General features: G+C 48.8%; 176 protein-coding genes and 4 tRNA genes (2 of these 180 running past the window's edge). 93 read left to right on the top strand and 87 right to left on the bottom strand.

The features are described 5' to 3' along the window. On the bottom strand, nt 1-3,543 hold the 5' portion of the coding sequence (locus K0H59_RS02540) for a S8 family serine peptidase (protein WP_220054568.1). The gene continues 1,404 nt to the left of window position 1, outside the view; only the first 3,543 of its 4,947 coding nucleotides appear in the window; it begins with the start codon at nt 3,541-3,543; the stop codon falls past the left edge of the window. A gap of 261 nt (nt 3,544-3,804) precedes the next feature. Here K0H59_RS02540 and K0H59_RS02535 point away from each other — a divergent pair, with 261 nt between their 5' ends. Further along, the gene (locus tag K0H59_RS02535) at nt 3,805-6,198 is read left to right on the top strand and encodes a fatty acid cis/trans isomerase (RefSeq protein ID WP_220054567.1); all 2,394 of its coding nucleotides are present in this window, start codon (nt 3,805-3,807) and stop codon (nt 6,196-6,198) included. A gap of 41 nt (nt 6,199-6,239) precedes the next feature. Here the strand turns inward: K0H59_RS02535 and K0H59_RS02530 are convergent, their stop codons facing one another. From K0H59_RS02530 to K0H59_RS02475, 12 genes are all read right to left on the bottom strand, one after another. Beyond that, nucleotides 6,240-8,372, bottom strand: a complete 2,133-nt coding sequence (locus K0H59_RS02530) for a M13 family metallopeptidase (RefSeq protein WP_220054566.1) — start codon at nt 8,370-8,372, stop codon at nt 6,240-6,242. Between the two features lie 253 nt (nt 8,373-8,625). Further along, on the bottom strand, nt 8,626-9,909 hold the full coding sequence (locus K0H59_RS02525) for a winged helix-turn-helix domain-containing protein (protein WP_220054565.1): 1,284 nt from the start codon (nt 9,907-9,909) through the stop codon (nt 8,626-8,628). A gap of 214 nt (nt 9,910-10,123) precedes the next feature. Continuing rightward, complete coding sequence (locus K0H59_RS02520; protein WP_220054564.1) at nt 10,124-11,011, bottom strand: ABC transporter permease; 888 nt, start codon at nt 11,009-11,011, stop codon at nt 10,124-10,126. Continuing rightward, a complete protein-coding gene (locus tag K0H59_RS02515; RefSeq protein WP_220054563.1) occupies nt 11,008-12,054 on the bottom strand; it encodes an ABC transporter ATP-binding protein in 1,047 nt (348 codons plus the stop codon). Before K0H59_RS02515 ends, K0H59_RS02520 begins: the two co-directional genes overlap by 4 nt. Next, nucleotides 12,035-13,324, bottom strand: a complete 1,290-nt coding sequence (gene nosD / locus K0H59_RS02510; protein ID WP_220054562.1) for a nitrous oxide reductase family maturation protein NosD — start codon at nt 13,322-13,324, stop codon at nt 12,035-12,037. Before nosD ends, K0H59_RS02515 begins: the two co-directional genes overlap by 20 nt. Before the next feature lie 9 nt (nt 13,325-13,333). Further along, nucleotides 13,334-13,825 carry a nitrous oxide reductase accessory protein NosL gene (locus tag K0H59_RS02505; RefSeq protein ID WP_011621296.1) on the bottom strand — a complete coding sequence of 164 codons (492 nt, stop codon included), beginning with the start codon at nt 13,823-13,825 and terminating at the stop codon, nt 13,334-13,336. A gap of 121 nt (nt 13,826-13,946) precedes the next feature. After that, the gene (nrfD, locus tag K0H59_RS02500) at nt 13,947-14,894 is read right to left on the bottom strand and encodes an NrfD/PsrC family molybdoenzyme membrane anchor subunit (RefSeq protein ID WP_011621295.1); all 948 of its coding nucleotides are present in this window, start codon (nt 14,892-14,894) and stop codon (nt 13,947-13,949) included. Nucleotides 14,895-14,896: 2 nt separating this feature from the next. Then, entirely contained in the window at nt 14,897-15,604 is a 708-nt protein-coding gene (locus K0H59_RS02495; protein WP_011621294.1) for a 4Fe-4S dicluster domain-containing protein, read from the bottom strand. A gap of 86 nt (nt 15,605-15,690) precedes the next feature. Beyond that, nucleotides 15,691-16,365, bottom strand: coding sequence for a tetratricopeptide repeat protein (locus K0H59_RS02490; protein WP_220054561.1), 675 nt, complete (start codon nt 16,363-16,365; stop codon nt 15,691-15,693). A gap of 64 nt (nt 16,366-16,429) precedes the next feature. After that, nucleotides 16,430-17,209: an FKBP-type peptidyl-prolyl cis-trans isomerase gene (locus K0H59_RS02485; protein ID WP_220054560.1), complete on the bottom strand. Its 780-nt coding sequence runs from the start codon at nt 17,207-17,209 to the stop codon at nt 16,430-16,432. Between the two features lie 94 nt (nt 17,210-17,303). Beyond that, complete coding sequence (locus tag K0H59_RS02480) at nt 17,304-17,747, bottom strand: rhodanese-like domain-containing protein (protein ID WP_220054559.1); 444 nt, start codon at nt 17,745-17,747, stop codon at nt 17,304-17,306. 58 nt (nt 17,748-17,805) lie between these two features. Beyond that, a complete protein-coding gene (locus tag K0H59_RS02475) occupies nt 17,806-19,935 on the bottom strand; it encodes a multiheme c-type cytochrome (protein WP_220054558.1) in 2,130 nt (709 codons plus the stop codon). Between the two features lie 515 nt (nt 19,936-20,450). Here K0H59_RS02475 and K0H59_RS02470 point away from each other — a divergent pair. The 4 genes from K0H59_RS02470 to K0H59_RS02455 all read left to right on the top strand — a co-directional run bounded on the left by K0H59_RS02470 (nt 20,451) and on the right by K0H59_RS02455 (nt 24,396). Beyond that, entirely contained in the window at nt 20,451-22,490 is a 2,040-nt protein-coding gene (locus K0H59_RS02470; protein ID WP_220054557.1) for a heme lyase CcmF/NrfE family subunit, read from the top strand. Beyond that, complete coding sequence (locus tag K0H59_RS02465) at nt 22,487-22,927, top strand: cytochrome c-type biogenesis protein CcmH (RefSeq protein ID WP_220054556.1); 441 nt, start codon at nt 22,487-22,489, stop codon at nt 22,925-22,927. The genes K0H59_RS02470 and K0H59_RS02465 overlap by 4 nt, the downstream gene beginning before the upstream one ends. 50 nt (nt 22,928-22,977) lie before the next feature. Beyond that, nucleotides 22,978-23,562, top strand: a complete 585-nt coding sequence (locus K0H59_RS02460) for a TlpA disulfide reductase family protein (RefSeq protein ID WP_220054555.1) — start codon at nt 22,978-22,980, stop codon at nt 23,560-23,562. A gap of 255 nt (nt 23,563-23,817) precedes the next feature. After that, a complete protein-coding gene (locus K0H59_RS02455; RefSeq protein WP_220054554.1) occupies nt 23,818-24,396 on the top strand; it encodes a nucleoside triphosphate pyrophosphohydrolase family protein in 579 nt (192 codons plus the stop codon). Nucleotides 24,397-24,440: 44 nt separating this feature from the next. Here the strand turns inward: K0H59_RS02455 and K0H59_RS02450 are convergent, their stop codons facing one another. Continuing rightward, nucleotides 24,441-24,668 (bottom strand): helix-turn-helix transcriptional regulator, encoded by a 228-nt coding sequence (locus K0H59_RS02450; protein WP_220055543.1) that lies wholly within the window; start codon nt 24,666-24,668, stop codon nt 24,441-24,443. A gap of 2 nt (nt 24,669-24,670) precedes the next feature. Then, a complete protein-coding gene (locus tag K0H59_RS02445; protein ID WP_011715691.1) occupies nt 24,671-25,189 on the bottom strand; it encodes a DUF2975 domain-containing protein in 519 nt (172 codons plus the stop codon). A gap of 157 nt (nt 25,190-25,346) precedes the next feature. On the opposite strand from K0H59_RS02445, the gene K0H59_RS02440 reads away from it, so the two are divergent. Continuing rightward, nucleotides 25,347-27,407 (top strand): prolyl oligopeptidase family serine peptidase, encoded by a 2,061-nt coding sequence (locus tag K0H59_RS02440; protein WP_220054553.1) that lies wholly within the window; start codon nt 25,347-25,349, stop codon nt 27,405-27,407. A 45-nt stretch (nt 27,408-27,452) separates the two neighbouring features. Here K0H59_RS02440 and K0H59_RS02435 read toward each other — a convergent pair whose 3' ends face one another. Both K0H59_RS02435 and K0H59_RS02430 read right to left on the bottom strand, forming a co-directional pair. Beyond that, nucleotides 27,453-29,024, bottom strand: coding sequence for a response regulator (locus tag K0H59_RS02435; RefSeq protein ID WP_220054552.1), 1,572 nt, complete (start codon nt 29,022-29,024; stop codon nt 27,453-27,455). After that, nucleotides 29,015-34,075, bottom strand: a complete 5,061-nt coding sequence (locus K0H59_RS02430) for a response regulator (protein ID WP_220054551.1) — start codon at nt 34,073-34,075, stop codon at nt 29,015-29,017. The genes K0H59_RS02435 and K0H59_RS02430 overlap by 10 nt, the downstream gene beginning before the upstream one ends. Before the next feature lie 556 nt (nt 34,076-34,631). On the opposite strand from K0H59_RS02430, the gene K0H59_RS02425 reads away from it, so the two are divergent. Continuing rightward, entirely contained in the window at nt 34,632-35,684 is a 1,053-nt protein-coding gene (locus K0H59_RS02425) for an HD-GYP domain-containing protein (RefSeq protein WP_220054550.1), read from the top strand. A gap of 66 nt (nt 35,685-35,750) precedes the next feature. After that, nucleotides 35,751-36,041, top strand: coding sequence for a helix-hairpin-helix domain-containing protein (locus K0H59_RS02420; RefSeq protein ID WP_220054549.1), 291 nt, complete (start codon nt 35,751-35,753; stop codon nt 36,039-36,041). On the opposite strand, the gene K0H59_RS02415 is transcribed toward K0H59_RS02420, so the two are convergent. The 4 genes from K0H59_RS02415 to K0H59_RS02400 form a co-directional block, all read right to left on the bottom strand. Then, nucleotides 36,038-37,144, bottom strand: coding sequence for an AI-2E family transporter (locus tag K0H59_RS02415; protein WP_220054548.1), 1,107 nt, complete (start codon nt 37,142-37,144; stop codon nt 36,038-36,040). The two genes, K0H59_RS02420 and K0H59_RS02415, sit on opposite strands and share 4 nt — an antisense overlap. Nucleotides 37,145-37,361: 217 nt before the next feature. Beyond that, nucleotides 37,362-38,282 (bottom strand): thioredoxin family protein, encoded by a 921-nt coding sequence (locus K0H59_RS02410; protein ID WP_220054547.1) that lies wholly within the window; start codon nt 38,280-38,282, stop codon nt 37,362-37,364. 242 nt (nt 38,283-38,524) lie between these two features. Next, nucleotides 38,525-39,679: a hypothetical protein gene (locus K0H59_RS02405; RefSeq protein WP_220054546.1), complete on the bottom strand. Its 1,155-nt coding sequence runs from the start codon at nt 39,677-39,679 to the stop codon at nt 38,525-38,527. A 126-nt stretch (nt 39,680-39,805) separates the two neighbouring features. Next, on the bottom strand, nt 39,806-40,867 hold the full coding sequence (locus tag K0H59_RS02400; RefSeq protein WP_220054545.1) for a nitronate monooxygenase family protein: 1,062 nt from the start codon (nt 40,865-40,867) through the stop codon (nt 39,806-39,808). Nucleotides 40,868-41,240: 373 nt separating this feature from the next. Here K0H59_RS02400 and K0H59_RS02395 point away from each other — a divergent pair, with 373 nt between their 5' ends. Next, entirely contained in the window at nt 41,241-41,657 is a 417-nt protein-coding gene (locus K0H59_RS02395; RefSeq protein ID WP_220054544.1) for a DUF2541 family protein, read from the top strand. 57 nt (nt 41,658-41,714) lie between these two features. After that, nucleotides 41,715-42,125, top strand: coding sequence for a DUF4156 domain-containing protein (locus K0H59_RS02390; protein ID WP_220054543.1), 411 nt, complete (start codon nt 41,715-41,717; stop codon nt 42,123-42,125). Between the two features lie 86 nt (nt 42,126-42,211). Here K0H59_RS02390 and ubiA read toward each other — a convergent pair whose 3' ends face one another. Together ubiA and uvrD are read right to left on the bottom strand one after the other, a co-directional pair. Continuing rightward, nucleotides 42,212-43,072 carry a 4-hydroxybenzoate octaprenyltransferase gene (ubiA, locus tag K0H59_RS02385; protein WP_088211875.1) on the bottom strand — a complete coding sequence of 287 codons (861 nt, stop codon included), beginning with the start codon at nt 43,070-43,072 and terminating at the stop codon, nt 42,212-42,214. Between the two features lie 125 nt (nt 43,073-43,197). Beyond that, the gene (uvrD, locus tag K0H59_RS02380) at nt 43,198-45,366 is read right to left on the bottom strand and encodes a DNA helicase II (RefSeq protein WP_220054542.1); all 2,169 of its coding nucleotides are present in this window, start codon (nt 45,364-45,366) and stop codon (nt 43,198-43,200) included. Between the two features lie 171 nt (nt 45,367-45,537). Between uvrD and K0H59_RS02375 the strand changes: the two genes are divergently transcribed. From K0H59_RS02375 to K0H59_RS02365, 3 genes are all read left to right on the top strand, one after another. Continuing rightward, on the top strand, nt 45,538-46,458 hold the full coding sequence (locus K0H59_RS02375; RefSeq protein WP_220054541.1) for a response regulator: 921 nt from the start codon (nt 45,538-45,540) through the stop codon (nt 46,456-46,458). 242 nt (nt 46,459-46,700) lie between these two features. Beyond that, the gene (locus tag K0H59_RS02370; protein WP_220054540.1) at nt 46,701-48,671 is read left to right on the top strand and encodes a hypothetical protein; all 1,971 of its coding nucleotides are present in this window, start codon (nt 46,701-46,703) and stop codon (nt 48,669-48,671) included. Between the two features lie 513 nt (nt 48,672-49,184). Beyond that, nucleotides 49,185-49,892, top strand: a complete 708-nt coding sequence (locus K0H59_RS02365) for an HNH endonuclease (protein ID WP_220054539.1) — start codon at nt 49,185-49,187, stop codon at nt 49,890-49,892. Nucleotides 49,893-50,454: 562 nt separating this feature from the next. On the opposite strand, the gene K0H59_RS02360 is transcribed toward K0H59_RS02365, so the two are convergent. Genes K0H59_RS02360 through K0H59_RS02345 form a run of 4 tightly spaced genes read right to left on the bottom strand, consistent with a single transcriptional unit; the run spans nt 50,455 to nt 52,489 of the window. Then, complete coding sequence (locus K0H59_RS02360) at nt 50,455-50,862, bottom strand: NUDIX hydrolase (protein ID WP_220054538.1); 408 nt, start codon at nt 50,860-50,862, stop codon at nt 50,455-50,457. A gap of 30 nt (nt 50,863-50,892) precedes the next feature. Further along, nucleotides 50,893-51,771 carry a neutral zinc metallopeptidase gene (locus K0H59_RS02355; RefSeq protein WP_220054537.1) on the bottom strand — a complete coding sequence of 293 codons (879 nt, stop codon included), beginning with the start codon at nt 51,769-51,771 and terminating at the stop codon, nt 50,893-50,895. A 47-nt stretch (nt 51,772-51,818) separates the two neighbouring features. Beyond that, on the bottom strand, nt 51,819-52,244 hold the full coding sequence (locus tag K0H59_RS02350) for a hypothetical protein (protein WP_089068603.1): 426 nt from the start codon (nt 52,242-52,244) through the stop codon (nt 51,819-51,821). Between the two features lie 11 nt (nt 52,245-52,255). Then, the gene (locus tag K0H59_RS02345) at nt 52,256-52,489 is read right to left on the bottom strand and encodes a hypothetical protein (RefSeq protein WP_011621266.1); all 234 of its coding nucleotides are present in this window, start codon (nt 52,487-52,489) and stop codon (nt 52,256-52,258) included. 193 nt (nt 52,490-52,682) lie between these two features. Between K0H59_RS02345 and K0H59_RS02340 the strand changes: the two genes are divergently transcribed. From K0H59_RS02340 to K0H59_RS02325, 5 genes are all read left to right on the top strand, one after another. Beyond that, nucleotides 52,683-54,176: a helicase HerA-like domain-containing protein gene (locus K0H59_RS02340; protein ID WP_220054536.1), complete on the top strand. Its 1,494-nt coding sequence runs from the start codon at nt 52,683-52,685 to the stop codon at nt 54,174-54,176. Between the two features lie 313 nt (nt 54,177-54,489). Then, nucleotides 54,490-54,612, top strand: a complete 123-nt coding sequence (locus K0H59_RS21195) for a hypothetical protein (protein ID WP_039978852.1) — start codon at nt 54,490-54,492, stop codon at nt 54,610-54,612. A 493-nt stretch (nt 54,613-55,105) separates the two neighbouring features. Then, the gene (locus tag K0H59_RS02335) at nt 55,106-56,062 is read left to right on the top strand and encodes a TAXI family TRAP transporter solute-binding subunit (RefSeq protein WP_011627359.1); all 957 of its coding nucleotides are present in this window, start codon (nt 55,106-55,108) and stop codon (nt 56,060-56,062) included. Nucleotides 56,063-56,169: 107 nt separating this feature from the next. After that, on the top strand, nt 56,170-58,203 hold the full coding sequence (locus tag K0H59_RS02330) for a TRAP transporter permease (protein ID WP_220054535.1): 2,034 nt from the start codon (nt 56,170-56,172) through the stop codon (nt 58,201-58,203). A gap of 33 nt (nt 58,204-58,236) precedes the next feature. Continuing rightward, nucleotides 58,237-58,635 (top strand): DUF1850 domain-containing protein, encoded by a 399-nt coding sequence (locus K0H59_RS02325; protein ID WP_220054534.1) that lies wholly within the window; start codon nt 58,237-58,239, stop codon nt 58,633-58,635. A gap of 45 nt (nt 58,636-58,680) precedes the next feature. Here K0H59_RS02325 and K0H59_RS02320 read toward each other — a convergent pair whose 3' ends face one another. Further along, nucleotides 58,681-59,667 (bottom strand): sensor domain-containing diguanylate cyclase, encoded by a 987-nt coding sequence (locus tag K0H59_RS02320; RefSeq protein WP_220054533.1) that lies wholly within the window; start codon nt 59,665-59,667, stop codon nt 58,681-58,683. Nucleotides 59,668-59,833: 166 nt separating this feature from the next. After that, on the bottom strand, nt 59,834-60,169 hold the full coding sequence (locus K0H59_RS02315; protein ID WP_011621259.1) for an FKBP-type peptidyl-prolyl cis-trans isomerase: 336 nt from the start codon (nt 60,167-60,169) through the stop codon (nt 59,834-59,836). A gap of 189 nt (nt 60,170-60,358) precedes the next feature. Between K0H59_RS02315 and trxC the strand changes: the two genes are divergently transcribed. Beyond that, a complete protein-coding gene (gene trxC, locus K0H59_RS02310; RefSeq protein ID WP_220054532.1) occupies nt 60,359-60,781 on the top strand; it encodes a thioredoxin TrxC in 423 nt (140 codons plus the stop codon). A 69-nt stretch (nt 60,782-60,850) separates the two neighbouring features. On the opposite strand, the gene K0H59_RS02305 is transcribed toward trxC, so the two are convergent. Beyond that, nucleotides 60,851-62,251 (bottom strand): DASS family sodium-coupled anion symporter, encoded by a 1,401-nt coding sequence (locus K0H59_RS02305; protein ID WP_088211888.1) that lies wholly within the window; start codon nt 62,249-62,251, stop codon nt 60,851-60,853. A gap of 654 nt (nt 62,252-62,905) precedes the next feature. Here K0H59_RS02305 and K0H59_RS02300 point away from each other — a divergent pair. After that, nucleotides 62,906-63,949, top strand: a complete 1,044-nt coding sequence (locus tag K0H59_RS02300; protein WP_011715661.1) for a diguanylate cyclase — start codon at nt 62,906-62,908, stop codon at nt 63,947-63,949. 218 nt (nt 63,950-64,167) lie between these two features. Continuing rightward, a complete protein-coding gene (locus K0H59_RS02295; protein ID WP_011715660.1) occupies nt 64,168-65,340 on the top strand; it encodes an MFS transporter in 1,173 nt (390 codons plus the stop codon). A gap of 52 nt (nt 65,341-65,392) precedes the next feature. Here the strand turns inward: K0H59_RS02295 and K0H59_RS02290 are convergent, their stop codons facing one another. Genes K0H59_RS02290 through K0H59_RS02280 form a run of 3 tightly spaced genes read right to left on the bottom strand, consistent with a single transcriptional unit; the run spans nt 65,393 to nt 67,567 of the window. Continuing rightward, nucleotides 65,393-67,012 carry a PepSY domain-containing protein gene (locus K0H59_RS02290; protein WP_220054531.1) on the bottom strand — a complete coding sequence of 540 codons (1,620 nt, stop codon included), beginning with the start codon at nt 67,010-67,012 and terminating at the stop codon, nt 65,393-65,395. A gap of 6 nt (nt 67,013-67,018) precedes the next feature. After that, complete coding sequence (locus K0H59_RS02285) at nt 67,019-67,309, bottom strand: hypothetical protein (RefSeq protein WP_220054530.1); 291 nt, start codon at nt 67,307-67,309, stop codon at nt 67,019-67,021. 3 nt (nt 67,310-67,312) lie between these two features. After that, nucleotides 67,313-67,567, bottom strand: a complete 255-nt coding sequence (locus K0H59_RS02280; protein ID WP_088211891.1) for a hypothetical protein — start codon at nt 67,565-67,567, stop codon at nt 67,313-67,315. 345 nt (nt 67,568-67,912) lie between these two features. On the opposite strand from K0H59_RS02280, the gene K0H59_RS02275 reads away from it, so the two are divergent. Continuing rightward, entirely contained in the window at nt 67,913-68,800 is an 888-nt protein-coding gene (locus K0H59_RS02275) for an SPFH domain-containing protein (protein WP_011715656.1), read from the top strand. 107 nt (nt 68,801-68,907) lie between these two features. On the opposite strand, the gene K0H59_RS02270 is transcribed toward K0H59_RS02275, so the two are convergent. Both K0H59_RS02270 and zntR read right to left on the bottom strand, forming a co-directional pair. Continuing rightward, the gene (locus tag K0H59_RS02270) at nt 68,908-70,398 is read right to left on the bottom strand and encodes a permease (RefSeq protein ID WP_220054529.1); all 1,491 of its coding nucleotides are present in this window, start codon (nt 70,396-70,398) and stop codon (nt 68,908-68,910) included. A gap of 2 nt (nt 70,399-70,400) precedes the next feature. Then, entirely contained in the window at nt 70,401-70,874 is a 474-nt protein-coding gene (gene zntR, locus K0H59_RS02265; protein WP_220054528.1) for a Zn(2+)-responsive transcriptional regulator, read from the bottom strand. A gap of 336 nt (nt 70,875-71,210) precedes the next feature. On the opposite strand from zntR, the gene purH reads away from it, so the two are divergent. From purH to K0H59_RS02245, 4 genes are all read left to right on the top strand, one after another. Beyond that, nucleotides 71,211-72,809, top strand: a complete 1,599-nt coding sequence (gene purH / locus K0H59_RS02260) for a bifunctional phosphoribosylaminoimidazolecarboxamide formyltransferase/IMP cyclohydrolase (RefSeq protein ID WP_220054527.1) — start codon at nt 71,211-71,213, stop codon at nt 72,807-72,809. 105 nt (nt 72,810-72,914) lie between these two features. Beyond that, nucleotides 72,915-74,213, top strand: coding sequence for a phosphoribosylamine--glycine ligase (gene purD, locus K0H59_RS02255; RefSeq protein ID WP_220054526.1), 1,299 nt, complete (start codon nt 72,915-72,917; stop codon nt 74,211-74,213). Between the two features lie 181 nt (nt 74,214-74,394). Then, nucleotides 74,395-77,616, top strand: coding sequence for an ImpA family metalloprotease (locus tag K0H59_RS02250; protein ID WP_220054525.1), 3,222 nt, complete (start codon nt 74,395-74,397; stop codon nt 77,614-77,616). 156 nt (nt 77,617-77,772) lie between these two features. Continuing rightward, nucleotides 77,773-77,997 carry a hypothetical protein gene (locus tag K0H59_RS02245; RefSeq protein WP_088211897.1) on the top strand — a complete coding sequence of 75 codons (225 nt, stop codon included), beginning with the start codon at nt 77,773-77,775 and terminating at the stop codon, nt 77,995-77,997. Nucleotides 77,998-78,000: 3 nt separating this feature from the next. Here K0H59_RS02245 and K0H59_RS02240 read toward each other — a convergent pair whose 3' ends face one another. The 3 genes from K0H59_RS02240 to hemE all read right to left on the bottom strand — a co-directional run bounded on the left by K0H59_RS02240 (nt 78,001) and on the right by hemE (nt 82,892). After that, nucleotides 78,001-78,804 (bottom strand): SDR family oxidoreductase, encoded by an 804-nt coding sequence (locus tag K0H59_RS02240; RefSeq protein ID WP_220054524.1) that lies wholly within the window; start codon nt 78,802-78,804, stop codon nt 78,001-78,003. A gap of 75 nt (nt 78,805-78,879) precedes the next feature. Further along, nucleotides 78,880-81,450 carry a bifunctional diguanylate cyclase/phosphodiesterase gene (locus tag K0H59_RS02235; RefSeq protein ID WP_220054523.1) on the bottom strand — a complete coding sequence of 857 codons (2,571 nt, stop codon included), beginning with the start codon at nt 81,448-81,450 and terminating at the stop codon, nt 78,880-78,882. A 377-nt stretch (nt 81,451-81,827) separates the two neighbouring features. After that, nucleotides 81,828-82,892 (bottom strand): uroporphyrinogen decarboxylase, encoded by a 1,065-nt coding sequence (gene hemE, locus K0H59_RS02230; protein WP_011621241.1) that lies wholly within the window; start codon nt 82,890-82,892, stop codon nt 81,828-81,830. Nucleotides 82,893-83,351: 459 nt separating this feature from the next. Here hemE and rsd point away from each other — a divergent pair, with 459 nt between their 5' ends. Continuing rightward, on the top strand, nt 83,352-83,837 hold the full coding sequence (gene rsd / locus K0H59_RS02225) for a sigma D regulator (RefSeq protein WP_220054522.1): 486 nt from the start codon (nt 83,352-83,354) through the stop codon (nt 83,835-83,837). A 174-nt stretch (nt 83,838-84,011) separates the two neighbouring features. Here the strand turns inward: rsd and acnB are convergent, their stop codons facing one another. Continuing rightward, complete coding sequence (gene acnB, locus K0H59_RS02220; protein WP_220054521.1) at nt 84,012-86,609, bottom strand: bifunctional aconitate hydratase 2/2-methylisocitrate dehydratase; 2,598 nt, start codon at nt 86,607-86,609, stop codon at nt 84,012-84,014. 434 nt (nt 86,610-87,043) lie between these two features. Here acnB and hxpB point away from each other — a divergent pair, with 434 nt between their 5' ends. Further along, entirely contained in the window at nt 87,044-87,700 is a 657-nt protein-coding gene (gene hxpB / locus K0H59_RS02215) for a hexitol phosphatase HxpB (RefSeq protein ID WP_220054520.1), read from the top strand. Nucleotides 87,701-87,774: 74 nt separating this feature from the next. Here the strand turns inward: hxpB and K0H59_RS02210 are convergent, their stop codons facing one another. The 9 genes from K0H59_RS02210 to ampD form a co-directional block, all read right to left on the bottom strand. Next, nucleotides 87,775-89,817 (bottom strand): M13 family metallopeptidase, encoded by a 2,043-nt coding sequence (locus K0H59_RS02210; RefSeq protein ID WP_220054519.1) that lies wholly within the window; start codon nt 89,815-89,817, stop codon nt 87,775-87,777. A 211-nt stretch (nt 89,818-90,028) separates the two neighbouring features. Then, entirely contained in the window at nt 90,029-92,245 is a 2,217-nt protein-coding gene (locus tag K0H59_RS02205; protein ID WP_220054518.1) for a patatin-like phospholipase family protein, read from the bottom strand. 230 nt (nt 92,246-92,475) lie between these two features. Further along, nucleotides 92,476-96,939: an EAL domain-containing protein gene (locus K0H59_RS02200; RefSeq protein WP_220054517.1), complete on the bottom strand. Its 4,464-nt coding sequence runs from the start codon at nt 96,937-96,939 to the stop codon at nt 92,476-92,478. 140 nt (nt 96,940-97,079) lie between these two features. After that, nucleotides 97,080-98,507: a dihydrolipoyl dehydrogenase gene (gene lpdA, locus K0H59_RS02195; protein ID WP_011715641.1), complete on the bottom strand. Its 1,428-nt coding sequence runs from the start codon at nt 98,505-98,507 to the stop codon at nt 97,080-97,082. 149 nt (nt 98,508-98,656) lie between these two features. Then, complete coding sequence (gene aceF / locus K0H59_RS02190) at nt 98,657-100,684, bottom strand: dihydrolipoyllysine-residue acetyltransferase (protein ID WP_220054516.1); 2,028 nt, start codon at nt 100,682-100,684, stop codon at nt 98,657-98,659. A gap of 12 nt (nt 100,685-100,696) precedes the next feature. Next, complete coding sequence (aceE, locus tag K0H59_RS02185) at nt 100,697-103,363, bottom strand: pyruvate dehydrogenase (acetyl-transferring), homodimeric type (protein ID WP_088211906.1); 2,667 nt, start codon at nt 103,361-103,363, stop codon at nt 100,697-100,699. A gap of 80 nt (nt 103,364-103,443) precedes the next feature. Then, nucleotides 103,444-104,196 (bottom strand): pyruvate dehydrogenase complex transcriptional repressor PdhR, encoded by a 753-nt coding sequence (pdhR, locus tag K0H59_RS02180; protein WP_011070781.1) that lies wholly within the window; start codon nt 104,194-104,196, stop codon nt 103,444-103,446. A gap of 369 nt (nt 104,197-104,565) precedes the next feature. Beyond that, nucleotides 104,566-105,417 (bottom strand): beta-lactamase regulator AmpE, encoded by an 852-nt coding sequence (gene ampE, locus K0H59_RS02175; RefSeq protein WP_220054515.1) that lies wholly within the window; start codon nt 105,415-105,417, stop codon nt 104,566-104,568. Between the two features lie 81 nt (nt 105,418-105,498). Beyond that, nucleotides 105,499-106,038, bottom strand: a complete 540-nt coding sequence (ampD, locus tag K0H59_RS02170; protein ID WP_088211908.1) for a 1,6-anhydro-N-acetylmuramyl-L-alanine amidase AmpD — start codon at nt 106,036-106,038, stop codon at nt 105,499-105,501. A 250-nt stretch (nt 106,039-106,288) separates the two neighbouring features. Between ampD and nadC the strand changes: the two genes are divergently transcribed. The 10 genes from nadC (at nt 106,289) to K0H59_RS02120 (ending at nt 115,898) form a co-directional block, all read left to right on the top strand. After that, a complete protein-coding gene (gene nadC / locus K0H59_RS02165; RefSeq protein ID WP_088211949.1) occupies nt 106,289-107,170 on the top strand; it encodes a carboxylating nicotinate-nucleotide diphosphorylase in 882 nt (293 codons plus the stop codon). A gap of 1,247 nt (nt 107,171-108,417) precedes the next feature. Continuing rightward, entirely contained in the window at nt 108,418-108,843 is a 426-nt protein-coding gene (locus K0H59_RS02160; RefSeq protein WP_088211909.1) for a prepilin-type N-terminal cleavage/methylation domain-containing protein, read from the top strand. A 73-nt stretch (nt 108,844-108,916) separates the two neighbouring features. Beyond that, nucleotides 108,917-110,626, top strand: coding sequence for a type IV-A pilus assembly ATPase PilB (gene pilB, locus K0H59_RS02155; RefSeq protein WP_088211910.1), 1,710 nt, complete (start codon nt 108,917-108,919; stop codon nt 110,624-110,626). Between the two features lie 122 nt (nt 110,627-110,748). Continuing rightward, entirely contained in the window at nt 110,749-112,020 is a 1,272-nt protein-coding gene (locus K0H59_RS02150) for a type II secretion system F family protein (protein WP_088211911.1), read from the top strand. Between the two features lie 64 nt (nt 112,021-112,084). Continuing rightward, a complete protein-coding gene (locus tag K0H59_RS02145) occupies nt 112,085-113,011 on the top strand; it encodes an A24 family peptidase (protein WP_220054514.1) in 927 nt (308 codons plus the stop codon). Between the two features lie 92 nt (nt 113,012-113,103). After that, nucleotides 113,104-113,721: a dephospho-CoA kinase gene (coaE, locus tag K0H59_RS02140; RefSeq protein ID WP_220054513.1), complete on the top strand. Its 618-nt coding sequence runs from the start codon at nt 113,104-113,106 to the stop codon at nt 113,719-113,721. Continuing rightward, nucleotides 113,714-114,448 carry a cell division protein ZapD gene (zapD, locus tag K0H59_RS02135; protein ID WP_220054512.1) on the top strand — a complete coding sequence of 245 codons (735 nt, stop codon included), beginning with the start codon at nt 113,714-113,716 and terminating at the stop codon, nt 114,446-114,448. Before coaE ends, zapD begins: the two co-directional genes overlap by 8 nt. A 123-nt stretch (nt 114,449-114,571) precedes the next feature. Continuing rightward, complete coding sequence (gene yacG / locus K0H59_RS02130; RefSeq protein ID WP_011621218.1) at nt 114,572-114,781, top strand: DNA gyrase inhibitor YacG; 210 nt, start codon at nt 114,572-114,574, stop codon at nt 114,779-114,781. A 34-nt stretch (nt 114,782-114,815) separates the two neighbouring features. Then, nucleotides 114,816-115,214, top strand: coding sequence for an 8-oxo-dGTP diphosphatase MutT (mutT, locus tag K0H59_RS02125; protein WP_220054511.1), 399 nt, complete (start codon nt 114,816-114,818; stop codon nt 115,212-115,214). 147 nt (nt 115,215-115,361) lie between these two features. Continuing rightward, the gene (locus K0H59_RS02120; protein WP_220054510.1) at nt 115,362-115,898 is read left to right on the top strand and encodes a thioredoxin family protein; all 537 of its coding nucleotides are present in this window, start codon (nt 115,362-115,364) and stop codon (nt 115,896-115,898) included. A 74-nt stretch (nt 115,899-115,972) separates the two neighbouring features. On the opposite strand, the gene K0H59_RS02115 is transcribed toward K0H59_RS02120, so the two are convergent. Continuing rightward, nucleotides 115,973-116,899, bottom strand: coding sequence for an exopolyphosphatase (locus K0H59_RS02115; RefSeq protein WP_089068632.1), 927 nt, complete (start codon nt 116,897-116,899; stop codon nt 115,973-115,975). Beyond that, entirely contained in the window at nt 116,900-118,219 is a 1,320-nt protein-coding gene (gene rhlB, locus K0H59_RS02110; RefSeq protein ID WP_220054509.1) for an ATP-dependent RNA helicase RhlB, read from the bottom strand. Nucleotides 118,220-118,371: 152 nt separating this feature from the next. Between rhlB and trxA the strand changes: the two genes are divergently transcribed. Together trxA and rho are read left to right on the top strand one after the other, a co-directional pair. Next, nucleotides 118,372-118,698: a thioredoxin TrxA gene (trxA, locus tag K0H59_RS02105; protein ID WP_011070766.1), complete on the top strand. Its 327-nt coding sequence runs from the start codon at nt 118,372-118,374 to the stop codon at nt 118,696-118,698. Between the two features lie 211 nt (nt 118,699-118,909). Further along, nucleotides 118,910-120,175: a transcription termination factor Rho gene (gene rho, locus K0H59_RS02100; RefSeq protein WP_011621213.1), complete on the top strand. Its 1,266-nt coding sequence runs from the start codon at nt 118,910-118,912 to the stop codon at nt 120,173-120,175. 179 nt (nt 120,176-120,354) lie between these two features. Here the strand turns inward: rho and K0H59_RS02095 are convergent, their stop codons facing one another. Then, nucleotides 120,355-121,284: a LysR family transcriptional regulator gene (locus K0H59_RS02095; protein WP_220054508.1), complete on the bottom strand. Its 930-nt coding sequence runs from the start codon at nt 121,282-121,284 to the stop codon at nt 120,355-120,357. 119 nt (nt 121,285-121,403) lie between these two features. Between K0H59_RS02095 and K0H59_RS02090 the strand changes: the two genes are divergently transcribed. Together K0H59_RS02090 and K0H59_RS02085 are read left to right on the top strand one after the other, a co-directional pair. Further along, nucleotides 121,404-122,426: a zinc-binding alcohol dehydrogenase family protein gene (locus K0H59_RS02090; protein WP_220054507.1), complete on the top strand. Its 1,023-nt coding sequence runs from the start codon at nt 121,404-121,406 to the stop codon at nt 122,424-122,426. Further along, complete coding sequence (locus tag K0H59_RS02085; protein WP_220054506.1) at nt 122,423-122,707, top strand: putative quinol monooxygenase; 285 nt, start codon at nt 122,423-122,425, stop codon at nt 122,705-122,707. Before K0H59_RS02090 ends, K0H59_RS02085 begins: the two co-directional genes overlap by 4 nt. Nucleotides 122,708-122,767: 60 nt before the next feature. Here K0H59_RS02085 and K0H59_RS02080 read toward each other — a convergent pair whose 3' ends face one another. The 4 genes from K0H59_RS02080 to K0H59_RS02065 all read right to left on the bottom strand — a co-directional run bounded on the left by K0H59_RS02080 (nt 122,768) and on the right by K0H59_RS02065 (nt 127,170). Next, the gene (locus tag K0H59_RS02080) at nt 122,768-123,499 is read right to left on the bottom strand and encodes a fumarate reductase iron-sulfur subunit (protein WP_086903871.1); all 732 of its coding nucleotides are present in this window, start codon (nt 123,497-123,499) and stop codon (nt 122,768-122,770) included. Then, nucleotides 123,499-125,505: a fumarate reductase flavoprotein subunit gene (locus tag K0H59_RS02075; protein ID WP_220054505.1), complete on the bottom strand. Its 2,007-nt coding sequence runs from the start codon at nt 125,503-125,505 to the stop codon at nt 123,499-123,501. The genes K0H59_RS02080 and K0H59_RS02075 overlap by 1 nt, the downstream gene beginning before the upstream one ends. 63 nt (nt 125,506-125,568) lie before the next feature. After that, complete coding sequence (locus K0H59_RS02070) at nt 125,569-126,240, bottom strand: fumarate reductase cytochrome b subunit (RefSeq protein ID WP_011627397.1); 672 nt, start codon at nt 126,238-126,240, stop codon at nt 125,569-125,571. Nucleotides 126,241-126,444: 204 nt separating this feature from the next. Next, a complete protein-coding gene (locus K0H59_RS02065) occupies nt 126,445-127,170 on the bottom strand; it encodes a fumarate reductase cytochrome b subunit (RefSeq protein ID WP_220054504.1) in 726 nt (241 codons plus the stop codon). Nucleotides 127,171-127,612: 442 nt separating this feature from the next. Here K0H59_RS02065 and prmA point away from each other — a divergent pair, with 442 nt between their 5' ends. The 12 genes from prmA to K0H59_RS02005 all read left to right on the top strand — a co-directional run bounded on the left by prmA (nt 127,613) and on the right by K0H59_RS02005 (nt 139,362). After that, entirely contained in the window at nt 127,613-128,494 is an 882-nt protein-coding gene (gene prmA / locus K0H59_RS02060) for a 50S ribosomal protein L11 methyltransferase (RefSeq protein WP_220054503.1), read from the top strand. A gap of 174 nt (nt 128,495-128,668) precedes the next feature. Next, a complete protein-coding gene (gene dusB / locus K0H59_RS02055) occupies nt 128,669-129,637 on the top strand; it encodes a tRNA dihydrouridine synthase DusB (RefSeq protein ID WP_088211921.1) in 969 nt (322 codons plus the stop codon). 16 nt (nt 129,638-129,653) lie between these two features. Next, the gene (gene fis / locus K0H59_RS02050; RefSeq protein WP_006083371.1) at nt 129,654-129,959 is read left to right on the top strand and encodes a DNA-binding transcriptional regulator Fis; all 306 of its coding nucleotides are present in this window, start codon (nt 129,654-129,656) and stop codon (nt 129,957-129,959) included. 115 nt (nt 129,960-130,074) lie between these two features. After that, entirely contained in the window at nt 130,075-130,899 is an 825-nt protein-coding gene (locus K0H59_RS02045; protein ID WP_220054502.1) for a DUF6387 family protein, read from the top strand. 107 nt (nt 130,900-131,006) lie between these two features. Beyond that, nucleotides 131,007-131,255: an AlpA family phage regulatory protein gene (locus K0H59_RS02040; protein ID WP_011070746.1), complete on the top strand. Its 249-nt coding sequence runs from the start codon at nt 131,007-131,009 to the stop codon at nt 131,253-131,255. Next, complete coding sequence (locus tag K0H59_RS21360) at nt 131,242-131,466, top strand: AlpA family transcriptional regulator (protein WP_011070745.1); 225 nt, start codon at nt 131,242-131,244, stop codon at nt 131,464-131,466. Before K0H59_RS02040 ends, K0H59_RS21360 begins: the two co-directional genes overlap by 14 nt. 83 nt (nt 131,467-131,549) lie before the next feature. Further along, nucleotides 131,550-132,245, top strand: a complete 696-nt coding sequence (locus K0H59_RS02030; protein WP_220054501.1) for an inovirus-type Gp2 protein — start codon at nt 131,550-131,552, stop codon at nt 132,243-132,245. A gap of 416 nt (nt 132,246-132,661) precedes the next feature. Continuing rightward, complete coding sequence (locus K0H59_RS02025; protein WP_220054500.1) at nt 132,662-134,398, top strand: type I restriction-modification system subunit M; 1,737 nt, start codon at nt 132,662-132,664, stop codon at nt 134,396-134,398. Next, nucleotides 134,391-135,647: a restriction endonuclease subunit S gene (locus K0H59_RS02020; RefSeq protein WP_220054499.1), complete on the top strand. Its 1,257-nt coding sequence runs from the start codon at nt 134,391-134,393 to the stop codon at nt 135,645-135,647. Before K0H59_RS02025 ends, K0H59_RS02020 begins: the two co-directional genes overlap by 8 nt. A 144-nt stretch (nt 135,648-135,791) precedes the next feature. Then, entirely contained in the window at nt 135,792-137,084 is a 1,293-nt protein-coding gene (locus K0H59_RS02015; protein WP_220054498.1) for an AAA family ATPase, read from the top strand. 3 nt (nt 137,085-137,087) lie between these two features. After that, a complete protein-coding gene (locus K0H59_RS02010) occupies nt 137,088-137,822 on the top strand; it encodes an HNH endonuclease (RefSeq protein ID WP_220054497.1) in 735 nt (244 codons plus the stop codon). Between the two features lie 289 nt (nt 137,823-138,111). Continuing rightward, on the top strand, nt 138,112-139,362 hold the full coding sequence (locus K0H59_RS02005; protein ID WP_220054496.1) for a hypothetical protein: 1,251 nt from the start codon (nt 138,112-138,114) through the stop codon (nt 139,360-139,362). 117 nt (nt 139,363-139,479) lie between these two features. Here the strand turns inward: K0H59_RS02005 and K0H59_RS21190 are convergent, their stop codons facing one another. Next, nucleotides 139,480-139,602: a hypothetical protein gene (locus K0H59_RS21190; protein WP_258405884.1), complete on the bottom strand. Its 123-nt coding sequence runs from the start codon at nt 139,600-139,602 to the stop codon at nt 139,480-139,482. 2 nt (nt 139,603-139,604) lie between these two features. Continuing rightward, a complete protein-coding gene (locus tag K0H59_RS02000) occupies nt 139,605-139,763 on the bottom strand; it encodes a hypothetical protein (RefSeq protein ID WP_220054495.1) in 159 nt (52 codons plus the stop codon). Between the two features lie 253 nt (nt 139,764-140,016). Here K0H59_RS02000 and K0H59_RS01995 point away from each other — a divergent pair, with 253 nt between their 5' ends. Both K0H59_RS01995 and K0H59_RS01990 read left to right on the top strand, forming a co-directional pair. Next, nucleotides 140,017-143,124: an HsdR family type I site-specific deoxyribonuclease gene (locus K0H59_RS01995; protein WP_309304157.1), complete on the top strand. Its 3,108-nt coding sequence runs from the start codon at nt 140,017-140,019 to the stop codon at nt 143,122-143,124. 8 nt (nt 143,125-143,132) lie between these two features. After that, nucleotides 143,133-143,840 carry a M48 family metallopeptidase gene (locus K0H59_RS01990; protein ID WP_220054493.1) on the top strand — a complete coding sequence of 236 codons (708 nt, stop codon included), beginning with the start codon at nt 143,133-143,135 and terminating at the stop codon, nt 143,838-143,840. Between the two features lie 46 nt (nt 143,841-143,886). Here K0H59_RS01990 and K0H59_RS01985 read toward each other — a convergent pair whose 3' ends face one another. Continuing rightward, nucleotides 143,887-144,180 (bottom strand): hypothetical protein, encoded by a 294-nt coding sequence (locus K0H59_RS01985; RefSeq protein ID WP_220054492.1) that lies wholly within the window; start codon nt 144,178-144,180, stop codon nt 143,887-143,889. A gap of 396 nt (nt 144,181-144,576) precedes the next feature. Further along, entirely contained in the window at nt 144,577-145,800 is a 1,224-nt protein-coding gene (locus tag K0H59_RS01980) for a site-specific integrase (RefSeq protein WP_220054491.1), read from the bottom strand. Between the two features lie 564 nt (nt 145,801-146,364). On the opposite strand from K0H59_RS01980, the gene ric reads away from it, so the two are divergent. Next, complete coding sequence (gene ric, locus K0H59_RS01975; RefSeq protein ID WP_220054490.1) at nt 146,365-147,111, top strand: iron-sulfur cluster repair di-iron protein; 747 nt, start codon at nt 146,365-146,367, stop codon at nt 147,109-147,111. 98 nt (nt 147,112-147,209) lie between these two features. Continuing rightward, nucleotides 147,210-147,713: a helix-turn-helix domain-containing protein gene (locus K0H59_RS01970; RefSeq protein ID WP_011715618.1), complete on the top strand. Its 504-nt coding sequence runs from the start codon at nt 147,210-147,212 to the stop codon at nt 147,711-147,713. Between the two features lie 4 nt (nt 147,714-147,717). Here K0H59_RS01970 and K0H59_RS01965 read toward each other — a convergent pair whose 3' ends face one another. From K0H59_RS01965 to lptM, 7 genes are all read right to left on the bottom strand, one after another. Further along, the gene (locus K0H59_RS01965; protein ID WP_088211934.1) at nt 147,718-148,296 is read right to left on the bottom strand and encodes a HupE/UreJ family protein; all 579 of its coding nucleotides are present in this window, start codon (nt 148,294-148,296) and stop codon (nt 147,718-147,720) included. Between the two features lie 146 nt (nt 148,297-148,442). Beyond that, a complete protein-coding gene (locus K0H59_RS01960; protein WP_088211935.1) occupies nt 148,443-149,165 on the bottom strand; it encodes an HAD-IA family hydrolase in 723 nt (240 codons plus the stop codon). Continuing rightward, nucleotides 149,165-150,064 carry a tyrosine recombinase XerC gene (gene xerC, locus K0H59_RS01955; RefSeq protein ID WP_220054489.1) on the bottom strand — a complete coding sequence of 300 codons (900 nt, stop codon included), beginning with the start codon at nt 150,062-150,064 and terminating at the stop codon, nt 149,165-149,167. Before xerC ends, K0H59_RS01960 begins: the two co-directional genes overlap by 1 nt. A 48-nt stretch (nt 150,065-150,112) precedes the next feature. Beyond that, entirely contained in the window at nt 150,113-150,748 is a 636-nt protein-coding gene (locus tag K0H59_RS01950) for a DUF484 family protein (protein WP_088211937.1), read from the bottom strand. Then, a complete protein-coding gene (gene dapF / locus K0H59_RS01945) occupies nt 150,745-151,572 on the bottom strand; it encodes a diaminopimelate epimerase (RefSeq protein WP_011715615.1) in 828 nt (275 codons plus the stop codon). The genes K0H59_RS01950 and dapF overlap by 4 nt, the downstream gene beginning before the upstream one ends. 70 nt (nt 151,573-151,642) lie before the next feature. Beyond that, entirely contained in the window at nt 151,643-152,887 is a 1,245-nt protein-coding gene (lysA, locus tag K0H59_RS01940) for a diaminopimelate decarboxylase (protein ID WP_220054488.1), read from the bottom strand. A 42-nt stretch (nt 152,888-152,929) separates the two neighbouring features. Beyond that, on the bottom strand, nt 152,930-153,124 hold the full coding sequence (lptM, locus tag K0H59_RS01935) for an LPS translocon maturation chaperone LptM (RefSeq protein ID WP_088211940.1): 195 nt from the start codon (nt 153,122-153,124) through the stop codon (nt 152,930-152,932). Between the two features lie 67 nt (nt 153,125-153,191). On the opposite strand from lptM, the gene cyaY reads away from it, so the two are divergent. Next, entirely contained in the window at nt 153,192-153,521 is a 330-nt protein-coding gene (cyaY, locus tag K0H59_RS01930; RefSeq protein WP_011621196.1) for an iron donor protein CyaY, read from the top strand. A gap of 39 nt (nt 153,522-153,560) precedes the next feature. On the opposite strand, the gene K0H59_RS01925 is transcribed toward cyaY, so the two are convergent. After that, complete coding sequence (locus K0H59_RS01925; protein ID WP_220054487.1) at nt 153,561-155,975, bottom strand: class I adenylate cyclase; 2,415 nt, start codon at nt 155,973-155,975, stop codon at nt 153,561-153,563. A gap of 202 nt (nt 155,976-156,177) precedes the next feature. Here K0H59_RS01925 and hemC point away from each other — a divergent pair, with 202 nt between their 5' ends. From hemC to K0H59_RS01870, 11 genes are all read left to right on the top strand, one after another. Further along, complete coding sequence (gene hemC / locus K0H59_RS01920; RefSeq protein ID WP_088211942.1) at nt 156,178-157,110, top strand: hydroxymethylbilane synthase; 933 nt, start codon at nt 156,178-156,180, stop codon at nt 157,108-157,110. A gap of 4 nt (nt 157,111-157,114) precedes the next feature. Continuing rightward, nucleotides 157,115-157,855: a uroporphyrinogen-III synthase gene (locus K0H59_RS01915; RefSeq protein WP_220054486.1), complete on the top strand. Its 741-nt coding sequence runs from the start codon at nt 157,115-157,117 to the stop codon at nt 157,853-157,855. A gap of 60 nt (nt 157,856-157,915) precedes the next feature. Beyond that, nucleotides 157,916-159,145 (top strand): uroporphyrinogen-III C-methyltransferase, encoded by a 1,230-nt coding sequence (locus tag K0H59_RS01910; RefSeq protein WP_220054485.1) that lies wholly within the window; start codon nt 157,916-157,918, stop codon nt 159,143-159,145. Beyond that, nucleotides 159,142-160,308 (top strand): heme biosynthesis HemY N-terminal domain-containing protein, encoded by a 1,167-nt coding sequence (locus tag K0H59_RS01905; RefSeq protein WP_220054484.1) that lies wholly within the window; start codon nt 159,142-159,144, stop codon nt 160,306-160,308. Before K0H59_RS01910 ends, K0H59_RS01905 begins: the two co-directional genes overlap by 4 nt. 408 nt (nt 160,309-160,716) lie before the next feature. Next, entirely contained in the window at nt 160,717-180,573 is a 19,857-nt protein-coding gene (locus tag K0H59_RS01900; protein WP_220054483.1) for an Ig-like domain-containing protein, read from the top strand. A gap of 88 nt (nt 180,574-180,661) precedes the next feature. Beyond that, a complete protein-coding gene (locus tag K0H59_RS01895) occupies nt 180,662-182,839 on the top strand; it encodes a type I secretion system permease/ATPase (RefSeq protein WP_220054482.1) in 2,178 nt (725 codons plus the stop codon). After that, nucleotides 182,836-184,218 (top strand): HlyD family type I secretion periplasmic adaptor subunit, encoded by a 1,383-nt coding sequence (locus tag K0H59_RS01890; protein WP_088212630.1) that lies wholly within the window; start codon nt 182,836-182,838, stop codon nt 184,216-184,218. The genes K0H59_RS01895 and K0H59_RS01890 overlap by 4 nt, the downstream gene beginning before the upstream one ends. A gap of 26 nt (nt 184,219-184,244) precedes the next feature. Then, entirely contained in the window at nt 184,245-185,660 is a 1,416-nt protein-coding gene (locus K0H59_RS01885) for a TolC family outer membrane protein (protein ID WP_088212629.1), read from the top strand. Further along, nucleotides 185,657-186,265, top strand: coding sequence for an OmpA family protein (locus K0H59_RS01880; RefSeq protein ID WP_220054481.1), 609 nt, complete (start codon nt 185,657-185,659; stop codon nt 186,263-186,265). Before K0H59_RS01885 ends, K0H59_RS01880 begins: the two co-directional genes overlap by 4 nt. 18 nt (nt 186,266-186,283) lie before the next feature. After that, nucleotides 186,284-186,991, top strand: a complete 708-nt coding sequence (locus K0H59_RS01875) for a transglutaminase-like cysteine peptidase (protein ID WP_220054480.1) — start codon at nt 186,284-186,286, stop codon at nt 186,989-186,991. Nucleotides 186,992-186,999: 8 nt separating this feature from the next. Then, complete coding sequence (locus tag K0H59_RS01870) at nt 187,000-188,919, top strand: EAL domain-containing protein (RefSeq protein ID WP_088212626.1); 1,920 nt, start codon at nt 187,000-187,002, stop codon at nt 188,917-188,919. Between the two features lie 183 nt (nt 188,920-189,102). On the opposite strand, the gene K0H59_RS01865 is transcribed toward K0H59_RS01870, so the two are convergent. The 4 genes from K0H59_RS01865 to K0H59_RS01850 all read right to left on the bottom strand — a co-directional run bounded on the left by K0H59_RS01865 (nt 189,103) and on the right by K0H59_RS01850 (nt 189,529). Continuing rightward, nucleotides 189,103-189,179: transfer RNA gene (locus K0H59_RS01865), tRNA-Pro, on the bottom strand. 53 nt (nt 189,180-189,232) lie between these two features. Continuing rightward, nucleotides 189,233-189,309 (bottom strand) — tRNA-Pro (locus K0H59_RS01860). A gap of 15 nt (nt 189,310-189,324) precedes the next feature. Next, nucleotides 189,325-189,400, bottom strand: a tRNA-His gene (locus tag K0H59_RS01855). 52 nt (nt 189,401-189,452) lie between these two features. Next, a tRNA-Arg gene (locus K0H59_RS01850) sits at nt 189,453-189,529 on the bottom strand. Nucleotides 189,530-189,737: 208 nt separating this feature from the next. Here K0H59_RS01850 and K0H59_RS01845 point away from each other — a divergent pair. Then, nucleotides 189,738-192,368: a diguanylate cyclase domain-containing protein gene (locus K0H59_RS01845; protein ID WP_220055542.1), complete on the top strand. Its 2,631-nt coding sequence runs from the start codon at nt 189,738-189,740 to the stop codon at nt 192,366-192,368. A gap of 29 nt (nt 192,369-192,397) precedes the next feature. On the opposite strand, the gene rep is transcribed toward K0H59_RS01845, so the two are convergent. Then, nucleotides 192,398-194,413: a DNA helicase Rep gene (gene rep, locus K0H59_RS01840; protein WP_011621182.1), complete on the bottom strand. Its 2,016-nt coding sequence runs from the start codon at nt 194,411-194,413 to the stop codon at nt 192,398-192,400. A gap of 215 nt (nt 194,414-194,628) precedes the next feature. Here rep and ubiK point away from each other — a divergent pair, with 215 nt between their 5' ends. The 3 genes from ubiK (at nt 194,629) to K0H59_RS01825 (ending at nt 195,735) form a co-directional block, all read left to right on the top strand. Continuing rightward, entirely contained in the window at nt 194,629-194,883 is a 255-nt protein-coding gene (ubiK, locus tag K0H59_RS01835) for a ubiquinone biosynthesis accessory factor UbiK (protein ID WP_011621181.1), read from the top strand. A gap of 94 nt (nt 194,884-194,977) precedes the next feature. Beyond that, on the top strand, nt 194,978-195,310 hold the full coding sequence (locus K0H59_RS01830; RefSeq protein WP_088212640.1) for a hypothetical protein: 333 nt from the start codon (nt 194,978-194,980) through the stop codon (nt 195,308-195,310). A 59-nt stretch (nt 195,311-195,369) separates the two neighbouring features. Next, nucleotides 195,370-195,735, top strand: a complete 366-nt coding sequence (locus tag K0H59_RS01825) for a hypothetical protein (RefSeq protein WP_220054479.1) — start codon at nt 195,370-195,372, stop codon at nt 195,733-195,735. Here the strand turns inward: K0H59_RS01825 and K0H59_RS01820 are convergent. Continuing rightward, the gene (locus K0H59_RS01820; RefSeq protein WP_220054478.1) at nt 195,732-196,898 is read right to left on the bottom strand and encodes a winged helix-turn-helix domain-containing protein; all 1,167 of its coding nucleotides are present in this window, start codon (nt 196,896-196,898) and stop codon (nt 195,732-195,734) included. The genes K0H59_RS01825 and K0H59_RS01820 overlap by 4 nt on opposite strands. 236 nt (nt 196,899-197,134) lie before the next feature. Between K0H59_RS01820 and K0H59_RS01815 the strand changes: the two genes are divergently transcribed. From K0H59_RS01815 to K0H59_RS01805, 3 genes are all read left to right on the top strand, one after another. Continuing rightward, complete coding sequence (locus tag K0H59_RS01815) at nt 197,135-197,662, top strand: hypothetical protein (protein WP_088212622.1); 528 nt, start codon at nt 197,135-197,137, stop codon at nt 197,660-197,662. A gap of 162 nt (nt 197,663-197,824) precedes the next feature. After that, nucleotides 197,825-199,297 (top strand): cell envelope integrity protein CreD, encoded by a 1,473-nt coding sequence (gene creD, locus K0H59_RS01810; RefSeq protein ID WP_220054477.1) that lies wholly within the window; start codon nt 197,825-197,827, stop codon nt 199,295-199,297. Between the two features lie 117 nt (nt 199,298-199,414). After that, nucleotides 199,415-200,188, top strand: coding sequence for a phosphatase PAP2 family protein (locus K0H59_RS01805; RefSeq protein WP_220054476.1), 774 nt, complete (start codon nt 199,415-199,417; stop codon nt 200,186-200,188). Between the two features lie 102 nt (nt 200,189-200,290). Here K0H59_RS01805 and K0H59_RS21185 read toward each other — a convergent pair whose 3' ends face one another. From K0H59_RS21185 to ilvC, 10 genes are all read right to left on the bottom strand, one after another. Then, on the bottom strand, nt 200,291-200,503 hold the full coding sequence (locus K0H59_RS21185; RefSeq protein WP_258405883.1) for a hypothetical protein: 213 nt from the start codon (nt 200,501-200,503) through the stop codon (nt 200,291-200,293). Between the two features lie 27 nt (nt 200,504-200,530). After that, nucleotides 200,531-200,818: a hypothetical protein gene (locus K0H59_RS21180; RefSeq protein WP_258405882.1), complete on the bottom strand. Its 288-nt coding sequence runs from the start codon at nt 200,816-200,818 to the stop codon at nt 200,531-200,533. 268 nt (nt 200,819-201,086) lie between these two features. Continuing rightward, complete coding sequence (locus K0H59_RS01795; RefSeq protein ID WP_220054475.1) at nt 201,087-201,326, bottom strand: hypothetical protein; 240 nt, start codon at nt 201,324-201,326, stop codon at nt 201,087-201,089. A 252-nt stretch (nt 201,327-201,578) separates the two neighbouring features. After that, nucleotides 201,579-201,839 (bottom strand): hypothetical protein, encoded by a 261-nt coding sequence (locus K0H59_RS01790; protein ID WP_258405881.1) that lies wholly within the window; start codon nt 201,837-201,839, stop codon nt 201,579-201,581. Between the two features lie 34 nt (nt 201,840-201,873). Then, nucleotides 201,874-203,007: an alanine--glyoxylate aminotransferase family protein gene (locus K0H59_RS01785; RefSeq protein ID WP_220054473.1), complete on the bottom strand. Its 1,134-nt coding sequence runs from the start codon at nt 203,005-203,007 to the stop codon at nt 201,874-201,876. A gap of 142 nt (nt 203,008-203,149) precedes the next feature. Beyond that, nucleotides 203,150-204,823, bottom strand: coding sequence for a threonine ammonia-lyase, biosynthetic (ilvA, locus tag K0H59_RS01780; protein WP_258405880.1), 1,674 nt, complete (start codon nt 204,821-204,823; stop codon nt 203,150-203,152). Between the two features lies 1 nt (nt 204,824). After that, entirely contained in the window at nt 204,825-206,684 is a 1,860-nt protein-coding gene (ilvD, locus tag K0H59_RS01775; RefSeq protein ID WP_220054472.1) for a dihydroxy-acid dehydratase, read from the bottom strand. A gap of 79 nt (nt 206,685-206,763) precedes the next feature. Beyond that, nucleotides 206,764-207,024 carry an acetolactate synthase 2 small subunit gene (gene ilvM, locus K0H59_RS01770; protein WP_011621169.1) on the bottom strand — a complete coding sequence of 87 codons (261 nt, stop codon included), beginning with the start codon at nt 207,022-207,024 and terminating at the stop codon, nt 206,764-206,766. After that, nucleotides 207,021-208,694 (bottom strand): acetolactate synthase 2 catalytic subunit, encoded by a 1,674-nt coding sequence (gene ilvG / locus K0H59_RS01765; RefSeq protein ID WP_023266084.1) that lies wholly within the window; start codon nt 208,692-208,694, stop codon nt 207,021-207,023. The genes ilvM and ilvG overlap by 4 nt, the downstream gene beginning before the upstream one ends. A gap of 589 nt (nt 208,695-209,283) precedes the next feature. Then, nucleotides 209,284-210,762: a ketol-acid reductoisomerase gene (gene ilvC / locus K0H59_RS01760; RefSeq protein ID WP_220054471.1), complete on the bottom strand. Its 1,479-nt coding sequence runs from the start codon at nt 210,760-210,762 to the stop codon at nt 209,284-209,286. Nucleotides 210,763-210,958: 196 nt separating this feature from the next. On the opposite strand from ilvC, the gene ilvY reads away from it, so the two are divergent. Then, on the top strand, nt 210,959-211,831 hold the full coding sequence (gene ilvY, locus K0H59_RS01755) for an HTH-type transcriptional activator IlvY (protein WP_220054470.1): 873 nt from the start codon (nt 210,959-210,961) through the stop codon (nt 211,829-211,831). A gap of 58 nt (nt 211,832-211,889) precedes the next feature. Here ilvY and K0H59_RS01750 read toward each other — a convergent pair whose 3' ends face one another. Then, nucleotides 211,890-213,206, bottom strand: a complete 1,317-nt coding sequence (locus K0H59_RS01750; RefSeq protein WP_088212612.1) for a hemolysin family protein — start codon at nt 213,204-213,206, stop codon at nt 211,890-211,892. A 64-nt stretch (nt 213,207-213,270) separates the two neighbouring features. Between K0H59_RS01750 and K0H59_RS01745 the strand changes: the two genes are divergently transcribed. Beyond that, entirely contained in the window at nt 213,271-214,218 is a 948-nt protein-coding gene (locus K0H59_RS01745) for an ABC transporter substrate-binding protein (RefSeq protein ID WP_258405879.1), read from the top strand. On the opposite strand, the gene K0H59_RS01740 is transcribed toward K0H59_RS01745, so the two are convergent. From K0H59_RS01740 to K0H59_RS01730, 3 genes are all read right to left on the bottom strand, one after another. Further along, nucleotides 214,181-214,594, bottom strand: coding sequence for a YkgJ family cysteine cluster protein (locus K0H59_RS01740; protein ID WP_011715581.1), 414 nt, complete (start codon nt 214,592-214,594; stop codon nt 214,181-214,183). The genes K0H59_RS01745 and K0H59_RS01740 overlap by 38 nt on opposite strands. A gap of 151 nt (nt 214,595-214,745) precedes the next feature. Further along, nucleotides 214,746-216,563 carry a diguanylate cyclase gene (locus K0H59_RS01735; RefSeq protein WP_220054469.1) on the bottom strand — a complete coding sequence of 606 codons (1,818 nt, stop codon included), beginning with the start codon at nt 216,561-216,563 and terminating at the stop codon, nt 214,746-214,748. A 16-nt stretch (nt 216,564-216,579) separates the two neighbouring features. Further along, nucleotides 216,580-217,605, bottom strand: coding sequence for an ABC transporter substrate-binding protein (locus tag K0H59_RS01730; RefSeq protein WP_258405878.1), 1,026 nt, complete (start codon nt 217,603-217,605; stop codon nt 216,580-216,582). Between the two features lie 403 nt (nt 217,606-218,008). Between K0H59_RS01730 and recG the strand changes: the two genes are divergently transcribed. The 14 genes from recG to K0H59_RS01660 all read left to right on the top strand — a co-directional run. Then, complete coding sequence (gene recG / locus K0H59_RS01725; RefSeq protein ID WP_220054468.1) at nt 218,009-220,084, top strand: ATP-dependent DNA helicase RecG; 2,076 nt, start codon at nt 218,009-218,011, stop codon at nt 220,082-220,084. A gap of 178 nt (nt 220,085-220,262) precedes the next feature. After that, nucleotides 220,263-221,159, top strand: a complete 897-nt coding sequence (locus K0H59_RS01720; RefSeq protein WP_220054467.1) for a DUF3014 domain-containing protein — start codon at nt 220,263-220,265, stop codon at nt 221,157-221,159. Nucleotides 221,160-221,541: 382 nt separating this feature from the next. After that, nucleotides 221,542-222,276: a beta-ketoacyl synthase chain length factor gene (locus K0H59_RS01715; protein ID WP_220054466.1), complete on the top strand. Its 735-nt coding sequence runs from the start codon at nt 221,542-221,544 to the stop codon at nt 222,274-222,276. Next, nucleotides 222,269-223,117, top strand: coding sequence for a 1-acyl-sn-glycerol-3-phosphate acyltransferase (locus K0H59_RS01710; protein ID WP_220054465.1), 849 nt, complete (start codon nt 222,269-222,271; stop codon nt 223,115-223,117). Before K0H59_RS01715 ends, K0H59_RS01710 begins: the two co-directional genes overlap by 8 nt. Further along, nucleotides 223,104-223,358 (top strand): phosphopantetheine-binding protein, encoded by a 255-nt coding sequence (locus tag K0H59_RS01705; protein ID WP_011621156.1) that lies wholly within the window; start codon nt 223,104-223,106, stop codon nt 223,356-223,358. The genes K0H59_RS01710 and K0H59_RS01705 overlap by 14 nt, the downstream gene beginning before the upstream one ends. Nucleotides 223,359-223,367: 9 nt before the next feature. Then, nucleotides 223,368-223,616 (top strand): acyl carrier protein, encoded by a 249-nt coding sequence (locus K0H59_RS01700; protein ID WP_011621155.1) that lies wholly within the window; start codon nt 223,368-223,370, stop codon nt 223,614-223,616. Beyond that, entirely contained in the window at nt 223,616-224,164 is a 549-nt protein-coding gene (locus tag K0H59_RS01695) for a hypothetical protein (RefSeq protein WP_011627439.1), read from the top strand. Before K0H59_RS01700 ends, K0H59_RS01695 begins: the two co-directional genes overlap by 1 nt. Continuing rightward, nucleotides 224,161-225,525, top strand: a complete 1,365-nt coding sequence (locus K0H59_RS01690) for an AMP-binding protein (RefSeq protein WP_220054464.1) — start codon at nt 224,161-224,163, stop codon at nt 225,523-225,525. The genes K0H59_RS01695 and K0H59_RS01690 overlap by 4 nt, the downstream gene beginning before the upstream one ends. After that, entirely contained in the window at nt 225,518-225,892 is a 375-nt protein-coding gene (locus K0H59_RS01685) for a thioester dehydrase (protein ID WP_220054463.1), read from the top strand. The genes K0H59_RS01690 and K0H59_RS01685 overlap by 8 nt, the downstream gene beginning before the upstream one ends. A gap of 20 nt (nt 225,893-225,912) precedes the next feature. Further along, the gene (locus K0H59_RS01680; protein ID WP_176400009.1) at nt 225,913-227,721 is read left to right on the top strand and encodes a glycosyltransferase; all 1,809 of its coding nucleotides are present in this window, start codon (nt 225,913-225,915) and stop codon (nt 227,719-227,721) included. Then, nucleotides 227,718-229,283, top strand: a complete 1,566-nt coding sequence (gene hutH, locus K0H59_RS01675) for a histidine ammonia-lyase (RefSeq protein ID WP_220054462.1) — start codon at nt 227,718-227,720, stop codon at nt 229,281-229,283. Before K0H59_RS01680 ends, hutH begins: the two co-directional genes overlap by 4 nt. Continuing rightward, entirely contained in the window at nt 229,280-229,714 is a 435-nt protein-coding gene (locus K0H59_RS01670) for a thioesterase family protein (protein WP_088212604.1), read from the top strand. Before hutH ends, K0H59_RS01670 begins: the two co-directional genes overlap by 4 nt. After that, entirely contained in the window at nt 229,711-230,508 is a 798-nt protein-coding gene (locus tag K0H59_RS01665; RefSeq protein WP_220054461.1) for an outer membrane lipoprotein carrier protein LolA, read from the top strand. The genes K0H59_RS01670 and K0H59_RS01665 overlap by 4 nt, the downstream gene beginning before the upstream one ends. 9 nt (nt 230,509-230,517) lie before the next feature. Beyond that, nucleotides 230,518-230,686, top strand: partial view of an MMPL family transporter gene (locus K0H59_RS01660; RefSeq protein ID WP_220054460.1) — the 5' end (the start) only. Its footprint extends 2,351 nt past the window's final position; 169 of the gene's 2,520 nt are visible here — the first part of the coding sequence; its start codon is at nt 230,518-230,520; the stop codon falls past the right edge of the window.

Genomic DNA, 230,686 nt, shown 5'->3' with positions numbered 1-230,686 from the left:
CGGTAACTTCATCTCGAACTTGTAGTTACGATCCTGTGTCTCTAGGTTAGGCGCAATGTTGAGCTTAACATCGATGACATCCATGCTACGGGCTTTGTCTTGGCTCACGGACCAAGTTACCGCATCGTCGGCACGACGAATATCCAGCGCGGTAAAGCCTAATGTACCTTCGGCACCTGGCATATTACCAAGGTCGAAACCACCGTAGTAAACATCGCCAGCTTTAGTTTCTGGAATGTTCCAGTTAAGGCCAATCTCATAGTTACCATTACCGTCGTGGGATGCCGGGCCGGACATGTTCAAGTAGCCCTTGTCATCGTTTTCCATCACTAGGGCATAACCAGTTTCAACAGCGACATCACCTTGACCCGCGCCATAGGCCATAGCGGTTGCCACCCAGTAAGTACCTGGGGTTGGACTCTCAAAGCTGCAGTAGTTATGTTCAGACTGGCTAGTTGATATACACATTAACTCATCGATATATTCCGCGCGAATCGCAGAACTCGTTGGGTTATCGCCCTCTGGTACGAAGGTATTGCTGCCGTTCTTATCCAGACCCACCATGATAAAGGGGTGCAACTGGGTATAGCGTGGGTTTAGGTTTTCCAGCGTCGAGACAAGCTCTGCCTTTTGAACTTCCACCACGAAACGTTTAGTACCTTCAGGCACCACCACAGGGCGAATATCCCAACCCTTGTCTATGTTCGCTTTGCTTAAGATCGCGCTCACTGCGGTTAATTTGTTTGAGCTGATCTCTGGCTTCACCGGGCCATAGAAACGTGGGGTCAGTTGGCTGTAGGAGTCAGTGTTCACTACCAAAGACTCTGTACCTTGATCGCGAGTGATTTCAAAACGGTGCGCAACAGGTAACTGATCGGCCACGCTCGCCACCACCACTGGCATGTGTACATCTGGTGAGCTGCCATTGATTTCTTTTAGCAACACTTGGCCATTGAAGAAAGCATTTTTATTGAGTACTTCGCTCCAAGGCGCCGAAGGATCTGCTGGCTCCACCTTATGTTCGATAAGACTTGGCGTTTTCGCAGTGATAATAATGCTTTGCGATTCACCCGCCTTCAGGCTGAAGGACGCTGGCGATACAGATACCTCAAAACCTTCTTCCTTGCCGACACCTTCAACTGTCCAAGTGCCATCACGGGTCGCCTTAACGGTACGCATCCAGCTACAGGTTTTCTCGCATTCCATTTCCACCATAGAAGGCAAGTTCAACCAGTTCACCACACCGCCATTGGTCGGATCGGCATTACGGTAGTTGTCGATGGTTTCATCCATCACCAAGCCAGTATCCGCGGCACGCGCCACATTGATTGCGCCCGCACCCGCCATAAAGTTGTAGTAAGGTTCAACCAGCTCATAACCAGTATTCAATACCACGGGACCTGCAGTCAGCATGAGTGCCGATTGGATTTCGGCAGGCGTCCAGTCAGGGTGTAACTGAGTCAACAGCGTCATCGCACCAGTAACGTGCGGCGCGGCCATTGAGGTACCGCTCATAAAGGTCCAGTCGGACGCCGTTGGATTATTGGTGAAAGGCTGATCGTCGGCGTTCGCCGCGTAGATATCCACACCTGGCGCCGTTAAATCAGGCACTAAGGTGTTATTAGTCCGGCTTGGGCCTAGTGAGCTAAAGGTCGCTAGGTTATTACCCGCCGCAGCATCAAAGCTGTAATCGTTGGTAAAGTCGGTAATAGTCGCCCGTGCTGTACCCGGGTTTTTCAGTACCCAGTTACGGATCTTAAGGCGATCGGCATACTTCACTTGGATACCCGGGATCACGTACATATCCGCTTCGAGGTTATCCACCGAAGAACTCATATTTTGCAGGATCACGCCACCGGCGCCGCCCGCTGCCACGTTTTTCGCTTTTTCGATACGGGCAATATCACCACGTTCACAGACAACGATTTGATCCGATGTAAAGGTGCCCGCAGGGAAAGGCACGTTACAGCTTGCCGCGGTATAGCTGTCTTTGGTGTTTGGATCGGCATATTTCTCCGCCAGCACCACTTCACCGGTAATCGCGCCAGAGAAGCTGGTGCCTTGAATCGCCGTAGTCGGTTTACCCGTACCTTCAAAAGCGGTAATGCTCTTAATACCTGCCTTGAGTTTACGGTCATGGGTGGTTGCGCCGACTGTAGTTACCCAAGGTGATGAGTGGTCAGCTGTCCAGTAAGCACCGCTGTTACCCGCAGCAGCGGCAACGGAAATCCCCGCTTCACGGGCTGATAGGAAGGCCAGCTCCATTGGGTCACCCCAAGGCATGTTTTCAGCGCCACCGATAGAGAAGTTAATCGCATCCACACCGTCGGCAATCGCATCTTCAAATGCCGATAAAATGGCCGACTCAGGGCAACCCGCATAAGGGTCGCCACTGCTACCCGGCCAACAAACTTGGTAAGCAATGATATGTGCACGCGGGGCGACGCCACTGGTTTGTGGGAAGGTAAAAGGTACATCCACACCATCGCTGACCTTATCGCCAGTAAAACCTTGCAGAGGCGTATCTTTTAGGGTGTTACCCGCAACGGTACTGGCCGTGTGGGAACCATGGCCCGCATAGTCTTCCGCGTTCGCAGGACGAATACGTTTTGTCGCACCACTTGAAGTTTGGAATTCAGGCGCCGCATACACATCGGTGATTTCAGGGTAAGAATGCAGACCCACTAACTTGTTGTTACACAGTTCAGGAAAAGCGCCACAATCGCCAATCGCCTGACCTTTGTATGGGTTTAAGCGTGCATATTCTTCATCGTCGGCAAAGGCGACATGGTCGGTGTTGATGCCCGTATCGATAATACCGACTACCATGCCTTCACCCTTCACCGGCAAACCGCCTTGCGTCGCGGTACCTTGCCACATTTGGTCGGCACCAATGAACTCTGGGCCACGGTCGGTGCGCAGTTCAAAAATACGGTTAGGGGAAATACGCTTCACGCCAGATTGGTGCGACATACGAATCGCATCTTCCTGCGTCATCTCAACGACTAAGGCGTTGCTGGCGATAGTGAATTGTTTGTTGATTTTCAGGTTCACGCCCGCTTGACGCACATGCGAGACAAACTTGTCTTGCTTGCCTAACAAGTAACTCTTGTAGGACTGTGCCGTCGCCGTGTTCACGCTGACGCGACCCTTAGCAATCACGGAACGGTTAACTGGTGCCTTAGTGGCTGCAAAGCCAGGGATGTCGCCTTCATAGGTTGCTAAAGGCTCAGCCTCTAACTGAACGATATAAGTTTGTATCCCCTGCGAATTAGCTTCGGGTTGAAAAATCTCTTCGGGAGTACGGGCCTTCTTAACACGGTTGACTTGTCCAGGAGTACCGATATAAATATCACCACTGAGCTCAGCCTTGCGCTCATTAGTGACTCTTAGTACATCTTCGGCGGTGAAAGTAGGAGTATAAAAACTGCTACCTGCGACCTTCTCCATCCCTGGGTCGGCCAATGCAAACGTACAAGCACCACTCACATAGAGCGCAGTCAGGCTCGCGATAGCGGTACGTTTGAACTGCTGATTGTTCATAGCATTTCCTTCAGAATTATATAGTTATATTTTTATGCACTGGCGTGCACCACTAGATATAACAAAATCCCAGCAAAAAATGCGTACCATTATGTAACACCATAAAAACACAAATTAAACATTTGAATGCGTGTTAGCTACAGCAATAAATTTCGAAAAATCATAAAAATACACCGTAAATTCAACTTGTTCAGACTATTCTGCTAGAGTGTTGCAGATTAGGCATGGATAAAGCTCATCAGTCGGGCAAAGGAGTGGTAAATGAATCCGATAAATGCAGTCTGGAAACGTTGGCTATTGGCCCTAGTGTTAGCGGTCACGGGTTGCGCCAGCGTCGCCCAGGTGGATTTTGATAATCTTTATGGTAAAAGCTCACCGCAGACGCGGGCCGATAATCAGCTTAATCCTAGTGAACTCACAGCACAAACAAAGGCTTATCATTCGACTGTTGAACCTATCATCAACGGTCGCTGCGTGGTTTGCCATGCCTGTTACGATGCGCCCTGCCAACTAAAAATGACCTCCAGCGAGGGTATTGAACGGGGCGCCAATAAGGAAAAAGTCTATCAAGGCACCCGCTTGATGGCGGCAACGCCGAATCGGTTATTTGTCGACGCCCACACGCCTGAAGCATGGCGCGAACGCGGTTTTTATCCCGTACTCAATGAACGCGCCCAAACCCCGCAGGCCAATACACAGGCCTCTGTGCTGGCGCGGATGCTAACGCTAAAACAGGCCCATCCCCTGCCGGACACTAAACTCCTCGATAAGAGTTTCGACTTTAGCCTCGATCGGGTTCAGCAGTGCGCCAGCATTGAAGAAATGGACAAATACGAGCAATACCAGCCGCTTGCTGGTATGCCCTACGGCTTACCAGCACTCAATCCGCAAGAACATAAGGTATTAATGCAATGGCTCGAACAGGGCGCAGTCTTGCCGACGCCGCCTGCGCTTAGCGCCGAGTTCAATCAAGAAATCGACCGCTGGGAGCAGTTTTTAAATGCCGACAGCCTCAAGGCGCAACTGAGCGCCCGTTATATTTACGAGCACTTGTTTGCCTTCCACCTGTATTTTGAGTCGTTAACCGCAGCCAATGCCCCAGCGATTTATTTCGAGTTAGTGCGCTCACGCACGCCGCCGGGCAAACCGATTGATCTGATTGCCAGCCGCCGCCCCTTCGACGATCCGCAAGTGTCGCGGGTGTATTACCGCTTTCAGCCCTATCGCGCCACGATAGTCGATAAAACCCATATCCCCTACGCCTTAAATAACACTGTGCTGCAAAACTGGCAGCAGTGGTTTATCGATGCTAAATACCAAGTCAGCTCGCTGCCCAGCTATAAACCGAGCGTCGCGGCCAATCCCTTCGAGGCCTTTATTCAGCTGCCCGCAGGCTCGCGTTATCGCTTTATGCTCACCCGCGCCCAAGACACTATTATGGGCTTTATCAAGGGGCCAGTTTGCCGTGGTCAGGTCGCCCTCAATGTGATCAACGATAGATTCTGGGTTTACTTTGTCACCCCAGAATATATGGACGATAGCGACTTTACCGACTTTTATCAGGGCCAAATCGAGAACCTACGCATGCCCGCCGAGGAAGAAAGCACCGCCCTTGCCGTGACCTGGGTGAAATACGCCGCCAAACAGGGCGAGTATATGCGGGCGCGAAATCAGTTTTTAAATCATAAGTTTAAAAATGGTCGCCACCTCACTATCGACGGTTTATGGGACGGAGAAGGCAACAATGATAATGCCAGCCTGACGGTATTTAGGCATTTCGATAATGCCACTGTGGTCAAAGGGTTAGTGGGAGAATCCCCCAAAACGGCTTGGGTGATCGACTATGCTCTGCTGGAGCGCATTCACTACCTCTTGGTTGCGGGTTTCGATGTGTATGGTAACTATGGCCACCAGCTACTCACCCGCCTGTATATGGATTTTTTACGCATGGAGGGCGAGTCTAACTTCTTGACCTTATTACCCCAAGAGGAGCGCCGTAAGCAGTTTAAGGATTGGTATCAGGATGCGGGCACCCAGCTGACCGCCTTTATCGCGGGGGATATTAATACCTTCAATCAACCCACGGGCGTGCTCTACTACACGGACGATCTTAAGGCCGAACTCTATCAAAAATTGGCCGCTAAGGTCGGCGAGGTTCAGCCCCAACGCTATCAAATCGCACTCAGTCAATTGCAATCTAACAGCAAGGCATTGTTGCAGGCGCTAGGGCGAGTCAAAGGTACGCAAGCGACTCTTTTGCCCGAGCTGACGATGATCATGATTGAGCCGCAAGCCCCAGGCAAAGCGGAAATCTTTACCTTAGTGCGTAACAGTGCCCATCGGAATATTTCGAGCCTATTCAATGAGGAAAGCAACCGCGAACCCGCTAAGGATGATGTCACACTAGTGCGCGGGCTATTGGGTAGTTACCCCGAAGCCTTCTGGCATATCAAGGAGCAGGACTTAGCCAAAGTCGTGGCGAAGGTCGAAGGCATGCAAACCGAAAAAGACTACGAGGCGTTATTGGATTTGGCGGCGGTGCGCCGTACCGATCCGCGTTTCTGGGCCTTTAGTGACAAACTCAACCAAGCCTTTTTCGACAGTCATCCGATTGAAAGCGGTTGGCTGGACTACAATCGACTGCAAAATCGCTAATAAAAAGGGAACCCTAGGGTTCCCTTTTTATCGACTTAAGCTTACCAGATTTTCACGCGATCCTCTGGGGCTAAGTACAGCTTGTCGCCGGGCTTCACATCGAACGCTGTGTACCAAGCATCTAAGTTACGCACGGTCAGCGCGCGGTACATGCCAGGGGCATGGCCATCGGTCGCCACACGAGCACGTAAAGCTTCGTCACGCATCTTGGTCGCCCACGTTTGCGCGAAGCCGATAAAGAAGCGTTGGTCGCCACTAAAGCCATCGATAACCGGTGCAGGCTTACCGTTAAGCGAGGCATGGTAGGCATCGAGCGCTGCCGCTAAGCCCGCCACGTCGGCAATGTTTTCACCTAAGGTCAGCTTGCCGTTTACATGCAGATCCGGGAATGGCGCATAGCTATCAAACTGTTTCGCTAATGCCTCACCCTGCTTAGCAAACTGAGCAAAGTCCGCTGGCGTCCACCAGTTACGCATAGCGCCAGTCGAGTCGAACGCCGCACCATTGTTATCGAAGCTATGGCTGATCTCATGGCCAATCACAGCGCCAATCGCGCCATAGTTATAGGCTGCATCGGCCTTAGCATCGAAGAATGGTGGCTGCAAAATCCCCGCAGGGAAGTTAAGTGCGTTTTGCACTGGCAGGTTAACCGCGTTAACCACTTGCGGCGTCATCCACCACTCGCCCTTGTCCATTGGCTTACCGATTTTGGCGAGTTGATGGGCGTATTCCACCTTTTCACCATTGATAGCATTGGCATAGGCATTGGTTGGCGATACGGCATAGGCATCGTAATTACGCCATTTATCGGGATAACCCACGCCCACGGCGATGGTCGCAACCTTAGCTAAGGCTTCCTGCTTGGTTGAAGGGTCCATCCACTCGAGTTTTTCGACACGCTTACCAAAGGCACTGACGATGTTATCCACCATAGTGCTAACTTCGGCCTTGGCCGATGCCGGGAAATAATGCTCGGCGTAGGCGCGGCCTACGGCATCACCTAGGTATTCATCCAAGGCACTTAAGGCGCGTTTATCACGGCTGCGCTGCTCAGGAGTGCCCGACAGCTTAGTGCCGTTAAAGGCAAAAGAGGCGTTATCGATAGCCGATGGCAGTACATCGGCGTGGCTGTTGATATGGTGGAACACCAGCCAGTCTTTCCACGCATCCAGCGGCTCAGAGGCCACCAGCGCCGACAGCCCAGTAATAGCACTGGCGTGATAGGCGGCAAATCTGTCTTGCTTGCCAAGCTGGGCGGCATCTAAAAAGGCAGTCCAGTCGATACCCGGAGCTTTAGCGTCGAAGTCGGCACGGCTCCACACACCCGATGCCTTAGTGAAATCTTCACTGTCTTCACGGCTGGCGTGGGCGCTAGCGATTTTATGTTCGAGGGCGAAAATGCGATCGGCACGGGCCGCAGCATCGCTGATGCCCGCATCGGTCAGCAGGGTCTCGATATAGGCACGGTAAGCGGTGCGGATCTCGACCATTTTAGGATCGTCCGACAGATAGTATTCGCGCTCGGGTAACCCTAAACCGCCTTGCAGAATATAAGGCAGCACTTCACCCGGCGTCGCCAGACCTTGAGTCACGAAAATACCGAAGAGGTTTTCGGTGAAAAAGTCGGTGGCATTGAGAGGGTCCACATCGGCACGCAGGTTAGCACCGAGCGCCGCCGATAGGGCGTGTTTGTCCGCAATGGCTTGATAACTGGCTAAATCGGCTTCCATTGGCTTCATGCCCGCCGCATCGATTGCCGCAGTGTTAGTGTAAGCCTTGTAGAAATCGGCAATGCGCGCATCATCGCTACCTGCGGCGTGTTCGGCCTTGACTAAGTCTGCGATCAGGCTGGTCTTATGCTTTTCCGTCTCTTGGAAAGCCACTAAAAAGGCGCCTGTGCTTGAACGATCGGCGGGGATCTCTGTGGTTTTCATCCACTCGCCATTGGCGTAGGTATAAAAATCATCGCCGGGTTTAACCTTGGGCGACATGGCCGCGAGGTTAATGCCAATTGGCGTGGCGGGTTGGCTGGCAGCAGGTGCTGCGCTGGTTTGTACTTTTGCTGCATTGTCGCTGGCGACAGCGGCGGTTTCCTTGGTGTTATCACCACAGGCAGTTAACCCTGTCAGAACTGTCGTTGACAGTAATATGGCGGGGATCAGGCGGTCCGACATGTGAGACTCCTTCCGTTGTTATTCTTGTATTTTTAGTATTTTGGCTATTTGAATGCTTTCCAGCATGGCGAGGCAGTGTAACTGGCGATATGGTGGGATGTAAAAGAAACTCACGCTTTATGATAGAAAGTTAATGCAAAGTCTTTAATACACTCTAGCTCTCTGCAAAGAGATGACTCTGGTAAAAAGATGTGAATAGTGAGCAGCAAAAAGCCAAACAGCCGATGGTTATCGGCTGTTTGAATAACACAGGTTAGAGTTTGACTTGAGTGTACTGAGTCCAGGCCAGCAGTTGTCCCATCTGTGGGACTATCCACACCGCCGTGCCCTGATTTTGATAAACCCGATAGTAAAACAGATCTTCATCGCGAATATCGTGCTTACGAATAGCGCGGTAAAACTGCATCGCCGAATGGCTCACTTCATCGGGTTTGGTCAGCTCCTTTTGCGACACTTTGACATGGAAGACATCCACATTCAGATCATCAATTTGCGTCTGGTACTGCTCGAATTCGCCACGGATAGTGTACTTAATCGGAGTGGTTAAACAGTCCTGATCGGTAATGCAGGAGGTAGAGTAAAACTTGCCTCGATTTTCCCCTTCGTACACCAGCGACATGCTCAGATCCGTGCGCACCAGCAGCTCACCCGCCACTGGGAAGTAAATATCCGCATGGTAGTTATGCTCAAGCAGCTCACCCGCGCCCTTATCATCAATCGGCAGCACGATGCGGTTGTAGCGAATACGCTCCTCCATTTTTTTACTGAGTGGAATAAACTCAGCCATATCAAGGCCCGCCGGAGTGGCATCTATGGAGGTGATATTGATTATGCCCTTGCCGTTACAATCCTTGGCATCGAGCGAGGGGCAGATGGCCATCGAATAGTTTTTACCATCAGTCGCTGCAAAGGCGCTGAAATAAGGTAAGCCACTGATATGGTTACCCTCTGGCGCTAAATGTTTTTGCCACCATGAGGGATGTAAATGTTCCTCATCGTCGATATATAGCACCTGCGCCGTCCCCAAGGTGCCGCCAATATTGAGGCTGATATATTTATCGGCATTCCATTTGGCGACCCGTTTCACCACGGCATGGTGATCGCTCCAGTACCAAACCAAGGTGAGGATCACCCCCAACATGATAATGCCTGCCAGTTTCGTCCAGGCAGAGACGCCAACAATCGCATCGCGGATCGCATCGGCATCGTTAATCGCCAACATCTTCACATGGGACTGTTCGGACACATGCAACTGATAACCCCGGCGCGCCACCGTTTTAAGCTGCACTTCGGTATAGGATTCTAATTTTTTACGTAAGGTACTGATGCACTGAGTTAATGAAGTGGGCGCGACCACACGTTCTGGCCAGCCGACGTGCAGCAATTCTTCCTTGGTAAAAATCGCGTTCGGGGAAGATAACAGCAATAGGAGTACGGCGGTTTCTGAAAAAGTCAGGCCGATATGGGTTCCATGAACAAGATCAACAAGCTCCTTGGCCTGCTCATCTAACGTTAGATATGAAGTGATTTTATGCATGTTAAGCGCCCAACACTAAGCCAACACAATAGACTATGATTGCGCTAACAACGGGCAAACACAGTGAAACTCAGCTTCACCCGAGAGCAACCGTGATTCCTGGCTACCAAATCAAGATGGTTTATTTTACTTATTAACAACATAAAATACTGTGACTCTATACTCAGTTTACCTATTGTTTATAAAGCATAAATTTAAACTAATGCAGAAAAACCTAAACCTCTTGCCGTGTAAAAATCCAGCTTGCCAGCACCCCTAACAGCCCTATCCAAGCTGCCAGCATGGCGTACATCAGCACTGGCCCCATTCCCGTTTGGGCAATCAGGGCAAGACTGCTTTTCGCCGATAGGCTATCGGCGGGATTAGCAAGCAGATTTAAAGCGCGGAAAAGATCGGTAGGATTAATTAAAATCAATAGGTTAAATAGCTGACGATTGAACACTTCTGCCAGACTTACCAGCGCCGTGAGCAGCACTAAGTCATAAACCAAGACCAGCACAAACCACAGTAGCATTAATACGCCTAGGGCCTTGGCCTTTTCACGCACACACAGACTCACGCAATAGCCCAAAAGTACAAACACCAGCGACAGAAAAATACCGCTGCTAATCAAATGGATAAACCCTATTGCTAAGGCGTGTCTGGCGTGTTCTTCTACAAAGGCCAGCAGTAACAGCGCCGTCGTCCCAAAGCCCATCACACAGGCAGAAATCATCACATAGGCATGGCCGAGTAACTTGCCGCACACCAAGTGCCAACGGGCCAAGGGATAGGTGAGTAGTAACAACAGAGTGCCCGATTCCCGCTCGCCGACAAAACTGTCGTAGCTAAGTAAAATCGCCCCCAAGGGCAAGATGAATACCGCCAGCGTGACTAAGCCCGAGAAGATTTGCGCGCTCTCGAGCAATACCACAGTGCCCGACACGGCGCTGCCCATAAAACTCACGCACAGGGATAAAATCAACAAGATCCCTGCCATCAAGCCCAACCAACGGTTGCGTAAATTGTCCTTAAACTCTTTCACGGCAATGGCTTGAATCAGTGTCAGCGCCCGTGGAGGACAATATTGGGCACAGCCTTGCTCGATGCTTATCTGACTCATGCCACTAACTCCCTTTGATCTTGCTCTTCTCCAACAGCCGAGCTCGATGTTGATGCATTAGGGCGATTTAGCCCTGCCATAAAATGATGGAAAATATCCTGCAAGCTCGGTGGCGCAATGGAAAACTCATGGATCTTAAGAAGATGTAATTGTTCGATCGCCTTGGCCTTAAGCGCATCGGGCACACCAAAGCACACCCTATTAGCACTTGAGTGGTTCCGCATTGAGGCAAATAGCGGCTGGCTGATAAGCTGCTGATATTGCAAAGGCGAAACGCGATGTAACTCAAGCAGGCTTGGCAGCGCACTTATTGCCCTAAGCTGCGATAAATCGCCCGAGGCGAGCAGCCGGCCTTGGCCTAAGATCAGCGCACTATCCATTTGATCTTGCACTAATCCTAACTCGTGGGTGCTGATGATAATGGCGCAGCCCTGCGCCTTCAGTTGCGCCATTTTCTGATATAAAAATGCCGATGCAAGCGGGTCTAAGCCCACTGTCGGCTCATCCAGCAACAACACTTTTGGGTCGGCCAATACCGCCTGAGCTAATCCCAAACGTTGGCGCATGCCCTTAGAAAAGGTGCTTAGGCGTTTATCCTTGGCCGCCATCAGGCCAAATTCTTCCAGCAGAATGGATACGCGCTTGGGGGCGACACCCTTGAGTTTGGCAAAATAGCTTAAGATCTCCTGCGCCGTCATATTGTCATAAAAGCTCACATTTTCAGGTAAATAGCCTAATGACAGATTAGCGTTAGGTCGCTTGGTATGCAGAGGTTGTCCCAGCACAAATAGCTCGCCCTGGTTTGGGGAGACAAGCCCTAAGATCATTTTAATCAGGGTCGATTTACCCGCGCCATTGTGACCAAGTAGCGCTAAAGTTTGGCCTGCGTTTAGTTCAAAATGAAGATCCGTGAGCGCCTCAAACGTCGCATAAAGCTTGTAAAGCCCGATGGCCTTAATCGCCACTTGCCCTTGGGATGAAGCCTCGTTTTTCATCAAGGTAAGCGCCTGTTTATGCTGTGCATCATTGCTGAAATGGCTCATCGCCCATCTCCTCGGTATTCCATCCCATTAAGGGAAAACTGTCACTCACACCACTTGCCCTCGTTGGCTGAAACTGCCGCTCCACCCAACGTAGCAGCAGGACCACAGGGCTTTCCATCAGCAGTTTTGCCTCGGGATAGAGCCAAAAGAGTTTGTCTAAGCTGTCGTTGGGCCTGTGGGCGATATCCCCCAGTCCATCGCCATTGATATCCCAGCCCTGATATTCGGACCAAAAATTACCCTGCCCCTGATAACTCCACTCAAGTTGCGCCTCGCCAACGTATTTGACTTGAGTTTGATTGGCTACAATGCGGTTATGCCAGAGGCGGTTTGCTTCGCCGCCCATGGCCATGCTGATCCCGGTATCGCTATGGCTAAACTCGTTCGCCTCGATGCGATTATTCTGCGCGGCGTAGATAAAAATGCCCTTGCCCTCGTTACCCAGCTCCAGCGAACCTTGGGGATTGACCACCTCAGTCGCGACATTCGCCTGAATATGGGCATCGTTAGTGATATTGAGCAGAATGCCAAAGTCCCGCGCTTGGCTGACCTTGTTGTGATGTAGAGAGATGTGCTGCGAGTTCATCAAGGCATAACCGCCATCGACGCTAATCGCTTGATTTTTTGAGGCTTCATCGCCTCGGGTGTACATATAATGGATGCCGTATTGCAGCTTAGCGAATTGATTATGGTGGATTTGACTGTCCGTCACCGACTCGAGATACACACCATCGCGGACAAAAATAAAATGGTTAGCTTGCACGTGGGGCGCGCTCACATGCTTGAGGAAGACACCGTCACCCCGATCCAACACATAAATCGCGCCATTACCGCTGATGCTGTTTTCCATAATGCGGGGCGCATTAAGCTGCTCGCCATAGATACCAAAGCCATCCCCCACCAGCCTGTTGCCCTTAATGAGCACTTCGTCAGCACCGGGTTGCAGCAAGATCCCTGCATTCTGGTAATAGAGATCCCGCCCCCAGTGACGGATATTCAGCCCTTCAACAATGACCTTGGGCGCCGCAATAGTTAAGGCGCTACCTTGGCGCAGGGCATCTAAGGTTGCGCCCGCTTCGCCCTTAAGATGAATCGCGCGACTCACAGTAAAATTGCCTTCGTAAACAGCGGTGGCGAGCACTACAGTGTCGCCATCCTGCGCCAGCGCGAGGGCTTGGGTTAAAGCAGCAGTGTCTGTGACCTTAAACTCCTGCGCCAACCCAACAAGGGATAAGCTACAGAGCCAACCGAGCAGCAAGCAGCGCCACATACCAAACGCCTACTTATCGCCAGCCAGTAATTCGAGGGTGATCTCATCGAAACGGAGCACGCGGCCACCATATTCTTGAGCAAAGGCCTCGGCGGCGGCTTTAGTGCTAAAAGGCGCCACAGCAGGCCCCATCACGGCTTTTTTACTGGTGCCGTAGACATAAAACGCACTGGCGGCATCGATAAAGGCGCCATCGTCTGGTTGTTCCCAGTCGGTCGATGCGGCGTCATGCACCATCATGTAATCAATTTGTCTTTTGTTTTCAGGTTGTAGGGCAAAGTTAAACATATCGCGACTGGAGCAAAACTTAGGCACCATCTTCTCGGCCTTCAGATGCACTTGTCCCTTTGGCCCTGGGTATTTAGTGATCACCATGCCGCACAAGTGGCAACGGTCATGCTCGTGGATCATCTCGGCTTTATGTTGATGATCAGTGGCTTCGCTCTTGTTGCAACCCAATAACAAAGGAGCGAGTAGTAGCAAACTTAAGTACTTTTTCATCCTGTTATTCCTTCTAAAAATATCAACACCTCGCCAAGGCACCTTGCAGGGACAGACCTCTTGTGACGAGGGTTGATACAAAAATGGTTCTTAGCTTCAAGCCTTGGGCCTTAGCTTTGGGTTAAATTGCGTAGTTTTGACCCGCCAACAGAATGAAGAGTCGCAAACACATCATGCCTACTACCGCGCACATACCCGACATATAAAACGCTTTGGCCGAATGGCTAAAATGCTTACCCGTGGCGAAGTTAAGGAGCAGCGGCGCACCAAAACCAATACCGACCACACCAATCCAGAATACGCTTGCCCAGATCCCTTCTTGGAAGGCGGCAAAGGCAAACTGGCCTCCGGCATTACCGGTTAACAGCGCGGTGGCGATCATAAAAATAAACAGAGCTTCGGCGAACATAATCGGCCACTCGGCGCCGTGCAGAATTTTCATCTCGCCGCTGTGTAAAGGTTCTTTAAACAACCATACCGCCAGCATTTTGGCCGAGGCGCCGCCCGCTGAAAGCCCTGAAGCAATAAACAGCGCAGGCAATACCGAGGTGTTGATCAGTGGGAAGCGGATCAAGGCGGAGATTAAGAAGCCGGTGTAAGCGCAAACGGATAACGCCAGTAATAACACCAGTGCTTCCATCGGGCGTCTAAAGCCCTTCAACTTAGTGATGATGGGGCCGAGGAACTGCAATTGGGGAATCGCCATCAGCTCTTTTTCGAGGGCGAATAGCGCGACCACAGCCACTAACGGGATATACACCGACAGGGCAATCACACCAATCGACATCACAGAATTTAAGTTGTAGAACACCAAAATTCGCCAGAAGAATAAGGGGTTAGTCAGGTCGAGCACCAGACACAACATCCCTAAACTGATAGTGACAAACGACAGCAGAGTCGCCGCTTTTAAAAAGGCGGTATTTTCAACCTGACCTAAGTAAAACCGCAGCGCCAGCGCAATGGTTAACGCCCCGCCGGAGATGCCGGCGAAGAACAAATACACCGCAATCGGCCAAGGCCAAGCGACGCCTTGGGAGAGGCCTAGGGTAAATTCCATACTGGTATCCATATTTACACTCCCAGTTTGACGATTGGTATGTAACGTAAGCTCGGCTCAGTGCCAAACTGCGGCTTAATGCGCACTGAGTCTTTTACCGCTAAGAGTTTGCTTACGTAGGATTGAGGATCGTTGGCATCACCGAAGATCAGCGCATCGTATTTACAGCTCTGCACACAGGCGGGTAATTCGCCCTTGGCTAACTTGCTGTTCAAACAGAAATCGCAGTTATCGGCCACATCCGTATCGCTGTTGATGTAGCGAGCGTTGTAAGGACAAGCCCCAATGCAGTATTTACAGCCGGCGCATTTGCTCGCGTCCATAGTCACAATGCCCGTTTTCGCGTCGCGGTGCGCCGCGCCAGTCGGACAAACAGTGACACAGGGGGCGTTCTTGCATTGCTGGCAGGAAACCCGCACAAACTTACGTTCACAGTCACAGCTCATCTTGCCGCAGTGCGGACAAGGCTGACCTTCGACACGACCACTCTGCTGCTCGAGCAACACCCGTGACTTGCCTTCGGGTAAGTGGTTGGCTTGATTACAGGCGGTTTTACAGTCGCCACAGCCGACACACTTGTTTTGGTCAAAGACCATGACGTAATGGGGCTTATGGGCGCCGTCGGACTCTTCTTTGACCGAACACCCGGCTAAAGGCGTTAACATCAAAGAGCACATGCCAGCGCTTTTAAGGAACCTCCGTCTCTCTATATTTTCACTCACAACATCCTCCATCTATCGGTTTTATACCGACGTTTTTATTTATATCGTTATCGTTCCAACATGCCTGAAAATGGCTAGCGACTTGATTAATATCCACTTTCATTCAATTTGCTTTGGGCCTTGCCGATGGCGTTTAACAGGGCCTCACGATTAATCTCTGCCCTTGGCTGCGCCAGTAATGCTTGCCAATGGTCTATCGCCTCTTGGTAGTGCCCATGGAGATAGGCGTCGTTGGCCTGTAGCATCCGCGTCTGCGGCTCAAAGGGCGCAAGCGCAAGCGTCTGTGCAATCAGTGCTTGGGTCTCTGCGGTCATTTGCCGACCATCGCGGTAGTAGAGGGCATTGGCCTTAGCGCCGAGCACCTCTTCATCCTCCCCCACCAACGCAAGCAGTTTGTCTAGGGTTTGCACCGCATCGGCATATAAGCCACCCGCGCTGTAAGCCTCGGCAAGCGCCTGTAATGCCAACGGGTTTTGCGGTTGTTCATCTACGAGGCGCAGGGCTTTGGTGATGTCGGCTGCCACTAAATAGTCAATGTTTTCATTGAGCTTGCCTGTATCCCAATCCTGATAACGCCCCGTTTGGCTATAGATGGCGAGCGTGAGCAATAGCAGAAGCGCACTGCACAGCACAGGCACGCCATGGGAGACTTGAGACTCTCCCACCAAAGTTTGCCTCTGGTTTAAACGCGCGTGCTGCCTGAAAATCCAAGCCACAAACCCGCTTAACAGGAGTGCAATGGTGAATCCTAAACTTGCCATGCCTTACCTCAACGCTCGCCTATCCAAGTTCATCACTAAACGAACCTAAGCTAATGTTTAGCCCTTAGTGGGCTGGCATCATGCCCATCATGCGGGCTTCTTTTTTCTCGCTGGGCTTTTCGATATTTTTCAGTTCGATTTCAAAAATCAGAGTTGATTGCGGTGGGATTTCACCGACAAACTCATTGCCGTAGGCTAAGTTGGCTGGAATAACAAAACGGTATTTCGAGCCCATAGGCATGAGTTTTAAGCCCTCTTCCCAACCAGGGATCACGCTCATCAAAGCAAAACGTGTAGGTTCTTTACGGCCGACGGTATTTTCAAACTCAGTGCCATCGATAAGCTTGCCGACATACTCGACGGTAACCACATCTTCAGGGTTGGGTTTATTACCCGAGCCTTGGGTTAACACTTCATATTGCAGGCCTGACTCTGTAACGGTTACACCTGATTTCTTCTTATTTTTAGCAAGATAGGCTTCACCCGCCTGAGTATTTTCCGCGGCGAGCTTCTCGGCGTTCGCCTTTCTCACTTGATTTAGCTCTTCGGCGCGTTGGTTTAGATAGGTCAGCACTTCTTCATCGGTTAATTGCTGCTGTTTTTTGAGCGCATCGACAAAGCCCTGCACCACTAAGTCCACATTCACTTCTGCGCCCAGTTCGACTTGGTTATAAATCTGGCCAGAAATGTAGTTACCTACGGAGGCGCCGATGCTGTAGGAGGCTTTATCTGCATCGTTATTAAGCGTTGGGGCAGCAAAGCTCGCCATAGAGACAAACAATGCAGCGCAGGTCGCCACTGTGAGGTTTTTTGGGATAAAAGAAGTTGGCATAGATATTTTCATTTTATGTTCTCTACAATTTAGCCCTTGGGCTTTAGTGCTTTAGCCGAAAACGTATGGGATAACCCATAACCGATTAATAATATTTATTTGATTACTATGGTTTTTCTGTTGCTCTACCTGACATGCGCCAGCCGAAGATGCCATCGGCCATATGTCGCACACCTGTGTAACCTAGCTTCATGGTTTCCCGTGCGGCCATATTGCTGGCGGTGCAAAGGCGATTGGCGCAATAGAACACCATCACAGCGTCTTTATGCTTTGGCAGTAGCTCTCGCCAATTCTGCACATTGAAAAAAACCGCTCCGGGGATAAAACCTTCCGCCCAAATTTCCAGTGTGTTTACATCGAAAAAATACACTCCAGGCTTGCCGACTAAGGTTTCGGCTTCCCGCATGGAAATCGGATTCAACTGAATTTCGTTATAGGGCGCCTCGGAGATTTCAGAGCCACCACCAGCCGTGACGGGTAAACTCATGCCACCTAGGCCCAGAGCCAGTAAGCCGCCTATCAGGCTGTGTCGAATCGCTTTATTCATCATTTGGCCTCGTATAGCCCCCGACACTCGCGTGCCGGGGACAAGTTAGACTCGAGTCGAACTACATTTTCTGTGCGCTCAGGCCGTTGCCATCGATAATGGCTTGGGCTTGAGTGACATAGGTCAAGGCAGCGTCGAGACGTTTCAGTGAGTAACGTGGACCATGGACGCCCCATGAACCGTCAGCCTTGATTAGGCGAACAACGTCTTGGGCTTTGTCGGTCAACATCAGCACTTGAGTCTTGTCTTCTACCGACAGCTTGGTGACTTCTAACAGCTTGTCGATACGGGCAAGGGCTTGTTCTACTTGAGCAAAAGTATCCTTAACGGGTTTTTGCCACTTTTGAACTTCGCCGTAGATTTCCATCTGATCTTCGAAGTGCAGACCGACTTCCAGCTCAGATTGGAACTGGCTATGACAGCCTTTGTTATCCACTACATCGTGGTCTGAGGCCGACGTGCGGGCACAAGTCCACATCAGGTCGAGGTAGTTGTAGCCGTTCTCGTCTTTCGCCACAGTCCAGCCCTTAGTGGTTGCATCGCGAGACTTGCCTTCAGGTGGGTTGAGGGTCTTACGCAGTGGGTCGACATCAATCTTCCACATGTGTGACTTACGCACGTTGTCGAAGCCCGCCATATCTGGGAATTGGATCGCAGTGAAGTTTTCACAACTTCCCATGTTTGGCATATGACAGCTTTGACAGGTTTGGTTGCTGTGGGTGTTAGTGTTCTTGGCGATCTCGGCTTGAGCCGTGTGACAGTCAGTACACTGTTTGATGATTTTTGGCTTAGTGATACCTGAGGTCCAATCGCCATCGGTCACTTCATGCGGATCGTGACAGGTTGAACAACGCATACCTTTGTCATAGTGCGCAGAGGCAAACATTTGCGAACCTTCAGTACCACAGGATGGGCAAGAAGACTTCATCTTCACGTTGAAGGCATATTCCAGCTTCTCTTTACCCTGTGGCGTGTCGGCTAACTCTTCAACAAAGTTAAAGCGTTGGTGACAACGTTCACAGTTAGATGGCATGCCACCACCGATACCACCGTCTAAGTGACCGCCGGCGCCATGGCACTCTTCACAGGTAATCCCTTTGGCAATAGTGTGCTTTTGCAGCTCTTTCGGGTTACCTAAAGCCGCGAAAAATTCATCCTTCGTTTGGAAGTCAAACTTGAAGGTGTGGCACATTTCGCAGTAGGAGCTAGCAGGTTGGAACAGGAATTCCTTCTCGTACTTCGCACCGTATGAACTCATGCCCCATTGGTGTGAACCGCTGGTACCAAAGTCTTCCATTTTGACGGGGAAACTTGGGATCGCTTTATTGATTTTTGCTGCCATTTCAGGGGTTAACCACTCAGCCCAACCACGGGAGAATTGGTTACCACCGGCGACCATAGTCCCTGTGCCGTCCTTCAACAGACCGTCTTTCACGTGGTAAGTACCGCGCACTAGGTAAGCGTCGATAAAGCCATACTTGGTACGTGGTGTACCGACAGTCGCATAGATAGCATCTGGCGTAATACCCGATGGCAGAATCGAGGTATCTTTAGTGCCATACATGGTTTTTTTCAGGTCGTTATCGACCTCAGGATGCTCGCCAGGGAAACGAATGGTTTTAGAGTGGCGAGAACGTCTCCACTTCTCGTATTGCGGGCCATGACACTCGCCGCATTTTTCAGGGCCAACAAACTTGTTAGGGAAATCGAGGATAGATTTGGCCCCTAAACGATATTGCAGCGCCTTTGGACGTTGACCATCGTTGTAGGAGCTGTAACGCACCGCTGTGCCATCCGTCGGGTTCACTTCTTTACTGTGTTTGCTGTAAGCAACACTGTCACCACCGTGCAAATATTCTTCACCACGGTCACTGACTTTATAAGTGCCCTTTAATCGACCTTCTGCGTCATATTTAAAAACTGGGTGATTTTCAAATAGAAAATCAAACAATTCTTGCTCTTGAACAATATAATCCTGCAATGTTTTCACACCGCGGGATTTCTCCATTAAATTTTCATTTAAATTGGGGTTAGCCAAAATATCTTGAGTATAGTGGGATTGCTGCTTATTCCCCACGCCAGGCACCACTTTACCCTCCGACTTAGCATCGGAGGCGACTGTGGTAACGCTTACGGCAGAACCTAAACAAAATAGCACGCTTAATGCTACTTTGGATTTCCATCGCTTCATCATTCACTCCTAATTTATCATTAGTTTTATATTTTCCACTGAACCTAACTGTTCACTGAACGACATAAACAATTGACCAGTGGCGGCATGATGAAGCAGCTAAACGCCTAAAAACCTGCGCTAGTGCACATTAAATTTTGATTCAAAAATCAATAGAAATAAAAAGGCACAAATAAAATAAAACCAATAATTTAGCTAAAAATAAGTGAAAATATTTTAGAAATAAACCGTGGCTTTTTAGATCTAAAAAGAGCTAAAAAATGGTTTTATTTTTCAAAAATAGCCAAAGGGAAAAGTGACGATTTTAATGCCGAGACAGATCACATTCCTGCCCGAAAAACTCCGCTACCCTGCCAGTCAATCCTAGATAGGTGAAATGCGCGATTTGTTCAAAGACACTCAAAAAACAATACAAATGCAGACGAGACAATCTAAATAGGCTTTAAGTGAATTAAAAATAATCTCACACCAATACACGCCATAAATAAATTAACCATGCAACACAGGAATGAGTAATGATAAATATGACTCCAGAAATAGGACATATATTGCTAATCATCAGCACTGTGTTGGCATTACTCTCTGCCACTATTCATTTTGTTGGCATTAATCAGTCACAGCTTTATTTAATCGAGTTCGGAAATAAATTATTTAACGCCATGTTTATAAGCTTATTGAGCGCACTCTTATGCCTTATTTATAGCTTTATTAGCGATGACTTTTCGGTTGCCTATGTGGCGAACCATTCCAATAGCCAACTCGCCCTCGGCTATAAAATTGCCGCAGTGTGGGGCAGCCATGAAGGCTCGATGCTGTTTTGGGTGTTCGCCATCGCTTTATGGGGTGCCATTATCAATTGGCGCCAAGCGGGTAAACTCGTCGGTTTAGATAACGCCGATATGCAGACGGATAAAACCTATTTTGCGCGACTATTAGCGATTCTCGCGCTCGTTATCCTCGGCTTTAATCTGTTTTTACTCTTTACCTCCAATCCCTTTGCCCGATTACTGCCCAATATTCCGATCGAGGGGCGCGACCTCAACCCCATATTGCAAGACATTGGTTTAATACTGCACCCGCCCATGCTGTTTTTAGGTTATGTAGGGCTAACCGTTTGCTTTGCCGCAGCGCTAGCATCCCTGCTGGGAGGCGCATTAGTGCATCGTCACCTCGAATACTTGCGGCCTTGGGTCTTATTGGCGTGGATTTTCCTCACCGGCGGCAATGCTTTTGGTTCTTGGTGGGCCTATAACGAATTGGGCTGGGGCGGTTGGTGGTTTTGGGATCCCGTTGAAAATGCTTCTTTTATTCCTTGGCTAGTCGCCACTGCACTGGTGCATTCTTTAGTGCTGACCAGAAAGACCCAAGGCTTTGCTCTGACCACGCTATTTTTGTGCATCTTGGCATTTTCGCTGAGCTTATTAGGCAGCTTTTTGGTGCGCTCCGGCATAGTGCAATCGGTACATGCCTTTGCAGCAGATCCCACTAGAGGCATGTCAATCCTCTGTTTATTGGTGCTTTTTGTTGGTGCTGCGCTATTAATCTTTGCAATCAAAGCGCCAGCGTTGAAACGAGAAGTCAGCCATCACCTATTGAGCAAAGAGACACTGTTACTCCTTGGGGCCATTGTATTAGTGGTTGCAGCCTTTTCCGTACTCTTGGGCACCTTTTATCCCCTGCTATACGAGCTGCTAGGCTTAGGCACGTTGTCGGTCGGCGCACCTTACTTTAATGCGATTTTTGTCCCATTGACCTTTATCGCAGTGATCTTGATGGGCATCGCGCCGTTAATCGCTTGGAAGGCGTCAACTCGCAAGCCACTCAAAGTATTAGCCTTGCCCTCTGTCGCCATTGTGATTATCGCAACGCTGATGACGGTTCTAACCCAAGCCGATGGCGCACTCTTCCTATTCTTTGGCTGCGCCAGTGCACTATTTTTGCTCTACAGTCTTGGGATGAGTGTATGTATGAAATCCCAAGCATTGACCATACCTAAGCCCGCTATATCGACAAAATCAAAGCGCGACAGATTGGCCATGCTAGTCGGTCATTTTGGCGTGGCAGTCAGCATTATCGGCGCGACAGCAGTCTCGTTTTTTGAGCAGGAAGCCCTACTGCGTATGGGGCCAGGGCAAGGTAAACCGCTTGCCGATTATGTGCTGGTGTACGAAAGCACAGAACCAGTAGAAACCCCAAGTTTTACAGCAATCCAAGCCAATATCAGTATCCGCGATGCCAAGCAGGATGATCTTGTGCTGGGTTACCTGCATCCACAGCGACAAACCTTTAATAGTAATGGCATGGAAGTGTCTCATGCGGGGATAGACCACGGTTTTTGGCGGGATATCTATGTCTCTATGGGGCTACAACTGAGCGACACCGAATACCTGATCCGCATTAGCTATAAGCCCTTAGCGACCTGGATTTGGCTGGGTGCCTTATTGATGATGCTTGCGGGCGCTATTGCCGCTTGGCCAATCAAACAAAGCCACAGAGTCGCACAAACAAAGGCGCTGAATGTAAGTCGCTCACCACAGGAGACAATGACGTTATGAACCCACTGTTTCGCTCGCCCTATTTGAGCCTATTGTTTTGGTTGCTGTCGTTGAGTCTCTGTTTTGGCAGCGCGACGTTTCTCGCCACGGCGCAGGAGGCACCCAACCTTGGCGCCTCCTACCAACAGCAAGCCATAGAGATCAGCAAAGTGTTGCGCTGCCCTATGGCGACCAATCAGACCCTGTTTGAGTCGCAAGCACCGATTGCCCATGAGCTTAAAGGGCAAATCTTTTCACTGTTGGAACAAGGCTATAAGCGGGATGAGATCCTCGATTTTATGGTGCAGCGCTACGGCGAGAAAATCCGTTATCAGCCCGAATTTAAGCCCGCCACACTGGCACTCTGGCTCGGCCCGCTCGTGCTGCTGGTCGTGGGGTTAGGTTTAGGGCTAGCCCTAATAAAACGCAGACCTAAGCCCTTAAAACACAACCCTTAAAAGATAGCCCCTTTTACCCTATTGCTAAGTTCGAATAGAAGGATAACCCCATGAAACCTTACATCGCCAAGCTCACTCTCCTTTGCGCCGCATGGCTGCTGAGCTGCACCGTTCAGGCCCATTCACTGCAAAACAAACTCTATGAAACAGGTGAGCCCATTCCTAAACCCAGAGTCATGACCGGCTTTATCGAGATGCAGCATGCCCGCGGCGTGCCTGAAGTCCCGTTTGTCGATGAAGCCGGGCAAACACACACCCTAAAGCAATACCAAGGTAAATTGACCTTAGTAAACCTTTGGGCAACCTGGTGCACGCCCTGCTTACGGGAAATCCCCGAACTGCAAAAACTCCAGCAGCAATATGCCAATAAGAATATCGCCATTGTGCCCATCTCAATTGATGAAGAAGTAACAGAGGTGCGACCTTTTCTTAATCAGCATGGCTTTAGCAACTACAGCACTTGGCTCGACCCTGATAAAAACATCGAGCAGATTATCCCTGCTAACGTAGTTCCTGCGACCTATGCTTTTGATGCGAAAGGTAATTTTGTCGGCTTTGTCCGTGGCTATCTTGATTGGACAGATAAAGATGTCGCGCCCTATTTAGATAAACTTATTGCCAAATATGCCCAGTAATTGCACTCGGCACTCATTACGAAAGGGCTAAGTTGGTTTTGACTTAGCCAATGCTTGAATCAAATCTCCGTTCGGTACCCCACCCTAAATCTTTGCCGAAGCCCGCTGCTCCCCGATTTGGCAGCGGGTATTTTTAGCTTATCGCCAGCGCGCTTTGTATTCTGCGCCACCTTTCTTTAGAATTGCCGCTGTTATCCATGAATCGATTTTGCAAATCTATTCGTAAAACCCATTGATAAAAACTAAGGCTTCCCGATGAAACTCACTTGTTTAACTCAACCCATTTATGACCACTTATACCGTGATATCAGTGAGTTTCGCAGCACCTTCGACCTCGCCGTTAACGAGGCTAGCTCCTTGGATGAAAAGGCCGACACGCTACATACTTCGCTGATTATTGAAGAATTAACCGAACTTGCCGAAGCCGATAGTCGTATCGAGCAGGCCGATGCAATTGTCGATTCCGTGTATGTATTGATGGGGCGCTTAGTGCATTTAGGCGCGGCCCAAATGAATGACCACCTAGAGATCAGCTACCTTATTGACTTACTGCTGTGTGTTGCTAAAAACCGTGAAATCGACTTTATCGCCTGCTGGGATGAAGTGCATTCGAGCAACATGAGTAAAGTTTGCCGCAATGAGCAGGAACTGACAGAGACTATCGCCTTCTATGCCGAGCAAGGCGTTGAAATCGTTGGCAGCAAAAAGGGCGAGTTTATCATCGCCAAATGCGCTAAGGATGTGGAAATGGCGGGTAAAGTCGTGCGCCAAGGCAAGGTATTAAAGTCAGTTTACTACCGCCCGGCGGATTTAACTCAGCTAGTAAAAGCGTAACACCGCAAGCCTAGGCTGCACAGCATGCAGCCTAGGCCTCTTCCTTAGTCCGGCGTGTCTTGCTCGGCATCCTTGCGGTATTCCAAAATATCCCCCGGCTGACAGGCTAAGTATTCACAGATACTCGCCAAGGTATCAAAACGCACCCCTTTGACTTTGCCCCGCTTAAGCAAGGACAAGTTAGCCTCGGTAATGCCCACCGCTTTGGCCAGCTCCTTAGAACTCACCTTTCGCATCGCCATCATGACGTCTAAATTAACGATAATATTCAAAATCAAACAAACTCTTGGTTTTCCGCCTCATAATCGCGGGCGGCTTTAAGCAAATACACGATCAGCAACATCAATAAAATCGTGGTGATATTGCCAAAATCGAGCACTAATTCGATGCGACCATCCTCAAAAAATGACTGATGATAGTAGCCTACGCCTAGGTTTTGTAGCATTTCAAACACTAAGGCGGCGGCTTTCAGCCATACGAGCCACAAGTAACATTTCATGCTCTCATCACTGAAAAACAACCCCCGCTGATAGCAGGATAACAGCCGTTGCAGCCAATAAACACCGACTAAAAATGAGATAAATAAAGGGGTTAGCATGGCGAGTAACAGGTTTCGGCTAGCGTTCGGCAAGTTCCACAGTTCGAGGAACTGGGAATTACTGGTATTGAAGCGGATCTCATCATAGGCCCAATAGCTATAAAGTAGATGGGCGATAATCGCCACCGCAGATAACAGCACCAGCCAGCGACAAAAACCACTGATTTTTATTAATTTTTCAAAATTTTGATTCATCCACTCACCCAAACATCATACCAAGCCGTTCATAGCGAACGAGCACCAGTATAATCCTTCGACAAAAAATATTACAAAGAAATATAATTTTATTGTTTTACGATAATTAATTTTCGTATTAGCATAATATCAATTTTCCTAAACTAAGGTTACGACAATGCAAAAATTTCCATTTACGAGTCAGTTATGCAGTGCTGCCATTGCCGCCGCACTGCTACTGACGGGTTGCACTACGGCAGATGTTCGCAACGAACAGCCTCAAGTTGCCGCGACGCAGCAAACCGAGGCGCCGCTCATTCCCATCGAAAACTTCTTTAACGAGCAAAGCATTCGCCATCTAAAAATGTCCGACGATGGCAAATGGCTCGCCTTTGTAAAGGAATACCAAGGGGCCAGCAATATCTATCTGATGGCGGATAAGAGCGACCTCGCTAGCGCCACGCCACTGACCACATCGGTAGAACCCATCCGCGCCTTCGAATGGTCCGCCAAGGGCAATGACTTATTCTTTATGAAGGACAAAGGCGGTAATGAGAACACCCAGATTTACAAGCTGAGCTTTGAAGAACACGCGGGCAAAATTACCGCTAAAGAGCAGCGCTTAACCCATAAGGACGACGTGCAATACAGCGTGCTCGAGCAGGTAAAAGACAATCCCGATCTGCTGGTTGTTCAAGCCAACCACGACGATTCGAGCCGCATGGATATTTATCTGCTCAATATCAACGATGGCAAGTTAACCACAATCCTGAAGAACGAGCTGAGCTTTACTCAGGTGAAGTTTAATAAGCAGGGGCAACCTGTGATTGCCAGCAGCAGTAATCTCGATAACACCAATGCCTTATATGTGCTGATCGACGGCAACTGGCGCAAGATCATTCAAAGTGCCAAGGGCGAGAGCATCGATATTCTAAAAGTGAACGATGATAAGAAGCTCGCCTATATCAGCGCCAATATCGGCGATCGCGATAAACAGGAATTGCTGAAAGTCGATCTGATGACGGGTAAATATGAAACCATTCACAAGGATCCCGACAACGAGGCCGACGTATTTGCGGTACAGTTTAGCGATGCGGGTGAGCCCTTAGCCGTTGGTTACTACGGTGGACGTTTACGGGTTTATCCCTTAGATGCCGAATTTGCTCGCCATTGGGATGTGATTAATCGTCATTTTAATCAAGATGTTGAAATCACAATTGGCGAGATGAACGAGAAAACCAATCTGTGGCAAATTCATGTCGCCAGCGACAGAGCCGCAGGCGCTGACTATCAATACAATGCCGCCACTGGGGATATCCATCTGTTAGTGGACATTCCGGCCAGTATTCCTGCGGGTCAACTCTCGCCACGCCAATCGATTGTCTATACCGCGCGGGACGGGGTGAAAATCCAAGCCTATTTAACGCTACCGAAAGGCAAACAGACTCAGCTGCCGACCATTATCCTGCCCCATGGCGGCCCTTGGGCACGGGATTTTTGGACGCTCGACTCGGGTTATTTCCACGCGATTGCCCAGTTTTATGCCAACCGTGGTTATGCCGTGTTGCAACCTAACTTCCGCGCCTCGACGGGTTTCGGTAAGAAGTTCTTAAACCTAGGCAACAATAACTGGGGCATTGGCAGCATGCAGCACGATCTCACCGATGGTGCCAATTACTTAGTCGAACAAGGTATTGCCGATAAACAACGTTTAGGGATCTTCGGCGCTTCCTACGGTGGTTATGCGGCACTGTCAGGTGCGACCTTCACACCCGACTTGTACCAAGCGGTGATCGCTTACGTGGGACCATCGAGCTTAGTAACGCTGATGAATTCCTTCCCCGACTACTGGCGCCCCTATTTAGGCCAATGGTTTGAGTCGGTGGGCGATCCGCAAATTGCCGAGCAGAAGCAAGATATGGAAAAGCGCTCGCCAATTAACTATGTCGATAATATCAAGGCGCCATTGATGCTGATCCAAGGGGCGAACGATCCTCGCGTCACCCAAATTGAGTCGGATAATATCGCCAAGAAGATGTATCAAAAGTCTTTGCCGGTTAAGTACGTACTGGCCAAAGATGAAGGACATGGCTTTAGTAAACGTGCCAACAAACTGGCTTCGATTGTCGCCACCGAGCAGTTTTTTGCTGAGCATTTAGGCGGGCGTGTCGATACGAATGTGAACCCCGACATTCTAAAACACTTAGACAGCCTGAACGTCGATATCAGTAAACTCTAACGCGCTAAGGGCAAGCTAAGGCTTGCCCTTTTTGTTGTGTCTTTATCACTCTGCGACCACGGCATCGATAGCTGCGGGTAAGCGGATCTCAACTCGAGTCAGTAACTTAGCATCATCCACCACGAGATTGGTCTCGCCCTGTTGCGCCCGAGCAAATAAGCGCGCCGCATAGGTGCCAATGCCTACCCCTTCAGCCTTGCCTTGCGTGACATATTTTTCCCAAAACTGCTCACGGATATCGGCGGGCACGGCGCCCGTGTTTTCGATAGCGATCAGTACATCACCTTCCTGGCGCGACAGCAAAATCGCTACTTTTGTTTTAGGGCGCGCCGCCTCGAAGGCATTTTTAATTAGGTTGAACAACATAGGGTGACACAATTTAGGATCACCCATCACATCGAAGCTACTGCAGGGATCTTCATCAGGAGACAAGTAAGCCACTAGTTGTTTGCTGTGAAAGTTGACCTGCGCCGCCTGTAGCAACTGCTTTAACATCTCATGCACCGAAAACCACTCGGCATCCAAGGCATATTGCCCCGCCTCGATACGCAGGATATCCGAGGTCAAATTCACGGTATTAATCGACTGTAGCGCCAACTCATCGACCAAATTGATCTTGTGCAGCCACTCCTTAGGAAAGCTTTTATCCTGCGCGAGTTTTTGCGCCAAGGCGCTTATTGTCGCCAGCGGATTTTTAAGATCGTGGCTTATGATGCTATCGGCATTGTCTTTAAGTTGTGCCAGACGCAACAGCTCGTCGCACTCTTGCTGTAATGCCCGTTGACGCTGCACTTGCGCCAGCACATTTGCCAGCTTGAGCTTTAAGATCTCCGGCTGCACGGGCTTAGTGAGATAGTCGATTGCGCCGCCTCTTAGCCCCTGCAGATGATGCTCAACTTCACCGAGGGCACTGACAAAGATCACCGGGATCTCGGCCGATCGCGGCTCAGCTCTTAAAGCTTGCAACACTTGATGCCCGTCCATTTCGGGCATCATTACATCTAACAACACCACATCGGGCGGTGTCGCCGACTGGCAAATTTTTAGCGCTGCCTTGCCGTCCTTGGCAAACAGCACTTTATAGTCGTCGTTTAACAGCCCCGCCATAAAAGCCAGATTGTCCGGCATATCATCGACCACCAGCACCACATTCAAGGCGGGCGCGGTTTCCATTGCCGCCGTCGCGTCTATTTTGGCCGTCATCGCTGGAGATGGCGCGATTTGAGTGCGTTTATGGCGACGCGTAAATGCCTGTAACACTCTGGCCTGCAAGGTCTTGGAGTTAAAGGGCTTAGCGATAATATCCGACACCCCATACTTCATCGCCACTTCCACTAAACTGCGATGGGCGTTGGCCGTCACAAGGATAATGGGCAAATCTTGCCATTTATCCTGCTGGCGCAGGCTCTCGAGTAACTCTTGCCCATGGCCATCCGGCATACTCCAATCCAGTAATAGGAGATCGATATGCATTCGCTGCAACATATCCAAGGCTTGGCGACCACAATCGGCTTGCAACACTTGACCGAAGCCGAGTTGGCGCAGCTGCTCGGCCATAATTTTACGCAGGGCATCCATATCCTCGACTATCAAGCACTGCATTTGAGTTAACTGCATGTCGCCGCCCTCTCATCTTGCGCCTGTTTAAGGGTTTGTAGTCGCACTAATGCCTGCTCAAAATCAAACAGTTCAACGTCCATTTTTAACTGTTTGAGCAGGCCAGAATCCCCCTGTAACTGCGGCGCATGGGTCAGCTTATTCACCCACTCCAAAGCATTGGTGTTGTATTCCAGCAGGCTTTGCTCTAACTGCGGCCACATGGCCGCGAGCACCTCATCGCTTAATGAGGCTTCCGGCTTGATGCTATTGTTCTGCTGATGCCAGCTCTCTAAGCCACTGACTAGACACTGTAACTCGGTTTGTAACGCCAATAACTGCTCATGCAGCTCCACCGTAAAACTCCGCTTCGCAGTCAGGCATTGCTGCTCGAGTTCACCGGCAAGGCGGCTGATCTCCATCACCCCGACGTTGGCGGCAACGCCCTTTAAGGTGTGCAAGCTTAAGCGCAGTTCATCGGCGTTTTCCTCCTGCCAGGCGCGCTGTTGTTGCCCCAACAAGGTCTTACTGGTGTTGATAAATAAGCCCAACAAATGGCTATAGAGTGATTCGTTGTGATCACAGTGCGACAAACCATTTTGAATACTTAATCCCTCGAGCTGCGGTAAATCCTGCGCATGGTTCGAGCGTTTCAATACTAAGGGCACTGATTTTCGCTGCTTGGGTGTGCTCCAGCGCGCCATCACAGTGTAGAGATCCTTCACATGCACAGGCTTAGTGATCTGATCGTTCATCCCCACCGCCAGCGCCTTTTCAATATCACCGGACATGGCATTGGCCGTCATCGCCAAGATCGGTAAGTTGGCAAATTGGGGCAATTCGCGGATGCGACGCGTCGCCTCGTAACCATCGAGCACAGGCATCTGGCAATCCATTAATACGCAATCGAAGTACTGCTGCTCAACTCTCTCAATGGCCTCAAGCCCATGATTTGCCACAGTGACATTGATGCCCGCCTGACGTAATAGCTCCACCGCCAACTCTTGATTGAGCTGGTTATCCTCGACTAACAACACCTCTGCGCCCGCCAGTTGGGTCTTAAGGGCATGCAGCGAATGATCTTGCTGCACTTGCCTGCCATCCTCACTCTGATGTCCCAGCAGGGATAACAGCGCATTACCTATGGCAATCGGCGTAAGCGGTTTAGTCTGCGAGATGACTCTGTCATTATTTTCAATGAGTTGTCTAAGAGAGTCCTGATCGCTTAGCTGGCCAATCAGTAACATTCGCGATGCTTGATTAACCGCCAACGCTTCCAACAATTCAGGCATAAATGCACTGTAATCGCAGATCAGCAATTGCCTTGTGGACGACTGTTTAAGTTGGGCGATCACTGTGCCCACATCGGCACTCTCGACCTGCATGTTTGCCGAAACACCATGTACGGTCAAAAGCTTATCTAACCTAGGATGTAAACCGATCAGCTTAGCGGTTTCTCCCGCTAAGGGATCAAACAAAGCATTAGGATCGTAGGTATCGGCACAATCGAGAGTGAGCCTGACATAAAAACGACTGCCGACGCCTAATTCGCTCTCACACCAAACCTCGCCGCCCATCAGATGAGCGAGGCGCTTACAGATAGCTAAACCTAAGCCAGTGCCGCCATATTCCCGAGAAGTCGAGGCATCCACCTGCTCGAAGGAGCCAAAAAGAACCCCTTGTTTTTGCTCAGGAATACCAATGCCAAAATCTTCCACACAGAAGGTCAGCTCAATCTGCTCACCATGCACTTTACTCTCGCAGCTCAATACCACATTGCTGTCGTTATGGGAGAATTTGACCGCATTATTACAGTAGTTGATCAGGATTTGCCCTAAGCGCAGGCCATCGCCATGGTAGTAGCGGGGCAATTCTGGCGGCAGATCGAAGATAAACGCCATGTTCTTCTCTTCGACCTTATAACTCACCACATTAGCCAAGTTAGACAGCACATCGTCGAGATCGAATACAGTGCATTCGATATCCATCTTCTCGGCCTCGATTTTGGAAAAATCCAAAATATCGTTGAGAATACCCAGCAGCGAGCCCGCCGCCTGATGCACTTTGCCCACATAATCCCGCTGTTTACTGCTTAATTCTGTCTGCAACACCAAATAAGACATACCGAGGATCGCATTCATTGGCGTGCGGATCTCATGGGACATATTCGCTAAAAAGTCAGACTTAGCGCGGTTTGCCGCCTCTGCGGCGTCCTTAGCGATGGCCAGCTCATCCTGAATCGACTTAGTATCGGTAATATCCAAGGCCCAACAGAGGTTAGCATTTTGGCCATCCTGCACTGTGTGGTACGCCGTTAACAACACATCACGGCGTTGCCCTTTGCAATCAAATAGTTGAGTTTCAAAGACGGTACTGTCTTGGCTTAAATCCAATTCACTAATATGGCAACGGTAGTCATCGGGCTGCGCAAAAATCGGGTAAACGGATTGGCCCACTTGCAGCCCCGTCATCTCGGTAATTTGCTCGTTCACATAGCGGCAGACGCCTTCGATGCAGATCCAAACGCCAATCGGGCTTCTACCTAACACGTGTTTGAGCAGATCCCGCTCACGTTCGAGCAAGGCATTCATCAGCTTTCGTTCCGACAGATCGTGATAAGTGCCCAATACAAACAGCGAGCCATTGAGCTCGATACGCTTAAGCGTGACCTCAACATTGACGATTTCCGCCATTGAGGTCACAAAATCGGCTTCGAATCGCAACTGCCCCTGCTCCAACACAGTCTGTAGACGTTGTTCGAACAGGGTCTCGCTGTCGGTTTCGCCCAAGTGCGGTGGATAATAAACTAGAGTGCGACGACCAATAAGTTGATGTTTATGCTGATATTTAAGTAGTGATAACAGGGCTGAGTTACATTCAATAATCACCCCTTGCCTATCGGTAATCACACAGGCGTCGACCGCCGAGTCGAATAAGGCTTGGAACTTATTCATACTCAGGCTGAGCTGCTCTTCGGTGTGGATCCGCTGTGCGATATCTTTATTTAACCTTCTGTTTCGCAAGCTAAACATCAGCAGAACAAGCACAACGGCCACGGCAATTCGCACCGCCCAGTCAAATACTTGCTGCTTCTTGAGCCCCAGTTCATATTGCACGTTTACCCAGCGGTGCTGAATTTCACGTACTTTATCTTGGGGGATTTGAGCCAGAGCCTTATTTAAAATGCTCTGTAGCTCGGGCCAATCCTTACGCACCCCCATAGAGATACCAAAGCGGTAGTCACTGGCAGACACAATTTGCAGTCGATTAAACTGTGGCGATTGCAATAAGTAAGCTGTGCTCGGGAAATTCACAAAGGCAGCATCGACTTGGTGTTGCTTCACCGCCATTAACGCTTGCTCAAGATTTTCAAAGGGGATAAGGACGATTTCAGGATAATCTTCAAGCAGTTGCGTTTGTGTCACATCGCCCGAAACCACACTGACTGACTTGCCCTTAAGCTGCTCTAAACTGCTGGGATGTTCTCCATCGACATGGGTGACTATCACAGGCGGATATTGATTGATGGCATCGGTAAATAACATCCATTGTTCACGGCCAGCATTGGCCGAGGCCAGCGATAACATATCCACATCGTGCCGCTTAAATTCATCGATGGCTTGCTGCCAAGAACCTTCGTTATAGGTCTGGAAGATCAGCGGTACGACGCGGCTGATCTCGGCGAGATAATCCGCCATCATGCCACGGTGGATGCCGTTTTCATCAATAAAATCAATGGGAGCGGAATGAGGATCAATCCCAACCTTGACGATAGGATTGTTGTTGATAAAGGCCCTTTCCTCCACGCTTAGCTGAGTCATAAAGCGGTGAACATCCATATTAGGGATCAAGCTGCCTAAGCGAAAATCCACCAAAAACAGATTCGTATTTAGCGCAAGAGACACCCGAGAAAAGTCAGGTTGCAGTGAGTCAAAATCGAGTAACTCATAGTAATCGTTATAGTTATTGGGGCTGATGATCAAAGGCAATACCTGAAACTCGAAGCCCTTAGCGCGAGTATCCACCCCATTTAAATAATCAAATAACAGCACAAGGCCAAAGGCGCCTTGAAATTCTACCCCGCCGACACCCGCGGCGACAGTGCCCTTTTGGATCCCTTGTGCCAATTGATGATTCCAACTTAGCGAACCAATATGGGCCATAGGGCGCGAAGTATCGGCTTCGGCCTCATGGGTCACCGCCATGGCCATAGTGGTGTTCATTGCAATCACGGTATTAATATTAGGATCTTGCTGTATCGCCTTAAGGTAAGCGGCACGCGCCGCCGAGGCGCTCCAATCGGTATTAACGACCTTGAATTTGGCATTGGCAAATTGCTTGCTCACGGCATTTTTGAGTTCAGCGGTACGCTTTTGCACATCGAGATTGTCTTTACTTCCCGCGAGTAGTAACAGGTTCATCTGCTCGGAGCTGGCTTCCTCCTCAAACATTTTTTCGAGCAGGTTTTGCCCCAGATTGCTGCTATTCATAGTCACCTTACCAACCCAGTTAGGATTTTGGGTTCTTAAGGCCAATGAGCTTTGGGCAAATTCGGAGTTAATGGTCACGACGGGGATATTGTTGCGTTTGGCCTCAACTAAGAGTTCTTGCCCCATACCTAAGATAGGGACAAAAATAATCCCAGCAACGGCGTTATCTATCGCCTCATGCCCCAGAGCGAGTAAGGTTTCCGGCGTGCCATCGCCGTAGATGATGTCGAGCTGGATATTAAGATCCATGGCGGCAATCTTGGCAAACTTAGCGACTTGATTCCAAAAGGGTCTATCCGCCTCCAAAATCATACTCACCCTATGGCTATGGGCGAGTTTTTGCGCCGGCGTCAATTGGGATAAAGCCTGACGATGCTCTTGCAGTGACATCTCATTGGCCGCAACCGTATTCGGCCACAAGCACAGTAAAGACGCCGACAGGCTCAAGAGACAGGCAAAATACCCCAGCGAGGAGATAACGCGCACGCTAGGCTTTACCCTTTGACGCTGGCCGCCAATGGCCGTAAAGATGTGTCGAATGGCCTTATCTAAACGACCCGAAAGAATGCCAAAAACGGCCATAACTTTTCCTCTTAGGTTAAGTTTCTTACCGTCCCGCTGGTATGAATGGTGTACTTAAGAATGAGAACAGACGAAATGCGAACAGCTAAAACACTGTGGATTCAATTGAACCCGAGGTAATGGATGGAACAGGCTTGGCCATTTGATCCATGAGGCCAATGGCACCTTAGCTCATAAAACAGGCAGTAATTGTAGAAAAAACCACTCACACTAAAAAGCATTAATCCCTAAAAGTGTGAACAAAACAAACCAAAAGATACAACATGATACATTTTTTTGGGTTATTATCTGGTCAGAACAAGATTTAACCAGCTGTTAAATCCGTTATCTTATTTTCCGTCAAGCTTATAGCTACCGCCATCATATAACCTGAACGATGAAAACATAATCATCATAATTTTATGATGATTTTCATATTGTTATAAAACACTTTCATGGAATTAAGCAGCACTACCCGCCTAGTTTGGCACTGGCATTAACGGGGACGAATTGGGGCTTTCTCAGTCTCGCCACCGGATTAATACGGGAAACAAACCGACTCAGTAGAGGCGAAACCATGACTTCACTTGTCACTAAACCCATATTATTAGTGGTGGACGATACACCCGATAATATCCAGATTATTCACGGGATCTTGTCAGATCAGTACACGATCCGCGCCGCAACCTCAGGTGAAAAGGCGCTTAAACTGGCCAGCACCCATCCCCTCCCAGAGCTTATATTACTCGATGTGATGATGCCTGAGATGGATGGCTTCGAGACCTGTCGTAGGCTTAAGCGTGACCCCATCACAAGTAAGATCCCAGTGATCTTTGTGACCGCCAAAACCGATACCATAGACGAGCAAACCGGCTTTGAACTCGGCGCAGTGGACTATATTTCCAAACCCATTAGCCCTGCGGTACTCAAGGTACGGACTCAAACCCATTTAGCCTTGAGTAATCAGGCGCGGCAGCTCGAAGCCCTAGTACAGCAACGGACACAAGAGTTAGAATCGACTCGCCACAAGATTATCCAAAAACTGGGGCTGGCGGCGGAGTATCGCGATAACGAAACGGGCCTACATATTACTAGGATGAGCCACTACGGCCGCATTTTGGCCCAATATGTGTGTGATTCCCAAGCTTGGTGTGAGATGTATTTTACCGCGCTCCCGATGCACGATATTGGCAAAATCGGCATCCCAGATTCGATTCTGTCTAAGCCGGGAAAATTAACCGATGATGAGCGACGCCAAATGCAGCAACACGCTTCCTTTGGCGCGCAGATCCTCGGTGATGACGATGACCCGCTGTTATCCCTCGCCAAGGAGACCGCGCTCTATCATCACGAACGTTGGGACGGAACAGGTTATCCCCACAGGCTAGCAGGCGAGCAAATTCCATTAAGTGCCCGCATTGCCGCCATCGCCGATGTCTTCGATGCACTCACCTCAGACCGCCCCTATAAAGTGGCATGGAGCACACAAAAGGCATTTGATTATATTGAAGAAAATGCTGGAACTCAGTTTGATCCTAAACTCACTCGCGCCTTTATCGAGTGCAAAGCGCAGGTACTAGAAGTACAGCAACGCTTCGCAGAACCCAAAACAACCAGTGTTGTCGCTTGAATGCCTGACTAAAGTGGGAGCAAGAGGTAGACTCATAGTCATAGGGGCTAGAGATGGGGCTAATAGATGAATCCAGCAAAGGTAGTGCGCAACGAGGTAAAACGATTAACAGATTTACCCAATATTGGTAAGGCCTGCGCAGCAGATTTACGATTACTCGGCATCGAGAGCCCAGAACAACTGTTAGGGCAAGATCCCTACGAAATGTACTCACGTATCAATAGATTAACTGGGCAAATCCACGATCCCTGCATGCTGGATGTGTTTATATCTGTCACCCGCTTTATGGCGGGTGACGACCCTAAACCTTGGTGGTATTACACCGAAGAGCGTAAACAAGCGCTCACTCAGCTCTAGCTAGACTGACCTTGCTCCCTTGGGGATTCAAGGGATTCGGTTACCAGCGTATTATCAGGCTCATCCCTTAACCACTCGCGCCAGATAGCAATCAGCAACGCCATCAATACCGGGCCGACAAACAGGCCAACAAACCCCATGGTTTTCACCCCGCCAATCAGCCCGAAGAAGGTCGGCAGGAAGGGTAATTTGATTGGCCCGCCAACCAGATTAGGTCTTAGGGTTTTATCGACAATAAACAGCTCGATACTGCCCCAGAGGAATAAGCCCACTCCCGCCGTCATATCGCCGGTGCCAACTAAATACAATGAGATCAGGGTAAACATGGTTGGCGCGCCGCCGGGCACTAAGGCCATAAACGCGGTCAACACCCCAAAGGCCACGGCCGAAGGCACGCCGGCAATCCAGTAAGCAATCCCCAACACTATGCCCTCGCCGATGGCGATAAGCGTCATGCCGATAACGGTTGAACTCACAGTCGCAGGCACCACACGGGAGAATCGATGCCAGCGGGCAGGAAGAATGCGCTCGCCAACAATATCCAGCTGTTTAGCCACCGACTCGCCATCTTTATATAAGAAAAACAAGGTGATCAGCATAAACAGCAGGGTCAGCAGCAGACCTAAGGTATTCCAGCCCAATTGCAGTACCCAGCGGGAAATACCACTCAGATTCTGACCGCTAATGGCACTGACTATCTTGCCCAGTTCATGGGGTTCACCGATAAACTGCTGCCATTGCAGGGTAAGCCACTCGCCAATCCAAGGTAAATCCTTAATCCACAGCGGCACGGGAGCGCCATGCTGGTTGGCATACACCAGCCACTCCACCCAGGCTCGAATCTCTTGCAATGCATAGGAAAATACAAAAATCAGCGGCGTGATAAGCCCAACAATAATCAAGACTAACGCGATTGTGGCAGACAACGCCGAGCGACCACCGCATTTAACCATTAATTTTTGGTACAGCGGCCAACTGGAGAAGCAGACGATCAGGGCGGCCAAGGCGGGAACTAAAAAATCGATAAAAAAGAAAACACCAGCACACAGCAATAAAATCAATAGGGTACGACCCACCGCAGCATTACTGATAATCTGTGCCATCCACATACTCCCACAATAGAATCCAACAACAAGGTGGAAAACTTGGCAGAGTGCCAAGCAACAACCAGCCTTTGGGTGTTCCCCATTCTGTGAGCCAGTTTATTGCGCAGTGCTTTCCATGGGCAACGACATTTAACTAAAGCGTGAGTAGTGTATCAGTGCTGCTGACATCCCCAAAGGCCTTCGAATGTCTCGAAGGCCAAATGGCTGAAAATCCCTATGGCGCGGCCTTTAGCCTAGCGACAATTTTCTCTGGCTGGCTAAAATCGCTAATACGCTCAATGACTTTACCGTCTTTCACCCAAAGCAATGTCGGGATGTTGCGAATACTAAAGTGATTAAACAACACGCCTAATTCATCGATACTGAAATCGACGCGTGAAGGATAGAGCTGTTTAAAATCGGCGAGGGCTTTATCGTCCGTCCACAGATGATTGACCACCCCATGCCAGGCTTTGTTCGGCAGCTGTTGCGCTAGCTTGTCTAAATCTTTCTGGGCGGCAACACAGGCCTTAGACATTTCAGGACGGCTCTCTGCCAAATACCAATCACACCAAGTGGCGGTAAAAAACAGTAAATGCTCACCTTGCTCCCAAGGTTTCAGCAACTTAGCCGTTTGTTCAGGGCTTGGTGCATCAGTGGTTTGTGCGGTGAGTTCTTGGCCATTGGCCAACATATCGATAAATTTATCGAGGTTCGCATCCGACTCATGGCTAGTGTAAACCACCTCGCCTGCGCGATTGATTAACACGCTATAGGGCGTCCCGACCAAGCCTAAAGCCACACCCAATTCGCCCTCGTTATCCAGCCAGACAGGCATAGTCAGACCGAAACGAGAGATGACTTCGGCAATCTTAGACTGTTCTTCGTTGATATTGATATTCAGGGCGAGGATATTGACCTTGTCCTGATACTTTTTCTGCAATTCCTCAAAATGCGGCATCTGCTCCATACAGGGCTGACACCAGGTTGCCCAAAACTTAAGGTAAATCGGTTTATCGCCCGCGATGTTTTTTAAGGAGGTTTGTTGTTGATCTGGATAGGTTTTTAGCACTATATCTTGATAGCTTTTATCGGCAGAAAAGGTGGAAAAACTGATAAGGGCGAGGCAGGTAACTATGATTCGACGTAACAACATTAGCGTTATCCTTTCAGGTAGAGATCGCTCGCAACCACAAGGGTTGGTCGTGATATTCAGCCAGTGACATAAGCAATTACTGAGAACAAATACCAAATGAAACAGAGCGGCACGGAAAGACGAAGCCGCCCGGCCGTCAGTATAAATGAATGGGCTTATATTTTAGCCATGTAAAATATAAGCCTATTTGAGCAGAATCGACTCACTGATTGCACCGAGATAGCGAACTTATATTCTTCTCGCTACGACGCCTTATCTAACACAACGCTTAAGGTTAAGGTGTCGGCTAACGCTTGAGGGTCCTCGACGACTAAGTTCACCACAGTCAATGACTCAGGTAATTGCCCCATGGCGCCGTAATAAACTTGAGGCTGCTTAAATATCAGCTGCGCATTCGCCTCACCACGGCCTAGGGTCAATATTTCAGGCGCGTCACTATGCGTAACATCATCCTGTGAAGCCTGCGACATAGGACTGCTAAAGTGTCCTAATTTCAGTTCACTAATCTGCGTGAAATCAACGACCATAAAGCCCCACATACCGTTATTAATGATGAGTTTATCTGCCCTTTGGTAGAGCGAGTAATAACGACTGTTCCGATAATTCGCCGCCATTAATAGGATGGAATACAAAAGCAAACCTGAAACAAATAGAGCCGCTATATGGCTTATCCCATCGAGTAAACTGTAGCTCACCGCAGAAGCAGCCATTAACCCCACGATGACAACTAAGGCATGCCAAAGCTTAGCGCTGAGCAAGTTGAGTGAGCCAATGGCCTCTGGGTGACGACGGGAAAAGTAGGGAATGGCGTAATACCAACTGGCGGGCTCAGTGGCGAGGATTAAACCCAATGTTAGCCTCTTCTCATCGGGTATGGGCGGCAAATCAGACTCTGACGGCTTGTTGGGATTAATTGACTCTCTTTTTACCGTTTCAGCACTAGGCTCTGGCTGCGCCATTGCTGCAAACTGCTCAACGATAGTTAATCTTGGATCCCCCGATGCCTTTCTCGCCAGCCATAACCCCTTAATAATGCTCACAATCAAGTACAGCTCGATAAGGAGTAATACCGCAATAATGGGGTAACGTAGCCAAGCGATAAACTCGAAATACTCAGCCACTTCATGCGGATAGCTAAGCCTCGCCATCAGGCTACTCAAACTTAACACAACCAACATCTTCCAGGGCTTTTGCGCACCTATTTTGATAATCCAATACCAATAAAGCACTGGCAACAACACAAAATAGAGCGCCGTTACTACGGCTAAGGATAAGGCTTCACGCGTGTTTGTAAGCTGCTCAGGCAGCAAATGAAAGCCTAGGACATATACCGCAATCATCAGTAACAGAAAGGCAATGCGGTATTTAACTTGGCGTCTAAGTCGGATTTTTAGCATTTAACATCCCTATCAACGAGCATATTCAACTTAGGGATGTGACTCGATTGAACACCAAACTCCTCAATTGGCTTAGTGGTGATATGGGGAGCGACGGCCATGGAGACAAGGTTGAATTAAAAATAATCAGCCAGATAATGACCCCATCAAGCCTAAAGCTAACTGCCGCATCAACTCGGCTGCGGGAATGTTTTGGCAACCACTGGCATTTTGTCCGCACCACAGCGGGCTAAAATCTCCAAATCCTTGTCGCTCCGCCGCCGCTCTTAAGCCTGCAACCGCCGAGGATGCCAAGGGGAAATCGGGCACAGCCTCATTTATCGGCCCCATCTCGGCCATAAAACGATTCACTATGCCGCGGGCGGGTCGACCAGAAAATAAGTTCGTCAGTGCCGTATGCTGCGCAGCGTCGCTTTGCAGCGCCTCACGATGAATGCTGCTGGTGTTACACTCTGGGCAGAGTAAATAGGCCGTCCCCACCTGCACCGCCGAAGCCCCCATTGCCATGGCGGCGCGCACTGTGGTGGCATCGACAATGCCACCTGCGGCAATTACCGGAATATCCACCGCCGCAATCACCTGCGGTAATAGACTAAAGGTTCCCTGCTGCTCGGTTAAATCTTCAGATAAAAAGTGTCCTCTGTGCCCACCCGCCTCTAGGCCTTGGGCAATAATCGCATCGGCGCCGCGAGCCTCGAGCCAAAGTGCCTCCTCGACTGTGGTCGCCGTAGAGATGACTTTTGAGCCCCAGGATTTGATTTCCAGCAGCAATTCTTCATCGGGCAGACCAAAATGAAAACTCACCACCTCGGGCTTAAATTTGGCTAACACCTCGGCCTGTGCCTTGCTGTAGGGAGTGCGCTGGGCGCCAGCAGGCTGCACATTTGAGTCGAGATTAAATTCCGCAAAATAGGGTGCTAACTGTTCGAGCCAAGCCGCTTGCTTGGCCGCTTGCGGTAAAGGCTCGCTATGGCAAAAGAAATTCACATTGATAGGTTTAGTGGTATTACTGCGGATTTCGGTTAACTCAGCTTCTAGTGCATCGAGGGATAACATAGCGCAGGGCAAGGAGCCCAATCCGCCCGCCTGCGATACTTCAATCGCCAGTGCACTGCCCTGCACGCCCGCCATCGGCGCTTGAATAATCGGAAACTGGATCCCAAACAATTGTGTTAGTCGGCACGGCATACTTCACCTCCATTGAATAAATCCTGTAGCGACTCGTGCTTGTTTTGCTTACAGCTAATGCGGCGATAAGCGACCGAGCCGAGTGCGAGTTGTTACAATCTACCAGAAAAATGCATCCCAATTACAGCATTTAGCCAAGCAGCAAAACTTGGCAGTGTTAAGCAGATGATAAAATGTCATCATTTAATGGATATTTCAGCCTAATTAAAAACAAAAATAATACCGTCAAAATTGAAATTACATTTGTATCAAGATAAAAACACTTACCGACTATTTATAAAAAATCCCGTGATATTCGCCGCATTAGCTAATTAAAAAACTATTTCAGCATATTTAAATCACTTATGATCCGGCCCCATTTTTTGGAGGCTATATGTTATTAAAAACCCGTCTATTTTCGACAAAAATAATCAACCAACTTATTATCTGTTTACTACTGATGTTTACCACGTCAGTTGCCTATGCAAAAAATGATGATAAGGACGATGAGATCACCTTAGGCCGCACCCTATTACTCGGAATTGGTGACCACCCAGCAATCATCCCGCTTATCATTTGCCGCCAAGCCAAACACATTAGAATCAAAGCAGAAAGAGATGTGAGTATCGATCGCGTCGTCGTCACCTATGGGGATGATAAAACTCGTACCGTCCGCTTTGATACTGAGCTAGGAAAGGATGAGCACAGCGAATGGAAATCCCTTGGTGCCCGTCGCTGTGTTAAAAAGATTGAAGTGTATGGTAATTCCGACCGCAGTAAAGCGGGTATTAAAGTATTAGGTCGTAAGTAAGACTTACCTATTTAATTATTCCATCTTTATTCAATATTGGAATTGAGCAATATATCAATGAATTTTCGTGCAATATTATTGTTATTACTCGGTATTAATTTGACCGCATGTGTGACTTTTCCAACCGAGGAGTCGTCACAGGTGAAAATATTATGGGAAAACTCTGTCGCCATCGAAAACTGTACCTATAAAGGTACAGTCATTGGCTCACAGGGGCATTTCTATGACTATTGGTTACACAGTGATAGGGATATGGTGTGGGGCACACTCAACGAGCTACGCATCAAAGGACATGCGCTCGGCGCCGATACGGTTTATCTCTATCAACCGCTTAAGTTTTTAGGCTCAGTGACTATGATGGGCAATGCTTATCAGTGTGCAGAGACTCAAGCTTCTGAGGATAAGGCTTCTGAAGCTCTAGAGTCGACGAGTCTGCCGTCGCAGACAAAGGCCGCATCGAGTCAATGAGTTGAATGTTGAGCAGGTTTTTTATGAGTTTTGAGCGGCTATCAGGCGACACGCCTGATAGCACTCATACAAATGGACGGAAAAACTCAGAACAGGTAATCGGCACCTAAACTAACAAACAAGGCTAATCCCGCCCAGTTATTGTTAAGGAAGGCTTTAAAGCAAGGTGCTCTTTCGCGGCCAAAAATCAGCATTTGCTGGTAAGTGCTAAAGCCAACGAAGGTGAGTAATCCTAAACCATAAACCAAGCCACGGTCGGCGCTCCAACCCGCGGCGATAAAACACAGCAGCGCGGCAAGTTGGAATAATCCAATGATTTGGCGGTCGTACTTGCCAAAAAGAATGGCGGTCGATTTGATACCGACCTTTAAATCATCATCCCTATCGACCATGGCATACATGGTGTCGTAGGCCACAGTCCAGAACCAATTGGCGGCAAATAACCACCAGGCTTCGATGGGCACTTCACCGGTTTGCGCCGCATAGGCCATGGGAATCGACCAGCTCCACACCACGCCTAAAAACATCTGCGGCATGTTCGTTACCCGCTTTGTAAAGGGGTAGATAATGGTGAGGATAATGCCGACAACAGAGAGCTTAACCACTAAGCCATTGAGCAGTAAGACCAAACCAAAAGCGGCCAGACCTAAGATCACAAACAGCAATAGCGCTTCTTTGGTGCTGATTTCGCCACTGGCGAGGGGACGGGATTTAGTGCGTTCAACGTGGGAGTCGAGGTCGCGGTCGGCATAGTCGTTAATAATGCAGCCGCAGGCGCGCATGATCACCACACCGATAATAAAGATAATCAACACTTTAATATCGGGCATTCCACCAGCTGCTAATACCAGCGCCATTAAACAGGGCCAGAGCAATAACAAGGTGCCGATAGGACGGTCGAGTCGAGTCAGGCGGGAATACACGTCCCACTTCTGCTTTAGATTCATTAACTAGCTACTCCCAAACCTAATTTTTTATCTCGGTTGCTAGGGTAAGCATCATATACCCTAGCCCCCTTTTAAGCGAATTTACGCAGGCTGAAGCTGTCACAAAATCATGACATTGATGCCAATCAACGCGCCTCTAAACGCGCGTAGGCCACCACCAACCACTTACTGCCAAAATCACTAAAATTCACCTGCACCCGCGCCTGCGCGCCACTGCCTTCAAAGTTAGTCACTTTGCCGTCACCAAACTTGGGATGATGCACTCTTTGGCCGACGCTAAAGCCGGTATCATTAGCGACCGCCGACTTTTGCGCACTGAAGCGATTATTCGCCATCGGCGTCGACACCTGCGCCTTTAAGCGAATTTCGTCCACATATTGCGGCGGAATTTCCTTAACAAAGCGCGATGGGCGGGCATAATCTTCGCGGCCATAGATACGACGGGATTCGGCATAGGTGATATAGAGTTTTTCCATCGCGCGGGTCATGCCCACGTAACAGAGACGGCGTTCCTCGTCGAGTCTGTCGCCCTCTTCGAGCGCCATCTTACTCGGGAAAATCCCCTCCTCGACACCCGCCATAAACACCATAGTAAACTCCAGCCCCTTGGCCGAGTGCAGTGTCATTAACTGTACGGCATCGGTAAAGGCGTCGGCCTGACCTTCACCCGCCTCTAAGGCCGCATGGGATAGGAAGGCGTTAAGCTCGCCCATATCCTCAAGCTCTTCTGGCATTTCGAAGGTGCGCGCGGCGGTGACGAGTTCCTCTAAGTTTTCGATACGGGCGTGGGCCTTTTCGCCCTTTTCCGCCTCGTACATGGCCTTAAGCCCAGAGGCTTGGATCACTGTGTCCGTCATCCGGTACAGCGCCATATCCTGAGTTTCTTCCTGCAGGGTGACGATAAGATCCATAAAACCACGTACCGCAGAGGCGGCGCGGCCTGCGAGCACTTTTTCATCCAGCAGACGTAAACAGGCCTGCCATAGGGTGAGTTCCTGCTGACGGGCGGTCGAACGCAGAATATCTAAGGTGCGATCGCCAATGCCGCGCGGCGGCGTGTTAACCACGCGCTCGAAGGCGGCATCGTCATTTTTATTGCTGATAAGACGCATATAGCCCATAGCGTCTTTAATTTCTTGGCGTTCGAAGAAGCGCAGGCCACCGTAAATACGATAGGCTAAGCCTTTGTGTAATAAGGCTTCTTCGAGCACCCGCGACTGGGCATTCGAGCGATATAAAATCGCGCAGTCACTTAAATTGCCGCCTTTTTCGTACCAGTCATTGATACGGCCGACGATAAAGCGCGCCTCGTCCATTTCGTTAAAGGCGCAGTAGAGGGAAATCGGCTCACCATCGGCTTCGTCGGTCCACAGCTCTTTACCTAAACGCTCGGGGTTATTGGCGATAAGGGCGTTCGACGCCTTCAAAATATTGCCCTTGGAGCGATAATTTTGCTCGAGGCGAATCGTAGTCGCCGTCGGGAAATCCCGCAGGAAGCGATGCAGGTTTTCAACCTGAGCGCCGCGCCAACCGTAAATGGATTGGTCGTCGTCACCCACTATCATGACATTGGCGGTTTGTCCGGCGAGCACACGGATCCAAGCATATTGAATGGCGTTAGTATCCTGGAACTCATCCACCAGAATATGCTTAAAACGCTCTTGATAATGCGCCAGCAGATGCGGTTTATTGAGCCAAAGTTCGTGGGCACGCAGCAGGATTTCGGCAAAGTCGACTAAACCTGCGCGATCGCAAGACTCTTGATAAACCTGATAAATCTTCAACAGGTTTTGCTCTATCGGAAAACCACCCGCATCGATATGCTTAGGACGAAAACCTTGGTCTTTCTTGCCATTGATATAGGCCTGTGCCTGACGGGGAGGATATTGTTTTTCATCCAGATTCAAACTTTTCAGGATGCGTTTCAGCAAGCGCACCTGATCGTCCGAATCGAGAATTTGGAAGCTCTGCGGTAATCCCGCATCTTGGAAGTGAGTGCGTAACAGACGATGCGCTAACCCGTGGAAGGTACCAATCCACATCCGCCCCATATTAGTGCCCGCGACCTTCTCCACCCGCTCACGCATCTCGGCCGCGGCTTTATTGGTAAACGTCACGGCTAAAATTGAGTAAGGGCTCTGCTGTTCGACCTGCATTAACCACGCGATACGGTGGGTTAATACTCGCGTTTTGCCACTGCCAGCACCCGCAAGCACTAACATGCTGGATTGCGGTGCCGCGACAGCCTCGCGCTGTTTATCATTCAGGCCGTCTAGTAAAGAAGATACGTCCATTCTCGCCTCCAAAAAATCGAGGGGGCAGTATAACAGAAGAAGCGCCCAAGGCATGCCACGAGTTTGAGCCCAATCACAGACAATTCATTTGACTCAAGGGTCAAGTTTGGCTTGAATTGATTGATACAATTCATTAACAACTAAAGTATGACTCGATGCCAAGGGACCTGAATGCATTATTGTTTTAACGCTTTTGTGTTGGATACCCAGAACCGAACCTTGTTCTGCAACAACCAAAGGCTTCACTGCGACGAGCGCGTTATCCTGTTACTCGCACAATTGATCGACGCCTATCCCGCTCATTGCGATCAGGCCTGCTTGCTCGAACATATTTGGCCCAATACCGTGGTGAGCAGTTGGTCGGTCGCAAGATTAATCTCGGATACCCGTAAACTCTTCGAGTCAGCTGGCCTTAAGGTGCCCATCATTCAAACCTTGCATGGCCGAGGGTATCGACTCTCCCCCGATATCGCCGCCATTATTCGCTCCGATGCCGTCGCTAACAGTTTTGCCGCTCAAGACCAAGCGCTCGCAATAACAGATAACGCCACCAGCACAGCCAACTCGGATACACTTCAACCCGCGCAAAAAAAGCCTTACTTCACCCTGCCGGGATTAGTCTTGATTGCTATCTTGTCGAGCGCAGTGCTTGCCCTACTCTTTTACAGCCAAATCGAACGCAGTGGCCCATTAGTATTAGCCGAGCCGCATAACGTGAAGGCACGCATATTGTGGGTCGATGATCACCCAGAAAATAATCAGGCCGAGCGCCAATTTTTAGAGCAAAAAAAGATTGGGGTTTACACCACCAAAACCAGCAGCGATGCACTCACACTGCTGAGTTTGTATAGCTACGATGCCATTATTACCGATATGGGCCGGGGCTCAGATCCCCTCGCTGGTCTTAAACTCATGCAGGCTATCCGCGATCGCGGCATCAACACGCCCATTTACCTCTACACCATCATGCCCTCCGAGGCGCTAAGACAAAAAGCCCAGGAACATGGCGCGCAGGACATCGCCGTCGAAGCCGAAGACTTATATCAACACTTGATGCCGCTTATCCGTTATGCCGACGAAGGCGCGCAGTAAAACAGCGCTCAACTCCAGTAAATTCCACTTCAATCTATTGATATTATTAACTTTCAAAAACATTCAATAAGTTTCAAAGACAAAATCCCTCCTGAGGATTTATATCTTGTTCAGGGTTCAGCCACTGATCCCTTCTGCATATTGCTTGCGCTCATGCCCCAAACGATAACTGACGACCATCCCGCCATGGGATATCGCATCGTTGCTGATATTTGCTCAGTAGCCTAAAAGGAATTTACATAATGAAGCCAATCTATCGACTCACGGTTCCCATTCTCTTAGGTCTCACGCTCGGCGCCTGTGGCGGGAGTGATGATGACGATGAAGACCCTAGCCCCATTGAATCCCAGCAGTTTGCCATTAAGGGAACCGTAAAAGGGCTGACCAACAGCCTAAAACTCACCCTACAAACCAATGGCCAGACAGTAGAAACCCTTTCTGTTCAAAGTGATGGCACAGATAAGGCCTTTGCATTTTCAAATATGCAGAATGAAGGCGTTAGCTTTGCCATTACCGTTAATACTCAGCCAACGGCACAAACCTGTACCGTCACCAATGGCAGCGGCACCTTAAGCCAGAGCAATGCAGAAACCGCCCTCGTCACCTGTGAAACCAATGCCAATGCCGAATTAACCGGGATTTTTAGGGACAGCCCAGTCGCCGGGATCCATTATCAAACCGACAGCCAAACCGATGGCACTACCAGCGATATTGGCGAGTTTCAGTACTTACAGGGGGAACAGGTCACCTTTTCGGTCGGCGCGATTCAATTTCCCAGTACAGTTGCCGCGCCACTCGTCACACCCACCGAAGTTGCAGCGGGCAATGAGGTCACAAAGGTAAATATCCTGCAATTGCTGCAAACCTTAGATCAGGACTGTGATGTTGAAAATGGCATTCAAATCAAGACCTCACACCACGAGCTGCTCGCCAATACTGTGCTCGATATCAGCAGTGCCGATTTTGATAGCCAACTCAACACCTCCTTTGCCAACCTCGGCTCGGGTTTGAGTCTGATCAGCGAAGCCCAGGCCCTTAACCATTTCGATACTTCCAACCGTAATCTGCTGCTGGGTAGCTGGCTGCTGTCGGAAGGAGAAGGTCAAAGCAACATACTGACCTTTATCGACCATAGCCGTTATATATTGATCCACGAGCATGCGGGTGATGGCGATCAGGGCGCAGCCTCGGTCGAATACGGAAATTACACTTGGGATAGCGTCACGGGTAGTTTCAGTGTGAGTCTCATCGCTCAATCCGATGGTTCCGGCGGTCTGTACGATGAAAGCAGCGTCGTTAACAAGGCGATGGTAAGCCTTAATACTCTCACACTCAGCCTCACCGACAATGGTTCGTCAAGCATCACACTCACGCGTATCGAAGATGCTAGCGATGCGTTAATCGGCACTTGGCATGTGTACGATCCCGAAACCAATAACGACAGCTTTGTGACTTTCCTGCCCAATCAAGCCTATGCCATTGTGCATACAGCCAATTCCGACAGCTATGAGGGGCAATCCCCCCAAGCGCAATCGGGGGAGTTTGGTCATTACGTCAAAGATAGTAGTGGCTATAAATTTACCGCCAGTGTCGAGTCCGACGGCCCTAATGGTCTCTATGATGCACAGTCAGCCGACGCCCATCAGTTTTCATCCATCAGCACCAGCCAATGGGGCGAGATGATGGCGACAGAAAATGGCCCAGACGGCGGTACTTTCACCTTAGATAAGGTCGGCAGTTTTGTGACTGAGTTAGTCGATAAGCCTTCTTCCGCCGCAGGTACCAGCCTTGGACGCATCACCTCGGTGCGGGATATCGAAGGCTTTAGCTACGACGCCACAGTCAATCGCCTGCTGCAATTTGACTTAACCTTTGCCACGGACACGCAAAACCGCTGCACCACAGAGTTCGCCAATGGCCAATGCGGCGCGCGTTACAACATGCTGGTGCAGAATGTATCCGAGAATGATATGGGGGATGTGATTGGCGAAATCAGCCTGAACGAAGTCACTAGCAATGCCCAAGTAAACAGCGATTTTTATATGACGACCGCTGGCACACTGCACTTTGTCTTTAGTGGCAGTCAGACGATGACCATCAGTCCTTTGTTAGGCAAATCTTGCCAAGGTAATCAACGCGCTTTAGTGAGCTTAACCGATACCAGCAGTAACCAATCGCTTTGGTTAGTCGAGTTAACCCCAGCCGCCCTATAGCTAACGCTATCTTCCCTTTGCCGGGCTATGTTCTTCCGTAGTCCGGCATTTTTTTATGCTAAAAACCATTAAATCTAGCAAAGACCGCAATTACCTATCGAACAGCGCGAAATCGAACAACTGAAAACGAGCCATATATGGTCTGATTTAATTTATTACCTTCAATAATGATTAAGCACTTTCATTCCAGTGACACGCAGCAAGCACATCCCTGTGTGCTCGACCGTGACATCCATGTCACGGACGGTCACTTTCATGACAGTGCTTAATCCTATTTACCTTTGCGTATCTCTCAAGCAAGCAAAAATGATAAAGCTAAAGCGATATCAAGTAATTACCCTCAAAACTGGATAAAAAACCGCTACCGCAAAAAAGCAAACTCCGATAGCATCATTTATACCAATTTACATGGATGCGACAGCGGCCAAGTCCAACAAGTGATTTATGCCCTGCAAACTGCGCAGCGCATAAATACTAAGACGTTATGAGTTTCTAAAAGTACTAAAGGTTTGAATGAGATATACAAAAAAAATTAAAGACGAGTTGTATCAAAAGGCAAATGGTCAATGTGAGTATTGCGGGAGCGGAATCTCACCTGAAGCCGCTATGATAGATCACATTGTGCCTATTAAAGATGGTGGTACCTCGACTGTAGACAACTTATCAATTGCTTGTCCTAAATGTAACATTCTGAAGGCTGATAAAATACTTGGTAGCATCTCTAACCCAGCAGTGGAGTCAGCCGCCAAGTTATGGATACATGCTTATATTAAGTCACCAGTAATCACGGTCATAGTTTCACTTTTAAGTGTTGTTATTGGTGGTGTTTCTATATATCAGTCAGAAGCTAACAGACAAACTGCGGTTGAGGCTGAACTGTCGAAAAATCTTGAATTTAAGTCACAACTTAGCCAACTGGACGAGACAGAAAAAAGCTTACGAACATTACTCGAATTTGTCGAATCTCAGCGTTTGTCTGTTACGCAGCGAGAAACTGCTATACAAAAACTTGAGTCAGAAAAGCAGAAGTTGGAGCCATTGGTTAATGCAGATAAGGAAACTGTAGAAGCTCTCTTCAAAGTACAAGAAGAGCGTGCTCAGAAAAACGCAGATACAGAGCGGTGGATAGGTTTTGGGTTAGGTATATTGGCATCCGTAATAGCTAGCTTTTTCATGGTGCTAGGAAAGTACTTTTGGGTGTCTCTGCGCAAAAACTCATAACAAATAAGAATAGGCAAGTTTAACGAGACACCCACTGTTAAATTTTGCGGGTGAAACAGAGCATCCACAACTCTTTGATGCTTTAAGTGACCAACAGACAACTCAACAATCAAAGGAATACGCCATACCCTCGGAGTTGCCGCAGGGCGAATAGACAAATTGCGTGAGTCTCGCCATGGATGGCGAACTAGCTTTCGCAGGTGCATGGACGCATCCTTCGGAAGCGATAGCAAATTTGGCAATGAGCACAAGGGGCTTTCAACTCCGTTGGGGACGCCGAGGGATTTCCAAAAGGGGAACAGGCGCTTTTCCCCTTTTGGTCGGGTGTGGGGTGAAGCCCCACGACTTTGACTTTGCTTTTAAAAGCAGTGAGTTTATTAAAACATCCGTTGTTAAATTATGCTGGGTAAGTATTTGATTTTCTCGCTAGTAAGCAAGAGGCAGATACTGCCTAACGGAAAGGTTTTACATGGATGAAAATCTAGGCTCCAAAGGCACATTGGTTAAAAAACCAATAGTGCAAACCTAAGCCGATTAACAGCCCAAGCTTACTAGCAAAGCCTTAAAACTTTGCACTCACAACAACCCCGTTGAAATTAAGACAATCTTTAACTCTTTGCTGCTGAACCGCGCTAAGGGTGTCGATATCATGGAAGGCAAACTCAGAGTGTTCATGGCTTAAGCGAATCACCGCATCGGCAGATGCAAACTCACAACGAAAGATAAAGACTTGGGATTGATAGGCGCTGTGATAATACACACCGCTCAGGTAGTGGACGTTCACCGCCAGCCCCAACTCCTCTTGGCATTCACGCAGCAGCGCTTCGTGAATAGTTTCGCCGGGCTCTAAGGCACCGCCGGGTAAGCCCCAGGCGCAATTGCCGTAATTTGCCTTAAGGAGTAACACTTGGCCGGCATCGTTAATGATTACTGCATGGCTACTGAGCCGAAACCTATCTTCAAATGCCATGTATCAATCCCACGCTAAGGCTGTATATCACTAGTTGCGATTAAAGGTATTGCAGCTGGCAAGCTTGCCAGAGGCAAAACCCGTCTTAAACCATTTTACTCTGTCCGCCGAACTGCCATGGGTAAAGGCTTCGGGTTGCACGGCGCGCCCGGCAAGTTTTTGCAGGCGGTCATCCCCCACGGCACTCGCGGCGGCAATGCCTTCTTCCACGTCACCAGCTTCGAGCAGATTGAGCTGTCTGTCGACATAATGCCCCCACACGCCAGCATAACAGTCGGCTTGCAATTCGAGGGCAACACTCAGTTGATTGACCTGCGCCTTGCCAGCAGCTTGCTGCGCCTGACGCACTTTAGTGCTGGTGCCGAGTAGGTTCTGCACATGGTGGCCCACCTCGTGGGCAATCACATAGGCAAAGGCAAAATCCCCCGGCGCCCCGAGTTTTTTCAGCTCCTCGAGAAAACTCAAGTCGATATAAACTTTGCTATCTGCGGGGCAATAAAAAGGCCCAGATTGCGCCTGCCCCATACCGCATCCCGTTGAGGTCATATTGCGATAAAGCACCAGTTTAGGTTCAACATATCGCCCCTGCAGCAATTGATTCCAAACAGTTTCAGTTGTGCCGAGAATCGCCGCCACAAACTGGGCATTTTCATCTTGAGCCGCGATATTGCTGGCCGATTGTGACTGGCTAAACCCCGCTTGATTGCTCGGTTCTAGGGATAACCCGCCGGTAAAATATTGAAACGCAAAATATAGCCCGCCCAACAGCAGTATCACTCGGCCGATTTTGGTGCGAAGCAGAAACGGCAGCAAGCGCAGCAGGAGCGCGCTGGGTACACCCGACGACGCCATCTGTTGGTCACGTCTGTCTTCGATATTGGAGCTGCGGTCACTGTCACGCCAACGCATTGGATTTCCTAGGCTATGGGTATGGGAGCTAGATTTCAGTGTAGTCGTTATTTGGGATCATTCTGCTCGGCGGGCGCCGCTTTTAACGAGCGCAAAAACAGCCCAAGCCCACCAAAGGCTAACACTAAAATCACGATCAAATCGAAGGCCGACATGGCCCTAAAGTGAAACTGAATTGAGCTTATCACCCCGACAATTAAGGCGACCAATGAGCCTAAGGTAAGCAGCCAACCTAGCTTAGTCTTGGCATCAAAAAACACCATCACTATCCCGAGGATAAACGGCAGCATCACCATGCCTGTGGTGATAGAGAATCCCTGCCCAAAGGCATTCATGCGGTAGAGGCCATAGCCCAAGCCAAAACTGGAACTGACCTGTATCGCATTGAATAACAGATAAAATCCTGCACACATCATGGCAAGCCCAATAAAAAATTGGCCAATACCGCCCTGTGTTCCTCCCGCTCCCTTCATACCAATCCTTTCTATTGACGTTGTTGAATCGCTTTGTCGACAGCTTCTTTAAGCTGTTGGTCCTCTGCAGCCTTTTTGGCTTTTTCGTGGGCTGCCAACTGTTTATCCGCCTCGGCCACGCAGCGCTGTTTATCTAGCATGGGCTCATAGGGGTCGACATCCGTCCGGGCGGAACAGGCTAACTCGGCGCAGGCAGAGGTCAACAGTGATGCGGACAAGACTAACATAATCAAAGGGGTTTTCATCTTCGGCTCCTCAACAAAATAGCTACACTTAACCAAGCTAACATTGGCAAGCTTTACTTGAGCTGTATCGATTATGTGCTCAACCATGTTGACACAGATCCACGAAAGGCAAACACTGAGTGATGTTTTTTTATCCACCCATGACCGACGCCCCATTGGTTCATCACGGGGCTAATTAAGACAAGGACTGCGCTTGAATACTCTACTCTTAGGTAAAGGTGAGCAACAGGTTCACTTAAATCTTAAATATGCCAACCGCCACGGACTGATCGCAGGCGCCACGGGGACGGGCAAAACCGTTTCGCTGATGACCCTTGCAGAAGGCTTTTCCCGCCAAGGTGTGCCAGTATTTATTACCGACATTAAAGGCGATATCTCTGGCCTTGGCGTTGCGGGCACACTAAGCGACAAACTATTGCAGCGGGCGGCCGAAATCGGCATTGAAGATTATCAAACCGAGGCAAATCCCGTGGTTTGCTGGGATCTCGCAGGAGAGCAAGGGCACCCATTACGCACAACCGTGAGCGAGATGGGGCCGACCCTGCTCGGGCGCATTCTCGAACTCAATGACACCCAAAGCAGTATTCTAGATATCGTCTTTCAACTGGCTGATGACCAAGGTTTATTGTTACTCGATCTCGACGATCTTCGCGCCATGCTCAACTTAGTCGCCGATGAACGTAAAGAGGTCTCCGCCAAATACGGGCTTATCAGCGCCCAATCCCTCGCCGCGATTCAACGTTCGGTCCTCGGCTTAGAGCGCGATGGTGGCAAAGACTTTTTCGGCGAGCCTGCGCTACAACTCGAAGACTTGATGCGCACTAACTTGCAAGGGCGCGGCATTATCAATTTGTTAGCTGCCAATAAGTTAATCCTGACCCCTAGCCTCTACTCCAGCTTCTTACTCTGGCTGCTATCAGAACTGTTTGAAAACCTGCCCGAAGTCGGCGATCTCGATAAACCCAAGTTAGTCTTCTTTATCGATGAGGCGCACTTATTGTTTGAAGGCTGCCCTGCAAGTTTGCTTAAACGCATAGAGCAGATTATGCGGCTTATCCGCTCCAAGGGCGTCGGAGTGTATTTTTGCTCGCAGTTTCCTGACGATATTCCCAATGAGATCTTAGGTCAGCTCGGTAATCGCATTCAGCATGCCCTTCGGGCGTATACCCCAAGGGATCAAAAAGCCGTTAAAACCGCGGCGGAGACCTTTGTGCCCAATCCTAAGTTGGTGGTCAGTGAGGTGATCTCACAACTCGCCGTGGGCGAAGCTTTAGTCTCGACACTCGCCGAGAAAGGCGTGCCCACTATGGTGGAACGCGCCCTGATTGCGCCGCCTCGCTGTCGTATGGGGCCCGCAAGCCCAGAGGAGTTAAGCGCCATTCGTGCCAAGAGCCCCATTGGCGGCAAGTACGATACCTTAATCAACCGAGAGTCCGCCTACGAGCGACTCAATCAACGGCACGCCGAAGCGGCCAATGGCGCCACTAGCTCGAAAACGGCGAATACGCCCGCTACCCAAGAGGCGGAGCAAGGCTGGTTTAGCGAACTGATCTTTGGCAATAAACGCCGTCAAGGGTTAGCCGAGACACTCTCTAAACAAGCGGCGCGAACCGTGGGTAATCAACTCGGTAAACAAATATTGCGCGGATTACTCGGCGGCATACTCGGTAAGTCGACCCGCAGGTAACGGTGCAGAGCTAAAACCGTGCGCCAAACCGCATATTTTATATACACATTGGCACTACCATTAGCGTGAATTATTCTAAGTAGTGAGTGGATCTTAGTTAGGATTTAGGTGATAAGATTATTTTGCGAGTACCGCTCAGAGAGGCAAATAAATTCAAGTAATTTACCAATAGTTTTAAATAGTTGTGATTTAAAAATGGTGTAATTCGAGTTTAATCGTTTCGTTTTAATCAGGACATCATGGAACAGGTTTTACGCAAATGGCTTACATGATTAGCCTGATGAACAACCACTGAAAGTACATGGAGTTAGCTATGAGTAAAGAGCAAAAAAATCGCAAAGAGGCCAAGAAAAAGCCGTTAATGACGATGAAGGAAAAACGTGCCGCAAAACACGCCAAAAATGCGTCTAAAGGTCTCCTCGATAACGTTAAATAATATTGTGGCACTTTAGGGTGCGCCTCCAATATCAACAATTAAGGGTTAACTGCGGTTAGCCCTTTTTATTGGCTCGCTCTCGGTTATTGGTTATTAATCCCGCAAACAACACAGATTCAGTTATCAATAAGGTGATGATTTAATTAGCCTAAGCCCTTAACTGAAAATGTCACCTAGACTAAAGCAACATGCACATTGCTTGAGTCTTTTGCTAAGGTTTTATTTACCTAGATCACCCAGAACCACAATCGCAGCTAAGTTACCGATTTATCAGCTTATTCCATTTTAGCCATCACAGCACCCGACGCTCGCTAGCCCTAGTGGAATATTGACGATAAGCCTCATAAATCACGATTTAGACTGCATATAAACTCGTGTCAAAGCCTGTATTTTGAGCAGATTTGGGTATATAAGTAGTGATACTAAAGTAGCAATCAAACAGTCCGATTTACCTTACCCTATATAACACAATAAAAAATAAGGATATTTCAGCATGAAAATCAACAAACGTTTTATCGCCGTTGGCGCAGCATTAACACTCTCACTCAGCGCAGCCTCAATGGCGGCGGCACCTGCCTTTATCAATATCTTAACTGGCGGCACCAGTGGCGTGTATTACCCCATTGGTGTGGCACTGTCGCAGCTCTATGGCTCAGGCATTGAAGGCGCTAAAACCTCAGTGCAAGCCACTAAAGCCTCGGTTGAAAACCTCAACTTGCTGCAAGCGGGTCGTGGTGAATTGGCCTTAGCCTTAGGCGACTCGGTAGCTGCAGCCTATCAAGGCGATGCCGATGCCGGCTTTAAAAAACCATTAGACAAAGTGCGCGTGCTCGCAGCCGCTTATCCTAACTACATTCAAATTGTGGCCAATAAAGAATCTGGCATCAAAACCTTAGCCGATTTGAAAGGTAAACGTATTTCTGTTGGTGCGCCTAAGTCGGGTACTGAACTCAACGCGCGTGCAATTTTTAAAGCCGCGGGTTTAAGCTACGAAGACATGGGCAAAGTGGAATTTTTACCCTATGCCGAATCGGTCGAGCTGATTAAAAACCGTCAGTTAGACGCGACCCTACAATCCTCGGGCTTAGGTATGGCGGCGATCCGCGATTTAGCCGCGACTATGCCAATCAACTTTGTGGAAATTCCCGAAGATGTGATCGGCAAAATCAATAACCCAGCCTATCAACATGGGGTGATCCCAGCAGCCACCTACGAAGGCCAAACCGCCGATGTCTCTACGGTTGCGATTCAAAACCTCTTTGTGACTCAAGCGGGTGTGTCTGACGATTTAGCCTATCAAATGACTAAACTGATGTTTGAACATTTAGACCGCCTCGGCAACGCCCACTCAGCGGCGAAAGCCATTCAATTAGACAAGGCCACCAAAAACCTGCCTGCGCCACTGCACCCAGGTGCTGAGCGTTATTTCAAAGAAGTTGGCGCACTCTAAGGGTGTAACCTCAATCTGTGCGACCCATTTTTCACCTAAGCACTTGAGTGATAGCGTCACTCAAGTGCTGCGTCGCCCTCTGTAGTCTAATGCTGTGAGGCATAAATATGAGCGATTCCGAACAAGGACTAGGCGCTAAGACCAGTGACTGGCCCAAGGCGCTGTTTTACACCGCGCTAGTTTTCTCCATTTTTCAAATCATTACCGCCGCCTTTCATCCCGTATCGACCCAAGTATTACGGGCAACCCATGTGGGCTTTTTACTGTTAATCGTATTTTTAAGTTATCCGGCGGTGGGTAAGTCTCGCCCTTGGCAACCCTTAGGCTGGGTGCTTGGCCTTGCGGGCATGGCAACGGCCGCCTATCAATGGTTTTTTGAGGCCGACCTGATCCAGCGCTCCGGTGAACTCACCGATGCCGATATGGTGATTGGCGTGGTGTTGATTGTTTTAGTGTTTGAAGCCGCGCGGCGGGTGATGGGCTGGGCACTGCCGATTATCTGCTGTATTTTCTTGGCCTACGGCTTATTCGGCCAATATCTCCCTGGTGACTTAATGCACCGCGGCTACGGCGTAGACCAAATTATCAATCAGTTATCCTTCGGCACCGAGGGCCTCTACGGCACACCAACCTATGTGTCGGCCACCTATATCTTCCTGTTTATCTTGTTTGGCGCCTTTTTAGAGCAGGCGGGGATGATCCGTCTGTTTACCGATTTTGCGATGGGATTATTCGGCCATAAACTCGGCGGCCCGGCGAAAGTAGCCGTGGTTTCTTCGGCGATGATGGGCACAATCACGGGCTCAGGTGTCGCCAACGTGGTGACCACGGGGCAATTTACCATCCCCTTGATGAAACGCTTTGGCTACCGCCCCGCCTTTGCTGGCGGTGTAGAAGCCACCTCCAGTATGGGTAGCCAGATTATGCCGCCCATCATGGGCGCGGTGGCCTTTATCATGGCCGAAACCATTAACGTGCCGTTTATTGAAATCGCCAAAGCAGCGTTAATCCCCGCATTATTGTATTTCAGCTCAGTGTTCTGGATGGTGCATCTGGAGGCGAAACGCGCCAATCTCTGCGGCTTACCCAAGGATCAATGTCCCGATCCCTGGGCAGCAGTGAAGGAGCGCTGGTACCTGCTGATCCCGCTGTTTATTTTGATTTACTTGCTGTTTTCGGGTCGTACGCCGCTGTTCTCTGGCATGGTCGGTTTAGCACTGACCTCGATAGTGATCTTAGGCTCTGCAATTGTGCTGCGCCTGCCTTCTAATGCCATGCGCTTTGCCTTTTGGATTGCCCTTGGGGTGTTGTGTGCTGGCTTCTTCCAGATGGGTATCGCCGTCGTCTTTGGGGTTATCGCCTTACTGGTTGCTGTCTGCTGGTTTATCAAAGGGGGCAAAGATACCCTGACCATCTGCCTGCACGCTTTAGTCGATGGCGCTCGCCATGCGGTGCCCGTGGGGATAGCCTGCGCCCTAGTAGGGGTGATTATCGGTATCGTCTCGCTGACGGGGATTGCCTCAACCTTCGCCAGTTACATCCTCGCCGTAGGCCAAGATAACCTCTTCCTCTCGCTGGTGTTAACTATGCTGACTTGTATGGTGTTAGGTATGGGGATCCCGAGTATCCCTAACTACATCATTACCAGCTCGATTGCCGCCCCCGCCCTGCTGGACTTAGGTGTACCACTTATCGTCTCCCATATGTTTGTGTTTTACTTTGGGATTATGGCCGACCTCACACCTCCAGTCGCCTTAGCCTGCTTTGCCGCTGCGCCAATCGCAAAAGAATCGGGGTTGAAGATCAGTCTGTGGGCGATTCGCATCGCTATCGCTGGCTTTGTGATCCCCTTTATGGCGGTTTACGATCCGGCGCTTATGCTACAAAGCGATAGCTGGCTTGCCATCGGCTTTGTGATGTTAAAAGCCACAGTAGGCATAGGTATCTGGGGCGTGATATTTACCGGTTTCTTATTGCAAAAGCTCTATTGGTGGGAACGCGTTATCGGCTTCCTCGCCGGAGCCAGTTTAATCCTTGCGACACCGCTCAGTGATGAAATCGGTTTTGGACTGGCACTACTCTTTATCGTGCAGCACAGCCTAAGAGCGCGCAAACTGAAACGTCTTGCCGAGCAGAGGTAAGATTTTGAGCTTATGCAAAGGTAAGGCAATAAGATGCTAGGTCTATGTTTAGGCCTAGCGGGCACACTGTGGGCACAAGTGCCCACAGAGCAGTTCACCCTAGCATGGAACCACAGCATAGAAAAAATCCGCTGGGAAGAAGACTATCGGGTCACCTCTCAAGGATTACGGCTCACAGAAGCCAGAGTCAAAGGCACGGGCGCGGGAATGGAAATCCCCGATGATGCGGTGTTTAGTAATGGCAGTTGGCATTATCAACCTAAGCTGCCCATGCTGCCGAGTTTACGCTTAGGGCGCACACCCGAGGCGGGGGATTTTGAGCTGTGCTTCACTCGGGCTTCAGGAGAGGCGCAATGCCAAGCCATGAGTCATTGGATTGGTCCACCGAACAAACAAGATGCCGCCGTTGAGGTGTGGGGCTGTGAGCTGTAAATATCACAGTAGGAGGGCGCGCAAGCACGGCGCGTCTACCGCCCATTAGCGGTCAATACTGCTCTCATTCCGAGAGAAGCTGTAGCCGTTTTTCCCTTGGTGTTTAATGCGATACATAGCCGCATCGGCGCGATCGCAGCTTTGAGTAAAACGCTCGCCGTACTCAAAAATATCGATACCGATACTCAAGCTAATCGCCACTTCACAACCATCGAGCAAGAATCGCTGTTGATAAACATCCAGTAAGGATTGCGCGAGCATGCCTAAGACTTCGATATCCGAAGTGGGCAGGACAATCACAAACTCGTCCCCGCCGAGCCGCGCGATCTTCGCCTGCGCACCCGAATGTTCCACTAAGGAATGCGCCACATGCACCAATAAGTTATCGCCAAACTTGTGACCATGGTGATCATTTAAGGCTTTAAAACCATCAAGATCGATAAAGAATAACGCCCCGCGCTGGCCGGGTTGTAATAACTCATCGAAAGCTTTGGCGATGGCTTGGCGGTTCATTAAGTTGGTGAGTGGGTCGCTATGGGCTAGTCGGGCTAAATCCAGCTCGTAGCGCTTTTCTTGAGTGATATCGATATGGCTGCCCATCATCCGCAGCGGCGTGCCATCTGGGAGACGCTCAACAATGCGGCCACGATCCGACACCCAAGTGATGCTGCCATCTTTGTGCAGCATACGGTGTACGACCTGATAATAATCGGCCTTGCCATTCACATGATCTTCAAAGGCTTTGATTACCCAGTCTTTATCCTCTGGATGAAGTTTGCTTTTCCAGCTGTCGACATGGGCGCGAAGCTCCTCGCGGCTAAAGCCGAGTAGTTCGCCCCATTTCACATTGAACAGAGTGAGATTGCCACTGGGAACATGTTGTTCCCACAAACACAAGCCATTGCCATCGAGGGCGGCAAAGAGTTTTTCTTCGGCACGATTATTGAGCGCCGTTAACCGCGCATTTTCACGTTTAAGCTCGGCGATTTCGGCCTGAAGTTGCTTTATTTGTGCTGCAGAATCCGCTACCACGAAAAATCTCTGTCATTAAATTGGGGAATTTTCGTCCAGTGTAAAACAGTTCATGCCTAAGGGACATAGTAAAAAGGATAAAGCCAAAAGGACATAGCAAAAGGGAGAGTGCAAGCTGAGCAAAAGGAGTCAGCCAAATGCTGACCCCATCTTCAACGCGTTACGCTTAATCGCGGGTTAGCACTTCAAGCAATTCAATCTCAAAGGTGAGGTCCGAATTCGGCTTGATATGGGCACCAATTTGGCGCTCGCCATAGGCTAAATGCGCGGGAACGAATAACTTACGTTTACCGCCAACCTTCATGCCCATTAGTCCTTGATCCCAGCCTTTAATTACGCGGCCAGTACCGATCACGCATTGAAATGCCTGACCACGGTCATAGGAGGAATCAAACTGAGTGCCATCCTGCAAAAAACCGCGGTATTGAGTGGTGATCAACGCGCCTTTTACGGCCTCTTTTCCTTCGCCGATAACCAGATCGACAACTTCTAATTCAGTCATTTAATTAATCTCTTCGCCGTCACTTACATTCAAGTGATTCATCAAAGTGCCTATTCTAACATCGCCAGCCGAGCTTGTCGGTGCAGCTCATCCATTTTGTGGCGCAGGTTTAGATACGCCTTTACCTCCCTTTAAATTTGCCGCAGCGCCCCCATATCTACAGAATGCATTGAGCTAAGGAGCCATTCCATGATTATTGCCTGCCCCCACTGTGACACCTTAAACCGCGTGCCCCAAGAGCGGTTAACTGAGCAGCCGAGTTGCGGCAAATGTAAACAGAACCTGTTTGCGGCGGCGCCCATTGAGCTCACGAGCGCCAATTTTATCCATCATGCAAACAAGTCAGAGTTGCCACTCGTTGTCGATTTTTGGGCCAGCTGGTGCGGCCCCTGCAAAAGCTTTGCGCCCACCTTTTCGGCGGCGGCAAAAGCATGGGAACCACAATTTCGCTTCGGCAAAATAAATACTGAGGAACAACAGGCACTGGCGGCACAATTTGGGATCCGCTCTATCCCTACGCTGATGATTTTCAAACAGGGGCATGTTATCGCCCAGCAAGCGGGCGCCTTACCCAAGTCGGCACTCGACCAATGGCTGCAAAGTTATTGTTAGCGTCTGTTAACTTCGCCCATAAAAATACCCAGCTTAGCTGGGTATTTTATTTGAATGGTTCAGAGGCGATTACACTTCCCAGAAGGTGTGGGCAATAATGCCCAGCACTATCATGCTGAGGAAGTTAATTATCATGCCCACTCGCACCATTTCCGACTGCTTGATATGGCCAGAGCCATAAACAATCGCATTAGGCGGCGTCGCCACTGGCAACATAAAGGCGCAGGAGGCCGCAATACCAATCAGCACGGATAGCATAACAGGCGATACTCCTAATGCTTCGGCAATCGCCGCAAATACCGGCACTAACAGCGCCGCGCTCGCGGTATTACTGGCAAACTCGGTCAGCATCACCACAAAGGCGATCACTGCAAACACGAACAGCGACATATGGGTGCTGCCAAAAATATCCGTCATCCAGTGTGCGAGGAACACGCTGGTACCAGTGCTTTTGAGCACAGCACTTAAGGTCAAACCGCCACCGAAGAGGATCAACACGCCCCAATCTGTAGTCGATTCAATCTTCTTCCACCCCACCAGTCCTAAACCCGCCAGCAGCACGACCGCACCGAGTGCAACGACGGTATCAAATTGCGTAATTCCGCCGAGCGCTTTTGCCAGTGGCACACTGAAAATCCAGCAGCAAACGGTCGCGAGGAAGATAACTAAGGTTAGTTTGCCTTGGAAGGTCAGCTTTTGATCTTCAACCGCCAACTCGCACTTAGCCGATAAATCTGGCTTAAAGTACCAATAGAGCGCCAGCAGCATCATAGGCAACATTAAGATCACGGTTGGGATCCCAAACTTCAGCCAATCGCTAAAGCTCAGCCCCACCTGTGCCGCCGCAATCGCGTTTGGCGGACTGCCGACTAAGGTACCAATACCGCCGATGTTGGCGGAATAGGCAATCCCCAATAACAGGAACACATAAGTGCTGTGATATAACTTACGATCGAGCTGCTGCAAAATCCCCAGCGCGAGCGGCAACATCATTGCCGTGGTGGCTGTGTTACTGATCCACATAGACAACAGCGCCGTTACCCCAAACAGCATTAAACAGGCAATGCTGAGTTTACCTTTGGAGGCCAACAGGAGTTTTTGCGCGATCAAAGTATCGATCTTTTGATGGTGCAGCGCCGCTGCAAGTACAAAGCCACCGAAAAACAAATAGATAATTGGATTGGCAAAGTTACTCATGGCTTCTTTGGTTTCAAACACCCCAAAGAATACCGCCAAAATAGGCACTAAAATCGCCGTGATACTGATGTGAATCGCTTCGGTTAACCACAAGATAGCGGCGAACACTAAGATAGCCAGACCCGTATTGACCCCTTGGTCAAAGGGTAAACCGTAATACAGCGCGAATAGCAGCAAAATATCCGCGACTAAGATCAGCATTTTTTTCTTTTCAAGCCCGACATTCGCGGACGAATGATTGGGGGGAACAGACTTTGATTGCTCTAAGGACATGGTGACAACCTTCATACCATTATTTTTTTAGGCAAATTTAGGGCATAGGTCACACTAGTCAAAGCAGTTTATTTTGTTGTTTTGCTACCCAGCAACCACAAATGCTGCTGACAAAAGGCGCACAAACGCCATTTTCGAGATAAAAATCACCTGTTTTTGATCTGAACTTATGTACATAATTTTCAAACGGATAAAATTTGAGCGAAAGACAGATAAAGCTGTAACTGAATAAATATTTAAAACTGTGACCCATGTCAAACTTCAGTTTTACATCAAGTGATAAAGGCTGAATTTAATCTTAATAACAGTAGTTAAAACCACAATATCAGCCGCAATAACGAAGTTACAGATAAACATATCGACAAACCATTAACAGCATCACCCTCTATTTAATTACATTCAAACAACATGCATCGTTTGTCGTGCATTTGTTCGGGTCGCCACCAATCACTTTGCAACAAAACAATGGTGAGTAAATCACCCATAGCGATATTCAACTCAGGCTCTCACACAGCGCATAACAACTGGCCAAGATTTAACCAAAGCTCAACAAAGATTGCAGAGGTTGCCAACTCCACTTATATTTCAGCTAGAACCTCAATTGGGTATTTAAAATATCGCTTTAAATAGCCAAAGGCTTTAAGGGGCATAAGTATGGAAAGAAGATTCAACCCTTTAGACTTATCTGATAACGCTCAGGGACATCAGATCTGCCTTCCCGTCGAGTTTGTGCAAGCGCTCGCAGTGGCGAATTCACTTCAAGAAGTACTCGATACCGTTTCCCAATGGCTCTACCAACTGTTTGATGCCGAAAGGGCCAGCATTACCTTGAGGGACGACGCCGACTTTCTCAAAATCTATTCCATCCGTGGTAACAAAGCGATCCCGCTCGATTTCAGGGTGCCTATCGCCAATACCCTTGTGGGTCGCGCCTTCACGGAAAAGACGGTACTCATCTGCGATGAATTAGATAAATCCACCGAACTGGACTGTATTATGCTGGCGCAACACGGCATGCAAACCTGTATGGATGCACCGCTGCTTTATGGCGATGTCTGCCTAGGCACGCTCAATGTCGCCCATAAGAAATCATCCTATTACAGTGAGTTACATGCCATAGAGTTGCAATGCTTAGCCAATTGGATTGGCCTTAACATTAGCCTGCGTCTGCAACTGAAAGAACTCGAATACCTTGCCTCGACCGATCACCTGACTGGCGCCGCCAATCGACGGGTTTTTACCCAAAAAATCCGCCAAGCCATGACCGAGTTCCATGAAAATGGCCAATCGTTTTTCTTTGGCTTGATGGATATTGACCATTTTAAGATGTTGAATGACCAATTTGGTCATAGTGCAGGCGACTATGTGTTGCAGCGCATCGTCGCCATTTCCGAAACTATGATGACCAGTCCGGGGAAATTCTTTCGCATTGGCGGCGAGGAGTTTGCGATTATCTTCCCCGAGCAAAGCGAGTATGAGCCCTTGCGGTTTTTTAACGATATCAGGGAAGCGATTGCCCTCGCCGCGATGGATTACGATGGCATACCAATCAGTGTGAGTGTGAGCATTGGGTTTACCGCAATGCACATTCATGACAACACTCCAGAATCCTTACTGAGGCGCTCGGATAAGGCGCTCTACCAAGCCAAACTCGCTGGCAGAAATCGCGTGCTCATGTTTAACAGTGCGCAGGCATAAAGGTAAATAACAGGGACGTTATAAATCCTTTGCAGAAAAAACGCACAATAAAACTGCAAGTTGGTAACATTTAAAACTCATTATCTCTATGAATAATAAACACAAAAATTATTCACCATCTCAGTCAATCTAACTCACTTTACCCCGTACAACATTCGGCCTAAAGTCGCGCCCGTAATCTCCTTCTGTTTATTTTTTTACCTGTTTTGGTACCGCCAGTGGAAAATATCGCGTTAACGCCATCGACTCAAAAGCCTGGGCTGTTTGTGCCTGTAGCAGGCTTAAGCCTATTTGCCCTCGCCTCGGGCTATTTGATGAGTTTGATCCCGCTCTCACTCAGTTATTTTGAGCTCAGTCTCGATCTCGCGCCGTGGCTCGCGAGTATTTTCTACTTAGGCTTATTATTGGGCGCACCTTGTATCGCCCCCATAGTGGCACGCATCGGCCACAGTAAAGCCTTTATTCTGTTTTTGAATGTCTTATTGTGCAGCGTTGTGGTGATGGTTTTGCTACCACAGAGCAGCGTTTGGTTAGCCGCCCGTTTGATCGCAGGCCTCGCCGTGGCGGGGATTTTTGTGGTTGTCGAGTCTTGGTTGCTAATGGCCGATACCCAAAAACAGCGGGCCAAACGCTTAGGACTTTATATGACCGCCCTCTACGGTGGTACGGCAATTGGACAACTCGCGGTCGATTATTTAGGTACCACGGGCAACCTCCCCTATTTAGTGGTGATAGGTTTACTGGCCGCCGCCAGTTTGCCCGCGTTATTAGTTAAGCGTGGTCAGCCGCAATCGAGCGAGCAACACTCGATTGCCCTGTCAGATCTTAAAAACCTGAGTAAACCCGCCGTGGTCGGTTGTTTAGTCTCGGGATTATTACTCGGCCCCATTTACGGCCTATTGCCTGTGTATGTGTCGCAGGACATGGGATTTGCCCAGCAGACGGGGCAATTTATGGCGTTAATCATTATGGGCGGCATGATAGTTCAGCCCTTGGTGAGCTATTTATCTCCACGCTTCCAGAAGAGTGCCTTAATGGCCGCCTTCTGCTTAATTGGCGCTGCGGCACTCTTCTTACTGACGCAAAAATCCCTTGTTGGACTCTGGCTAGGCTTTGTGTTGCTGGGCGCCTGCGCCTTTGCCCTCTACCCTATCGCCATCAGTCTGGCCTGCGATCATCTGCCCAGCAGTCAAATTGTGTCTGCAACCCAGATTATGTTGCTCAGTTATTCCGTGGGTTCGGTTATCGGCCCAGTTGCCGCCAGTCGCTTTAATCATATCGAGCATGGCTTGCTACTCTACTTAGCCGCAAGCTTTGTGCTGACCTTTGGTTATCTTGGTGCGCACTTACTGCTACGGAGCAAACCCCGCTTACCGACGGCAAAAGCATAGTGCTGGTTGACCGAGTGAATAAAAATGGGCGCCGATAAGGGCGCCCATTTTGTTAGGAAGTTTGTTGCGTTAACGCTGCTACAGGCTCAGCGCTGGGAATGGCCCAGACACTGTCCTGCGGACCATTGAACACGCGCTGGCGCGTGAGTCGATATCCATAATAGAACACACAGCTAAAGCCGAGCGCCACCAGATCGACTCCAAGCGTTGCCGCAGAATGGGGCGCCCATAAGCCTAAACTTGGCACTAACAGCCCAATCATAGAAGTAATAGGCATGGCCAAAGTCGCAAAGGCGCACAGGGGTAAAATCAGCAGCGCCGCCCTAGCCGCGCCGCGCCAGAAGGCATAAGCCACTAAAACGGTAAACACCAGATAATACAGCCACAGGTAAATATGATTAATATTACTCACATGCGCGTAAAACCATTTGCCCAGCAGCATGCTCACCGCCAGAGCAGCAACCGAACCCAAGCAAATCCCCACGGTGGCGCTCGCCATTAACCGACTGGCACGGGTCTGATCACTCGCCTGTTTTTTACGTCGCTTTTCCAGCCACAGCAAATTACCGCTATAAAATAAGAAGGCGCCGCTCAAGCCTAAGAAGAAATATACCCAACGCCCGAGGTCGCCTCCATAACTGCCAAAGTGCAGTCCAAAGAATACCGCGACCGATCTGGCCCAAATGCCATTTTCACTCGCATCAATCGTGCTATTCGACACTTTAAGACTATAAGGGTGCATGTATAAGTAGTCGGTGACTGGCCCACGCATAAAACCATCAGGGTTATATAAGCCTAAACGCAAGGTCGCACGGGGATTATTCAAGTTCATAAAGGTCATTTCATGCACTTGATACTCGGGCGCCAACTCCTGCACCTTAGCTAGAACGGTTGTGATCTTAGGTAAATCGGCAAGTGTGTAAGGCGTTCTGTCGGGCGCTGGCTGGGCAAATAATGGTTTTTCACCATAAACCATATGCTTAAGCCCATCATAAAGCTGATCATGGAAGGCAAACACTATCACACTTAGACTGATCACTAAGTGAAATGGCAGGCTGGTAATACCGACTAAGTTATGGGCATCGAGCCAGAAACGGCTCTCGCCCTTATCTTTACGCAGGGCAAAAAAGCTCTTGGTCAAGGTAGGTAATAAGAAGATCACCCCAGAAACAAGTGCCATGAAGTATAGGAAGGCGGCAACACCCAGCACATAGACACCCGCCTGATCGTGGCCGACCTCACCGGCAATCCCCGCAGTGCGGTGTAATTGATCAATCAGCTCGGCCAACTCGCTTGGCGTGCTGAGTTGGGTGACTAATTGTCCCTGCTCGTCGAGGCTAGCATGCCAAAGCTGATTACTCATGCTGAGTTCACGCTCCGAGCCCTGCTGATACCAGGTCATCGGCGACTGATGCTCATCATTCAAATGCAAACTAAAGCCGTTTTTCGCCTTATCGTCCCGCGCTAACACCTGCGATACTAAATCATCGAGCCTATCGCTTGAGACTTGCGGTAAAGTCACAGAAAGCGGCATTGACCAAGCGTCAATCGCCCCCTTAAACATAGTGAGCGAGCCAGCATAAAAGCCGATAAACAATACGATTCCGGCGATGATCCCAGTCCAAATATGGATAGACTGATACACCCGTAACACATCACTGCGAACTTTCATCCCTTATCACCTAAAGGTATATAACACTATATAAGTCAAAATGTTAAACAGGCCCAAATAGCCGATAGCCCTGAGTCCAGTTTTAAACAAATAGCTAAAACTTAAGATCAGTAACCAAATGGGCGTAATCAACCACATATTGAACTGCACCTTAGTGTTGGCATCGATTCCGCCCGGGCCAAACCAAGCAAATAATCCCACTAGGCCTAAGGCTAAGGTGAAGCCTAAAATCAACCCCGCCAGTGACTTAGTCCACCAGTCTGGTTGTAATTTGTCATTTTCAGCTAAGCGCGCCATGGCTTATTTCCGCCCGATAAGTGAGATAAAAGGCACTAGCCCAGTCAACAACATCAACAGGGCTAACCAAATAAAAATCGCGGCGCTAAGGGTAAAAAGGCTGAGCCAGCCTATAAGGCTAGCGACAGCCATGCCGTAGGCGAGTAAACGCCAAGGCCGCTTAGGAAGGGAGCTTGCCAAGAGTTTTTGCTGCTTGTTGGTCAAATAAAATAACAAGCAGGCTACAAGCGTCGACAACAAAAAGACGAGTTGCAACACGGGATCGTATCCTCTCACCACAAAGTGTTAGCGTATTAGCTGTCATGTTTCTTGGTCACACCCTCGACCAGTGCCAAATAACACAATGAAAGCCATAGAAAAACTGAGTAAATTTGCGGGACTCTAGCTTTGATGAGAACAGTTCGCAATAAGATTTACACTGTAAGTATGGAGAATAGGATCAGAGTCACGTGACAACGACTTTGCTTAGGGATGATTGCTATGCATTAACCATTAAGTTACATTTTGCGGCAAAATGTAATCTAAATGATTAAAAAACAAACCGTATTCTACCCCGATAAATATAAATTCCACCTATCGCAACACATCAGCAAAGGAAGCTACATGATTAAAAATGAACTCAATCTGCCGAGCTCCATCGGCCTCTCTAAAATCATCCCTGTGGTGATTTTATTGATCCTGTTTATCTCATTATTTGGTAGTTGGTATACGGTCGACCAAGGTGAACGTGGGGTAATCCTGCGCAACGGTAAGATCATCGGCACCGCCGAGCCAGGACTGGGCTTTAAGCTGCCGCTGTTTGATACAGTCGTAAAAATCTCGACCCAAACCCACACCACCAGCTACAGCTCATTGCAGGCCTATAGCCGCGATCAGCAACCCGCGACCCTTAATGCATCGGTAACCTTTAACGTGCCGCCGGATCGCGTTGAAGAAGTCTATGCCAACTTTAAGAGTATCGATGCCATGGTGGCGCGCCTGCTCGACCGCCAAGTACCGACGCAAGTCGAAAACATTTTTGGTAAATACACTGCGATTTCGGTCGTGCAGGAGCGGATTAAATTCGGTATCGATGTCACCAGCGCCATCACCAACTCGGTCAAAGGCCCCATCGAAATCACTTCGGTGCAGATTGAAAATATCGACTTTTCCAATGCCTACGAGAAGTCTGTAGAAGACAGAATGCGCGCCGAGGTTGAGGTACAAACCCAACTGCAAAACCTCGAGAAAGAAAGAGTTAGCGCCCAAATCGCCGTGACTCAAGCGCAGGCGGAAGCCGACTCGCAGCTCGCCCGCGCTAAGGCCGAGGCTGAAAGTATCCGCATCAAAGGGGATGCAGAAGCCTCTGCCATTAAGAGCCGCGCCGAGGCACTGGCACAAAATCAAAACCTCGTCGAACTGACCAAGGCCGAGAAATGGGACGGCAAACTGCCTACCACAGTCCTGCCCACAGGTACCCTGCCCTTTATCGATGCTAAAAAGTCGAACTAATAAACGACTAAGCATCGCTAGTAAGCTATGTGCTACTAGCGATGCGCATTAGGCTTTACCATAAAAAATCCCCAGTCATTGCTGGGGATTTTTATTTAGCGTCAGCGCTATGAACAGCAGTCACTGCGGCGCAGCCAACTGCGAGGGATTTTCTCGAACACCACCTTCGCCATCAGCAAGGCGAGCACAATGCCAGAGGCAGTGACTAACCACTCGGACAACATTTGGTGCTGCTCACCAATTTGTGGCATCACCTCAAAACCAAAGTTGGCCACTAGATAATTCACTAAGGCTCCAGCAACTAAGGCAACACCTAACACACCGCCAAGATAACCGTAGAGCGCACGCTTACCCAGCTCCTTAGTCACTACGCCTAAGGTGGCAATATTGGTCGCAGGGCCTGCCATCATAAACACCAGCACAGCACCGGGAGATACGCCTGCGAGCAACAAGCCCGCCGCAATCGGCGTCGAAGCCGTGGCGCAGATATACATAGGTACAGACACTAGCACCATCACCAGCATGGCCAGCAATCCATCGCCCCACTTAGCTAAAAAGTCTGCTGGAACATAGGTTTGTACTAATGCTGCGAAAAATAACCCCACCAGCAGCCAGAGGGTCGTATCACGCACCAGATCCGTCGCCGCATATTTAAGACCTATGCCTACACGTGCAATCACAGACTCAGACTTAAGCTCGGTCGCCATATCCTGTGTAGATGCGCAGCAGCTCTCGCCTTCGGTTTGATGGCTATCAGCCGTTTTCGCGCTTGAGCTACCACAACAAGCGCCCTTCTTCACTACGACTATTTTTTCAGGCGCGGCAGTTTGAGTGCCACAGCATGATCCCGCACTCTCTGCATTTACGGAATGGGCTTTAGCAGCATTAATCATAGTGACAGCGCCCATGCTTGAGCCGCCAGTTGCCATTAGACTTGGCGCCGCCATCGGCGTCATTTTGATTTTTGGCTCGGCTGCTGACGCTTTCGCGTTATCACTGCCGCAGCAGGAAGACTTAACTGGCGTGATTGCGGGCGCCTTAGTCGATGCGCAGCAGCTTTTTACCGCTTCGGCTTTTACCACTGTCTCTGTCGACGAAGATTTTGAAGCACAGCATGAAGCAACAGGAGCAGCACTAGCTAATGCCTTGTCTGACTGGGCCTTGTCTAACTGGGCCTCGGCCTTAGCCGCTGGCGTGCCATCGTCATCATCACGCCCTACTAAAAGGCCCGCTACAATGGCGCTAGTGATAGCCGCAATCGGCCGCACTATCGCCATAAAAGGGCCGAGTAAGACGTAGGAAACGGTCACAGAGTCGACCCCTGTCTCAGGTGTCGAGACTAAAAAGGAAGTCGTTGCCGCTTTCGATGCGCCAGAACGGCGCAGCCCCACGGCGGCGGGGATCACACCGCAGGAACACAGAGGTAAAGGCGCGCCCAATAACGCCGCCTTAACCACGGTTTTAAAGCCATGTCCGCCGAGCTGCTTTTGCATCCACGCCATAGGCACAAACACTTTGAGTAAGCCCGCCAGAATCAAGCCGAGCAGTAACCAAGGGGCGGAATCTAAAAACAGATCGATAAAATTCTTCAGTAACATAATTAATTCCCTGACTTATCTAGGGTTGTGGTGCAATCTGCGGCGCCATGGTCATGCTCAACGCGTACTCGTTCGGTGCTCGACTCTAGCGCTTCTAAAATCGAGCAATGTTCGGCGCTACGCGGCCCGCCGCAGCAGGCATCCGACAGACTCTGTAAGCTGGTTTGAAAATGCAATAACTCGGCAATTTTGGCTTGCACCTGTGCCAGCTTGAGGTCGACCATGCCCTTAACATCGGCACAGGCCCAGTTGGATTTGTCGAGGTCGATAGACAACAGCTCACTGATTTCACTCAAGGTAAAACCCACCGCCTTCGCCCGCAGAATAAAACGAAGCCGCGCCGCGTCCGCATCGGTATAGACCCGATAGCCAGAGTCGGTACGGCTCGAAGGCGAAAGCAGGCCGTGTTTCTCATAGAATCTGAGGGTGTCGGCCTTAACCTCGCATAAATCGGCTAACTCACCAATTCGGTACATAATTAATCCTTTGCAGTTTTACTCGAATCATCTCAAGCAACACTGACAATCAATATGATGAAGCGAGTATAAACCTTAGAGCCTACTCCAAGGTCAAGGGCTATTTTGAAATTTACACCTCGCCCAAAAATCATTCCACTTTGTTCTGATATCAATATTGTGAAATCGCGCAGAAAAAACACCCGTAAATCCAGTTTTACGGTAGAATACGCGCGCCTGACGCTGGGACAAAAAATATAAGTAGGACCAAGGGGCTTTTGGAAAGCAGAATCCGATAGAAGTTGTTCTGTTTTCCGAAAGATCCTTGAAACTAAAATAACTGGACCCTGTACCCAAATGACTGTTGCAAATAATGCCAGACCCATTCGTCGCGCGCTGTTAAGCGTTTCAGATAAAACCGGAATTCTCGAATTCGCCAAAGCATTACACGCCCAAGGCGTTGAACTGCTGTCAACGGGCGGCACCGCTCGCTTGTTAGCGGATAACGGCGTGCCTGTTATCGAAGTATCTGACTATACAGGACACCCTGAGATCATGGATGGTCGCGTTAAAACCCTGCACCCTAAAGTGCATGGTGGCATTTTGGCGCGTCGCGGTCTTGATGAAAATGTCATGGCAGCCAACAACATCAATGCAATCGATCTGGTTGCAGTTAACCTCTACCCCTTTGCCGATACCGTTGCTAAAGTCGGTTGCACCTTAGAAGATGCGATTGAAAACATCGACATCGGTGGCCCGACTATGGTGCGCGCTGCGGCGAAAAACCATAAAGACGTGACTATCGTGGTAAATGCGGCCGACTATAACCGCGTATTAGCCGAAATGGCCGCCAACAATGGCAGCACAACTCACGCAACCCGTTTCGATTTAGCGATTGCCGCCTTCGAACACACAGCCGGTTACGATGGCATGATCGCCAACTACTTTGGCACTATGGTTCCTGCACACAGCACTGATGAGTGCTTCGAAGATTCTAAGTTCCCACGCACCTTCAACACCCAATTAGTGAAGAAGCAAGATCTGCGTTACGGTGAAAACAGCCACCAAACTGCGGCCTTCTATGTTGACACTAAAATCGACGAAGCCTCAGTCGCAACTGCCATTCAACTGCAAGGTAAGGCACTGTCTTACAACAACATCGCCGATACCGATGCCGCCCTTGAGTGTGTGAAAGAGTTCAGCGAGCCAGCTTGCGTTATCGTTAAACACGCTAACCCATGTGGTGTTGCACTGGGTAAAGACTTACTCGATGCCTATAACCGCGCCTACCAAACTGACCCAACTTCAGCCTTCGGCGGCATTATCGCCTTCAACGGCGAGTTAGATGCAGCAACCGCTAGCGCTATCGTTGAGCGTCAATTCGTTGAAGTGATTATTGCGCCAGTCGTGAGCCAAGCTGCCCGCGATGTAGTGGCCAAGAAAACTAACGTGCGTCTGTTAGAGTGCGGTCAATGGGATACGAAGACCAAGACCTTAGACTATAAACGCGTGAACGGTGGCCTGCTGGTGCAAGACCGTGACCAAGGCATGGTTGGCTTAGATGACATTAAAGTCGTGACTAAACGTCAACCGACCGAGAGCGAACTGAAGGACTTAATGTTCTGCTGGAAAGTGGCTAAGTTCGTTAAATCTAACGCAATTGTTTACGCTAAAGACGGCATGACAATCGGTGTTGGCGCCGGCCAAATGAGCCGCGTCTACAGCGCTAAGATTGCCGGTATCAAGGCCGCCGATGAAGGCTTAGAAGTGGTTAACTCTGTGATGGCCTCCGATGCCTTCTTCCCATTCCGCGACGGTATCGATGCCGCAGCGGCAGCGGGCATCAGCTGCATCATCCAGCCAGGTGGCTCAATGCGCGATGCTGAAATCATCGCCGCGGCCGACGAGCACGGCATGGCCATGGTGATGACTGGCATGCGCCACTTCCGTCACTAATGCCACCTACAGCCAGCACGCCATGTGCTGGCTGTTTCGTTTATCGCACTCAGTGAACATAAGTATCTAACCAAAAGAATTTAAAACTCAAAGGGATGACTTAACATGAAAGTATTAGTTATTGGTGGCGGCGGCCGCGAACATGCCCTAGCTTGGAAAGCGGCACAATCACCTCAGGTAGAGCTGGTTTATGTGGCGCCGGGTAACGCGGGCACGGCTCTCGAGCCAAAGCTTGAAAACTTAAATATCAGTGCAACTGACATTCCTGCCCTGCTCGATTTTGCTAAAACCAATCAGATCGAACTCACCATCGTTGGCCCGGAAGCGCCGCTGGTATTAGGTGTGGTCGATGCCTTTAACGCTGCAGGTCTGCCCATTTTTGGCCCAACCAAAGCGGCTGCGCAGTTAGAAGGTTCTAAAGCCTTCACTAAGGACTTTTTGGCTCGCCACAATATCCCAACCGCGGGTTATAAAAACTGTACCGAAATCCAAGATGCTAAAGCCTTTGTGCGCGAACTGACGGGCAAGACGGGTTACCCAGTCGTAATCAAGGCCGACGGTTTAGCCGCAGGTAAAGGCGTGATCATCGCCCAAGACCAAGCCGAAGCGGATGCCGCAATCGAAGATATGCTCGCGGGTAATAAGTTTGGTGATGCGGGTTCTCGTGTGGTTATCGAAGAATTCTTAAAAGGCGAAGAAGCCAGCTTTATCGTTATGGTCGATGGTAAAAATATCCTCGCCATGGCGACCAGCCAAGACCATAAAGCCCGTGATAACGCCGACCACGGTCCAAACACTGGCGGCATGGGCGCTTACTCTCCTGCACCCGTTGTGACTCAAAGCGTACACGACTGGACAATTGCCAACGTAATCCGCCCAACGGTGGATGGCATGGCCGCCGAAGGCAATGTGTACACTGGCTTCCTGTATGCGGGCCTGATGATTGCACCAGACGGCAGCGCCAAAGTACTGGAATACAACTGCCGCTTTGGTGACCCAGAAACCCAACCTATTATGATGCGCTTAAAGTCTGATCTGGTTGAGCTGTGTTTAGCCGCCACCCGTGGCGAGCTAGATAAAGTCACCGCCGAGTACGATGCTCGCGCCGCAGTCGGTGTCGTGTTAGCTGCTGGCGGTTACCCAGACGATTACCGCAAAGGCGATGTGATCCAGGGTTTAAGCCTAGGTAATCACGATGCTAAGGTCTTCCACGCGGGTACTGAGATGAAAGACGGCCATGTGGTCACCAACGGCGGCCGCGTGTTATGTGCGACAGCCTTAGGACACACAGTGACCGAAGCACAAAAAGCCGCTTATCTGCTGGTTGATGAAATCCACTGGGATGATGTGTATTTCCGTACCGATATCGGTTATCGCGCCATTGCCCGTGAACAACAGGGCTAAAGGCTAAATCATTCAAAAAAACCGGCTATCAGCCGGTTTTTTTATGCCTTAAAATTGACGACCGTCAATTTTAAGATAATGATTTATATGGAATTTAATCAAGATGCATCTACTTTTACCCAGATTATTCCTATACAATGCTACGCAAATGTTAATTACCTACAAATGCTAAGGACTCTCCATGGAGATTAGACTCATTTCTGCCGCCATCGCCTTAATACTCGCGGGTTGTGGCGGTGGTTCAGAGGACACGGGTAGCACAACACCCCCGCCGAAGCCGCCAGTCCAACCTCCCTCGGTCAGTCAATATACGGCGAGTACCAGTTCAGTCTTAGGTGGCAAACTCGCACCCACCAGTCAAAAGGTCGATGCGGGTAAAAGTGCCAGCTTTAGTGTTCAAGCCGATAATGGCTTTGTGCTGGATAGCATTAGCGGCTGTGGCGGTACGCTAACAGAACTGACTTACACCACTGCGGCGATGAGTGCCGATTGCGCTATCACCCCAAGCTTTATCAGCAATGCTGAAAATGCCATTCGCCATCAAGACCATACCCTTGCCAGCGCCCATGAGCTGATTGATTTCAGTACTGCTGAACTTGCCAAAGTAGATGCTGCCCGCAAAGCGCAAATCACCGAGCTCTATCAAGGCGTGGGTAACAGCATCAGTTGGCATCCGACCCACGATTCCATCACCTTTTCGAGTTTTATGCCGGAAAACACTTTTACCTTACTGCCATCGAATGTGGATGGCAGTGGCGCCAGCGCCGTACGCGGTTTAGTGATGGCGGGCGAACAACAGGGCCAGCGTTATGCCGCCATGGGTGGCAACCTGTTTGCGGTTAATAATTCGGATCAGAGTGATAAGCTGCTGAAAAACCTTATCGGATGGCTAACCAAAGGCGGCGGTCAGCAGGATGGCCTTAGCATAGTCACGGCACAAATGCCGAGCCGTGCCGACAGTTGGTATTTCCCCCATAACGAAGGGATCCGCACTTGGCTAAGCAAGTACTACCCCGATGCTCACAGTATCAATGCCGCCAATAGCTGCGACTACAGTGCCCTTGCCTACTGTATCGATACCTTAAAGCCCGATTTAATCGTTATCAGTGATATTGACCGCGACAACCTAGGTTACGCTGGCATTCAAGCGGCCATCGCTAAAGCCAAGGCCGCGGGAATTCCGCTGCTAGTTTCAAACTACTGGCGTAATCAAAGCCCTATGCTAGCGCCACTCTATCTTGAGATGGGGCTCTCTACCGCGGGTAACTATTGGTCCAAACTCAACGCCGATAATCTGAGTGTGAGCACTATTCTGGCGGAAGATAAAGCACTAACAGAAGTTGAAAAACTACTTGCCAACCTGCGGGAACAACGCTTCGATACGCAAGTCCTCAATGACTGCAGCGGCAACTATTTAAGCTGTAACAGTAGCGCCTTTGTCGAGGCCTTTAAGGCGGGCGCGGATTGGTATCGCAGCAATGCCGAAAGCTTAGATAACAATGATATAGATGCTTTTAACAGCCCTAATTTCAGCTTGATGAAAGCGGGGTTACTGCTCGCCGACAAGTATCGCAGTGAAATCGATTACCCTATCGCCTACACCGAATCCGCCCAGTGGCAGCAAGCCCTGTTTGCCGATTGGACTGTCAGCTACGCCCGCGCCCACAACCTCGCCCAAGCTGACTTAGGTGAGTATGTCACCGACAGAGCCAATCTGAGCAAGGGCAGCAATGCCCATTACGCCTACCCTGCCACAGTGACGGAACGTAAAAGCATCACAGTGCCTTACTCCGGCCAGTGGACAACTACCGGCTGGTACGCCTTACCCGGACAGACCATCACCCTCAGCCGCTTAGATAACACAAACGCGAATGTCGAAATTAAGCTGAATTATCATAGACGCAACACTAACCGCGCCTATGAACAAAAGGTTTATCGCGCGCCATTGGAACTCGCTCAGCAACGCCTCAAGCTCGCCAAAGGGCAAAGCATTGAGTTTTCAACCCCCTATGGCGGCCCCATTTACCTCTATATCAGTGGTGGCGAAGGTGCGCTCAGTGTCGATGTACAAGCCAAGAATGTGGCTAAGCACCCCAGTATTATGGATTTTTCCAATCCCGCGGAAATCACGGCCTTCAATGAGAAGATCCAAAACACTGAGTTGCCCCATGTGGATCTTCGTACCGATGGCGCCGAGCAACATTTGCGCCGCGACCGTTTTATGAATGCGATTGGCGGCAAGATCCCGGATGTCAATGCGCTGCTTAAGAGCATTGTCGAGGATCATATCAACAGCGTGTATACCCTCGCAGGGCTGAAAATCCAAGGTAAGAGCTTAAGTGAATCTCTCCCCTCGGATGTGCTTGCCAGCTGTCAGGCACTGTTTGGCGCCGATTGCACCGATGCTAGTTTGCATACCCGCAGCATCATCCAACACGCTAACTATGACCAAAACGCCCACTGTGGCTCGGGTTGTAGCGGTAATCCATGGGATGCGGCTTGGAATATTTCGCCCACGGGTTGGGGAGATAACCACGAGCTCGGCCACAATCTGCAAACTAACCGTCTAAACGTGCAATATGCCACTGCCGCCAACAGCGACAATTGGACAGGCTATGGCAGCCGCGCGGGGGAAAACTCCAACAATATTTTCCCCTATGTGGTGCTATGGAAAACCCATTATTTGCGTGATGCTAATACCAACACCATCACCGATGGTCATATGAATCACAAAGATCTCTTCTATGTGTTTATGTCCGATGCCGCTGGCACCACTGATACCAGTGGCAAACGTGTGGTCTTCGGCGCCAACTGCAAAGTGCTCGATGCGGGTGAAGACAGATACACAGCCCCTTGGGCCAGCAATGCCTACGCGGTACACAACGGCTATCGCATGGCGTTTTACATCCAAATGGCGCTAAAAGCCCATGGCATGACACTCAGCAACGGCACCAGCCTAAGCAATGGTTTCAATATCTTCACCCTGCTGTACCAGCACAGCCGCATCTTTGGTAAATACGCCAATAATGCCAGCGACTGGGAGGCTAACCGTAGCAAACTGGGCTTTGAACTCTTCCCATACGAAGGCCATAGCGTTTACGGTGGCAAAACGGTGAGGGATATTCCGGGCAATGACTTTATGCTGGTATCACTGAGTAAACTCACAGGTAAAGATTGGCGCAGCCATTTTGATGTGTTGGGCCTGCGTTACTCAAGCCTCGCCGCGGCGCAGGTAACGGCAAACGCCAGCCAAGGTACGGTGCCTATGGGCATGTATGAGCTCGAAACCGATTTACCGCCGGCAAATATGAGCCAAGGTTTAAACTTTATCCCGCTGTCACTTAGCGATGGCAGCACATTGTGGAAGGGCACAGGCTCACCTAGCCAATGTGCTAAGCCTTAAGAGTAATAGATGTCGATAGCCTGACACCTAAGCCCAATCCCCCATAAACCTCGCCTATGCGGGGTTTATTTTTGCCCTAAAGCGTGAGCTAACGCACACAAGTCACCCTTTGGCGGGCGCACTATCTAGACCCAACAAAAATATCAGGGGGTATTTATGGGATATTCGATCAAAGACATTATTTATCAAGGGGAAAAGTCTGGCGTGCACAATTGGCAAACGCTATCGGGACAGAATTTTTATTGGCACCCCGACTGGTTACATATCGCAGAGGATCTGACCGGTCACAAAGCCACCGCCCATATTCAGGCCGATGGCGATAAAGCGACCCAAAGTGAGGCCGAGCAAGCCATAGTGAAACACCTCAACCGCGGCAAATAAGTATTAATGGCCCGACGCAATCGCCTTGCGGGCGATTTTATCGATTAAACCCGGTGCAATCAGCTTTAGCCAGCGCCCGAGTCGGCCGCGTAGCGACGTAATAAGCTGCCGACCTCGGGTCGCGATCACAGGGAGCATCATGTTCGCGCATTGCTCGGCGGTGATAATTTTGGCTTCCTGCATCGGGGATTTACCAAGGGGCTTACCCTCGCCGTCGAGGGCACGCTTATGAATCTGTGATACGACAAAATCAGGACAAATCACAGTCACGGCGACATTATCATCCGCCAGCTCAATCCGCAGCGAATCAAAAAAGCCGATAACCGCGTGTTTAGAGGCGGCATAGCCACTGCGTGTCGGCACGCCCGTTAACCCTGCCACAGAAGCGACCACCACCACCTGACCTTGGCTCGACTTTAAATAGGGCAAAGCGGTATGAGTTAAATACGCAGGACCTAAATAGTTGACTCGCATGATATCTTCGAGCACAGACAACTGATTGAGCTCATCAAAACGTGACCACATGGTCATGCCCGCGTTATTCACGAGAATATCGAGGCGGCCATAATGGGCAATAGTGGCTTGAATTAAGGCTTCACATTGGGAGGCGCTACTGACATCGGCGGCAAACACAAATGGAGTCGGACCATAGTTCGCGATTTCGAGGGCAAGGGAGGCTAAACGTGTTTCATTGCGGGCACTGAGCACCAGTTGGCAACCCACCCGTGCCATAGCGATCGCCAGCGCGCGGCCAATACCTTCTGAAGCGCCCGTAATAATGACTACTTTCCCCGTCAGTCCATCCATAACTATTCCCTTGTTACCAATGTGTTAATTATGCTCCGAGGTAAATTGGCATAATCATCTTAAAAGCGCAATCCCCTAGGCGCGTTGTGCCGCCTGCATATCAAACTGCTGGCAATAACTGGCCAAAGGTTGCGGTCGTCCGATTGCATAGCCTTGAGCGTAGTTAATACCAATCACTTGTAATCTATCGATAATCTCTTGGTTTTCGACAAACTCGGCAACCGTTTCAATCCCCATGACGCGGCATACGTCCTGAATAGATTTAACGATAGCGTAATCCTTGGCGTTGACCGCTAAATTCTTCACAAAACAACCGTCGATTTTGACATAGTCCACCGGCAGTTCACGCAGATAACCGTAGGATGCAAAGCCACTGCCAAAATCATCCAATGCGAAGGAAAATCCGAGTTTACGCAGTTGCCTGAGCATTTCCATGCCACGCTGACGGTTTTGAATCGCCGTAGTTTCGGTGATTTCAAAGCAGACACATTGGCTAGGAATATCGAAAATATGTTGCTGCTGAGCTATGTATTCCACCATGCCTTCGGCGCCTAGGCTATTGCCTGAAAGGTTGATTGAAATACAGTGATCTGGCCACAACTGTGGATTTAACGACAGCCATAAAAAGGCTTTACGTATCACCTCTTTATCGATTTCTGGCATCAGCTTAAAGCGCTCCGCCGCCGCAATAAACTGCGCTGGCGCTAAAATACGACCGCAGGGCTCTTGGATCCTCAGCAGGATTTCCATCCGTTGCCGTTTGGAACTCGCCCCTAAACCGCGGATCGGTTGGTAGTAGAGCAGCAGTTCGTTTTCCTCAATCGCTTGCGCGATACGCACCGCCCATTTTGGTGCGTTACGCTGATAAGTCAGCTCTTTATCTTTATCATCGTAAAAATGGATTTGGTTTGTGCCCTTAGCTTTGGCAGCGATACAGGCAATATCCGCATCCTTGAGCAGCTCCAAGGCATTGATATAAGGCGCACGGCCAAAGGCAACCCCGATACTCAAGCCGACCTTATAGTTACAGTTTTTATCGTGCAACACCTGCAGCGAAACCTGAGCAATGATCTGTTTTAACTGCTGCGCCACAGATAAAGCAGTGCTATCGCAGATCACTAAGCCAAATTCATCGCCCCCGAGGCGGGCTAACAAAGTCTGCGGCCCGAGACAAGATTGAATCGCCCGCGCTACTAAGACCAACATGCGATCACCGGCTGTATGCCCACAGCTATCGTTAATCAACTTAAACTGTTCTAAATCCAGATAACATACCGCGATGCGCTTAGCCTGACTGGCAAACTGCGGTAACTGCTCTTCGAAGGCTTGGCGATTCAATAAGCCAGTAATGCCATCGAAATTTGCGCGTTTTTGCAGCTGACGTTTAAGCAATTCTTCTTGGGTGATATCCCGCAGCACCACCACAGTACCAGTAATTTCTTTATCATGATTCAACACGTTACTGATGCTGCGCTCAATAATCCGTGGCGTGGCGGTTAAAAGCTTGATCTTGGCGACTTGCGGCGTGGTCTCCCCTAAGCGCATACAGTGGAATACGGCTTGATTTAACTGCTCCCCCGCTTTTAATAACGACGCTAAACTCTGACCCACGGCGTAACAACTGGCGACATCGAGTAAGGACTCGGCCTTGGGATTCATGTAGATCACTTTGGCATCGATATCGGTCAGGATCACCGCCTCGGCAATCGACTCCAGAGTCGTTTTACCACGTTCTTTCTGCTGGTATATGCGGGCAAGTAAGCTGTTCACTCGGCTGGCCAACACTTCTAACTCGGCGTTGCCTTCGCCGCTCACAGGGCGATACACGCTAGCCGTAGGGTCGACCAATGCCAACTGCTTCATCATGCTCTTAAAGGGTTTTAACAGGCCTGCGCGCAGCCAAATGTAACCCAACGCCACAATCAACACGCCGAGTAGAATAATCCCCACCGAAACCCAATCGAGGTCGAGCTTTACCTCTTGGAAAGGTTCAGTTGAAAACTGCACCTGCAGATACAAGGGAGTGTTATTCAGTAAACTCGGGATTGGGACGAACCCGACATAATCCTTTGCCTTTGCAAGATTACTGCTGCTCATTTGCACCTGAGTGACTAATGGCACCTGGGCATATTCTAGTAAGTCTTGTGCCGATAACTGGCGCACCAAGAGTACGTATTCTTCGGGGGCGACCGCAACAGCGGTAACAACAAGCCCAACATTCCCAGCAAGATAAGCTCCTGCAAGCTGAGGTTTATCGGCGGCAAGTACCGCACGGGCAATTTCCTGTTGGGTTGGCAAGGCAATGCTGGAGGTATTGGCGAGGACACTGTGCAATTGTCCGCCTTGCAGAATAAACCAATGCAAATTGGCGGATATGGCACTCTCACGCCATGATGATTCGATTGACTCTAGCAGATCGCCATCGACCCGAGACAGAGGCGAAGCGTAGATATTAGTCAGGAAACTTAAGCGGTCGAGATCGATATGAAACTGTTGTTGAACATTGGTCAGCTCATGCTGCACATTGTCTTGGCGCAACAGCTCAACCCTATGGTCGAACCAATAACCGAGGCAATAGGACACAAGCACAACCGCAGGCAGACAAAACCCCGCAATAAATACCAATATTTTGTTGCCTATGCGCATCTTCTACCACGGCTTTCGTAATTAAATTGATTAACGGCTTTACATAGTCCCTTATAGCGCCATGCAACATAGCTTATTTGCAAATAGGATTAAATATCACTTTGCTTTATCCGTTGCTAAAGTAAGCAATAGCATGCATTTAATTGTTTAAAACACCTTTGATTTAGCACAGCTATTCGATAAATAAGTTTCTAAAAGTTAGATGTTAATCAAGATCCTATGTTCTAAATCCGTTTGTAAATACTTTGTTTCCTATATTGTTTTGATTGAGCTGCGCGTTATCGGGCAGTGGACTTCGCGCTTAATCAATCCAGCTCAGCGAAGGAAACACAGCAATAAAAAACGGACCCTAGGGTCCGTTTCTTCTTCAGTATCGCTTACTTATGGTACTGCTTAGATTGAGCATGAACCGCCTTGATAAAGGCACCCGCATGCTCAGGGTCAACGTGCTGATGGATACCATGGCCTAAGTTAAACACATGGCCTGTACCTTCACCGTAGCCCGCCAGAATTTGAGCCACTTCTTCTTCGATACGTGGAATTGGCGCGTACAGCATAGATGGATCCATGTTGCCTTGCAGTGCCACTTTATGGCCTACACGGCGACGGGCGTCGGCAATATCGACAGTCCAGTCTAACCCTAAAGCATCACAGCCCGTTTCAGCCATGGCTTCTAACCATAAACCACCGCCCTTAGTGAATAAGGTCACTGGCACTTGGCGACCATCGGCAAAGCGAGTCAGGCCATCGACAATCTTCTGCATATAACGCAGTGAGAATTCACGGTAAGCCGTGTGCGATAACGCGCCGCCCCATGAGTCGAAAATCATCAGCGATTGCGCGCCGTTAGCAACCTGTGCATTCAGGTACAGAGTCACTGAATCGGCTAACTTGTCGAGTAACATATGCAGCGCCGCTGGCTCTGCGTAGGCCATCTTCTTAATTTTTTCGAAGGTTTTGCTCGAGCCACCTTCAACCATGTAAGTCGCGAGTGTCCAAGGCGAACCAGAGAAACCAATCAATGGCACTTGGCCATTCAGTTCACGGCGAATAGTGCTAACCGCTTTCATCACATAACCCAGATCATCTTCTGGATCGGGAACGGCTAATTTTTTGATGGCATCGATAGTGTCTGTTGGTCGCTCAAAACGTGGGCCTTCGCCCGCCTCAAAATACAGACCTAAACCCATAGCATCGGGAACAGTCAGAATATCGGAAAACAGAATCGCCGCATCCAGCTCGTAACGACGCAGCGGTTGTAGCGTTACTTCACAGGCCAATTCATGGTTTTTGCATAAAGACATGAAGTCACCCGCTTGAGCGCGAGTCGCTTTGTATTCAGGAAGATAACGACCTGCTTGACGCATCATCCACACTGGAGTCATATCAACAGGCTGTTTTAGTAGGGCGCGTAAATAACGATCATTCTTTAATTCTGCCATTTGGCTTGATTCCTAGACTTATTGAGATCCGCTGGGTCGGTAGTTTAGCATTTACGCGAATAATGTAACCAATATGAGCTAATTTATGTGAGCTAATCCCCATCATTGCTGTCCATTTAAGCACTTATCGTCAAAATGCTAGCCAGATAACATACTGTTTATTAATCGAACCCAAAGTCACACTAAGACAGAAAAAAGTTGCGCTGGTTTCCTGCCTTTGGTATAAAAAGTTTGCGCTAGCAAGAACAATCAAGAAGCTCGTCGCATCGAGCCTGCTATATACATTACTCGCCCAACGATAGGTTTCTATCGTTGGGCTTTTTATTTCCGCATTTTTTTATACAAAACAGCTGGTTTGTCCATCTGCCAATTCTCGCAAATCCCAACAAAAAGGGTTGATCCAAGAGCTATTTCTCCCCTACATTAGAGTCATGTCCTGGCACTTAAATGGAATGCATCATGCTGAGAGAACTCGAAAAAGCAGAACAAAAGTGGGGCGGTTCAAATAAGCTTATAGATCAATGGCTAGAAAATCGTCGTAAACTCTTGGTGCATTACTGCCAGATAGCGGGCCTTCCTCCCTATGGGAAAGCCGAAAAATCCCTTCCCTCCTTCGATCATGTGAAATCCTTTTGTGATTTATTAGTCGATTACGTCTCCGAAGGCCATTTCGAAGTCTATGACCAAGTGGTCAATGCCTGTGAAAAGTTTGGCGCCTCGAGCAAAACCTTAGCCCAGCAAGTACTGCCAAAGATCACCCCGACCACCAATGCGGCGTTAGATTTTAATGATAAGTACGCCGAAGCGCAGGATGACCACGTGTTATACCAGCTCGATAAAGATCTTTCCGAACTGGCCCACACCATGGAAACCCGTTTCGAGTTAGAAGATAAATTACTCGAAGTGTTACATAACCAGTATTCAGAGCACGCCCAACAAGCCTAATTAGTGTTAACCGTTATGCGCCGCGAGTCACATGATTGCGCGTCAATAGTGGCAAGTCGCCATCCTTGATAAATGTTTGAGATTGGCATTCACCTCTTAACCAAGCGCTTAGCAATAGAATCCACAAACAAAAAAGCCAGCTTTCGCTGGCTTTTTCATTGTCATATCAATCGATTATACAGCTGATTGAAAGATCACTTGTGATGCTTTCTTAGTGTAAGAATCGATTTGATCGAAGTTCAAGTAACGGTAAGTGTCAGCTGCTGTTGCATCTAACTCTTTCGCGTATTCTTGGTATTCTTCAACCGTTGGCAGACGACCTAACAGGGCTGCTACTGCCGCTAATTCCGCAGAGGCTAAGTAAACGTTAGCGCCTGTACCTAAACGGTTCGGGAAGTTACGGGTAGAAGTCGATACTACAGTTGCACCTTCAGCCACACGTGCTTGGTTACCCATACACAGTGAACAGCCAGGGATCTCGATACGCGCACCCACGCGACCGAAAATACCGTAGTAACCTTCTTCGGTCAGCTGGTCTTTGTCCATCTTAGTCGGTGGCGCAATCCACAGACGTGTTGGCAGCGTCTTAGCGAACTTGTCTAACATCTTACCGGTCGCACGGAAGTGACCGATGTTAGTCATACAAGAACCAACGAATACTTCATCGATTTGTGTTTGCGCAACAGAAGACAGTAATACTGCATCGTCAGGATCGTTAGGCGCACACAGGATTGGCTCTTTGATCTCGTTCAGATCGATTTCGATCACAGCAGCGTACTCAGCATCCTTATCGGCGCTCATCAGCTCAGGATTCGCTAACCACTCTTCCATGCCTTTGATACGACGCTCTATCGTGCGACGGTCACCGTAACCTTCGGCAATCATCCACTTCAGCATAGTGATGTTCGAATTTAGGTACTCGATGATTGGCTCTTTGTCTAACTTAATAGTACAACCCGCTGCAGAGCGTTCTGCAGAAGCGTCAGACAGTTCGAATGCCTGTTCTACTTTCAGGGTTTCTAAACCTTCGATTTCCAATACGCGGCCAGAGAAGATGTTGATCTTGCCTTTCTTCTCAACGGTCAGCAGACCCATTTCAATCGCTTTCAATGGAATTGCATGTACTAGGTCACGTAGGGTGATGCCAGGTTGCATCTTGCCCTTGAAGCGCACTAATACTGATTCTGGCATGTCCAGAGGCATAACACCGGTCGCCGCTGCGAAAGCAACTAAACCAGAACCTGCTGGGAATGAAATACCAATTGGGAAACGCGTATGTGAGTCACCACCAGTACCTACTGTGTCTGGTAATAACATACGGTTTAACCAAGAGTGGATAACACCGTCACCTGGGCGTAAAGATACACCACCACGGTTCATGATGAAGTCTGGCAGAGTGTGGTGAGTATTAACGTCTACTGGTTTTGGATAAGCGGCAGTGTGACAGAATGACTGCATAGTCAGATCAGCACTGAAGCCTAAACAGGCTAAGTCTTTCAGCTCGTCACGGGTCATAGGACCGGTAGTGTCCTGAGAACCCACAGAAGTCATCTTAGGCTCGCAGTATTGACCTGGACGCACGCCAGCAACGCCACATGCTTTACCTACCATCTTCTGAGCAAGGGTGTAACCTTTGCCAGAATCTGCAACGTCTTGAGGACGTACGAATACGTCAGATGCTGGTAAACCTAAAACTGAACGTGCTTTGTCAGTTAAACCACGACCGATGATTAATGGAATACGACCACCCGCACGCACTTCGTCTAACAGTACGTCGGTTTTCAGGCTGAACTCAGAAATCACTTCCTCAGTGCCATGACGCTTAACAACACCAGCGTATGGGTAAATGTCGATCACATCGCCCATTTCCATTTTGCTAACGTCAAGTTCGATTGGCAGTGCGCCCGCATCTTCCATAGTGTTGAAGAAAATCGGTGCAATCTTGCCACCTAAGCAGAAACCACCAGCACGTTTGTTAGGGACGAATGGGATATCATCGCCCATGAACCACAGTACTGAGTTAGTCGCTGACTTACGTGATGAACCTGTACCCACAACGTCACCCACGTAAACTAATGGGAAACCTTTGGTTTTCAGTTCTTCTAATTTCTTGATTGGACCTACGCTGCCCGCTACGTCTGGCTCGATACCATCACGCGCGTTTTTCAGCATAGCTAAGGCGTGCAATGGGATATCTGGACGTGACCAAGCATCTGGTGCTGGTGACAGGTCGTCGGTGTTGGTTTCACCAGAGACTTTGAATACGGTCAGGGTGACTTTGTCCGCTAATTTTGGACGGCTTAAGTACCAGTCTGCATTTGCCCAAGCTTCAACCACTTGTTTAGCATAGGCATTACCCGCTTCCATTTTCTCAACCACATCGTGGAAAGAATCAAACATCAGCAGAGTGTGAGACAAGGCTTTAGCGGCTAAAGGCGCCAGAGCTGGGTTATCTAACTGAGCGATCAGCGGCTCGATGTTATAGCCACCTTGCATAGTGCCTAATAACTCAGTCGCACGTTCGGCAGACAGGATGGGTGAAGTTGCAGTGCCTTTAGCAACCGCATCTAAGAAAGCGGCTTTTACGTAAGCAGCTTCGTCAACACCGGGGGGAATTCGATTTTCTAGCAGGTCAAGAATAACGGCTTCTTCACCAGCGGGGGGATTTTGAACCAATTTAACCAGTTCAGCCACTTGATGTGCATCTAATGGCTTAGGGACTACGCCCTCTGCAGCACGTTCTGCGACGTGTTTACGATATGCTTCTAGCACGGCAACATTCCTCTTTGTTTGGCGCTCTAACAACGAAACTGCACGTCTTCTCAATTGAAGCTGACAGTCCGACATGATCGACCCGTATTTCCGGCCAGCAGTATACTACAGCTTTGCAAAAGTATGAATCAGGTCACACTCGGCGAAAGACGAAATAAGGGCTAAATCCGGAGGTGCAGCTCAACTTACGGCAAGAATAAAACAAGGGAAATTAGACAATAGTTTGAAAACAGACAAAAAACCATAAGCGACAAATAGTTAACATAAGTTAATCAATTTAAAATCGAACGATTATTTTTTTGCTCACAACCGTCAGGTAAGCGTAAATATTTTTAAACTATGCGCTTTTAGACTTTGAAGATGCCAAGCTTAAACATACACTCAAGTTCCCAGAGCATAGCGCTTAGTAATCCTTCCCATCCCTTGGAGTAGTAATGACATCCCTTAGTATTCAAGCTGTTATTTTTGATATGGATGGTGTGTTAATCGATTCAGAACCCCTTTGGCAGCGGGTTGAATATGAAGTGTTATCGGCGCTTGGCGTGCCAGTCACTATCGAAACGATTCAACAAACCACGGGTTTACGCATCGACCAATGTGTCGACTATTGGTATCACAAAGCCCCTTGGACCGATTACGACAATGCTAAGGTCAGCAAAGCCATCGTCGATAAAGTCGCAGAGGAGATCCTGATAACGGGCGAAGCCATGCAAGGGGTTCAGCAGGCGATTGAATACTGCCAAGCCAAAGGCTTAAAGATAGGCTTAGCGACCTCCTCTTTTTACACCATTATCGAAGCCGTACTCAGTAAACTCAGCCTCAGCGATAAGTTTATGGCGGTACAATCCGCCGAAGGACTCACCTATGGCAAGCCGCATCCTGAGGTTTACTTAAATTGTGCGGCCGCCTTAGGAGTCGACCCGCGTTATTGCCTCGCGATTGAAGACTCTTTTAATGGTCTGATCGCCGCCCGCGCCGCCAATATGCAAACCGTCGCCATTCCCGCTCCTGAGCAACGCGGTGAGGCGAAATGGATTGTCGCCCACCACCAAGCCGACAGTCTGTTAGATTTACCGGCAATCTTGGGCTAATCACAACACCAAATTGCGAAAAGCAAAAAGCCAGACATCCGTCTGGCTTTTTCATTTTCAATCCTACCTATGGATTACCAGATTTTCACGCGCTCTTCTGGTTTTAAGTACATCTTGTCGCTCTCTTTCATCTCGAAGGCTTTGTAGAAGGCTTCGATATTGCGCGGTGTGCCCATAGCACGGTAGTGGCTAGGTGAATGTGGATCCGTCAGTAAACGACGACCCAACTCTTCATCACGGTAGTTACGGCGCCATACCTGTGACCAACCGACGAAGAAACGCTGCTCGCCCGTTAAGCCATCGAGCACTGGTGCAGGTTTACCGTTTAAGCTCATCGCATAGGCACGAGCCGCCACAGTTAAACCACCTAAGTCACCGATGTTTTCGCCTAGTGTTAAATCACCGTTCACAAACTTACCGGGCAAGGCTTCATAGCCAGAATACTGCGCCGACAGTTGCTTACCGCGTTTTTGGAACTCTTCACGGTCTTTATCCGACCACCAGTCACGCAGGTTGCCGTCGCCATCGTATTTAGCGCCTTGGTCGTCGAAACCATGGCTGATTTCGTGGCCGATTACCGCACCGATACCACCGTAGTTGACCGCATCATCGGCTTCCATATTGAAGAATGGCGGTTGCAGAATCGCTGCTGGGAATACGATTTCATTGCCGACAGGGCTGTAATAAGCATTCACCGTTTGTGGTGTCATATGCCACTCGGTACGATCGATTGGCTTACCTAGCTTGTTGATCATGTCTTGATATTCGAAGTTGGCGTAACGCATATAGTTACCCACCAACTCATCAGGCTTGATCTCTAACGCTGTGTAGTCTTTCCACTTGTCTGGATAACCAATCTTGTAGGTAAACTTAGACAGTTTTTCTTGAGCCGCGACTTTCGTTTCAGGCGTCATCCACTCGAGTTCATTGATGCTGACTTCGAAGCCCTTGATCAGGTTTTTGATCATGGTTTCCATGCGGGCTTTCGCTTCTGGCTTGAAGTATTGCTTCACATACTCCTCGCCCACTAATTCACCAATGACTTGGTCGGCGCCATCTACAGCCTTTTTCCAGCGTGGTTGTTGCTCTTCAATACCCATTAAGGTTTTGCCTTTGAAGGCAAAGTTAAGGTCAACGAAGTTTTTGCTGAGTAGCTCAGCATAGCTATCCACTAAGTGGAACGTTAAGTAATCCTGCCAAGCAGAAACGGGGAAGGCATCAAAATTAGCGCCTAACTTTTCTAAGTAAGATGGCTGACGCACGATGACTTCAGTCACTTTATCGCCAAGGCCTGCGCTAGTCGTAAAGGCATTGATATCAAACTTGCCAGTCAGCTTTTGCAGCTCAGCACGGCTCAACTTGTTGTAAGACTTGTTAGCATCGCGAGATTCAACGCGGCTCCACTGGCTCTTAGCGATCATCATCTCGATGTCGGCCACGTTTTTCGCCGCGCGTTTGGCATTCTTGTAGCCGGCTTCGGTCAGAATATCGGTCACATATTTCGCCATCGCTTCGCGGGTTGCGGCAAACTTAGCGTCATCTTTGAGGTAGTAATCACGGTCTGGCAGAGTTAAGCCCGACTGACTGATATACACCGCATATTGGGTAGAGTTTTTCGCGTCGTTATTGACGTAGAAACCAAAGGGAATGCCTGAGCCGCTGGTCAGCAATTTGCCCATCACAGCGGGTAATTCGCCGTGGGTTTTCACCGCCGCGATATCCGCCAGCAAAGGATTGAGCGGCGTTACGCCTAAGGTTTCGAGTAAATCGGTATTCATAAAGCTGGCGTTAAAGTCACCGATTTTTTGATTATTAGAGCCAGGAGCAGCATCTTTTTGCGCTGCGGCGGCATCGATGATTTTTTTCAACGCATCTTGGCTTTGATCGTACAGCACAGAGAATGCACCGTAGTTAGACTTGTCGGCAGGGATAGGCGTATTAGCTAACCATTTACCGTTCACGCTGTAGTAAAAATCATCTTGATGGCGAACTGAGGCATCAAAGTTTTGTAATTCAATGCCAGAAACCGCGGCGACTTCAGTTTTAGGCTCGCTGCTGCAAGCGGCTAAACCTAGGCTCAGGGCAATCCCCAGCGCCAGTGTGCTAATCTTCTTCATTGTTTTCCCCAGCTTCCGTTGAGAGTGTTGTTATTTTTTCCTGCAAAACCTTAGCATTTTGCCTAGTTTGGCTGTAGCAAGATTTTGTAAAAGGTTATGACACTTAGTGATATTTGCGCAAACGAGTATAAACAGGATTTTCAGGCCATGCGGGAATAATGTGCCGATAAAAAGACGAAGGGCACAACCTCAGTTATGCCCTTCGCTCAATTTAGAAGGCTTTACCGACGAATAAATACAGGGATTTATCACCCATATCGGTCACACCAAAGCCAAGTGCAGCCGGCCCCATGGAAGTATCTGTACCTATGTAAAGGCTAGAAGCATAGATAAGATCTGAGAGTGAGACTTCATCCCGTTCAAACCATACGTTACCCGCCTCTAAACTTAAGCCCAAATAGAGCGGATAATCCGTCATTCCGAGGGCATCGCGACCTAAATCATACTGATAGACAAAGGCACCGAAGAGCTTATGGGCGCCCGTTAACGAGTCCTTGTGATAACCAGAAAGATTTAAGAAACCACCTAAATCCGACAAGTGCAAGGTATTGAGCCCATCGTTATTGTTGGTCGCTATCGAGGCTTTACCCACAAAGGCATGATTGCCAACACTCAGTGCCCCTTTCCAATCGGCCTCAATCTGCACGCTATATTCGTTCTCATTGTTGTCGACGAGATCGTCAAAATCCTCATTGCGCACATACACATTTAAGGTAATTCGGTTACCCGATGTCGGGAAGCTGATACTGTCTAAGCTGTCATAACCCGCTCTTAAGTAGGCGCCGTAGGATTTAAAATCGAAATCCTTAATCAGCCAGGCATCGTTGACGATAACGCCCTTTTCCGCCACTAGGCCAAACTCGATAAATCCTTGTAAAACATAGTTATAGCCAATACCCAGTTCAACTGTGTGGGTCTTCTTGTCGAAAATTAGGGCGCGGTTGTTGTTATCGTACAAGTCCCAATTATGAATATCGTATTGATAACGGGCTCGACTATAAAACTCTTGGTCCCTGTCCAAGGGTTGATAAAACTCGGTCGCAAATAGTTTTTCAAAGCCCAATTTGACTTCGTTACGCCACTCGCCGCCGTTAAAGGTTAAGTCGGTCACGGTATAAGCCATGTCGAAACTGATGGCCGAATCGGTACTAAAGTCATCTTCCCAGTTAAAGCCAAGTAGGAAGTAATTTGGCCCCCAGGATTTCGCACGGGTAGTCACAGTAAGTACCCGGCCTTCTTCGCCTTCCACAAACTCAGCATCCACGCGCTCAAATTTGTTTAAGGCATAAATCCGTTTTAACGCCTCGTTTAGCTCATCTTTAGTCACGGCTTGGCCGGCTTTCAGATCTAAGGTTTCCTTCAATAGGTTCAGACTAACCTTAGATTGGTTATCGAATACGATTTCTTTAATAGGATGCGCCACATCCGCCATTAATAACTTGCCCTTGGCCTTCTTCGCATCCACATAGGCGGCATATTCTTCAGCGCTGACACTCATGCCCTGCAATTTATCTAGCTGGCCGTTGGCGGCTTCTTTCCCTAACGTCAGGGCCAAGGGCATGATGGTAAAGTCTGTGGTGCTTAAGGCATCGATAGCGGGACGGATCAATACGTCTTTCTCTGTTAGTAATTGTTTTTGCTTTTCGGTACTGGCATTGGTCAGGAAGTTCGATAACTGGTCGAGCACCGCAATCGTGCTGTCCAGTTTGTCTTTTTTCACCAGTGGCGAGCCGATATCTACGGCAATGATGATATCCGCGCCCATAGCCTTAACCACATCCACGGGCATATTGTTGGCAATACCACCATCGACTAACAACTTGCCATCGATCTGAGTCGGTTGCAGTGCGCCCGGCACAGTCGCAGACGCCTGCATAGCTTTGACCAAACTGCCGTGGTCGATGACGACGGGCAAACTGGTTTCTAAATCCGTCGCGACCGCACGATAGGGAATCGCTAAGGCATCAAAATCGCCAAATTGCTGTACCAGATCGGTTGATTGGCGTAATAGCTGCGACATGGTTTGCCCACGCAACAATCCACTCGGTGCCCTAACCTCTCCTTCGTTGTAACCTATGTTGAGCGGAATATTGTAACGATCACGTAACTGCTTATCTCGATAACTCAAGACGTTACGCGGAATGGTATCCGAATAACCGCTGTCCCAATCGACCCCCATCATAATGGCTTCGACTTCACTCGCGCTGTAGCCCAAAGAGTACATGCCAGCAACATAGGCACCGATACTGGTACCTGCGATGTAGTCCACGGGAATATGATGTTCTTCTAGGATTTTAAGCACGCCCACGTGCGCAGCACCTTTAGCGCCGCCACCACTGAGTACCAGCCCAACCTTAGGTCGTTCCGCCGCATACAAGGGCGTTAGCAAAAAACATAAAAAGACAGAAGCGAGTATTCGACGCATCATAATGGGCTACTTTTTATTGGATAAAAAATTCAACTTATCTTAACAAATTTATTGATTTAACCGTCAGCGATATTTTATCTGAACCGATGAGTGATTAAGCAATACAAGATAAACACAGTTCGCTATTCCGCAACGAAATAGCGAAGTGAATGCAATAGACAAACGCTCAAAATAACGACCAATATTTCACAAGTAACCCGCATCAGCATGACTTGGAAATAACCCTAAACTTAAGATCCAAGAGTCGTTTTTTGCAGTAAATATCGTTCGAACTCTGTCACCGACATAGGCTTAGCAAAATAATAGCCCTGCACTATATAACAGCCGCGGCTAAAGACCTGTTCCAACTGTTCGACCGTTTCGACCCCTTCGGCCACCACGGTTAATTTCAAGTTGCGGGCCAGCTCGATAATACTGCTAACAATCGCCTGATCCGCAGAGTTAGTCGCGATATCGATTAAGAAGGAGCGATCAATCTTCAAGGTATTCACATCAAAATGACGTAAGTAAGCCAAAGAAGAATAGCCAGTGCCGAAGTCGTCAATAGCCACTTCGATTCCCAATTCTTTAAGCTGAGTCAGATGGCTTTTCGCCGCTTGCACTTCCTTCATCAACACGCCTTCGGTAATTTCTAACCCGAGGGATGAGGTCGGCATTTGGGTATCGGCTAAGATTTTTTTCAAGCCTTCGACAAAATCCGGCTGGCGGAAATGCACCGCTGAAATATTCACCGACAATTTAAAGGGGGCCGCACAACGTTTTACCCACTTAGCACCATCCAAACAGGCGCGGCGGAATACCCAGCGGTCGATTTCAACCACTAAACCACAGGCTTCGGCGACCTTAATAAAAATATCGGGACGGATATAACCTTCCTTCGGATGGCGCCAACGGATTAAGGCCTCCATCCCAATAAACTTATCGCCCCGCAAGATATCGATCTGCGGCTGATAATAAAGCTCAAACTCTTCGCGCTCGATGGCCTTACGTAAATCCGCCTCCAAGCGTAAATGATAAAGCGCTTGGGCATTACGTTCCGACGAATAATATTTAAAGTTGCCGCGCCCCTCTTCCTTGGCGTGGTACATGGCAAGGTCGGCATTTTTAATAAAGGCTTCAGGCTGCACCGCATCGTCGGGCCAAATACTGATCCCGATACTGGTAGAGATATAAAACTCCCGACCAAACAACTTAAATGGCGCCACAATTTGTGCCAGTAACCGCTCGGCAATGTGGTTTATCTCGTTTAAGTTATTGGCGTTTCTTAGCAGGATCACAAATTCATCGCCACCGAAACGACAGAGCAAATGCTCACTACCAATACAAGACTGCAAGCGGTTGGAGGCTTCCACCAGCAAGGCATCACCCATGCTGTGGCCATAGGAGTCGTTTACATGCTTAAAGCGGTCGAGGTCGAGGAATAACAGCGCCAGCTTTTCGCCACTCTGCTGCGCAGTCTGAATCGATTGCAATAAACGGCTGGAAAACAGCGAGCGGTTTGGCAGCCCAGTTAGCACATCATAATTCGCCAGTCGCCTCAGGTCAGCCTCGGTACGCTTCCGCTCGGTGATATCCGAAAAGACAATCACATAGTGCAGTGAGCTATCGTTAGCCGATTGCATCACAGAGACGTTAAGCCACACGGGGCAAATCAGTCCATTCTGCCCCACTAACTCGCGCTCACCCGTCCACGAACTGTCTTGGCCGAGCAACTGATGCACTTCGGTCGAGAGACCATCCTTCATTTGCACAAATTGGGAGAAAGATTGCCCGACGAGATCATGCTGCTCTGAACCAATAATCTGCTGCGCCGCATGGTTTGCGACTCGAATGTTTTCATCCACATCTAAGATCAGCACGCCCTCTGAGGTATTCTCAAAGGCTTGGGCGAGGAGATTGATTTCATCCTCTAGCTGACGCTGCAGGGTAATATCACTGTAGATCCCCGCCACCCGCTCAATCACTTGGGTATGGCGATTGCGCGACACTGGGCGACCTCTCACCCTTAGCCAGCCCCAGTTACCGTCTCGACGTTGATAGCGATACTCGGCCTCAAATCTGTCAATCTCGCCAGCCAACATACTGTTCCACTGCGCGAGGGCCTTATCCCTATCCTCTGGGTGAACGGGGAGTGTCTCGAGGGAAACGACTATCTCATTGGCATGAGTGCCCAGCACCGCGCCTCGGTTATCGAGGTAAAAGCTTTGGGTATCTCTATGCCACTCCCAAAGATCGGAATCACTGCCACGCAGCGACTGGCGCAAACGGTCATCACTCTCGGTCAGTGCTTGGTTCATCGTCATAAAAGTCCGCACCTGGCGCTGACGATACCAAGCGAGGCTCAAGGCGATGATCGAAAACGTTAGCAGTAATACGCCTTTAAAACCCTGAGTCAGCCACCAATGCTGCTCAACATAGAAGGGATAAGCGAAGGGTTTATCCGACCAGATGCCATTCACTTGGCTTAAGATTTCCAACTCATACTCGCCCGCCGCCAGTCCTGCGAGGTTTATCTGCGACTCGCCTTGCAGCAGCACATAGTTATCCTCTTCCCCTTGGTAACGCAGTCGGTATTTAAATTGGATCGGCGAATCATCGAGATAATCGAGGTTAGTGATCTGCAAACTCACCATATTGGCATCGGGTTTGACGACCATCATAGGTTTTGGCAGTAGCGAAACTTCCGTGCTGTTATCGTAATAGACAGACACAGACTCGAGCATCACATGATCGTCGGTAATACGGTTGACTAACTTGTCCACATCGAGGTGCATCACCCCTTCCGGGGTGCCGAGATACAAACCAAACTCGGGCGAATAAAAGTAAGCCCCCTCGTTCAACTCATTGGAAATCAAGCCATCGAGCTGATCGAACATAGCGATGTGGCCAGTCGCGATATCTTGGCGGATCAATGAATCGGCGCAGGCGACTAGATTAGCTTTAGGCGTCTTTTGGATAAAAAACACTGAGCTGCAATTCACTTGCCACAGGGCTGTGAGCGAGACCAGCTCACTGCTATTCAGGTGATACTCGAATAATCCCTTTTCGTAGGAGCCAAACCACATCACCCCGGGTGACATTTCTTCAATATGGCTCACTGTCGGCATGGCACTTAGGCCATTGAATAAGTTTCGTTGATCATGGAACTCATTCGCCTCGTCGATATAGCCGAAGACCCGCTTGCCACCGACCCACAGCTTACCATCGGAGGCACGATACAAGGTTCTAATCGCTGGGCGCTTAGGCTCTGCATCCCCTTTCACGGGCTTATCGATATTAAAGGCTTGCGGCGTTAATAACCCCGGCTCCCAGAAATACAGCCCTGTAGAACTCGCTATCCACACTCGCCCCTTCAATTGAGGATCGGCATAGGTGCGGTAAACCAATTTGTTTTTAAATTCATCTTGGCCATTGATCCACTTTGCAAAACTTTCGCCTTTTAGTGTTTGCCTATCGACCACAAACAAACCACTGGTGCTTGAAACCAGTAATGAATGATCGGCAAACTCACTGATATCGTAAATGCTCTCGTGCGATAACAAGCCTTCAATCTGGATATCTATGGCTTGCTGGGTGTCCTTGGCAATAAACATCACACTCGAAGAACCAAGCCATAACCCCTCCGGTGTGGCAAGCACAGACCAAATCATGGCATCGCTTAGTGCGTAGGGTTTGTCTGCGGTATAGGTCTCTAAGATAAAATCGGGCTGGGATGCCAGCAACGCCAAACCATCACCCGAGCCGCCCACCCACATCAGACCTGACTCATCGAAAAGCATGGCCTTAAGGATTTCCATATTGGCCTGTTTTTTCAGCTCTTCTTGATAGTTTTCTATCTGGTGTGTCTCTGGCGTCCATTTTAATAAGCCAAAACGACTGGCAAACCACAGTGCGCCCTTAGGACCTTCGACGATCACTGTGCTCCAATCGGGCAATTCAGGCACGGGCTCAAGTTGCTGCGAGTTAGTGTCGAGTCGATACACCCCGCGACTCGTCGCTAGCCAAACTCGATTTTTAGAATCCTCAAGCATATCGAGAATACTGCCCATAGACTCAGTCCAAGTGTATCGATGCACTGTCTTGCCCGCATTATCGAGCAGCTGTAACTCAAACTGTCCTGCCAACAGCATCTGTCCATTAGGCAGGGCCAGCAGCTTGCGCCAAGGCAGATCACGATTCACCGGCAGTTGAGTGACTAGAGTGAGTTCAGCTTTAACAGGCGAGTATTGATAAATCTGGCCATTATCGATCAGTAATAACCAGTTTTGTGCGTTCATCCGCGCCGCAGAGACGAGAGCACCACCGGGAAAGTGTGGAAATAAATCGGGGGAGCCAAACAGAATAAATTGGTTATGACTGATATCGTAGAGATACTGTGCTGCGTTAGTGCTCACCAACAGCTTATCTTGCCCAACATTGACTACTGAGTTGAGGAAATCATCAGCAATGCGCGACTCAGTACCCGTTTTATCGATACGTCTGACCTTAGAATTGCTCACACGATATAAGCCCTGCTCGGTCGCCGCCCAGACAAAACCATGGTCATCTAAGGTCAAGCCGCGGATACTGGTGGCGGCTAATCCATCTCTATCGGTGAATACACGTTGCACAAATCCACCAGCCCAAACCATGTTCAGACCAGAGATAAAAAGGATGAAACATGCCAGAAGTGTTTTAGTTATTCTTGTTTGCATTTGATGACTTACTTCATACCATAGTTGTACTGTAGCAGTTCAAAAGCCTCAATTCACCCGCTTGTTCACATTAAAGTTACAATTTTATCAATGCAATAAAAAAGCGCCCTATTGGACGCTTTTTTAAGAAAGGTATCAGCTTACTTTTTCTTTGCCTTTGGGTTTGGCAGGTCAGTAATAGAACCTTCGTAGATTTCAGCCGCTAGACCCACTGACTCGTGCAGCGTTGGGTGAGCGTGGATAGTTAATGCTAAATCTTCAGCATCACAACCCATTTCGATTGCTAGGCCGATTTCGCCTAACAGTTCGCCACCGTTAACACCCACGATAGCACCACCGATTACACGGTGAGTGTCTTTATCGAAAATCAGCTTAGTCATACCTTCGCTGCAATCAGAAGCGATTGCACGGCCAGAGGCAGCCCATGGGAAAGTCGCTGTTTCGTAAGCAATACCTTGCTCTTTCGCTTCTTTCTCAGTTAGACCAACCCAGGCCACTTCAGGGTCTGTGTAAGCGATTGATGGGATCACTTTTGGATCGAAGTAGTGCTTCATACCCGCGATCACTTCGGCCGCTACGTGGCCTTCATGCACGCCTTTGTGAGCCAACATTGGTTGACCAACGATGTCACCGATAGCGTAGATGTGCGGTACGTTAGTACGTAATTGCTTGTCTACGTTGATGAAACCACGCTCATCGATCTTAACGCCTGCTTTTTCAGCGTCGATCAGCTTGCCATTTGGCGTACGGCCGATAGCCACTAACACTGCATCATAACGTACTGGCTCAGTTGGCGCGCTCTTACCTTCCATCGAAACGTAGATACCGTCTTCACGGGCTTCAACCGCAGTCACTTTGGTTTCGAGGATCAGGTTGAATTTCTTCTTGATTTGCTTAGTGAATACGCGAACAACGTCTTTGTCAGCCGCAGGGATCACTTGGTCGAACATTTCAACTACGTCGATTTCACTGCCCAGAGAAGAGTAAACCGTACCCATTTCTAAACCGATGATACCGCCGCCCATGACCAGCAGTTTGCCAGGCACTTCTTTCAGTTCTAATGCGTCGGTCGAATCCCAAATACGTGGGTCTTCATGCGGAATGAATGGCAGTTTGATTGGGCGAGAACCTGCAGCGATGATCGCTTGGTCAAACTTAACAACGGTCACAGTACCGTCTTCAGCAGTCACTTCTAAGCTGTTAGGGCCAGTAAATTTACCGAAGCCATTAACAACGTTTACTTTACGCATTTTAGACATGCCGCCTAAGCCACCAGTCAACTGGCTGATCACTTTTTGCTTGAAGCTGCGTAACTTGTCTAAATCGATTGTTGGCTCGCCGAACACAACACCGTGTGCAGCAACGGCTTTGGCTTCTTCGATGACTTTAGCAACGTGTAACAGGGCTTTAGATGGGATACAACCCACGTTCAGACACACGCCACCTAAAGTGCTAAAACGTTCAACGATAACGGTTTCCAGACCTAAGTCAGCCGCACGGAAGGCAGCAGAATATCCAGCAGGGCCTGCACCTAATACCACTACCTGAGTTTTGATTTCGTTACTCATGTTTTCCTCTAATTCTCATTCAATCCGTTGGAGGAGAGTAATCCTGCCAACCGAAAATGCGCCAGCGCGTAAGGTGGGCGCATTTTAACCTGTGTTTGATACTGATCACAATAAACAAAAGGCCACTCAAGTTGAGCAGCCTTATTTGTTTACAGAATCAAAGTACGAATATCGGACAGAATTCCTGACAGGGTCACGCTAAAGCGTGCAGCCATAGCACCATCGATCACGCGGTGATCGTATGATAACGACAGTGGCAACATCAATTTAGGCTCGAATTCTTTACCATTCCACTTAGGCTTAATTTCAGATTTAGACACACCTAAAATCGCCACGTCTGGGTAGTTAACGATTGGGGTAAATGCAGTACCACCAATGCCACCTAGGCTTGAAATAGTGAAGCAGCTACCCTGCATATCGGCAGACTTCAGCTTACCGTCACGGGCACGGATAGAAATATCGGCTAGCTCACGAGATAACTCGATAATGCCTTTCTTATCCACATCACGTACCACAGGTACCACTAGACCGTTTGGCGTATCAACCGCCACACCGATGTGGTAGTACTTCTTCTGGATCAGTGATTCACCGTCGCTGCTTAAGCTTGAGTTGAACACAGGGAACTGTTGCAGCGTTTTCGCCACAGCTTTCATCATAAAGACCAGCGGAGTGATCTTATAATCGGCTTTCTTCTTCGCCGCCGCGTCGTTCTGCTGCTTACGGAACTCTTCCATTTCGGTGATATCAGCTTCATCGAACTGAGTCACATGAGGAATAGTTACCCAGTTACGGTGCAGGTTTGGACCAGAGATCTTCTGGATACGGCTTAATGGAATCTCTTCCACTTCACCAAACTTGCTGAAATCCACTTTCGGTGCAGCAATCACTTGCAGACCACCACCGTTACCCGCTGCAACTGAAGTTGCTGCTGTCGCCTTAGGACGAGACAGTTCGTACTTCACATACGCCTGTACGTCTTCCTTCATGATGCGACCTTTACGGCCAGAACCCGTCACTTGAGTGAGATCCACACCAAATTCGCGGGCCAAACGGCGAACCGCAGGAGATGCATGCACCACACCGGTTGCCACTGGCGCACCCGCACTTGGGTGATGTGGAACTGGTGGACGGCTAGGAGCGGCTGCAACAGGTGCTGGTGCCGCTTCTTGGGCGACTGGTGCAGGTGTTGCGGCTTGAGCTACTGGCGCTGGCGCACTGCCTGCAGTCACAGTTTCAATCGTCGCGATCACGCTACCTTGAGAAACCTTGTCACCCACTTTAACGGTTAACGACAACAGTTTACCGGCGAATGGCGCAGGTACTTCCATGGTCGCTTTGTCGGTTTCAAGGGTAATTAAGCCTTGGTCAACAGTGATGTCATCGCCCACAGACACAAGCACTTCGATCACATCGACATTGCTCGCATCGCCAATATCTGGCACTTGGATTTCTTTAACCGCAACCACTGGTGCCGCAGCTGCGACTGGAGCAACTGGCGCTGCTGGTGTGACGAAAGATGCCGCTTGAGCAACAGGTGCAGAGGCTGCTGGCGCGCTCGCTTGTGGTGCTGCGGCAGGTGCCGCGCCGCCCACTTCGAGCATGATCACTAATGAGCCCTGAGAAACCTTGTCACCCACAGCCACTTTCACTTCTTTTACCACACCCGCGAATGGCGATGGTACGTCCATGGTCGCTTTGTCGGTTTCTAGCGTGATAAGGCCAGCGTCCACCTCAATCTTATCGCCTGCGGCGACTAAGACTTCGATAACAGACACATCGGTGTCACCACCGATATCCGGCACAGTGACTTCAACCACTTGGGTTGCGCCCGTCGCTGGCGCGGCAGCCACAGGGGCTGGAGCCGCTTGCACTGGAGCAGGTGCTGCTGGCGCAGGAGCGGCAGCTTGAGCAACAGGTGCAGCTTGAACATTAGCCGTACCCGCTGCTTGCATCATCGCAATTAAGGTACCTTCGCTGACTTTGTCACCGACGGCCACTTTCAATTCGGCTAACACACCCGCGAAAGGCGCTGGAATGTCCATGGTCGCCTTGTCGCTTTCAACGGTCAGAATCGACTCTTCCGCTGCTAAGGTATCGCCCACAGAAGCACAGATTTCGATAACCTGTACTTCATCGCCGCCGATATCAGGAACAAAAACTTCTTTTAATTCAGCCATTTTTATTGCCTCTTACGCGTACTGTGGATTGATCTTGTCAGCGTCGATGCCGTATTCCTTGATGGCATTCGCTAACACATCAACAGGCAGCTCTTTACGATCAACCAGTGACTTCAGTGCCGCGATAACGATGAACTTAGCGTCCACTTCGAAGTGGTGACGCAGGTTGTCACGGCTGTCTGAACGACCGAAACCGTCAGTACCTAACACTTTGTAATCGGTTGGCATGTAAGCACGTAACTGCTCGCCGTAGATCTTCATGTAGTCAGTCGCTGCGATTGCAGGCGCATCACTGGAGATCACTTGGCTGATATACGCTTGTTTTGGCGTTTCAGTTGGGTGCAGCATGTTCCAACGCTCAACCGCTTGACCATCGCGAGTCAATTCGTTGAAGCTGGTTACGCTGAATACGTCGGCAGTGATACCGAAGTCTTTTGCCAATGCTTGAGCCGCTTTGCGGGTTTGCTCAAGAATGGTGCCACAGCTCATTAACTGAACTTTGCCTTTACCCGAGCCAGCAACGGTTTCTAACTTGTAGATACCTTTAACGATGCCAACTTCTGCGCCTTCTGGCATGGCTGGTTGCTCGTAGTTTTCGTTCATTGTGGTCAGGTAGTAGAAAATATCTTCTTGGTTCTCGCCGTACATACGACGAATACCATCTTGTACCACAACGGCAATTTCATAACCGTAAGTTGGATCGTAGGTAATACAGTTAGGAATAGTGTTAGCCAGTACGTGGCTGTGACCGTCCTGATGCTGCAGACCTTCACCGTTCAGGGTTGTACGGCCAGAAGTACCACCGACTAAGAAGCCACGTGCACGCATATCACCTGCTGCCCAAGCCATGTCGCCAATACGTTGGAAACCGAACATTGAGTAGTAGATGTAGAATGGGATCATTGGCACATCGTTCACTGAGTAGCTAGTCGCAGCCGATACCCAAGATGACATAGCACCTAATTCGTTAATACCTTCCTGCAATACTTGGCCTGACTTATCTTCACGGTAGTAAGCCACTTGGTCAGAGTCTTGCGGAACGTATTTTTGGCCTTCGTGAGCATAAATACCCACTTGACGGAACAGACCTTCCATACCGAAAGTACGCGCTTCGTCAGGAATAATTGGCACGATGTTTTTGCCAATCTTCTTGTCTTTTAACAGTGCCGTCAGTACGCGAACAAACGCCATGGTAGACGAAATTTCACGACCGTTAGAACCCTGCAGAATCGAGTCGAAAATCTTCAGTGATGGCACTTCCAGCTCTTCGCTGAACTTCTCGCGACGTTGTGGCACGCTGCCATGCAGCTCGGCACGACGGCTCATCATGTACTTCACTTCTTCCGAATCTGGACCTGGGTGGTAGAACGGTAGATCTTCTAATTGATCGTCTGGAATCGGGATATTGAAACGATCGCGGAAGTAACGGATAGACTCGATACCCATTTTCTTCACGTTGTGGGCAATGTTCTTACCTTCACCCGCATCACCTAGGCCGTAACCTTTAACGGTTTTCGCTAGGATCACAGTTGGACGACCTTTAGTCTTACGCGCATGGTCTAATGCCGCGTACACTTTAACTGGGTCATGACCACCACGGTTTAAGCGCCAAATGTCATCATCTGACATGTTCGCCACCATTTCGGCGGTTTCTGGGTATTTGCCGAAGAAGTGTTCGCGAGTATAAGCGCCACCTTTGGCTTTACAGTTTTGGTATTCACCGTCAACGGTTTCTTCCATTAACTGCAGTAACTTACCGCTGGTATCGCGGGCTAATAATGGATCCCAGTAACGACCCCAAATCACTTTCACCACTTCCCAGCCAGCGCCGCGGAATTCGCCTTCCAGTTCTTGGATGATCTTACCGTTGCCGCGTACTGGGCCGTCCAGACGTTGCAGGTTACAGTTGATGATGAAGACTAAATTGTCTAATTCTTCACGGGCAGCTAAACCGATAGCACCTAAGGCTTCTGGCTCGTCACACTCACCGTCACCTAAGAAGCAGTAAACGGTTTGATCAGAACAATCTTTCAGACCACGGTCAGTCAGGTATTTTAAAAAGCGAGCTTGGTAAATCGCTTGGATTGGACCCAGACCCATAGAAACAGTTGGGAATTGCCAGTAGTCAGGCATCAACTTAGGGTGCGGATAAGAAGATAAACCTTTGCCATCCACTTCTTGACGGAAGTTAGCCAGTTGGTCTTCAGTTAAACGACCTTCCAAGAATGAACGGGCGTAGATACCTGGAGCGATATGGCCTTGGAAATACACTAAGTCGCCGCCGTCTTTCTCGTTTGGCGCGCGGAAGAAGTGGTTGAAGCACACGTCATAAATGGTTGCGCTCGACGCGAAACTCGAAATATGGCCGCCTAACTCTAAATCTTTCTTAGAACCACGTAGCACCATAGCTAAGGCGTTCCAACGGATGATGGCGCGAATGCGACGTTCCATCTCTTGGTTGCCAGGCATGTGCGGCTCTTGACCCGCTGGAATGGTGTTCAAATAGGCCGTGGTCGCAGTGTAAGGCAAGTGCGTGCCATTGCGACGGGCTTTATCGATCAGTTTCTCTAATAAGAAATGGGCGCGTTCAGGGCCTTCCTGTTCTAATACAGCTTGCAGGGCGTCAACCCATTCCTGAGTCTCTAACGGATCTAAGTCTTGTAGCATATCTTCAGACATGACACTGTCCTTCTCTATATACATGATGATGAATGGTGTTTGCGGCATATTCCGCTTTAGCGAGTGCTAAAGTCGGGAACTTAAGCGCCACTCTTTAAACGGCGCAAACTTCGCTGCAACCGGCTATCTTCTTCCCGCACAGATAACATCACCTCTTCGATGTAACTTAGGTGTTCATTCGAGGCTTCTCTGGCGGCTTCAGGATCACGACGAACGATAGCAGCGAGCAGAGCACGTCTGTGATCGTTGGCCATAGTGGAGGCTTCTTCGCGGCGGCTTAAAAGCTCCAAGTTTTGCGCCACATTCTTATGCAGCACAGGGGTTAAACTGAGAACGAGATGCAACATAGCCACATTGTGTGACGCTTCGGCGACGGCGCGGTAGAAACGTACAATGGCAGCGGCTTGTTGTTCGATATTGGTGGCGGCTTCCACCTCAAGGATCATACGCTTGATATTCTGCATATCGGCGTCTGTGCCACGCAATGCGGCAAAATAGGCCATCATGCCTTCGGTAGCATGACGGAATTCCAGCAAGTCGTATTGGCTTTCTGGATCGGCAGTCATTAATTCAACGATAGGATCGGCAAGGCTCTGCCAGAGTTGTTCTTTGACATAAGTACCGCCGCCTTGACGGCGCATTAATAGCCCTTTCGCCTCAAGCTTTTGAATGGCTTCACGCAGTGAAGGGCGAGACACTTCAAACTGGATGGCCAGTTCGCGCTCCGGCGGTAATTTCTGACCCGGCTGTAAACTGCCTTCGAGGATCATCTGCTCGAGTTGCGCCATGATCACATCAGAAATTTTTGGCTGATTAATTTTACTATAGGCCATTAGGCGCTCAGCTCCGTTGTAAATTGGTCTTACCAATTTTTATGAGTGAGCGCACTTTATCAAATCACACTTTTGATGTCTAGATTGAAAATCGACCTTAAAAGGTGATCCCATTCAAAACCGCTCACGATGTGAGAGCATAGCCTAAAAATGTCACTATGGGGTCAGACCATTTGACATAAGTAAATGAATGCCAAATAAGCCTCTGAGTAAAAGGCATTTTCACCGAAAATAACCCCAAAAGACAGTGGCGAAATGGCATTCTGTGACGTAGCAGAAATGTCGGTTTAAATGCCCTAAAAACAAAAAAGGAATTGGCGAATCACCTTCACCCATTCCTTCTATAAAAAGTATCGAGGCGACTACGGCTTAAGTCACTAGGCCAAAAATGGTCAATAACGACAGCACAGCAACCATCAGCGTAAAGTTGCGTTTACTTAAGACTAATAATGCTAAGGTCGATTGTACACAAACTGGTGCACTCGACTCCTCAGGCAGTGGCTGGGAGGCTAACGCCGTTTCTGTCACCACTCGTCTCGCACTCGCATGGATATTTAAAGCATGATCACGCCACGCCGATAGCCCTTCACTAAACTGACCGCTGAGCGCATAGCCAAAGGAAAATACCCGGCTTGGGATCCAATCCAGCACAAACATAATATCTTCGATAAGCGGTAGGTTAAGGGATTTACGCACATTCTCTTCGGCATAAAAACGCGCGGTGCAATATAAGACAGCGCCAACCGGGCCTAGGAAGATAAAACATAATGCCACTGCGCCGTAATAACGATAGTTAATCCAAGCAACACTCTGCCCAACTTTGGCGCCTAAATCTTTTTCAGACACAGCATCTAAACACTCACTGCAATCTAATTCGGCGGCATAATGGTAACAGGCTTGCACGTCGGAGCGACACGCCGCCTGCATATACTTTTTAAAGCTATCGCGCTGTTTTTGATGATTAAAGCAAATAATTGCCACCACCACCCACAGGGCAAGGGTTAATAACCCCCAAAACATGCCAGACGCAACCCAACCCAAAACATGCACGACCAAGGCTGGCAACACTAAGGCGAGCAACATACTGGTATTGGTTAACGAGGCTTTGTCACCAAAGAAAGTGGATTGATAGGACTGCAGAACGCGATCACTCTGCCACGAAGCGGGAAGGAACTTTAATCGTTCCACAAGAATGGCGACCAGTAATGAAAATAATGCCATCGGTAATACTCCTTGTAAAAAAGCCGGAAACGCGCAGGGTGATGAGAAAAATACCTCCCCTTCGCTTACTCCTCTTTGCTTCTAGCCTAACGCGGTTAAATACCTTTCCCAGTCGAAGCTTGGGCCTGGATCCGTCTTGCGCATCGGTGCAATGTCACTATGCCCCACAATCCGCTGTGCTGTTAATGCGGGATACTGCGCTAATAAGGCCCGAGTCAACTCTGTGAGCTGCTGATATTGGGCCGCAGTATAGGGCTCAGTATCTGTGCCTTCAAGCTCGATACCGATAGAGAAATCATTACAATTTTCCCTTTCGCCATAACGAGATACGCCTGCGTGCCAAGCTCTATCTTCGCAACTGACATACTGCACACATTCACCATCGCGGCGAATTAAAAAATGTGCTGACACTTGTAGCCCCGCTAAATCGGCGAAACTTTCATCGGCCTCAGTATCTAAACACCCTTGAAATAATTGATCAATATAGGGAAGTCCAAAGCATCCCGCTGGCAGGCTGATATTATGGATCACCAACAGGCTAATTTCCCCAAATGGGCGACGGTTAAAATGCGGTGACTCACAGCGTCGAGCCGAGGAAAACCATCCGGCATCAAAGCGCATAAGCTCTTCCTATATTACAGGCATAATGCCACTACTCTAACAGCATTAAGTGACTGAATATATGCAATTCAATGACAAAGGTGAAATAACCCGCCACGTCCCAAACCATCATCAGTTAGCAGGATAATCACAATCGGCACACTCCCTGTGACTTTTTATCACCCGCACTAGGTGGTAATCTTAGCCCTAAATGCAAGCAAGCAATTTCAAGCACGCCTCCTATGGCATGCAAGAATGCAAGGACCCAATCATGCTAGAGAACGATATTCGCCACGCCGTAAAAACCGCACTCAATGAAGACCTTGGTGGAACTGAGATCAACGAGCACAGCAAAGCCATTGCCTACGGCGATATTACCGCCCAACTTATTCCTGCTGATAAATATGCCGAAGCGACCTTAATTACCCGCGAAGAAGGTGTTTTTTGTGGAAAAGCTTGGGCCGAACAAGTCTTCAATCAATTAGGTGGCGAAGTCGCACTGCACTGGCATGTTGATGATGGCGATCTGGTGCTACCAAACCAAGTGTTATGTGAACTATCAGGCCCTGCCCGCACTATCCTTACGGGCGAGCGTACTGCGATGAACTTTATACAGACCTTGTCAGGAGTGGCGACGCTGACAAAACATTATGTGGATAAGTTAGCGGGCACTCACACACGCTTACTCGATACTCGCAAAACCATCCCAGGGCTACGCACGGCTCAAAAATACGCAGTCACCTGTGGCGGTGGTAAAAACCATCGAATTGGTTTGTTTGATGCCTTCTTAATTAAAGAAAACCACATAATGGCCTGCGGTGGCATTCGCCAAGCGGTGGATGCTGCGCGCAGCTTGCACCCAAATAAACCCGTAGAAGTTGAAGTCGAATCCTTAGAAGAGCTCGCATTAGCGCTAGATTCAGGCACAGACATCATTATGCTAGATAACTTTGACATCACCATGATGGTTGAAGCTGTTGAGCTGAATAATCAATACAAAGCGAAAGGTAGCGGCGCCAAGCTGGAAGTCTCAGGCAATGTCACCTTAGATACCTTAGCTGAATTTGCCAAAACCGGGGTTGACTATATCTCCGTCGGCGCACTCACAAAGCACGTTCGCGCCCTCGACCTCTCACTCAGACTCAAGTCATAGTCTTATTAGAGCCAAGCTTGGGCTATCAAAAGCCCTTTGATCCACTAGATATTCAACTTTGAGTCATCCAACCAAAAGCGGCTTAACACTAAGCCGCTTTTATCTACCAGCTTTGCCTGCGTTTTTTAGCTGCTCTTTCCAAATTTTGTTCACAGCCCTCTCGCATTTATCGTTTTTTCTCAATATATAAAATGGCATATTGCTATAACTGTTCCGTTTCACTCATTTTTAAACACAAAAAATGCCGGCATTTGTAATGATAAATTGCTCACTGTGGATAACGAGCTAGCCACTTTCGCTATTAATTCATATATACTGGCTAAAATAGCTTCGATATTACGCTAAATTATAAACAATAAAGACAAAGTGTTAGTCTTAGACTTTTCAAAAACTGGGCGCAGACACAACAAAATAAAAATTTAAGCAATTGATTTAAAGCCATTAGTACCATCAAAATGCCTTTTTGATGATTGGAGAGTATTACGAACTAATGCGTCTATCTTCAAATTTCACCCAACTCAATTATCACTAAAATCACGTCACAGTTTTGACACAAAGTTAAATAACGCCAACATTTGTATCGCTGTCAATTTTTTGTTAGAACGCAATACGTTTTAATGTCAACTTTTTAGACAAAATAATCATTTTATTAGTGTTTTTCACCAAAAAGCAGTTCCCTTTTTTTTAACTTTGTACTAACTTTTACTGAAGTGGAAATAGCGGCATGCTAGACACACTAAAGACATGGAATTTTTGTATCTCACTCACTGTATGAAGGGATACAAAAAGACAGCAAAGGATTGGCGCAAGGGATATGTAAGGTGCTTATTCATTACACATAGCTTCTTGCCAAAAGAGTTAAGTATAGCGAGTTAGGTATAGCGTCTGTAACAGGTGAGATTGTTTTGGACAATTTCCCCTGATATGCGCAACCAATGTAATTTGATGCGGCTTGAGGCCTCAATAGCACTGAGGCCACATTAAAGAGCACGTTGAAAGATGCAAAATGTTTGACGACACAACAGACGATGACCTATACAAGATGGTATGTTGGTAAATTGTTACAGTTTGAATCGATTTATCAGCCAATATAGTATAGGCTTAACGGTTGTAAGCAATGTCCGCTGCGACTAAAGCTAAAAAGTAAAACAGATAAGTAAAAGTGATTGTAAAATAAACATTTTTACTTATCATCGGGTGACTACAAGTTAACTTGTTAATTAATACTGCGTAAGCTGGAGAAAGAAATGAAAGCAATGAATAAAGGTTTAAACAAGCAAGCTCAGGGTTTCACCTTGATCGAGTTAATGATTGTAGTTGCCATTATCGGTATTTTGGCTGCTGTAGCATTACCTGCTTATCGTGAGTATGTTGCAACCTCCCACGGAGGTGCTGCAATGAAAGGACTTTCTGGCTATATTTCAAAGACTCAAGCATGCATACAAACAAATGTCGGTTGCACAAGTTTAAACGCGGAGCTAACTGCTGACACTAAGATTACACCTACACCAGGTACTGTTGCCGAAGCAACAGGCGTTTCACTAGCTTACGATGATGGTACGTGTATTGTCACAGCTGCAATCTCAGGAGATGGTAGCTTAACATATACTGCATCTGCTAATGCTTCAGGAAAAGCGACAGCAGCTCAATGTCAAGAGGGTGCAGGTTTATAGCCTCTAAACATCGATTTGTGGTTGATATGGTTTTAGCACCGTATCAACCTTCTTTTTTGATTGAGTTTATCTAATGCCCACTACAGGCTTACATTTAGGTTTATCTACCCTATTTATCCGTAAAGGGCTGTTAAATGAAGAGCAGATGGCGAGTGCCATCACAAAATCCCGACAAAACAAACAAACCTTAGTCACGACCTTAGTGCAGACTAAGCTGATTTCTGCACGCTCTATTGCTGAGCTTTGTTATGAAGAGTATGGCACTCCGCTACTGGATTTAGCTGAATTTGATATTAGTGCCATTCCCGAAGAGTTTACGAATAAAAAACTCATAGAAAAACATCGCTGCTTACCGCTCTTTAAACGCGGTAATCGCCTCTATATAGCCACCTCAGATCCAACCAATATTGCCGCCCTCGAAGAGTTCCAATTTAGTGCTGGCCTGCATGCAGAAGCGATTTTGGTGGAAGAAGATAAGCTAGCCAAGGCCCTTGAAAAGATATTAGAAGAAGATATTACCGGGCTTGATTTAAGTGGTATGGATGAGGCGGCGCTCGCTGGTATCGAGATTACTGATACCGACAAGCGCCAAGATGAAAACGCTGGCGAAGCCAGTGATGATGCGCCAATCGTCATCTATATCAATAAGATTCTTACAGACGCCATTCGTAAAGGGGCATCAGACCTTCACTTTGAGCCCTATGAAAAACGTTATCGCATTCGTTTTCGTATCGACGGTATTTTGCATGAAGTCTCCGAACCGCCAATTAGCTTAGCTGGGCGTCTATCTGCTCGTTTGAAGGTTATGTCGAAACTCGATATTGCCGAGCGCCGCGTCCCTCAGGATGGTCGGATTAAGATGAAGCTTTCCCGCACTAAATCAATCGACTTTCGGGTAAGTACACTACCGACCCTTTGGGGCGAAAAAATTGTAATGCGGATCTTAGATTCCTCTTCCGCACAGCTAGGTATTGAAAAATTAGGATATGAACCCGATCAAGAAAAACTCTATCTTGAGATGCTGGCTAAACCCCAAGGGATGATCTTAGTCACAGGCCCAACAGGTTCGGGTAAAACGGTTTCGCTTTATACAGGCTTAAATATTCTCAATACTGCCGAGCGCAATATATCTACCGCCGAAGACCCGGTTGAAATAAACCTTGAAGGGGTCAACCAAGTTCATATTAATTTAAAAGCGGGTTTAACTTTTGCCTCAGCTCTACGCTCATTTTTGCGTCAAGACCCCGATGTAGTCATGGTGGGTGAGATCCGCGATCTTGAGACCGCAGAAATTGCCATTAAAGCCGCCCAAACTGGCCACTTAGTATTATCCACACTACACACAAACTCGGCCGCTGAAACCTTAACCCGTTTAATTAATATGGGTGTACCCGGTTATAATATCGCTAGTTCTGTGAATCTTATTATTGCTCAGCGACTTGCACGGCGACTTTGCACCGAATGCAAACAACCCGAACAGATCCCCGAACATGAGTTACAACGTTTAGGCTTTACCGATGAGCAAATCGCTCAAGGGTTTACCACCTACAAGCCTGTAGGTTGTGAACATTGTTCTGGCGGCTACAAAGGACGGGTCGGTATTTACGAAGTGATGAAAATGTCCGATGAAATTGCTCGCACTATTATGGAAGGGGGCAATTCATTACAGATAGCAGATCAAGCTAAGGCTCAAGGCATGCGAGACCTGCGGCAATCAGGCCTTCTAAAAGTACTTCAAGGGGTAACTAGCATTGCGGAAGTCAATAGGGTGACGAGCTTTTAAAATCTACTCATCTATGACGCATAAACTGCTCGATAGTTTATATTTAGTCGCTTTGGTTCCATTTTTTGTACTAACCTAGTACCAATAAAGCTTTAATTAATCACGCCTAACAGGGATTATCTATGGCTACGGCAACTACTGTAAAAAAGCCTCGTGCCAAAAAGAGCGAGCAAAAAAGCCAACCCAAAATATACACTTTCGAATGGAAGGGCATAAACCGTGATGGCCAAAAAACGAGCGGTGAGCTAAGGGGTGCTTCTGTCGCGGAAATCCGTAGCCAACTCAAATCCCAAGGTGTAAATCCTAAAACAGTCCGCAAGCAATCAGCAGCCCTATTTAAGCTAGGTGACGCAAAAATTAGTCCAATGGATATTGCCATGATTACACGGCAAATTGCGACAATGCTTGCTGCGGGCGTCCCCTTAGTTACGACTATCGAGTTACTCGGTCGCGGTCATGAAAAAGCAAAAATGCGTGAGTTACTCGGCTCCATTCTTTCTGAAATCCAATCAGGTATCCCTCTCTCAGATTCACTTCGCCCCCATAGGCGCTATTTCGATGATCTCTATGTTGACTTAGTGGCTGCGGGTGAGCACTCAGGCTCTTTGGATGTAGTATTCGATCGTATAGCTACTTACCGTGAAAAGTCTGAAGCATTGAAATCTAAGATAAAAAAAGCCATGTTTTATCCAGCTGCAGTTGTTGTTGTTGCAGTTTTAGTCACGACGCTATTGTTACTCTTTGTTGTACCGCAGTTTGAAGAGATTTTTAAAGGATTTGGCGCGGAATTACCCGCTTTTACTCAGTTGGTTCTTCATATATCCAGAGGCTTACAATCCTCTTGGTATATTTTTTTGGGAGCTATCGTAGCTGGAGTATTTTTATTTGTTCGCGCCCATAGAAATTCACAAATGGTTCGAGATCGAGTGGATGAAGCGATATTAAAAATTCCTGCCATTGGACCTATTTTGCATAAAGGTGCTATGGCGCGTTTTGCTCGAACCTTGGCCACAACTTTTGCCGCAGGGGTTCCGTTAATCGATGGTTTAGAATCTGCGGCTGGAGCTTCAGGAAACGCTGTATACAGAAAAGCCATTTTGAAAATCCGTCAAGAGGTGATGGCAGGGATGCAAATGAATGTCGCCATGCGTACCACAGGGCTTTTCCCCGATATGTTGATCCAAATGGTAATGATTGGTGAAGAGTCAGGTTCACTCGATAATATGTTAAACAAAGTGGCGCATATTTATGAGATGCAGGTCGATGATGCGGTTGATGGCTTATCAAGCCTTATCGAGCCCATTATGATGGTAGTTATTGGCACAGTTGTCGGCGGCCTCATTGTCGCTATGTATTTACCAATCTTCCAAATGGGTAAAGTTGTAAGTGGTTAAGCCATTGTAGAACCAATGTTTCCCAATATTGAAACTTTACTTTTAATAATAACAAGTAACAATGATGACTGACTTTATATCCCTTTTAGGCCACTCTCTTGCTCAGAGTCCTTGGCTGTTTATTACGTTAAGTTTTGTGTTTGCCGCCACTATTGGCAGCTTCTTAAATGTCGTCATTCACCGCTTTCCGGTAATGATGAAGCGCGAATGGCAACAGGAGTGCAATCAATATCTACAGGAATATCATGCTGATGTTGTAAAGCAGATTGGCATAGAAAAGCTCAATAAGCCGATAGATACTTACCCTGATAAATACAATCTAGTGGTACCAGGTTCCGCCTGTCCTAAATGTAAGACCGCAATCAAGCCTTGGCATAATTTGCCGATTGTGGGCTGGTTAATGCTCAGGGGAAAATGCGCCGCCTGCAATACATCGATCTCCTCACGCTATCCGATTGTTGAGTTAGTAACAGGATTATTAGTTACAACACTCGCTTGGCATTTTGGTCCTAGCTGGCAATTTGTGTTTGCTGCTGTATTAACCTTTGTATTGATTGCATTAACGGGTATCGATCTGGATGAGATGCTACTGCCAGATCAGATGACCCTTCCACTCCTATGGCTAGGATTACTCATTAACCTCAACCATACCTTTACTACTCCAACCGATGCCGTTATAGGTGCTGCAGCGGGCTATTTGAGTCTCTGGTCGGTATTTTGGCTGTTTAAGCTACTCACAGGTAAAGAAGGTATGGGTTATGGCGACTTTAAACTGCTCGCCGTATTTGGTGCATGGCTAGGTTGGCAAATGCTCCCCCTAGTCATATTACTGTCCTCTTTAGTCGGCGCCCTTGTCGGCATCACGCTCATCGTACTCAAACGTAATCAGCTAGCGAACCCGATCCCCTTTGGGCCTTATATTGCCGCCGCTGGTTGGATAGCCCTGATCTGGGGGCAACCTATAGTCGATTGGTATCTAAGTACGCTATAAAAACACTGTCTGTATCTTTCTTCAGTGTTTAGCATTCAATATCGGTCAGAATAGTCCAAATTGATTAAGTGCCTTCTCTAGATGGGAATCTTATGTCCAAGTTTGTCGTAGGTCTAACGGGTGGTATTGGTAGCGGTAAAACTACCGTTGCCAATTTATTTGCCGAAGAAGGTGTCGATTTAGTCGATGCAGATGTAGTCGCTCGCGAGGTGGTCGCAAAAGGCTCAAAGGGGCTCGAAGCCATTATCGCTCACTTCGGCACTGAAATAGTAACCGAGGCTGGTGAGCTTGACCGAGCAAAGCTACGACAACGAGTATTTAGCGATGAACAAGCGCGCCAATGGTTGAATCAGTTACTCCACCCTCTGATCCGCCAAGAAATGTTGTCACAAGTCGAAAATGCAACCTCTGACTATGTAATTATGGTTGTCCCCTTGCTATTTGAGAACGGGTTAGATAGGTTAGTCAATCGGACTTTAGTGGTGGATATTTCGCCGGAGTTGCAAATCAGCCGTACCGTAAAACGGGACAATGTGGACGCCACTCAGGTAAATAACATCATTAATAGCCAATGTAGTCGCAGTGACAAGCTCGCCAGAGCCGACGACATTATTGATAATCAGGGAGAGATATCAACACTAAAACAAGAGGTGCAAGCATTGCACCAGCGCTATTTACAATTATCCGGTAATCACGACGCCCATGACTGACTTAGTTTATGAACAGCCTTTAAATGAGAAAATCCGTAGCTACTTGCGGCTCGAATATCTCAATAAACAGCTCTGTAATAACCTAAATCACGACCACCAACATAGATGTTTCTACCCTCTTTTCTCCCTGTGCGAATTATCGGAGCGTTGCGACTATCGCAATGAAGTCCTTAAAGATATCGAGCGCAATCTGCTACAACTAAGCAAATGGCAAGAGCTCGACCATGTTGATAGCGAACAGATTGAGTTTTACATTCAAGCATTAATGCAAGCCAGAGAGCCACTACAGCGTCCCGAGCGCTGCGGCAGCCAACTCAAACAAGACCGTTTTTTATCGGCTCTGCGACAGCGTTTTGGTATGCCTGGCGCCTGCTGTAACTTCGACCTTCCCCAGCTGCATTTTTGGCTCGCCAAACCTTGGGAAGAAAGACAGCAAGATTACCAAGCTTGGATTAGCCATTTTGATCCCCTTCTCACTCCCATCATGCTTTTGCTTCAGTTAACTCGTAGTACCGCCCATTTCGATAACGCCACCGCCCATGCTGGTTTTTACCAAGGTGATAGTGCTCAAGCGCTCTCGCTAGTTCGCGTCAAAGTCGATGCCGCCCACGGCTGCTACCCCACCATCAGTGGTCATCGCAATCGCTACGCCATCCACTTTGTGCAATTCGACCAGCAGCGCCACTCCGACCGCAGCATCGAATTCCTACTAGCGACCTGTGCCTGAAGCCTTTACACTAACGACCTCTAAGCTGCTGCCGAGTTAAAAGCCAATTTTGCCTACTAGGCATATTTGCGATACTCAGCGCTCCCCTTGTTATCTCAGTCGACTGCTAAGGAGAAGTCTATTATGCCGTTAACCGTCAACTGTCCAATTTGTAAAACCCCAGTAGAATGGGTTCCACAATCGGAATTCAAACCTTTTTGTAGCGAGCGCTGCAAGATGATTGACCTCGGCGATTGGGCCTCCGAAAAACATGCTATTCCGGTCAAATCTGAGTTTGACCTCGACGCGTTAGATGAACTCGGTTACGACGAAGAAAGCTTTTTCAAAGAGTAATACTCAATAATCAGCCCTTTATAAGCAGAATTTTATGACAAAACGCATTCATGTTGCCGTAGGCATTATCCTCAACCCTAACGGGCAAATCTTACTCGCTAAGCGCCCTGAGCATTTACATCAAGGCGGTAAGTGGGAATTTCCAGGAGGCAAAGTCGAACAGGGCGAAACCGTCACCCAAGCCTTAATTCGTGAGCTAAAAGAGGAAGTCGCGCTAGTCGTCAGCGCAAGCGAGCCTTTTATGGCGCTAAGCTACGATTATCCCGATAAACAAGTGTTACTCGATATTCACACTGTGAGTGAGTTTACGGGAGAAGCGCAAGGGCTTGAAGGGCAGCAGATTGCTTGGGTCAATAGACATGAGCTAAGCCATTACGACTTCCCCGAGGCCAATAAACCCATTCTCAGTAAATTATTGGCACAAACCGAGTAACAAAACCGCTATTTTGCAGGCAAGATTCAGGTTTTACATTAGCGTTACGTGATCTGGGTTGCAGCAAATTCATCCGCAACTTTTAGAAAGCGCAAATTAGTGTTTGAATGCAAACTCATTATTCTTCTTCGATTTCGAGGGCATATCATGCACAATAACGTCAAAGCATTACTCGCCACGACCGCGTTATTTTTTAGTTGCCAAGTACTAGCAAATGGCGGCTGTGGCTTTGAAGAGCAACAACAGGGCTTGATTGCCACCTGCAGCGAGGAGAAACAAGAAGTGATTTTAACCGGTGTAGTTGAAGCGCAACATTTAGTAAAAGATCTCAATGAGTTTGCTGAGGGCTACAAGAGCTATCAGGTGAATACCGCATCCTTAGCACCTCTTAAGAACATCGCTGAGCCAACCGAAATCGTAGTCATCATCGGCACTTGGTGCCCAGACTGCCATCGCGAAACCCCACGCTTTATTCGCATTATGGAAGAAGTGGCTAACCCCAATATCAAAGTGACTTATATTGGGGTTGATCGCAGCAAGCAAGATCCCGAAGGACTAGCGGCAAAATACGAATTCAAACGTATTCCCACCTTTATCGTGCTACAACAGGGTAAAGAAATTGGCCGCATCGTTGAACGTCCAACCGTTTCACTCGAAAAAGATTTAGTCGAGATTTTAAAGTAATCTCGAGTCGCTAAATAATAAAGGCCGCTAAGTGTACACTTGGCGGCCTTTATCTTTTTAAAATGGAGCTGAGGTTAAATCGCTTCTTCTAAAATTCGCTGTGCCAGCATCACTAACACGCCCTCACGCAGTGCGCCGCCCGATAGTGACAAATGTTCAATGCCCAAGAATTCAAAGAGCGCGAGTAAAATCGCCACTCCAGCGGCAAATGTCGGTGCGCGTTCGGCACTTAGGCCGATAATCCCCATAAGGCTGGCATGTTCTTCAGCAAGGATTTCCGCTTTAAGCTGATTCAGCACAGCTAAGGTAATGATTTCAGACTGCTTACGGTGCATTAAGACTTCGACCACAGATTGCACCGCGCCAGAAGCCCCCACCACACAGTGCCATCCTAAGTCTTTTAACCTTTGCCTATGTTCACCTAATACTTCCAACACTTCCTGCTTGGCATCGTCAAAATCGAGCTCTTGCAACGGGGCATTGTTAAAGAAGCGACGGTTAAAGGTCACGCTACCCATGGGTAAGCTGGTCTTAAACTGAACTTGGTGGCCATCACCGATAATAAACTCGGTACTGGCGCCACCAATATCGATCACTAAACGTCGACCTTGGCCGCAAGTAGTCGCCACCATACCTTGATAAATCAGCTCAGCTTCACGCATACCTGAGATAATCTCAATCGGATGACCCAAGAGCGGAATCGCCTTCTGATTAAACTCATCGGCATTATGGATACAGCGCAGTGTCGCAGTTGCAATCACAGCGACATGATTAGGATGGATTTTATGCAGCGCCAACATTTGGGCAAACATCGCTAGACAATCTAGGCCACGCTGCATCACTTCTGCGGTTAGATGACCATCTTCGCCAATGCCTTCGGCTAACCTTACTTTACGTTTGTATTTAGCAATAATCTGTGGTTGACCGCCTTTTGTCTTAGCGATCAGCATATTAAAGCTATTAGAGCCTAAAGTAATGGCGGCATAAGCGGGTGTTGGCATTTAAGGCTGTCTACGCGTCCTGTCATGGCGAGGTGGACGTCCACCACTACGATGGGCACCTTGTGGTCGCCCTGCACCTGAACGTTCGCGTAAATTACGTGATCCCGCAGGGTGCTTGCGATGAATTTTGACTGGCGGCGGAATATCTTCCAGCAATGCATCTCGGTCATAATTGCTCACAGGAATAGAGTGATTGATGTAGGTTTCAATCGCAGGCAAATTCAGAGCGTATTCTTCACAGGCAAAACTGACCGATACACCTTTATTACCCGCACGCCCAGTACGACCAATACGGTGGACGTAATCTTCACAATCATCAGGTAAATCATAATTGTAGACGTGAGAAACATCGGAGATATGCAGTCCGCGCGCGGCAACGTCGGTCGCGACCAGAATATCTAATTGGCCTTGGGTAAATTGCTCAAGAATGCGGATACGCTTCTTCTGCGGCACATCACCTGTCAGCAAGCCGACGCGATGGCCATCCCCTTCAAGCCAAGACCATAGGTTTTCACAGCTGTGCTTAGTGTTTGAAAAAACAATGGCCTTTTCTGGCCAATCTTCTTCAATCAGCGTCAGCAGCAAACGCATTTTGTCTTCTTGGGAGGGATAGAATATTTCTTCTTTGATGTTCTTGGAGGTTTTTTCTTCGGGGGCAATTTCGACTTTCACAGGATCATTCATATGATCGTAGGCGAGTTCTTGCACTTTCATCGAAAGTGTCGCCGAAAACAGCATATTCAGACGCTGATCGGCACTGGGCATACGTCGGAATAGGAAACGAATATCCTTGATAAAACCAAGGTCGAACATACGGTCGGCTTCATCTAGCACCACCGCTTGAATACCGCCGAGATTGATAATGCCTTGGCGCACGTAGTCGATAATCCGACCTGTGGTACCAATCAGAATATCTACACCTTGGTCGAGCGTCTTGCGCTGCACATCATAGCTTTCACCGCCATAGACAATGCCGACTTTTAAGTGGCTGTGTTTGGCGAGGAGAATTGCGTCTTTGGCGATTTGAATCGCCAGCTCACGGGTAGGAGCCATAATGATGGCGCGCGGCTGATTCAGCTGACGGTTCTCAGGGACTGGTGTCGACAATAAATGGTTAAATGTGGCAACCAAAAACGCCATTGTCTTACCCGTGCCCGTTTGGGCTTGGCCGGCGATATCTTTTGATTGAAGTAATACAGGTAATGATAACGCCTGGATCGGCGTACAAAATTCAAAGCCGTTTTCGGCAAGTGCCTGTTTAACCTCTGGATGCAGAGGAAGGTCGGCAAATTTTTGATTAGATAAATGTGTTTGGCTCATAGCGCAAGCATACCATTTGGGGTTGCAATAAGATACTCGATCGTTTGAAATAGCCACATTGTAAAAAGGTAACTTGAAAAGCTATTTTTCAGCCCCAATATACATGGTAAGCCATTAACAAACCAGCAATGGCAACCAAACTGGAGAACATCATGAGCGATAAAATTATATACCTGAGCGACGACAGCTTCGAAAACGACGTATTAAAGGCCGATTTACCAGTATTGGTAGACTTTTGGGCTGAATGGTGTGGTCCATGTAAAATGATCGCTCCAATCCTTGACGACGTTGCCGAAGAGTACGCAGGTCGTGTGACTATCGCTAAATTAAACGTTGACCAAAACAACGTTTCTCCAGCGAAATATGGCGTTCGTGGTATCCCAACTTTACTGTTATTCAAGAACGGTGAATTAGCGGCAACTAAAGTTGGCGCACTGTCTAAAACTCAATTAAAAGAGTTCATCGACGCACAAATCTAATTTGTTGTCGCTATGAGTGACCTCCGGCACAAGCTTTAATTAATTGTGCCGGAATACCCCTAAATTTCTGGACGCCCCGCTTTGTTAGTGCTACTTTAATAACCAGATTCTTTCTAACTAAACCACTTCTCGCTCGTCAATCACTATCCTGAATCACAAACTTTACTGATTGATTGCGGTAAGCTTTGTCGCGTAACACAAGATCCCCAACATGAACTTAACTGAATTAAAAGACACGCCGATATCCGACCTAGTCTCGCTAGCCGAAAACATGAAACTCGAAAATATGGCCCGCGCTCGCAAGCAGGACATTATTTTCTCAATTCTTAAAGCCCACGCCAAAAGCGGCGAAGACATTTTCGGTGGCGGTGTATTAGAAATCCTCCAAGACGGATTCGGTTTCTTACGTAGTGCAGATGGATCTTACTTAGCTGGCCCGGATGATATTTATGTATCACCAAGCCAAATTCGCCGCTTTAACATGCGAACGGGCGACACGATTTTTGGCAAGATTCGCCCACCAAAAGAAGGTGAACGCTATTTTGCCCTGCTAAAAGTTAACGAAGTTAACTTCGATAAACCTGAAAACTCTCGCAACAAAATCCTCTTTGAAAACTTAACCCCACTCCACGCAGAAGAACGTATGCGTATGGAGCGTGGTAATGGCTCTACCGAAGACATCACAGCCCGTATTCTGGATTTATGCTCTCCTATCGGTAAGGGTCAACGTGGTCTGATCGTCGCGCCACCAAAAGCGGGTAAAACTTTATTACTGCAAAATATTGCTCAGTCAATCACCTACAACAACCCAGAAGTGGTGTTGATGGTACTGCTGATCGATGAACGTCCTGAAGAAGTGACCGAGATGCAACGCCTAGTTCAAGGCGAAGTGATTGCATCAACCTTCGACGAACCAGCCAGCCGTCACGTGCAAGTGGCTGAAATGGTAATTGAAAAAGCCAAGCGTTTAGTTGAGCACAAGAAAGACGTTGTGATCCTACTCGACTCTATCACCCGTTTGGCTCGCGCCTATAACACCGTTATCCCATCATCGGGCAAAGTGTTAACCGGTGGTGTGGACGCAAACGCCCTGCACCGTCCTAAGCGCTTCTTCGGTGCTGCTCGTAACATCGAAAACGGCGGCAGCTTAACCATTATTGCTACCGCACTGGTTGATACCGGCTCAAAAATGGACGAAGTAATTTACGAAGAGTTCAAAGGTACTGGTAACCAAGAACTGCATCTGTCACGTAAGGCCGCTGAAAAACGCGTCTTCCCTGCGATTGACTTCAACCGCAGTGGTACTCGTCGCGAAGAAAAACTGACCACGCCTGATGAGCTGCAAAAGATGTGGATCCTGCGTAAGATCTTAAATCCAATGGATGAGGTCAGCGCAATGGAGTTCCTGATCGATAAACTTGCAATGACTAAGACTAACGAAGAATTCTTCACCGCGATGAAACGCGCTAAGTCTTAATCCTAGATTTAGGTCAATCTTCCAAAAAAGCCGCTTAATGCGGCTTTTTTATTGCGCCGAGTTTGGCAGCACAAGATTAAATCACAGAGCGATGAGCTCTCTTCAGTGAGGAAATCGCGAATGCTATCAACTTATCAAATCACAGTAAATTCCATTATATTCCAAGCGCTTAATGGTTATTAAAACTGCGTTTCAGCTTTGAGGTATGTCGCCAAAGCGCGGCTTAAGCTTTGAGTCTGTTGCCTGAGCATTTCACGAAGCAGCAGCACTACGGGAGTGACATGCTCGCGCCCTGGACAAACTAAGTATAAATTAACTGGCTCGCCCCGATATTCGAGCAGCAAGGGCACGAGACGCCCCGCCATAATATCCTCAGCGAGATCTAAGCTCGACTTAAACACTAAGCCCTTACCTGCCACCGCCCAACGCCGAGCAATTTCCGCATCATTAGCGCTGCGATTGCCCGTCACGCGGATTTTATATTCCTGACCATCACGCTCAAATTGCCATTGGTCGTGGGTTCTCTCATCTAATTTATAAAACAAGCAATTATGTTGCGTGAGTTGCTCTAAGGTTTCGGGCTTGCCAAATTTGGCAAGATATTCAGGCGAGGCACATAACACTCTGTCCGCCGTACAAATTGGGAAGGCGACCTGATTAGAATCCTGCGGCTTACCGTAACGCACCGCCACATCAATTTTGTCGTGGTAAAAGCTGCTGATATTGTCGCCCAAATGCAGCCGTACCTGAAGCTGTGGAAAATCAAGGAGGAAGTCATCGAGCCAAGGGACGAATAAGTTACGCCCAAAGTCAGATGAAACCGACAGGCTTAAGGTGCCAGAGACCTTACCTTTATCACTGGCGATCGCCTGCTCTCCGAGGGCGAGATCACTCAAAGCGCGCCTGCAATGGATAAGGTAACGCTCACCTTGAGCGGTTAATCTCAGGCTTCGAGTTGTGCGCACAAACAAACTAGTATCGAGCTGTTTTTCAAGGCGTTTAATCGCAGCACTCGCCGATGCTGCGGAGAGTTCCATCTCGGCTGCCGCCGCAGAAATACTGCCGCAATCGGCAACGCGAACAAATAATGCAAGATCATTCAGCAGCATGATTATCAAATTTCCTTTGAAAAAATTACAAACTTTACCCCGTTTATCTAGGAATTAATATTTCACACAATGGCATTCAATGACAAGTGACAGACACGAGTCGCCAGTGAGGAATAAATATGAGAGCCATAGGTTATCAAACCGCGGGGGCAATCGACGCTCCAAATGCATTAGAAAACATTACACTAGCCGAACCCACACCACAGGGTTTTGACCTGTTGGTCGAGGTGAAAGCCATATCCGTGAATCCTGTTGATACCAAGATCCGCGCATCCAGTTCTGCAGCCGCTGGAGAATATAAAATCCTCGGTTGGGATGCGGTCGGAGTCGTTAAAGCTGTGGGTGATAAGGTGAGCCTGTTTAAAGTAGGTGATGAGGTCTGGTACGCTGGCGATATTAGCCGCAGCGGCAGCTATGCCGAATATCAGTTAGTCGATGAGCGTATCGTGGGCCGTAAACCGCAAACCTTAAGCAATGCACAAGCAGCAGCGCTCCCCTTAACCAGCATCACGGCTTGGGAATTGCTGTTTGACCGTTTAGGTCTACCGCAGGACGGCTCAGCCACGGATGCACGTATTCTGATTATCGGTGCCGCTGGCGGCGTAGGTTCTATCATCACTCAACTTGCGGTCAAGCTAACTGGCGCCGAGGTGTTTGGCACCGCATCACGTCCTGAATCAGCAACTTGGGTTAAAAACTTAGGTGCCGATGCGGTCATAAATCACAACAAGCCGCTCTCGGAGGAGCTAAAGCAGTTGGATATTGCCGACGTTACCCATGTGATTAGCCTAACCCAAACCGATAAGCACTTTGACGAAATTGTAAAAGTGCTTAGACCGCAAGGAAAACTGGCGCTGATTGACGATCCTGTCGGCCCTTTAGATGTGATGAAGCTTAAACGTAAAAGCCTGTCGCTACATTGGGAGCTTATGTTCACCCGCAGCCTGTATCAAACTGAAGATATGATTGCACAGCATCATCTGCTCAACCGTATCGCCGAGCTGATTGATGCAGGCACAGTGCAAAGTACTTTTGGTGAGCATTACGGCACTATCAATGCGCAAAACTTGCTTAAGGCGCATGCACAAATAGAGTCAGGTAAGGCCATAGGTAAAATTGTGCTGGAAGGATTTAGCCAATGAAAGTGACGGTTTTTGCGCAAATCCAAGCGCATCCAGGCCAAACTGATGCGCTGCTTAGCTTACTCAAACAGTTAGTGAGGGACACCCACACAGAGGCTGGTTGTTTTGAGTATACGCTGCATCGCTCTTTAGATAATGCTAATCAGTTTTGGATGTATGAAGTGTGGCAATCTCAAGCAGCCCTGGAGGCACATATGGCAAGTCCACACTTTAGTGCTTTTGTAACAGCATCAGAAGAACTCGTTAAGCAGGTTGATATTCATAAGACCTATGCCTGTTAACGACCAAAAGTAAAGCGCCTAAAAAGGCGCTTTACTTTTTTAATCAAACAGCTCACAGAATTACACTAAGGTCATCGCCATTTTGCGGCGCAGATAGGCAATCTGCTGCATATGGGGCAAATCCTTCGGACAATTGTCTTGACAGCCGAGCAAGGTCATACAGCCAAATACCCCGTCCTGATTACCAATCACATGGTAAAAATCTTCAGCCGTACGCGCATCGCGACTATCGAGTTCAAAGCGGGCGATTTTCATCATCCCCACAGCGCCGACAAAGGTTTCACGCATTTGTTTAGTGGCACAGGCAGACACACAAACCCCACACTCGACACAGCGCTCTAACTCATAGAGCCGCGCCGCTTCCTCCGGCGCCATCGGCTCCTCGAGGCGATGGATACTGATATCATTCGCTTTTGGGTGTAACCATAGCTTTAAGCGCTCGGCGAGTTCGCGCATAAACTTACCCGTGTTAACCGATAAATCACCAATCAATTCAAAACCCGGTAATGGCATCAGAGTGATTTCACCTTTGGGATATTTGGCGGTGAGCGTTCGGCATGCCAAAGTCGGGAAGCCATTAATCACCATGGCGCAACTGCCGCAAATCCCAGCACGACAGACAAAGTCAAACTGCAACGACGTATCTTGCTCTTCTCTGAGCTTATTGAGGGCGATAAACACTGTCATCCCCGGCGTTTCGGTGAGATGATAACGCACCATCTTCGGCTTATCGTTTGGCTCCTGCGGATCATAACGAAAAATATTAAAGGTTAGCTGGCGACCTTGGCTCATTATGATTTTTCTCCTAGCGCATTGGCAGATGGTCTTTGTAAGGTATCACTTAAACGTTCATTTTTAGCTTGCAGGCTCGGCGGCAGTTCAAAGGGCATCAGTGCCGCCTGGCGTTGATAACGATCGGCATCGTCGCCCAGTTCTGCCAAAATCTCGGCAATTTGTTGCTCGCGTTTGGCGGTATCGGGGTGAGCAATGGCATTGTCGATACCATAACCCCGATATCCCGGCGGCAGCTCCATCTTCATCACATCCAGCGGCTCGTAGCTTAAAACGGGGGCCAACGCCTCGGCATCGGGCCAACTGGCGAGAGTACGGTTGAGCCAATCTCTGTCATTACGCTGCGGATAATCTTCACGGGCGTGGGCACCACGGCTCTCGGTACGAGCGGCAGCGCCGCAAGCAACGGTCAGCGCGACTTTGAGCATGCGCTTCACCCTGAGTGCTTCTACCAGCTCTGGGTTGGCGTGGCGTTTCTTGCACTTAACTCCGAGTTTACGTGAGCGTTCAAGCAGCGCCTTTAGCTCAGTCACCGCTTTATCAAGCTCAGGGCCGTTACGGAAAATCCCCACGTAGTCCATCATAATCCGCTGCATTTCGCGCTTAAGTTCGAAGGGGCTTTCGTGGCCTTCACCATCGACTAAAGTATCGATTTCAGTCTGCACCTGCCGCATAAACTTTTCGGCAAGCTGAGTGTCGATTTCAAGGCTATTATTTTCACAAAAATCAGCCACATATTTGCCGATAATCATGCCGCCAACTACAGTTTCAGCGAGCGAGTTACCGCCCAAGCGGTTAAAGCCATGCATATCCCAACAGGCTGCTTCGCCCACGCTGAATAAGCCCTTAAGCTGCGGACTCTCGCCCGTTGCCTTAGTGCGGATCCCGCCCATGGAATAGTGCTGAGTCGGGCGCACGGGGATCCAATCCTTCGCTGGGTCGATCCCGAGGAAGTTCTCGCAAATCTCCTGCACTTCACGCAGGTTGGTTTCGATATGTTTGCGCCCTAGCAGGGTGATATCGAGCCATAAATGTGGGCCATAGGGGCTATCGACACCCTTACCTTTACGCATATGCTCGGTCATACGGCGAGACACCACGTCCCGCGATGCCAGCTCTTTCTTCTCAGGCTCATAGTCCGGCATAAAACGGTAGCCGTCTTTATCCCGCAGCAAGCCACCGTCACCGCGGCAACCTTCTGTGGTTAAAATCCCTACGGGCACAATCGCCGTGGGGTGGAATTGCACCGCTTCCATATTCCCTAGGGTCGCAACGCCGGTTTCTAGCGCTAACGCCTGACCTATGCCTTCACAGATAATGGCGTTAGTTGACACCTCATAAATGCGGCCATAACCACCGGTCGCAATGGTAGTCGATTTCGCCACATAGGCACGGAGTTCACCTGTGATAAGACAGCGAGCAATCACGCCGTGGCAACGCTTGCCATCGTGAATTAGGGCTAAGGCTTCTATGCGTTCATGGACGGGAATATCCATGGAAATGGCTTTGTTATCCATGGCATAGAGCAGTGAATGGCCAGTACCGTCGGCGGTATAGCAGGTGCGCCATTTCTTAGTGCCGCCAAAGTCGCGGGCATTGATCAGCCCGTGGGCTTCTTCGGCTTCCTGCAGAGTGACTTTTTGGGCGTTAACAATCACTTCCCTAGGCCCTGCACTCACGCGCGACCAAGGCACGCCCCAGTTGGCTAACTCGCGTACCGCCTTGGGCGCACAATGGGCAAACATCCTGGCGACTTCTTGATCGCAGCCCCAGTCCGAACCTTTCACTGTGTCTTGAAAGTGCACGTCTTCATCATCGCCCATGCCTTTAACTGCGTTGCCAAGGCTTGCCTGCATTCCCCCCTGCGCAGCGGCGGAGTGAGAACGTTTAGCAGGAATAAGCGAAAGCACTAAGGTATCTAACCCACGCTCTTTAGAGGCAATGGCCACCCTCAGGCCTGCCAATCCGGCACCAACCACTAATGAATCGGTATAAATCAGTTTCACGCCTGCTCCTTAACGGGTACTGCTGTTATTGTTTTAGGACAACACTCTTTTGTTATATTTCGCTTAACTCGCGTGGGGTAAAAATGCCAATAAGGAGGCAATCCCTACAGTGACAAACGCGATACTCACAATGGTTTTGATTTTACGTAAACGACTGCGACTATTGAGATCCCGCGCCGCGCCCCACTTCAGTGCCACGCGGTAAATCCCGATGGCCGCATGTAACTCAACCGTTAGCAATAGCGGCAGATACACCATCCACACGCCTTGGTTCCAAATCCGCTCGGCACTACCCTGCGGACCAATGGTTTCTGGCGCCGAGCCGATAAGCCACAGATGCACTGGCAGCAATAACAGGATCACCACGCCGGTAATGGCCTGCCAACGCCAGAGACGAGTATCACTGTGATTGATCACTTGCATCTGTTGTTGCAGCGCCCTTTGTTGACGCAAACTCATGGGTAACTTTTGCAGTGCAACAATTACATGCACTAGCGCTAGGGCGGCAATACCGACGGCAATACAAGTCACCACCCAAGGATAGCCATGGCCATCACTGGAGAGAAAACTCAGCTCCATAGTGCGAGCCACCCAGTTCATGGCATCACCACCCAACAAAATGGACGACACCAACACTAAGTGGGTCCACAAAAACACCGCCAGAATGACACCCGACAAACTCTGGCTTAAATCTAGCCACGCACTCCATTTTTTTATACTTAGTTTGATTGCCATTGCTTTCGCCTCGCGCCACAGGCTCCGTGAGCCCTGCTCATTAAGTTGTCCTCGAAAATTAATATCGCTCACAAATCCATCAAAAAACCTGAGTTAGATCAACTAGGAGGCGAATAATTAATCGAATGCTTAAATATTAGCAGCGAAACAAAATCCTGCTGCGCCCAATTCCTCATGGGATAACGCAGCAGTATTGGGTTTCAATCAATGGGGCACGTAGGGCTGCACAGGCACACTTAGCTCGCTACCGATAAACATGTAGGAGACTAAGCTCGCGCTACCTAGGCATAACAAGTAGATAATCAATATCTTAGCAAGTTTACGTAGGCCGGAGCGCTGGGTCGTGATGCCCCACTTCACTGCCACTCGGTATAAGCCAATCATGGCGTGGATAACTACAGCCGGTAACAACAAGGCATAGAGCAACCAGGCATTATCGTGATAGACACGCTCTGCCGATAAATGTGGGCCAATTTCAGGATTTAGGATCATGGTAAAGAGGTGCACCGGCACGAGGAAAAACAGAATAAAACCCGTGATTAATTGCCAAAACCACGCATGGGTATCGCGATGTTTAATGCCACCTAAGTGTGATCGCAACGCTCGCCACTGCCCAAGCTGCGCCGGAAATCGTCTAAGGGCAACGGCGGCGTGCAAGATGACGACTAATAGCATAAAGACTGAGAAGACTTTAGTGACTATCGGAAAACCATGGCCACTACTGCTAAACATACCACCTTCGAGCAACTGCACCACATGGTAAAAGGCTTCTTTACCCAGCAGAATGCTCGACTCGAAGTGCATATGTAACAACAGAAAGCAGCCCAGCATAATACCAGTCGCGCTCTGTAATCTATCGGCCTTAGCCGACCAAGGGTGACCTATCCCCTGTGTTTTCACGCTAGTGTGAACGCGCGTTACGCTTGTCATCTTGCTTTTACCCTTTAATGGTTTGTTGACGCCTCTTTGCAAACTACACCATAGCAGCAACAAAAAACGCGGCTGAGTGTCACAGATTTAAAGCGTGAGGTAACTCACGGGATAAGCGTCAACTCTTAGAAGACGATCACAAAAAAGCCGTCAAAACCAAACAAAGGTAAAACCAATTAACCATTATATTTCATGGCTTTATATTAAAAATCGAAACGAGTGGTTCGATTTTGCGTACAACAAAAAGATGACAAGCTAACTCCTTGTCCATGTTGAAATAAACCTCAATTCCTACCGTAAATCCCCCTAATTGTTAGCGAGAATTCCTCAGCGCACCAAAACACAGTTACTGGTGTTAAATTGCCACCGAATTCTGCAAATTAGCGCGGTTTGGGTATACAATAGCGCGATATTTTTTAAACCTAGCCACAGGATTTTACCCATGCCTTGGATCCAACTTCGCATTAACACCAACAGTGATGATGCTGAAACCATCAGCGACTTACTTATGGAAGAAGGCGCCGTTTCTATTACCTTTGAAGATGGTAAAGACACCCCGATTTTTGAGCCTAAACTGGGCGAAACCCCTCTGTGGCAAGATACCGTAGTTGTTGCCCTATTCGAGGCTGACACGGATTTAGCACCGACTATTGAGATGCTGAAAACCCTGCCGTTTTTAGGTGAAAGCTTCAGCCACAAAATCGAGCAAATTGAAGACAAAGACTGGGTTCGCGAGTGGATGGATAACTACCACCCAATCCAATTCGGTAAACGCCTGTGGATTTGCCCAAGCTGGCGTGAAGTCCCCGATCCAAGCGCAGTAAACGTGATCTTAGATCCGGGTCTGGCCTTCGGCACAGGCACCCACCCTACAACGGCGCTGTGTTTAGAATGGCTAGATAGCTTAGATTTAAGCCAAGAAGAAGTGATCGACTTTGGCTGCGGCTCAGGCATTCTCGCCGTAGCGGCGCTGAAACTGGGCGCGAAAAAAGTCACAGGTATCGATATCGACTATCAAGCCATCGAAGCCTCTAAAGCCAATGCCGAGCGTAACGATGTTGCCGACCAATTGGCACTTTATCTGCCAGAAGATCAACCCGCCGATCTTAAGGCCGATGTGTTAGTTGCCAATATTCTCGCTGGCCCACTGCGAGAACTTGCCCCCCTTATCGCCGAGCGCGTCAAATCTGGTGGTAAATTAGCCCTTTCTGGACTGCTTAAAGAGCAAGCGCAAGAAATCTCTGACTTCTATAGCAAATGGTTCGACATGGACGAAGCGGCTCACAAAGAAGATTGGAGCCGCTTGACAGGTAAGCGCAAATAACGCTAAAGGGTGGCGCAACATGCGCCACCACTGGCTTAGGCTTATTTTGTCGATGACTTCTCAAGGCTAAAAAGTCAAGAAAAAAAATTGCTCCTAGGTCATTTATTGACCTTTTCACGGCCAATAAAAAGGGCTACTATAGCGCCCCTTTGAAGAGCTAAGGTGAAACAGTAAATGCAGATTGGACCCTATCAACTGAAGAATCAGCTGATCGTGGCACCAATGGCAGGTGTCACCGATCAAGCTTTCCGTAATCTCTGTCTTCGTTATGGCGCAGCCTTAGCGGTGTCGGAGATGCTTTCATCGAATCCTGAGGTCTGGGACACAGATAAGAGCCGCCAGCGTATGACGCATTCCGGCGAGGAAGGTATTCGCTCAGTGCAAATTGCAGGTGCAGATCCAGAGTTAATGGCGCAGGCCGCCCAGTTCAACGTCGAACAAGGTGCCCACATCATTGATATCAACATGGGATGCCCGGCAAAAAAAGTGAATAAAAAGCTGGCCGGTTCTGCCCTAATGCAAAACCCACCCTTAGTGAAAGAAATTTTACAAGCCGTGGTCGCTGCAGTAACGGTACCTGTCACGTTAAAGATTCGCACAGGCTGGGAGCCTGAACACAGGAACGGTGTTCAAATCGCCCAGATTGCTGAGGATTGTGGTATCGCCTCGCTCGCCGTTCACGGTCGCACGAGACAATGCATGTACAGAGGCAACGCCGAGTACGACACCATCAAAGCAATTAAACAGAATGTCTCGATTCCTGTTGTCGCGAATGGGGATATCGACAGTCCGGAGAAAGCCCGCTTCGTGCTGGACTATACCGGTGTCGATGCTCTGATGATAGGACGGGGTGCTCAAGGACGGCCTTGGATTTTCAGAGAAATCCAGCACTACTTGGACACGGGTAATAAGCTAGCGCCCATTGAGGTGGCTGAACAGCGTCAAGTGATGCTGGAACACCTCACCAAACTTTATGATTTGTATGGTGAATATAAGGGTATCCGCTTCGCCAGAAAGCATATTGGATGGTACCTAGACCAAGAGGATCAGCGCCAGTTTCGGGCTGACTTTAATCAGCTGGAAACCGCTGCAGAACAGTATTCCCTTGTGGAATATTATTTTGATGAATTAGTACAGAATTAATAAAGAGCAGAATAGAATGTTTGATCAGACAACTAACACAGAAGTTCACCAGCTTACCGTTGGCAAAATCGAAACCGCAAACGGCACTATCAAGCCCCAGTTATTACGTGACGCTGTTAAGCGTGCCGTAACTAACTTCTTCGCACAGTTGGACGGTCAGGAAGCACAAGAAGTGTACGAAATGGTGCTAAGTGAAGTTGAAGCACCTCTGCTTGACATCATCATGCAACACACTCGCGGCAACCAAACCCGCGCAGCAAACATGCTAGGTATCAACCGTGGTACTCTGCGTAAAAAATTAAAGAAATACGGCATGAACTAATCATTTCGATTAAGTGATTGTTGGAAAAGGGGTTAACCTGCAAAGGTTAGCCCCTTTTCGCATTATATGTACCCCCATATGTACCCCGAGATAATTCCTTGCCGAGTTTATATCGATGAAAACATCCACAGCTAACTCAATACGAATTAAGACATCAGACCATCCCAAATGGCCTAATTGGTTTTCAATTAAGAACTATGATTGCCTTGCTGATCTCACTGCTGCGCAATTTCTTAATGAGCTAGAACTCAGGTTGACCCTTCACAACACACCGACTTTTCCTAATGGTAAAAAACTGACTGACAGTAGACGGTGGCAACTGATCCAGCAGGGTTATGTCATCATCAATTCGAATCCGGTTACACAACCAGACCTTCCGACAGTCATCGCATTGAACCATGTTGATCTTCTAGGGATAACTGAAGAGATTAAACTCCGCAGTGGTAATGACTACTTAGACTTAGAGCCGCAACTACTCGTGCCTTTGCTGGGGCAGGTTCGAGACTTAACCGTGTTAGGTATAGACTTAACTAAACCCAATAAAGCGATATTGGGTGACTGTGAGTTCCTGATTAATCAGCTGCGCAAAACCCTATCAATCCCAGAACCCAAAACGCCTGACAATTTTCAAGCAAATGAGAAAACCTTCAAAAAGCTGCTGACTTATAAGTTGATCCCCTACCTTGATCTCATGATGTATTGCTATAACCATATCCCTTTTTATGAAGATAATTGGCAAAAGCTGGAATTTACACAAAATGTATTGAGTGAATTACTGCTTGGGGAAGAATCTAAACAAGAGCTTAGAATGGAGCTATATAAAAAAACCTATGCACCGTTTTATCGCAAGATTCTCAGCAACGAATCTCATCTAATGCAACTATTTGCGAATATCAGGCAAAATACGTGGGCGTTAGGCACTAAAATGCAGGATATTTAAGGGATTAAATTTGGGGTAAAAATCAAATTTCGTTTTTACCCCGAAATCACAATTGCAAACAGGCAAGATACTCCTAAGCCAAACAGAGACAATCTATAGGAGCATCTATGTCCCTCTTTAGTATCGAAAAATCAGCCATTCAAGACCGTATAGTACGAGAAACAGAGCGTAAACTAATTACCTCTATCAGTCGCTCACAAGCTTTTCAGCTAGAAAGACTTAACCGTTTCCCTAAACGCATAAAACTTGGGAATCGTTCTGTCGGTTGGCGTCTTTCAGAACTGATGCAATGGGTTCACTCTGGCGGAGAACTATCCGAACAAGTTACTGAGGGGGCAAGGTATGAAACCGAGTAAAAGAACTCAATTTGCCCAATTGCTCCACCAGCAGCGACCGATGGAGCGAATAATCCGAATCACTGAAATGTGCCAATTACTCGGCATAGATAGAACAACACTCTACAGACGAGTAAAAAGAAAGGTCTTTATTCAACCCATCAAAAGCCAAAATCGAACTATTGGTTGGTCAGAATCAAGTTATATCAACTGGCTAAACGGCACTAAGTAATAGCTAACCAAGGCGGCACTTGCCGCCTTCTTTTGGCCTGTAAACGCAACAAACTGCGACAAAGCTCAACCGAGTGCGATTAAATGCTGACGAATGCAGGCTCTAAATCACGTTTAACCAGCAGAAAAATACAATCTACGCATCTGCAATACTATGGTAGGTCTCGCTTTACGCCACTTTACAACTCTCACTACAAGCAGGTTATTTATAATATTTCCGCTCTTCGCTTTCCCTTAGAAGATTTTCTATATCAAGAAACCTTATTTAAAGTGATGAGCTTTGAACACGGTATCAGCTCCAGCATTATGAATGCAGCAATTGATCAACTGCTAACTGCACTGAGTCACTATTCTAAAATCCTACTCGTCAGATTCGATCTACGAGTCTATACCGAAACCCCCAATAACAGCCTAATCAGCAAATACCGCAAAACCCTGTTGAGATACCTAGATAAGAAGTACCAATCTAAAGCATGGTTATTTTGGGTTCGAGAACAAACACCAAGAAGCGACAAAGCGCATTATCACTGCTTCATTCTACTCAATGGGCATAAAGCTAAGTCAGGCTGGGGTGCATTTCAACTGGTTCAGAAAGCATGCTATATGCATCCAGACACTTCTGCATGGTTACCTGAGTCGGCAAGCTACAAAATTGAACGCAGCGGGCTTAAAGGTGTTGAGTCTGCGATTCACAGGATCAGCTACCTTGCCAAGCATTACAGCAAAGAACAGACACCGAATGGAATAAAACGCTTTCAAACTAGCGCTAGCCGAAGCTAATCAAACTTAACAAGTTTACAGCAATTAGGTAAGGGGAAAAGTGGATCACTCATGCCTAAGCTGATCCACTAAAATTGGATCAAAACAATGTTAATCAAGAGAAAAGCCATTACTAAACAATAGATTGTACTCATATAGAATGAGCTTACATCGATAACCAAATGCCAAAGATCCAAAACATAAATACGGTTGACATTTCATTAACAATTTGTGTTGAAAAAATGTTTCTTCAATTTCTTGTATCTAAAAGACACTACTAAACATCTACCTCCGACTATGACTTAACGCGCATATTTACCCGCCATAGCGTTGTACCCTCCCCCCCTTATCAGTACACTTTGGCGCATCAATGCACAGGGGACTTTTATCAGCATCACTTAACCCACAGTGCTTACCAAATTCATTAGAGAAAACCAGTGCCAAATCAAATCACTCTCCAACAATTAGAATCGTTCTTATGGGAAACGGCGGATATTCTCCGTGGCAATATGGATGCGTCAGAGTTCAAAGACTACATCTTCGGCATGATGTTCCTTAAGCGTCTATCGGATTCATTTGATGAAGCCCGTGAGCAGGTGATCGAATACTATCTTGCCAAAGGTAAAACCCAAGTTGAGGCCGAAGCCTTAGCCAGTGATGAAGATGAGTACGACAGCACCTTCTATATTCCTGAAGTTGCCCGCTGGTCAGCGCTTAAAGACTTAAAGCACAACATAGGTGAGGCGCTCAATACCGCCGCTGAAGCCATTGAAGAACACAATCCAAACCTTGAGGGCGTATTAGTCTCTATCGACTTCAATATTAAAAACAAGCTCTCCGATAATAAGCTGCGCGACCTACTCAGCCACTTTAACAAGTACCGTCTGCGCAATAGTGATTTCGAACGCCCCGACTTACTCGGCACCGCCTACGAATATTTGATTAAAATGTTTGCCGATAGCGCGGGTAAAAAAGGTGGTGAGTTCTATACCCCGAGCGAAGTGGTGCAATTGCTGGTGGCATTGCTCAAACCCCATGCAGGCATGCGAATTTACGACCCTACAGTGGGTTCGGGCGGCATGCTGATCCAAATGCGTAATTATCTTGCGACCCATAATGAAAACGCCGCAAACCTGTCACTATACGGCCAAGAGATGAACCTCAATACATGGGCAATCTGTAAGATGAACATGTTTTTGCACGGGGTACAAAGTGCCGACATTCGCAAGGGCGATACCCTGCGCGAACCTAAGCATACTATTGATGGCAGCCTAATGACGTTTGATCGCGTGATTGCCAATCCGCCGTTTTCGTTATCAAAATGGGGCAAAGAAGACTGCGATAAGGATAAATTTGGCCGCTTCCCCTATGGTACACCGCCAAAAGATGCAGGTGACCTCGCCTTTGTGCAGCACATGATAGCCAGCACCAATGATGATGGCATGGTCGGCGTTGTGATGCCCCATGGCGTGCTGTTCCGAGGTTCCAGCGAAAAAGACATTCGTAAAGGCATACTCGAAGACGACTTATTAGAAGCCGTAATCGGCCTGCCCTCAGGCCTATTCTATGGCACAGGCATCCCCGCCTGTTTGTTGATTATCAACAAACAAAAGCCGAGCGAGCGCCAAGGCAAGGTACTGTTTATTAATGCTGAACTCGAATATCAAGAAGGCAAAAACCAAAACAGTTTACGTCTGCAAGATATCAATAAAATCGTCGCAACCTTCGACAACTACAGCGAAATCAAACGCTACTCAGCCATAGTCAAACTAAAAGATATCCGCGATAACGACTACAACCTCAATATTCGCCGCTATGCCGATACCTCGCCACCCGCAGAGATTTTTGATGTGCGCGCTATTCTCCACGGCGGTATTCCACTACGTGAAGTGCAAGACGATTATATTCAAGAAGAAATTCTTAAAGGTTTTGATGTCAGCTGTGTATTTGAGCCTAAGGGCGAAGACTATTATCAATTCAGAGCAGAAATCGAAACCAAAGAGCAGATCCGTGAACATGTGAACCATGCTGATACAGTGGTTGCAGTCAGCATCATCGCGCAACTAGAGCGCTGGTGGGATAAGTACCAAATATCATTGAAACAGCTTGACGATGAAGTCGCTACCGCCGAGGGCGTGATGAAGGGTTATCTTAAGGAGCTGGGTTATGAGTAATCAGGTTCCTGCTGATTGGATTGTGTCTTCTCTGGCTGATATATCTAAATTTCGGAGGGGGAGCTTCCCACAGCCATACGGGAATCCAGAATGGTTTGATGACAATGGGTTTCCATTTGTTCAAGTGTTCGATTTAGGGTTCGGCAACCTTTTAAAAGCATCAACTAAGGTTAGGATTTCAGATCTAGCAGCTAAAAAAAGTGTGTTTGCCCCAAAAGGGACAGTCTTAGTTTCCATCCAAGGTTCTATAGGCCGAGTAGTTGTCACTCAATATGATGCCTATGTAGATCGTACAATTCTGATATTTGAGGAGATTGCGTCACACATAGATAAGGATTTTTTTGCGCTGATGGTACGAGAGATCTTTAGCGTAAAGAAAAACGAGGCTGATGGTGGTGTAATCCTGACAATAACAAAAGAGACACTTAAGAATTTCTTGATGGTATTGCCGCCTCTCCCAGAACAACAAAAAATTGCTGCGATTTTGACTTCTGTGGATGAGGTAATTGAAAAAACACAGGCACAAATCGACAAGCTCAAAGATTTAAAAAGCGGCATGATGCAGGAGCTGCTCACCAAAGGTGTTGGCATCAAGCAAGGTGATAAATATGAGCCCCACACCGAATTTAAAGACTCCCCCGTTGGCAGAATCCCAAAGAGCTGGGATTGCATTCTTCTCGATAAGGTAGCTAAGAGAGGAAGTGGACACACTCCTGATAAGCAAAAAACTGAATATTGGAATGGCGGAATTAAGTGGATATCACTATCTGACTCTTCCAAGCTCGACAATTTGCACATTCATGACTCATCAAAAAAAATCAGTCAGTTAGGTATTGATAATTCATCTGCCACATTGCACCCCGAGGGAAGCGTCATTATGGCTAGGGATGCGGGAATCGGCAAAAGCGCAATAATAACTAGCGCTATGGCTGTTAGTCAGCATTTCATGGCTTGGGTCTGCGGAGAAAAATTGAATAATTACTTCCTTTATTATTTACTTCAACTTTGGAAGCCAACATTTGAGAATATAGCTATGGGTAGTACGATAAAAACTATCGGCTTACCTTACTTTAAAAAACTTCAAATACCTGTGCCCCCCATTGAAGAGCAGAAGATTATTGCAGACTCTTTAATCAGTGTAGAAAACAAAATTTTTGCTTTACAACAGAAATACACAGCACTTTCCAACACCAAAAAAGCCCTTATGCAGGACCTGCTAACAGGTAAAGTGCGTGTGAAGCTTGACTAAGGACTGTTTTAATATGGATGCAATGAGAGCATTAGTAACTAGCTTCGCATCGGATTTCAGGCAATGAAATGCAACCACATGTATTAAGATTGATTTTGCGTTAAGATAGCTACTAACAGACTGTATTCTAAAGGCGCAAACCACATGAAAATAAAGACATTAAAAGTCAAAAATTTCCGTTGTTACCAAGAACGGGAATTTCGCTTTCACCCTCATGTGAACCTGATTGTTGGGAAAAATGCTACGGGTAAAACTGCGGTATTGGATGCTGTTTCAGTCGCAATAGCAACTTGGTTGCTCGGCTTTAAGAAAAAAAATGACAAGCAGAGTTTAGAACCTTCTGATGCAACCTTATCTTATGTAGAAAAAGAAGGTGAACCGCAATTTATCGAAGCATGGCCTGTTTCAGTTTCTGCATCAGGAACGGTCAAAAATCATGATGTTGTTTGGGAGCGTTCAAAGAACTCTCCAACAGGCAATACTCGTTATGGTAATGCCAGCGAGTTAATTACATTAGCGAAAACTTGTGACGAAAGTCTTGCTAGTGATATATCACTGCCCTTAATTAGTTATTACGGGACAATGCGATTATGGCAAGACCCTAAGGCATCAAAAACTAAACCATCATTAACCAAAACAAATACTAAGCCTTCGAGGTTAGATGGTTACAAGCATTGTGTAGACCCTCGAATTGCACTTAAAGAGCTTGTAGCTTGGTTTGCTCGTCAGGAATGGCAGGCCTTTCAGCTAGGTAGAGAACCGACAATGCTGACCGTGGTTCGTAGGGCTGTGGTTCATTGCGTCGAAAATGCTGAGCACCTTCGTTATGACCCTAAGAGAGAAGAGCTACTTCTAACATTGAAAGGTTCTGAACCATTCCCATTTAATTTACTCAGTGATGGTCAGCGATGTATTTTGGCACTAGTCGCTGATATTGCTCAAAAAGCTGCGCACTTAAACCCGCATTTAGGTGAAGATGTTTTAGAAAAAACTGAAGGTGTAGTGCTAATAGATGAGTTAGATCTTCATCTACATCCAAAGTGGCAACGTCATATTATTGAAGATTTACGATCTACATTTCCATTGATCCAGTTTATCTGTACAACCCACTCACCTTTCTTAATTCAATCCCTACGCTCAAGTGAAGAGCTGATCATGCTCGATGGATTAGCCCCAGATACACTTGCGAATATGACTTTGGAAGATATTGCTGAAGGAATCATGAGTGTGAATTCACCTGAAGTTAGTCACCGATACAAAGAAATGAAAGGGGTTGCAATTGAGTATTTAAAGACACTCAATGAGGCCAAGAACTCTCCACAAGATAAACTTCAAGCATACAAAGAAAGACTAGCGGACTCTTTAGCCCCCTATGCTGATAATCCTGCCTTTCAAGCTTTTTTAGAGATGCAGCGAATAGCAAGTCTAGGGGAGTAGTGGATGAGACCTATTAGAAAAAACGCCTCTCCTATCGCTGGTAATTTTCAAAAATATGAAGATGCAAAGCCTGATTTGGTCAGTCGCTTAGGATTGTATTGCAGTTACTGTGAGAGAAGAATTCCAGCTTTACTAGCTGTTGAACACATTGAGCCTAAAGATGGTCCATTTGGTCAGCCACACTTAGAAAAAACGTGGTCAAATTTTTTACTCGCATGTACTAATTGCAATTCTTGCAAAAATTCTAAGCAAGTTGATTTTAGTCAATTACTAATGCCTGATAGAGATAATACCTATCACGCTTTTTATTACACCGATGACGGTAAGGTGGAATGCAACCCGACTTTAACGCCAGCTCAGAAAACATTCGCGGAAAATACGCTCAAATTGGTCGGGTTAGATAAATCCATTCAAACTTATACAGACTCAAACGATGAGCTTGTCGCTTTAGATAGAGGGGCTCAAAGAATGGAAACAATAGCAACAGCTCAACATGCTCTTAGACTATTAAATTCCAGCCCAAGTAATGCCATGGAGCAGGCGATTGAAATGATGGCAGTACAGGCTGGATTTTTCAGTATTTGGATGCAAGTATTTGATGCCTTTCCTGTCATGAAAATCAGATTAATTCGAGCATTTAAAGGTACTGAGGAGAGTGGTTGCTTCGATATGGCTACGGGGAGAGCAATAACCCCATCCCCAAACCCTGATGGCCTAGTTAACGGTGGGAAAGTTTAACCGCTATTTTTTATAGCTAATAAGCACTTCATACGATGAAAACAATAGCAATTAAACGCAAGCAGAACTCTTAATGGCTTGGTGCTACTCAATCATCGCTACTACCAACAAAGGATAGATTCTAGCGAGTATCTATATTGATATAGTAGTGATTTATTGAGTAGTCTGGGTAAATATACAGTATGTGCATTATTTGCACATGCTGCGGATTAGCGGTCAAACGCGATAAATATCTTAACCATCGTTAGATCACTCAAAATATCGCTCAGTTCGCAACTAAAGGAAGAGTATGTTTAAGCCAAACAAGGATGGTAAATATGTCTTTCCACCCTCTCACTTTACCAGCATTTTTTTGCCATCTACGGCAGAAGTTGCGCGGCTATTACAACTGCCCGAAAACATTCCACAGCAAATAACATTTTTCGAACGTGCTTACCAAACAAACTCAAAAATAGCCAAAAGTTCTAAAGCAAACTTACTAACTCAGGGTGTTAGTCTCAAGACGCTCGGCAAACTCTATCAATTTGGCGAAAATATCTCGGTCTCTTTTAAAGTATTGTTTACCAAAGCAAACCTATTGAAATTATTGCGCCCCGCAAAGATTGGCTCTAATGCGGGTGATTGGTTCGCCTTGGGATTGGGTATTAGTACTAATAAAAACGATCATGAATTTTTTACGCTTGGTGATTGGCTTATTTCCCGAAGTGAAGCTGATTATGTAATGCTGAAAACCGTAAAAAAACAGATAAAGATTGGTGTAATCGATAAAAATGACTACATCACAATATGGCAAGCCTTACTGCCAACTTGGCAACATTACAGCTTAGTCCCTCCTGAGCAGTTAGCTTATTACACCTCATACCTAAATGCCTCCGACGCTTTAAAATCGCCTCCAGATGATACTCATCAACGCTTATATGAAGCCGTCTATCACATGATCTTTGATTTTTACCTGACAGCCATAGCCCATTATGAAGTCGGGTTATATCAATACTATCAGCGAAAGTTTGACACTTTTGAATCAGATGGGGAAACCAGCTTTTTCTCTAAGATCATGGATACATTTGCACATTCTGACGTGAAATGCTGTTGCTATGAAGCCGTACTGATAGAACTTAAACGCTTTTTATCTTCGGGTGATTCTGAACTTAGCTGGAGAGCAATGGCAGCTTTTATTCCCATTAGAAATAGTACAGACACTCAAGCTGATGGTAAAAACGCTCTGCAAGAGCCTCTATCTAAATCTGGTTACCGCTTAATTGATGAACAATATAACCAGTTAAAGGATTGGCGTAACGGAGCAAATCTGCCTTCAGAGACTAAACTAGAGGCATTTTTGACAGCATTATTCAATCAGCATGGAAACTACGATGTCCAAGCTGTATTAAATTACTTCCGTATTGCCCGCGCCATTGATATCAAATTACATGAGTGTGTGAAGCTGACTCCCAATATTCATATCACTTCGATACTAGAAAAAGTACTGGCTCGCTACCCTATCTATTTTGAACACTATCGAACCGCGCTTATCAAAAAATAAAAGGCCATTTAAATCACCATGGCCTTTTACCTATTAACTTTGGAGACGCCACCTTTTGGTTGAACGCTGTAACTCCGTTAACTTTAGTGGTGATTTAGCGTCAACAACTTGAACCTTTCATTCATCATCAAGCTGTTCTTGCCAATCGTCTGGACGCTCATCTTCACCTCGACTCTGCCAGTAAGCGTCATTGTTGGGATTAAGCTGATTGCTATGATTATCGTCATCATGTTTAGACATAATTACTTACCTCCCTGCTTACCATTGCCAGAATTCTTTGCCGCTGCACTCTGCGCTTTTGCAGCAAAACTACCCTTAGCTACCGTTCCTCCGTTTTGAGTTGCAGTTGAGCTTTGAATACGAGCGGCTGCTTGTTGGGTCATTGGGGTTTTATTGCTCATGTTATTTCTCCAATTTAGGGTTACGTTGGCAGGAGCCCCTACCAACGAAAGAGATTGTGCCTGAGCTTTTGGGGCTTGCAGTGGGGGGGAAATCGTCCAAATTTACATATTTTTGAATTTGCCCCGTATTCAATTGATTTTGTTAGCTGTTATTTGTGCTATGCCTCTGTAATATAAGAGCCTGCATGATTACATCAAAATCAATCGTATAAAAATCAGATACAAAAGATGTCTTTAATCATCTGGTAAAGGGATGGATATGGATCAGGATGAACTACATAAGGTCGAGTTACCCGCTATTGCCCAATTATCGCTATTAGGTTGGCAGTACATTGCGGGAGCTAAACTCACACCTGAATACCATGAAAGACCCTATCTACGGGATGTCGTGCTGGTGGGACGGCTCGAAGCCGCCATTAAAAGAATTAACCCTTGGATTAACGATGAAAACCTGCGCAAGGTTTGCCGTGATCTCACCCATCCAAACTTTGTCGGCTTGATGGAATACAATCAGGCCATCTATCAAACCTTAGTAAATTACCTTTCAGTAGAGCAAGACGTTGGTAAAGGGCGTAAAAGCCAAACTGTAAAATTGATTGATTTTGATAACCTTGATGCCAATGAGTTTATCTGTACTTCACAGTTTAAAGTCGAAGGTGTAAACCAAAATATCATCCCCGATATTGTTTGCTTTATTAACGGCTTACCGCTGGCTGTGATCGAATGCAAATCCCCTTACATTTCAGCGCCGATAAGCGAAGGGATTAACCAACTACGCAGATATGCCAACCTACGCAATAGCGTCGATGATGAAGGCGCACAACGGCTTTTTTGGTACAACCAACTGATGGTATCGACCTGTCGCGATCAGGCCAAAGTAGGCACAATTAGCTCTAATGCATCCCACTATGCTGATTGGAAAGATGCCTATCCCTTTACCGATACCACGTTAAGCGAACAGAATTTATCTCAGGCGTTTAGCTGTAATAACCTCGACGATACGCAGGTTAACGATAACCCTGCACTGTACACCGCCACCAGCTCAAACCACGATGCAATCACTGCGGTAACAGCACAACAACGCTTGATTGCAGGTATGTTCAGCCCTGCTAGCTTTCTCGATATACTGCAAAACTTCATTATATTTGAGCCAGTTGAAGGCAAGCTGATTAAGAAGGTGGCACGTTACCAGCAATATAGAGCCGTAAATAAAGTCATTGAGCGCCTTAAAACAGGCCAAGACCGCAAAGAGAAGTCGGGCGTGGTATGGCATACCCAAGGCAGTGGCAAATCACTAACCATGGTCATGCTTGCTGTTAAAATGCGCCGAGAGCCTGTGCTTAAGCAATACAAACTTGTGTTTATTACTGATCGTACTCAGTTAGATGAACAACTATCTAGCACCTTCCGCGCCGCCCAAGGCGAAACAATTTATAACGCGGGTTCAGTTGCGGAGCTAAAAGCACTGCTGAAAAAAGACAGCTCGGATCTTGTGACTGCAATGGTGCAAAAATTCTTAGACCTAGAGAAAGAGCTGAGTGCTAACAATGAAAACGAAGGTTTTGTTAACTTAAACCCGAGTGACAAAATTATCGTTCTTGCCGATGAAGCCCATAGAACTCAGTTTGGCGGCCTTGCCATGACCATTAACGCTGCCCTACCTAATGCTCCTAAAATTGGGTTTACAGGCACACCACTACTAAAAACTCAAAAAATGGATAAAGCTTTTGGGGGCTATATTGATGAATACAAGATCAATCAAGCGGTGGATGATGGCGCAACAGTTCGCATTTTGTATGAAGGCCGCCAAGTAAAGACCGAAGTCGCTGGAGAGTCATTAGACAAACTGTTTGAGGCTTACTTTGGTAGCTATAGCAAAGAAGAACAGCGGGAGATTAAACAAAAATACGGTGTTGAGCGCGCAGTTCGCGAAGCACCTGCCCGCATTCGCTGGGTTTGCATGGACTTACTTGAACACTACCGAAAGCACATACAACCAGACGGTTTTAAAGCCATGATAGTGGTGGGTAGTCGCCATGCGGCCACCATATTTAAAAAGACCTTAGATGAGTTAGGTGCGCCACCTAGTGAAGTGATTATCTCGGGTGATCACAACGATGAAGCTTATATTGCTGTTCATACCGACAAGACAAAGCAAAAGAAGATTATCCAAGACTTTACTAAACCATTATCGGAAGACCCTGTCGCATTCTTAATCGTGAAAGACATGCTACTGACAGGGTTTGACGCACCGATAGCACAGGTGATGTACATCGATCGTAAACTACAAGACCATACGCTGATGCAGGCCATTGCTAGAGTGAACCGTACCTATGCAAAAAAAGAATGCGGCTTTATTGTCGATTACTTTGGACTGTCGAACCACCTTATCGAAGCGATGGAAATGTTCAGCAGTGATGATGTAGAAGGCACGTATCAAAGCCTTAAAGATGAAATTCCCAAGCTAAAAGCTACACACACCCTCGCCATTTCATTTTTTAGACATATCAAGAATAAAGACGTTGATAGTTATGTACTGGCACTCAAAGAGGAAACTGTTCGAGCACAGTTTGATATGGCATTTAAGCGATTTGCAAAGCAAATGAACATCATTCTGCCCGATGTGGCCGCCGCACCATTTTTAGCCGATATGAAACTGCTGGGCAAAGTCCATAATTCCGCGCGAAACCAGTACCGTGATGCAGGTTTAGATATGACTGATATCGGCGCTAAAGTCCGTAAGCTGGTGGACGAACATATTTTAAGTACAGGCGTTGATCCCAAAATACCGCCTATTGACCTACTGGCAGCAAATTTTAAAGAAAGTATTCGACCAGAAAAATCGACTGAATCTAAAGCCTCAGAAATTGAAAGCGCGATTAAGCACCATATTACCGTCAAGCTTGAGGAAGACCCAGAGTATTACAAATCACTCAGCCTAAGACTCAGAGACATTATCGAGAAGACTGCTGGACAATGGGAACAACAATTAGAACTGTTATTGGCTATGGTCGACACAATTGAGATAGACCGTCGTAGAGCCGCCCAAGATGCAGGACTTTCCGAAACTGAGTTTGCCTTCTACAACATACTTACTGCTGAAGTGACCCAAACAAGCGACATTGAAGTCATAGACGAGCAACAGTTAATTGAGATAAAGACGATTACTCAAAACCTTGTCGCAATGCTTGATGAAGCTACGCAGATAGTCGACTTTTTCAACAAGGGGGATGAGATAAAACGGTTGAAAAAAGAGATAAAACGCGCCGTTATTGATGCATCATTTAGTAATGTAGAGTTGATATCTAATCTGCAAGATAGATTTATGGAATTGGCAAAACACAAGTTTAATAAACAGTGACCATCAGTATGAAACCAGCCGAATTCATTCAAGCTAAAGGTTATCAAGCACGCGTTACCCGAACCTCGAGAGCCAAAACTGCCTCCATAAAAGTTGAAGAAGGCATGGTTAGCGTGGTCGTACCCAAGGCATTACCCATAGAACGAATCGAGCGAATATTACAAGAAAAACACCAATGGATTATCGATAAGATTGCCCTGCACAAGGTACTAATTACCTCATCAGAAAAGCAGTTTGTCTCTGGTGAGGCTATGCCATACCTTGGCCGCAATTATCGCTTAAAGGTACATGCAGGCAGTTTTGAGCCAGTAAAGCTGGTGCAAGGACGATTAGTCGTTATTGTCCCCGAAGGTTCAGTCCGTTCAAACTTAGTAAGGGAAGCACTTATAGGCTGGTATAAACGCAGTGCATTACTCAAACTCAGGGAAAAGGTTCGACGTTATGAAAAAGTTATGGGAGTTACCCCTAAATCCGTCAATATCAAAACCTTCAAAAGCCGTTGGGGTAGCTGCAATCCTAAAGGTGATTTAGATTTTAACTGGATTATTGTTATGGCTCCTAACCGCATTGTCGACTACGTGGTTGTCCATGAATTGTGCCATTTAAAGCAACTCGATCACTCCCCACTCTTTTGGAAGGAGGTTGAACGAGTAATGCCTGATTACGCGGAATGCAAAGAATGGCTTAAGAATAACGCCCCAAAACTAACATTCTAGCGCCACTCAAAAAGACCACTGCAAAGTGGTCTTCGTTCAATCTCAACTAAAACACCAACCCTTCAGGCAACTCATCATCTTCATCTATTATGGGCTCTACGTATCCCTGAGCTTCAACATCATAACCAAGCTCACGTAATCGATTGATAATTGCCCATGGTGAGGCTTTACCGTTGCCAGTCATGCTTATACCGTAAACATCACAGCCACCAATCATAACTCGCTTCAACATAGCGTCTATCTTAGGATCTTGCGCTCGATATGGCGCAATCTTAAATGCCTCTTCAGTATCTACAGTTATAATGATGTGCTCTGTTAAACTTAGCGCGTCAATGATCATGTGTTCACCTCTTAAATTGATAACTTACTGCTGGCATAAAAGCTTGCGTTATGAATACTTTAGTTTTTGCCTTTGCTCTTGAAAGCTAGCCCCCCAGTAGTAGCGTTGATTACCGCACATATAGCAGGAGCAAATGCATGGAGTTACCAAACAAATTCCAAGAAATTGGGTTGATTGTTTAGGGCTGCCTCCCCAATAAATAGCCCTATATTTTTTGAGACGAACATTATGATGGCGACGAATTGCACGCTTCGAAATTTTCACTTTCATACTCCCGAACTGGACTAACTATTCGGGTGGTCACTCCTTCGAATGACCACCACATTCGGTATCGGGATTTCGTTAACAAAAACATAAAACCTCTCAATAATAAGTTGGGGCGTAACAGATTAATATTTATGCTTTCCGTTTCAAAATGGACACATTATCAGGCTTATCCACCAGCAATTTTAAACGTTCAACCCACATATCTAAGGCTATCTTTTTCTCGGGGATATATTGGCTGCGATTATAAATAGCCATAACCCCACCCAATTTATGCCCTAATAGCTGCTCAACAACGTAAGGGGCAACGCCTAAGTCATTCATATAGGTTGAGATAACTCGACGTAAATCATGCAAAGTCCACTTTTCAGAATGTCCTAGTTTCTTCCATAAAGAGCCACCATAAGCGCTGACAGTCGCATCTTCTTTAAACTTTCCAAGAATGAGATCACTAGATTTACCATTGCCTTTCAGTTTCACCATGAACTCTTTCAAGTCATCAGGAATTGGCCTAACGATCTTGACCATTTTGTTTTTATTCTCCCGCGAGTGAACAGTCCATAATCCTTCCTCGAAATCCCATTGTGACCAAGTAGACTCCCTAACTTCATGGGTTCTAGCACCAAAAATAACCAATAGTTTAAACAAGTTGCCGTAATACTCTGGTAATACATCGGAATTAAGGAGTTTGATGAAATCAGCTAGTTCACGCTGACTGAGAACTCTATCCCTTTTATTTTGCTTTCTCCCCACATCTTGAATTGTTAAGGAGTCCAACGCAGTAGTGTGCACAAATTGCCTATTTTTACAAAAAATCAAAGCCTGTTTGATGTTCTGCAGAACATAGCCCGAGGCAACCGGTGCCGGACGTTGCTTACTTGGAATACCTTTACTTATACGATCAAAGCATTCAATCCAATGTCTTGTTTCCAAATCTGTTATAGGCAAATGCCCTATATACGGATAGATATGCTTAACAAATTGTGCCCGATGCTTTTCATGGTTTTTCCTACGAGTAACAGCTTGTTCCGTATACCAATACTCAAGCGCATCTTTAACAGTGATGGGATTAAATGATTTTTCTCGTCCAATAGAGCGTTGGATTTTAGGATCTTTTCCATTCGCTAACCATTCACGACATTGATGTGCCATCTCCCTAGCTTTAACTAAAGATAATTCTGGATAGTCTCCTAAATCCATCCTGTAATTTTTGCCATCAATTTTGTACCTATATTGCCAACGAACTTTACCTAAGGGGCTCACTCTCGCCCCTAGCCCTCTACCATCTGAAAGCTCAAATGCTTTGGGGTGATTTTTATTTAAAACCGCTCGAATATTTTTGTCGTAAAGCTTCATCAATGACTCTTACTTATTAGCTTAAATTTCAGGGTAAATATCAGGGTAAATATCAGGGTAAATATCAACCTACAAATCTCTTTCGAAAAAAGCTCCTTAAATAGGCTCTATCCGACCCAGAATATGCACACCAACACGCACCCAATATGTACCCCCATATGTACCCCTAGTTAACCATAAGAATGAGTCAACACCAATACAAACCCGCACAAAAACCCACCAAACAATCACAATTACATACACTTGTAGTTTCAAACCTAACAAACCAAAAACAACAGAAAACGACTATTTAGTTAATACGGCATGAACTAATCCGCAAGGATTAAGCTGTTGTATTAAAAAGGCGAGTCAGCAATGACTCGCCTTTTTGCTTTATTAGCGACAATTCCCCGCCATAGCACAGCAATAGAATGACACTGACCTTGAGGCAACTTAGCTACTCCCTTAGAGATATTTCACTGCATGAAATGTGATATTCCCGACTAATTTAGTCAGGATTTATTGCGCCAATATAAAGCTGCAAATATTATGCATGTAAAATTATTCTCGCTTTGGAGTGTTGCTATGTTATCTGCCCATCTCTCATCCGAAAACTCAGTTGAAGCACAGTCAGCCTCAATCACCCCATGGCTTGAACGCAAAGTGGGTGAATTGGTCGCCGAGGATTTTCGCCGCGCCCACGTGTTTAGCCAATTTGGTATCGATTTCTGTTGCGGGGGTGGTCGAGCACTCGCCAATGCCTGCGAGCGAGCAGAAGCCAATCCTGAGCAAGTCGTCGCCGCATTGGAGGCGGTTTCCCACTCGGGCGCCAAAGAAGATGAACTCAATCAGTTGCTACTCGACCAGTTGATTGATTATATCGAGCGCACCCACCATCAATACGTTCGTGCTAAGGCACCGTTATTGCTCGAATATTCAGAGAAAATGGTACGTGCCCATGGCGAGCATTATGCGGAGATTATTCCCTTCGCTGGCTGGGTGCGCGCCTTAATTGAAGACTTAATGCCGCATCTGATGAAGGAAGAAAATATCCTCTTCCCCGCGATCCGCACCATGAGCCAAGGCGAGCAAGTGCAAGGTTGTTTTGGTCATATAGGCAACCCGATCAATGCGATGCAATACGAGCACGAAGAAGCTGGGCAAATTTTGCAAAAGCTACACGAGTTAACCAATGACTTTACGCCGCCTGAATACGCCTGCACCACATGGCGCGTCTGTTATGCGACTCTGGTCGAATTTGAGGCGGACTTGCACAGACATATCCATTTAGAGAACAACATTCTCTTCCCTAAGGCGCTACAACTTGCCTAGTACAGACTGCTCGTTCACACCCAAGGCCAGCACAACTGCTGGCCTTTGTTATTTTGGCGTGTTACAAAAAGTGGTGTGCTACGCAAGGAGCCGCCGCCATGACATACCCAACATTTGCACTCGATGATATTGGTTCACTGCATGAATCCGCCCAAGTGGAGTTTAAACTCGCGCGGGGCCGCGATGGTCAAGGTCAACTCCCCGAAGATATTTGGGCGACCTACAGCTCCTTCGCCAACACCTTAGGCGGAGAGATTATCCTCGGGGTGCGTGAAGAACACGGTCATTTCACCATTGAAGGCATTCCGAATCCCCTACCCGTATTACAGGAGTTTTGGGAAATCCTCGATGATCCAAGCCGCACCAGCCATAATATTCTGGCGATTTCCGATGTGCAGCTAATTGAAATTATGAATAAAAAGCTGATAAGAATTCGTGTACCACTCGCGCCAGAGCACCTAAAGCCCGTGTTTATCGGCACCGATGCTTATACGGGGACTTATTTTCGCGTGGGGGATGCCGACATGCACGCCAGCCGAAGACAAGTCACACAAATGCTGCGCCGCGCCCATCATTGCACTAAGCAACTCAAGGCACGTTAAGCCATTAAAAACCTGCGAGTAAATATCCACCCATAGCGGCAATCGCCACGCCCGATACCCGCATTAAGCTGCGCTGGCCCGTCAGGCGCTGCATGCCTAATCCTAACATCACTCCGCCGAGATGAATGACCGCAGTGCCAAACAAGAAACCGAAGGCATAGAGTACGGGGCTGGCGAGTTCAGGCATTTCCATCCCATGGGCATGACCGTGGAAAATCGCAAACACGCCCACAAAGGCCATGGCAAACAACAGCGGAAGTTGGCGGTCGAAGGCTATCGCGAGCCCAAGCAATAAGACAGATAGCGCAATGCCAATTTCGACAAAGGGAACAGGAATCGCATAAAGACCTAAAATGCCACCCACCAACATAAAACACACAAAGGCTAAGGGCACTGTCCAAATGGCGCGGCCGCCCAATTGAGTACTGAGCATGCCCACACTCAACATGGCAAGGAGATGGTCAAACCCTAAAACAGGGTGGTTAAAGCCCGCCATAAAACCACCACCGGAGTGGATTTCGTGCGCCGAGGCAGGGGCAATAAAAGATAGACTCAAGAGCAGCAACAAACTTAAACGCACCATACAAATTCCTTGTTAGTGATGGCGTAACAACCGAGTGAAATGATTGTGAACACTCTACGGTAAAGCCGCGAAGCAGTCTTTGATCCTTATCACCTTAAGCTATCGCTTAATTCAACCGATAACATTGCTCAAGTTCTTAAACCAAGTTAAGGCAGTAACATTTCCAGCAGAGCATCGAGGTTCGCAATTTCCATATGGGGCAAGAGCGCTGCGATAGGTAGCGACGCCACGCGGCCAAAACTCGGATTCAGCCAAACCGACTGGCACCCTGCTAAGCGGGCACCGCGAACATCGGCATTCATACTATCGCCAACGTGCAACAGTTCATCTAAGCCGATATCTAACCTTTCACAGGCCTGTGAAAACATATCCTTAGCAGGCTTCATCCGCACACCACTGCCAGGATGCAGCACAAACTCGAACACATTACTTAAGCCAATGCGCTCTGCGTCCACATTGCCATTGGTGATACCAATCAACCGAAAATGGGCCGATAAGCGTGTGAGTAACGCTAAGACGTCGTCTGAAACCTGAAAATGGCTGCGATGGAAATAGAAACAATCCAAACCTTCCTGCGCGCCCCGTTTCGCCTCCGACTCGCTATAACCGAGCAGCGATAGGCCTTTGTGCAGGGTCGCAATTCGCGCCGCCGAGGTGTCATGGGCGAGGGCGGGATTTTGCTGTAATAACTGTAACTTGAGCAGTCGCCATTGCTGCGGTTGCCAAGCTTGAGTCAGCGGAAAAGCCTGATGCAAAAACTGCGTTAGCTCGGCTTCGGCATTCAGAATATGAGGCTCGTTATCGTATAGGGTATCGTCGAGATCGAAGCTGATCGCACGGATATTCTGGGGTCTAAGATAACAACGCATTATTTATCCTGTTGTTTTTTCGCTCTAGGATGGGCGTTATCATACACCTTAGCTAAGTGTTGGAAATCTAAACTGGTATAAATTTGCGTGGTCGACAGGTTTTCGTGGCCCAATAATTCCTGCACCGCCCGTAAATCGGCACTGGATTCCAGCATGTGCGTCGCAAAGGAATGGCGTAACTTATGGGGATGCACCCGCATAGAAAGCGCCTGCTCCTGACCCCATTTGCTCATACGCGCCTGAATGCTGCGATGGGATAAACGCTTGCCCTTCTCGGTGACAAACAATGCGTTATCTTCACAGGAAATTTGTTTGCGGCACTTAAGCCAAGCACTGATGGCCTCTATGGCGTAACGCCCAACGGGGACGATGCGCTCTTTGTTGCCTTTGCCTAACACGCGCACTTCATGCTGATCGTATTGCACACTGGATAAGTCCAGCGCCGCCAGTTCAGCCAAGCGCAACCCGCTGGAGTAGAACAGCTCCATAATGGCTTTATCACGCAGGGTTAGCGGATCATTGCCCTCAATCGCGAGCAGATGCGAGATAGAATCGACGTCGATATTCTTAGGTAACGGTTTGGCTTGCTTGGGCGCGCTCAGCCCCTTGGCAGGATTAAGTTCAATCACGCCTGAGCGCAATAAAAACTCTCCCCACTGTTTGATGGCCGACAACCACAATGATAGCGAGCGCGGGCTCAAGCCCTTGCGATGCAGCTTAGCAAGCACCTGTTGCCAATGCTCACGGCCCACATTGAGCAAATCAACGCCCTCGGGCAGTAACTCGCTCCCCCGCTGCAACTCGTACATATAATTGCGAACCGTATGCGCCGATAACTGACGCTCAGACTGCATATAGGTTTGAAACTGCTGCAAATAGGACTGACACAGCGGGGTCATCTCCAGCTCCTCATCATTAGGGAATTGAGGCAAGGCGGACCATCTACCTTAAAGTTTGGCGAGCATATGTGCGAGTAATCGGCGTAATTGCTCGAGCAACATATTGTCCATATCGGGATGGAAATGCGCCGCATCTTGGCTAGCAACGGCAAAAATCATCGGAATTTCATCGGCTAACTTCACTAACGCGACTGAGCCCACTTCGCTACCAAACAGGCGTTTCGCTTCCTGCTGAGTTAAGCGGCCAAAGTAGTAATCCTTACGCAGACGCTGCGCCCAAATCGCTTGCATCTCCACATCGGCATCTAACACGCTGATCAAACGCACATGGGTAAAATTAAACTGCGTCTTTAAACTATCGGCCAGCACTTCTTTAAGGGCTTCTAAATTAACGCAATTGAGTAGCTTGAAAGACAACTCAGTGTTAAACCGAAATATCTTTTCATTGCGTGCCGCCATCGCCAGCAGACTGGTAATTTCTTCTTCGAGTTGCCCAACCCGTTGGCGCAGCAACTCTTGACGACGCTCGACCAAGGAAATCGCGCCGCGCTCCGAATGGGGTAAACGCATCGCAAGTAACAGCTCGGGATAACGATTAAAAAAGTCTGGGTTATCGAGTAGGTACTCGCGAATAATCAACTCATCGAAGGGAAGATCGGTCTGCGGCATCAAAGGCTCGGTCATAACTGAATTTGTCCATCGTAGACGTGCTGCGCCGGCCCCGTCATCCACAGGGGTTTGCCTTCGCCTTCCCAATTGATGGTTAAGGTGCCACCCGGCAAGTCGACACGTACCTGTTGATCGAGTTTGCCTTGGATTTGCCCAACCACCACAGCGGCACAAGCGCCAGTACCACAGGCTAAGGTCTCGGCCGCACCACGTTCATAAACTCTAAGCTTGATATGGCCCGAATTTACCACCTGCATAAAGCCGACGTTTACTCCGCGCGGGAAGCGCTCATGCTTAGTGAGCAGCGCACCAATTTCGGCGACATTGGCGTTAGCAACATCTTCGACATCGAGCACGCAATGGGGGTTGCCCATCGACGCCGCACCACATAAAAAGGTTTGTTGTGGTGTTTGCAGCAAGTAAGTTTTTTCGGCCTTTTTGGCTTTGAAAGGAATTTGGCTTGGGTCGAGCACGGGCACACCCATGTTCACAGTGACGGTGCCGTCACGTTCGAGGCGAAGAGTCATCTTACCCGCAGAGGTGCTCACGCGAATTTTATTCTTATTCGTCAGCCCTTTATTACGAACAAAGCGCGCAAAACAACGGGCGCCATTGCCGCAGTTTTCGACCTCACCACCGTCGGCATTAAAGATACGATAGTGAAAATCCAAATCGGGATCATAGGGCGGCTCAACCAGTAAAAGTTGGTCGAAACCTATGCCAAAGTTACGGTCGGCTAAACGGCGGATCTGCTCAGGCGAAAAGAACACGTTCTGCGTGACACCATCGACCACCATAAAATCGTTGCCCAGTCCGTGCATCTTAGTGAATTGGATCAAGATACTTATCCTTTAAGCCTAGGCGCCGCCATTAACTAGCCAAGCGCCTGAATCAATATAATTTTCTAGTTTACGGCAGGAGTTGCTCACCTTGCCAGAGCTGCGCTAATTTTTCTCGCTCACGCACCAGATAAGCCTTGTCACCATCGACCATCACCTCGGCCGCACGCGGACGAGTGTTATAGTTTGAGGCCATGGCAAAACCGTAGGCGCCGCTCGAGCGCACAACCAGTAAATCCCCCGCCGCAATCGCGAGTGCTCTGTCTTTACCTAAAAAATCACCGGTTTCGCACACTGGCCCTACGATATCAAACACTTGTGCCAGTTCATCCCTTGGATTTACCGGAATGATATTTTGCCAAGCACTATAGAGTGCGGGGCGAATTAAGTCGTTCATCGCGCCGTCGACAATCGCAAAACGCTTATCGCTGTTTTCTTTAAGGTACAGCACCTGAGTGACGAAAATCCCCGCGTTAGCGGCAATGGCACGACCCGGTTCGAAAATTAACTTGAGCTTACGATCGCCTAAACGCGCGAGCAGTGCAGCGGCGTAAATATCAGGATGCGGCGGCGTTTCATCATCATAGGTCACCCCTAGACCACCACCCACATCGAAGTGTTCAATCACGATGCCTTGCTCGGCTAGACGGTCGATAAGGGCTAACATTCTGTCCATCGCATCGAGGAAAGGCTGGATCTCGGTCAGCTGTGAACCGATATGGCAATCGACCCCTTTGACCTGCAAATGTGGCAACGCATGGGCACGGGCGAATACAACTTCGGCCTCATCCATGGCGATACCAAATTTGTTTTCTTTAAGGCCGGTTGAGATATAAGGATGCGTACCGGCATCGACATCGGGATTCACCCGCAGTGACACTGGGGCAACTTTACCTAAGCGGCCTGCAACGTCATTAAGTTGTTCAAGCTCGGCGCTCGATTCGACGTTAAAGCAATAAATACCAAGGTTAAGCGCCTGCTCCATTTCAGCAACGGTTTTACCTACGCCCGAAAACACCACTTTGGCAGGGTCGCCACCGGCTTCAATCACCCGCGCTAACTCACCGCCCGAGACAATATCAAAACCACTGCCTAAACGAGCCAATACATTCAATACGGCTAAGTTCGAGTTGGCTTTCACCGCGTAACACACTAAATGTGGATGGTCGGCCACCGCATTGTTAAACGCATGCCAGTGACGTTCGAGCGTCGCACGGGAATAGATATACAGTGGCGTGCCATACTGCTGGGCTAAATCATTGACCCGACAGCCTTCGGCGTACAGGGTATTGTCTTGGTAGAGAAAGTGATCCAATGTCCGATTCCTTACTGCGCTTTGTTGTAATTATGCTGATTATTATTGTGTTTTTTCAGTTTCAGCTTGAGGCTCCGCAGTGTCGGCTGGGGTTGCCTCACTCTTCGGCGCCTTGATTTTTGTAGGCTGACTCACCTCTGCGGGAGAGGATTTATACAGGGGGCCTTTTTGACCGCATGCTGTAATGAATAGGCTACCAAGCAATAACAATAAAAACAGTCTCATTTTTCTCAACATCTGTGCATCTGGTGACTAATAGCCTTATAATCGCACCCATCTTGACGAAAGCAAAGGACAGAAATGCATGGCCATGACAGATACAGAATTTCACCAGCTCGCCGATGACATGTTCCAAGCGATAGAGACCGCTATCGAAACCGCAATTGATGAACAAGACGCCGATGTCGATATTGATGCCAGCGGTAACGTGTTACAGCTGGAATTTGTCGATGGTTCGAAAATTGTCATCAACAAACAAGAACCTTTGCATGAGATTTGGGTTGCGACCCGTTTCGGTGGCTATCACTTTGGTTTTGTTGATGGTAAATGGATTGATGGTCGTAACGGTGGCGAGTTTATGCCCTTTGTACAGGACTCGATCCTTCGCCAGAGCGGTATCGCACTGAGCTTCTAATAAGCGCGTGCAGCATTGCTAAGCGGGAGCAACTCCCGCTTAAAACTCCACGTTAGCGTTATTGATATCGACCCCAAAGGGCATCACCGTTAGCTCGCCCGCCACCCGCACCAGATGGAAAAACTGCGGAATATTAAACCTCGCCTTCGCGGCATAATACTCATCAAATACATAGTGATGGCTCACTTTGTTGACCAACTCCACCATATTCGAGCCCGGCTGCACATAATGACTGAGCTGATTATCTTCATCGAGAATAAACACGTCCAAACTTTCGGGCCGCTGCCGTAGGAAATATTGAATCGCTCCCTTAGCCGCAAAGTTCTGAATAATTTTCGGCATACTCGAAAAGGGATCGTCGCCCAACTCGGGCCGAGGCAATTGCACTAGATGACTGCGTGACAGCTGCTGATAGAAGGATTTAGCATCGCTCAAGTCCTGATACGCCATCCCCAAGGGATTAAAGAAGATCCCATAACGGGTATGACTGATTTGCAGCGGCTGCACTAAGGTGCTCGATTGTTGCACCTGTTGACAGAGGCGCACAGTTTGTTTCAGCAGGTTTTTCACCGCTAACTTAAGCTGAGGCCTGAGTTTTTGTGAGCAGCTAATCACATCCATATCCACCGGATGGGTCGCACGCCTTAATCCCGGGGTGACAAACGATAGCGCCTGCAACACCGCGGTTTCACCTTCAAAACGGTGGCATTGCCACTCTCCCCAACTATTGAGGCAGATGGCATCGAGGGCGCCGAGCATATTTTCCTTCTTACGGCCCAATGAAAACACGTTGGCATTCATCACATCGACCATCATCTCCTGCCCGTGCCAGTGGACGGTTGGGTCGCAGTCAAGATTGAGCACAAAAATAAGCTTTCTAAAATGCCAGGGCTGGCATAGGTCGAGTTTCGACACCCGCCAGTCATGGTCGATAAAGTTAAGCAGTCGCCTTGATGCCTCGGTTAAGCGCCGAGATTTAACCTTACTCTGGCCAAACTCATACCATTTGGTTTCTGGCGTCGACACACCATTCAAGCAAGCCCAGATCATCAATGCCGAGGGGGTTTTCCCCTTGCAGATCGCCGATTCACCCAATAGATTTTGCGGCTTTGGCCCTTGGCGGTAGAGGTAATATTGGTTTTCCTTGGTGCTAGACACCATGGTCACTTCAGATTCGGCGACCGAGCGGCTCCAGAGCAGGTTCAACTTAGCGATTTGGTCTTCATCTTGGCTGAAGTAAGTGTGCAGCTTGCGGGTGAGCATCCCCAGCTCTTCAATCCTGAGTCCCTCGTTCAACTCATGGGTCGAGGCGAAGCGCAGCAGCGTCTGGTAACTCGCCAGCAGCAACTCGTTGAGTTGCTCGTTAAACCAGTTCAGTTGTCCGCTATGCCAATGCTCACAGTCATCTAAGGTCGAAATCAAGCTGTCGGGCCACTGCCATTCTTGCACTAGTTTTTGCATTTTGGCGTAGCGCCAATCTTTGCCTTGATCCGCGATACTCAAATACACGCCACATTTGAGATAAAAACAGCGGCGTACAATCTCGAGTCTACGATTATCATTCTGCTTTAACAGGTAAGCCTCAATGACCTCATAAATCGCGTAATAGGCATCGTTAGAGGTGGAGAAATCGCCCGCTAAGGTCTTTTGCCACAACCTATCGCACAACAGCTGCGAATGGGGATATTCACTCGCATAGGCTTCCAGTAGCAGTACTTTTATCAAGGCCTTATGGGGCTTATTAAGGCCTTTATAGAGCTGCCACAGCGACGCCCCAAAGTACTCACTCGCCGGTAGCTCGTGCACATTACCTAGATACAACAGCTCTGGATTGAGCTTGGCATCGGGCCACCATGCAATGGTTTTACCCGCTAACCGAATTTGGCTACGGTAAAACTCCTCAAGCAATAACCAGTGTTGCGTACTGCCGCTGTGTTCATGGGCCATCGACGATTGGCAACCCGAACGCTGCGACATATCGCCACAAAACTGCTGCGGGTGAACCAAGTAAAAGTTCACCTCAAATTGATATTCGGCAAACCAAGCGGTTAAGCGCTCGGTTTTTAATTTAATTGAGGCTAAGTCGTCATCACACAGCTGTGCATGGTGCACTAACCATACATCCACGTCGCTCTTGGCATTCTGGCCAAAACTGGCCGTACTGCCCATGGCGTAAACGCCTTCAAAAGCCAGATTTTCAGCCTCGTTGGCGCTAAAGGGGAGCTTAAACACATCGCAGGCCTGCGCCTCAAATGAGTCTGGGCAATAGCCTTGAATGCCACTTGGGGTATTGGGGTCAACAAAGCCAGGATACTGGACGCTATTCTGCTGAATAAGAAAGGGGATTAAACGAAACAAATGCTTTTGCAGCGGCGACAACAAGGCTAAAGCTCGTGCGATACGAACTTGATTAAGTCTTTCTGCGATATCAGGAAATTGACCTTGTTGATCCATCCAAGAAAACGACGCTCAAGCACGAGTAAGAAGTGTGCTCATGTTAACACTTTTGCAAAGCTGAGCAACTAAATGAGAACTCCATCACACTTTTTAGCCATTTAGAACACCGCCGACTTCAAAGAATCGATACGGCTTCCTTACATTCGCGAATAGCCAATGTTAGCATTGGCGCAACTAAGATCTCGGATGGAAACTAGGCATGTCTGAAAACCGCATACGTATCGCTACCCGCAAGAGTCCGCTGGCCATGTGGCAAGCTGAATTTGTTAAAGCAGAATTAGAACGCGTTCACCCAGGTATCGTGGTGGAGCTATTGCCAATGAGCACTAAGGGCGATGTTATCTTAGACACCCCATTAGCTAAGGTTGGCGGTAAAGGCTTGTTTGTAAAAGAACTCGAAGTCGCCATGCTAGAAGACCAAGCCGATATCGCAGTGCACTCAATGAAAGATGTGCCAGTGGATTTCCCCGAAGGCTTAGGGCTGGAAGTAATTTGTGAACGTGAAGATCCTCGCGATGCCTTTGTGTCTAACCTGTATAAGTCAATCAGTGAACTGCCACTTGGCGCCACAGTCGGCACCTCAAGCCTACGCCGTCAGTGCCAACTGCGCGCCTCACGCCCAGATCTGATTATCAAAGATCTGCGCGGCAACGTGGGGACTCGCCTCGCGAAACTCGATAACGGCGAATACGATGCGATTATCCTTGCTGCTGCAGGTTTAATTCGCCTGAAGTTATCAGAGCGCATTGCCAGCTTTATCTCTGCGGAAGAATCCTTACCCGCCAACGGTCAAGGCGCTGTCGGTATCGAGTGCCGCACTAACGATGCACGCGTAAAAGCGCTTTTAGCTCCTTTAGAGCACTTAGAGACTCGCTACCGCGTGATTGCCGAGCGCGCCATGAATACTCGCCTCGAAGGTGGCTGCCAAGTACCTATTGGTGCCTTTGCCGAAATCCACGGTGATGAAATGACTCTGCGCGGCCTCGTGGGTAATCCCGATGGTAGCGAAATCATCGAAGGCGTGATCACAGGTCCAAAGACCGAAGCGACGCAACTCGGTGTTGCCCTTGCAGAAGAGCTGCTCAGCAAAGGCGCTAAAAGCATCCTCGACGCTGTTTACGCAAAAGCCTAAGACGATGAAAGTCTTACTGACGCGCCCCGAGGGGCGCAATCAGTCCATGGTCGATGCCTTAACTGAAAAAGGTATCGACCACTGCGTTACCCCACTCCTCTGTGTTGAGGCCACGCCTCCTCTGCCCCCAGACACTTCGCATCCACTCGCTAATGTCGATCTGGTTATCTGCATCAGCGCTAATGCGGTGAGCTTTGCTGATGCTGCGTTTAAAGTCGATACCGCCCAAGTTACTGGCTGGCCAAGCGTGCCTTATTTCGCAGTGGGTCATGCAACTTGGGAAGCGTTGCAAGAGAAAGGAATTGAGGCTCTCGAAGCACCGGATGATTGCCAGCAAACGGAAGGCTTGCTGACATTGCCTGCACTGCAACATATCCAAGGCAAACATATCACTATCATTCGTGGTGTCGGTGGCCGTGAAGCCCTCGCCGAGCAACTGAGTGCCAGAGGTGCGAAGGTGCGCTATTGGGAAGTCTATCAACGCGCTTGCCCGCCGCTCGATGGCGCTCTCGTCAGCCAACACTGGCGCGACTTAGGGATAGATACTATCGTCGTAACGAGTGGTGAAGTACTGGATAATCTGATTAATCTAGTGCCAAAAGAGTTATTTGCATGGCTGCGCTCATGTCATATCATAGTCCCCAGTAACCGAGTAGAAGCTCAAGCTCATGCCTTTGGTATAACCCAAGTCACCAATGCCAATGCCGCCAACAGCAAAGCCGTGCTAAACGCCCTTAAACTCTAAGCGCTATTTAGCCCGATTTTACTCGAATTTCGGCAGTAGCATGATTTTAAGGACTGTTAAATGGATAACAACAAGCACGACGCCCAAAGCCCAGAGTCACAGGCTACCCCAGTTCTCGCTCCGTCGGTCAATACCGATGACGCTGCATCACAGACCCAAGCTTCTGAACCCCAGGTCAATCAGCTCGAAGATAAAGCAGTCAAACCTGCCGACACTAAGCCGCAAGCAAGCAAACCCGAATCGACTCAAGCGGCTCGCCAAGTGGTGCAAGTGAATCGCAGCTCTTGGGCGATTCGTTTCGGTGTGTTACTGGCCTTAGGCTTAACCGTTTGCACCATAGGTGGCGGCTATTTGCTGTATCAACAAATGCAGCAACAGCTTCAACTGCAAGAGACGAAAAATCTAGCCCTACAAGATCAGCTGCAGCAGGCTTTACTCGTCCCGAATCAACGTATTGCACAGCTTGAGCAACAACAGCTGTCCGATGCCAAAACCTTCCAAGAATTGTCGAAACTCGCTACAGACCAGAGTCAATTGCAGGACAGATTAAATAAACTGGCCCAACGTAGCCCAACTCACTGGATGGCCTCGGAAGCCGAATATTTGGTGAACATGGCTGGGCGTAAGCTTTGGCTCGAAAATGATCCACGCACGGCGACCGACTTATTAAAGTCCGCCGATGAAACCATTGCCGCAATGAACAACCCAGCCTTACTGCCAATCCGTAAGGCGCTGGCCAAGGATATCGCCGCGACCACCAATATTAAGAGTGCGGATATTGAAGGCAGTGTGTTAGCAATCGATGCCTTAATCGATCAACTCGACAAATTGCCGCTAAACCGTGCCGATGCTGATGCAAGCGCCCCTGAAGATACCGCCATTTCTGGCGATCTGAATGATTGGCAAAGTAATCTAAGTAAAACTTGGAAGGCGTTGACCCAAGATTTTATTACCATTCGCCACAGAACCGCCGATGCGCCGGCCCTGCTTGCGCCGGAGCAACAATGGTATCTGGTTGAGAATGTGCGCCATAAACTGCTGCAATCGCAACTGGCACTCTATCGCTATGATAGAGCGGCTTATCATCAATCACTGATGATGGCACGCCAGTGGATCCAAACCTATTTTGATGTTCAGGCACACCCAACCAGTGAAGCCATTGCCGAAATCGACAAACTGGCGACATTGGAGCTTGACCCGATCACGCTGAAATCCTTTGCCGCTAAACCACTATTATTACAGTTAACCAGCTATGGTGAACTCACCTCTTCAGAGGAACCACAGCTATGATTAAGGCATTGATATTTCTTGGGATCATATTAATAGGCCTGTGTATCAGCCCTTGGATTGTCGGCAATACTGGCTATGTTTATATTGCCGCTGGCGATTATCAGCTTGAGACCAGTTTAGTCTTTGGGATCATCATGTTAATCGTGTTCTATGCCCTATTCCAAGTGCTGGAATGGCTAGTGATCACTGTGATTAACCTGCTGCTACGCAGCCGTTTTATCCCACAACATTGGCGTCGCCGCTCCGCCAAGAAAAACACCTTAATCGGCGCACTCGCGATTGCCGAAGAAGATTGGCCTGCGGCAGAACGCGCCATGATTAAAGGGGCCGACAACGGGGAACTGCCCGCATTAAATTTGTTAGCCGCAGCGCGTGCCGCGCAACACCAAAATAAAATCACCGAGCGAGATCAATATCTTGCCCGAGCAGAAGCCCAACCTATGACTGCCAATGCGGTGGCAACCACTCGTACCCGTTACTTGCTCAAGCAAGGGGAATTAACCTTAGCCAGAGCGGAACTCGATAAGTTAGCGCCAACCAGTAAGAGCAAAGCGCCTGTACTGAAACTCGCCCTAGAGTTATACCGGGCACAACAAGATTGGGAAGCGCTTAAGTTATTGCTGCCAATATTGAAGAAACGCCAAATTCTAGATGATGCAAAGTTAACTGCACTCAGCGTTGAAACCCATTGCGCCCTATTAAAAGCAGCGAGTCTTAAAGGGGAAGACGCCCTAGAGCAATGTTGGCAATGGCTTTCACGCGATGAACGTAACCAGTCTGAGTTTTTAGCGATTTACGCCATGGGCTTATGCCGCTTCAATCGCAAAGACCAAGCGCTTAAATTACTCTCGAAAAAGCTGCGTAGTTCGCCAGAGTCGGCACTGTTAGAAGTGATACCACAGATAGTCACCGCCCATGACGAAGAGATCCGCAAACAATTACTCAAGCATGAAATCACCCATGAGAATAATGCTGATTACCAAAAATGCTTAGCGCTGCTGTATCAACAAACCCGCGACATGAAAGAAGCGAAAACCTGCTGGCAGAATGTGTGTCGTCTTGCTCCGAGTAAAGACTCTTGGCTAGCGCTCGCCCGTATTCAAGAGCAATTAGGCGAACAGGGCAACGCTAATCAAAGCTATCGCCAAGCGATAAACCTGTAATGTGCTTCAGCCGCAGCTCCACTATCGGAGTTGCGGCTTCTCAGCTCCTCAAATCTAACCAATCACTTCCATTTTGACTTGTCTAAACGCCGCTTTAACAGAATTCATAAAATTTTAATGTCTATACACAGACTAATTTGTTATAAATATGTTTCTATATATAAAACAAAGGTACTAGATGCAGCGTCTATTCTGCTTTAAGATACCACATCTAGTTAAGGCAGATTTAAACGCCAATTTTTCGCACCACTCTCCGTAAAACCCAGTCATAGCAAGTTATCGCGTCGCGTCAAAAAATTGACTTCCCATTAGTACCAAGCTAAAATTTCACCACTTGTATCACAATCCATCACATTTGTTGGATCTGTGCATCTTTGGATTAACACAGTTAGCTGTTGGGAGCTTATTATGGGATCGATCATTACAACAAAGAAAGGTTTGCTCAAACTGGTAAAAGGGCAAATCGAAGTCGAGGTTAATGGTTCAAATCAACCCGCTAAGGACGGCGAACAACTCCCAAAAGGTGCTGTTCTCCATATCGGTGAAAATGCAACCTACGAAATCACCTTCGATGATGGCACTAAGCTGTCTAACGAAGTTGCACCGAGTATTGCTGCCACTCCCAACGCTGGCGATCAAGCAACCCAAGACGAAATCCAAGCACTACAAGATCTGATCGCCTCTGGTGAAGACCCAACTCAAAATCTACCAGAAACCGCCGCAGGTAATGCTCCAGCTGGCAGTGACGGTAACTCAGGTTATGTCACCCTTGCCCGTGATGGCACTGAAGCCTTAGCCACATCAGGTTACTCAACCTCTTCACAAACACTGACAGCAACGACGACTGCGGCTCCTGACCAAACCGTAGCAACAGATTCTCCTTCAGTATTAGCAAACGACAGTATTACCGTTGATGAAGATACCGTTGCTTCAGGCAATGTGCTCACGAATGATGTAGATGCAGATACAGTATTAAGTGTGGCGGGTTTTAATATTAATGGTACCGACTTCGCCGCAGGCACGATTGTTACCCTTGAAGGCGGTAGCTTTGTACTCAATGCAGATGGCTCTTACACCTTCACACCAAATGAAAACTGGAACGGCCAAGTACCTGTCATCACTTACACCACTAATACAGGTTCAACTGCAACATTAACCATTAACGTCACTCCTGTTGATGACCCATCGGTATTAGCAAACGATACCAATACTGTCGATGAAGATACGATTGCTACAGGCAATGTGCTCGACAACGACACCGATGTGGATTCAACCTTAAGTGTTGTTAGCTTTACTGTATCAGGCAGCACTTTTGCCGCGGGTACCACTGTCGCTCTAGAAGGTGGTAGCTTAGTACTCAATGCCGATGGCTCTTACAGCTTTACTCCAAATGCAGATTGGAACGGCCAGGTTCCTGTTATCACCTACACCACTAATACAGGTTCAACTGCAACATTAACCATTAGCGTCACCCCTGTTGATGACCCATCGGTACTAGCAAACGATACTAATACCGTCGATGAAGATACGGTAGCTACCGGAAATGTCCTAGATAACGATAGAGATATTGATGATACCCTTTCTGTTGTCAGCTACTCAGTTAACGGACAAACCATTGCTGCGGGCACCGCGGTGACTCTCGAAGGTGGTTCATTACTGATTAATGCCGACGGATCTTACAGCTTTACTCCAAATGCTGATTGGAACGGCCAAGTTCCTGTTATCACCTACACCACTAATACAGGTTCAACAGCGACATTAACTATCAATGTCACTCCTGTGGCCGATGGTGGTCCAAGTGTTACTATCACAACAGATACTAACGATGATGGCTTTATCAGTAATGCTGAACTCGGTGGTGCAACCGAAGTTAGTGTCACTATTGGTTTAGGCGGCACTGGTGCAAATGCAGGCGATACTCTGACGGTCAATGGTGTTGACTATGTGTTGACACAACAAGATATCAACAATGGTTTTGTCAATTTAACACTGCCTGCGCCAGCTGAAGGCGAAACCATTACTGTGGTAGCAACCATCACAGATCCAGCGGGTAACACCTCGCCTGAAGGTAGCGATTCAGCCCTACTCGACACAACTGCACCAACAATTACTGTGAGTGCTCCTGATGATACGCAAGACACTACCCCAACAATTACTGGTACTACTGATGCAGCGCCTGGCAGTGTGATCACTATTGTTGTAACAGACAGTAACGGTGTGCAACAAACTCTCACTACAACCGTTAACCCCGATGGTACTTATGCTGTCGATGTAACAGAACCGATCCCTCATGGTGGCTATACCGCAGTAGCGACAGTAACAGATCCTGCTGGCAACACAGGTAAAGCAACGGATAACGGTAATGTCGATATTAAGATTGATGAGGATGGCGACGGCAACACCGTGGCCATCACCAGCATCACCCAAGACACTGGTAGCTCCAGCACGGACTTTATCACCAACGACAACACCTTAGTGTTCCACGGTACCGTCGATTTGGATGATGACAGCACCTTAGCCGTCACCATCAACGGCGTGGTCTACACCACCGCCAACGGCTTAGTGATTGATGCGCAAGGTAACTGGAGTGTGGATTTAACTGGTACCGTGCTGCCTGACGGCACCTACCCTGTGGTCGCCACCGTCACCGACGTGGCTGGCAACAGCAAAACCGTCACCCAAGATGTGGTGATTGATACCAAGATTGATCAAGACGGCGACGGCAACACCGTGGCCATCACCAGCATCACCCAAGACACTGGTAGCTCCAGCACGGACTTTATCACCAACGACAACACCTTAGTGTTCCACGGTACCGTCGATTTGGATGATGACAGCACCTTAGCCGTCACCATCAACGGCGTGGTCTACACCACCGCCAACGGCTTAGTGATTGATGCGCAAGGTAACTGGAGTGTGGATTTAACTGGTACCGTGCTGCCTGACGGCACCTACCCTGTGGTCGCCACCGTCACCGACGTGGCTGGCAACAGCAAAACCGTCACCCAAGATGTGGTGATTGATACCAAGATTGATCAAGACGGCGACGGCAACACCGTGGCCATCACCAGCATCACCCAAGACACTGGTAGCTCCAGCACGGACTTTATCACCAACGACAACACCTTAGTGTTCCACGGTACCGTCGATTTGGATGATGACAGCACCTTAGCCGTCACCATCAACGGCGTGGTCTACACCACCGCCAACGGCTTAGTGATTGATGCGCAAGGTAACTGGAGTGTGGATTTAACTGGTACCGTGCTGCCTGACGGCACCTACCCTGTGGTCGCCACCGTCACCGACGTGGCTGGCAACAGCAAAACCGTCACCCAAGATGTGGTGATTGATACCAAGATTGATCAAGACGGCGACGGCAACACCGTGGCCATCACCAGCATCACCCAAGACACTGGTAGCTCCAGCACGGACTTTATCACCAACGACAACACCTTAGTGTTCCACGGTACCGTCGATTTGGATGATGACAGCACCTTAGCCGTCACCATCAACGGCGTGGTCTACACCACCGCCAACGGCTTAGTGATTGATGCGCAAGGTAACTGGAGTGTGGATTTAACTGGTACCGTGCTGCCTGACGGCACCTACCCTGTGGTCGCCACCGTCACCGACGTGGCTGGCAACAGCAAAACCGTCACCCAAGATGTGGTGATTGATACCAAGATTGATCAAGACGGCGACGGCAACACCGTGGCCATCACCAGCATCACCCAAGACACTGGTAGCTCCAGCACGGACTTTATCACCAACGACAACACCTTAGTGTTCCACGGTACCGTCGATTTGGATGATGACAGCACCTTAGCCGTCACCATCAACGGCGTGGTCTACACCACCGCCAACGGCTTAGTGATTGATGCGCAAGGTAACTGGAGTGTGGATTTAACTGGTACCGTGCTGCCTGACGGCACCTACCCTGTGGTCGCCACCGTCACCGACGTGGCTGGCAACAGCAAAACCGTCACCCAAGATGTGGTGATTGATACCAAGATTGATCAAGACGGCGACGGCAACACCGTGGCCATCACCAGCATCACCCAAGACACTGGTAGCTCCAGCACGGACTTTATCACCAACGACAACACCTTAGTGTTCCACGGTACCGTCGATTTGGATGATGACAGCACCTTAGCCGTCACCATCAACGGCGTGGTCTACACCACCGCCAACGGCTTAGTGATTGATGCGCAAGGTAACTGGAGTGTGGATTTAACTGGTACCGTGCTGCCTGACGGCACCTACCCTGTGGTCGCCACCGTCACCGACGTGGCTGGCAACAGCAAAACCGTCACCCAAGATGTGGTGATTGATACCAAGATTGATCAAGACGGCGACGGCAACACCGTGGCCATCACCAGCATCACCCAAGACACTGGTAGCTCCAGCACGGACTTTATCACCAACGACAACACCTTAGTGTTCCACGGTACCGTCGATTTGGATGATGACAGCACCTTAGCCGTCACCATCAACGGCGTGGTCTACACCACCGCCAACGGCTTAGTGATTGATGCGCAAGGTAACTGGAGTGTGGATTTAACTGGTACCGTGCTGCCTGACGGCACCTACCCTGTGGTCGCCACCGTCACCGACGTGGCTGGCAACAGCAAAACCGTCACCCAAGATGTGGTGATTGATACCAAGATTGATCAAGACGGCGACGGCAACACCGTGGCCATCACCAGCATCACCCAAGACACTGGTAGCTCCAGCACGGACTTTATCACCAACGACAACACCTTAGTGTTCCACGGTACCGTCGATTTGGATGATGACAGCACCTTAGCCGTCACCATCAACGGCGTGGTCTACACCACCGCCAACGGCTTAGTGATTGATGCGCAAGGTAACTGGAGTGTGGATTTAACTGGTACCGTGCTGCCTGACGGCACCTACCCTGTGGTCGCCACCGTCACCGACGTGGCTGGCAACAGCAAAACCGTCACCCAAGATGTGGTGATTGATACCAAGATTGATCAAGACGGCGACGGCAACACCGTGGCCATCACCAGCATCACCCAAGACACTGGTAGCTCCAGCACGGACTTTATCACCAACGACAACACCTTAGTGTTCCACGGTACCGTCGATTTGGATGATGACAGCACCTTAGCCGTCACCATCAACGGCGTGGTCTACACCACCGCCAACGGCTTAGTGATTGATGCGCAAGGTAACTGGAGTGTGGATTTAACTGGTACCGTGCTGCCTGACGGCACCTACCCTGTGGTCGCCACCGTCACCGACGTGGCTGGCAACAGCAAAACCGTCACCCAAGATGTGGTGATTGATACCAAGATTGATCAAGACGGCGACGGCAACACCGTGGCCATCACCAGCATCACCCAAGACACTGGTAGCTCCAGCACGGACTTTATCACCAACGACAACACCTTAGTGTTCCACGGTACCGTCGATTTGGATGATGACAGCACCTTAGCCGTCACCATCAACGGCGTGGTCTACACCACCGCCAACGGCTTAGTGATTGATGCGCAAGGTAACTGGAGTGTGGATTTAACTGGTACCGTGCTGCCTGACGGCACCTACCCTGTGGTCGCCACCGTCACCGACGTGGCTGGCAACAGCAAAACCGTCACCCAAGATGTGGTGATTGATACCAAGATTGATCAAGACGGCGACGGCAACACCGTGGCCATCACCAGCATCACCCAAGACACTGGTAGCTCCAGCACGGACTTTATCACCAACGACAACACCTTAGTGTTCCACGGTACCGTCGATTTGGATGATGACAGCACCTTAGCCGTCACCATCAACGGCGTGGTCTACACCACCGCCAACGGCTTAGTGATTGATGCGCAAGGTAACTGGAGTGTGGATTTAACTGGTACCGTGCTGCCTGACGGCACCTACCCTGTGGTCGCCACCGTCACCGACGTGGCTGGCAACAGCAAAACCGTCACCCAAGATGTGGTGATTGATACCAAGATTGATCAAGACGGCGACGGCAACACCGTGGCCATCACCAGCATCACCCAAGACACTGGTAGCTCCAGCACGGACTTTATCACCAACGACAACACCTTAGTGTTCCACGGTACCGTCGATTTGGATGATGACAGCACCTTAGCCGTCACCATCAACGGCGTGGTCTACACCACCGCCAACGGCTTAGTGATTGATGCGCAAGGTAACTGGAGTGTGGATTTAACTGGTACCGTGCTGCCTGACGGCACCTACCCTGTGGTCGCCACCGTCACCGACGTGGCTGGCAACAGCAAAACCGTCACCCAAGATGTGGTGATTGATACCAAGATTGATCAAGACGGCGACGGCAACACCGTGGCCATCACCAGCATCACCCAAGACACTGGTAGCTCCAGCACGGACTTTATCACCAACGACAACACCTTAGTGTTCCACGGTACCGTCGATTTGGATGATGACAGCACCTTAGCCGTCACCATCAACGGCGTGGTCTACACCACCGCCAACGGCTTAGTGATTGATGCGCAAGGTAACTGGAGTGTGGATTTAACTGGTACCGTGCTGCCTGACGGCACCTACCCTGTGGTCGCCACCGTCACCGACGTGGCTGGCAACAGCAAAACCGTCACCCAAGATGTGGTGATTGATACCAAGATTGATCAAGACGGCGACGGCAACACCGTGGCCATCACCAGCATCACCCAAGACACTGGTAGCTCCAGCACGGACTTTATCACCAACGACAACACCTTAGTGTTCCACGGTACCGTCGATTTGGATGATGACAGCACCTTAGCCGTCACCATCAACGGCGTGGTCTACACCACCGCCAACGGCTTAGTGATTGATGCGCAAGGTAACTGGAGTGTGGATTTAACTGGTACCGTGCTGCCTGACGGCACCTACCCTGTGGTCGCCACCGTCACCGACGTGGCTGGCAACAGCAAAACCGTCACCCAAGATGTGGTGATTGATACCAAGATTGATCAAGACGGCGACGGCAACACCGTGGCCATCACCAGCATCACCCAAGACACTGGTAGCTCCAGCACGGACTTTATCACCAACGACAACACCTTAGTGTTCCACGGTACCGTCGATTTGGATGATGACAGCACCTTAGCCGTCACCATCAACGGCGTGGTCTACACCACCGCCAACGGCTTAGTGATTGATGCGCAAGGTAACTGGAGTGTGGATTTAACTGGTACCGTGCTGCCTGACGGCACCTACCCTGTGGTCGCCACCGTCACCGACGTGGCTGGCAACAGCAAAACCGTCACCCAAGATGTGGTGATTGATACCAAGATTGATCAAGACGGCGACGGCAACACCGTGGCCATCACCAGCATCACCCAAGACACTGGTAGCTCCAGCACGGACTTTATCACCAACGACAACACCTTAGTGTTCCACGGTACCGTCGATTTGGATGATGACAGCACCTTAGCCGTCACCATCAACGGCGTGGTCTACACCACCGCCAACGGCTTAGTGATTGATGCGCAAGGTAACTGGAGTGTGGATTTAACTGGTACCGTGCTGCCTGACGGCACCTACCCTGTGGTCGCCACCGTCACCGACGTGGCTGGCAACAGCAAAACCGTCACCCAAGATGTGGTGATTGATACCAAGATTGATCAAGACGGCGACGGCAACACCGTGGCCATCACCAGCATCACCCAAGACACTGGTAGCTCCAGCACGGACTTTATCACCAACGACAACACCTTAGTGTTCCACGGTACCGTCGATTTGGATGATGACAGCACCTTAGCCGTCACCATCAACGGCGTGGTCTACACCACCGCCAACGGCTTAGTGATTGATGCGCAAGGTAACTGGAGTGTGGATTTAACTGGTACCGTGCTGCCTGACGGCACCTACCCTGTGGTCGCCACCGTCACCGACGTGGCTGGCAACAGCAAAACCGTCACCCAAGATGTGGTGATTGATACCAAGATTGATCAAGACGGCGACGGCAACACCGTGGCCATCACCAGCATCACCCAAGACACTGGTAGCTCCAGCACGGACTTTATCACCAACGACAACACCTTAGTGTTCCACGGTACCGTCGATTTGGATGATGACAGCACCTTAGCCGTCACCATCAACGGCGTGGTCTACACCACCGCCAACGGCTTAGTGATTGATGCGCAAGGTAACTGGAGTGTGGATTTAACTGGTACCGTGCTGCCTGACGGCACCTACCCTGTGGTCGCCACCGTCACCGACGTGGCTGGCAACAGCAAAACCGTCACCCAAGATGTGGTGATTGATACCAAGATTGATCAAGACGGCGACGGCAACACCGTGGCCATCACCAGCATCACCCAAGACACTGGTAGCTCCAGCACGGACTTTATCACCAACGACAACACCTTAGTGTTCCACGGTACCGTCGATTTGGATGATGACAGCACCTTAGCCGTCACCATCAACGGCGTGGTCTACACCACCGCCAACGGCTTAGTGATTGATGCGCAAGGTAACTGGAGTGTGGATTTAACTGGTACCGTGCTGCCTGACGGCACCTACCCTGTGGTCGCCACCGTCACCGACGTGGCTGGCAACAGCAAAACCGTCACCCAAGATGTGGTGATTGATACCAAGATTGATCAAGACGGCGACGGCAACACCGTGGCCATCACCAGCATCACCCAAGACACTGGTAGCTCCAGCACGGACTTTATCACCAACGACAACACCTTAGTGTTCCACGGTACCGTCGATTTGGATGATGACAGCACCTTAGCCGTCACCATCAACGGCGTGGTCTACACCACCGCCAACGGCTTAGTGATTGATGCGCAAGGTAACTGGAGTGTGGATTTAACTGGTACCGTGCTGCCTGACGGCACCTACCCTGTGGTCGCCACCGTCACCGACGTGGCTGGCAACAGCAAAACCGTCACCCAAGATGTGGTGATTGATACCAAGATTGATCAAGACGGCGACGGCAACACCGTGGCCATCACCAGCATCACCCAAGACACTGGTAGCTCCAGCACGGACTTTATCACCAACGACAACACCTTAGTGTTCCACGGTACCGTCGATTTGGATGATGACAGCACCTTAGCCGTCACCATCAACGGCGTGGTCTACACCACCGCCAACGGCTTAGTGATTGATGCGCAAGGTAACTGGAGTGTGGATTTAACTGGTACCGTGCTGCCTGACGGCACCTACCCTGTGGTCGCCACCGTCACCGACGTGGCTGGCAACAGCAAAACCGTCACCCAAGATGTGGTGATTGATACCAAGATTGATCAAGACGGCGACGGCAACACCGTGGCCATCACCAGCATCACCCAAGACACTGGTAGCTCCAGCACGGACTTTATCACCAACGACAACACCTTAGTGTTCCACGGTACCGTCGATTTGGATGATGACAGCACCTTAGCCGTCACCATCAACGGCGTGGTCTACACCACCGCCAACGGCTTAGTGATTGATGCGCAAGGTAACTGGAGTGTGGATTTAACTGGTACCGTGCTGCCTGACGGCACCTACCCTGTGGTCGCCACCGTCACCGACGTGGCTGGCAACAGCAAAACCGTCACCCAAGATGTGGTGATTGATACCAAGATTGATCAAGACGGCGACGGCAACACCGTGGCCATCACCAGCATCACCCAAGACACTGGTAGCTCCAGCACGGACTTTATCACCAACGACAACACCTTAGTGTTCCACGGTACCGTCGATTTGGATGATGACAGCACCTTAGCCGTCACCATCAACGGCGTGGTCTACACCACCGCCAACGGCTTAGTGATTGATGCGCAAGGTAACTGGAGTGTGGATTTAACTGGTACCGTGCTGCCTGACGGCACCTACCCTGTGGTCGCCACCGTCACCGACGTGGCTGGCAACAGCAAAACCGTCACCCAAGATGTGGTGATTGATACCAAGATTGATCAAGACGGCGACGGCAACACCGTGGCCATCACCAGCATCACCCAAGACACTGGTAGCTCCAGCACGGACTTTATCACCAACGACAACACCTTAGTGTTCCACGGTACCGTCGATTTGGATGATGACAGCACCTTAGCCGTCACCATCAACGGCGTGGTCTACACCACCGCCAACGGCTTAGTGATTGATGCGCAAGGTAACTGGAGTGTGGATTTAACTGGTACCGTGCTGCCTGACGGCACCTACCCTGTGGTCGCCACCGTCACCGACGTGGCTGGCAACAGCAAAACCGTCACCCAAGATGTGGTGATTGATACCAAGATTGATCAAGACGGCGACGGCAACACCGTGGCCATCACCAGCATCACCCAAGACACTGGTAGCTCCAGCACGGACTTTATCACCAACGACAACACCTTAGTGTTCCACGGTACCGTCGATTTGGATGATGACAGCACCTTAGCCGTCACCATCAACGGCGTGGTCTACACCACCGCCAACGGCTTAGTGATTGATGCGCAAGGTAACTGGAGTGTGGATTTAACTGGTACCGTGCTGCCTGACGGCACCTACCCTGTGGTCGCCACCGTCACCGACGTGGCTGGCAACAGCAAAACCGTCACCCAAGATGTGGTGATTGATACCAAGATTGATCAAGACGGCGACGGCAACACCGTGGCCATCACCAGCATCACCCAAGACACTGGTAGCTCCAGCACGGACTTTATCACCAACGACAACACCTTAGTGTTCCACGGTACCGTCGATTTGGATGATGACAGCACCTTAGCCGTCACCATCAACGGCGTGGTCTACACCACCGCCAACGGCTTAGTGATTGATGCGCAAGGTAACTGGAGTGTGGATTTAACTGGTACCGTGCTGCCTGACGGCACCTACCCTGTGGTCGCCACCGTCACCGACGTGGCTGGCAACAGCAAAACCGTCACCCAAGATGTGGTGATTGATACCAAGATTGATCAAGACGGCGACGGCAACACCGTGGCCATCACCAGCATCACCCAAGACACTGGTAGCTCCAGCACGGACTTTATCACCAACGACAACACCTTAGTGTTCCACGGTACCGTCGATTTGGATGATGACAGCACCTTAGCCGTCACCATCAACGGCGTGGTCTACACCACCGCCAACGGCTTAGTGATTGATGCGCAAGGTAACTGGAGTGTGGATTTAACTGGTACCGTGCTGCCTGACGGCACCTACCCTGTGGTCGCCACCGTCACCGACGTGGCTGGCAACAGCAAAACCGTCACCCAAGATGTGGTGATTGATACCAAGATTGATCAAGACGGCGACGGCAACACCGTGGCCATCACCAGCATCACCCAAGACACTGGTAGCTCCAGCACGGACTTTATCACCAACGACAACACCTTAGTGTTCCACGGTACCGTCGATTTGGATGATGACAGCACCTTAGCCGTCACCATCAACGGCGTGGTCTACACCACCGCCAACGGCTTAGTGATTGATGCGCAAGGTAACTGGAGTGTGGATTTAACTGGTACCGTGCTGCCTGACGGCACCTACCCTGTGGTCGCCACCGTCACCGACGTGGCTGGCAACAGCAAAACCGTCACCCAAGATGTGGTGATTGATACCAAGATTGATCAAGACGGCGACGGCAACACCGTGGCCATCACCAGCATCACCCAAGACACTGGTAGCTCCAGCACGGACTTTATCACCAACGACAACACCTTAGTGTTCCACGGTACCGTCGATTTGGATGATGACAGCACCTTAGCCGTCACCATCAACGGCGTGGTCTACACCACCGCCAACGGCTTAGTGATTGATGCGCAAGGTAACTGGAGTGTGGATTTAACTGGTACCGTGCTGCCTGACGGCACCTACCCTGTGGTCGCCACCGTCACCGACGTGGCTGGCAACAGCAAAACCGTCACCCAAGATGTGGTGATTGATACCAAGATTGATCAAGACGGCGACGGCAACACCGTGGCCATCACCAGCATCACCCAAGACACTGGTAGCTCCAGCACGGACTTTATCACCAACGACAACACCTTAGTGTTCCACGGTACCGTCGATTTGGATGATGACAGCACCTTAGCCGTCACCATCAACGGCGTGGTCTACACCACCGCCAACGGCTTAGTGATTGATGCGCAAGGTAACTGGAGTGTGGATTTAACTGGTACCGTGCTGCCTGACGGCACCTACCCTGTGGTCGCCACCGTCACCGACGTGGCTGGCAACAGCAAAACCGTCACCCAAGATGTGGTGATTGATACCAAGATTGATCAAGACGGCGACGGCAACACCGTGGCCATCACCAGCATCACCCAAGACACTGGTAGCTCCAGCACGGACTTTATCACCAACGACAACACCTTAGTGTTCCACGGTACCGTCGATTTGGATGATGACAGCACCTTAGCCGTCACCATCAACGGCGTGGTCTACACCACCGCCAACGGCTTAGTGATTGATGCGCAAGGTAACTGGAGTGTGGATTTAACTGGTACCGTGCTGCCTGACGGCACCTACCCTGTGGTCGCCACCGTCACCGACGTGGCTGGCAACAGCAAAACCGTCACCCAAGATGTGGTGATTGATACCAAGATTGATCAAGACGGCGACGGCAACACCGTGGCCATCACCAGCATCACCCAAGACACTGGTAGCTCCAGCACGGACTTTATCACCAACGACAACACCTTAGTGTTCCACGGTACCGTCGATTTGGATGATGACAGCACCTTAGCCGTCACCATCAACGGCGTGGTCTACACCACCGCCAACGGCTTAGTGATTGATGCGCAAGGTAACTGGAGTGTGGATTTAACTGGTACCGTGCTGCCTGACGGCACCTACCCTGTGGTCGCCACCGTCACCGACGTGGCTGGCAACAGCAAAACCGTCACCCAAGATGTGGTGATTGATACCAAGATTGATCAAGACGGCGACGGCAACACCGTGGCCATCACCAGCATCACCCAAGACACTGGTAGCTCCAGCACGGACTTTATCACCAACGACAACACCTTAGTGTTCCACGGTACCGTCGATTTGGATGATGACAGCACCTTAGCCGTCACCATCAACGGCGTGGTCTACACCACCGCCAACGGCTTAGTGATTGATGCGCAAGGTAACTGGAGTGTGGATTTAACTGGTACCGTGCTGCCTGACGGCACCTACCCTGTGGTCGCCACCGTCACCGACGTGGCTGGCAACAGCAAAACCGTCACCCAAGATGTGGTGATTGATACCAAGATTGATCAAGACGGCGACGGCAACACCGTGGCCATCACCAGCATCACCCAAGACACTGGTAGCTCCAGCACGGACTTTATCACCAACGACAACACCTTAGTGTTCCACGGTACCGTCGATTTGGATGATGACAGCACCTTAGCCGTCACCATCAACGGCGTGGTCTACACCACCGCCAACGGCTTAGTGATTGATGCGCAAGGTAACTGGAGTGTGGATTTAACTGGTACCGTGCTGCCTGACGGCACCTACCCTGTGGTCGCCACCGTCACCGACGTGGCTGGCAACAGCAAAACCGTCACCCAAGATGTGGTGATTGATACCAAGATTGATCAAGACGGCGACGGCAACACCGTGGCCATCACCAGCATCACCCAAGACACTGGTAGCTCCAGCACGGACTTTATCACCAACGACAACACCTTAGTGTTCCACGGTACCGTCGATTTGGATGATGACAGCACCTTAGCCGTCACCATCAACGGCGTGGTCTACACCACCGCCAACGGCTTAGTGATTGATGCGCAAGGTAACTGGAGTGTGGATTTAACTGGTACCGTGCTGCCTGACGGCACCTACCCTGTGGTCGCCACCGTCACCGACGTGGCTGGCAACAGCAAAACCGTCACCCAAGATGTGGTGATTGATACCAAGATTGATCAAGACGGCGACGGCAACACCGTGGCCATCACCAGCATCACCCAAGACACTGGTAGCTCCAGCACGGACTTTATCACCAACGACAACACCTTAGTGTTCCACGGTACCGTCGATTTGGATGATGACAGCACCTTAGCCGTCACCATCAACGGCGTGGTCTACACCACCGCCAACGGCTTAGTGATTGATGCGCAAGGTAACTGGAGTGTGGATTTAACTGGTACCGTGCTGCCTGACGGCACCTACCCTGTGGTCGCCACCGTCACCGACGTGGCTGGCAACAGCAAAACCGTCACCCAAGATGTGGTGATTGATACCAAGATTGATCAAGACGGCGACGGCAACACCGTGGCCATCACCAGCATCACCCAAGACACTGGTAGCTCCAGCACGGACTTTATCACCAACGACAACACCTTAGTGTTCCACGGTACCGTCGATTTGGATGATGACAGCACCTTAGCCGTCACCATCAACGGCGTGGTCTACACCACCGCCAACGGCTTAGTGATTGATGCGCAAGGTAACTGGAGTGTGGATTTAACTGGTACCGTGCTGCCTGACGGCACCTACCCTGTGGTCGCCACCGTCACCGACGTGGCTGGCAACAGCAAAACCGTCACCCAAGATGTGGTGATTGATACCAAGATTGATCAAGACGGCGACGGCAACACCGTGGCCATCACCAGCATCACCCAAGACACTGGTAGCTCCAGCACGGACTTTATCACCAACGACAACACCTTAGTGTTCCACGGTACCGTCGATTTGGATGATGACAGCACCTTAGCCGTCACCATCAACGGCGTGGTCTACACCACCGCCAACGGCTTAGTGATTGATGCGCAAGGTAACTGGAGTGTGGATTTAACTGGTACCGTGCTGCCTGACGGCACCTACCCTGTGGTCGCCACCGTCACCGACGTGGCTGGCAACAGCAAAACCGTCACCCAAGATGTGGTGATTGATACCAAGATTGATCAAGACGGCGACGGCAACACCGTGGCCATCACCAGCATCACCCAAGACACTGGTAGCTCCAGCACGGACTTTATCACCAACGACAACACCTTAGTGTTCCACGGTACCGTCGATTTGGATGATGACAGCACCTTAGCCGTCACCATCAACGGCGTGGTCTACACCACCGCCAACGGCTTAGTGATTGATGCGCAAGGTAACTGGAGTGTGGATTTAACTGGTACCGTGCTGCCTGACGGCACCTACCCTGTGGTCGCCACCGTCACCGACGTGGCTGGCAACAGCAAAACCGTCACCCAAGATGTGGTGATTGATACCAAGATTGATCAAGACGGCGACGGCAACACCGTGGCCATCACCAGCATCACCCAAGACACTGGTAGCTCCAGCACGGACTTTATCACCAACGACAACACCTTAGTGTTCCACGGTACCGTCGATTTGGATGATGACAGCACCTTAGCCGTCACCATCAACGGCGTGGTCTACACCACCGCCAACGGCTTAGTGATTGATGCGCAAGGTAACTGGAGTGTGGATTTAACTGGTACCGTGCTGCCTGACGGCACCTACCCTGTGGTCGCCACCGTCACCGACGTGGCTGGCAACAGCAAAACCGTCACCCAAGATGTGGTGATTGATACCAAGATTGATCAAGACGGCGACGGCAACACCGTGGCCATCACCAGCATCACCCAAGACACTGGTAGCTCCAGCACGGACTTTATCACCAACGACAACACCTTAGTGTTCCACGGTACCGTCGATTTGGATGATGACAGCACCTTAGCCGTCACCATCAACGGCGTGGTCTACACCACCGCCAACGGCTTAGTGATTGATGCGCAAGGTAACTGGAGTGTGGATTTAACTGGTACCGTGCTGCCTGACGGCACCTACCCTGTGGTCGCCACCGTCACCGACGTGGCTGGCAACAGCAAAACCGTCACCCAAGATGTGGTGATTGATACCAAGATTGATGAGGACGGCGACGGCAACACCGTGGCCATCACCAGCATCACCCAAGACACTGGTAGCTCCAGCACGGACTTTATCACCAACGACAACACCTTAGTGTTCCACGGTACCGTCGATTTGGATGATGACAGCACCTTAGCCGTCACCATCAACGGCGTGGTCTACACCACCGCCAACGGCTTAGTGATTGATGCGCAAGGTAACTGGAGTGTGGATTTAACTGGTACCGTGCTGCCTGACGGCACCTACCCTGTGGTCGCCACCGTCACCGACGTGGCTGGCAACAGCAAAACCGTCACCCAAGATGTGGTGATTGAAACTGCCGCACCAAATGCACCGACCGTATTAATTGTCGATGACGGTAACCCAGGTGATGGTCTGTTAACCGCCGCAGAAATGGGCAACGATGGAGTGCAGCTTACAGTGTCAATCAATGGCACTGATTTTGAAGCGGGTGGCTATGTCACACTCACCATCAACGGTGGCGCAGCGATTGAACTGAGCTTTGCCGACTTCACCGATAATGGCAGTGGCATCCTCACCTTTGGTAGCTATACCTACGCTAATGGCGTCATCAGTTGGAGTGAAACCGCACCTGCCGCAGGCCAAAGCATAACTGTTACTGCGACTCAAACTGATCCTGTTGGTAATTTATCAGCTTCAGGCTCTGACACTGCTACCGTGTATCAACCCAACTCTTGCAGTGTGACGGTTAATGAAAGCAGTCTACGCGATAATATTCCTGATACTTTCTCGAATACTATTAACTTTACCGCGGGTAATCAGAACATTACACAATTCCGTTTTAACGCTTCTTCTATCACTGCGGCAACCAACCTTGCTGTAGGTGTCAGTATTGTTTGGGCAATAGCAGCGAATGGTGCGTTGGTCGGTACTGTCGGTGGTGTTGAGGTAATTAAAGTCACCCTTAGTGGAACTCCTGTGACATCAGGACTTGCTGCAGGCGCTACGGGTACTGTTACCGTTAATGTTGAGCTATTAGACAACATCAAGCAGGTTAATGGATTAAGTGGCGAGAATCTCAGTTCATTGATCAATGGAATCGTCATTGAAGCTATAGGTGCCGATAATAGCGTATTGACCGGTAATGTAAGTATTACCATCAATGATGACGTGATCGCTATTGCTCCAAGTACTGGTTCAGGCGTCAATAGCGCTACAGCCGCAGATATTGTTGGTGCCCTCAATATCCTAGGCGCAGATGGTAATGACCATACTGCTATGGATAACTACAGTGTAAGCCTGAGTGCAAACGTGACTGGTTGGAACGGCACAACGACAACCTTCGCCAACTCAGGCATTACAGCGGGTGGACTCACAGTCTATTACTATGTCGACCCTACTCATCCAAATGTGTTGATCGCCTATACCGATACCAACGGCACAGCTTCTGCTTATACAGGCGCAGCAAATCAGACGTTGATTTTCACCTTAACAACCGATCCAACAACTGATCAATACACTCTCGATATGAATCAGAGTATTGATAAGCTTTCAACAATCCAAATTGCTGGGCTTATTGGAGGAAAAGGTGGTATCGGTGAAGCAGTGTATGTCACTTATGATCCTGACACCCATGGTTATGGTGTTTATAACGATATAACTAAGATTCCAGCAGATGCGGATATCGCCTTCACTCTCACGGCACGTGATGGCAATAATAACGTTGCTCAAGTAAACGGTACTAATAACGGTTTCGGTGTTGCAAACCCATTTGTGGATGGCAATGAAGTATTAATTGTGGATTATTCCGAAGATGCTGCGACCGCAAGCTTTAGCTTCACAGGAGCGGCACAAATCCACTATAAAGCCTATGATGATCAAGGTAACTTGTTACATGAAGGCAATATTACAAGTGGTCAACTCATCCAAAACGTGGGTTCTATCGCTTACATTGAGCTATCTGCACTGAGTGGTACCAGCTTCCAATTCACTGGCACTACTGCACAAACCATTGTGAGTTCAAGCCAAAGCCTCGACCTGAACTTTGTCGTAACTGCCACAGACAGTGATGGAGATAAATCAACTGGTAATCTGAATGTACATTTAGATCCACCAAGTACTACACCGCTTGCGCCTGTAGCACTGACACCTAATACTTTTGCCACCTTGAATGAAGCCGATTTACAAGCAGGAGCACCAGATTCAAGTGTTCAAACACTAAGCTTTAAATCAGGTAGCAACTCGATTGGTAGCTTCCAGTTTGGTGATATTAGCAATATTTCTGTGGTGGGTATCAACGCTCAGATTCATTGGGCACTCAATGACCAAGGCCAATTGGTCGGTACTGTATATGGACGTGAGGCGATTCGCTTAACCCTAGATTGGGATCGTATTAATGCGGGTGAGCAAGGTGATGTCACTGTGACTGCAGAGCTACTAACGAATCTGCCACACAGCGTCAATACCAATAGCCTAACTGTAAATGGTATTCAGGTTATTGCCGTCGATGGCGTAGGTAATACCGCACATTCCAACGTGACTGTCACTGTCGCAGATGATACCAACATCGCCCAAAACGATACGGCTCAACTTGATGTAGTGGTTGATTCCTTTAACTTCTCAGGCATTGTTGCCAACTGGACCAGTACGACTGGAGGCTCCAATGTCAACACATTCGACGGCCCAGACAACGACAGTGGAAAAGACCAACTCCGCTGGGGTTCAACCTATGGTAGTCAGTCAGGTTATGGTTTTGCCGATAATGATGCCGCACTAAATGGCGCATTATCTTTAAACCAAGACATAGTGCTAGGTACATTTACACACTACAACTATTCGATTACTTCAGGTACTTCAATCACTGCAGCGACCATGAAAGTAACGTTTAATGTGACGGATGCTTACGGTGTAGTAACACCAGTTACATTAATGCTGAACTTTAGCCATAATGAAACACCTAATAGCAACGATCCTATGGCATCTCGCGATATCGTTACTGTCGGTCAAACCAGTGTAACCTTCAACTACGAAGGCCAAATGTACACAATGCAAGTTATTGGTTTTAAAGATAGTAATGGTAACATTGTGACATCTATCTACACCAATGAGGATGCTGCAACCAGCTATGAGTTAGTCGTGCGTATGGTGGCTGGAGATGGCTATACCCTGCCGCATACTGATGGCAACGTGCTCACTAATGATGTGGCTGGTGCCGATGGTGCGCTAACCGTAATTGGGGTCGCCACGGGAGATCACACTGATACTGGTGTTTCAGGTCAAGTTGGCACAACGATAGCAGGAACCTACGGTAATCTTATCCTTAATGCTGATGGTACTTACCACTATCAGTTAACGGCGAGTGCCAACACCATTCCTGCAGCAGGTGCAATCGAAACCTTCACCTACACCACCCAAGATGGCGACGGTGATAAAGCAAGCGCCACCTTGAAGATTGATGTCAATCCGATTAATGCCGATGGTATTAATATTGCTGACGCCAATGCTATCTCAACTCAAGGCTCTAGTTTAAATGACACCATCATTGTCGTTGACGGTGAAAGTGCATCTAATCGAAATCAAAAAATATTAAATGTCACACTCGGAGGATCGCATGGTGGCTTTATCACTAATAGCTCTGGTGATGAAGTAGCTGCTACTTATGGCATCCACAAGAGTTATACCAATAGCAGCGCTCAAGTTGTGAGTGGTGGTGACGGCAATGATCATATTGAAACAGGTAAAGGTGACGATGTTATCTATGCAGGTAAGACTGGTACTGCCAACTATGGCTCAGATGATGACCTAGAATTGTCAGTCAATGACTTACTGACTCACCATATTATGACCGGTACTTTAAGTGGCTCCAATAGCATAGTTGATGGTGATGGTCTGCTATTGGCCAATGACGTAGCCTCTCAAAGAGCAGATGTAGTCAATGGTGGTAGTGGCAACGATCGAATTTATGGTCAGTCTGGCTCAGACATCCTCTACGGACACACTGGGGACGATTATATTGATGGCGGTAGCCACAACGATGCTCTTCGTGGTGGTGCTGGTAACGACACCTTAATTGGTGGCCTAGGTGATGACGTACTGCGTGGCGATAGCGGTAATGATACCTTCCTGTGGCGCTATGCAGATGCCGACCAAGGTACAGACCACATCATGGACTTTAATGTGAGAGAAGATAAGCTGGATCTTAGCGACCTACTCCAAGGAGAAACCGCTAATACTCTAGAAAGCTATCTGAACTTTAGCTTAGATAACAATGGTTCAACCGTCATTGATATCGATGCAAACAAGGATGGCGTATTCGATCAACATATCGTACTAGATGGGGTTAATCTGTTTAGCCAATATAGTGCAACCGACAATGCAGGAGTCATCAATGGGCTACTGGGCACTAATGGTAACGGCCCTCTGATCATCGATGCAGCCCCTGTCACACCTGATGCACCACAGGGCGTAACACCATTGACCGATCCACATAACAATAATGGCACTATAATTCCTTAGAAGATCTGTTCATATGGCCTATAGAAATATAGGCCATCATGACCCATAATTCTGATAATCAAATAAAAATCAAAGGATCGATAAGTCGGTGCCTGTTACAGCCTCAGAAAAAGTTGAGCAGTGGACTATTTCCGCTTCACAGCGGGTAATAGTCGACCCTCTACTTGATTGTTTAGTGTTGCTCACTGAACATTTTGGAAATCCATGCTCAAGTGATTCACTTGCGGCAGGTCTGCCTTTGTCTGGAGCAGCCTTAACGCCAGATTTAGTCCCTCAAGCAGCCTCACGAGCAGGATTAGCAGCAAAATTATCGCGCAAAGGGTTGAATGAAATATCCCCGATATTGCTGCCATGTATTCTGTTATTGAAAGACAAAAAAGCCTGCATCCTACGCGAACTCAACCTCGAATCCGATAGAGCGGTGATTCAACTGCCTGAAACTGGCGGTGAAGAAGTACTCACAATAGAGTCACTCGAAACCTTATATGTCGGCTATTTATTCCTCGTGAAGCAGGAATACCGAGGCGACATGGGGTTCGATGTTTACTTGCATGACAATAAGACCCATTGGCTCGTACAGACCTTAAAAGACTCTGCGCCAATTTACCGAGATGCGTTAATCGCCTCGGTACTGGTCAACATCTTTGCGCTCGTCTCTCCTCTGTTCATCATGAACGTGTATGACAAGGTTGTGCCTAACCTAGCCTTCGAGTCGCTTTGGGTATTAGCTATAGGTGCATCCATCGCCTATCTATTTGACTTAGTCATGCGACAACTACGCAGCTACTTAATTGATGTTGCAGGTAAAAAGGTCGATATTATCGTTTCGTCTCAGTTGTTTGCTAAAGCGATTGGTATCCCTTTAGAAAGGCGCTCTCCCAGTATCGGCGGCATGGCGAAACAGCTCGGAGAATTCGACAATATTCGCGAGATTTTAACCTCAGCAACTATCACCACGCTGGTCGACTTACCGTTTGCGCTATTTTTCCTCATCATTATTTATATTGTTGCTGGTGATTTAGCGGTTATTCCCGTGGTCGGCGGCTTAATCATTATCGGTTTTACCCTTTATACCCAACCCAAGTTAAAGGCGGCGATTGAGGAAGGAAATAAGTTTTCCAGCTTAAAACACGGTCATCTGATCGAAAGCCTCTCGGCACTGGAATCAATTAAAGCCAACGGTGCCGAAGGGATTGTGCAGCGAAGCTGGCAGCAGATGATAGGCCATAGCGCAAACTGGCAACTGAGATCGAAAAAGCTCTCCAACTCAGTTTCCAATATGGCAAACTTCATCGTGCAATTTACGGTTGTATGCGTAGTGATTTTAGGGGTCTACCGGGTTGCCGATAACGCCATTTCCATGGGCGGGATTATTGCGGCAGTGATGTTATCAAGCCGAGCCATAGCACCAATGGCACAGCTAGCAGGTTTGATGACCCGCGCCAACCATACCGCTAGCGCATTGCGCCAGCTCAATGAGCTGATGGTGCAAGAAGACGAATTCGAGAACAAAGGTCATCTCGTCAGCAAACAACGTTTGATGGGTAAAATCAACGCCGATCACGTAGGTTTTAGCTATCCAGGTTCTGAAAAGCCCGTGCTCTATCCTATGACGCTCACCATTAATCCGGGTGAGCGCATTGCCATCATTGGCCGTAATGGTTCAGGTAAGAGTACGCTCGCCAAGCTATTAGTTGGCCTATTCCAACCCACCACCGGAAGTCTGCGTTACGATGGCGTCGACTCGGCGCAAATTCATCCTAGCGATCTGCGTCGTAACTTTGGCTATTTGCCGCAGGACGTCACCCTGTTCCATGGCACCATCAGAGATAACATTCTGTTTGGAACCCGCCAAGTAACCGAGCATCAACTGATCCGTGCAGTACAACTTTCTGGCGTCAGTCAGTTCACCCACTTGGAAGCAGAGGGTCTGGATCAGCAGGTTGGTGAAGGCGGTATGTCATTGAGCCGCGGCCAACGACAAACCGTTGCGCTTGCCCGTGCGACACTTAACGACCCGCCAGTGCTGTTAATGGATGAACCCACAGCCAGTTTGGATGCCCGAGCAGAGCAGCAATTTATTCGCTCCATGCAAAATGTCAGCAAGGACAGAACTTTACTGCTGATCACTCACAAAATGCATTTATTACAATTGGTTGACCGCATAATCGTATTGGAACGTGGCCATGTGGTTGCCGATGGCCCTAAAGCTGAAGTGTTAGAAAAACTCAATTTTGGCCTAGTGACTGGAGGCCCTAAAAAATGAGTAAGAATCTAACCGCAAATGATTTGGACATGGTGGATGATGTTTATGGCGCCATGATGACCGATGCCCCCAGTGGGCACAGGCTCATTATTTGGGCCTTAGCGGCAATGGTTGCCTGCTTCCTGTTATGGGCCGGGTTTGCTCAATTAGATAAGGTCACCACAGGTTCAGGTAAAGTGATCCCCTCATCGCAAGTGCAGGTCATCCAAAGCCTCGATGGCGGTATCATGCAGGAGCTCTATGTCCGTGAAGGCGATCTCGTCACTAAAGGCCAACCTTTGGTTCGCATCGATGACACGCGTTTTCGCTCCGACTTTGCTCAGCAGGAACAGGAAGTCTTTGGTTTAAAAACCAATGCGATCCGTATGCGGGCCGAGTTAGATAGCATATTGATTTCGGACATGACATCCGACTGGCGTGAGCAAGTAAAAATCACTAAAAAGGCGTTAGTCTTCCCAGATAATCTGACAGAGGCTGAACCTGCCTTAGTGAAAAGGCAGCAAGAGGAATACAACGGCCGTTTAGATAACTTGAGCAATCAGCTGGAAATTTTGGTGCGTCAGATCCAACAAAGGCAGCAAGAAATTGACGATCTCGCCTCAAAAACCACGACCTTGACCACCAGTATGCAGCTGATTTCTCGTGAGTTAGAGCTCACTCGGCCACTGGCGAAAAAAGGCATTGTGCCTGAGGTGGAATTACTGAAGCTTGAACGCGCCGTAAACGATGCCCAAGGTGAGCTCAATTCCTTACGATTGCTAAGACCTAAGCTGAAGGCCGCATTAGACGAAGCGATTCTCAAACGCCGTGAAGCCGTATTCGTTTACGCCGCCGATCTTCGTGCGCAGCTGAACGAAACTCAGACTCGTTTATCACGCATGAACGAGGCTCAAGTCGGCGCGCAGGATAAAGTCAGTAAAGCGATTATTACCTCACCGGTGAACGGCACTATTAAATCTGTGCATATCAACACTCTGGGTGGTGTTGTTCAGCCTGGTGTCGATATCGTTGAAATCGTGCCCTCCGAGGACCAACTGCTGATCGAAACGAAAATCCTGCCTAAGGATATCGCGTTTCTTCACACCGGATTACCCGCAGTGGTTAAGGTCACAGCCTACGATTTTACCCGTTACGGCGGCCTAAAAGGTACAGTCGAGCATATTAGTGCCGATACATCACAGGACGACGAAGGAAATAGCTTCTACCTTATAAAGGTGAGAACCGAAGAATCCAGTTTAATAAAAGACGATGGCACAGAGATGCCAATTATCCCGGGGATGTTAACAACTGTTGACGTTATCACCGGACAAAGATCCATTCTTGAGTACATTTTAAATCCAATTTTAAGGGCTAAGGATACTGCGCTCAGAGAGCGTTAAGCCTGTTATAAACCGGGAGGTTTGCAATGAAGACTTCAGTAAGACGACAATTTCAATGTTCAAAACTAGCTGTTGTATTGTCAGTGATACTGTTACCACTTTCGGCTCAAAGCCAAACACTAGAGCAAGCGGTAGCATATACACTCGATACCAATCCAGACTTGCGCGTTGCCTTTAACCGCTTCAAAGCCAGAGAAGAGCAAGTAAACCAAGCCATTGCTGGCTACATGCCAACCATTGATGTGACTGGCGGCTATGGTTATGAGCAAACAGACAGTGTATCGACTCGCCGACGTCCTAATGTAGGTGATGTTGATAGCAGTGGTGTTGCTGAGCTGAACCGTGGTGAGTTTGGGGTTAGCTTAAAGCAAATGCTATTCGATGGTTTTTATACCAGCAGTGAAGTTGATCGTTATAGCTTTGAAGCCAGTGCAGACCAATGGGCTCTGCTAGCAGCAGCAGAGGATATGGCGCTGGATGTCAGTAAAGTCTACTTAAACTATCTGCGTACCGATGAAGTGCTCAAGCTGGCAGAGAAAAATCTCAACAGCCATAAAGAGATTTACGAGCAAATCAAACAACGTACCGACTCAGGTTTAGGTTCAACGGCGGATCTCTCGCAAATCACCGGTCGTCTAGCACGTGCCAATGCTAACGTGATTTCGGCGCGTAATAATTTGCTTGATGCTAAAGCACAGTTTATCCGTGTTGTTGCAGCCGATCCTGTTGATTTAATTCAACCAGTACCGGATGCAGATCTACTGCCTAAAGACCTCAACTCAGGTCTTACCGATGCGCAGGAAAACCATCCCATTCTCAAATCTGCGGCCAATGATATTCGTGCTGCCGAAAATGAGCGTTCTTCAGTACAAGCCAGTTACTACCCTCAGGTTTCGTTAGAACTGAATGGTAACTGGAACAACGATGTGGGCGGTGAAGACGGCGTTAGCGCGTTAGCCAGCCAAAACGTCGGTGGCTACAACAACGATCTCGTGGCTATGGTGAGAGTAAGATACAACCTGTTCGCAGGTGGTAAAGATCTCGCCCGCGAAAAAGAAACCGCTTACAAATTAGGTGAAGCCAAAGAAATCCGTCAACGCGCACAACGCGAAGTGGTTGAAGGCGTGAACTTGGCTTGGAACGCCTATGAAATGTTAGCGCCGCAAAAGCAATATATCCGCGACCATGTGATGGCGGCAAAAGACACCCAATCAGCCTACGCCCAACAATTTAACTTGGGCCAACGCAGCTTACTCGACTTACTCGATACCGAAAACGAACTGTTTGAGGCGCGTAAGGATTACTTACAGGCCGAGTATGATGAAATCACCGCCAAATATCGTGTACTCAACTCAACTGGACGTTTACTCGACTCCTTAAAAGTGACTCGTCCAGAAGCATGGCGTGGTGAACGCAACTACGAGGGAGGAGCCAACCAATGAAAACCGCAATCCTATTTATGAGCGTGGCACTTTTAGCTGGTTGTTCCATGCGTGATACAGTTAATATTGAAGAAATGACAACGACTCAAGCCTATGATCTGTCGGATAAAGATGGTGATGGTGTGATTGAAGCCCGCGAGCGCTGTAACGACACAGCCAAAGGTGCTGGCATTGATAATTACGGCTGTGGTCAAATAAAAGCAATCAATGAGCGCAAGGATATCAATATCTTATTTCCAAACGACTCAGCTTATATTGCCCCAGAGTATTATCCACAGATTGAAGAAATTGCGATGTTTCTCCGTCAATACCCAACGACCAAAGTGACCATCGAAGGCCACACGAGTCGAACAGGTACTGATGAACGAAACGCCGTGCTCTCGCAGGAACGTGCCGACGCCGTGACTGCGGTACTCGCCGATCGCTTCAGTATCGATAGAGCAAGACTAACCGCCATTGGCTACGGCTCCAGCCGTCCACTGGTGTTGGAACACACGCCGGATGCAGAAACGCGTAACCGACGAGTGGTCGCAGAAGTCACCGGTGATGATACGACGGCAGATATGAAATGGACCATTTACTCTGTCGATGAACCCACTAAATAAAGGCTAACAGAATAGGCTATGAACGGCAGGCTAAGGGATTACAATTCGTTTTTGCGGGCCTGTCGCTTAAGCCTAATCGCGTCTGCGCTAGCGGTCGGCTGTTTGTATGCCAGTCCGACTCAAAAGCTAGATGAAGCCAAGATTACCTCAACGCTGGAGAAGCGTTATGGTGAGCGCGCGGGTATGCGTGCAAGAGCTTGGTTTAAAGTGGTGGCAGAAGCCAGCACGCTCGATGAAAAAGAAAAGCTATTGAAAGTGAACAACTTCTTTAATTTATTCCGCTTCGTCGATGACATAAAATTATGGGGAGAATCAAACTATTGGGCCACTCCGATGGAGTTTATTGGCGTGAATGGTGGCGACTGTGAAGACTTTTCCATTGCCAAATATTTCACACTACTCCAATTAGGCGTGCCCGAAGATAAGATGCGGATCACTATGGTTAAAGCCACTAGCGTGAATCAGTATCATATGGTGTTGGCTTACTATGACACCCCTTCGTCTGTCCCTTTAGTTCTCGATAACCTCGACCATGTCATTAAACCTGCCACCCAGCGTAGAGATCTCGTTCCTGTTTACAGCTTCAACGGTAAACAGTTATGGCTGAATAAAGAACAGGGACGAGGCGTTTTAGCAGGCTCGTCGACACGACTCGAAAAATGGAATGACCTTAACCATAGGTTAGGGGTTGACCGACTCAGGCAGCCCAAATTAAAACTGGAGTAGCACCAAAGATGACACTGTTTAGACAGATATATTCGCTGCTTTTTAGCCTGTTCTTGCTGGTTGTTGCAAGCCTTGGCTATGTGCAATTTACTGAGACACAAAGCTTTTTGACCAAGCAAATGGAATCGGATCTAAACAATACCAGTACCTCGCTTGGACTCATGCTTACTCCTGCACTGCAAGCTGGCGATACCGCCGCAGCCGAAACCTTAGTCAATGTGATTTTTGAGGGCGGCTATTACAAGAACATTAAGCTGACCTGGATGGTTGATGGTAAACAGCAAGAATGGAACAACCCACTCAAAATTGAAGACGTTCCTCAGTGGTTCATCAATTTAAAGCTATTTAAGACCATCAAAAAAGAAAGCACTATCACTTCTGGATGGTTACAACTCGCTCAACTAGAAATCACCGCTCATCCTGGCTTTGGTTACCATGAGCTATGGCGAATTATGTCTAATACTATTATCGCCTTCTCACTCCTCTTTTTAGTCGCTATTTTTACCGCAAGATTAGGCTTAACTTGGATTTTAAAACCGCTGCATGCCTTATCTGATCATGCTAAAAAGATCGCCGCACGCCAGTTTGGCCCCGACATGCCATTACCTAAGACCACAGAACTCAAAGACTTGGTTACCGCATTCAACAGCATGTCAGCCCAGCTTAAACAATTATTCCAATCCCTCGATGAAGAAGTCGGCTCTTTACGCAAAAAGAACCTCACCGATCCTGCATCAGGGTTACCTAATCGCCAATACGTGGTCAGTCGCCTCAATGGCTGGTTGAGCGAACCGAGCAGCGGCGCCCTATTCTTAGCTAAACTCGACTGGCTCGAAGAGGTTCACAGCAAATATGGCTATCAAGTGCGAGATGAAACCATTCGTCTATTAGCCGAAAAACTGGTTCAACAGCTAAATGAAATCACCCCATCGGTTATTGCGCGTATTGCTGCGTTTGAATTTGCCTTCCTCGTTACCGATGTCGAACACGATCAAATCAGTAAGTACCTGCAAACCCTGATCCGCACCATCAACCAAGAAATCTCTAAAGCGGGCTGTAAGCCAAATGAGAATTTTGCCATCGGTGTTGCTGAACGCATCGGTCAGATGAAGGTGTCCGATATTCTGGCGCAGGCGGATAACGCGCTGCAAAAAGCCCTGAAGGAACATAAATCCTTCCATTGGTTCGAAACCACAGAGCAGCAGTTGTTCACGCGTGAGCAATGGCGCGACAACTTAAGCCATGCTATCAGCAATAAGAAATTTAAATTCCGCTGGCAGCCGATTCAATTTTGTAATGGCGATGGTATCGCCCAGCGAGAACTCTATTGCCAACTCGAGCTTGGCGATAAGGTTGCCCATGCAGGCCAGTTTATGCCCTATATCGAACTGCTCTCACTCGGCTCTCTACTCGATAAGTGCCTGATTGAGACTGTGTATGAGCAAAAGCTACTTGAGCGTAACTATGAGCCGCTGGCAATCAACCTGACGCATCAGAGTATTAGTGATACCCAGTTCCACGACTGGCTCAATCACTTCCTGCGCAGTACGCCACAGGTTGAACGCATCTGCTTTGAAATCCCCGAAGCCGGCGTCTACAGCGATTTAGAATCCTGTGTGCTGTTATGCAATATTATTCGTGATAATGGTGCTAAGTTTGGTATCGACCACTTTGGCCGTCAATTTGGCTCAATGTCGTACCTTCAAGAGCTAAGACCAAGTTACGTTAAGCTCGACCAATCCTTCTCCTACTACGACGAAGCCTCACATAATAGCGAGCTCTGCCGCGCTATTATCAATGTCGCTAAGGGATTAGATATTCAGGTGATAGTGACAGGTATCCAAGAGAAAGCACAGCTAGAGCGCTTTAACGAGCTTAAAACTGATGCCTATCAAGGCTTTATCGCCCCACCAGAGAATATTGACTAAGTCGGATCTCGTTACATTAAGGCTCCTTAGGGAGCCTTAATTATTTGAGGGGTGAGTGAATAAAGTATCGCAGCACCTCATTGCGCAATCACGACGAAACAACAAGGCACGAATAAAGACGTTTAAGAGACAGATACAAAAAAGCCCCAGTGATTCCGAAGAATGCTGAGGCTTCAATGTAATTGGTCGGTGATAGAGGATTCGAACCTCTGACCCTCTGGTCCCAAACCAGATGCGCTACCGGACTGCGCTAATCACCGTAACTGTCAACTATTTGCTTGAAAACTCAAGCGCGCTAGTCATGCGAAGAATGTGGTCGGTGATAGAGGATTCGAACCTCTGACCCTCTGGTCCCAAACCAGATGCGCTACCGGACTGCGCTAATCACCGAGATGTTAAATGAAATGGGGTGACTGATGGGGCTCGAACCCACGACAACCGGAATCACAATCCGGGACTCTACCAACTGAGCTACAATCACCACTGACTTTCACTTTACTGCTAACCTCAAGCTCACAACTCATTCGGAGAGATGGTGCGCCCAAAAGGATTCGAACCTTCGGCCTCACCCTCCGGAGGGGTGCGCTCTATCCAGCTGAGCTATGGGCGCTCGCCTTGGTTAGCGCCGCATATAGTATGGACAAATAGCCCTTGAGTCTATAGCTGTTTTGCACTTTTTTTACTGACTGCTCAAGTTTTGATACATTCGCATGCTTTTTCAGCGGAATGACAGCGCAAATATGGCTTGGATGTTACGGTATTTCGTGTTAATTATAACGTTTGGTAAACAATTAACGCAGAACTGATTAGTGAGTATCATGTTTAGGGATGAAGATGGAACTACCCCGCCTCGAGCTCATGAGGTTGAACGCTTAAAAAAGAGACTGAATCGCCTCAAATATTTGGCGCATAAGTATAAGCGTGCCGAAGTCGTTCAGAATGCGTTACTCGAATTATCCCATATTGCGACTCAGGTTCCTTCACTCGAAGAATTCTATCTAGGTGTGCATCACCACCTAAAGCAACTGATCTCTGCCGATAATTTTTTTATTGCCACTCTAGATGTGAATAGCGGAGACATTTCGGTTCCCTTCTTCGCCGATGAAAAAGACGTCCACCCCGCCCAACTTTATCCCGAGCAATCGCTTTCCACACTGCTACAACAGGGCTTAACTGGCTATGTCTTTCGCACTGGCGAAACCGTATTGTGCGATGAGGCTAAAGTTGACGAACTGGTTCATGCGGGAGAGATAGTCAATCTCGGCTCGCCTTGTCACCTGTGGTTAGGAGTGCCCATTAAACATGAAGGCATAGTGACCGCGGTACTCGTAGTACAAACCTATGATACCAATGTAAGTTACGGTGATATTGAGGTCGAGTTAATGACCTTTATTTGCCACCACATTGCTGGCGTAATGGAAAGGCTTAAACATCAAGAACAACTAGAACAAGCCATTCAGCAACGCACCAAGGAACTCAGCCAAGCCTACGATAAACTCAAGCAAGAAGTGTACGAGCGACGTAGAGCCGAGCGGCTGCAAAAATCATTATTTGAGATAGCAGAGCTAGCAAGTTCAGGTTCTGACAACCCAGACTTCTATTCCCAGCTGCATAATGTCATTCGTCATCTGATCCCGGCTAATAACTGCTATATCGCGCTTTTAGATGAAGAAGGTACTCACCTAACCTTCCCGTTTTACGTGTCGCAATTAGGTAATCAACATCCAGGTTCTAGGCCCTTGCAGGATGGGTTGACCGAGTATGTGCTGAAACACAAGCGCCCACTCTTGCTCGATCAAAATGATATCAATGAGCTGATCCAATCAGGTGAACTCTACGCTAAGGCACCAACGCTGAACCACACTCAAACTATGCATCAATGGATAGGTATTCCATTGTTTATTCACGACGAAGTGCGTGGCGCCTTGACCATCTACAGCTTTAGCATGACCCAAAACTACCAAACGAAAGATTTGGAGTTACTGACGTTTGTGTCCCAGCATATTGGTGCTGCCATCGAGAAAAAACTCGTCGCGGAATCATTACGCCGTAGTTATGAAGAATTAGAAGAAAAAGTGGCGGCCCGCACCACGGCTCTTGCCGAGTTGAATAAGGATCTTGAAAAAGAAATCCGCCAACGTCGCAACATGGAGGCCAAGCTCGTCCATGATGCCAAGCACGATGCGCTCACTGGACTGCCAAATCGCGCCATGTTTATGGAGCGCCTCAACCAAGCCATTAAACACGTGCGTCGCCATAGCCTAGAACAGTTTGCTCTGCTGTTTATCGACCTCGACCGCTTCAAGCAGATTAACGACACTATGGGGCATTTAGAGGGGGATAGATTCTTAATTGAAACCGCCACCCGCCTACGCGCCTGTATTCGCAGTAACGATACCTTAGCCAGACTCGGTGGCGATGAGTTTGTTATTCTGCTCGATAGCATTAATGGTATTAACGATGCCCGCGATGTGGCCGAGCGGGTGATTCAAAAAATCTCACTCTCTTATAAATTAGGCGCAGTGGAATTCCACTCAGGCGCGAGTATCGGCATCACCATCAGCGGCAACAAGCTGGATACTAGCGAGTCTATGCTGCGCAATGCCGACACCGCCATGTACCAAGCCAAGGCGAATGGCAAAGGCTGCTATGTGATTTTCGACGATAGCGCCTCTCAGCAAAAGATGCAGGATATTGCCTTCGAGAATGACTTTAAACAGGCGCTGCAAATCGGTGAGTTACAGCTTCAATTCTTACCTGTTGTCGATTTACAGACACAGCAAACCCAAGCTTTAGAATGCCGTTTAACCTGGGAACATCCACAGTGGGGTACCATTCCACAGGAGATCCTCAGCCAGTTAGCCGAGCAAGCTAACCTTATGGTCGAACTGGATAAGTATACGATTAGCTTGCTGGATAAGAGTTATCATCAACTGCTGGCCAGCCAAGGGGATAAAGTCGAATTACACCTTATGCTGTCGAGCCAACATCTAAAGCATAAGCACGTACTACGCGGCCTTAAAAACGCCCTAAAACAGACTAAACTTGCGCTGCCGCAGCTATGGCTGTTTTTTAATGAAAAGGCGTTAGTGCTGGAAACAGAGAATCACATTAATGGCTTTGAGTTGTTGAAAAAGCTGGACGTGAACTTGGGTATCAGCCACTACGGCAGTGGCCACAGCTCATTAAATAGTTTGTTATTCTTACCCATCAAGGGCTTAAAGCTCGATGGGAACATCATCAAGCAACTGCCGGATGAACAGCATATTAAGCTGATGTCAGCCTACCAGAAAGCTGCCTCGACCTTAGACTTACAAACCTTTGTCGATGGGCTGCAATCCGCAGAGCAGATTAAGATATTCCTGGCCTTAGGTTACCGCTACGGCCAAGGCGGTGCCTTAGCTCACCCTTTTTTATTGGCAGACACCACACAACAGGTCTGTGCCTGAATGCAGTGATCACATGATAAATCCTGTGATTACTGCTTTTTAAACATATCCCTTAAATTCGAGATATGGCTGCGCCCGGTCTGCATACGCTCCTGCTCGGTTTGCTGCGGTTTACGGTTTTCCCAAATAAGGTCATCCTGCGGTAACTCATGCAGGAAACGACTCGGCTCGCAGCGCATGGTTTCACCAAACTGGCGACGCTCACGGCAGAGGGTAAACCATAGCTCGCGTTGCGCGCGCGTAATCCCCACGTACGCCAGACGACGCTCCTCGTCGACGTTATCTTCATCTATGCTGGTTTGATGCGGCAGAATGCGCTCCTCAACCCCCACCATAAACACGAAGGGGAATTCCAGCCCTTTAGAAGCATGCAGCGTCATTAGTTGCACCTGATCGCCGCCTTCATCCTCGCTGTTACGCTCCATCATATCCCTAAGCGTCAGGCGGTTAACTACCTCAGGTAAGGTCATTGGTTCTTCTAACTCATCCCCCGAGAGCATTTCCGTCACCCAGCGATACAACTCGGAGATGTTTTTCATCCGCATCTCGGCAGCCTTGGCACTGGTACTGGTCTCGTATAAATAGTCTTCGTAATTAATCTTACGGATCAATTGTTTTACCGCCTCAACCGGCTCGCCTCGCTCGGCGTGCTCCCCAGTATCGACAATAAAGCGGCCAAATTGATACAAGGCCGACATGGCATTAGGCGGCAAATGATGATTCAGCTCTGGGTCAAAAATCGCCTCAAACATGGAGATATGTTTCTCGTTTGAGAAGTTACCCAAGCGCTCTAAGGTCGACGGACCAATGCCGCGCTTTGGTAAGTTCACCACCCGCAAAAAGGCGTTATCATCGTCGGGATTTACCACTAATTTGAGGTAGCCCATGATGTCTTTAATCTCGGCTCGGGCAAAAAACGAGGTGCCACCGCTTAACTTGTAGGGGATACGGTTAGTCATTAGTGCCCGTTCGAGCAGACGAGACTGGTGATTGCCCCGGTACAGAATCGCGTAGTCACCAAATTGGGTACGGCCGACAAATTTGTGGCGAATGATTTCGGCGACGACACGCTCGGCTTCTTGCTCCTCATTGGCGGCAAACAGCACCCGCATCGGCTCACCATAAGCCAGTTCGCTAAATAACGACTTATCATATACATGGGGATTGTTGGCGATAAGGATGTTAGCCGCCCGCAAAATACGTTGGCTAGAACGATAATTCTGCTCGAGTTTAATCAGCTTAAGCTTTGGGAAGTCTTTGCCCAACAGCACTAAGTTCTGTGGCTTAGCCCCGCGCCATGAATAGATAGACTGGTCGTCGTCCCCCACCACGGTAAAACGCGCGCGCTCGCCCACCAGTAACTTGACCATTTCATACTGGGAAGTGTTGGTATCCTGATATTCGTCCACCAGCAGGTATTGGATCTTGGTTTGCCAGCGCGTACGTACTTCTTCGTGATGCCTTAGCAATAGGGTCGGTAGCAGAATTAAGTCATCGAAATCTAAGGCGTTGTAGGCTTTCATATGCTGGGCATAACGCTGATACAACATGGCAAACAACTGCTGCTGTTCATCCTTTGCCAGCTTGCGTGCCTGGTCGGGAATGATCAGCCCACCCTTCCAGTTGGAAATAGCTCCCGCAAGGGCTTTGAGTAAGTCTTTATCTTCCTGTAATTCTTTTTGAGTCAGCTCTTTAAGGAGCGCGAGCGTGTCTTGATCATCGAATAACGAGAAACCTGGCTTTAATCCCAGCACTTTATGCTCACGTTTTACAATCTCAAGCCCCAGTGTGTGGAAGGTCGAAATCCACAAACCTCTAGCCTCTTTGCGCCCCATGGACTGTGCGACCCGCTCCTTCATCTCGCGCGCCGCTTTGTTGGTAAAAGTCACCGCCGCGATATTGCGCGCATTGTAGCCACACTTTTGCACTAGGTAGGCAATCTTGTTGATAATTACGCGTGTTTTGCCACTGCCCGCGCCCGCTAACACTAAGCAGGGACCCGAAACATAATGAACAGCATCATTTTGGGCAGGATTGAGTTTCATCTTCGCGCAATATCCAAACAAGTCTTCAGAAGGGGGATGGGATCATAGCAGAAGCTAAGGTTTTAAGGCCAACAAATCCCCTTGCAATCGTTATTACACCGCCGTGACAAAGCGCGCAATCGTGGCGATGAGCACAACCCAATCCGCGGCTTTACTTTTGAAAGCTAACGTACTGAGTTACAATTCATCCATTCAGCAAAGAGGCGGACAAGATTATGATCAATCCAAAGAAAATCGAAGAAATGGCGAAGCAACTGAGCGACAGTTTGCCCAGCGGTCTTAAGCAATTTGCCGGTGAATTTGAAGAGCGCAGCAAGCAAGTGCTGCAAAATCAATTGCTCAAGTTAGATCTGGTTTCCCGTGAAGAATTTGAAGTACAGCAGCATGTTTTACTAAAAACCCGCGAGAAGTTAGAAGCCCTGCAGGCACAAGTGAACGAGCTTGAGAAAAAGCTTAACGCCGCGGACTAACTTATAATGCATGTTTGAAAGAGCACAGTTAGCGATAGCGCAGCTGTGCTTTTTTGTTTTTAACACTTCAAGCATTGAGTCACTTAGGGAAATGATGCAACAACTCGCCAGCTATATTCTCGCCATTCAAGGTTATCCTAGCCCGATTTCAGTGGTGAGCCACACCCAAGAGCAGCACAGTTATCGGGACGATAATGCGGAGATTTGCGAATCTTTGACCTTGTATCACTTTGACAACGGGGTTGTGGTCAGCCTGTTAAGCGAGCAAGATACACAGGCTGATGAGTCAGACATGGTTTGCGCAGATTATTGGCTAAGCTATCGCGTCGTGACGGCCGATATCGAGATTTCGCCGCAGCAAAAGTCCTTTAGTAATCTCTGCCAACAAGGCTTTTGGCTTAAGATGCAGCAAGGGCTTACCGAGTGAGAATAGTTGTGGGCGCCAAGCCTTAAGCGCTCGAGTTCGAATCGTCAGGGAAGAAGACAATGGATACCGCAAGCACCACTTTCTATCAGGACTATCTGCTTTGGGGATTGTTACTCCTTGGCGGCCTGCCACTGCTCAGTTATCCCTTTGTGGTCCTCGCAAGCCTGATGGGGCTTGCCAGCCGCACCACGATTAAAGTGCACTGGTTTTACCGACTGATGAATAAGAGTTTTCTGTGGGGAACCCTAGCTTATCCCTTAGTGTACATTCCCTGCTATTGGCTCGCGCGTGGGGAGAATAGTTCATTATCCTTAGTCTATGCCAGCCTGCCACTGCTCTTTTTAGCACTGCTGTACCTGTGCTTTCGCTGGATGGATGTGCCCACTAAAGACAAGCACACAGATAACGACAAAGATCCCGATTAAATCTTCTGCTGCCGTGCGTATTTTTGTTTAAATGCCTTATGGTTAGCCTTCACCAGTTTCCAGCGGCTGCAACCATTAAAACGCGCATACTCAGTGACTGCCGCCTCAAATGCAGCGCAAAAGTCATCATCCATGCCATCGAATCCAGCTTCTAAGGTCAGCTGCTGTAATAGCAGTAAACCGCTTTGCCGCTCGGCTTTAACATCCACTCGACCCACGAAGCGGTCACGCCACAAAATTGCGAGGGAGTAATAGCCATATTGGCGTTTTTCGGCGGGCACATAGACTTCAATTTGATAATCAAAATCAAACCATTGCTTTAATCGTTGCCGCTGAATTAATAGATTATCGAAGGGATTGAGTAACCAGACTCGATTGGGTATCGCAGCGGTTATGTGCAGCTCGGGGCGATAAAAATACCATTGCCCTTCGGCCTTAAAGCTCGCTAATTCACCTTGGGACTGCATTGCGGTTAATTGCTCATTCACATTAGCTTTTATGCCTTTGCGCAGATATGCCATTTGCGCCGCCGAGCCAAAGGCATGGGCATCGAGGTAGCGCTCAATCAAATGGCGAGCAAATTCGCTCTCACCCGGTGCTTGGGTATTGATATGACTTGGGAGCACACGCTCGGTAAGATCATAACATTTTTGAAATTTCTCCCGCCGCACCACCATTAGCTCGCCGCGCATAAACAACTGCTCTAGCGCCTTTTTGGCGGGTTTCCAGTCCCACCAGGCGCCGTTTTTACCTTCGGTATGTTCAAAGTCACTGGCCTTGAGTGGCCCTTCGGCACGAATGCGGGCGCGCACTTCCTGCATCACTTTATCGTCCGGCTCGAACCAATGTTTCCCCCCATTTTGTAGCAGCTGTTTACGCTGCAAACTAAAGCGGTAATCGGCAATGGGCAGATAGGCCGCCGCATGGGACCAATATTCAAAAATCTCCCCCTGTGCTAACGCAGTATCTAGCATCTGCGTTTGATACTGCGGCATCCGGCTATGCAACACATGGTGATGTGCCCGCTCGACCACATTGATGGAGTCGATTTGCACATAACCAAGGCGTCTAATCAGCTCGCTAACCGAAGCGTGAGGTTGCAACAAACCTTGATGCTGCATATTCAGCTGTAACCATTCACGGGGTGAAAAAGGGCTCGACATGCACTCTCCAAAGGCCAATAACAGTGAATAACAACCTCAAATTGATGCCCTTATCGGCTTATTATCCAAGGGATAGTTGTCTCACTTTTGTCGGATATTTCGCAAACTTAGCGTGAATTAGCCAGCTCACGAGTAACTTGAGTTAACATAAGCCATTTCCTCGCTAAGGGCTATCGCTTTACCTTGAGACAAACGATGCGCTCATTCAAGGTTAGCCCGTCATTAAGGATTGATGAATGAATATCTATTATCGCGAAGCCAAACTCTGCGGTCGCAAAACTGGCAATGGCACTAAGCTGCCATTTTTGATGAATATGCTGTACTCACTCGCTGCAAAGAATGGCGATTTGCAACCCTTTGCCATGGAGGATATTCAGGCCGTCCTGTTTAACCAGCATCAATCCATTGGCTGCTCCATCAAAGCAGCTTTGCCCATAGTCTCTTGGCGTAGCGAAGCCATTTGGTACGAGCTATTCAAAGGTGAAGCGCCCGTATATCTACCCCAATGCATTACTTTTACCAATGGCGCCGTCGACTTTGCGATTGTCGTGATTGGCGATGAGTATGAGTTACGTATTTGGCCCGATGCCAATAATCGTGAGCGTGAAAGACACCAATGGTTTTCACACCATGCCGCCGTCTACTCGGATGAAACCGAAATCTTTAAGGAATGTCTTGAGACCTTACTCAAACATATCCGCAAGGAAGATGACTACGAGGCCAAACACCCCAAATTTGGCAAAAAGCCCCAAGCCGAGACCTAAGATTTAGCTCGTATCTGGGCAATTGCCATAATTTTGCCACTATTGATCAGCAACTTGCCCGCAACTCTTGCGGGCAAATCTGTTTTAATACCCGCCGTGATATCGAGTTAGCACCACAAAAGACCGTGGCGACTCGCGCGTATTTCATAGGGAATGAAATCCATGTTTAACATTATTTTCTGGGTGCTCACGTTACTGAGTTTGGCGCTATTTGGCGGCGCCATCTATTTAGTGGCACGTGCACTCCTTAAAAAACTCAATCGTGATCAAGGAACGGATATGTCAGCACTGGAACAGCCTGCCACAGCAAAGGTAGCTGCATTGAAAAACACCACGCTATTAAAAGCCTTAACCATTGGCATACTGTCGATTGTGGCCTTGCTACCGCTTGGGATCATTATGGACATGACGTCCGATCGCGAAGCCCTGTACCACAGTGTGGTCGATGAAATCGGCCGCTCATGGGGCGAACAACAAACTCTCTCAGGCCCAGCGTTGGTGATCCCCTACAGCTATTTTGTGATGCAGGAAGAAGTCAGTAACGACGGCAAAACTCGCCACGAAGTAAAGCGCACCTATCAGGACGAGCTGGTGATCCTGCCGAAAAAACTCAGCCTCGATTTAGATTTAAAACATGATTTCCGCACCCGCGGCATTTACCAATCTCTGGTGTATAACGCGGCGCTTAAGGGGCAAGCTGACTTTCGCTTAAACCGTTACGACATTCCTAACCTTATCGCCTTCGATAATCAAAATGCCCGTCTAGTCTTTGGGGTGTCATCGAATCAAGCAATTGATAAAGTGGAAAAAATTGAGGTGACAGGCGATTCAGTCATACTCTCTGGCTCACTGATGTCGGGCACAGGTTTGGCGACTGGCGGCCTAGAGAAAGGTTTTAACCAAGGGATCCAAGTCGGCGAAGCGAGTGATTTTAGCGTGAACTTTGCCATGACGCTGCGCGGCTCACAGTCGATTAGCGCCCTGCCATTAGGCGAACAAACCCTGCTGAATATCCATGCCGACTGGCCGCACCCCAGTTTTAAAGGCTTACTCCCAGCAGAGCGTGAAATCACCGCCAATGGATTTACTGCCAACTGGAATATCAGTCACTTAACCCGTAACTATCCGCAAGAGTTTATTAAGAGTAACCAATCGACACTTACGGAAGTGGTGGCCAATGCCATGCTGTTTGAGCCAGTGACCCATTACGGCAAGATTGAGCGCTCAGTCAAATACGGCCTGTTGTTTATCGTACTGACTTTTATCATGTTATTTATCTTCGAGCTGGGTCAAAAGACCAGCCTGAGCACAGTGCAATACATGTTGGTTGGCAGCGCCATGGCCCTGTTCTACCTGCTATTACTGTCACTCTCGGAGCACCTTGCCTTCCTGCAAGCCTATCTGATCGCCGCCTGTATTCCTGTACTGTCGGTATCCGCCTATGTGGGCAGCGCCACCGCCAGCCTTAAACGTGGCGGGATTGTCGGCACTATGCTGGTGAGCTTGTATGCGGTGCTGTACTCGATACTGCAACTAGAAGATTACGCCCTGTTGATGGGCACTGGCTTGTTACTCGTCGTTTTACTGATTTTGATGTTCGTGACCCGCCATCAACCGAAGAACACAGTGCAATAGCACCTACCGCTCCACCCTTGAAGACCCCCGGCAGCGCACTTTTTGCTGTCGGGATTTTTTTATTGGCAAGCCCAAATGTGACATGTAGCCTATGTGGTTTACTCGGAGGCGAATATTTTGACTCATCCAGCCTATCTTCTACGTCGTTTAGCCCTTGTCTGGTTACTGTTGGCAACCATTCCAAGCTTACTGTTACTCACGCAAAATCAATTATTTCCGCTTATCGACCTGCAATCACCCTTAGCCAAAGCCCTGTACTGGCTTACCACCACAGGCACGGCGCCCTATGGAGTCGCGACCGTGTTAGTGGTACTGGCACTCGCCTATCGCTATATGCCAAAAGCGCTGTTTATTAGCCTGTTTTTAGCCATTAGCCTCAGCCAAGTCATCAGCCTAAGTACCAGTCATACCCTTAAAGCCTTTTTTAAAGAGCCAAGGCCGAACCTAGTGTATCTGTCAGACCAAGGGCTCCCAGAGGAAGCACAACTCAACCCACACACTTTTTATCAATTAGCCAAACCTGAGCGTTCACAGGCCATCGCCGAGGCGCTAACCGAGCTACATACCATGGAGCCCGAGGTCAAACTCGCGCCTAACATCCACCAACATTGGGAGGATGAAATCGGCTATTCCTTCCCCTCGGGTCACACCATTTTTGCGGTCACCTTAGTGCTCACCGCCAGCTATTACTTGCTACTCGCGGGTTTGCCGCTATTTGCCAACGCGTTATTTACTTGGGGATTATTGATGGGTCTCAGCCGTATGTTACTCGGCATGCACTGGCCGCAGGATGTGCTCTTCTCCACCGTACTCGCCGCTATCATCAGCAGCTTAAGTGTATTTTTAGTGGAAAAGTTCAGACCAAGAAGTAAAGAGCAACCCGACGGATAAGAAGCATAACGCCAGCCAAAGGGCTAGTTCAGTGCGACAGGCGGCATCTGCAACTTATGTAGATGCCGTTTTTATGAGGAAGCGTCTAAGCGACCAATCACTTCAGCCATACGTAAATGCCACGATATCCGTCAACAGCAATACAGCCAAGACGACAGATATTGAAAGCGCCATCACACCAATAATCAAATGACTGTATCTTGCGAGGAACTTGTGTTCGATAGCAGCTTCTGGTTGTTGAATAGGCACAGATAAGCTCACCTTATCACCTATTTTTGGCCCAAAGCGGTTGTAGGCATGCTCGTTATAATTCATCAGCGCGCCACAGGTATAGCGCTGCCCTCACCAGAAATATTCAATCACCGGATTAATAAACACTTGCTGATCCCTAAAATGCTCAGGCTCGTCGCTATATCGAGTAACCTCGTGCAGCGAAACGACCGTCCCTTCAACCAGCTCATAAGTGAACAGCTGCTCTTGCCTAAATCTTAATATCCCGCCAATCCCGATCAACCCAAGCACCAAAGAAAACCAAGAGATTAACAGTTGGCCACCAATATCCTCGAAGACAAATGCGCCAATAATCACAGCAGGAATAGATAGGATAAAAATGAGGAATAATTTCTTCATAAACACGCATTACATCGACATAAAAAGAGTGAAGCCATGCACCCAACTTCGTCAACCATAGAAACATACTAAGCCGTCATCAATGACAAATGCTTAGCTTATTCAGTATTCAATCAAGCGTTACAGGTAGTAAGTATCTTCGGCGGTCCGAACCATGGCCTTCTGGGCAACGATAATCGATAAACATTTTGGAGGTATAAAGAACATCATTTGCGTTAAATCCAAACACTTTCGGAGGTCCCGATATTTCAAGTGCATTGTGTGAGGTTTACTCCAATGCCAGAGGGTTAAAAACAATTAAACGTGGTGCATCGGTAGCATTACTTAAAAAGTGCTCATGCTCAAAGTCCCTTCCTTGGGCTTCAATTGTGTCTGCCGCTGAAGAGAGAAACTTTGCAATTTCTCGAAGATCACTCGGCGTGGCAGAAATAGTTATTTCAATGAGTGCCTTAGGTTGTGGTTCGGCCGCTTCGGCTAGTTCTTCTTGTGTATATCCCCAAAATTTCATGCGAGCACTTGATCCTTGTTATTGATAACGCCTAGTTTAACGAGCCTCACACTGCGAAATTATCGGAATGCCCTAATTGTAAATAACACTCTATCAGATATACCAAGGGCTTAACTGGATTAAGCACTGTCATGGAAGTGACCGTTGGCGGCATGGATGCCGCCGTCGAGCCTATAGGGACATATTCACGGCGTGTCACTGAAATGACTGTGCTTAATCAATACCACCCAAAGTAAAATACAACTTGGCCGATTAAACGCACTTTTCATCCGATTTATCATTGGAAGAAAGTGCTCGACTAATACTGCCGAAGATCGCGGTTAAAATCCCAATGCCCACATCCATCTGCCGGGCATTGCTATCATCACCGCTGGCCTCGCGTTGACTCTGATTGCCTGCTGTACCTCGCACAAAATCACAACTGGTATTGCTCATATTGCTGGAGGCACAACCACTTAAGATCAGAATCAAACCGCCAATCAATAAACGTGAACTCACTAAGCGCAAACTCACTCTGCGTAACATCCTTATACGCGAAACTGACATATTAGTTCAGCACCTCTTCTAGGGCTCGCAGGCAAAGCGCGACATTCTCACGACGGGCACCAAAGCCCATTAAACCGATGCGCCAAGCTTTGCCCGCTAGAGCACCAAGACCGGCACCGATTTCAAGGTTGTAATCCTTGAGTAGACGCGCACGCACCGCGGCATCGTCAACGCCTTCGGGGATATAAATGGCATTAAGCTGCGGCAAGCGTGAAGCTTCGGCGACCACAAATTTCAGGCCGAGTTTTTCAAGACCAGCGCGCAGCACTAAATGCATATCTTGGTGACGCTTCCACGCATTTTCTAAACCTTCTTCGGCCAATAAACGCAGCGACTCGTGCAAGGCATAAAGCGCATTAACGGGCGCGGTATGGTGATAACTGCGCTTACCGCCAGCACTGGTCCAATAGGCCATCACCAGACTTTGATCGAGGAACCAGCTCTGTACCGGCGTTTTACGGTTTTTAAGCTTTTCTACCGCAGCAGGCGAGAAAGACACAGGCGATAATCCCGGCACACAGGAGAGACATTTCTGGCTGCCAGAATAAATAGCATCGATTCCCCATTCATCGACTCTTAATTCCACACCGCCGAGGGATGTAACCGCATCGACAATCGATAAACAGCCGTATTGTTTTGCAAGCGCGCACAGGGTTTTAGCATCACTCAATGCGCCTGTTGAGGTTTCGGCATGCACAAAAGCAAGGAATTTAGCATCGGGGTTGGCCTTAAGCGCCGTTTCAACGGCAACAGGGTCGACCGGTGTACCCCATTCGTTATCCACAACCACGGCAATCGCACCGACGCGCTCGACGTTTTGGCGCATACGCTCACCAAACACACCGTTGCGGCACACAATCACCTTTTCGCCGGGTTCAACTAAGTTCACAAAGCAAGTTTCCATGCCCGCACTGCCGGGGGCGGACACTGCCATCGTCATTTCATTTTTGGTTTGAAACGCATATTGGATCAGGCTCTTAAGCTCATCCATCATGCCAACAAATAATGGGTCTAGGTGACCAACGGTCGGCCTTGCCTGCGCGGCTAATACTTCAGGATAAACATCCGATGGACCTGGCCCCATCAAAATGCGGCGAGGCGGATTAAAGGCAGAAAAATGCGGTGCAGGTAACATCATGTCTCCTTAATGCGTAGGGTCGAGGTCTGATTATTGTATGACTAGAGCATTCACTCTTAACTTGTTAAACCAAACTACCACAAAAAGGGGCGCCTGTGCGCCCCTCCTTTAGCCTAAGTTGTAACCTAAAGCTAAGTGATTACAAATGCAGGTTCTTTTTTCCTTTTCCAGCATTCAAAAACAGCTGATAAGCAGGGCTTTGCGTCTCTTCTTGATAGACAAATCCCAGCTCAGTTAAAAACTGCTGAAACGGCAAGGCATCGCCCTCGGGGACTTCAAAACCCGCTAGCACCCGCCCAAAGGCCGCGCCGTGATTACGGTAATGGAATAAACTGATATTCCACTTGCTCTGCAGGGTGGTTAAAAACTTCAGCAGCGCACCCGGATGCTCGGGAAACTCGAAGCTAAATAGGCGCTCCTCTAACGGCTCTGGTGGATGACCGCCGACCATATAACGCACATGCAATTTCGCGGTTTCATCACCGGATAAGTCCTGCACCTCAAAGCCGTTATCTTCTAAGGTATTGATGATCTGCTCTAATTCGCCATGGCCTTTAGTCAAACGAATACCCGCAAACACCACCGCCATATCGCGGCTGCTAAAGCGATAGTTAAATTCGGTCATCACCCGCTTTTCGAGCAACTCACAAAAACGCAGGAAGCTGCCGGGACGCTCGGGCACTTTAACCGCCAGCACGGCTTCTTTTTGCTCACCTAACTCGCAACGCTCCGACACATATCGCAGGCTGTGGAAGTTCACATTTGCGCCACTTAAAATCGCCGCGACTTTTTCACCCTTACCACTCTCGCCCGTGGCATTGGTGCTGATATATTTTTTAAGCCCTGCAAGGGATAAAGCGCCTGCGGGTTCAGCAATGGCGCGGGTATCCTCAAAAATATCTTTAACGGCGGCGCAGATTTCGTCGGAGGTGACAGTCACCACCTCATCCACAGACAGCTTGGCTAAGCGAAATGGCTCAGTGCCGATACGTTTAACCGCGACCCCATCGGCAAACAAGCCGACTTGCGGGAGTGTGACAGGCTCGCCCGCCTCCATCGCCGCTTTTAAGCAGGCCGCATCTTCAGGCTCAACGCCAACGATTTTGACCTGTGGCATCACCGCCTTGTAATAGGCCGCAATCCCAGCAATTAAGCCACCGCCGCCCACGGGCACAAATACCACTTCAAGGTCGCGCTGCTGTTGCAACATTTCTTGGGCGATAGTGCCTTGGCCTGCGATCACGGCTTCGTCATCGAAGGGGGCGATATACACCCGACCTTCCTGCTGCGCCATCTCCATCGCAAAGCCATTGGCCTGATCGAAGGCTTGGCCGTGCAACACCACATTGCCGCCCAAACGGCGCACCGCATCGACTTTAATATCCGGCGTAGTTTCGGGCATCACAATCACAGCATCCACACCACGACTGGCCGCCGACATGGCCACGCCTTGGGCATGGTTACCCGCCGAGGCGCACACCACGCCGCGTTGACATTCGGCTTGGCTCAACTGGGCGATGCGGTTATAGGCACCGCGCAGCTTAAAGGAATGCACAGGTTGCATATCCTCACGCTTTAAAAATACTTGGCAACCCAAACGCGCCGAGAGTTTGTTAAGGCTGGAGAGTGGCGTCACTTTCGCAACGTCATAAACCGACGACAGCAGGATTTTTTGCAAGTAACTTTGCACAAGCTGACTCTTTTCCAAGGCAGAAGTGCCCGACTGCGACTTATCGGACTGAGCTTGAGAGGCCTGAACTTGAGAGGACTGGGCCTCAGCCTGCTCCGTTTGCGACGATGCGAGAGATAACATATCAGTCCTCCAACTTACTGCGATCGCGCACCGCGCCCTTATCGGCACTGGTGGCAAGCATGGCGTAGGCTTTAAGCGCCATCGACACATAACGCTGACGCGAAAGCGGTTTCCACGCCATTGGCCCACGAGCGAGCATGGTTTCACGGCGCGCCGCTAACTCGGCATCACTCACCGCAAGCTTGATACTGCGCTTGGGAATATCGATTTCGATCCGATCCCCGTTTTCAATCAAGGCAATCGTGCCGCCCGCCGCCGCCTCGGGCGACACATGGCCGATGGATAATCCAGAGGTTCCACCAGAGAAGCGGCCGTCGGTGATCAACGCGCAGGCCTTGCCTAAGCCGCGGGATTTTAAGTAACTGGTTGGGTACAACATTTCTTGCATGCCCGGGCCGCCTTTTGGCCCTTCGTAACGAATCACCACCACATCACCCGCCACCACTTCGCCACCTAAAATGCCAGCGACTGCATCATCTTGGCTTTCGTACACCCGAGCGCTGCCGATAAAGGTCAGATTCGATTCATCCACACCCGCAGTTTTAACGATACAGCCATTGTCGGCCAGATTGCCCGACAACACGGCCAGACCGCCCTCTTGGCTAAAGGCAAATTCGCGGCTACGGATACAACCTTCACGCCTGTCATCGTCCAACGATGGCCAGCGGCAGTCTTGGCTAAAGGCTTTAGTGGTGGGAATGCCCGCAGGCCCCGCCATAAAGAATTGTTTTACTCTGTCATCTTGGGTTTGCATGACATCGTACTTGGCGAGCACCGACTTGAGATTTCCCCCCGCATCGGCGGCGACGTGTGGCACATTGGTATGCAGCAGTCCGGCGCGGTCGAGTTCGCCTAAGATGCCCATCACGCCACCGGCGCGGTGCACATCTTCCATATGGTATTTAGCGGTCGACGGCGCCACCTTACACAGGTGTGGCACTTGGCGCGACATACGGTCGATATCGTCCATAGTGAATGCCACATCCGCCTCCTGCGCCGCAGCCAATAAGTGCAACACAGTATTGGACGAGCCGCCCATGGCGATATCCAGCGCCATCGCGTTCTCAAAGGCTTTAAAGCTGGCGATGTTGCGCGGCAGTGCCGAGGCATCATCTTGTTCGTAGTAACGTTTGGTCAGCGCCATTACGCGGCGGCCCGCTTCTAAAAACAGTTCGCGGCGGTCGCTATGGGTCGCGAGCATGGAGCCGTTGCCCGGCAGCGACAGACCTAAAGCTTCGGTTAAACAGTTCATCGAGTTAGCGGTAAACATGCCCGAACAGGAACCACATGTAGGGCAAGCACTGCGTTCAATTTTGGCGCTATCTTCATCGCTCACACTCGAGTCGGCCGCCGCCACCATGGCATCGACTAAATCGAGCTTGATAAGCTTGTCCGACAGCTTAGTTTTACCCGCTTCCATCGGCCCGCCCGACACAAATACCACGGGGATATTGAGGCGCAGCGCCGCCATCAACATGCCGGGGGTGATTTTGTCGCAGTTAGAGATACAAACCAGCGCATCGGCGCAATGGGCATTGACCATATACTCGACACTATCGGCGATAAGCTCCCGCGAAGGCAGACTGTAGAGCATGCCACCGTGGCCCATGGCGATACCATCATCGACGGCGATGGTATTGAATTCTTTAGCGATACCGCCCGCTTCTTCGATGGCGCTAGCCACCAGAGAGCCCATGTCTTTTAAGTGCACATGGCCGGGGACAAACTGAGTAAAGGAGTTGGCAATCGCAATAATCGGCTTACCAAAATCATTGTCTTTCACCCCTGTGGCGCGCCATAGCGCACGGGCACCCGCCATATTGCGGCCTTCGGTACTGGTTGCTGAACGTAACTTTGGCATTGACTCTATCCTTTATCTCAAATCGAAAATCGTGCCCTTAGGGCCTTACTGCAGTGCTAATACCGCAGCCACTGGATGCTTATGCGTGTACTTTTTGTTGTTGCAAGTTTAGCGGTAACAAGACCTTGCATTGAGTGACATCAATCAATTTATTCAGTTGATTGCTGAGCAGCTCGATGGCGCGCTCGCTGTCCACTTCCATATCTAGCGATAGACTCGCATCGTCGTTCATCCGCATTTGCATTTGGGTGACCGTAAAACCACGGTGACGAGTCACACGTAGTACACGTTCTATCACTTCTGGGCGTTGTTGAACCGTTAATTCTAGGGAGTGGATCATGTTTGTTTCTCCATTTCGTCCATCATATCGCTGTTTGATGCGCCGGGGGGCACCAGTGGCCAAACGTTAAAAGCATCGTCGATTGCTACGTGTAACAAATAGGGTCCCTTAGCCGCTAACATTTCGGTTAAGGCCTCTTCCACTTCGTCGGAAGAGAAAATCGTGCGGCCGGGAATATCGAAGGCCGAAGCGAGTTGCACAAAATCAGGATTGTCTGACAGATCGGTTTCGCTGTAGCGCTCTTCAAAAAATAGCTGTTGCCACTGTTTCACCATCCCCAGTTTTTGGTTGTCGATTAGTAGGATCTTCACCGGTAATTTGCGGCGCTTGATGGTGGTCAGCTCCTGCACGTTCATCATAAAAGAGCCATCGCCAGACACTGTGACCACAGTTGCATCGGGGCGAGCCACTTGGGCGCCGATAGCGGCGGGTAAACCAAAGCCCATAGTGCCTAAACCTGCGCTGGATAAATGATCTTCAGGGCGGCGGAACCACATATGCTGGGCAACCCACATTTGATGCTGGCCCACATCGCAGCACACAACGCTATCTTCGGGCAGTTTATTGGCTAAACGGCGCAACATGGCTGGGGCGTAGATTAAGCTGCCGGGATGTTGATAATCCCATTGATGTTTACGGGCAAGATGTTCAACCTCTGCCTGCCAAGGCGTGATGTTCAGCGCCATAGCAAGGGCGGGGAAAATCTGGCGTAAATCACCTGCGATGGCCACATCGGGCTGGCGCAATTTGCCCAGCTCGGCGGCATCGATATCCAAATGGATGACTTTGGCCTTGTTGGCAAAGGTTGCTAAACGACCAGTGACCCTGTCATCGAAGCGCGCACCGGCAACCACTAATAAATCACAATCCTGCACCGCGAGGTTGGCCGCCTTTCCGCCATGCATACCTAACATGCCTAAATAACCCGGCGTACCGTGGGCAATACTGCCTAAGCCCTTTAACGTGGCGACCGATGGCATACCCGTGGCTTTGATAAATTCCCGCAGTTGATCGACGGCGCCCGCCATCCCCACGCCGCCACCCACGTACAACATAGGCTGCTTCGCCTCTGCCAACAGGGCGCGGGCAGCTTCAATCTCACTGGCGCTTGCCTGTGGTTCATTGGTTACCGCTAGCAAGGGAGTGCGATATTCCAGTTGCGCGATTTGGATATCCTTAGGGATATCCACCAGCACTGGGCCAGGGCGACCCGATGCCGCGATCTCAAAGGCTTGATACAGGGTCGGGATCAGATCGTTGACATCCGTCACCATAAAGCTGTGCTTAGTGCAGCTTAAGGACATGCCCAATACATCAATTTCTTGAAACGCATCGGTGCCAATCACTGCGGTTGAGACCTGCCCCGTGATAGCGACAACAGGCACAGAATCTAAAAGCGCGTCGGCAAGCGAAGTGATTAGGTTAGTCGCACCTGGGCCAGAGGTGGCAAAGCACACGCCGGTTTTACCACTGGCTCTGGCGTAACCTACGGCGGCAAAGGCTGCGCCTTGTTCGTGGCGGCTTAAGAGATGTTCGACAGGGCTTCCATAGAGGGCATCGTAGATTGGCATAATGGCACCACCTGGGTAACCAAATACTGTGGTAACACCATGTGCTGCCAACACTTTTATGACTGCGTCTGCGCCTCTAATCATCTGCCCTGGTTCCATATTTCTCTCGCTACCTTGATCCTGAAATGCCGAAAATCGACTCGTAATTTGTGCTATTTCGAAACCTCATTTCCAAAACCTAGGGCCTGAAAACGAAGAACCCCCCGGTCCTTTCGGAGCGGGGGGTTCTTTCGAAACTTTTAACCTTTTAGGTCTACCAGTTTGCCATGCGCCGCCCCCGCTGTGATTTAATAATCACTACGGTAATAATCACGAGAATGAGCTTGGCAGCTTGGTTAAACATCAATATGGGTTCCTAATCGGTGTTCTGTATGTGTATCGCTGAAATTCTTATCGCTACTGACTTTTAAGCCTGAGCGATGTTTGCCTTGGGAACCTTGCCCCGCCGCGAGTTATTAGCTTTACCATAAAGCGACAGCCAAACACAATAAAAAATTATCTAATGTCAAAAAAATTCAGCTTCCCTGCCGAGACAATGCAAAACAACAAAGTGAAACGTTAACAAACGCGCGTTAGTGAAACAGATCGCTTACTAACCCATGTCGGTTTTGCCCGCTCGACAACCTACGAAGCAGGAATAAATTTGCGCCGCCGAACCCCATATCCTTAGGGGCTCGGCCTCTATCAATTAAGCTCCAACAATACTTTTCATATCAGTCATATAACCACGAAGTTCCGCACCGATATACTCAACTGAGGTGTGGCGAATCGCATCATTGATGGCGATTAACTGCAGATTATCGACGTTGTTAGAACTGTCCTTCAGACCCGCACCTAAATACTCTGACGACATAGCATTCACATAGTCACGCAGCATAGGCACGGCAGCATGGTTGAACAGATAACAACCGTATTCTGCGGTATCCGAGATCACCACGTTCATCTCGTACAGACGTTTACGGGCGATGGTGTTAGCGATCAGCGGCGTTTCATGCAGTGATTCGTAATAGGCGGACTCTTCAACAATACCCGCCGACACCATAGTATCGAAGGCTAATTCGACACCGGCTTTGATCATCGCAACCAAAAAAATCCCTTTATCGAAATAGGTTTGCTCGTCGATATGCTCGCTCGACACTGGCGCATTTTCAAAGCCCGTTTCGGCGGTTTCGGCGCGCCAACGCAGCAGGTTAGCGTCGTCATTGGCCCAGTCTTGCATCATAGTGCGAGAGAACTCGCCGCTGATGATGTCATCCATATGTTTTTCGAATAAGGGTTGCAGGATTTCTTTTAAATCTTCTGCAATTTCAAATGCTTTAATCTTGGCTGGATTAGACAGTCTGTCCATCATGTTGGTGATACCGCCGTGCTTAAGCGCCTCGGTCACGGTTTCCCAACCTTGTTGGATTAACTTAGCGGCATAGCCAGGTTCAACCCCATCGGCCACCATTTTGTCGTAACCTAAGATAGCGCCCGTCTGCAACATACCGCACAGAATGGTTTGTTCGCCCATCAGATCCGATTTCACTTCGGCGATAAAGGATGATTGCAACACGCCAGCACGATCACCACCTGTAGCACTCGCATAGGCTTTCGCAATATCTAAACCATCGCCATCAGGGTCGTTTTCAGGGTGCACTGCAATCAAGGTCGGCACACCAAAACCACGCTTGTATTCTTCACGTACTTCAGTGCCTGGACACTTAGGCGCCACCATCACCACTGTGATATCGGAGCGGATCTGCATGCCTTCTTCAACGATGTTAAAACCGTGGGAATAAGACAGTGTTGCGCCCTGTTTCATCAGTGGCATCACGGCGCTAACTACATTGGAGTGCTGCTTATCGGGCGTTAAGTTCAGCACTAAATCCGCCGTTGGGATCAGCTCTTCAAAAGTACCGACTCTGAAGCCATTGTCTGTGGCTTTTTGCCATGAGGCACGCTTTTGAGCAATGGCTTCTGGGCGCAGGGCGTAAGCAATATTCAGCCCCGAGTCACGCATGTTCAGACCTTGGTTAAGACCCTGAGCACCACAACCTAAAATAACAATATTCCAATCTTTGATGTAATTGCAGCCGTCGCTGAATTCAGAACGGTCCATGAAACGACATTGGCCAAGCTGCGCTAATTGTTGACGTAAATTCAGAGAGTTAAAATAGTTAGCCATCTGAGATACCACCTTTCAGTCGGGAATTTGGGACTCAACCAATATCAACTTTTTGTTAATGACTGGTTGTGATTGAAATCACTATAACCTATGGCTATCGTTGCTTAAAATGATATATTCGAAACCTCACATTGCGTTTTATGCAATGTCATTTTCGGTGACAACACCCTTGATAAGCGACCAATAGGACGAGGTTATGGACATACGCACCCTCAAATTGTACCTGCACTTATGTGACAGTTTGCACTTCGCCAAGACGGCGGAGCAGATGCACGTCAGTCCCTCGACCTTAAGTCGCGCCTTGCAACGGCTCGAAGAAGAAGTGAACGCCAAATTATTCGAACGGGATAATCGCAGCGTGACCTTAACCCACGCTGGGCGCGAGTTTAAATTGTTCGCCGAGCAGACCCTGCACCATTGGCGCAACCTGCGGCACAGTATCGATCTCAAGCAGGATGTACTGCGCGGCACCTTAAATCTCTATTGCTCGGTGACCGCCGCCTACAGCCATTTACCGCAATTGCTGGAACGTTTTCGCCAAGAACATCCCTTTGTTGAGATTGCCCTCACCACGGGAGATGCCGCCAATGCACTGGCCGAAGTGCAACAAAATCGCGCCGACATTGCCATTGCCGCGCTGCCGGATCCCTTCCCTGCTACTTTGCATTTCGCCAAGATTGACGATGTGCCTTTGTCCTTAATCGCGCCGACCATGCGCTGCGCGGTGCAGCAACAGATAAGCCAAGCCCCCATCGATTGGTCGCGGGTGCCCTTTATCATTCCCGACCATGGCCCGGGGCGGCGCCGCGCCGATAATTGGTTCAAACTGATGGGAATAAGCCCCAATATCTATGCGCAGGTGTCGGGGCAGGAAGCGATAGCGTCTATGGTGGCGCTCGGTTGTGGCGTGAGTATCACCCCTGAAGTGGTGATTAATAACAGCCCAGTGCGGGATAGGATCCAACTGTTAGCCTCCCCCGTGGGTATTGCCCCCTTTGAGCTGGGTTGTTGCTGCAAGGTCAAACGTTTGGACGATCCGATAGTGAATGCATTTTTAGAAGCGATATAAATTTTAGTCGCGATATAAAAAACGGGACTGAGTCCCGTTTTTTATGATGTTGATAAGATTAGGTATCTGGCGACATTAATTTATCGTTGCCATCGATACGGGTCACCAACAGCTGGTCAACCTTGTAGGCATCGATATCCACCACTTCAAACTTGTAACCAGCATAGTTAACAAAGTCGGTGCGCTTGGGGATCTTACGCAGCATGTACATCATAAAGCCGGCAATGGTTTCGTAGTTTTGGTTATGGGGGAACTCCTCAATATCGAAGGCACGCATCACGTCGGTAATCGGCGTCACCCCGTCCACTAACCAAGAATTGCCATCGCGGGCAATAATCTGCTCTTCGCTCTCGTGCAGCGACCAAGCCCCCATCACTGCGCGTTGCAGATCATTGGTGGTGACAATCCCCACAACGAGGGCATATTCGTTCATCACCACGGCGAAATCGGCGCGGCTATTTTTGAAGTATTCCATGGCCTCGGACAGGCTTAAGGTATCGGGAATAATCAGAGAAGTGTGCACAAGACTGTTGTCTTTTAAGGTAATTTTCTCACCGTTAATCACACGGATCAGCAGCTCTTTCGCATCAACAAACCCTTTGACCATATCCAATTGGCCGTCGCAGACTAAAAACTTAGTATGGGGATCTTCGGCAATCTTACGCTTGATATCTTCCTCGCTGTCTTGCAGTAGGAAATACACTAAGCTCTCGCGGGCCGTCATGGCAGACGTTACCGAAACGGTTTGCATTTCAAATACATTTTCGATCATTTGCTGCTCGCCCTTGTCGAGCACGCCCGCTTCTGCCCCCGCGTTCATTACCGCATAAATATCGTCTGGGGTGATTTCATCGTTACGCACGGTTGGGATTTGCAGTAACTTGAAGATGGCGCTTGCCATGCCATTGAAAAACCAAACCAATGGACGAAGGATCGCGATACAGAAACTCATAGGGCCAACCACCACTAAGGCAACAGGCTCTGGCATCGCCATCGCGATACGTTTGGGCATGAGATCCGCAACCAGAATAAAGGCGCTGGTCACCACGACGAAAGACAGTAAGAAGCTCACTTGGCCTAACCAAGGGTCGCTCATCCACGCACTTAAAAACTGGTAAAAATACGGACGAAACGCCGACTCACCGACAATACCGCCCATGATGGCGACGGCGTTTAAGCCAATTTGCACCACAGTAAAAAAACTACCGGGCTGAGCTTGGAGTTGCAGCACTTTTTCGGCACGGCTGTCCCCCTCTTCGGCTAGCTGACGTAAACGGATTTTGCGTGATGCAGCCAAGGAGATTTCTGACATAGAAAAGAAACAACTTGCGGCGATTAAGCCCAATATTATCATCACGTTATCAAAGAAATTCATGTAACACCTTTTGTTTCACACTAGACTTACTACACCAACCCGCGCAGTGATTTTCGCGAGTCAGTTGAAATTTGTACCTAAAGAATGGGTCGAGGAACAGACGATAAAAGAACCCAGTGCTGCCAAGAAAGCCTTTGCTACACTTAAAAAATCGTCTCTTCGCCTAAAAAGTATGATGCGTATATTATATCCGCTAATCGTCTTAGTATGCGTGATTCTACTCTCGCCAGTTGCCCACGGCGCCGATGAGCATTCCCCATTTAAGTTACGTTTTTGTGTCGAAGAGACTGAATATCCGCCGTTTAATTACTTTATTCGGCAAGATGGCATTAAGACTTCTACGCTTAGCGGCTATGATATCGACCTGCTAGAACAGACCTTCAAACCTATTGGAATTGATTATGAAGTGTTGGCTTTACCATGGTTACGTTGCTTAAAAGACGTACATAATGGCAGCATAGATGCCGCTATGAGCGCATCGCTCAATCGACAACGAGCCACTGATTATACCCCATCTGTTGCTTATTATTACCTCACTCCCAGTTATTTTTATTTGAAAGCTGAACTTGAACCACAGTTTCACATCAAGGATATCAACCAATTGGCTGATTTTGGCACCGTCTGCGGCATCAAGGGTTTCAACTACGATAACTTTGGCTGGCATCACGACACGCCAATTAGCGAGATAAATTCTCTACATCATCTACCGGAAATGCTGCTGAAACACAGGTGTAAATTCTTTATCGCCCGTAAGGAGATTTTGGCAGGCACACTCGCCTTAGCGCAGGCAGGCGAACTGCCGAAGACACTCACCTCACAACCGTCGCCGAATACTCAACAGGAACCCTTTTATATGCTGATTTCGAAGCGTTCAGCTCATAAAGACTTGATTGCTAGTGAGTTTAATCGGCAGGTCAAGGCGATGCGTGATAATCACCAACTCGAAGCCCTCTACCAATACCATATTCAAAAGCTTACTCACGGGGGCGATAAGGGCAGTAATTCGCCTTAGGGCCAATTTGTGGATGGTTACGGCAAGTCTCTGGACGTTGATGATAAATGGTGCAGCGGCGGGTTTTACTGTCTAAATACAAACAGTCATCGTTGGCCATACGAGCCAGAGTAAAGATCGCGGTTTTATGATTAAAGTTGTCGATAATGCGCGCTTTTTGCAGACGTTTGGCGATAGCTTTAAGATCGCCCTCGGCTTCAAACTCATCGACTAACGTCATGCGCACTAGGTCGCTCACAGTGACTTCAACAGGCAGCGTACAGCAGGTCGCGTGGCAAGTGTCGCACAAACCTTTACGGTATTTTTGCCAAGTCGACAAATCATCGATATTGAAAATCGCCACCGCATTAGCCGTATTTTTGCCCCGTTTCGACACGCCAGAACCTACAGATGGAAAATAAAGGGCGGCAATTATAGCAGCCCCAAAGCAGAAATAAATCTGCCGCCACGGCTAGGTTGCAAACACATCGAGGCGAGCCTTAATCAACAGTAACTTAACAAGTCTTGAGGCAAAGTCTCGAGGCAGTTTACGATTCGATGACCACAGTATTGCGCCCTTGTTCTTTAGCGCGATACAGACAAATATCGGCACGGCGCAGCACCTCAGAGAGGGTAAAACCGCGAACACTTGTATCTAAGGGGAGATACACGCCACCAATACTCAGGGTAATTTTCCCCTTGGGAGAGCTACGATGGGGAATATCCAAGGCGGCGACTCGATAGCAGAGTTGGTTGGCTATCGCCTCCAATTGGATAGGCGTTATCTGCTCAAGAATAATCGCAAACTCTTCGCCACCGATTCGAGCCAGCAAACTATCCTGCGGCAAGACATCACACTGTTTGAGCGCCTGCGCAACCAATCTAAGCGCCGCATCGCCTTCGAGGTGACCGTAAGTGTCGTTGTAACTCTTAAAGTAATCGACATCCAACATCAGCAATCCCACGGGTTTAGCTTGTTGGAGCAAGGTTTCCAAAGTATGAGTAAAAGGGCGACGATTGCTTAATCCAGTCAATTCATCGGTTTCAGCCATCACACGTAGCTGAGCATTCACCGACACTAAAGCCTGTTGCAGGCTGAGCATCTGTCGCTCTTTTTCCTCACGTAACAACAATTCGTTCAGGGCCGCCGCAAATTGAGTCAGCATTACCTTCTTTTGTGGATTCCAATTTAATGGACGGCTCACCATGGAAAGCGAGAGTAAACCGAGTAATTCATTGGCATTTTTAATCGCAAATGCGGCGATAGAACAAATCCCAACCGAGCGCAGCGCTTGGTATTCCGTAGGAGACTCATGCTCTAAAAAATCAATCGACTCGATCACTAACGTCGACTCCGACACAAACTTTTGCGCCAGCACGGCAACACTATCGACGGAGATATCTTGGATCTGATTTGCCTGCGACTCACAGCTCCAGAAGCTACGGTAATTGGCGTAGCGCTGGGTAAACTCAATAATACTGACCCGTTCAACATCGAATAACAGTCCAATGCGATGGCAGGCATCGGCGAGACATTCATCCAGTTGCGAGGTATCCGTGGTTAAAAACTGCAGTGACATCTCGGCTAATAACTGGTTCGCCTGGGATTGCCAATTAAGCTCTTGAGTTCGCTCGTCGACTAAACGCGCCAACTGATTCTGCTGCTGTTGTAATTCACGCCCCTGACGCTTGTTAATGGCTAAGTCATTGCGAATACGCTGATACATAGCCTGTAGCGATTGCGCCACATGGCCAATTTCATCTTGGCTGGTCACTACACTGATGGGCACTTTCAGTTTGGGTAATGAATTCAAATTGATTTGATTGGCAAACCGCTCCAGTGCCGACAATCGGTTGGTCACCAATAAACGCACCATAGTGAGGATCAGGTAAATCATCAGCAGGGTTTTAAGGCCATTGCCGAGGACGATGATAATCAACTGCTGCCATAATTCGTAATACAGCTTATTGGTGTCCAGACCAACGGTGAGTGAGCCAATCAGCTGCTCTTGATACATAATCGGATAATGAAACGAAGTTTGGTTTTCCTCCTGCGCACGTAAGGATTTACCTAACTGCATGGTCACGCCATCGACACTTTCGAGATTGACACTCGAAACCATGGGCATCATCCCTAAACCCGACAACAGATCGGATAACAGGCTATGGTCGACATCCCAGAGCGACTTAGCAATGCTAGGCAAGATAGACTCGGAATACTCACGAATATCCGCCGTAGCCTTATCTATGCTCTCCTGATAATTCCATACCAACTGCACCAACATAGTCAGGACGGCAAAAAACGAGCTCACCCCAATAATAGTGAGCGTCATCCTGTGGCTGATGGAATGATTACGATGCTTCATGGATACCTATTCGTTATTATTGCGGTGGCAACTTATCCAAAATTTGGGATTGGAAAATTGCTGACCAATCCCTTGCTACTAACATGCGATAAAACTCTGAGCCTGGCTCAAGCACGCTGAATAACTGGACCTTGTCGTAGGGATAATATTGCCCTGTCGCCTGATAATGTTGCAGTTGCACTAACCCCAATGCGCCCGCTAAAAAATGCCCACCACCGAGTACACTGAGTTGTTGCTCCTGACGGAGTCGTAAAATCTCGGCGGACGTATTTACAGAGCTCACCAACACGTCTCGCCCAGGGTTGAGCCCTTTTTCCTTCAATGCTTTAATTACCCCCATCGCCATTCTGTCACTTGCGGTCCAAATCAGTTTTAAATCGGGATAACGGGTCAGCAGCGTCAATGCTTGCCCATAGGCAATATCCTCACTCCATTGGCCATAAACCGTTTGTGTGACTGTCACATTGGGTTGCATAAAGAAATAATCGTTGGCGCCCTGAGTCCGCAGAACAGATGCGGGCGTGGACTTATCGCCCGAGATCAATAAAACCTTAGCTTTTTTAACGTCTAACCCCGTTAACAAAGCTTTAGCGGTCTCGGCTCCGATAGCATAGTTATCGGGCATAATGGCGGGCAATAAATAGGTCTGCCAGTGGGGATCTTGCAATAGCATTTCCCGTTCGGCCACGGAAATATCATTCAAAATAAGCTGCACATAAATGGGATGGTGATAAAGCATCTGCAACATTTTTAATGCTGATTGCTTCTCATTAACCAAAATAACCTGATTAGGAAGGGACTGTTGCGATTTTAATAAAGAGTCTAACTGGCTAATCATTTTAAAATGATTGCGATCTGAATGGATAATTTGCAAATTAATGTCGAGTTTTGCTGATGCCACCCACATTAATTTGTCGACATCACCCCAAAAGCTATCGGCCTCGGCACCGGGATTGAAAAACGCCACATCTAGTTTGGCCCATGCCGGCATAGCAGAAAACAATATGCCAATAAATAAACAGGTTAAGCACCATAGACGCAAAGGCGAGTACTCCTCGGCCATGTTTCCCCACATGTGATCCGTCACCAGAGGTCACTTTCTTATTATCGATTCACAACCGTGTTACCGCATAAAGATTTATGCCCGATACAGGCAATCAATCATTCGATTAAACCACAAAAACTTACAAAGTGTACGTTATTAATAACGAATGATGATTTTCTCTATTGTTTACTTCTAGGATTGAAACACATTTATTTTAATATGAATAAGATAAGGAGAAATATGCTCCAAGGGCAATTTAGCCCATAAGACTGAAATAAATCCTTAATTCGTCGCTAAACCCTCACATAACCGCACCCACCGAGCAACTCAGCCCAAGATTGCCTTACGCTTACACTCTGTTAGTATATGTATAAATTCACAGTGATTGAGCGCTAACGACTTGCAGCAATTGGATCTTGTTCCGATCACCGACCTCAAAGGCGTCGCCAAAAGGGTGGCGGAAAAACTCGCAAAGCTCGGCATCACAACAGTACAAGATCTGCTGTTTCACTTACCCCTGCGCTACGAAGACCGCACTCAAATTTATCCTATTGCCGCCTTAATGCCGGGAAATTACGGCACCATTGAAGCCGAAATCCAGTCGACACAAATCATTCAAGGCCGCAAACGCATGCTGGTGTGCAATGTGCGCGATAATACCGGCAGCATGAGTCTGCGCTTCTTTAACTTTTCGATGGCGCAACGCAATGCGATGCAAAATGGCTTAATGATCCGCGCCTATGGCGAAATTCGTCGGGGCAATCATCAGGCCGAAATCGTCCATCCCGAGTACAAAATTGTCTATCCCGGTGAAGATATTCATTTAAGCGATACCCTCACGCCGATTTATCCCACCACGGAGGGACTCAAACAGGCGAGTTGGATCAAACTTACCGAGCAAGCCCTCGAATTATTAGAAGACGGCGGTTTGACCGAGTTATTACCCGCCAATTTGCAGCCCAATAGCATGAGCTTGAAACAAGCACTGCAAACCCTGCATCGCCCTCACGCAGGAATATCGCAATTTGACTTAGAGCTAGGCCAACATCCGGCGCAGCAACGGCTGGTGCAGGAAGAGCTGCTCGCCCATAACCTCAGCATGCTCCGACTCAGGCAACGCAGCAATCTCGACGCCGCCGTGACCATGCACGCCAGCGGCCAGCTATTGAATCCCTTTCTCGCCTCATTGCCCTTCAAACCGACAGGTGCACAGCAAAGGGTCGTCGCCGAGATAGGTAAAGATTTAGCGCAGCCGCACCCCATGATGCGCTTAGTTCAAGGTGATGTAGGTTCGGGTAAAACCTTGGTCGCCGCCCTCGCCGCATTGCAGGCCATCGAAAGTGGTTACCAAGTGGCTATGATGGCGCCCACCGAATTACTCGCCGAGCAGCATGCGACTAACTTTGCCGCGTGGTTTGAACCCCTCGGGTTAAAAGTGGGATGGCTTGCGGGCAAGCTTAAAGGCAAGGCACGGGCGCAATCCTTAGCCGATATTGAATCGGGCGCGGCGCAAATAGTGATAGGCACCCATGCCATCTTCCAGCAGCAGGTAACCTTCAATAAGTTGGCTTTAATCATTATCGATGAGCAGCACAGGTTCGGGGTTCACCAACGGATGGGGCTCAGGGAAAAAGGCATTAACCAAGGCTTTCATCCCCACCAGTTGATTATGACGGCGACCCCCATTCCGCGCACCTTGGCCATGACGGCCTACGCCGATTTGGACACCTCGATTATCGATGAGTTGCCGCCCGGCCGCACGCCCGTGACCACAGTCGCCATTCCCGATTCGCGTCGCAATGAAGTGCTCGAGCGCGTCCGCAACAGCGTAGTCACGGATAAACGCCAAGCCTATTGGGTCTGTACTCTGATAGAAGAATCCGAAGTCCTCGAGTGCCAAGCGGCGGAAGATACCGCCGAAGAGTTGCGCCAAGCGCTGCCGGAACTGAGCATAGGTTTAGTCCACGGCCGGATGAAAAGCGCTGAAAAGCAAAAAATTATGGCCGACTTCAAGACGGGAACTATCCATTTATTGGTTGCAACCACAGTGATTGAAGTCGGCGTCGACGTCCCCAACTCTAGCTTGATGATTATCGAAAACCCAGAGCGACTGGGTCTTGCACAGTTACACCAGCTGCGAGGTCGCGTAGGGCGCGGTGCCGTGGCAAGCCATTGTGTGTTACTCTACAAGGCGCCATTGAGCCAAACCGCGAGCCAGCGGTTAAATGTGCTCAGGCAAAGTAATGATGGTTTTGTGATTGCACAGAAAGACTTAGAGATCCGTGGGCCGGGCGAAGTACTGGGCACGAAGCAAACGGGACTGGCCGAGCTAAAAATCGCCGACCTTGTCCGCGATCAGGCGCTTATCCCACATATCCAAAAACTGGCGAGCCATGTGATGTCACAGGCGCCAGAGTCGGTCGATGCCATTATTCATCGTTGGCTTGGACACAGGCAGCAATACGTTCAGGCCTAAACCTTAAGCTAACCCCTTCAAGGTAAAATAAATTCAGCCTGTTCAGCTCACTGCTATGGACAAGCGCGTGGAAACTTGCACAATGAACCTGCCATCGACAACTCGTTGGCACTTGCACTTTAAATGTTAGCTGCATGTATTCACCCCGTTACCTTGACACTTAAGCGAAGGATGTAAAATGCAAGTTAATCAAGATGATAGAATTACACCTCAAGAAACCTCCTCAAGCAGTAATCGCTTTGCTTTGATTGCGATTGTGCTCGTCATCCTGCTCTCTGCGGGAGGTTATTATTACTACACCAAAGATGACTCACCCAAGCTCATCCCCAATGCGCCCATAGTGCTGCCTGAGCCGCCTTCATCTGAACCAATGACGCTCGAAACGGGCACTGAGCCTGAAACCGCGCCGCTGGAAAATGAAACCCCTGCGACGACCACGACGGAAACCGAAACCGTCGTCACGCCAACCGAGCCTGCGATTCCAGAAGAAGTCGTCCCCAGCCTGCCTGAGAGCGATGCCTTTGTGCATCAAAAAGCGCTGGCGATCATCAATAACAACGTGGTCGGCTCCTCCTTAGTGAACCAAGATTTGGCCCGTCAGTTTGTGGTGTTCGTGGACAACTTGGCCCAAGGCGATCTCGCCCGCAAAGTTAGCCCAGTCAAAGGCCCAGAAAAGCTGTTCACTGTGTCTGAAATCACGAGCAAAGTGTATTTAAATCCAGAGAGTTACCACAGATATGACGCCTATGCGACTGTGATTGCCAGCATGGATGAGCAAACCTTAATGCACACCTACAAACAGCTCACGCCGCTGTTTGACGAGGCCTTTGCCGAGTTGGGTTACAGCAACGCGAAATTCAATGACAGAATGCTGCAAGCCATTAAGATCATGCTCGCAGCTCCTATCATCGAAGAGCCTATTGAGCTGAGCTCAATCAGCGTGAACTACCGCTTTGTGGATCCTAATTTAGAAGCCTTACCGAGCGCGCAAAAACTGATGATCCGCATGGGGCCTGAAAACACCCGTAAAGTGAAAGCGGCGCTGCGTAAATTGGAAAACCAACTCGCCCAGTAATGCTCCAAACTTGTCTAAAAAGGCGCCTAGTGCGCCTTTTTTACATCCACACTTTCAGCTCCATTTCAGCGTATAAACCCAGCTTGCTAGTCGTTCAACTCTGGTTCAGTAAGACAGTTTATAGTGCTCTTCCCCAACGGCTCTGCTGCAACTTATGTTGCTTAACAGTGATAAATCGAATCTTGATTGCATTTTGTTAACCATCATGATGCAAATGGCTTCATTAAAACTAAGGACTTAGTGTAGAATAAGCCGCACATTCATCGGGGAATTGGCGCGATTTATCCAACGCGTAGACAAGCTATAGGCCTATCAATTCATTAATATTTTTCGCTTAGTTAGGGATAACTAAGACAGCTTTAAATAGTGTCGAGGCAAAGTAGTGCAACTCAGATTCAGCATCCATTCTTGGGGCGCATGGGCGCCAAAGTATCCACAGCGTGATGACTGGCAAACTTGGTGCAAGCACTCGGCTGACACAAGCAAAGATGATCTCGAGGGGATTTCCCCTGCACTATCCCAAGTCCCCGCCATGCAGCGCAGACGTTTTAGCCGTTTAACCAAGATGATGCTGGATGTCAGTTTCCAATGTGAGGCTGCGCCTAACTGTCGCTCGATATTTGCTTCTCGCCACGGCGAGCTGCACCGCACCATTGGACTGCTCGAAGATATTATTGAAAAACAACCGCTTTCCCCCTTAGGTTTTAGTCAGTCGGTGCATAACACTGGCAGCGGTATTTTTGGTATTTTGACCAATAACACCGCCCCTTCGACCTCGATTGCCGCGGGCACAGAAACCCTTTCCCAAGCCATGGTAGAAGCGTTCGCCCAACTGCACCAATCACCTGAACCACTATTGTTGGTGTTTGGCGATGATCCCGTCCCGCCAGTCTATGATGAATTTACTCAAGAGTTTGAGTTGCCCTTAGCCCTCGGATTGACCCTAGCACCCGCGGATGAGAGTGCGACCGTTACCCTCACCCTAAGCCAACTGACAGCAGAGCAGCAACAAAACGCCACACCGCTGTCCTACGGCAAGTTGATCCACGCGCTGGCGACCTCACAGGATATTAACGGCTGCTTATCGCATTGGCACTGGAGCCTAACGCATGCCTAATCCAGTACCACACAATGCCGAATTTAATGTCGCTTATACGCTGCCTGAAAAACGCCGTGCGGGAATTAACTATATTCCCCGTTGGCTTGGCGGCGTCAGTTGCTACATCGCCTTTGGCCTCGGTGGACTGTTAAGCTCGTTAACCATCTTGCCTCTGCTGCGTTTTTGGCCGGGCACGCCCGAAGCGCGGATTATCCGCGTGCAAAAGGCCGTGCACACTATGTTTAAAGGCTTTGTGGCCATGTTGACTTGGGCGGGGGTGATCCAAGTCAGCACTCATAACGCCGAGCAGCTGCGAAATGCCAAGGGCGTGATAGTCATTGCCAATCACCCGAGTCTGGTCGATGTGGTGGTATTAATCAGCTTGATGCCCAATGCGGGCTGTATCGTTAAACAGGGTCTGTGGCGCAATCCCTTCTTACGTGGCGTCGTCTCCTGCGCGGGATATATTCCCAATCGCGGCGCCGAGCTGATGCTCGAAGATTGTCGCGAAGTACTCGCCCGTGGTACTAATCTGATTATCTTTCCCGAAGGCACGCGCACTGTATTTGGTGCAAGCATTAACGAATTTGCCCGTGGCGCTGCCAATATTGCGATTCGCACCCAAGCCGATATTTTACCTGTGGTTTTGCGCACCAATGTGCGTGGTTTGACAAAGGAACAACCTTGGTATGAGATCCCAAGGCAAACCATGGGAATGGCCGTCGAAATCGGCAACACAATTTCTCACCAAGGCTACCAAGCTCCATTGGGTGAGCATGCGAAAATGGCTCGGCAATTAACCCGAGACCTTGAACAATACTATCAACAACAACTCGAAAATAATTATGACTTTACATAACGAAATTAAACAGTTGATCATCGACTGCCTCGACTTAGAAGACGTCAGTATTGATGATATCGACACAGATGCACCGCTCTTTGGTGAAGGACTCGGACTCGACTCGATCGACGCGCTCGAGCTGGGTTTAGCCATCAAGAAAAAATTTGATGTGAAAATCGAAGCCAACTCGGATAGCACTAAGGCGCATTTTTACAGTGTGGCCAGTCTAGCTAACTTCATCGAATCACAACGTCCGTAGGAGAGGAAGATGCAAAACCGCGAACAAATCCTCGCTATGTTGACCACTATTTTGGTGGATGAGTTTGAAATCGATGCCGATGCGATTACGCCAGAGGCGAATCTCTATCAAGAGCTAGATCTGGACAGCATAGATGCCGTCGACTTAGTGATTAAGCTGCAGCAACTCACGGGCAAGAAAATTCAGCCCGACGAGTTTAAATCTGTCCGCACAGTCAACGATGTGGTTAACGCCATTGAAGGCTTAGTTAAAGACTAATGCGTGTCCTGCTACAAGTACTAACCGCACTCGCGCTGATTGCTTATCCAGTCGCCGTGTATTTAGGACTGAATTATCTGCCAGCAGGCACCATAGCCCTAGTGCTATGCCTCTTGTTGGTAGTGCGTTTAATGCTGCAAAAGCAAAAGGTTAAAACCTTAGTTTTGCCTTTGCTTGTGGGGATTGCGCTCACCGCGGGCAGTTTTGTCGCCAAACGCAGCGACTGGCTTTTGTATTACCCCGTGGTGATAAACCTCACCATGTTAGCCCTGTTTAGCTACTCGCTATACCAAGGCCCAAGCATGATTGAACGGCTCGCACGGCTCAAAGAGCCCGATTTGCCGGATGAAGCCATAGGTTATCTTAAAAAAGTCACCCTGCTTTGGTGTGGCTTATTTATCCTAAACGGCACTGTGGCGGCCTATACCGCCGCGTTTACCAGCCTAGCAACTTGGACCTTGTATAACGGTTTGATTGCATACGTACTCATGGGACTGCTCCTCGGTGGGGAATGGTTATATCGCAGCTTTTGGTTGAAGAAGACATGACACAACTACTCAAAAACTGGTTAACCCAAGGGCCATTCGCCCAACAACTGATCAGCTTTAATCACCATGACATAGTCACAGGTGCCCTGTTTACCAATCAGGTGGCGCATTTCTACGAGCAGCTGCGCCAAGCGCCTGAACAAAAATGGTTACTGGCGAGCGATACCAGCGATCTGTTTGCCGTAGGCCTGTGTGCCGCACTGTTGGCGGGCAAGGAAATTATTCTGCCGCCCAACACCCAAACTGGCACCCTGAGTGAACTGACCCATCAGTTTGAAGGCATATTGTCAGACAAGCCGCTGTGCGAGAGTCACGCCTTTATCCTGCTGAATAAAGAGCTGAGTCTCCCCACCAAACCTTGGCCAGAGAGTGACAGCTTTGGTGAATTGGTGCTCTTTACCTCGGGCAGCAGTGGTGAGCCCAAGGCGATTCGCAAGAGCCTAAGGCAGCTCGATGCCGAGGTGACAGTGCTCGAGCACACCTTCGCCGAGCATTTGCCCCATTGCAGTGTGGTCTCGACCGTTTCTCATCAGCATATCTACGGCTTGTTGTTTAAAATCCTCTGGCCCTTAGCCGCCAGTCGCCCTTTTTTAAGCGAGCAGATCGAATATCCTGAGACCTTAAGCTACTACACCGCCTTGTTACCAAACCTGTGCCTGATCAGTAGCCCAGCGCAATTATCCCGTTTGCCTAAGGCGCTAGAACACGAACGCCAACTGCGCTCACCCAGCTTAGTCTTCAGCTCCGGCGGGCCGTTAAGTTTCACCGCTGCCCAAGGGGTTGCACAGTGCTATGGCCATTTACCTATCGAGATTTTCGGCAGCACCGAAACCGGCGGTATCGCCTATCGTCGTCAACAGGAGGCCGACGAACCTTGGCAAGTGTTTGAACAAATTACCATAGACCAAGACGCTGACGATGGTGCCCTGCTGCTGAAGTCGCCCTATTTGGCCGACGATCAATGGTTACGTTGTGAAGATAAAATCGAGCCGACGGCCAATGGCCAATTCAGGCTCAAGGGAAGACTCGATCGCATTGTTAAGATTGAAGAAAAACGTCTTTCGTTGGCGCAAATGGAGACCTTGCTCTGTAGCCACGCCTATGTCGAGCAGGCCGCCTTGGTCGTATTGCCCCAGTTTAAATCCCAGTTAGGGGCAGTAATCACCCTGTCGCTATTGGGCCGAAATGTGCACCAAGAGCAGGGAAAACTCAGTATCAACAATGCGTTAAAAGCGCATCTACTGACTCAGTTTGAGCGCGTGACCTTACCGCGCCGCTGGCGCTACCCCGAAACCTTACCGTTAAACACTCAGGGCAAGCGCGTCGTCGCCCAGCTAGTTGAGTTATTTGACCATGATTAAGTCGAGTTTACCGCCGATCCTCGCATCAGAGATCGGCCCAGAAAGTATTGAACTGCGCCTCTTTGTCGCCGCCGATCTCGAATATTTTAACGGCCATTTTCCCGAGCAAGCCGTGCTCCCCGGTGTGACCCAACTCGATTGGGCCGTGCGCTTAGGTTGCAAGCATTTTGGTTACAACGCTGCGGTCGCTAATTTAGAAGTATTGAAGTTTCAACAGCTTATTCTGCAAGGGCAGGAAGTCACCTTAGCCATTAGCCATAATGCCGCCAAAGAGAAGTTAACCTTTGCCTACAGCTATGGCGACCACCGCTATGCCTCAGGGCGTATCAGCTTTGCTAGTCAGCAAGATGATGGAGCAGCCCTGTGAGCGACGGAATGAGCGACACAATGCTAGTCCCGCCGAGTGATTTAATGGGCACGGCGCCAATCAAGCTGGCGCTGGTGATCCCCAATTACAATCATAGCGCCGCGATCGCCCAGACCTTGCTCGAGCTCGCCGCCCTCAATCTGCCCTGCTATTTGATTGACGATGGCAGCAACGATGAGACCCGCTATCTGCTGCAAACCTTAGCGGAGCAACACGACTGGGTGACCCTGCTGCAACATCCCTACAACCGTGGCAAGGGCGCGGCTGTGATGACGGGGCTTCGCCGTGCCTATCGCGATGGCTTTACCCATGTGTTACAGGTCGATGCCGATGGCCAGCATAATTTAAACGATATTCCCGCCATGCTCGCCAAGGCGCAGGCCAAGCCAGATGCACTGATTTCGGGCAAGCCCGAGTACGACGAGTCCGTCCCCAAGGGACGACTCTATGGCCGTTACCTCACCCACTTTTGGGTATGGGTCGAAACCTTAAGCTTTGATATTCAAGATTCGATGTGCGGATTTAGGGTGTATCCCTTAGCCGCCACCGAGCGTCTCTTAAGCCAGCACGCCCTCACGGAGCGGATGGATTTTGATATCGAAATCCTAGTCAAACTCTACTGGCAAGGGGTGGAAATTCTGTTTCACCCCACTAAGGTCATTTATCCCGAAAACGGCGTCAGCCACTTTCAAGGTGTGGCCGACAATGTGCGCATCACTAAGCTGCACACCCGATTATTTTTCGGCATGTTAAAGCGCCTGCCACAACTGCTGCGCCGTAAACAGAAGGCGCAATCGCCCCAGTCCGATAAAGCCTCAACCCATTGGTCAGGGATGAAGGAGCGCGGCAGTTATTGGGGCATAAAACTGTTGGTCGAAAGCTACCGTTTCGGCGGCCATTGGTTGTGCCGTGCCATTATGTATCCGGTGATTTGCTATTTCTTCCTGACGGGCAAAGTCAGCCGCGAGGCCTCGTTGGATTTTCTGCGCCGCGTGCAACGTCTCGAGCCACAACATCCACAATTGAATCGCCCCATTGGCTGGCGCGATAGCCTGAACCACTTTCTCGCCTTCGGTAATGCGGCGCTCGATAGAATCGATGCCTGGTGCGATCGCATTCAATTAAGCCAAGTGGATTTTCCCGACCGCCAAGTGCTGGCAAATCAGCTAGAAAGCGGCAAAGGTGCCGTGCTGCTGGTCTCCCACTTGGGTAATCTCGAACTGTGCCGCGCGATTTCAATCCACCAGCGCAAGGTCAAAGTGAATGTCATGGTGTTAACCAGCCATGCCGAAAACTTTAATAATGTACTCAAGCAATTAAACCCCGATAGCACGCTGAATTTGATCCAAGTGACCGAGCTTAATCCCGCCACCTCTATGCTGCTACAGCAAAAGATTGAAGACGGTGAGCTAGTGGTGATTGCTGGCGATAGAACCTCATCCCACTCCCAAGGACGCGTGGTATATGCGCCATTTATGGGTGATGAGGCAGCCTTCCCGCAGGGACCATTTATTCTGGCCGGCCTCTTGGATTGCCCAGTGTATCTGATGTTTTGCCTGCGCGAACAAGGGCGATATCGCGTGTATTTGGAGCACTTTAGCAATAGCCTCAAGGGCCCGCGGGCAGGGCGAATGGAAAGGCTACAACAGGCGGTGCATAACTACAGTGAACGCCTCGAACACTACGCAAGGCGTGAACCCTTGCAGTGGTTTAACTTTTTTGATTTTTGGCGGGACGATAGCAAGGTAAACCGCGCGACATCCGCCCCACAAACGACAGCAGCACTCCCGGAGCAGGAGCGCACTACAGACAGGACAGAGCATTTATGAGCCACGCAGTTACTCACACGACAACCGCTGAGCAGCCAATCGAATTTGGCCGTCAGTTACTCACATTAGAGCAAGTCGTCGCCGTTGCTAAGGGTGCTAAAGTTAAACTCTGTGATGATGCCGATTACCAAGCTTATATCCAAAAGGGCGCCCGCTTTATCGACAGCCTGCTACACGAAGAAGGTGTGGTCTACGGCGTCACCACCGGCTATGGCGACTCTTGCACTGTCAACGTGAGTCTCGACTTAGTCCATGAGCTGCCACTGCACTTATCCCGCTTCCATGGCTGTGGCCTCGGCGAAGTCTTGAGCGTGATGCAGGCGCGCGCCGTGATGGCTTGCCGTTTAAACTCCCTCGCCATTGGCAAATCCGGCGTAACCTATGAGCTCTTAAAGCGCATCGAAACCCTACTTAATCTCAATATAGCGCCTGTGATCCCAGAGGAAGGTTCGGTCGGTGCCAGCGGTGACTTAACGCCATTGTCTTACTTGGCCGCCGTGCTAGTTGGCGAGCGCGAAGTGATTTATAACGGCGAGCGCAGAGCCACCCAAGAGGTTTACCGCGAGCTGAACATCACGCCCCATGTGCTGCGCCCCAAGGAAGGTTTAGCCCTGATGAATGGCACGGCAGTGATGACGGCATTAGCCTGTTTAGCCTTTGATCGCGCACAGTATTTAGCGCGTTTAGCCAGCCGCATTACCGCCATGGCGTCGTTAACCCTCAAAGGTAACTCGAACCATTTCGACGATATTCTGTTTGCCGCCAAACCCCATCCGGGACAAAACCAAATCGCGACTTGGATACGGGAAGATTTGAACCACCATGTTCACCCCCGCAATTCAGATCGTCTGCAGGACAGATATTCCATCCGCTGCGCGCCGCACATCATTGGCGTATTGCAGGATGCACTGCCCTTTATGCGCCAATTTATCGAAACCGAAATCAACAGCGCCAACGATAACCCCATAGTCGATGGTGAAGGCGAGCATATTCTCCACGGTGGCCATTTCTACGGTGGGCACATTGCCTTTGCGATGGATTCCTTAAAAAACACTGTGGCCAACATCGCCGATCTTATCGACCGCCAAATGGCATTAGTGATGGACCCTAAGTTTAACAACGGTTTACCCGCTAACCTTTCGGGTTCAACTGGGCCACGCCGTGCCATCAACCATGGCTTTAAGGCGGTACAGATCGGGGTTTCGGCATGGACCGCAGAGGCGCTCAAACACACTATGCCTGCGAGCGTGTTCTCTCGCTCAACCGAATGCCATAACCAAGATAAAGTCAGCATGGGTACTATCGCCGCCCGTGACTGTATGCGCGTGTTGCAACTAACAGAGCAAGTCGCCGCGGCTGCCCTGCTCGCTATGACTCAAGGCATTGGCCTGCGTATTAAGCAAAACGAGTTAGATGAAGCTTCACTGACCCCTTCGCTGGCGACCACACTCGCCCAAGTGCGCGCCGATTTTGAGCCATTAGTCGAAGACAGACCGCTCGAAGCCGTACTGCGCCAAACCGTTGCGAAAATCCAAGCGGGCGAATGGGAAGTGTGCCGATGAAATCCTTGCTCAGCATAGAAATGGACATGCAGATCCCCTTCCACGATGTGGATTCGATGGGGATCACTTGGCATGGTAATTACCTGCGTTATTTCGAGATTGCCCGCTGCAAATTACTCGACGAGTTAGGCTACAACTATCGCCAAATGCAGGCATCGAACTACGCTTGGCCGATTATTGATTTGCAGATCAAATACGTTAAGGCCAGCACCTTCGAGCAACACATTACCGTGCGCGCCGAGTTGGTCGAGTGGGAAAATCGTCTAAAAATCAATTATCAAATCCGTGATACCGCAAGCGGTGAGCGCATTACTAAGGGCTATACCATTCAGGCGGCGGTGGATATGACGAGCCAAGAAATGTGCTTTGTGACGCCAGAGATATTCCGCAGCAAAATCGCTCCGCTGCTTGCAAAGGCGGATAGCGAATGATTGCCCTTTTTACAAATCGGCCACAAGCTAAGTGGTGGCTAGGGTTCTGCCAAAGCCTACTATTAAGCTGCACACTGCTGTTTGGCTCGGTACAGGCGCAGAGCCTTGCCGATACCAACCTCACGGGTGCGAACCAATATCAAACGCTATTCGCCCAAGGCGCAGATAACGCCGCATTACTCGCCCTCAGCCAAAAGCTCAATCTTGGCGAGACGGTTCGCGGCCACTTTGTGCAATCGCGCCAGCTTAAAGTGCTGAAAAAGCCCCTAGAGAGCCAAGGCCAGTTTGTGTTCGACAAGGCACAAGGACTGATCTGGCAACAACTTAGCCCCTTCGAGTCCTTGCTGATTTTAAAAGATAAGCAACTTATTCAGCGAGATAGCCAAGGGCGAGTACAAATCAGCCAAGCCGATGCTTCGGCAAGCGCGGCGGCCATGGGGGATTTATTACCGAGTCTAGTAAATGCCATGCTGGGCGGCGATATTTCGGGTTTAAGTGCAAACTTCGAACTGCACTTTTTAGCCCAAGAGCCCTTAGCGCAAGGCAAGCCAAACTGGCAGTTGGGATTAACCCCTAAAGATCCGCTGATGAAGAAGGGAATTACTAATATGGTGCTCGAAGGCAGCGATACGCTACACACCTTAGTGCTACTCAGCGCCAATCCGAGTGTGAGTCCGCAGGATATCACCCGTATCGATTTTAGCGAGCTGCGCCAAGGTCCACTGAGTGAGGCTGAGTTAGCCCAATATGCCATCAGCCAGACAACGCCTAAAGACACTGGTCCAAGAGAGTAAGGCAGAATCATGGCGCCCAAGATTGCCACGCGTATTGGCCATAGCCTGATGCAAACCTCGACTAAATGGCGCTTCGCTATTTGGTTGTGTTTGATGCTGGCGACGAGCCTGTGGACGCTGCAACTGTGGCAAAATGGGGCAAAGGTACAAAGCGATATTCTCGCCATGTTGCCCCATC

It is taken from the genome of Shewanella sp. FJAT-51649, assembly GCF_019457435.1.
In the GTDB taxonomy this organism is placed as follows: Bacteria; Pseudomonadota; Gammaproteobacteria; order Enterobacterales; family Shewanellaceae; genus Shewanella; species Shewanella mangrovisoli.
This window is presented reverse-complemented; position numbering and strand designations above follow the sequence as displayed.

Excerpts from the sequence above, each read along its gene's own strand:
- K0H59_RS02535 (WP_220054567.1), top strand. The coding sequence starts at position 3,805 with ATGAATCCGATAAATGCAGTCTGGAAACGTTGGCTATTGGCCCTAGTG.
- K0H59_RS02530 (WP_220054566.1), bottom strand. The coding sequence starts at position 8,372 with ATGTCGGACCGCCTGATCCCCGCCATATTACTGTCAACGACAGTTCTG.
- K0H59_RS02525 (WP_220054565.1), bottom strand. The coding sequence starts at position 9,909 with ATGCATAAAATCACTTCATATCTAACGTTAGATGAGCAGGCCAAGGAG.
- K0H59_RS02520 (WP_220054564.1), bottom strand. The coding sequence starts at position 11,011 with ATGAGTCAGATAAGCATCGAGCAAGGCTGTGCCCAATATTGTCCTCCA.
- K0H59_RS02515 (WP_220054563.1), bottom strand. The coding sequence starts at position 12,054 with ATGAGCCATTTCAGCAATGATGCACAGCATAAACAGGCGCTTACCTTG.
- nosD (WP_220054562.1), bottom strand. The coding sequence starts at position 13,324 with ATGTGGCGCTGCTTGCTGCTCGGTTGGCTCTGTAGCTTATCCCTTGTT.
- K0H59_RS02505 (WP_011621296.1), bottom strand. The coding sequence starts at position 13,825 with ATGAAAAAGTACTTAAGTTTGCTACTACTCGCTCCTTTGTTATTGGGT.
- nrfD (WP_011621295.1), bottom strand. The coding sequence starts at position 14,894 with ATGGATACCAGTATGGAATTTACCCTAGGCCTCTCCCAAGGCGTCGCT.
- K0H59_RS02490 (WP_220054561.1), bottom strand. The coding sequence starts at position 16,365 with ATGGCAAGTTTAGGATTCACCATTGCACTCCTGTTAAGCGGGTTTGTG.
- K0H59_RS02485 (WP_220054560.1), bottom strand. The coding sequence starts at position 17,209 with ATGAAAATATCTATGCCAACTTCTTTTATCCCAAAAAACCTCACAGTG.
- K0H59_RS02480 (WP_220054559.1), bottom strand. The coding sequence starts at position 17,747 with ATGATGAATAAAGCGATTCGACACAGCCTGATAGGCGGCTTACTGGCT.
- K0H59_RS02475 (WP_220054558.1), bottom strand. The coding sequence starts at position 19,935 with ATGAAGCGATGGAAATCCAAAGTAGCATTAAGCGTGCTATTTTGTTTA.
- K0H59_RS02470 (WP_220054557.1), top strand. The coding sequence starts at position 20,451 with ATGATAAATATGACTCCAGAAATAGGACATATATTGCTAATCATCAGC.
- K0H59_RS02465 (WP_220054556.1), top strand. The coding sequence starts at position 22,487 with ATGAACCCACTGTTTCGCTCGCCCTATTTGAGCCTATTGTTTTGGTTG.
- K0H59_RS02460 (WP_220054555.1), top strand. The coding sequence starts at position 22,978 with ATGAAACCTTACATCGCCAAGCTCACTCTCCTTTGCGCCGCATGGCTG.
- K0H59_RS02455 (WP_220054554.1), top strand. The coding sequence starts at position 23,818 with ATGAAACTCACTTGTTTAACTCAACCCATTTATGACCACTTATACCGT.
- K0H59_RS02445 (WP_011715691.1), bottom strand. The coding sequence starts at position 25,189 with ATGAATCAAAATTTTGAAAAATTAATAAAAATCAGTGGTTTTTGTCGC.
- K0H59_RS02440 (WP_220054553.1), top strand. The coding sequence starts at position 25,347 with ATGCAAAAATTTCCATTTACGAGTCAGTTATGCAGTGCTGCCATTGCC.
- K0H59_RS02435 (WP_220054552.1), bottom strand. The coding sequence starts at position 29,024 with ATGCAGTTAACTCAAATGCAGTGCTTGATAGTCGAGGATATGGATGCC.
- K0H59_RS02430 (WP_220054551.1), bottom strand. The coding sequence starts at position 34,075 with ATGGCCGTTTTTGGCATTCTTTCGGGTCGTTTAGATAAGGCCATTCGA.
- K0H59_RS02425 (WP_220054550.1), top strand. The coding sequence starts at position 34,632 with ATGACTTCACTTGTCACTAAACCCATATTATTAGTGGTGGACGATACA.
- K0H59_RS02420 (WP_220054549.1), top strand. The coding sequence starts at position 35,751 with ATGAATCCAGCAAAGGTAGTGCGCAACGAGGTAAAACGATTAACAGAT.
- K0H59_RS02415 (WP_220054548.1), bottom strand. The coding sequence starts at position 37,144 with ATGGCACAGATTATCAGTAATGCTGCGGTGGGTCGTACCCTATTGATT.
- K0H59_RS02410 (WP_220054547.1), bottom strand. The coding sequence starts at position 38,282 with ATGTTGTTACGTCGAATCATAGTTACCTGCCTCGCCCTTATCAGTTTT.
- K0H59_RS02405 (WP_220054546.1), bottom strand. The coding sequence starts at position 39,679 with ATGCTAAAAATCCGACTTAGACGCCAAGTTAAATACCGCATTGCCTTT.
- K0H59_RS02400 (WP_220054545.1), bottom strand. The coding sequence starts at position 40,867 with ATGCCGTGCCGACTAACACAATTGTTTGGGATCCAGTTTCCGATTATT.
- K0H59_RS02395 (WP_220054544.1), top strand. The coding sequence starts at position 41,241 with ATGTTATTAAAAACCCGTCTATTTTCGACAAAAATAATCAACCAACTT.
- K0H59_RS02390 (WP_220054543.1), top strand. The coding sequence starts at position 41,715 with ATGAATTTTCGTGCAATATTATTGTTATTACTCGGTATTAATTTGACC.
- ubiA (WP_088211875.1), bottom strand. The coding sequence starts at position 43,072 with ATGAATCTAAAGCAGAAGTGGGACGTGTATTCCCGCCTGACTCGACTC.
- uvrD (WP_220054542.1), bottom strand. The coding sequence starts at position 45,366 with ATGGACGTATCTTCTTTACTAGACGGCCTGAATGATAAACAGCGCGAG.
- K0H59_RS02375 (WP_220054541.1), top strand. The coding sequence starts at position 45,538 with ATGCATTATTGTTTTAACGCTTTTGTGTTGGATACCCAGAACCGAACC.
- K0H59_RS02370 (WP_220054540.1), top strand. The coding sequence starts at position 46,701 with ATGAAGCCAATCTATCGACTCACGGTTCCCATTCTCTTAGGTCTCACG.
- K0H59_RS02365 (WP_220054539.1), top strand. The coding sequence starts at position 49,185 with ATGAGATATACAAAAAAAATTAAAGACGAGTTGTATCAAAAGGCAAAT.
- K0H59_RS02360 (WP_220054538.1), bottom strand. The coding sequence starts at position 50,862 with ATGGCATTTGAAGATAGGTTTCGGCTCAGTAGCCATGCAGTAATCATT.
- K0H59_RS02355 (WP_220054537.1), bottom strand. The coding sequence starts at position 51,771 with ATGCGTTGGCGTGACAGTGACCGCAGCTCCAATATCGAAGACAGACGT.
- K0H59_RS02350 (WP_089068603.1), bottom strand. The coding sequence starts at position 52,244 with ATGAAGGGAGCGGGAGGAACACAGGGCGGTATTGGCCAATTTTTTATT.
- K0H59_RS02345 (WP_011621266.1), bottom strand. The coding sequence starts at position 52,489 with ATGAAAACCCCTTTGATTATGTTAGTCTTGTCCGCATCACTGTTGACC.
- K0H59_RS21195 (WP_039978852.1), top strand. The coding sequence starts at position 54,490 with ATGAGTAAAGAGCAAAAAAATCGCAAAGAGGCCAAGAAAAAGCCGTTA.
- K0H59_RS02335 (WP_011627359.1), top strand. The coding sequence starts at position 55,106 with ATGAAAATCAACAAACGTTTTATCGCCGTTGGCGCAGCATTAACACTC.
- K0H59_RS02330 (WP_220054535.1), top strand. The coding sequence starts at position 56,170 with ATGAGCGATTCCGAACAAGGACTAGGCGCTAAGACCAGTGACTGGCCC.
- K0H59_RS02325 (WP_220054534.1), top strand. The coding sequence starts at position 58,237 with ATGCTAGGTCTATGTTTAGGCCTAGCGGGCACACTGTGGGCACAAGTG.
- K0H59_RS02315 (WP_011621259.1), bottom strand. The coding sequence starts at position 60,169 with ATGACTGAATTAGAAGTTGTCGATCTGGTTATCGGCGAAGGAAAAGAG.
- trxC (WP_220054532.1), top strand. The coding sequence starts at position 60,359 with ATGATTATTGCCTGCCCCCACTGTGACACCTTAAACCGCGTGCCCCAA.
- K0H59_RS02305 (WP_088211888.1), bottom strand. The coding sequence starts at position 62,251 with ATGTCCTTAGAGCAATCAAAGTCTGTTCCCCCCAATCATTCGTCCGCG.
- K0H59_RS02300 (WP_011715661.1), top strand. The coding sequence starts at position 62,906 with ATGGAAAGAAGATTCAACCCTTTAGACTTATCTGATAACGCTCAGGGA.
- K0H59_RS02290 (WP_220054531.1), bottom strand. The coding sequence starts at position 67,012 with ATGAAAGTTCGCAGTGATGTGTTACGGGTGTATCAGTCTATCCATATT.
- K0H59_RS02285 (WP_220054530.1), bottom strand. The coding sequence starts at position 67,309 with ATGGCGCGCTTAGCTGAAAATGACAAATTACAACCAGACTGGTGGACT.
- K0H59_RS02275 (WP_011715656.1), top strand. The coding sequence starts at position 67,913 with ATGATTAAAAATGAACTCAATCTGCCGAGCTCCATCGGCCTCTCTAAA.
- K0H59_RS02270 (WP_220054529.1), bottom strand. The coding sequence starts at position 70,398 with ATGTTACTGAAGAATTTTATCGATCTGTTTTTAGATTCCGCCCCTTGG.
- zntR (WP_220054528.1), bottom strand. The coding sequence starts at position 70,874 with ATGTACCGAATTGGTGAGTTAGCCGATTTATGCGAGGTTAAGGCCGAC.
- purH (WP_220054527.1), top strand. The coding sequence starts at position 71,211 with ATGACTGTTGCAAATAATGCCAGACCCATTCGTCGCGCGCTGTTAAGC.
- purD (WP_220054526.1), top strand. The coding sequence starts at position 72,915 with ATGAAAGTATTAGTTATTGGTGGCGGCGGCCGCGAACATGCCCTAGCT.
- K0H59_RS02250 (WP_220054525.1), top strand. The coding sequence starts at position 74,395 with ATGGAGATTAGACTCATTTCTGCCGCCATCGCCTTAATACTCGCGGGT.
- K0H59_RS02245 (WP_088211897.1), top strand. The coding sequence starts at position 77,773 with ATGGGATATTCGATCAAAGACATTATTTATCAAGGGGAAAAGTCTGGC.
- K0H59_RS02240 (WP_220054524.1), bottom strand. The coding sequence starts at position 78,804 with ATGGATGGACTGACGGGGAAAGTAGTCATTATTACGGGCGCTTCAGAA.
- K0H59_RS02235 (WP_220054523.1), bottom strand. The coding sequence starts at position 81,450 with ATGCGCATAGGCAACAAAATATTGGTATTTATTGCGGGGTTTTGTCTG.
- hemE (WP_011621241.1), bottom strand. The coding sequence starts at position 82,892 with ATGGCAGAATTAAAGAATGATCGTTATTTACGCGCCCTACTAAAACAG.
- rsd (WP_220054522.1), top strand. The coding sequence starts at position 83,352 with ATGCTGAGAGAACTCGAAAAAGCAGAACAAAAGTGGGGCGGTTCAAAT.
- hxpB (WP_220054520.1), top strand. The coding sequence starts at position 87,044 with ATGACATCCCTTAGTATTCAAGCTGTTATTTTTGATATGGATGGTGTG.
- K0H59_RS02210 (WP_220054519.1), bottom strand. The coding sequence starts at position 89,817 with ATGAAGAAGATTAGCACACTGGCGCTGGGGATTGCCCTGAGCCTAGGT.
- K0H59_RS02205 (WP_220054518.1), bottom strand. The coding sequence starts at position 92,245 with ATGATGCGTCGAATACTCGCTTCTGTCTTTTTATGTTTTTTGCTAACG.
- K0H59_RS02200 (WP_220054517.1), bottom strand. The coding sequence starts at position 96,939 with ATGCAAACAAGAATAACTAAAACACTTCTGGCATGTTTCATCCTTTTT.
- lpdA (WP_011715641.1), bottom strand. The coding sequence starts at position 98,507 with ATGAGTAACGAAATCAAAACTCAGGTAGTGGTATTAGGTGCAGGCCCT.
- aceF (WP_220054516.1), bottom strand. The coding sequence starts at position 100,684 with ATGGCTGAATTAAAAGAAGTTTTTGTTCCTGATATCGGCGGCGATGAA.
- aceE (WP_088211906.1), bottom strand. The coding sequence starts at position 103,363 with ATGTCTGAAGATATGCTACAAGACTTAGATCCGTTAGAGACTCAGGAA.
- pdhR (WP_011070781.1), bottom strand. The coding sequence starts at position 104,196 with ATGGCCTATAGTAAAATTAATCAGCCAAAAATTTCTGATGTGATCATG.
- ampE (WP_220054515.1), bottom strand. The coding sequence starts at position 105,417 with ATGGCATTATTTTCATTACTGGTCGCCATTCTTGTGGAACGATTAAAG.
- ampD (WP_088211908.1), bottom strand. The coding sequence starts at position 106,038 with ATGCGCTTTGATGCCGGATGGTTTTCCTCGGCTCGACGCTGTGAGTCA.
- nadC (WP_088211949.1), top strand. The coding sequence starts at position 106,289 with ATGCTAGAGAACGATATTCGCCACGCCGTAAAAACCGCACTCAATGAA.
- K0H59_RS02160 (WP_088211909.1), top strand. The coding sequence starts at position 108,418 with ATGAAAGCAATGAATAAAGGTTTAAACAAGCAAGCTCAGGGTTTCACC.
- pilB (WP_088211910.1), top strand. The coding sequence starts at position 108,917 with ATGCCCACTACAGGCTTACATTTAGGTTTATCTACCCTATTTATCCGT.
- K0H59_RS02150 (WP_088211911.1), top strand. The coding sequence starts at position 110,749 with ATGGCTACGGCAACTACTGTAAAAAAGCCTCGTGCCAAAAAGAGCGAG.
- K0H59_RS02145 (WP_220054514.1), top strand. The coding sequence starts at position 112,085 with ATGACTGACTTTATATCCCTTTTAGGCCACTCTCTTGCTCAGAGTCCT.
- coaE (WP_220054513.1), top strand. The coding sequence starts at position 113,104 with ATGTCCAAGTTTGTCGTAGGTCTAACGGGTGGTATTGGTAGCGGTAAA.
- zapD (WP_220054512.1), top strand. The coding sequence starts at position 113,714 with ATGACTGACTTAGTTTATGAACAGCCTTTAAATGAGAAAATCCGTAGC.
- yacG (WP_011621218.1), top strand. The coding sequence starts at position 114,572 with ATGCCGTTAACCGTCAACTGTCCAATTTGTAAAACCCCAGTAGAATGG.
- mutT (WP_220054511.1), top strand. The coding sequence starts at position 114,816 with ATGACAAAACGCATTCATGTTGCCGTAGGCATTATCCTCAACCCTAAC.
- K0H59_RS02120 (WP_220054510.1), top strand. The coding sequence starts at position 115,362 with ATGCACAATAACGTCAAAGCATTACTCGCCACGACCGCGTTATTTTTT.
- K0H59_RS02115 (WP_089068632.1), bottom strand. The coding sequence starts at position 116,899 with ATGCCAACACCCGCTTATGCCGCCATTACTTTAGGCTCTAATAGCTTT.
- rhlB (WP_220054509.1), bottom strand. The coding sequence starts at position 118,219 with ATGAGCCAAACACATTTATCTAATCAAAAATTTGCCGACCTTCCTCTG.
- trxA (WP_011070766.1), top strand. The coding sequence starts at position 118,372 with ATGAGCGATAAAATTATATACCTGAGCGACGACAGCTTCGAAAACGAC.
- rho (WP_011621213.1), top strand. The coding sequence starts at position 118,910 with ATGAACTTAACTGAATTAAAAGACACGCCGATATCCGACCTAGTCTCG.
- K0H59_RS02095 (WP_220054508.1), bottom strand. The coding sequence starts at position 121,284 with ATGCTGCTGAATGATCTTGCATTATTTGTTCGCGTTGCCGATTGCGGC.
- K0H59_RS02090 (WP_220054507.1), top strand. The coding sequence starts at position 121,404 with ATGAGAGCCATAGGTTATCAAACCGCGGGGGCAATCGACGCTCCAAAT.
- K0H59_RS02085 (WP_220054506.1), top strand. The coding sequence starts at position 122,423 with ATGAAAGTGACGGTTTTTGCGCAAATCCAAGCGCATCCAGGCCAAACT.
- K0H59_RS02080 (WP_086903871.1), bottom strand. The coding sequence starts at position 123,499 with ATGAGCCAAGGTCGCCAGCTAACCTTTAATATTTTTCGTTATGATCCG.
- K0H59_RS02070 (WP_011627397.1), bottom strand. The coding sequence starts at position 126,240 with ATGGCAATCAAACTAAGTATAAAAAAATGGAGTGCGTGGCTAGATTTA.
- K0H59_RS02065 (WP_220054504.1), bottom strand. The coding sequence starts at position 127,170 with ATGACAAGCGTAACGCGCGTTCACACTAGCGTGAAAACACAGGGGATA.
- prmA (WP_220054503.1), top strand. The coding sequence starts at position 127,613 with ATGCCTTGGATCCAACTTCGCATTAACACCAACAGTGATGATGCTGAA.
- dusB (WP_088211921.1), top strand. The coding sequence starts at position 128,669 with ATGCAGATTGGACCCTATCAACTGAAGAATCAGCTGATCGTGGCACCA.
- fis (WP_006083371.1), top strand. The coding sequence starts at position 129,654 with ATGTTTGATCAGACAACTAACACAGAAGTTCACCAGCTTACCGTTGGC.
- K0H59_RS02045 (WP_220054502.1), top strand. The coding sequence starts at position 130,075 with ATGAAAACATCCACAGCTAACTCAATACGAATTAAGACATCAGACCAT.
- K0H59_RS02040 (WP_011070746.1), top strand. The coding sequence starts at position 131,007 with ATGTCCCTCTTTAGTATCGAAAAATCAGCCATTCAAGACCGTATAGTA.
- K0H59_RS21360 (WP_011070745.1), top strand. The coding sequence starts at position 131,242 with ATGAAACCGAGTAAAAGAACTCAATTTGCCCAATTGCTCCACCAGCAG.
- K0H59_RS02030 (WP_220054501.1), top strand. The coding sequence starts at position 131,550 with ATGCTGACGAATGCAGGCTCTAAATCACGTTTAACCAGCAGAAAAATA.
- K0H59_RS02020 (WP_220054499.1), top strand. The coding sequence starts at position 134,391 with ATGAGTAATCAGGTTCCTGCTGATTGGATTGTGTCTTCTCTGGCTGAT.
- K0H59_RS02015 (WP_220054498.1), top strand. The coding sequence starts at position 135,792 with ATGAAAATAAAGACATTAAAAGTCAAAAATTTCCGTTGTTACCAAGAA.
- K0H59_RS02010 (WP_220054497.1), top strand. The coding sequence starts at position 137,088 with ATGAGACCTATTAGAAAAAACGCCTCTCCTATCGCTGGTAATTTTCAA.
- K0H59_RS02005 (WP_220054496.1), top strand. The coding sequence starts at position 138,112 with ATGTTTAAGCCAAACAAGGATGGTAAATATGTCTTTCCACCCTCTCAC.
- K0H59_RS21190 (WP_258405884.1), bottom strand. The coding sequence starts at position 139,602 with ATGTCTAAACATGATGACGATAATCATAGCAATCAGCTTAATCCCAAC.
- K0H59_RS02000 (WP_220054495.1), bottom strand. The coding sequence starts at position 139,763 with ATGAGCAATAAAACCCCAATGACCCAACAAGCAGCCGCTCGTATTCAA.
- K0H59_RS01995 (WP_309304157.1), top strand. The coding sequence starts at position 140,017 with ATGGATATGGATCAGGATGAACTACATAAGGTCGAGTTACCCGCTATT.
- K0H59_RS01990 (WP_220054493.1), top strand. The coding sequence starts at position 143,133 with ATGAAACCAGCCGAATTCATTCAAGCTAAAGGTTATCAAGCACGCGTT.
- K0H59_RS01985 (WP_220054492.1), bottom strand. The coding sequence starts at position 144,180 with ATGATCATTGACGCGCTAAGTTTAACAGAGCACATCATTATAACTGTA.
- K0H59_RS01980 (WP_220054491.1), bottom strand. The coding sequence starts at position 145,800 with ATGAAGCTTTACGACAAAAATATTCGAGCGGTTTTAAATAAAAATCAC.
- ric (WP_220054490.1), top strand. The coding sequence starts at position 146,365 with ATGTTATCTGCCCATCTCTCATCCGAAAACTCAGTTGAAGCACAGTCA.
- K0H59_RS01970 (WP_011715618.1), top strand. The coding sequence starts at position 147,210 with ATGACATACCCAACATTTGCACTCGATGATATTGGTTCACTGCATGAA.
- K0H59_RS01965 (WP_088211934.1), bottom strand. The coding sequence starts at position 148,296 with ATGGTGCGTTTAAGTTTGTTGCTGCTCTTGAGTCTATCTTTTATTGCC.
- K0H59_RS01960 (WP_088211935.1), bottom strand. The coding sequence starts at position 149,165 with ATGCGTTGTTATCTTAGACCCCAGAATATCCGTGCGATCAGCTTCGAT.
- xerC (WP_220054489.1), bottom strand. The coding sequence starts at position 150,064 with ATGACCCCGCTGTGTCAGTCCTATTTGCAGCAGTTTCAAACCTATATG.
- K0H59_RS01950 (WP_088211937.1), bottom strand. The coding sequence starts at position 150,748 with ATGACCGAGCCTTTGATGCCGCAGACCGATCTTCCCTTCGATGAGTTG.
- lptM (WP_088211940.1), bottom strand. The coding sequence starts at position 153,124 with ATGTTGAGAAAAATGAGACTGTTTTTATTGTTATTGCTTGGTAGCCTA.
- cyaY (WP_011621196.1), top strand. The coding sequence starts at position 153,192 with ATGGCCATGACAGATACAGAATTTCACCAGCTCGCCGATGACATGTTC.
- K0H59_RS01925 (WP_220054487.1), bottom strand. The coding sequence starts at position 155,975 with ATGGATCAACAAGGTCAATTTCCTGATATCGCAGAAAGACTTAATCAA.
- hemC (WP_088211942.1), top strand. The coding sequence starts at position 156,178 with ATGTCTGAAAACCGCATACGTATCGCTACCCGCAAGAGTCCGCTGGCC.
- K0H59_RS01915 (WP_220054486.1), top strand. The coding sequence starts at position 157,115 with ATGAAAGTCTTACTGACGCGCCCCGAGGGGCGCAATCAGTCCATGGTC.
- K0H59_RS01910 (WP_220054485.1), top strand. The coding sequence starts at position 157,916 with ATGGATAACAACAAGCACGACGCCCAAAGCCCAGAGTCACAGGCTACC.
- K0H59_RS01905 (WP_220054484.1), top strand. The coding sequence starts at position 159,142 with ATGATTAAGGCATTGATATTTCTTGGGATCATATTAATAGGCCTGTGT.
- K0H59_RS01900 (WP_220054483.1), top strand. The coding sequence starts at position 160,717 with ATGGGATCGATCATTACAACAAAGAAAGGTTTGCTCAAACTGGTAAAA.
- K0H59_RS01890 (WP_088212630.1), top strand. The coding sequence starts at position 182,836 with ATGAGTAAGAATCTAACCGCAAATGATTTGGACATGGTGGATGATGTT.
- K0H59_RS01885 (WP_088212629.1), top strand. The coding sequence starts at position 184,245 with ATGAAGACTTCAGTAAGACGACAATTTCAATGTTCAAAACTAGCTGTT.
- K0H59_RS01880 (WP_220054481.1), top strand. The coding sequence starts at position 185,657 with ATGAAAACCGCAATCCTATTTATGAGCGTGGCACTTTTAGCTGGTTGT.
- K0H59_RS01875 (WP_220054480.1), top strand. The coding sequence starts at position 186,284 with ATGAACGGCAGGCTAAGGGATTACAATTCGTTTTTGCGGGCCTGTCGC.
- K0H59_RS01870 (WP_088212626.1), top strand. The coding sequence starts at position 187,000 with ATGACACTGTTTAGACAGATATATTCGCTGCTTTTTAGCCTGTTCTTG.
- K0H59_RS01845 (WP_220055542.1), top strand. The coding sequence starts at position 189,738 with ATGTTTAGGGATGAAGATGGAACTACCCCGCCTCGAGCTCATGAGGTT.
- rep (WP_011621182.1), bottom strand. The coding sequence starts at position 194,413 with ATGAAACTCAATCCTGCCCAAAATGATGCTGTTCATTATGTTTCGGGT.
- ubiK (WP_011621181.1), top strand. The coding sequence starts at position 194,629 with ATGATCAATCCAAAGAAAATCGAAGAAATGGCGAAGCAACTGAGCGAC.
- K0H59_RS01830 (WP_088212640.1), top strand. The coding sequence starts at position 194,978 with ATGCAACAACTCGCCAGCTATATTCTCGCCATTCAAGGTTATCCTAGC.
- K0H59_RS01825 (WP_220054479.1), top strand. The coding sequence starts at position 195,370 with ATGGATACCGCAAGCACCACTTTCTATCAGGACTATCTGCTTTGGGGA.
- K0H59_RS01820 (WP_220054478.1), bottom strand. The coding sequence starts at position 196,898 with ATGTCGAGCCCTTTTTCACCCCGTGAATGGTTACAGCTGAATATGCAG.
- K0H59_RS01815 (WP_088212622.1), top strand. The coding sequence starts at position 197,135 with ATGAATATCTATTATCGCGAAGCCAAACTCTGCGGTCGCAAAACTGGC.
- creD (WP_220054477.1), top strand. The coding sequence starts at position 197,825 with ATGTTTAACATTATTTTCTGGGTGCTCACGTTACTGAGTTTGGCGCTA.
- K0H59_RS21185 (WP_258405883.1), bottom strand. The coding sequence starts at position 200,503 with ATGAATTATAACGAGCATGCCTACAACCGCTTTGGGCCAAAAATAGGT.
- K0H59_RS21180 (WP_258405882.1), bottom strand. The coding sequence starts at position 200,818 with ATGAAGAAATTATTCCTCATTTTTATCCTATCTATTCCTGCTGTGATT.
- K0H59_RS01795 (WP_220054475.1), bottom strand. The coding sequence starts at position 201,326 with ATGAAATTTTGGGGATATACACAAGAAGAACTAGCCGAAGCGGCCGAA.
- K0H59_RS01785 (WP_220054473.1), bottom strand. The coding sequence starts at position 203,007 with ATGTTACCTGCACCGCATTTTTCTGCCTTTAATCCGCCTCGCCGCATT.
- ilvA (WP_258405880.1), bottom strand. The coding sequence starts at position 204,823 with ATGTTATCTCTCGCATCGTCGCAAACGGAGCAGGCTGAGGCCCAGTCC.
- ilvD (WP_220054472.1), bottom strand. The coding sequence starts at position 206,684 with ATGCCAAAGTTACGTTCAGCAACCAGTACCGAAGGCCGCAATATGGCG.
- ilvM (WP_011621169.1), bottom strand. The coding sequence starts at position 207,024 with ATGATCCACTCCCTAGAATTAACGGTTCAACAACGCCCAGAAGTGATA.
- ilvG (WP_023266084.1), bottom strand. The coding sequence starts at position 208,694 with ATGGAACCAGGGCAGATGATTAGAGGCGCAGACGCAGTCATAAAAGTG.
- ilvC (WP_220054471.1), bottom strand. The coding sequence starts at position 210,762 with ATGGCTAACTATTTTAACTCTCTGAATTTACGTCAACAATTAGCGCAG.
- ilvY (WP_220054470.1), top strand. The coding sequence starts at position 210,959 with ATGGACATACGCACCCTCAAATTGTACCTGCACTTATGTGACAGTTTG.
- K0H59_RS01750 (WP_088212612.1), bottom strand. The coding sequence starts at position 213,206 with ATGAATTTCTTTGATAACGTGATGATAATATTGGGCTTAATCGCCGCA.
- K0H59_RS01735 (WP_220054469.1), bottom strand. The coding sequence starts at position 216,563 with ATGAAGCATCGTAATCATTCCATCAGCCACAGGATGACGCTCACTATT.
- K0H59_RS01720 (WP_220054467.1), top strand. The coding sequence starts at position 220,263 with ATGCAAGTTAATCAAGATGATAGAATTACACCTCAAGAAACCTCCTCA.
- K0H59_RS01710 (WP_220054465.1), top strand. The coding sequence starts at position 222,269 with ATGCCTAATCCAGTACCACACAATGCCGAATTTAATGTCGCTTATACG.
- K0H59_RS01705 (WP_011621156.1), top strand. The coding sequence starts at position 223,104 with ATGACTTTACATAACGAAATTAAACAGTTGATCATCGACTGCCTCGAC.
- K0H59_RS01700 (WP_011621155.1), top strand. The coding sequence starts at position 223,368 with ATGCAAAACCGCGAACAAATCCTCGCTATGTTGACCACTATTTTGGTG.
- K0H59_RS01695 (WP_011627439.1), top strand. The coding sequence starts at position 223,616 with ATGCGTGTCCTGCTACAAGTACTAACCGCACTCGCGCTGATTGCTTAT.
- K0H59_RS01690 (WP_220054464.1), top strand. The coding sequence starts at position 224,161 with ATGACACAACTACTCAAAAACTGGTTAACCCAAGGGCCATTCGCCCAA.
- K0H59_RS01685 (WP_220054463.1), top strand. The coding sequence starts at position 225,518 with ATGATTAAGTCGAGTTTACCGCCGATCCTCGCATCAGAGATCGGCCCA.
- K0H59_RS01680 (WP_176400009.1), top strand. The coding sequence starts at position 225,913 with ATGCTAGTCCCGCCGAGTGATTTAATGGGCACGGCGCCAATCAAGCTG.
- hutH (WP_220054462.1), top strand. The coding sequence starts at position 227,718 with ATGAGCCACGCAGTTACTCACACGACAACCGCTGAGCAGCCAATCGAA.
- K0H59_RS01670 (WP_088212604.1), top strand. The coding sequence starts at position 229,280 with ATGAAATCCTTGCTCAGCATAGAAATGGACATGCAGATCCCCTTCCAC.
- K0H59_RS01665 (WP_220054461.1), top strand. The coding sequence starts at position 229,711 with ATGATTGCCCTTTTTACAAATCGGCCACAAGCTAAGTGGTGGCTAGGG.